Below are 193,639 nucleotides of genomic sequence, written 5' to 3'. Positions count from 1 at the left end.
GCGGCGGGGTTGCCTTCTCAGCCGGGGTTCGCTTGCGCGGGGTCGGTGGGGGCGCTGCGGACGTACCGGATGATGGATTTGGAGGTTGGAAAGTCACCGCGGGGGCCGAGCGGGCCGGGGTCGAAGTGCCTTCGGGCTGCTCAGGGGTGCTGAAGTCGGGCCGCGGGGCACGCGGGCGGCGCGGCGTCGGCGGGTTCTCCTCCATGCCGAGCGAGCCTAGCCGCTGCGCCAAAGTTTCACCTGTTGGAGCGTTCGGCGCGCGGAGGCATACCTGTTTGAACCGGCCTCATGCTGTCCGGTATCCTCAACGATCGGTAGCCAATGGTTGCCGGGGAGACTTCGCCTAGTCTGGTCTATGGCGCCGCACTGCTAATGCGGTTGGGGTTTTATAGCCCCTCCCGGGTTCGAATCCCGGAGTCTCCGCGTGTTGGGTCGGTGTGTATGCTGGCAAAGCACTGAGCGCCCGTAGCTCAATGGATAGAGCATCTGACTACGGATCAGAAGGTTAGGGGTTCGAGTCCCTTCGGGCGCACAAGATCATTGAGGGTCTGAGCTGCAGGAATGCGGTTCAGGCCCTTTCTGCTGTCCGACCTGTCTGGACGGTGGGTGTCGTGTGGGTGCCTCATGGGTGTCGTCACTTTACGTGACGATTCGGGTGTCGGCGGGTACGTGACCTGCGGCTTCTCTTCTTAGCTGCGGGCCGTTTTTCGGAGGTTGTTTGTTTTTCGTCGCGTCCGGCGGGCCGGTCCTTGGCGGCCTTTTCCTTGATGCGTTGGCGGGTGTGCTGGGCGGCGGCCAGGACCAGGGCGGCGGTGGTGTCGGCGCAGCGTCGCTGGGAGTCGGGTAGGACGCTGGTGTAGGTGTCGGCGGTGACCACGATGCTGGAGTGCCCAAGCAGATCCTGCAGGGTCTTCAAGTCTGCGCCGGCCTCGTGGGCCAGCGACGCCGCGCCGTGGCGCAGGTCGTGCAGCCGGACCGGCGGGAGGCCGGCGCGGTCGATGAGGATCCGGAACCGGGTGGTGGCGTAGCTCGGGTTGATCGGTTCGCCGTCCTTGCGGGTGAACACGTAGCCGGAGTCGGTCCAGCTCTGGTGGGCGGCGTGGCGGCGGTCACGGCGGTCGAGTTGGCGGCGGCGGTGTGCGCGCAGGACGGCGATGGTGTGTTTGTCCAGGGCGACGGCCCGGCGTCCGGCGGCGGTCTTCGGGTCGCCTTCGATAACCTCATAGCCGGCGGTGGTGCGGTTGCGTTCGACGAACAGCAGCCCGCGGTCGAGGTCGATCGCCGCCCATTTCAGGCCGCAGAGTTCGCCGCGGCGTAGTCCGCGCAGGGCGGCGAGCCACCAAAGTGCGAACAGCGAGTCGTCGACGACGCTCTCGAGGAAGCCGCTGAGCTGCGTGGCGGTCCAGACGGCGACGGCGGGGTGTTCGCCGGTGCGTTCCCATTGCTCGACGCGGCCTTCGGTCCAGACCTGGGCGTGTGGGCGTCGGTAGCCGTGGATCTCGATGTGCCGGGCCGGGTTCGACTCGATCAGTTCCTCCCGGACGGCCAGGTTCAGCGCGGCCCGCAGGGTGGTGCGCAGGTGCGTGAGCGCCGACGGGGACTGGGGTTTGCCTTTGGCGTTGGTGGTCGTGGCGATGTCGGTGAACACGGCGCGTAGCAGGGGCCCGTCCAAATCTGAGAGCCGGTAGTGGCCGAGGTGAGGGATGAGGACGAGTTCAACGTCGCGGGTGTAGGCCAAACGGGTGGTCGGCCGGATCCGGGTGCGGGTGTCGAGCCAGTGCCGCAGCCACCGCTCGAGGGTCCAGCCGTCACCGCAGCGGCGGGCGGCCCGGTCGGCGAGAGTGTCGTCGCGGGCTTGCCGGGCGGCGGTCTGGGAGGGGTAGCCGCCGCGGCGGATGCGTTCGGATCGGCCGAACAGGTTGGGTGCGAAGCAGTGGAAGTACCAGGTTCCGTGCCCGCGATCGGCTAGCTTCGGGCAGTGCCGCTCGAGGCGCTGGCCGCGACTGTTGCGGCATCCGCATCGCTTGAATGTCTTTCCGGTACTGGCCATCGCTGTCCTCCGCTGTCGGGCCTGTGCCATCGAGCGTGACGCCTAGGGCTGGAGTGAGGGATTCCCCCGATGGAGGGACACGCTGGTCGGCTAGGAGTCGTGGGTCGGTTGTGAGGTGCCCTCGTATTTCAGGAGGCGGCCCGGATCGATGCCGTTCATCATGATGTTGTGGTTGATCGCGCCCAGCGTGGCCTCCACCCAGTCCCACTCGATCAGCTGAGGGAGGGGCAGATAGCCCCAGCGACGGAAACGGCGGAGCTGGTTGTCGTCGAGCAGGGTGCGGCCGACGCGTTCCCTCGGCCGCTGCAGAACGTCGTTGCTCATTGTCTGGCCTTTCACGTCGGAATTTCGACGGCGCAGCGCGGCTCCGTGGCAGACCTGCTCCCGAAGCTTTATGCTCATCGCTTTCATCGAATATGGAAAGCCTCTCCGATGCTGTTCAAGGCGGTGTCTTGTCGTTTGGGAAATGCCCAGAAGCCGCCGTTGAAATGCACAACCCGCCGGGTCAGGAGGCCACCAATTCGCGAATCCGCTCGACCGCACGCCGGAAATAGCGGTGATCGACCGGCCGGGTCGGCAGATCGGCCAGCGAGTACAGGTCGAGGGCCCGGCTGAGCTGGTGCCAGTTCGTGGGTAGGGCTCCGCCGGCGTCGCGGAACCCGGTGAGGAACCCGTCGGTGAACGCGGCCGGCCGCGGATCGCCCAGCATGTTGCCCACGTCGAACAGCGGCGCACTGCTGAACGCGAACTCCCAGTCCAGCACCGCGGCCACCACCCAGCGTCCGTCGTCGTGACGCACGAGCAGGTTCTTGGGGTTGAAGTCGGCGTGTACCAGTTCCCGGGAGCCGTGCAGCACCTCCAGGTCGGCGGCGCTGCGTTCGGCGAACGACACGAGTTTCCGCTGCTCCACGTCGCTGAGGTGACCGGCCGCATTGCCCTCTGCGAGGCAGCGCCGGACGAACGCGTCAACGCCGCTGGTGGGCTTCATCCGGCCGGGCCGGGATGGAGCGCACCGCCGGAGAAGAACCCCGGTGCGGCGAACGACACCGACCCGATACCGGCCAGCACCTGGCTGGTCGCCTGGCCCAACTCGGCCGCGGCCGGGCCGGGCACCTCGTCGACCTGATCGAGCGTCAGGGCGCGAACCTGATGAGGAGCAGGGCGTGGACTGCGACGAGAGCGATCACGGCTCGTAGAGCCGGGAGGTCTTCGAATACCAGCAGGTCGCTCGGGTTGCAGCCGAGCACTCCGCTTCCACCCCGCTGGCGGGTAAAGCCGAGTACCTGGGCGCCCGCGGCCTTCAGGTTGTCGCAACGGATCTTGCCGGTCCGAACGCCGCCAAGCATGGTGAACGCCCTTACCTCGACGACGATCGCCGCTTTCCCACCGAAGCCGGTCAGGTCCGAACGCACTGAGTCGTGGTCGTCGCACCCGTCTGACACCGGCCACCGAGGATGGCGACTCTCCGGCGGTCGCTGACCACCGCCGCAGAAGCGATCGTTGTGGTCTGCAGGGCCCGGGAGAAACCTGCCCGGTTCCCGCGACGTGCTGTTCCCGACACTCGGCCGGCTTCCCAACACCGCGACACTGGTCCAGCAAAATCGCCACGTTCAGCGCGCGTCTCCCCGACGATCCTCGAATCGATGCGCCGCTGACCCGCCGGCACGGCGCGGGCCCGCCGGATCCGCGTTCGCGACCCTCCGTAACACCTCGATCGGATACCACCGTGCCAACGGCGCCACCAACATCGCCGAAGCCACCCGAGAAGCCAACCACCGCCCCCCCACGACCTCGATTCGCTGTTGCGACGAATTCCGCAGCGACTGGCAGGACCGGATGCGAGCCGATCTTGTCGACGGCCGACTTCCGGGTCGCTCGATTAAGAGTGTCGGCCCGCCCGGCATCACCTCCTGTACAACAGCGAGAGGGTCGGTCTGCACGAAGCAGCCCCGCAATAGCAGTGGTAGAGATGAGTAGGTTGCCCGATCGGAAAGAGGGAACTGGACATCATGGTGGCTGAGTCTGAGCACTCGACGGGTGATCACGGCGTGTCCGGGAGTTCGGAGGTCGTGGGGCAGGTGTTCGAGCAGCTGCCATTGCTGATCTTGGCCGCCGAAGGGGTGGAGCAGCGGGTCGTGGCGGCAACCGGCGCGTACCGTTCCTTCACCGGGCGTTCTGAGCTTGTTGGGCTGCGCTTGCGGGAGGCGTTTCCTGAGTCGTTGGGTCAGCAGGTCATTGAGATCTTCGACCGGGTGTTCGCCACGGGCGTGTCGGAGCACCTGCGGGATTTTCGGGTTCAGATCGAGTTGCCTGACACTGGTGGTCGGATGGAGTTCTACGCCGATGTCAACGTCTATCCCCGGCGCGGGCCGGACGGTGCCGTGGTCGGGGCTACAGGGGACATCGTCGATGTGACCGCCCGCGTGCGGGAACGGCAGGCCGAACAACGCCGCACCAGTGAGGCCGAGCAGCGTTACGCCCGGGCCCGCGACGTCATCGACACTTTGCAGCGGGAACTGCTGCCGGACGGGTTGCCGGTCCTGCCGCGGGTGCAGATCGCGGCCAGCTATCTGCTGGCCGACGCCGAGACCGCGGCCGGGGGTGACTGGTTCGACGCGGTGGCGTTGCCCGACGGGCGGGTCGCGTTGATCGTGGGCGACGTGGTGGGGCATGGGGTGGCGGCCTCGACCACGATGGGCCAGCTGCGCATCTTGCTGCACGAGGCGTTGGCCGCCACCGCCGACGTGGCTGCGGCGCTTACCATGCTGAACACGGCGGCGGCGCGGATCCGGGGGGCGCGGGCGGCCACGGTGTGCGTGGTGCTGCTGGACCCGGTGGACGGAACACTGCGATATTGCACCGCCGGTCATCCGCCGCCGCTGGTGGCTTCGCCCGACGGCACATCGCGGTTCCTGGCGGCGAGTGGCGCCGGTCCGGTCGGGGTCGGCGGCGAGTTCACCGCAGCAGTGATCGGCACTGACCGGCTGGCCGACGGTGACCTGGTGCTGCTGTACTCGGACGGGATTCTGGAGCGACCAGGCCGGCAGCTGACAGCCAGCACGGTGGAGTTGGCCCAGGTCGCCGCTGACATCGCCGCCAACCGGGCCCTGCGCGACGACACCGACACCGCGGCCGGGCGCCTGACCACCCAGACGTTGGAGCTGCTGGTCCGGGTCACCGGGCATGCCGACGACATCACGCTGCTCGCCGGACAGTGGGTCAGCCCACCGGCCGCCCTGCGGCGGCAGTACGCCGCCACCGCCGAGTCGCTGCGGGCCGTCCGTGAGCACCTCGACGAGTGGCTGACCAGCGCCTGGATCGGCGAGCAGGACCAGACAGTGCTGCGGCATGCGGCCGTCGAGCTGGCCACCAACGCCATCGAGCACGCCTGGATCGACACCGCCGCCGAACAGCACCGCCTCACGCTCACGGTCGAGCTCACCGATACCGGCCAGGCCCACCTGCAGGTCGCCGACCAGGGCCGGCGGCGAGCGCCCGCCCCCTCACCGGAGAGAGGCCTGGGATTACAACTGGTCGAGCGGCTGGCCGACAGCCTGCAGGTCACCCCCGACCAGCACGGCACCACCGCCACGGTCCGGCACCGGCTGAGCCGACCAGCCCGGCTGCTGACCACCGGTGATCTCACCTGGACCCCGCCACCCCGCCCGGTGCCCCAGGAGACCCTCCTGGTCGCGGACGAAACCTCGGCCTCTCGTATCCGCGCTGCCGGGCCGATCGACGCCGGCACCGTTGAAGCGTTCGTCCGAGCGGTGCGGGCCGCCAACTCGGCCGGTGTCCGGTCGCTGACCGTCGATCTCACTGCGGTCACGCACCTGGCCAGCGCCGGCGTCGCCGCCCTGCACCAGTTGACCGCCCTGCACCGGGCCAACGGCACCGATCTGCGGCTCTACGCGCCCACCGGCTCACCCGCCGACGTGGTGTTGTCCCTGGTCGGCCTCGACCACCACACCGACGACCCCGACCGTGGCCGAGGCCCGCACCTGCAGGAGGACAACCCGACGGCCGGCGACACATAAGTCACCGATGGTGCGGGTAGTGTCGGTGAATAGCCACGGAGCCGAGTCCGGGCGGTGACCCATGCAGGACCGCGCGACATCCGTGCCGACAGTCGGCGAACCGCACGTCACGGTCAATACTTCAGGTTCGCATCGCCGGGTCGAGCAGGCCGTCATCGACACGGAGACACGGACCAGTCGCCGGGCGATGCTTGCCGCCTTTTCCCACCGCCTGCGTCAGGCACCGGACACGCTGACCGGCGACGACTTCCTGCGGGTGACCGATCGGCCGGTCGTGCTCACCGCGATCGCCATCACCACATCGGCGGTCGCCGACGGCTGCGTCCTGTCGATCTTCGATCCGCGCCGGGGCGCGTTACGGATCGCTCGCCGTCGCGCGGTGACCGCGGCGTTCGTGCGGCACTTCGCCTCGGTGGACGCGTCGGTGGCTTGCGCGTGCGGCGCATCGGCGACCCGGTCATGGTCGATGACATCACCCGCAGCCCGATCTTTACCGGGCAGCCGACCCTGCAGGTCATGCTCGACGCCGCATCCGTGCCGTGCACGCCTATCCGCTGCACGCCGATCCCGGCACCCTGCTCGGTGTGCTGTCACTGCACCATCGGGCCGCCGGCCGCCACCCCGGGGCAGGAACGCCCCGCCTGGACTACCTGCCAAGCGTTGACACACGTCACTGTAAATCCGGACGACACCAGTCCGCCGACTCCCGGACGAATTACCCGGCGAGTCGGCTCAGTCCACCAGGAGCCGCCGATGACCGCGGACATCACTGCCACCCGGACCGCCGACGATGCGGTCACCCTCACCGTGCGTGGGCCGCTGGACGTGCTCACGGCACCCGACTTCGCCGCCCTCGCCCACCAGACGATCGCGGACCTGACCGCCGGGCAGCTGCTCATCATCGACGTGAACGCGGTGAACATCCTCGCCGTCGCGGGCGTGCGCGCCCTGCTGGCCGCAACCCAGTTGTCCACGGCCAAGGGCGTGCACAGTTACGTGCTGATGGCCCCCGACCACGATGCCCGACGAGTGCTGGAAGCCCTCGATGCCGCACCACAGTTACCGCTCATCACCGATGCGGCTGCGATCACCGGAGATCGAAGCCCATGAGCAGCCACCCCCTCCTGCTCTACCGCGACCTGCACGACCTTGCCGAACGCGTCGCAGCCGGACCACCCGACGAGAAACATCCCGTCGTGCTGGCCTGCGACCCCGCACACCACGCCGCGCTCGCCGGTGTGCTCGCCGATCGCGTCATCGCGCCGATGCGGCGACCCGACATCCACACCCGCCCCGCCGCGGCACTCGCCGAATACCATCGGCACGCCCGCCAGCTCAAGCGGGACGCCACCGCTGTCACGATCATCGCCCAACCGGATCCGGGCACCGCCCCGCGGGCGTGGATCCGTGCCGCCCGCTGCGAAGCCGCCGTCGATCTGACCGCGGACGACAGCAGCATGCACCTCATCTGCGCCTATCCCACCTCGCTGCCCGAACCTCTCCTGACCAGCGTCCTCAGCACCCACGCCGTACTGATGACCCGCGACGGAGCCCAACCCAATCAACGCCACACCAACCCGGCGGCCGTGCTCATCCGGCACAGCCCACACCGGCCGGTCCCGGCGCCGGCCCAGCCACCGGTACTGCATATCGCCGGGTCGGAAACCATCCAGGACCTGCACCAGATACTGCGGCAGATCACCGCACACCTGGCGCAGACGCCGACCCTCATCCGGACCGACTTCGTCGCGGCCGTCAACGAGATTCTCACCAACGGATACCTGCACGGTGCACCGCCGCTGCAGGTCACCCTGTGGGTCGGAGACCAAGAGGTCGACTGCCGGGTCACCGACCACGGCCGGGGCCGGCCCGATCCGACCGCCGGGTATCGGGCACGGACCAGTTCCCGGCGGGCCGGAGCGGGACTGTGGCTGGCCCGGCAACTTTGCGACGACATCGACACCTGGCGCCACGACGGCACCTTCACCGTCCGCGCCGCCACCTCGACCGCAGCCCCCCGCAACCGCCAGCACAACGGCGCCCACGCGCGAGCCGAAACCGCACACACCCGCGCCGCGCTCATCACAGCCCGCTCCCGGCTATGGCACCCGTAGTCGGTTCCCGCCTGGCCCCGCAGGTGTCGGCGCACGGGTTCCAGCCGTCAGGGCCATGATCCGTTCCTGTCACGCCATGTGCGCAATGGGTAGGATGCCGCCGGCGGCGACGCGCTGCCGGGGTGGCGCAGCGCGGAAATTGTGTGTCGTGCGATGGCGCATGGGTCGTGTATAACGGCGGCATGGAGCCGGCGTTCGACGTCGTGGTCATCGGAGCATCGGCCGGCGGGATCGAGGCCGTGTCTGCGGTGCTGTGCGCTTTGCCGCGAGACTTCCCGGCGGCGGTCGTTGTGGCGATGCATTTCCGCGCCGCTGGCAGCCACGCGGCCGAGGTGTTCGCGCGGGACACGGACATGCGGGTGCGGGTCATCGACCATGGCGACCGCTTGGAGGTTGGCACCGTCTACGTGTCCCCGCCGGGCGTCGCTCTGGAGGTGGAGCCCGACGGCACCGTTTCGATGATCTCCCGGAGGAACGCGCATCACCCGATCGATGCGACGCTCGAGTCCGCAGCGACCTCCTACCGGGCACGCGTGCTCGCCGTCATCCTCACCGGCATGCTCAGCGACGGCGCGCGCGGCGTCAGCGCCGTGAAGGCGCAGGGCGGCACAGTGATCGTGCAGAGCGAAGCCAGCTCCTTGCATCCGGCGATGCCCAAGGCCGCGATCGGCACCGGCGTCGTCGACATGGTCCTGCCGCTGGGCGATATCGGTAAGACGATCAACGCGTTCGTCACGCGAGGTGTGCTGCCCGCGACGAACCGGGGGGTGGGCGCCCTCGAGTGGGTGTTCGGCGGCAACGGCACCCAGGCCACGCGCCTGCGGGCTGTGGACTGGGCCGCGACGTCGATCGGCCCGGTTGAGGACTGGTCACCCGAGTTGCAGGCCATCGTCCGGCTCGTGATGGCCGCGGGCATGTCGATGGGCGTGCAGCTGGGCGACGACTACACCCTCGTCATCAACGACGCGGCCGCGGCGACGCTCGGTCGCAAGCCCGCGGAGGCCGTGGGACGGCCTTACTTTCAGACGTGGCCGGAGATGAAGCCGCATCTCGGGCCGGTGTTCGAAGCCGTCCACCGGGGTGAGATGTTCTTCTCCGAGGACGCGCTGTTCGAGTTCGACGCCAACGGCCGCATCGAGGAGAAGTACTACACGAGCTCCTTCCTGCCGATCGTGACGAGCCGCGGGATCGAGGGCGTCTTCGGGCCGGGCGTCGAGACGACCGTCAACGTCCTCGCGGCGCGGCGCATGCGCACCCTCGCGACTCTTGCCACCGTCCCTCGGGCTCGTGACGTCAACGACACGTTCGCGGCGCTGCTGGCTGCGCTCGAGGACAACCCGCACGACGTCCCGTTCGCGGTGGCTTACGAGATCAACGCGATGCAGAAGCAGGCGACGTTGAAGGGCACGGTCCGTGTCCAGAGCGGCAGTGCGATCGCGCCGTACGTCGTCGACCTTCAAGGCCACCGCCCGCCGTGGCCGTTCCGTGAGGTCTTCGAAACCGGCACTGCGCTGCTCGTCTCCGACCTCGCGGCACGCTTCGACACCACCAGCCTCGGCCCTGGCCCCGATCCGACGGCCGAGGCGCTCGTGTACCCGATCGCCGGTTCGCCGCCGGGCGGGATGCTCGTCGTCGGCTTGAACCCGCGGCGCGTGCTCGACGCCCCGTACCGCGACTTCCTCGATCTCCTCGCGTCGCAGATCACCGCCGGCATCCTCGAGGCGCAGGCTTTCACCATGAGCCGGCGGCGCGCCGAGGCTCTGGCCGAGGCGAACCGTGCGAAGACGGAGTTGTTCTCGAACGTCAGTCACGAGTTCCGCACGCCGTTGACGCTGATCAGCGGTCCACTCGAGCGTGCGCTCACCCAGCGGGCGCAGCTTCCCGACACGGTCGTGCGTGATCTCGATGTGGCCCAGCGCAGCGCGCAACGACTCCAGCTGCTCGTCGGCTCCCTGCTCGACATGGCACAGATGGAGGCGAAGCGCCTCGTGCCGCGATTCGAGGAAGTCGATCTGGCCGAGCTCACCCGCAGCATCGTGGCGCTGTTCGCCTCGGCAGCCGAGGCGGCCGGGGTCGCGCTCGCCGTCGATTGCCCACCGCTTGCCGCGACGGTCGCCGTCGATCCGGAGATGTGGGCGAAAGTGGTCGTGAACCTCATGTCGAACGCGCTGAAGTTCACCCGCGAAGGAGAAATCCGGGTCGTCCTGCGCGCGCGGCCGCAACACGCCGAACTCGTCGTCAGCGACACCGGAGTCGGCATCGACGAAGCCGATCAACCGTACGTGTTCGACCGGTTCTTCCGCGGAGGTCGCACCGCGCCGCGAAGCGGCGAGGGCTCGGGCATCGGGCTGGCCCTCGCCCGTGAACTCGTGCAACTCCACCACGGGCGTATCCGGGTGCGCAGCGGACCCGGAGAAGGTGCGACCTTCACCGTCTGGATCCCGACGTTCGTACGCGCCTCCAAGTCGCAGGCGTTGCCGCGAGAGGCCCCAGCCGACGTCGCCGCGCTCGCGGAGGGAGCGCTGGCATGGGCACATACCCCAGCCGAGTCGCGCAGCGTCGTCGGAGCGTCGCAGCTCGAGGGCCTCGAAACGATCCGCGCGGCGACGACCGGCTCACGGGTGCTCGTGGTCGACGACAACGTCGACATGCGCACCTACATCCAGCAGCTGTTCGCGGCGACAGGCTGGCGCGTCGACACCGCCGCGGACGGCGATGACGCCTTCACCCGTCTTCGTGAACAGCACGTCGACATCGTCGTCGCCGACGTGATGATGCCCAAGACCAACGGTCTCGAGCTCGTACGCCGCGTCCGCACCGACACTGAGCTCCGCCGGACGCCCATCGTGCTCGTCACCGCCCGCGCCGACGAGAGCGCCGCGATCGACGGGCTGCTCGCCGGCGCCAACGACTACATCACCAAGCCGTTCTCGGCACGGGAGCTCGTCGCGCGCGTCGGAGTGCAGATCGAGCTGTCCCGCGTCCAGTAATGCTGCGACCGGACGCTCCACAGCTTCTTCGACGCGTCGGCGATGGATGTGGGGGGTCTTCGACCAGCACGGACAAGTCATTACCTCAGGCCCGACATGCGCCGGTCCCGGCCGGTGGGCACCATTCCCTCCCGAGGTCCGGCTCGGCGCCACTGGCAGAGCCTCTTGTTCGGCGAGCCGAACGATGCACACGGCGAGCAGCTCGGCGGTCAGCAGCGGCACGATCACCGACCAGTCCATATAGCGCGGGGCGATGGTTAAGCGGCCCTCGGCGTTCAGCACAGCAGGCCGGTAGCGGGAACTCACCTCGTTACGCGTGGCCCACGAGTACAGGAACGCCGCGAACAGGGCCAGACCCGCGACCACCATGAAGTAGAACACCAGGTCGTACTGGGCGCTGCTGAGCACCTGCGACTCCGATGAGCAACTGCCGGCAGCGATGAGAGACATACGAGTTATCCGAGCGTCGAGCGAATAACGGTCTGGGCGCCCCGCCGTATACGCCGACTACCCGCCGCCGGTCGACCGATCCTGATCGATGCCGCGGCATGTCGGTGGGCACGAGGTCAGCCGGTCGCGGGTGGCACCGCGACCGGCCGTGTGATCACGGGGTGGGCATGCCGCCGGTGGCGTTGATGGTGTCGCCGCTGATGTAGCTGGACTCCGGTGAGGCGAGGAAAACGTATGCCGGTGCCATCTCCGCCGCTTGGCCGGGCCGGCCCAGTGGGGTCTGCGCACCGAACTCGGCCAGCTTCTCGGTGGGCTGGCCGCCGACGACCTGCAGCGGTGTCCACACAGGTCCGGGAGCGACGGCGTTGACCCGGATGCCTTTGGCAGCGACCTGCTGGGCGAGGGCTTTGGTGAAGCCGTTGATGGCCCACTTGGTGGCGGCGTAGTCGAGCAGGATCGGCGCCGGTTGGTAGGCCTGCACGGAGGAGGTGTTGATGATGGTGCTGCCGGCAGGCATGTGCGCGATCGCGGCTTTGCACAGCCAGAACAGGGCGTACACGTTGGTCTTGAACGTCTCGTCGAACTGCGCGGTGCTCAATTCGGCGATGTCCTCGACGTTCTGCTGTTTGCCGGCGATGTTGGCCAGGATGTCGATGCCGCCGAGCTGTTCGACCGCGGTGGCGATCAGCTGGCGGCAGTAGGTCTCGTCGGTGACGTCGCCGGGCATGGTGATCGCCCGGCGGCCGGCTTTCTCGATGAGCTCGACGACTTCCTGCGCGTCGGCCTCCTCCGCGGGCAGGTAGGACAAGACGATGTCGGCGCCCTCGCGGGCGAACGCGATCGCGGTCGCCCGGCCGATACCGCTGTCGGCGCCGGTCACCACGGCTTTACGCCCGGTCAGGCGTCCGGTACCCCGGTAGGAAGTCTCGCCGGCGTCGGGTTTGGGCCCCATCTGCTGTTCGAGGCCGGGACCTCTCTGCAGCTGCTGCCAGCTCTTGTCGGCCTGCGGGTACTGCTTCGTCGGGTCCTGCATCGTGTACTGGTCGGTCATGGGGCCGTCACTCCTACGGTGTCTGCGTCGGTCGAGGTTTGTGCTGGTTCGAAGGTGGGAGCGGGGGTGGCGGAGGGATCGACCAAGCCGTGCCCGGTCATCGAGGCGATCAGATGGCGGGCCGGCTGCCGAACGGGTGAGCCTGCGGCGTCTTCACCGGCGCCGGATCGGAGACGAACGGGGGCTGAGATATGCGGGGGACATCCCGCCGAGGGCCGCATTCCTATCCGAGACCGGCCTACACCTACCCATGCTCGATGTGCCGGGATATGTCCGCTGAAGCACGTTGAGGGAAGGTTGCCTCACGGCAAGCATTTTGCGGCGGGCAATGCAGCGGACTCGGTGCTGGTGGACGGCCTGGACCCGGAAGGACTTGTCGGCGCATGCCGGGCGAACATTTAGGTCTCGGCTTACAGTGGCGCTGATGAGTGATCTGTTCGAGGCGGTGGGGTCGCTTCGTGCGGCCTACCGGGCGGTGGACTGGGGTGCGTCTTCGCTGGGCCCGGTGTCGTCGTGGAGCCTGGAGTTACGCACGGTGCTCGACGTGGCGTGGCGCACGTGCTTCCCGGTTGCCGTGTTGTGGGGTCCGCAATTCGTCCTGGTCTACAACCAGGCGTATGTGGACTTGATCGGCGACAAGCATCCGGCTGCACTGGGTGCGCCGGCCGAGCAGGTGTACCCGGAGCTGTGGGACACCATCGGCCCGATGTTGACCGAGGTGCGTGACACGGGGCAGCCGAGTTGGTCGCAGGACATGCGGCTGGTGATGGACCGGCACGGCTTCGCCGAGGAGGGTTTCTACACGTTCTCCTATTCCGCGGTCCACGGGGTTGGCGGCGTGGAGGGTGTCGTGGTCATTGCCGCCGAGACCACGGCACAGGTGCTGCTGAGCCGCCGCATGGCGTTGCTGGCGACACTGACCGACCAACTGGCCGGTCTGGACGACCCCGACGAGGTCATCGAACGTGCGGTGTCGGTGCTGCGCGACAGCCCGCTGGACTTCGTCGGCGCCGGGTTCGCCGCTTCGGACAATCCACCCTCCACAGTGACTACCATCGATGGCGACGGCCTGCTGGCGACCTCTGCCGAGGGTGTCACGGTGCTGCATGTGCCTCGGGCACCACTGTCCGGCGGGCGTGGTCCTGTGGTGTGGGCCGAGTTGAATCGGCATCTGAGCGTCGATGACGTCTGCCGGCGATCCATGCGACTGCTCGCCGCGACCGTCACACAGGCCTTCGACCGGGCGCAGGCACGCCAGGCCGAACGGCGGATCACGATGCTGGACCGGGACCTGTCGTACCAGCTGCAGCACAGCCTGCTCACCGAGCCGGCCCGCCCTGATCACTTGCAGGTCGCGGTGCGTTACCAGCCTGCCGCCGAACAGGCCCACATCGGCGGTGACTGGTACGACGCGTTCCTGCTACCCGACAATGCGCTGGCCATCGCCGTCGGTGACGTCACGGGACACGACCACCACGCAGCGGCGGTCATGGCGCAGCTGCGCAACCTGCTGCGCGGGGTCGCGTACACCATCGCGAAACCGCCGGCGCAGGAGTTGCAGGCGTTGGACACCGCCATGCGCGGCCTGCACGTCGACGCACTGGCCACGGTGCTGCTCGCCCGCGTCGAGGACGACACGTCGCAGCCCGGAGCGCTGATGCTGCGCTGGTCCAACGCCGGTCACCCGTGTCCGTTGCTGCTGCAGGCCGACGGCACGGTCACCCTCCTGCACACCGCATCAGAGCCGCTTCTGGGCGCAGGCATCACGGCCACCCGGACCGACCACACCGTCGTGCTGCCGCCGGGCAGCAGTGTGGTGCTCTACACCGATGGACTCATCGAACGCCGGGGCGCCTCCATCGACGACGCCACGAGCGAGCTCACCACGGTCCTGACCGACTGCCAGCACCTGTCCGCCGAGCAACTGTGCGACCACCTCCTGGCCCGCTACGCCAGCACCGCCGACGACGACATCGTCATCCTCGTCGTACAGACCCCCACCTAGCCCGACCTCAAGTCCCCGACGCCGCGGGTCTGCCTGGCGCCGGTGTGTTCGTCCGCGGCATGGAAGAGGCCTCTGAACATCAGCATCCGGACCAGGCGGGCGGCGTCGATCACGCACGCGGTCACGGTCGACATGCGCACGCGGCGCCGGGCCCTACCGCAGGCGCCCGGCCGCTACAGCGGCCTTGCTTGCCCTCTGGCAAGCCAGCAAACGCGCTACCTGGCGGAGCGTTCCGAGCACGACGGACCCCTCACTGTCAGACAGTGAGGGCCGCGTGTTGTTGCTTTGCGTGAAGCTGTCTATTGGTCAAGTACCGTCGAGGCGATCTTGCGGCGATCCCCGCGACGCTGTGCAGGTTCGTCGGGGACAGCGTCGTACCGGAATCACTTTTGGGTAGCCGCGCACATGCACATACCGCCTGCTCTTCGTCTCCCTACTGAGACCGTCTATGGTCGGTGCGGTGGCGGGCGGCGATGTGCGGTGTGCCGCAGGAGCACCTGGGCGGGCGTGGTGGCATGATCCGGCGAGGAACTCGACCGGACAGGGGCGGCCATGAGCGTCAAGGGCAGGATCGCTGTGACGATCACTGCGCTGGTACTGCTGTGGGCAGGCTTCGCCTACAACCTGTCCCGTCCGGTGAACTACCAAGGGTTTCACCGGACGATGTTGCAGGTCGCCGAAACCGTCCACGACGCCACCCAGACCGGTCGGCTGGCCGCGCAGCAGCAGCTCGCCGGCCAGGTGATCGCGCCGTTCACCCGCACGGTGTTTGACGACGCCACCCGGGCGCTGGCCGGCGCTGAGAAGAAGTTCGCCGGTCAGGCACCGCCCGATGCCCGCTCGGCCGCCCTCCGTGACCAGCTCGCCCCGCTGCTCGCCACCGCCGTGACCACCCTCGCGGACACCGCGCAGGCCGGCGACGACCAGGCTCTGCGTACCGGCGCCGACCAGCTCGGCGAACTGGCCGAGCGTCTCGGCGACTTCATCACGGCGCAGGAGTGAGCCGGCGATGAAACGGATCTTCGCGATCGCCTTGGGCATCCTCACCGCCATCGGCGGGTTCGTCGACATCGGCGACATTGTCGCGAACGCCGAGGCCGGTGCCCGGTTCGGTATCGCCCACGCCTGGGTGCTGCTGGTCGGGGTGATCGGCATCTGCGCGTACGCGGAGATGAGCGGCCGGGTCACCGCGGTCAGCGGCCGGCCGGTGTTCGACCTGATCCGCGAGCGTCTCGGCCCCCGCGTCGCGCTGGCCAACCTCGGCGGATCGCTGCTGGTCACTGTGCTCACCCTCGGCGCCGAACTGGGCGGCGTCGGCCTGGCCCTGCAACTGGCGACCAGCGTCAACTACCTGCTGTGGGTGCCGGTGGTGGGGTTCGTGTTGTGGGTGGCGTTGTGGCGGGCCAAGTTCAGCGTGCTGGAGAACGTGTTCGGGCTGACCGGGATGGCCCTGATCGTGTTCGTGATCGCGTTCTTCCGGCTGCCCGCCGACTACGGCAGCCTGTGGCAACAAGCCAGCCACCCCGGCCCCCCGACCGGTGAGGACTGGGGCACGTACTGGTTCTTCGCCGTCGCCCTGTTCGCGTCCGCGCTGACCCCGTACGAGGTGTTCTTTTTCTCCTCCGGCGCGGTCGAGGAACGCTGGAGCACCAAGGACCTGCTCACCTCCCGGATCAACGTGTTCGTCGGCTTTCCGCTCGGTGGGCTGCTCGCGTTCGCAATCATGCTGAGCGCCGCCACCGTGTTCCAGCCGCTGTCGATGTCGGTGGACACCCTGTCGCAGGTCGCCATGCCCGCCGCCATCGCGCTCGGCAAGCTCGGCCTGGCCGCGGTCATCCTCGGGTTCTTCGCCGCCACGTTCGGCGCCGCCATGGAGACCGGGCTGTCGGCCGGTTACACGGTGGCGCAGTACCTCGGCTGGAACTGGGGCAAGCTACGCCGTCCGCGCGACGCGGCCCGCTTCCACACCGTCGTGCTGGTCAGCATCCTGGTCGGCGTGGCGATCCTGATGACCACCATCGACCCGATCCAACTCACCGAATACACCTTGGTGTTCAGCGCCGTCGCCCTGCCCCTGACCTACCTGCCGATCCTCGTCGTCGCCAACGACCGCGGCTACCTCGGCAACCGGGTCAACGGCCGGCTCGCCAACACCATCGGCGTGACCTACCTGATCATCGTCCTGGCCGCAGCGACCGCCGCGATCCCCCTCATGATCATCACCCGGATGGGAGGCGGCTGAGTCATGCTCATCGGCTTCGATCTGCTCGACCGGCAGATCCTCGACCGCGACGGCGAACCCGTCGGCAAGGTCGACGACCTCGAGCTCACCTACGACGACACGGGCACCCCGCACGTCACCGCGCTGCTGCTCGGCCAGGAAGTCCTTGGCCACCGCATCGGCGGCACCCTGGGCCGGTGGATGGCCGGCACCGCCCGCCGCCTGTCCGGCTCTGCCGACCGGCCGCCCATGCGTATCCCCATCGACCTCATCGCCGCCGTCGACAGCGCCGTCAACCTGTCCGTCCACCGCGACCTGCTCCCCGACCCACCACTCGAAACGTGGTTGCGCGATCACCTCATCACCCGGATCCCCGGAGCAAGCCATGAGTCCTGAACCCCGCATCGGCCGTGCCAGCGACATCCTCGGCCGACCGGTGAGCGACAGCGACGGCCGGGCGCTCGGCCGCGTCGCCGATCTGATTACCGAAACCACCCCCGGCGGTGGCCAGCGCGTCACTGCCGCCCTCGTCGTCGCCGGCCGCTGGGGACGCCTGCTGGGCTACGAACGCGACGAGACGACCGGACCCTGGATCCTTGAGCACCTCGCCCGGATCGTCCTGCGCCGTAACACCACCGAAGTGCCCTGGACCGCCCTACGCTTCGGGAACACTGCCCACAACAACCGCTAGACGACTCCTCGGTGCGGACGACGTTCTTCGGCCTGTTACCGGGCGGCCAAGGGTCGCCGCAGGCTGGACGCCTCGGCCGCCTCGCCGCTCTGGAACCGCGAAATAATGGGGTGGTGCGCCGCCACCTGCATCTACCGTCCGTGACTGCTCGTCCGGGTCGGGTCGCATTTGTTTTCAGTTACTGACGGGAGTGTTGACGGCCGAACCTGGGCCAGGGGTGCCGGCGATCGTCGGTGCTCGGATGGTGCTCGGACGTCGTCGGGCGGGCTGGACGGAGCCTCTCGTATTGGATTCTTCGCCCTATCACATGCCGCCAGAGACCGGCTCGTCCGACGCTGTCGTGGATGAGGCTGTCCTCTCGGAGCCGGCCGGATGGTGCTCGGATGGTGCTCGAACGTCGGCTTACTAACTGGATTTAACCGCGCTACCTGGACGTTTACCGAGCAGTGCGTCTGACGGGCGGCCAACGCCGGGTCCGACACACCCAATCTGGCTGGACGGAACTTGCTCGTCTGGACTCAAGCTTGCGCGCTGGACGAATTTGTGAGACCACCATCGTGGTAGAGCACATGACTACGGATCAGAAGGTTAGGGGTTCGAGTCCCTTCGGGCGCACCACTAGATAAAGGCCCTCCACCAGCCAATACGGCTAGGCGGAGGGCCTTTTTCATGCCCAGTTCCTGGTCACCGATCGCCGTGGGAGCCACGCTGGGAGCCACCGGGATTCGGGGAGCCAGTCTGGCTCCCCGAGCCACCGAAGAGCGCCCGTGACATCGACTCCGCAGCCGACCGCTGGCCCGCCTCCAGCAGGTGCCCGTAGACGTCCTTGGTGATCGCGATCGATGTATGCCCGAGCACTTCCGAGACGACATGCAATTCGGTGCCCTGCGCAAGCATCAATGACGCCTCGGAATGGCGCAGCTCGTGCGGATGCCAATGACCGAGACCGACCCGCTTGCACAGCGCGGAGAAGCGGTGCGAGAAGTTGTCCGGGTCCATCGGCGTACCGATCTCGCTCGGGAACACCATCCCGTGATCCTGCCAAGCCTCGACAGCGGCGGCCCGCTGCTCAGCCTGGACCGCGCGATGCGGGCGCAGCAGCGCGATCAGTTCCGGGGTCAGATACAGCGTGCGCCTGGACTTGCGGGTCTTCAGCTCACTGATCACCAGCTTGGTACGTCGGGCGCTGGGCCGGTTGTCGTGAGACTTGATCCGCTTGACGCCGTGCATGACGAGAATCGTTCCCTCGGCCCAGTTGAGACGGTCCCAGTGCAGACTCAGCGCCTCACCCCGCCGCAGCCCGTACGCGAGCATGATCGTCACCAGGGCCTCACGCCGCTCGCCGCGCAGAGCCGTCAGCAACATCTGCGCCTGGTCGAGGGTCAGCGTCCGGCCCTCCTTTGCCGAGACGCGGGGCGGGGCCGACAGCGCGGCGACGTTACGCGGCACCAGACCCTCACGCTCGGCCTGTCCGAGCGCTTTGCTCAGGACCGTCCGCATGATCCGGATGCTGTTCGAGCTGTAGTCGGCCGCACGCTTCGCCTGCCAGAGCTGGTCGCACTCACGCACGGTTAGCTTAGTGAGCTTCTTTCGGCCCAAGCCGGGCCGCAGATGCAGCCGTACCGTGTCGTCGTAGTTGTTGAGGGTTGACGGGCCGACGCTGCCCGGTAGGTTCACCAGCAGCCACCGGTCCAGGAAGTCACCGACCGAGAGTCGATCGTCGGCCGGCGGTAGGCCCGCATCGAGCTGTTCACGCAGTTTGCGAAGCTTGCGCACCACCTCGTCCCGGGTCTCCCCGGACACCTTTTACGGAGTCACTTCCCGTCAGGACCGAACCCCAGCGAGACAGCCCCACGCCAGCGTTTCGCCGTCCTGGTAGATCGAATCCTCGCCCTGCCCACGTCGCGCCTTCGTGCGCGTCGACCCGCTCATGCCGCCTGCTCCTGTTCCAGTTGCCGAACGAAATCGACCAGTGCACTCGCCGGAACGCGCCGCAGCCCACCAACCTTGATGAGCAGAGCTGTCCCGAGCGCATCAGCCCGTAGACGACCGTGCGCCCGATCGACAGCCCTGCCGGCGTACCTCGTTGTGCTGCTCCGCGACCAATGAGCGGTAGCGGATGACGAGTACGTCTCGTGGGCCGAGGCCGGCTCCGCCGGTTGATCGCTTCATCGTTTCGGAGGGTGTTGGCGAAGGGCGGCTACGCTGATCAGCGCTTCGCGTTCGGGGCCTTCCTGCCCGTGCATGTAGATGGGGACGCCAATCAAGCGAACCCACTCCAGGCGGGAGACTTCCTGCGGTGTGATGGTCATGGCCGTTACACGCATCTTCAGTACGCCCAAGCCGTAGCAGTAGTCGGCCTCGGGTATCTCGATCAGATCGCCGACCTGGACCAACGGGTCCGCACGTTTCCGATCGCTCATCGCGGATCACCCGACGGGGTAGCGTCACAGTTCAGCTCGGATGAGGTCATACGAGGCAAAGAGCGCGGCCGACTTGCTCTGAGAATCCCGACGATTGCAAGACGTCGTGTGAGACAGGGGTATGTCCGACGCGGTCGACAGGTCTGGCAGTAGCCGTCGGCTCCTCGCGGGTGGTCGGTGAGTAGCTGGCAGGCCAGTCGCCACACCAGTTTGCGCGCGGATTCGGGCAGCGGGTACCGCGCCACGGTGCCGTAATCGGGCGAACCGAGTCCACTCATGTGAGGCCGCTCCTTGGCAGTGGAAAGGCACCGAGGCGGACGGCGGTCACCGCGCTGATCTTCGGGTACGGCGGGCTACGCAGCATCCGCCCCGGTGCCGGCTGGACGGGTCAGCGACGTCACGGAGAGACCCCGTTGTACGCGAACCCGCTTCGACTTATGAGCAACCGTCGGACGGCTATGCCGCAGCCCGGCCTGTGCCGACACAGTCCAGGCAGCCGCCCTGCGCCACAGCAACAGGTCGCTCGGCTACCGGCACGACGCGGAAGGCGGAGACGACTTTCCACCCCCGGCCTTCGTAGCCCGGACATGGCTCGGGAGACGGGGGACATCCCAGACTCCGTACAGCGGATCTCGTCCGCTGTCGGGGTGGTCGGCTTAGCCCCCTGGTCACTCATGCATTGAGAGTGATTGACTCCACATGAGACAAGAAGGCCGCATGGAGGACTTTCAGAGGACCTTTAGGGGTCGCAACGCCAAATTCGAGTTCCAGCGTCCTACTTGAGGCCGACCCTGTTCTACCGTGATGGTGACTTGCTCCCCCGTGAGAGGCGCCGAACCGTGACTCAATCCTCGGGCAACACCCGTCTCAAGGCCGCCCGTCAGCACGCCGGCTACGCCTCTCAGCAGGCGTTCGCCAACGCCCTTACCCAGGCTGCCTCGCGTATCGGTCTCGGCGCCATGGAGGTCAGCGTGCGGCAGATTCGCAGGTGGGAGTCACCGGTCCCGCCCTGGCCACGAGCCGATCACCAGCGGCTTCTGGTTCACGTCCTGCAAATGCCGATCGAGCAACTCGGCTTCACGCCGCCGTGGCAGGACTCTGAACCGGCAGCCGACCGAGCGGGCACCTCTGCGCAGGGGACTGCGGCTCCCGTGCCCGCCGGCCTTCCTCTGCCGCAGGCAACTACCGCAGTACAGCCGACCACAATCGGCACCGACTACACCACCATCACCGTCGCTCACCGTCGACTTTACCGGAGCGTCCAGCCCGCGCACCTGCACCCCACCGCCGTTGAACACACGCGACTCGGCCTGCACCTGCTTGCGGAGACCACCGGCGTGGCACGGCGCCTGCTCGCCACCGCCCTGGCCGAATCGCTGCTCCTTGCGGGTCGCATAGAGTTTTTCGACCTCCGCCAGCCCGACGAGGCCGACGCCACCTACGTGCGCGCCCTACAAGCCGCCGGCGAAGCCAATGACCCGCTCTTGGGCGCTGCGATCCTCGCGCACGCTGCCTTCATTCCCGGTTGGGCGCAGCGCCGCGACGAGGCCGCCGAACGCCTCCGGGCCGCCCGCACCTACGCCCGGCGTGGTCCGGCGTCGGCCGAGTTCGTCGCCTGGATCGACGCGGTCGAGGCCGAATGCGACACGCGTTGCGGCCACCCCAAGGACGCACTCCGGTCCATCGCCCACGCCGAGGATGTCCTCAGCATCGGCAGCGAGCACCACTCGCCCGAGTGGTTCACGTGGTTCTCCCCGGTCCGGCTGGCAGCGTTCAAGGGCAACACCCAACTCAAAGCCGGCCGATACGCCCAAGCCCACGACACCCTCACCGCGGCCTTGACTGCGCTGCCTGTCGACGAGGGCAAACAGCGTACCGTCATCCTTGGCGACCTGGCCGCCATCGAGGTCGCCCGCAAGCACCCTGATGAGGCATGTACCCATGCTCAGAAGGCGCTCGACCAGCTCGGAATCACTTGGTACGCAACGGGTATGGAGCGCATCCGCGAAGTCCGCCAGGGCTTGCAACCGTGGTCTGACACCGAGTGCGTCCGCCAACTCGATGACCGGCTCTACGGCTGGCAGACCACTCTCAGCGCGCTGCGTCGTTGAAAACCGCGATCCGCTCGGGCAACTCGGCCAGTGACGCGATCCGCATCGTCGTCAACCGGTCTGCGTCCGGGTCGCCCTGCTGGATGATCGCCCACGGACCCCGAAGGATCAGAGCCGTCTTGAAGCCGGCCGCGACAGCGGGTCGGATGTCGTTGTCCAGGCGATCGCCCACGTACAGCGTTTCTTCCGGCCCGCACGGAGTCTCCTTCGCTACCGCGTCGAAGAACCCCGTGTCCGGCTTCGAGACACCCCAGTCATCCGAAGTCGCGATCATGTCGCTTGGCAGATCCATTGAGCGCAGCAACCCGCCGGCCCGCACAGTCTGATTGCCCGCGATCCCTACCCAGATGCCAGCCGTACGAAGTGCCGTCAGGGCTGGCCGAACGTCCGGGTAGAGGTCGTCCTCGCCGAACCACTCCGGCTTGCCCGCAGCCGCCCGCTTCTCCCGCTCGACGCTCAGGTCGAAGCCAGGCCGGAACACCTGGAACGTCTCGCGATAGTCCTGACCACGTGAGATGACCGCTCCGAACGCCGCCGAGAAGGTGTGGCGCGGCACCCCGAGCCAATCTGCCCAGCTTCCGTACTCCCTGGCCTCATTTACGAGGCACTCCCCGACATCGAACACCACAGCCCTGATCATGACGCCGAGCTTAACTCGTTAGCTGCCGGGACAGGACTCGCGCGCATATCGTTGGCCTACCCGCGCACGGTAATCTCCGTCAAACCCAAAACCGGATCAGCGTACGCCGCCCTCGGATTTCGAAAAGATGTCGACGGATGGCTAATCAGACTCCCTGGGTGGCCGTGGGTTACCACCAAGATCTAGGTACTCAGAGAGTAGGCCGAGGAGATCTCGATCATCAATGAGTGAAATATTTTTTCCTTGTGCAAATTCTCGTGCTGATGGGAAGAAATTACTAGTACACACCAGCATCCCGTGTTCGGCATGCTCATGTTGCATTGCACCAAATAGGGCGCGAACCGCATCAACCCCTATGCCCCGAGCGTATCGCTTTACTTCGACCAGAGTCTTGCCGTTACCTATATTTGAGTGCGGATGCAATGCGACTATGTCGTAGCCTAGGTTTCGGTGGTTCGGAGCCGGCTCGACATTCTGATATCCCATTGCTTGAAGAAGTTTGCGAACAAGATATTCAAGCGTAGAAATAGAGAGTGCGAGCAAATCCCCGCTGTCGGTAGCCTGCTCAATTTCGCTGTCGAGCGTTTCGAGGAGTTCACGGATTACGTCGTTCGCCTCAGACGACCGCACTGCTTGTACGGTTTCTTCGGTGACGCTGCCGGGGAACTGCTGAGCCGCCGCTTCGAGAAAACTCGATAGGGTCAGTAGGCTCAACTCTGCGCCGGTCAGCTCAAGAAGTTCTTGGCGTAGCTCTGGGCGACTTTGCTCTGGCTCACCATGCTTATCGTGAACCCACCAGTCGGCCTTAACGTCATTAGTGACCAGTGCAACCATGCGAATTCCAGGATCCTGGGCGACTCGATCGAGAACTTGGCGCCATAAAATATAGTCACCAGCGGCTCCGTAGTCTGTCGGCTTTTTTGCGGCATCTTTGTAGCCGGGAGGAATCTCGTTTGGAAATCGGAAGTCGATCGCCTCACGGACAAGTTTCATCAACCTTGATAGATCATATGGCTGACCTATTCTACCTTTGGTTATAGATTCTAGATGCTGCAAAACATGATCGGTTCTTACTATGTCTCTTGGGCTAATATCATGCTCAGCTTGTAAGATTTTTAACTCAGCGAGCGCAGGATCTATGAGCCCCTCTAGCCGCTTAAGGATTGAGGCTTCGTCAAGTCCGTGCGCCTCCGGATTCCATGTCCTTTCCGTCATATTGTACTCACGAAAGTCGACCAACTGAGAGATGGCCTTGCGGACTTCTGCGATCGCCTTGGCGGGGGCCTGGCTGAGCGTTTGTCGAGTGACGCCGAATTGATGCATCTTTCCCACAACTGCATTTAGACGATTCCGATGAAACTCCAATGCAGCCTGATGTGGAATCCATAGACGATCCTGAATTCGGCCGAGCGTGGCTAGGATCTGTTCTCGTGCTTGCGGAGTAACTCTGTATAGATGCAATAGGGCATTCGCATCAAGAGCGATGAGCCCACTTTGGAGAAAGGGTGCCGGGTCGGGATCTAGCTCTGCCCATGCCCGGAAGGACTGTGCCAACCCCAGCTTGTTGATGTCATCGAGGCGCGAGTTACTCACCCACCACAAGGTACTGTCGTGGCCGCTTCCAGGGAAGCACTAAACGCCTTCAACGCCAGCATCTACGACCTAGGCGGAAGGGCCGGCCGGTTCGCGGCAGGTAACCTCGTGAACTCGCAACCACTTCAAGATTATCGGCTCTGATTCGGCAAGGCGGGGTATGGACGCGGCTTGTGCCCATCTGGTTGTACTGCCGAATTCCTCTTTTTTGAATCAAGGCGCCGCGCAAGCGCGGCGCGACTGGGCTCGCTCGGCCTGCTGGCGGCTTCCGGCCGGCATCGGCCAGCGGCACGGCCAATTGCTAGTCGTTGCTCGACCCGAGTTCGCAGTGCATGCAGTAGGGCTCAAGGGTGAGGTTCGGGCAGCCGGAGGTTGCGCACACGCTTTGCACAGGCCGGGCCGCAGCGTCCTTCCTGATCGTTTGCCTCCCACAGCTCAGTAGTTCCAGAACGATCAGTGCGTGTTGGATCTCGCTCTCGGCTGCTGTGGGACCGGCGATCGTGTCGGCTTCGTCTTTGTTCAGTCCGAAGTCCAGGTGTTCCATGTGCAGGTTGCGCAGCAGCTCCCACCGTGGCTGATCGTCGTCCTTGTCCATGCCATGCACATGCAGGGCGAGCAGGACGGCGTATGCGCGTTGATAGTCAGAGCGTTCTAGTAAGCGTTCGGTGTTAGTCAACTTCGTCCCCGTTCTTGAGAGTTAGCTATCCCCTCTAACGGGCGAGGCAGCACAACCGATGCCTCCGGCGGGGCCTCGGGCTTCTGGGATGGGTCATCCCGCCCACCGACGACCCAGGCCAGGCCCGCTCCACGGCGTGTGGGTCGACGGCGGACGGGATGACGTTGCTCGCCGTTCACGTGGAATGGCTGGGCCAGGCGCACAATGAGCGGATGGGGGAACTGCTCAAGTCTGTTGGCCGCGCAGGTATCGACGCGGGTGGCAACGTCGTGCAAGAAGTGGTCAAGGGCCTTCTAATGCCGTACGCCGGCGAGGAGGCAGCCGCAGGTATTGGAATTGCCGCCGGCGCCGTAGTGAAGGAGGTGCCGAACGTCATCGCTCAAGTCCAGGCGGACCGCGTCCGACGAGCTGCCCACACGATTGAGACGGCGGCCGACGGGATCGGCATGACCGCAGAAGATTTTCTCGAGCTGGTCGGGCGCGACGAGAGCCATCGATACCTGTTGTACCGAACAGTTGAAGCCGGCGCACAGGCGATCGGCCGGGAGAAGGTGCGAACGCTGGCAGCCGCGCTCGCGTCTGGCGCGATTCAGGAAGACACGGCTGTGCTTGACTCCGCAGTCACCGTTGTCGCGGCTGTCAGCGAGCTCGAAGCCATCCACCTCCAAGTGCTCGACCTCCTGTACGGCTTGCCACCAGGAGACCCCTACACCGATGCCAACAAGCTTCGGCCCTGGCCGTGGACGGCCGAGCAGCTCTACGGAGCCGCATCGAACCTTGGGCGAGCCCTGGACGCGATCGTCGCCAAGCTTCGGTCGTTGGGCATGGTCGACAGCTTCCCGGCGGGGCTTATCGACTACGACGAGAGCCGACTTCGGCTTACGGACTTCGGTGTGATGTGCATGGAACACCTGCACAAGTATGTCGACCCGGACAGCTGAATTCGCTGTTGCTGTATAGCAGCGCAGTACAGCAACGACAGCAACCGCACCGGCCGTATCCAATCTTCTGCACCCCCGTCTGGACTTGCACGGAGCTTGATCGAACCAGGCCGCCAGGACTTCTTAGGTCCCGAGTTGTCCTGGCCGACCTACTGCCGCACCGCTTCGCGGCTTGCCACCGAAATGGCGGTCTTGCTGGCGTCAATTTTTGCCGAGCTTTATGCCGGCCGTTGAGTCGCTGGTGCGAGTCGAGGAGCGGCCCGATGCGCGGTGCCAACGATCTCGTGGTTGGGAGCCATCGGTGGGAGCCACCGGGATGATCGCCCATAGACGGGTGCGAACAAGATCGAACACTACGCCGCTGGTCGAGGACATGATCCGGACGGGCCCGGACCTCTACACCACGGCGGTGCAAATCTACGGATCAGAAGGTTAGGGGTTCGAGTCCCTTCGGGCGCACAAAAGATCAAGGCCGTGACCTGTGGAAGTAAAGGTCACGGCCTTGTCGTTTCCCAGCTATGCATTCGAATCCCGCCTGGTGGGACCGTAGTCATCCGGTGGTGATTGCGTGTCAAAGATAGTCGACTCGCTCCTCCTTAATGGGTCTGAGCTGCACTTTGGTCCCCCGCGTGGAAACCCTACCGACTACGGTACGTAGCCCTCGGTCGCAGGTCGTGTCGCAGCCAGGGAGTACCTGTGCGTGCGAGCTTGCTACCGTAAATCGGTACCGTTTACTCCGGCTCGGTATATCGCCGAATGTGATCGTTCGAGCGCTCCTGTGTAGTCGTAAGATCTCTCTTGGTTGGGAATAGCGAGCTGAGGGCGCGGGATGAGTGGGCAGGGGTGATCCGTTCGAGGCCTCCGCCGCCGCTGTCAGCTACCTCTTCCAGCTCCGGCAGGCCCTGGCGTTCTGCGTCGAACAACTCGCTACGGGACTCGACTGGAGAGTCGCCATCGAAGCTGGCGACGACATCGAAGTCCGGCGAGATGCCACCACCAGCTTGTGGCAGCTCAAACACGGAGCCCCGGGCACCAAGCTCACCGACGCCGCTACTGATCTCTGGAAAAGCCTCCGGATCTGGGGACAGCCTTGCCGACCTGGGATACCGAGTATGAGCGGCCGGCGTTCTTTGTTTTGAAGACCGCGAGCGCGCCTGCCCGGCAGCGCCGCGTACAACCTTCGTCCTCCCGGAACAGCGAGTGTCCGTGAGGCCCTCGGCCCGTGCTGCTATCGCAACGAGGACCGGCTCTGCGGTGGATGTGGGCGAATTCGCCGCGTCCGTGTGAATCACTGCGACGAACTCAGACTTGCGCGGCACCCTGCCACCAGGCCGCCGTCACCGTATGCACGCGAGGCGGCACCGTGATCCGTGCCGAGGCACCGCCGCCGCCCGGCAGCCCATCTGCTGGCGCTTCGACCTGACGGACGGCTCGACGACCTGCTCGTGCAACCCGACGGCACCATTCTGCCCGCGCTGAAATTGTCCGCGACACGGTCCTGTCGGTGGGCAATCCTGCTATTGGTCTTGGGCCGTGGGGCGGAGGCCGTGCATCAGGACGCTCAGCAGACGGTCGGCCCGGGTGGCGTGCTCGGGTAGGGGTGCGACGGTGTAGATGCCGATCAGGTGGGCGGCGAGGTCGTCGGCGGTGACGTCGGTGCGTAGTTCTCCAGTCGTGTGCCCGGCGCGGAGCAGGTCGTCGATCGCGGCGATCAGGTCGGTGTGGGTCTGGGCGTGCGGGAGCTCTTGGGACTCAATCATGGCGAGCAGGGTGCTCAGCATGCCGTCCTTGGTGGCGATCCACTCGCCGAACAGGTCCATCCAGCGCCGTAATGCCTGGGTCGGCGGAAGCGCCGTGAGAAGCTCGCTCGCGCCCTCGGTGAGACGGGCCACCTGGTCGGCGTAGACCGCGGCGACCAGGGCCTCGCGGGTGGGGAAGTGGCGGTAGAGCGTGGCGATGCCGACCCCGGCCTCGCGCGCGATCTCGCGCAGTGACGGCTCGGTGCCGGAAGTGGCGAAGACCCGGGTGGCCACCTCGAGGAGCTGTTTGCGGTTGCGTGCAGCGTCCGCCCGAGGGGGTGATGAGGAGATCTCTTCCAAAACGGATCACGCTCCTGTTACGGTGGGGACAGCGATACGGAGCATAGTCCTTTTCGTGGTTCCCCTCTTCTTCAGGAGTCAGCTCAGCATGAACGTGTCTACCAGCACCAGCCGGGCGGTCCAGTTCGTCGAGTCGTTCGGCGGCCCCGAGACCCTCGAGCTGAGTGAGGTGCCAATCCCGGAGGCCGGTGCAGGACAAGTCCGTGTACGGGTGACCGCGGCGGGGCTGAACCCGATGGACTGGTTCATGACCTCCGACCCGGACGCGGCCGCTCGTTTCGGGCTGAGCCTGCCGTGCGGGTTCGGCAACGACTACGCGGGCGTCGTCGACGGGGTCGGTGACGGGGTCGGCGACCTGTTCAAGGTCGGCGACCGGGTGTTCGGCGGTGCGTTCTCGCGAAGCGTCGCCGACTACGTGGTCGTGAACGCGCCCGGTCACATCGGCCAGGGCGGCGACGTCCATCACACGCCGGACGGCCTCGACGACCGGATCGCCGCCGCGCTGTCGATCGCGGGGTGCACGGCCGCCGCCGCGCTCGCCGTCATCAACCCCGGCCCGTCCGACACGCTGCTGATCGGTGGCGCGGGCGGCGGAGTCGGTGTGTTCGCCGTGCAGCTCGCTCGCCTGGCCGGCGCGCGGGTCATCGGGACCGGGTCAGCCGGCTCGGCCGAGGCTCTGCGGGCGCTGGGGGCAGAGCCGGTCACCTATGGCGAGGGCTTGGCCGGCCGGGTCCGCGAACTGGCCCCCGGCGGCGTCACCGCCGCCCTGGACCTGCACGGCATCGACACGGTCACGGTGGCCCGCGAGCTCGGCGTACCGGACTCCCGGATGAGCACGATCGCCGCCGTGGTGGACGGCATCACGCCGGCGAACGGCGCCAACGCTGTCCCCGGGGCCATCGAGGAGATCGCCCAACTGGCCGCGCAGGGCCGGCTCCGTGTGCCGATCGCGGCGACCTTTCCGGTCGACCGGATCCGCGCCGCTGTCGAACTGCAGGCAGGCCGGCACGTACACGGAAAGGTAGTCATCGATCTCGCATGAGAACCGAAACCAAAACCGCGACCGTCCCCGGCGATCCAAACCACATCGACCGCGCCGTCTGGGTGACGGCCTTCACCATCATCGTCGGGGCGATGGCGGTCGTCTTCGACGCCACGATTGTCAGCGTCGCCATCCAGGATCTGACCACCGATCTGCACGCGTCGCTCGGCACGATCCAGTGGGTGAGCACCGGCTACCTGCTCGCGATGTTCGTCACGATTCCAGTCACCGGCTGGGCCCAGGCCGCATTGGGCGGCAAGACCCTGTGGCTGGTGTCGCTGTCGACCTTCCTGCTCGGGTCGGTCCTGTGCGCCGTGGCCTGGGACGCCCCCAGCCTGATCGTCTTCCGGGTGCTCCAAGGGATCGGCGGCGGCGTCATGCTACCGCTGATGACGACGCTCATTGTGCAAGCGGCCGGCGGTCGCAATATCGGTCGGGTGATGGCGGCGATCACCTTGCCGACCACGTTGGGGCCGATCATCGGGCCGGTGATCGGTGGGGTCATCCTCGCTGCTGCCGACTGGCGCTGGCTGTTCTTCGTCAACGTTCCCTTCTGCCTGGCCGGCTTGTGGCTCGCCCGCCGCAACCTGCCTGCCGAAGCATCCAGACGCAGCGTCCGTCTCGATATCATCGGTCTCGCCCTCATCTCACCCGGGATCACCGCGGTCATCTATGGCCTCTCCCAGGCGGCCGGCAGCGGGGGGCTCGCTAGCGCCCAGGTCGAGGTCCCGCTTGTCACCGGTGGTGTCCTGGTGGCCGCCTTCGTCGCCTGGTCGCTTCGCCGGGGTGCCGACGCGCTCATCGACCTGCGGCTTTTGCGGCACCTCCCGTTCGCATCGGGATCGTTGCTGGGCTTTCTCGCCGGCGCCACGTTGTACGGAGCGATGTTCCTGCTGCCGCTCTACTGGCAACAGGGCCGCGGCCAGGACGCGCTCGGCGCGGGACTGCTGCTCATCCCCCAGGGCATCGGCACGTTGCTCTCGCGCAACCTCGCGGGCCGATACACCGACCGGTTCGGGCCGCGCTGGGTGGCACTCGCCGGATTCTTGGTCGTGACGGTCGCGACGATTCCGTTCGGCTTTGTCACCGGTGACACCAGCTACCTTCTCCTCCTGGTCTCCCTGCTGGTGAGAGGCTTCGGGATGGGCGTGGCCATCATCCCGCTGCTCGGGGCGTCCTTCCTGGGTCTCTCACAAGAAGAGATACCCAACGCCAGCATCATCACCAGAGTCGCCCAGCAGGTCGGCGGCTCCATCGGCACGGCCGCGCTCGCCGTCGTCCTCCAGCACGCAACTGGCAACCATCAACCGGGCGCCGGCTCCGCCTTCGGCAACGCCTTCTGGTGGGCGATCGCCTTCACCGCCCTGGCCGCTCCCATGTGCTTCTTGCTACCTCGCCGAACAACGCCAGCACTCTCCATAGCACAAACGCCGCCGAACTTTGTCGGCATCGAACAGCCCTCCCCAGCAACGACAACGAAATGACCTGAACCGGTACGTGCGGCCAGCGGCAACTGCGACGGTACGCACAAGGCCGCCCTGCTTCCTCCCGGTCATGACCGCGTGAGACATCCCCGCGCGAGTGCGGTGATGACTTGAGAACCGGGATCGGTGCCCCGCGCGCCGAGTGGAGATCGGCTCAGCGCCTCGTGGGGCAGCCGGCATGCCATCACCTGGGACGGCAGGGCTCCACGCACCGGCGGCAACCGCATCCTGCGGGTCGAGGTGCAGCCCGCCGGATGACGCCTTCAGCCGGTCCGGCGACGTTCGGCCACCGCCCGCGCGGTCGTGAAGGCCTCGGGCCAGGCGCTGCGGGCCTGTCATGTGAAGCTGGCCGATGCCGCAACGGTCTCGGAGGCGCCTGAACTCGCGCTGTCCGCGGTGCTGAAGAAGCGATACCTCCGTGCCGTGGCGGCCGGCCACGGTAACAGCGCCGACACCGGCCCGGTCGCATACGTGGTAGGGAAGTCGCCCAGCAGGTCACCTGCGGCGTTCGGATGGGTTGAGCTATCCCAGACCGTGGCAGTGCCGAAGCCCGAGCCGTTGAACGATCCTGCCGGTGCCACTCGGGCGGGCAGAGTCGCTAAGGGCCGAAGCGTATTGGCGGCGGGCGCAATGCTTGGAAGGCAAGCGGAACTCGATCGCTGCTCGACTGCTCAGGCCGGAGAAGTGGTCCGGGTGGCAGAAAAGCGGACTTTCAGCCGGCCCCCGAGCGGGAGCCATCACGAACAGCGCACGACGCCGTAGCTGATCGAAGGTTCGGATGTGGCCGACGAGCGGCTGCGGAGTCGCGGCGTGCGGTCCGTTGCCATCGGCGACGCGGTCAGGCGTTCCGGGCGATGTCGGTGGAGGCGGCCAGGTCGCGGCCGTTCTCGACGTCTGCCGTGAGAGTGTCGAGGCGCGCTTTGGCCAGCCCGTAGGAGTCGGAGCCGAGCAGTTGGTGCAGTGGGGCCTTTGCGCCGGTGGCGACGCTGATAATCGCGGTCGCGGCTTTGACGGGGTCGCCGAGTTGGGTGCCGGGCATCTTCAGGTGGGCGTCGGTCATCTCCCGGATGGCTTCGTAGCCACCGATTGGGTTCGACGGCAGGCCGAGTGAGGTGGTGCGGAGGAAGTCGGTGCGGGTGTAGCCGGGTTCGACAAGGTGGACGTCGATGCCGAACGCGGCCACCTCGGCGGCCAGTGACTCGGTGAGCCCTTCCAGGGCGTACTTACCGGCGCAGTAGAGACCCCAGCCGGGGAAGGCGGTCAGGCCAAGGATGGAGGAAATGTTGACGATGTGCCCGCCGCGGCGTTCCCGCATGGCTGGCAGCACCGCGCGCAGCACGTTCCAGACGCCGAAGATCTGTACGTCGAACATCTGCCGGGCCTCGACGTCGGTGACTTCCTCGACCGCGCCGAGGAAACCGTACCCGGCGTTGTTCACAACAACATCGATGGTGCCGAATCGTCGGTCTGTCGCCTCGATGGCTGCTACTACGGCCGCCTCGTCGGCCAGTTCCACCTCCGCGGTCAGCAGCCGGGACCGGTCGATGTTTCCCAGGGCCTCGTCGAGGCGGTGTACCGACCGGGTGGTCGCGGCCACGTTGTCACCGCGGCGCAGCAGCTGGGTGACCAACTCCAAGCCCAGGCCACGGGACGTGCCGGTGACGAACCAGGTGGCGGGGCCTGTAGCGGGGTACGACATGAGGTTCTCCTCGTTGCTGTGGTGTCACGACGGCCTCCATCGTGCGAGCGGTGCCGCCGGTCCGGACAGGCCCGAGCCAGCCCAGCGCTACCTAGGAATGCCATGCCCACTCAGCCTCTTCTCGCTGGCCAAGGCATTGCGCGATGATCTGCTGCATGGTGGTGAACCTGGAGCTGGCTGAGTTCTTGCGAACCTGCCGGGCGAGCACGACGCCGGAGATGGCGGGGGTCGCACCGCCGGACGTGACGGCCGGGCGGCGGGTCCGCGGGCTGCGGCGTGAGGAGGTGGCGCAGCTCGCCGGGGTAAGCGTCGACTACTACACCCGGCTCGAGCAGGGTCGCCACAGCACCCCGTCAGACGCGGTGGTCGACGCCTTGGCCCGGGTGTTCCAGCTGGAGCCGGCCGCCCGCGCCCACCTGGCTGACCTGGCCCGCCCTACCCGGCGGCGCGCCGGGCAGAAGCCGCCGCAGCGTGTGCGCCCCGCCATGCAGCAGATGATCGCCTCGATGACCGAGCACCCGGCGCTGATCCTGGGCCGGCGCACCGACGTCCTCGCCGCGAACCCGCTGGCCTGTGCGCTGCTCACCGATTGGACGCGACTGCCGGCCCGCGAGCGCAACTACACGCGGTGGATCTTTCTCGACCCTGACGCCCGCGCCGCATTCCTCGACTGGCCCTCCGTGGCGGCCGACGTCGCCGGTACCCTGCGCCTTTACGCCGGCCGCAACCCCGACGACATTCGCCTCAGCGAGCTGGTCGGCGAGCTCACCATCAAGAGCCCGGACTTCCGTACCTGGTGGAACAGCCACAAGGTGCACGAGCGCACCCACGGCACCAAACGCATGGCGCATCCCGCCGTCGGCCTGATCACGCTGCGGTACGAAGCCCTGACGTTGCCCGGCGACGAGGACCAAACGCTGTTCCTCTACACCGCTGATCCCGGCAGCCCTTCGCAGGACAACCTGCGCCTGCTCACACTCTGGACCAGTGGCGACCGGCACTCCGCTCCCTGATGAAGCTTGCGCGGGCCTGCCGTAGGTGCGTCGGGATGCCGCCAACCGCCCTGCTCCCATCCGCCCCGGCATGATCACGCGGTTACAGCCGTATTGGTCCAGGGCCCGGAGCTGCCGCCGATCGTGCGCGGCGGTCCGTAGGGGTCAGTCACACGATGTAACGCACGCTGGGTGGCGATGCGCTCTGCCGATGGCTGTGGCACCGGGAACCCGTGAATCAGATTGATCGGGTGGTTTCATATTCGTCCGGGGCTTCGGGCTGGCCGGTTCAGCCCCCGAAGCCCCGTCGAAGCTTCAGAGATCGAAGAACTGGGCGATGATGCCCGCTGCGTTGACCTGGTGACTGGTCTTACCGATGAGTGCCGGGGCGGACGAGGCGCCGGGAATGGTGTGGCCGCCGCCGTGGATGGTGTAGAGGACCACTGGGGGAACGTTGCTTTCCTCATAAGTTGTGCGTTCAACCTCAGTGGGGTCGGCGGGTGTCTTCTTCGGCAATCGCGTACTCCTGGGCTCGGTAGTGATTCCGTTACGTTCGGCGAAGTAACGAGCGGTGCGGGTGGCCGACCAGCAAGAGCCACCCACTTTGAACATGGTGCGCAGGGCCCAGTTCATGGTGCCGCCCTGGTAGGAGACGATCGGATCGTTGGTGCCGTGGATCAACAAGACCGGCAATGACGCCCGAGGTGCCTGACTGGCGAGGAAGTTCTCTGGTGCCGGCATGGTCGCGGCGATCACCGTCACACCCGCCAGCAGATCGGGGATTTCGTGGGCGAGGCGGAGGACCATCTGGCCGCCGTTGGAGTAGCCGACCGCGTACACACGGCTGGGGTCGATGCGCCGGCCCGAGGCGAACATGGAGATGACCGCACGGGCGAAGCCGACGTCGTCGATGTCGGCGCGGCGGGCCGGGAAGCGATCTTCGCGGCGGGCGTCGTTCCAGTTGCCGCGATAGCCGTCGAGGTAGGCAACAAGTGCACCGCGGGCAGCGAGCGCGTCGAAGACGCCGCCAGTGAAGGCACGATGCTTGTCACCGGTCTGGCGGGAACCGTGGAACACGAGAATCAGTGGCCTGGCCTCGCCTGGCGCTGCGGTACCGACAAGAGTGAACGTGCGGGTGGCCTCACCGACAGTGACACTGCTGCGGGTGGCGGTCGGGGTGCTGGGCATGGTGTTCCTCGGTTCAGGCGAAGAAATCGATCAAGGTTTGGGCTGTCCATTCCGGGGCTTCCTCGGGAACGAAGTGCGCCGCACCGGGTGCGATGGCACCTTTGGTGTTTGAGGCAACCTGCTTTACGGCCTGCTCCACGCCATCGCGCATGGCGTGCTCGCCCCCGATGGCCAGAACCGGAATGTCCAGCGGTCCCTCGGCGGCCAGCGCGACTACCTGATCCCCGGACTCCCCCGCGCGGTAGAACTGGAAGCTCGCGTGCAGGGCGGCAGGGTCGCGCAGGGCGTCGACGTAGACGTCGACCGCAGACTGTGGGATGGCCTCCGGGCTGGCGGCCTTGGTAGCGAACTGGTACCCGAAGTAGATCTCTTCGCGGCCGGACACCATGCGCTCGTTGATGTCGGCCAGCCGGTTGAAGACGAAGTGCCAGGCCAACTCGTTGACGTCTGGAGGCATGAGCAGCGGGGGCATGGGGGTGAAACCAGGCAAGACCGCCTCGGCCAGCGCGAGCTTGGTCACCCGGTCGCGGTGGCGTGCAGCGAGCACGTAACCGACCATCATCCCGATGTCGTAGCCCGCGACATGGAATTTGTCGTGGCCCAGGGAAGTCATCAACCTGACCATGTCGTCGGCCAGGGTGACGGCGTCGTACCCGGTGGCCGGCTTGCTGCTGGCGCCCACGCCACGATAGTCGGCGGTCACGACGGTGAAGTGCTCGGCGAGAGCCGGCATCACGAGTCGCCAGCCGTACCAGAACTGCGGCCACGCCGGCAACAGCAGCAGTGCCGGGCCGGTCCCGCCGATCACAGCGTGTAGTTCGACGCCGTTGACGTCAGCGGTGTGGCTGGTGAAGGTGTCCCCGAATCGGGCGGGAAGGTGCGGCACGGCGTCCACCGTGAAAGGCATGGGTGTCCCCTCGTTCCCGGACCAAGCCGTAAGCGGATGAGTCATCCACTTCAACGTAGCACAACCGGATAGGTCATCTGGTTATCGTGAGGGGATGGATACTCCGCGGTTGCGTAAGGACGCTGCCCAGAACAGGCGCCGCATCATCGAGATCGCCCGGCGATATGTCGATGACGGCAGACCCCTGCACCTCAACGACGTAGCGCGGACCGCATCCATGGGCGTGGCCACCGTCTACCGGCACTTTCCCACGCCCGAAGCGCTGCTGGAGACCGTCGCGCTCCCTGCCATCGAGAAGCTGATTCGGCAAGCCGAGCTGGCACTGACCGAGGCCGACCCGTGGGCAGCGTTGCGCGATTTCCTCGCCGCTGCGATTGAAGCCTTGCTGGCTGACCCGGCCGTTCCCCCGGTATTCGCGGGCACCACCAACAGCCTGGAGCGCATCGGCGACCTCAAGCGCGGGCTCGTCACCGCCTTCGCTGAACTCCTGACGCGCGCGCGGGGGGCGGGGGTCATCGATTCCAGCGTCACCGAGGCGGACATTACCCCTCTGATGTGCGGGATTGCCTACGCCGCGAACGTTCACGGTGGCCTCAGCCCCACCGAACGAGCTGCCAACGGTCTGCGCTACCTCAACCTGCTCCTCACCGGCCTGCACCGTCCCTGACTACGACGGCTCTCGAAAACAGACGGCAGGTTGCGGGAATCAGAAGCGTGCCTCAGCAGGCTCCGTACCCACGGGCCGCGGCAAGGCGCCTGCGTGGGGCGAGGCAGTCCCCGGGCCGGCGTAGGCCGGCGGCCAGGGCGCATGCCTTCGGCGACGACCGCCCTACCTGAACACCGCTTTGCCCGCACCGCACCTCAAGATCGATGACTGGTTTGGACGGACTCGCCGGACGGGGCCTGCTGCACCTATCGGTGCAGCAGGTCCCTTTCCGCCGGGAACGCTACCGCGCCACAGAGCCCACGAGGGCGGCGGAGCCGACACGCCGTTCAGGGCCGGCTATGGCAACCGCCGGTCGGCCAGGGCGCTTGCTTTCCGCTTCGGCGGGCTCTCACGACCGAATGCCGGGTCAGAGGTGCTCGGTGTAGAAGCGGTCCGGTCGTTCGGCGGCTGGTGCTTCGCCACTCTGAAACCGCGCTCGATGACCGGCCCCTCGTCAATCGACGTGCCCAGCGGAGTAGTGACGCCTACAGAGCGTGGCCTTCGGGCCGGGTGTGTGACGATGCATGGGTGCTGCGATCATTGCCGGTAGGCAACAACATTGCCGGTGGACACCAGCAGGGCGCGTGGTGGAAAGGTCGTCGTCAGCAGATGTGCGGTGAGTGAGGTGGAGCAGCACATCCCTGCGGGTGAGCCAGGGCGGCAAGGGCAGGCACCCATAGTGACCGGGGTAGTGTTCGACCAATTTGCTGGCTTGGTCTGCGCGGTGCTGCAGGTACCCGCCGCGGTGATCACGCTCGTGGAGACGGACCAGCAGGTGTTCGCGGGTGCGGTGGGCTTGCCGGAACCATGGCAGACACGCCGGCATACCCCGTTGACGCACTCGTTCTGCCAGTTGGTGACTGCTGCCGGTGAACCGCTGGTAGTCAGCGATGCCCGGCGTGATCCCCGGGTTGCTGACAGCTTGGCAATCACAGATCTGCAGGTCATCGGCTATGCCGGAATGCCAGTGCGGGATACCGGCGGGCAAGTGCTCGGAGTACTGGCCGCGATCGACAGCAGTCCGCATGAATGGACGGCACCGGAGTTGCAGATGCTGGCGCAGATCGCGGCAGTGTGCTCCGACAGTTTGCAGCAGCAGTTGGCCACCCACTCCGCGCAGACCGGTCAGGCGGTCGCGGAGATCCGGAAACAGGCCGCCGACGAGGTGGCCCAACGCAGCCGGTTGTTGCTCGAGGCCAGCGTGGCGCTGGCCGAAACCAGCACCGTCGCTGATGTGGTCGACAAGGTGCGATCGCTGGTTACCGGAACGCTGAACCCCGCCTATGTGGGAGTGTCACTGCTTAACACGGGCGGCCGGATCGAGCTGCGTTCAGGCGAGGCCTTGCCCGCTGGCATCGCCGAGCGATGGCACGACTACGCCAGTGACCGCTTGACGCCGACGGCGTTGGCCACCACAACCGGTATGCCGGTGCTGCTGCCCGATCTGGCAACAGTATCGGCGCTCACCCCGGACGCCGCGCTCACCTTCGCCGAGATGGGCTGGCAGTCCGCCGCCAGCAGCCCGCTGCCCGGGGCCAGCGGGCCGATCGGGGCACTGACATTCGTCTGGCAGCAGCCCTACACGCTGGATGCGGCCGAACAGGCGGTTCTGGCCGCGCTGGCCGGCTACGTTGCGCAGGCGCTGGTCCGGGCGCGGTATCTGAGTTCACGTGAACAAGTCGCCATGATGTTGCAACAGGCTCTGCTCACCGACCTGCCCGACACCCGCCCACTCGAGGTGGCAGCCCGGTACAAACCGGCCGTGCAGACCGAGCAGGTCGGCGGGGACTGGTACGACGTGGTGCGCCTGGACGCCGAGCTGGCATTGGTGATCGGCGATGTCACCGGCCACGACATGCACGCTGCAACTCAGATGGGCCAGCTGCGCAGCATGCTGCGTTCTCTCATCGCTGACCGGCACGAACCACCTTCGGCCCTGCTGCGCCGCTTGGACGCGGCAACTCTGCTGTTCGGCGACCGAATTCCGGCTACCGCGGTCCTGGCGTACTTACAACCCACGCCCGAAGGCGATTACCTGCTGAAATGGGCTAACGCTGGGCATCCGTCACCCATCCTGGTCCACCCCGATGGCACCGTCGAGCCGCTGACCGGGCATGATCCCTTACTCGGCGCGCTGCGGTTCGCGCCGCGTACGAGCCACACCCGGGTTCTGCCGCCTGAGTCCACTCTGCTGCTTTACACCGACGGGCTGGTCGAAACTCGCACCGAGGACATCGACATCCGCAAACAACACCTCCGGCAGGTACTGAGTCAGCTGCATCAGGCGCCGTTGCCGCAGTTGCTCGACCAGGTCATCGACCGCGTTGCGGGCAAGCAGCACGAAGACGACGTTGCGGTTCTGGCCGTACGTATCCCGCCACGGTAATCGAATCGCCGTCAGAACCGGCTCTTTGAACCGAATGGCCAAGGTGCCATACGAAGCCTGCACGAGGAGAGTCGCAGATGTAAGCCGTCGGAGCGTGGGTGCCCCGAGGGAGAGATCCGGCAGACTTCATGGTCCTCCTGGTACAGCGTTCGGCGTCGGTGCAACCACGGTTTGAGCGATCGCACTCCATCAGAGGTCCGGACCCCCTCCGGCCCGCGACTTCCTCATCAACCGCCGACCGTGCGCGACGGGCTGACGGGGAGCCGTCACGCGATATGACGCAGTTCGGCGTCGGCCCGATGCACACTTTCGCCGATGAGCGAGCCTTCGATCTTTGCACTTTGCGCCTGCTGCTGGCCGCTTAGCAATCGCACGCCACATGGGTGGTGGAACCTTCTCGTATGCCGTGCGTTGCCTACGGAGCAGCAGGGGTGAGCAGCGCTCTGATCACGTGCAGCTCGGTGGGTGCCAACAAGTCGGTCGCGTCGAACGTCGCGATCCACTCCCGTAGAGCGGGCATCCTGTCAGCCAATTGACGTTGCAGATCCTCCGCGCCTGTCGGCTCCTGCTGGTGCTCGCGCCAGTTGCCCTGGTCGGGGTCATAGACCCAGGCGTGCCCGGCGTGCGTCGCTGCGCCACGCCACCCGGCCGCGTAGTCATCGATGATGGCTTGGTCCGTCACGCCGGCGATGTGCAACAGCATCGCGGAGATCATGCCGGTGCGGTCGCGGCCTCCCGCGCAGTGCACGAGCACAGCCCCGTCTGCCCGGGCGACCGCGCGCAGAGCGGCGGAGATCCGGTCGGGGGCAAGCCGGGCATTATCGGCCCAGCAGCGCGGATGATCCAGGAACGGTCCGCAGACCTTGAGGAATTCGGTGTCGTCAGGGTCTTCGGTCGGCGCCGGCACGAAGCTCAGGCCGTGCAGCGACTCGGCGCTGATGATCGGATGTTCTGCTTGACGCTGCGTCTCAGCCGGTGCGTTCCGCAGATCTACCACCGTGCGCACGCCCGCCGCCTTCGCCGCAGCCCACCCGCAATCGGTCAGGTGCTCTGGCGCCGCTGAACGGAACACCCTCCCGGACGGCGTGCAGCCGCCGGCGCTCAACGCTCGACCACCTAGGTCGCGCACGTTCCGGCCACCCGGCCAGTGCAACACGTCCACCATCGCCCCCGCTAAAAGGACTTCCAGACCGTTCACCATGGTGCTTCCCCACGGGTAGTGCCAAATCGAGCCGAGTGCACGCCCATGCCGCGATCGGCGCAGGGCGGCCAGCGGTGCGCCGTAACTCCGAGTGATGCTCGCCGGGCAGCCCCGCACACGCTCGTGCCGATAAGCGCGTGCCCGGAATTGGGACGGCGGCTTGTTGGTCCGGTATCTCGGGTAACGCGATTCCATGGACGACGTCGAGCAGCCAAACGCCAAGCCACTCATGCTACGACCGTGGGTTCCGTGGCTTTCGGGCGCGGCCTTGGTCATATCGGTATGGGCATTCGTCGACAACGTGAACGACCGCGAATGGGTTTTGGCAGGGTGCTTCGGGGTCATGACTCTTGGCTTTATCGTCCAGATCATTGGACTGTTCTGGATCCGTCGCCGAGAGAACCGTAGTCCCTTAGAGGGCAGAGCTAACCCTCATCGTCTATGAGCGCGTGCACGCTGGATGAGCCCCGAGGAACCGAGGGGCCCGCGCGATCGGCGTCCCGTGTGCCACGGACATCCGGATTTGCCGCTGATGGCGCGCCTCGACTGACGTTTTCGTGTGCCACCGCCTGCTATTTATATCGATTAATATGGATAGTCTGGAGCGGTCATAGCGAGGGAGTATGCCGTGGAGCTGCGACTGCGCCTGTCCGGCAGGGCGCGGGATTTCATCGAGCAGGTAGTGCACGAGATGGTCGTGCGGTTCCCGATCACTCGGGACGAGGCGGTGGGCCGGGTGAACCACGCTTGGGGGCATCTCGACTACCTGGGCGACGAGGACCTGATCTTCCACGAGCCGCCGGACGACTGGGCCCGCACCATCTACTACGGCAAGGACTCGCGCTGGTGGCAGGGAGAGGACGGGCTCGAGCCATTGCCGTACGGGCCGGATGCCTGAGATGCGCATCTATCCGTTGAACTGACGGAGACGTTCTCTGCGAAACCCGCACGAAGCACTCATCTGCCGCCGACCGCGCGCGGCGGCTCGCGGTGAGCCGTCACTCGGCGTGATGCAGGTCGAGGGTCCTCCACCCAAGCGCATTCCGCCTGCACGATGCTCTGCGACCCAACGGTCGATTGGTCTGTACCGAAGAAGACCGACCGTGCCATGGCATTCATGTGGTCGACCCTGACTCGTGGTGGGGTCAGCCTTACGAAGCCGGACCGCCCACGTCCGCGCATCGCGAGCCGATGCGTGGAGCCGCACTCCACCGCCGCGCGGATACGGCCGGGCCTCAACAGCCCCTGACCGCACTCGATCAGCTGATCGAGGTCGATGCGATTCGCCATCATCGACCGAAGTTTTGATCGGCTGGCTGTCCTTGCGGGTGAACAAGTAATCCGAGTCGGTCCAGGTCATGTTGCCGGGGTGCTGGCGGTTGGCGTCGCGGCGCCTACATTCCCGCCTGAACCCGGCTGTGCGCACCCGGCGCCCCTGGTCTGCTCCGCGCCGGTGTTCGTCCGTGGTGTGGATGAGGCGGCGGTGGGCAAACGCGTGGTGTGAACGAGGTGCTTAGTGAGCGGTGGCTGGCCGAGGCGGTCGACCTGCTGGTGCGGTTGGTCGAGGTGGCCGGCGCGGTCATCATCTTCGCCGGGGCGATGGTGGCGTTCGTCCGGTTCGTCGTCGCCGGCCTGCGGACGCGCCGGACGCAGAGTTTCGTGCCGGTGCGGCTGGGGCTGGGCCGGTTCCTCGCGCTCGGGTTGGAGTTCCAGTTGGCCTCGGACATTTTGCGGACTGCGATCGCGCCGACGTTGCGGGAGATCGCGGAGTTGGCTGCGGTCGCGGCGATCCGTACGGCGCTGAACTATTTTCTCGGCCGGGAGATCAAGGAAGAGCGTGCCGAACTCGCCCGTGTGCGCGACGGTGACGGGGGCGACCCGGCCGACTCCTCACCGGCGGGTCCGTTGCGGTGAGCACGCTGGTGTCCTACGCCGCGCTGATCTGTGTGGTGGCGGGCCTTGTCGCCGGGCTGGTTGCGTTGCTGGCCGTCCGCGACCCCCGGCTGGCTCTGCGGATCGCGCTCGATCTGTGGCTGGCCGCAGGGCTGCTGCGCCTGGCCCAGCCGCCGTCGTGGCAGTCGCTGCTGGCCGCAGCGGCCATTGTCGCGATCCGTCAGCTCGTCACCCGTACGCTCACTGCCGGCAGCAGCGGTGAAGCGGTGAGCGACACACACCCCCGCGCAGGCCGGTAGAAGCTGCCGCCCATGGAAAGGGCCGCCCGGCAGCGCTGGCGCTGCCCGCTGCGGCCGGCATGGACCTGACGTCGTCGGCGGTCAGGGCAAGGGCATTGGCAGCGGCCGCGTCTCAGCCGGCGATGGTGAATGCTGAGCTGGTGTGGAGGAGATCAAAACGTCGAGGACGCCGGTGACCTGCAAGACGTGGCGCACGGTCGGGCGTAGACGGCTCAGCACGAGCCGGTGACCGGCTGTTTCTGCTTTCGCGCGGGCTTGGAGCAGAGCCGCGATACCGGCGGAGGCCAGGAAGGTGATGCCGTCCATGTCGCAGACGACCCGACCGAGGCCGGCGTTGTCGGCGGCGGCCAGCAGGTGTGTCAGGTGATCGGCGTTGTCCATGTCGACCTCGCCGGCTAGGGCAATACACACCGTGGTGTCGTCTTGGCCGAGGAGGTCGCACCGTAGGTGGGAGTGGGGGCAGCAGTGCGGGAGCTGTACCGAAGCCATGAAACTGCCTTCGCGGTTCGTCCGGCGCCGTGCCCTGGTCGCTGAAGGCCGCCGCCGATCGGCCAACAGCGTCGCACCGGGAATCGATGCCTGACCAGACGTTGCCGGTGTGAAACATATCCGGGCGAGAACAGGAATAGAGGGGGTCGGCCGTGCTCGGCGCATGGCTCGCGGCGGTCTGACAACCCCTGTCGCGAAAGCCTGAATCAGCAGGGCGGGGAACCTGCGGGCGAGGATGAGAGCGCCGTAGGCGCTGTGCAGTTCTCCGCCCCGGAGACCGCCCGCCGGCCGATCACCTGCTCACCTCTTGACGGCTGCCGGTACGCCGCGACGATCGCCGCAGCCAGCTCGGCACCCGTTCACCAGGTCAGGTCACCGCCGTTGGCCAGGTCATCGGCGATCGCGGCCACCGTCGAATCGGTTGCGTAGGCTTTCGCCCGCAGCATGGCCATGGCGTCCGGGGCGCTGACCTGGTAGCGGTCGCGGATCATGCCGACCGCGGTGCTCACGTTCGTCGGCGGTAACGTGCCGGTCGTGCCGCTGACACGCTGCGCCGCGAGGACGGCGAGGGCGCGCGCGACGGTCAGCAAGTCCGCCAGGTCTTCCGCGGTGTGGGAGTGCGGCTGGCGGTGATATGCCGAGAACAGGCCGATGCGGGTGGAACCTGAGTACATCGGTAGGACGGCCAGCGCGCGCATCGGCAGATCGGCGACTCGCCGGGTGGTCAGCGGCCAACGGCGGCTTTCGGTTCGCACGTCCGGCACGAGGATTGGTACGCCGGATACAGCCACGTCCGGTCCGGCGCCTTCCCAAGCACTGAATTGCACCTCCGCCACGGCCTTGAAGACGCTGTCGGTAGCTGCCAGCGGAACCCGGGTATGGGAGTTGGTCATCAGCGATGCGCCGCACCCATCCACCCTGCCGGTGCGTACCAGGGCGGTGCAGAGAAGAAGTTCCGGCGTGGCCTCCCCGACCAGATCTGCTGGTCCGGTGGGTCGCGGGTCGTCCCCGGGTATGCCGTTCAACACCGGCTCCTCGGCTCTACCGGCTCGCCTGGCCGGGCAGTTCGCCGGTGTCGACCAGGTATCGGGCTATCTCGGCAAGCTTGATGTTGGCCTTCTGGCTTGTGCGGACGAGCACGTGGAACGCCCGGTCGCCAGTGATCTTGTGGCGTTCCATCAGGATGCCCTTGGCTTGGCCGATCAAGTCACGCGCGGAGATCGCCGCGGACAGCTGATGCTCCTTCCGGGCGTCGGCCATCGCGATCGCGGCGTGCGCGGCCAGCAGCAGGCCGACGTTTTCCGATTCGTCGTCGAACGCGTCGGCCTTGGCCGAGTACAGGTTCAGGGCGCCAAGGTCGTCTTGCTGCACGTACAGCTGGAAGGACAGCATGCTGCGCACTCCGAGCTTCAATGCGCGGCGGGTGAAGTCCGGCCACTGCGTCTCGGTGCTCATATCGGCCAGCCGTACGGTCCGCTTCTCGTAGACCGCGTCCAGGCACGGGCCTTGCCCCGTGTCGTACTGGGCTTGGTCGACCTGGCAGACCAGATCGTCGGTGGCGGCCGGGGTACTCACCTCGCGTCGCCGTTCCACCGTGGTCAGTCCGGCGTACTCGGCTCCGGGCACGGTGTGCAGCGCAGCGTCTGCGATGGCGTCCAGGGTGTCGCCGAGACTGTCCTCGCTCTGCAGCGTCCGAGCGACGTCGCTCAACGTCCGCGCCAGTCCGTCATTGCGAGCCTGACCTGCGTAGCTGCTCGACGGCTGCCCCTGACCCCCGCGGCTGGCACGCTCGGACCCCACCATGACATCCTCCCAGCAACAGCACGGCTCCCGACGGACATTGCTTGCCGCCCGGAAACTTGACCGGACCGGCGTCGCGAACACCAGTCCAGTGTCGCTCCCCATTTTCCCCCGAACCTAAGACTCATGTACCTACGGGCTGGGTGAAAACATCGCGGGTGGCAGCGACTTTTCGGACACGCCGTGACGTGGCTGTAGGAGGGATTCGCTGACTGGCGGACTACGCCGGCCATCGGCTCTGGAACCTGGCCACCAGGCGGCGGAACCGCTCGTCCTGCCTATCCCTTGCCGACGTCGCCGAGTTCCGGCTTCTCCCATGGCTCGTCGAGTCCGGCCGCCCCCGGGAAGACCTGCCGGTCGGCCTCGACCAGGCTGACCACCGCCACCGGAACGTTCATCACGCGCCGGACCATCGCCGCGAACCGGTCGAAAGCTGGATCTCCCGTAGCGCTTGAGCCGGTGTAACCGAGGGCGGCGAGCCGGCATCCGTCCGGCGTCCGCGGAGGGCTGTCAGCGCTGCTCACGCCCGCCACCACCGGTGGTCCGCGGGCATCGTGCGACCGTTCGCCTGCACCTGGGCCTAATACTGCAACGGCAGTCGGCAGGCGAGACGTCTTCATGATCGGCTCGTTGGGCATGGTGTGACGGATGTCGATGTTGCGCAGTGGTCGGCGGAGCTGGACCGGTTGCATGCCCGGATTGCGTGTCGTTTCACCAGGTCGGAGCCGCGGCGGCGGGCCCGGCAGTACCTGGCCGGGCTGGTCGCGGGTTTGGAACGGACCAACGGTTGGACGGTGGCTGAGCAGGCCGGTGACGTCTCGCCGGACGGGATGCAACGGCTGTTGCGGTGGGCGGATTGGGACGTCGACGCCGTGCGAGACGACATCCGCGACTATGTGATCGAGCACCTCGGCGACTCGAACGGCGTGCTGATCATCGATGACACCGGGTTCCTCAAGAAAGGCGTCAAGTCCGCCGGGGTGGCCCGGCAGTACTCCGGGACCGCTGGGCGGGTCGAGAACTGCCAGGTAGGTGTGTTCATGGCCTACCGCTCCGGCCGAGGCCATGCGTTGATCGACCGGCAGCTCTATCTTCCCCAGGCCTGGACCGATGACCGTGAACGGTGCCGGGGCGCCGGGATCCCGGACGAGGTGGAGTTCGCGTCGAAGGTGCAGATGGCTCGCACCATGCTGGCCAGGGTGTTCGCCGCCGGGGTGCCAGCCGGGTGGGTCACGATGGACGAGGCCTACGGCCAGTCGAAATCGTTGCGGGTCTTCATGGAGGAGCACGACCAGCCGCACGTGGTCGCGACCCGCCGCAACGATGACGTGGTCACCACGAGGATGGGCCACGCCCGAGTCGACGAGCTGATCGCGTCACTAACCGGCCGTGCCTGGTCACGGATTTCCGCGGGTGCCGGGGCTCACGGACCTCGCGAGTACCTGTGGGCGCGGGTGCCGATCCGGGTGTTCTGGCGGCCCGGACGCGGCCATTGGCTTCTCGCCCGGCGCAACATGAGCACCGGTGAGCTGGCCTATTACGTCTGTTACGGACCTCGGAAAAGCCGGTTGATGGACCTGGCCCGGATCGCCGGCAGCCGGTGGGCGGTCGAGGAATGCTTCCAGCAGGCCAAGAACACCGCCGGCCTGGACGAGTACCAGGTTCGTGACTGGCGGGCCTGGTATGCCCACATCACTTTGTCCATGGCCGCTCACGCCTGGCTCGTCGTCGCCAGAACCCTTGCGATAAAAGGGGAACCCGCGCCGGCGACGACATGATGATCGGCTACACCGTACCCGAGATCCGCCGCCTGCTCGCCGCACTGTCCGTCCGCTGCCACCAGCCGAAACACCACGTCTGGTGGTGGTCACGCTGGCGCCGCAGACGCCAGCACCAAGCCCGCCTCAGCCACTACAAACGCCGAGGCTACGCACTCCGATGAATGCCGTTGCAGTACTAAGCCCACACGACTGGATCCTTGCTCAACAACAACCATTTCCTGGCGGTGCACGCAGCGTCGAGGCCACTTCCCGCTCCGGCGGCGCCCCTACGTTTACCTGTCATGATGTCGGGCAGATAGCGGGATTGTGCAGGAGATTGGCGACACGGTGGAACTGCTGCGGCGTCCGTTCCGCAACGGCGACCCCGCCATGCCGATCCGGCACAGCGCCCGTACGACCCTGCAGGAGTCGACGGCCGCCGCCGAAGCGGAGTGGCTCGACGACGTGCTGATCGTGATCAGCGAGCTGGTTCAGAACGTGAGCCAGCACACCACTGGCGAAGGCGAGCTGATCATCAGCGTTGCCACCGGCATCGTGCTGGTGGAGGTGGGCGACACCAGCATCACCGTCCCGCACACCCGCCATCCCGAGGCTCACCGCGCCGGGGGTCGAGGCTTGCTGCTGATCGAGGCAATGTCTCGCCGCTGGGGTGTACGGACCTGCCCCGCCGGGAAGGTCGTCTGGGTCGAGCTGGCCGCGGTCGTCGATCCCCACCACCTCAGCGCAGCGTAACCACGCGATAGCTGGCGGCTGGCCGCTGACGCCACAGCGGTGCCCGCACCTGCGGCATGCCGGGCAGGGTGTCTGGTTGAATCGGCTCCGCCCCGGCACCGGAGCGGGCAGGGAAGAGGGACACGGTGAGTACGCTCGAGGCGGTGCGGCAGTTGATCCGCCAGGGCTACCGTGCCCGTCCCGAGGATCTTGCCGACATGGCCATGCAGGCCGCCCCGCTGCTCGGCGTATCTGCCCTGGTCATCTACGTGGTCGACCACCAGCAGCGGTTACTGCTGCCGCTGCTCGGTGACCGGTCGCCGGACAGCGCCACAACGACAATCGACGGCACCCTGGCGGGTCGGGCCTTCAGCACTCTCCTACCCGTGCGTTGCGAGCCGGAGGCCGGCGAGGAAGGGGTATGGGTTCCGCTGCTCGACGGCAGTGAGCGGATGGGTGTCCTGCAGGTCACCGCGGGCCAGCCGCTGACCGACGAGGCTGTCGCCGACTGCGCCACCGTCGCCGCCTTGGTGGGGGAGTTGGTCGTGACCGGTGACCTCTACAGCGACACCATTGAACGACGGCGCCGCCGCGAGCCGATGAAGTTGGCTGCCGAGATGTTGCGTGGCCAGCTGCCCCCGCTGACGTTTGCCACCAGTCGCACGGTGATCGCCGGCATCCTGGAACCTTGCTATGACGTCGGCGGTGACGCCTTCGACTACGCCGTCAACGACGACACCGCCCACCTGGCCCTGTTCGACGCGGTGGGGCACGGCTCGGCCGGCGGGATGCGTACCGTTGTGCTGGCGTGCATCGCGATCGCGGCCTACCGCAACGCCCGCCGTACCGGCCTGGATCTCGTCGCCACCTACCGTCACATCGACCAGGCGATCAGAGCCCACGACCGCAACGGCATGATCACCGCGGTCCTGGCCGAACTCGATCAGCGCAGCGGCGTCCTGGAGGTGATCTCCGCCGGTCATCCCAGTGGCATCGTGCTGCGGGGCGGGCGCGTGGTCATGGTGCTGCCCACCCCGACTGCTCTGCCGGTTCCCTACGGCGACCGGCGCGTTCCGGTCGTCATCGAGCATGCCCTCGAACCCGGCGATCAGGTGTTGCTCTACACCGACGGGATCGTTGAGGCCCGTGACCGCGACGGCAACCCGTTCGGGGTCGACCGGCTCATCGCCTTTGCTCAGAGGGCTCTCGCCGCTGACCTGCCCGCTGCTGAAACCGCCCGCCGGCTCGTGCACGCCATCCTCGAGTACCAGGACGATCGCCTCCAGGACGATGCCACCGTCCTGCTGCTGCACTGGCTCGGCCCGATCGGAGCAGATCTTTCAGTGGCCCGTGCGGCGCAGCAAACGGACGAAAGTCTTGAGGTCGAACACTGAGATCCGAGGCGCTGGAAACTGTCGTACGCGGCGGGGGATGCGAAATTGCGCCCAGACATGTTTGTGCCCCGAGGTGAGGTACCACCCGGTGTCGGTCGCCAACTCTTGGACGATGTGGAGTCCTCGGCCACCGATCTGGGACGTCTGCGGCTCGTGGAGTCGCGGGGGGACGGACGGCATTTCATCGGCGACATCGACGACGAAGACCGTAGCGGAGCGGCTCAACCGCACTACCGCCTCGGACTGGCCGTGTCTCAGGGCATTGGTGGTCAGCTCCGTGGCGACGATCGACATGTGCTCTGCCAGGTCGTCGAGCCGCGGGCTGGGCGGCAGTAACTGCCCATCGATGGCCTGCCGAAGAGAAGCACGCATCGCCCGTAATTCTGTGTAGTCGGCCACCGCCCATTGCTGCACCGCCGCCGCAGGCGGTGGCGGCCCCGATCGCAAGCTGACCATGTCTCTCGTTTACCCAGGCGCCACCTACCTCACCCCGATGCGGGCTGTGCATCATGGCAGCGCGCCCGCGGGCGTAGGGAGATGGCGCGGCCCCATCGGCCCGAAGGCCGGTCAGGCCATAATGAATGCTGCCGGAAAGCAGTCCCGGACGTCGGGTCGGAACCGTGTCGGCTTTGCGGTCGTGGTTGTGAGGAGAAGGGAACGGGCCGGTGATCGGTGATGGCGGCCTGCGGACGGGGACGCGGTTCGACGGAACGCCAGAAGTGCCGGCAGACGTACGGCAGGGCGACGTAGCCGTTCTGCTGATCGAGGATGATCCGGCCGACGTGCTGCTCACCCGTGAGCATCTGGTGGACAGCGGGATCACCGGCCGCTTCGATCAGGCCGGCAGCTTGGCCGAGGCGCTGTCGGTGCTCACGCTGCCCGACTGCGTCCTGCTGGATCTGCATCTGCCGGACGGTCGGGGGCTGGACGCGTTGCGCCGGGTCCTGGACCGGTGGCCGGAAACCGCTGTGGTCGTGCTGACCGGCCTTGATGACGCCACCATGGGCGCCGCGGCCGTTGCCGCGGGAGCCCAGGATTACCTCGTCAAGGGCCACGTCGACGGGCTCCTTCTCGGCCGCACCATCGAGTACGCGATTCATCGGCGGCGTGCCCACAGCGCCGAGCGGCAACTGCGGGAGAGCCGGCTGCAGACGCGTGAGAACGATCGGCTCCAACGCGGGCTGTTGCCGACCCCGTTGACCACCGACGCGGCTTTGACAGTAGTGAGCAGGTATGTGCCGGGGCGAGGACGCTCCCTGCTCGGCGGCGACTTCTTCGACCTCGTGCAGGACGATGACGGCGCGGTCCACGCCGTGATCGGTGACGTCTGCGGTAACGGCCCGGATGAGGCCGCGATCGGTGTGGGCCTGCGCGTCGGTTGGCGCACCCTGACCTTGGCCGGCGTCGGCAAGGCCATCCGGATGCGGCTGCTCGAACGGGTCCTGGTCGCCGAACGGCCCCACGACGGCATGTTCGCCACCGCCTGCACCATCCGCGTCGATCCCGACCGGTCCCGCGTGGTCGTTGTCAGCGCCGGGCACCCCGCACCCCTGATCATCACCCCCGGCCACGCACAGCCCGCACCCATCCGTCACCACCTGGCACTGGGAATGTTCCCCGGCCGCGGCCGCTGGCAGGAGGAATCGGTCGTCGACCTTCCCGCGGGCGCTGGGTTGTTGCTGTTCACCGACGGCGTCTACGAAGGGTTCAGCGACGACGGCACCCGCCTGGGCGAACAACGCTTCGTCGAACTCGCCACCCGGCTGAGCACGATCACTGACCCGGGCGAATACGTCAGCGCGTTGCTGGCTGAGGTCCAGCGCGGCGACGACGGCCGCCACAGCGACGACACCGCCCTGCTGTATCTGACCTGGCTTTCCCCGTAGCCTCCCGCGGTTGCCACGCTCGCTTGCGGGGGCCTGTCACCCGGATCGGTGCCTGACCGTGCTTCTAGCCGGCGTGAACCCCAGCCGCGCCCCCACTGGACGCGGTGGCCGCTTACCGTCTGCTCGCCTTCTCCGCTGGATCGCCGGACGCTGCAGAGGATCTCGGGGAGGTGATCGGCCTTCCACCCCGCCACGGTCGGAGGTGCCAGGGTCAAAGCCTTTTGCCGGGAGAACCAGCACAGCATTGTTCGAGTTCGGCGGGTCATTTGGGATTTGTTCCAGGAAACCTTGGACAAGGCTCGACTTTCCCACCAGATTGGGCCGGTCTGGTTTAGCGAGGCAGCGAGGGAATGCCTGCAGGAACTTCCATGCACCGGTGGGCAAAAGGTGAAGTAATAGTTCGATGATGCGGTATCGAGCGTGGAAGACTGGTGCAGTTCGTGCTGGACCTCTCGACTGGAAAAGGTGCCGTATGTCGGATCCGGATACTCCTGAGGCGCGTGGTGGGGCATCGGCGGTGGCTCCCGCTGGGGCTCCCTCAACTGGTCAAAGCGGGCTCGATCAGCGGCGCGTCCTGGGGGCGGCTGTGCAGTTCATCGACGAGAACGGGTTGCGCGCGTTGACGATGCAACGCCTCGGTAGGTATCTCGGCGTTGAGGGCATGGCCCTCTATCGTTATGTTCCCGGCAGGGAGGCGCTCCTCGACGGTGTCGTAGAGACGGTCGTTGACGAGTTGTTCGGTGATCCTGATGTGCACCTGGAGGGCCATGCCGGCTGGGTGGATTATCTGCAGCGTCTGGCTCACGGTCTCCGCCGGATCGCGTTAGCGCATCCTGAGGTGTTTCCGCTGGTGGCAACCCGGCCGCCAGCGGCGCCATGGGTACGCCCGCCCCTGCGCAGCCTGCGCTGGATCGAGTCGTTGCTGGAGGTGATGACCGGTGCGGGCTTCTCCGATGAGGATGCCGCCGCCGCATATCGGGCCTTCAGTAGCTTCTTGCTCGGCTATCTGCTGCTGGAGGTCTCCGCCCGCGGCGTAGAGACCGGTCCTGTCGAGGAACCGGATACCTCACCGCTGGAGGACCTGACTCCTTATCCGGTCTTACAGCGCCTCGAGGCGCATCTGTCCATCGATGTCGCCGCTCAGGACTTCGAGGAAGCCTTGGAAGCACTGCTCGACCGGGTGGCGCTACTGCTGCCGCGCCGGCGGCGCCCAGCCCGGCTGACCGCTGAACAGTGACGGCACGCAGTGGGTAAACGATGCATAATCTTCGTTGTTTACGTCATAAACTCGGCGGGCACAGGGTTGAGGAGTGCAGAGGTGTCATCGGCCGATAAAAGATTCTCGTTTATTGGCCGATGATATCCATGCTTCCAGTAGCGGTCTACTTTGGTCGCGCGCCACCCCCCCCATATGGAGAGGATCCGTCGTGATTACCCAGAACGACATTGCCCGACTGTCCGACGCCGACGTGTACGACTCCGACGGTGACAAGATCGGCTCGGTGGGCCAGATCTACCTGGACAACAACACCGGTGACCCGGAGTGGGTGTCGGTCCGCACCGGCCTGTTCGGCACCAAAGAGACCTTCGTTCCGCTTCGGCAGGCTCGGGTGTCTGACGACCGGATCACGGTGGCGTTCGACAAGGAAAAGGTCAAGGACGCCCCGCAGATCGACGCCGACGGTCAACTCAGCGAGGCCGACGAGGACCAGCTTTACGCCTACTACGGGTTCTCCTCAACCGACGGCAACCTGACCACTGATGACGGCACCTTCCAAGCCACCGGTACCTACCAGGCCGGCAACGCCGCTATCGGTGATCGCGGCAACACCGGGTACGCGTCGGGCAACGATGACGATGCGATGACCCGGTCGGAGGAGCGGCTGGTTGCCGGCACCCGCACCCAGGAGGTTGGCAAAGCGCGGCTGCGTAAGTACGTAGTTACCGAGCAGCAGCAGGTGAGCGTGCCGGTCTCGCATGAAGAGGTCCGTCTGGAGCGTGAGCCGATCACCGACGCCAACCGCGGGGACGCTTACGACGGCGCCGAGATCACTGAGGCTGAGCACGAGGTCACCCTGCGGGCCGAGCGTCCGGTGGTGGAAACCGAGACGGTGCCGGTCGAGCGGGTCCGGCTGGGTAAGGAGACCGTCCGCGACGAGGAAACTGTGAGCGGTGAGGTCCGCAAGGAGCAGATCGAGTTCGAGGGCCCGGACGGCCAGAATCGCCGCTAGATCTCGACATGCTTTGCCCCGGCACCTCACCTTGCACGACGGGTGAGGTGCCGGACTCGTCAAGGTGGCCGGACCTCAGCGTCATCGTCGAAGATCCGGACGTGTTCGGCGCTCTAGGTGTGCTGTCCGGGGACGTTGGTCAATCGGGTGATGGGTGGTAGGCCGCCGGTGGCGGTGTGGGGCCGGTGGTGGTTGTAATGGTGCAGGAAGGCGGGTAGGGCTTTCCTGCGGGCCTGTTCGCTGTTGTAGAAGCGGGCGTAGGCCCAGCCGTCGTTGAGGGTGCGGTGGAAGCGTTCGACCTTGCCGTTGGTCTGGGGCCGGTAGGGCCGGGTCTTTTTCGGCCGGATACCGAGTTCGGTGCAGGCGTCGCGCCAGGCGTAGGACTTATATGCCGATCCGTTGTCCGACAACACGCGTTCGACGGTGACGCCGCGCTGGGCGAACCAAGCGACGGCGTTGCGTAGTACGCCGATCGCGGTGGCGGCTTTCTCATCGGTGTGGATTTCGGCGTAGGCGACGCGGGAGTGGTCGTCGATGACGGTGTGCACGAACGCGGTACCCACCTGAGGTGTGTAGATCTTGCTGCGGGCTCCGGTGCGTCGGGCGGTCGCTTCCCGGTTGCGGCGGCCTTGGAGGGGGCCGAGGTAGCGCCAGCCGCCGCCGTCGGGGATGTTGCCGTATTTGGTGACGTCCACGTGCAGCATCGCGCCGGGCCGGTCGTGTTCGTAACGGCGGATCGGTTCGCCGGTAACGCGGTCTATGTGGGAGAGCCGGTTGAGTCGGCAGCGGGTCAGCACCGCATGAACAGTGGACGCCGGCATGCCGAGACGGCCCCCGATCTGGACCGGGCCGAGTCGCTGTTTCCACCGTAGATGCACGATCTTGCGCACCGTGGGACGTGGCGTGCGGGCCGGGCTGTGGTGCGGCCGTGACGAGCGGTCCTGCATGCCCTCAGCACCCTGCTCGCGGTAGCGGTCCGCCCAGCGTTTCGCGGTCCGCCAGGACACGTCGTAGCGTTCCGCCGCTCGTGCGGGTGACCAGCCCTGTTCCACGACCAGACGCGCCAGCCGCAATCGGGCACGCGGGGTCAACGCGGCATTAGCGTGGGACATGAAGGCCTCCTGCTAGCGGAAGTGGTTCCTCGACAGCTCCACTCCACAGCCGGAGGCCTTCACCCGTTCACGACATCAGACCTTGATCGTCAGATCGTGTCGTCACACAATCTCGACCAACCTCCCTGGACAGCACATCTAGGGCACCTCAGTGGACCTGACGGCGGCATCATCCATGAGGTCGTGCTGCCCGAGGAATGAGCGGTGGCCACCCAAGGAGATTGTCCCGGTGAAGCGGGTCCGGCTCTCCATCATGGTGAAGACCGAACAGCACTCGCTGTCGGGACAGGTTCGTGGGCCGGCACCAGAAACATGATGAAGGTCGTCGTCAAGACGATTTCGAACGGGCAGTTCCGTTCCACGTGGTCGCCATAAATGGACAGGTGGATGGTGGCCGGCGAGTCCTGTGCCCGTAAGACACCAGTTCAGAAGAATCTCGGCGCTTACCCATTTGCTACAGCCGTTCATCGACGATAAATAGGTACGGCTCCTATCCCGTCCGGATAGGAGCCGTACCTGTTCAGGTCAGCGGGACAGTTTGACGCTGGAAGAAGGAACTGAGATGTAATGGCCTTGCTGGGTGAGCTGGTCGGCTCCTTCACCGGCGGTGAGACCGACGTTGGCCGCGAAGCTCTTATCCGCGGTCTTGACCGTGCCGGTGAAGGTGAGGACATCGCCCTGTTTGACCTTGTAGTCAGACTCTCCGTGAACTCCGGACAGCTGCACCCACAGGCGGTCGGTGGTGCTGGCACCTACCCAGAAACCTTCGTCGGCGGGCACGGACTGCACCTTTACGGCGTACCCCACAGCTTGCTCGCCGTCGTGTCCGCCCTGGCCGATGCTGGTCTGCGCGGCGAGTAGATCATCACCGCCGGCGGTGACCGTCCCCTCAGCGTTCGTGTCCCCGCCAGGCTGGCCAGAATTGGGAGCCGGCTCGGAAGGCGTTGCATCCGTGGTCGCGGTGCCAGTCGGAGAAGCCGAGCTGGTGGTGGACGATGCACCGGTTGGGGAACTCGGCTTGTCGTCGTTGCCGCATCGTGACAGCAGAAGCAAAAGCACGACAAGGGCGATCAGGCCGAGAAGAAGCGGCAATAGCAACTTGCGGCGATTCGGTTTACCCCCGACGGGAGTAGCGCCCGCAGGACGCGCCGCGGGACGATCAGGTGTTGACATGAACAGTCAATTCCCGGTGTCACATTGGTAAAACCATTTCTCCGTGCCGATCGCTTTTCTAACCATAAGGGGGATCTGTGGTGATGACGCTTGCGTGGAGCGTCCTTGCCGACGGGCAAATACAATTGGATCATTGTCGAATGTCGGACCGCTGGGACACACGAAGAAAATCGACGAGGTCGACAACGCGAAGCGGCACCATCACTGACGACTGCACGTTTTCCATGCGGATCACCACGTTGTGCGCCTCGGCGTGCTGGTAGACGGAGATGAGGACGCTCATACCGGCTGCGTCAAGAAATGTCATGGCAGCCGCGTCGATAACGAGTTGCCGCGGTTGGTAGGCGGTGACCGCGTCGATCAAGATGGCATGCAGTTGGGGTGCAGTAGCCAGATCGACCTCACCTCGAACGGTCGCGACCAAACCTGCGCCGCCATGGGGCGCCACCACAACCGCAAGCGTCGGCGAAGGTTCGCGTTCGGGATTGTTCATAGCGAGTCACTTCCGCCAGGGTCGTGGCACATCACGGCTCATCTGAGTAGACCTCGCCAACCTCGGTGAAAGCTGGTGGACGCCGCGGCAGGGGAGTGCAGGTATCGCGTAGGCGGTCAAACCAGGTTCAGGTCCTGACGCGCGGCGGCTGGGTCTCCGGTTGAGCGCTGTGTGAGTGAGCTCTTGTGGGTTTTCGTGGTAAGCAAAGGAATCGAGCCGGTACCGCGAGACGGGTACCGGCTCGATCGTCACGCAGAAGGTCAGTAAGTGCCGGTGCTACCGGTGTTGCGGTCGATCGGCAAGGTGGCTTCCGTGGAGGAGTAGCCGTGCTGTGCAACGGCAGCGCCGGATCCCGAGCTAACCGGGTAACCACCGGTCGAGCGACCGGAGAGGTTGCCGGCTTCACGCTCGGCAGCGTTGAGCCAGCTTTCCCACCGGGTCTGCATGGGCTTGATGGCGCCGCCGCCGACCCCGACGATAAGTACACCGGCGATGATCGCCAGGACGGTGATCAGAATGGGGGTGGTGACCGTGGTGGCCACACCGATCTGGTTGAGCGCGGCGATGATGCCCAGGCCGAGGGTGAACACCGAGGCGATGTTGGCCAGGATCTTGCCGTAGGACAGGCCGCCCAGGCTGGCAGTGATGAGGTCCTTGACGCCCTTGGCAATGGCGGACGCGACCACGATGATGACGATCGCGACGAACGCGCGCGGCAGCCATCGTACGACGCCGGTGATCAGGTCGGAGATCGGGTTCGGACCCCAGATACCGAAGGCAAGCTGCAGGGTGAACAGCAGGATCGCGTAGTACGCCAGCTTCGCGACGATGTCGCTGGCGTCGTACTTGGAACGCTGCAGGGCGGTCTTAACCCCGCCGCGCTCCACGAGGCGGTCGAAGCCGACCCGCTCGAGGACCTTGTCGACGAGCTTGCGGACCGCCTTGGCGATGAGCCAGCCCACCAGCAGGATGACCAGGAACGCCAGCGCCTTGGGCAGGAACAGCAAGACGGAACGCAGCATGTCGCCGACGCCATCAGTGATTCTGTCTGACATAGATTCCTCAGCTCATGTGATCAGGGGGATAGCCGAGCGCCCCTGTACCCCGCCGCGCCGTCGCAGCAAACACATATCCCGTACTATAAAAATAGTTATTTTCTCGGCGGCGCGAGTTGTGGACGACCTACCACGTGGCCGAGTTTAGGACATAAACCCGTGCTTGTAGCACGGGCGCCGCGTACACCATAATATGCGGCGATTCGGACACCTGGAGCTCGGCTTCGGAAGCCTAACTGCTGATCACGCCCGTAGGAAGCGCTGAGATGCGACAACCGAGAACTTCATCGGACGTTCGCCATCGGCAAGCTTTGGGGCTGGTCGGTTTATGTCATAAACGAGAGGGCGCCTCTCCTTGGCCACGCCCCTCGCCCGCCGTCCGTCCTGCCCTGCGAGCGCGCCCTTTCCGGAGTTCTCGAGAGCACTTTTCGCGAATAAAATTCATTCCCTGGCGCACGTCGCCGATGAATCCGAGACCGCCGGTGAGCGACCCGGCAAGGACGGGTAGCCGGGTGCACGGCGGACCACAAGACTCCGGCCTGAGCAACAAGACTCCGGCCCGCGCGTGGCTGAGCCGTCGGGCCGGCAAGACCCCTTCGGCAGGAGCTGTCGGAGCGAGCGCCGGCCCAAGGAGGCGGGGCACACCGTGCTCATCGGCACACGCGATCTCTAACGCGGCCGGGTCGCCGCTGATGAGCTGGGCGTGGGGCTGCTGCATCACGGTCGACTGGCGGGAAGCTGGCCCAGAGCGTGAGCGGCGGCCCCGGCGAGCTGATCCTGCGCGGGGTGCGCCCCGGTGGTGCGATGGTGCAGCGACAGCAGGCCAAGCAAGGCGCCGTGGCCATCGCTCAGCGGATACGCCTGTACGGCTGGGAAACCGGCGGCGAGCAGCCCGTCGAGACTTGGCTGACCGCGCCGGATCGGGCTCGTAGTGAGATCGTCGATCAGGAGCGGTTCGGGGTACGGCCACAGGTCGATGGCGGCGAAGCGGTCCAGGAAAGCCCGGGGGAGGCCGTGCTGCCGGGTGATGCGCAACTTCCCGGTGGGGGCCTCGCAGGTTCGCAGGGCACAGGCGTCCACGCCGGTGATGCTCCGGGCGGCGATCACGATGGCGGTCTCGACGATCGACCGGTCGGCCAGGGCCAGGAAGTCATCGGCGGCCAGGGTCGCCGGGTTGTGGCGAAGTCGTTCGCGGAAGGAGCCGAGGATGGCTCGGCGGCTGGCGCGCAGCTCCGCGTCGATGACGCCCTGCTGCAACCGCTGCAGACGAGCCTGCTGCTGGCTGGTGGGTGCCCGCGATTGCGGGGTGGGTCGCCGGGCTGTCGGTGCCACCGGGTTCCGCCCCCTCCTTTTCCGGGGTGCCGCTGCGACTGAGCATTGCCGCTCGCCCGTGCCTGGCTGCTTCTTCCAGGGTAGACACCGCAGAAAGCACCGGATACGGGCTGTTACCGCAAACACTGTCATTACTGAAAACCGCCACACAGAGGACGTATCGACGTTTGATCATGTTGGGTGTGGGCACCCTGCGCGCTTCGTCGAGGAAACGCTCCAGAGGGAGGTAGCGGTGGTGATGTCCTTCACCGTGATCAAGCGCAGCGATGGCGCCGGGGTGTCCCGCTTGCTCATCGCCGGCGATCTCGACGATGACACCGGTGCGACGCTGGTCAGGCTGATCCTGAACGCCGCTGAGCAGTACGACGTCTCGGAGGTCGTGGTGGATCTGCAACGGGTCACCTTCCTGGCCGCGGCCGGGGTTCGAGCCCTGTTGCTCGGCCGGGGAGCGGCCACGGACCTGGGCCGCAACTTCCGGGTTGTGAACGCTATCGGGACCGTCTACCAAATACTGCGGATCTGCGGCGTCCATAAAACGCTAGCAGTCACTTCGGAAGCCGGCGCCATCACCCGATAGCGTCACCTGGCGCCGGGGCGCGTTGCGGGATACGATTCGCTTCGGGGTCGCGCCGTTCTGAAGTGAGGGGATGCGCTCCTTGTTCCTTCGGAGCGACCACATGACGCTTGACTATGTTCCCGATCTGGCCGGCGAAGACTTGGCCATCGAAACCCTCGCCACTGACACGGGACAGCAGATTCGGCTGCAGGTTCATGGTGAGCTCGACAGCTGCACCGATGAGCAACTGGTCGACGCGGTTACCCAAGCACTCGCGACCTCCGGGATCTCCCAGGTGGATATGGATCTCGCCGGAGTGAGGTTCATGGACGCGGCCGGTGTGCGTTCACTCCTGACCTGTCGGCGGGCGGCAACCGAGGCCGGCATCCCGCTGACGTTGGTCGATCCCAACCCCATGGTCACCCGGGTGCTGGACGCACTGGGCCTGCTGGGCCACTTCACTGTCACCGGCGCTGCCGCCAGTGCCACCGGGCGCGCCGGGCGGGCGTTTGGGGCCTCGCCGCGGCGGGAGCAGAACAACCCGGCGGAGTGGTCGGAATGGTCTCCGCGAGCCCGCCAGCAATCTCAGGAAACGCGGGACCGCGCCCAGCTGGCCGTCGACCGCAGCGCGACCCTTCGCCCCTGGGACAGCTGAGCCGGCAAGGCTGAGCCGGCAAGGCCATCACCGTGCCGAAGGCCGGTGCTGGCTACCGGCCGCGGGGATCGCTCAACTCGCCGGTCTGCACCAGGTGATGGGCGACCTCGACGAGTTTGACATTGGCGTTCTGGCTCACCCGTACCAGCAGATGAAAAGCCTGGGCATGGGTGATTTTGTAGCGTTCCATCAGGACGCCCTTGGCCTGCCCGATGATGTCTCGTACCGAGATGGCGCGGGTGAGATCGTGCTCGCGCTGGGCGCCGGCCATCGCGATCGCCGCGTGCGCCGCGAACAGCAGTCCGATGTGCTCGGACTCGTCACCGAAAGCACCGGTGGTGTGCGAGTACAGGTTCAGGGCGCCCATGTTGTCGTCAAAGACGTAAAGCTGGAACGACAGCATGCTGCGGATGCCCATGGCGAGGGCGCGGCGGCTGAAGTCCGGCCAGCGTCGTTCCGTAGCCATGTCGGACAGCCGTACGGTTTGCTGCTGATAGGTGGCTTCCAGGCAGGGACCTTGACCGGTCTCGTACTGGGCCTGATCCACCAACCGCACCACCTTGTCCGTGGAGGACGGTGTCTCGACCTCGCGGCGGCCCTTGACAACGGTCAGGCCGGCAAATTCCGCGCCCGGCACGGTCTGCACCGCGGCGACCACGATCCCGTCCAGGGTGTCGTGCAGAGTGCTTTCCCTCTGCAAAACGCGGGCCATGTCGCTGAGCTGCGCCGCGAGGTCGTTCGAGATGCTCTGACCGGTGTAGTCAGTCGACGGCATCCCCTGCCGTTCCCCGGTCTTTCCCGCCATGCCGATCTGCCTTCCCTCGGGCCGTACGGCTCCGGACGGACCCATCATGCCGCCCGGAGCCTTGACCAGCGCTGCTTCGCGAACGCCGCGCTGGCCCGAGGATGCATTTCCCCGCTTTCGGACTGCCACACGGGGCATTTGCACAGCGATTCGCGTGCTCAGTCCGCGGCCAGGGCGGCGACCGGGCTGATCCGCGCCGCTCGCCGGGCCGGCACCAGGCCGGCCAGCGCCGTGATGGCGGCCATGGCCAGGACGATCAGCAGCAACCGTCCGCCCGGGAAGGTGAGCGGCAGGTCGAAGTTCAGCGCCTCGAGTGCCAGCCAGGCGAAAGGCACCCCGAGCGCAATACCCAGCACAGCTCCGATGACGCCGTACAACCCGGCCTCGATGCCGATCATCGAGCGCAGCCCGGTGCGGCTCAGACCCAGGGCGCGCAGCAGCCCCGATTCGCGGGTGCGTTCCAGCACCGACAGCGAGGTGGTGGTGGCCACGCCGACCACGGCGATCAGCACGGTCAGGCCGAGCAGGCCGAGCGCCGCGAGGAACAGCGAGGAGATCTCCCCGTTGCGCTTGTCCCGCTCGTCGGCGAGCACGGTGATTTCCGCTTCCGCCGGAGTCCCCAGCTTGCGGAACGCGGCGATGGCATCGTCGCGGGAGCCGCTGGCAACATCGGCGAGCACGCCGTCCGGGCCGGTTTCACGGCCGGTCAGCATGGTGAGGTCGGCGGTGTCCAGCACCGCGCCCATGCCCAGCGGGGCATCATCGGTCAGCACCGCAGCCACCTCGACGCGGGCCGCGCCCTTGCCTTCGTTCGGCTTCAGCGTCACGGTGTCGCCGGCAGTCACGTCGTAATCGGCGGCGAGCTGGGCCGACAGGATTGCCCGTCCCGGACCCAGGGCCGCGATCGAGCCGCTGGAGGACTCCAAGGCTGCCGAGGTGGGAAGAGCCTTCAGATCAAGGGAGATCACGCCGTACGACATGGCTCGGCTGGTCTTGATGTCTCCCAGCCTGATCGGGGTGACATGGGTGAACCGGGAATCGGCGCGCACCGCATCCGGAACGGCAGCGAAGGCCGCCGGGTCGTCCGCGTCCATGAGCAGGTCGGCCGGAACCTGGCGGGCCAGCGTCTGATCGGTCCACTTCTGCAGGCCGGAGATGCCGACGACAGTGCCGGCGAGCATCGCGACGCCGAGGGCGACCACGACGGCCACGGCCGCAGCCCGGCGGGGAGTGCCGCCGAGACCACTGACGGCGAGGCGGCCGGTGGGACCGGAGCGGCGCAGCGGCCAGCCGGTGACGGCCAGCACCGGCCGGATGAGCACCGGACCGAGCGCAATCAACACGCCGAAGGCGAGCGCGCCGATGCCGACGATGTAGAGCAGCACATCGGGGGACGTATTCGGTTGTGACATCTGGTCGGCGGTGAGCCAGCCCAGGGCGGCGGCCGCGATGGTCAGCAGGACACCCAGCAGGACCCGGGCCGCGGAGACGCCGCGTTCCGAGCCGGACGTGCTCGCGCTGCGCAGGGCCTGCAGCGGGGCTACTCCGGCGGCGGTAAAAGCCGGGGCCAGGACCGCGCCGGTGGTCAGCAGCCCGGATCCGATGATCACGGCGATCGCGGCGCCGACCGGCATGGCGGGGGCGGGCAGCGGGTGACCGAAGGCGCCAGCGATGGCCGGGGCGGCGAACCCGGCGGCCTGGGCGAGCAGCACCCCGGTGGTTCCGGTGACCAGCCCGATCACCGCGCCCTCGACGGCCAGCGCCCGGACCAGTTGCCCGCGTTGAGCACCGATCGTGCGCAGCAGGGCGAGCTGACGCAGCCGCTGCGTGAACACAATCCGGAAGGTGGAAGTGGCCACCAGGGCAGCGGCAACGACCGCCACGGCAACGAACATAGCCACCAGCGCGAACAGATCATCGAGCTGCCGGGCCTCGTCGATTGCTTCCTTGCGCCGGGTGATCGCGCCGGTGGTGATGTTCAGGTACGTGTCGGGCTTCATCAGCTGCGTGCTGATCTTGTCCTGCAATCCGTCAACGTCGGTGCCGGGCTCGGCGAGAATGTCCACCCGCGGGTAACCGGGTTCGCTGGAGAGCCCTGCCACCACCCGGTCGGGGGCGTAGGCCCGTTCCGCCGAGTCGCGCGGGCCGTCGACCACTGCGGTGACGGTGACCTTGATCGGCTTGTCTGTGGTGTTGCCGGTGCGCAACCGCAGCGTGCTGCCGGGTACAGCGCCGAGCCGGGCCGCCGCCCGCTGGTCGAGCGCGATCTGCTTGGCGGCGGTGGGGTAGGAGCCGGTAGCCAGGGTGATCCGCGACATCGGGCCGGAACCCGGGTCGGCGAGCACATCCAGGTCCACGCCGGAGGCCGAGTCGCCGAGCTTGAACGAAAGAGTTTCCCGGCCCGCGGTCTGGGCCACGCCGGCGAGGCGCTGCACCTCAGCCACCTGCCGCGAGCTGATCGGGTTGCCCTGGGAGGAGACGACCAGGCTCACCGCTTCCGGGGTCTCGCTGAACGAGTCGAGGCTGACGCGCGTGACAACATCGTGGGTCAGCACCGTGCCGAACACCACAAAGGCCGCGACCAGGACGGACAGGCCGGTCAGCAGTAGCCGTCCGGGCCGTCGCAGAATGCCGCTGAGCTGGGTACGGATCACGCTCATGTTCACTGCGCCGCCCCCGCCCCAGCCGTCGCGGCCGCGCTGTCGTGCGCCAGCCGGCCATCGGCCATGACCAGTACCCGGTCGGCGTACCCGGCGGCGTTGCGGTCGTGCGTGACCATGACGATGGTCTGGCCGAAGCGGCGCACCGAGTCACGCAGGAAGCCGAGCACCTCGGCGCCGGACCGGGAATCCAGGTTGCCGGTCGGTTCGTCGGCGAAGATCACATCGGGGCGTGTCACCAGGGCCCGGGCCAAGGCGACGCGTTGCTGCTGACCGCCGGAGAGCTCGGACGGGCGGTGATCCAGCCGGTCGGTGATGCCGAGAACGCCGGTCACGTGGCCGAACAGATCGCGGTCCAGCTTGCGGCCGGCCAGGTCGAGCGGAAGGGCGATGTTCTGCTCGGCGGTGAGCTGCGGCAGCAGGTTGAACGCCTGGAAGACGAACCCGATCCGGTCGCGGCGCACGGCGGTCAGGGCCCGGTCGCTGAGCCCGGACAGCTCGGCGTCACCGATCGTGATCCGGCCGCTGGTGAGGGTGTCGAGCCCGGCGAGGCAGTGCATGAAGGTCGACTTGCCCGAGCCGGACGGGCCCATGATCGCGGTGAAGCGCCCGCGCACGAAGTTGGCGCTCACTCCGTCGAGGGCGCGCACGGCCCGATCGCCCGTGCCGTAGACCTTGACGAGATCGGTGGCAGTGACGGCGTACATCAGAAAGTGATCTTCTTGATCGTGAGCTTGACGCCGCTGTCCTTGCAGTGGCCCAACGCCTCTTTCTCGATGTCCTCAAGCACGCCGGCCGCGGGCCGGTCCGGGGAGCCGGTGGCCTTGTTCCGGGCCCAGATTGTGTAGCGCAGGACCTGGGTGGCGACGCCGTCGTTCTCGAACCGGCTGGGCGCGTACTGCCGGATCTCCTTCTCCCACTTCTCCGCGGCGGCCTTGTCACTCGGGAAGGCGGCGGCCTTGTCGAACATCTTCTGGGCGAGTTCGCAGTCGGCGGCCGAGGCGGCGGTCGGGCCGAACCGCTTGTTCCACACGTAGTTGACGCCGTAGGCCACGCCGCCCAGCACCAGGACGGCGACCACGCCGAGAATCAGGAGTTGACTCCAGTTGCGGTTCTTGCGCGAGTTGTCGTAGGTGGTCATGGTCAGCTCCAATTCGCGGGGAGTTCGGGCACGACTCCATTCTTCGATTCCGCGGGGCCGGCCCACATCGGCGAGCGATCTGATCTCGGCGCCCGCCAGGTACGACCGCAGTCGTATGCCGCTTTAGGAAGCCGGGCGGACGAGCCCTATTTCGTACGCGAAAACCACCACCTGCACCCGGTCCCGCAGCTCAAGCTTGGTCAGAATGCGCCCGAAATGAACCTTCACCGTCGACTCGGCGACGTGCAACTGCGCCGCGATCTCGGTGTTCGACAACCCCGCCGCGACCAGCTCCAGCACCTCGCGCTCGCGGTCGGTCAGCGAGGCCAGCCGTTCGTCGGCGCGACCGGGCAGGGTCAGCTGGGCGGCGAAGCGGTCAAGCATCGCCCGGGTGACCCGCGGTGCCACCACCGATTCGCCCGCGGCCACCACCCGGATTGCCGACAGCAGCTCCTCTGGCGGGGCGTTCTTGAGGAGGAACCCGCTCGCCCCGGCCTGCAGCGCGGCGAACGCATCCTCGTCGGTGTCGAAGGTGGTGAGCGCCAGCACCCGCGGCCCGCCCGGCTCGGCGCAGATCCGCCGGGTCGCCTCCACGCCGTCCATCACCGGCATCCGGATGTCCATGACCACCACGTCGGCCGGCGTGCGGGCCAGCGCGGCGATGGCTTGAGCCCCATCGGCGGCCTCGCCGACCACCTCCATGTCGGTCTGCGCCGACAACACCATCCCGAACCCGGCCCGCACCAGCGCCTGGTCGTCGACAAGCAGAATCCGAATGCTCACAGCGTCTCCTTGAGCGGGATCGTGGCACGAACCAGCCAGCCGGACCCGGGCCGAGGGCCGACGGTGATCTCGCCGCCGTGCACCGCCACCCGTTCGCGCATCCCGACCAGCCCGTTGCCGCCGGGTTGCTGGCTCTGCTCGGGTGCTGATCGCTGCCCGTTGCCGTCGTCGGCGACCTCGACCACCGCCTCACCTGCTGCTATGCGCAGGGCGACTTGGACATGGGCCTGCGCTCCGGCGTGGCGCAGCACGTTGGTCAGCCCCTCCTGGGCGATCCGGAACACGGTCAGTTCGTCGGCGGGGGTCAGGGCCTTGGTGTTGCCCTCGACGACGAGTTCGGTGTGCAGACCTGCTGCTCGGGCTCGTTCGACGAGGGTTTTCAACTCTTCGACACCTCTCCGGCGCCGGTCGTCGTGATTTCCGGTTCCGCTCTCGGTTCCGGTTCCGCTCTCGGTTCCGCGTAGGACTGCGACGATGCGGTGCATGTCGTCCAGCGCGTCGCGTCCGGTGTCTGCGACCGTACGCATCGCTTCCCGGGCTTGATCGGGGTTTCGTTCGATGATGTAACTCGCGCCGTCGGCCTGCGCGATCATCACGGCCAGGCTGTGGGCGACCACGTCGTGCAGCTCGCGGGCGATGAAGGCGCGTTCGTCCGCGGCGGCCAGCCGGGCTAGATGGTCACGTTCGCGTTCGGCGGTCGCGGCGCGTTCGGCGGCGGCTGCGCTGCGCTCCCGGTTGACCCGCAGCACGTACGCGAAAAGCCACAACGCGGCGAAGATGGTGGCTGTCGTGCTGTATTCCGCCAGGTACGTCAGGTCGAGCACCGACGACCGGCCGGTCAGCGCGATGACGTCCTTCACCGCATACGCGACGACGCCGCCCAGCACCACCGCGCCGGCCACATATGCCGGCCAGAACGGACGCACATGGGTGACCACGGCGAGCATCGCCACAACCGCAGCGAGGTCATAGCCGGTCGGCTCGGGCGAGGCGATGGCGAACTGGAGCAGCACCAGCACAGCGGTCACTGCGAAAACCAAGATGGGGGCTTTGCGGCGAAACGCCAGCGCGATGGCCAGACCGAAACCGATCAGCATGTCGGCGGTCGACTCGCTGCGGTACTGCACGGCGATCGTGGCGATGACCGTGGCAATGACGAGGTCCCAGAGCGTCCAGAGCCTGGGACCCCACGTGCTGATCATCACCGTCACCGTGCCAGTGTCGCCCGCCTTACCCACCTCGGCATCACGCGCGCCGACCATATTCCGGCCGCCACCTCTGGACCGCCTTGCCCGCGGGCTGCCACCGCGACCATCGTTGTCAGGACCTGGTGGCAGCCCCGGTTTGTCAGGCGCGTTCGAGGACCACGACCGGGATCTCGCGCGAGGTCTTCTTCTGGTACTCGTTGTAGTCCGGCCAGACCTCGGCCATCTTGTCCCACATCTCCGGCTTTTCGTCGGGGGTTGCCACTCGGGCGGTGGCGCGGAAACGGTCCCCCTTGATCTGGACTTCGACGTTCGGGTCGGATTGCAGGTTGACGAACCAGGCCGGCGGGGCGTCCGTTCCGCCCTTTGACGCGACGACCAGGTGCTTGTCGTCGTGGTCGCGATAGATCAGGGCGTGGGAGCGCTCTTCGCCGGTTTTGCGACCCTTGGTGAACAGGATCAGGATCGTGGTCCCGTTGCGCCAGTGGTAGCCGTCTTCGCCGTCCGTTTCCAGGTAGCGGGCGACGTGGGGGTCGCCGTGCAGGTCGATTGCAGATGTCATGAGGGTGAAAGTACCCAGTTCAGTGATCTAAAAGCGCCGGAACGGCTGGTTGCTGATCGGTTGTACGGCGGGTGCGAAGCGTTGCAAAGACGTGTGGGATGGGCTGATGGACGAGGCTTTGCTGGCTTACTGCGAGGGCCTGGCCGATGGGTGTGCCGGCCACCGCAACGCAGGGCGGGCGGGTCACCCGGCGACCGGGGCCGACTACCGCCGCGGCTTCCTGGACGGGCGCCTCGAGGTGTTTCGCATGCTTGCGGGCGTACGGCAAATGCTTGAAGGGGCTTGAGCTTGCTGCGACGCCTGCGGTGGGCGAATGGACGCCGCGATGGAGTCGCCACCGTTCTCACCAGACTGACCGGAATTGTCGTCGGCTGCCCTGAGCCGATTTACGAACCGACCTCGCTGACCTGGACAAACGGTTTGTCGGTCTGCCACACCACGTGCACGATGAAGCTGTGGTTGGTCTCGTTGAAGTAGACAGCGAGGTTGTCGGGCGAATTCTGCACCGTGGCCACCGAATAGCCGCCCGACGGGGTCGCCGTGACGAGCTTGATAACGCCCTTCGAGGCCCGGATCACCGTCTGGCCACCCTTAACCCGGAACGAGCGGACGTACGTGCGTACCCCGTCACCGTCCGTCGTCACCGTCCACCCATCCTCGACCGTCGGGGGTTTGGTCGCCGACGGCTTCCCGGTGGGTGACTTATCGCCCGGCGACTTCCCACCCGATGGGTTCTCACCCGGCGGGTTCTCGCCCGGCGGCGGCGAACTCGCCTTGCCCGGCGGCGAAGATGGCTTGGTACCACCCGGAACGCGCGTCTTGCCGGAGGGCGACGGCGAAGTCGTCGGTGCCTTGGTGGGCGACCCGGTGGTGACGGTGGGTTGCGGAGCGGGCGTGATCTCGTCGGTGTCGCGGATCTGATCGACCGAAACCAGCGTGCCCTCGTTAGCTGTGGCCGTACGCAACACCGGCAGCATCGCCACCGAGGCCAGCGCGACGCTGGTCAGCGTGGCCGCACACCACCCAAGCAGCGGGAACCAGCTCCGAGTAGATCGCACGCCGCACATATTCCCATGGGTTCTATGGTGTTGCCCATGGCGTTGATCCTTCTGGTCGAGGACGACCGCAACATCACGGCGGCGATGGTGCGGGCGCTGACCGATGCCGGCCATGTTGTGCGGCCGGTGGGTCAGGCCGGTGAGGCGCTCAAAATTCTCACCGAGGAGCAGCCTGACCTGGTCATTCTCGACCTCGGGCTGCCCGACATCGACGGCACCGACGCGCTGCGAATGATGCGGTCGGTGTCCGCTGTGCCGGTCATTGTGGCCACTGCGCGGCGCTCCGAGGCCGACATCATCGCGTTGCTCAGCGCGGGCGCCGACGACTATGTGACCAAGCCGTTCTCCAGCGGTCACATCCTGGCGCGCATTGCCGCGGTACTTCGCCGTACGCGCGCTGCAGTTGAAGCGGCACCGAGCGTGATCACGGTGGGAGAGTTGGAGATCAATCCACGGCAGCGCCGGGTTTTCCTGCGCGGGCAGGCGTTGCAGCTGACCCGGCGCGAATTCGATGTGCTCACGTACCTGGCCGAGCGCGTGGGTCAGGTGGTCAGCCGGCGTGAGCTGCTCACCGAGGTCTGGAACCAGTCCCGCATCGGCGAGGAGCAGACGATCGACGTGCACATCTCCTGGCTGCGGCGCAAGCTCGGCGAGACGGCGGCGGCGCCGCGCTTTCTGCATACGGTACGGGGTGTCGGCGTGATGATGGTCGACCCGACGTGAGATGGGAGCTGAACCGGCTGGCGCTCGCGATCACGTCGATGGTGGCGCTGGCTTTTCTCGTACCCCTGATCTATGCGACCGGAAAAATCGCCCATGATCGGGCCATCAGTGATGCTCGTCAGCAGGCTGCCGCCATGGTGGCAGCGCTGGCCGTCGACGCCGACCCGCAACTGCTGACGAGCGCGGTGGCCAGCACGGTCGCGGGCAGCGCCGGTCGCCTCGCTGTGCACATGCCGGGCATGGACCCGATCGGCACCACCCACTCAGCCGACAATCAGATCAACCAGGCGAACCAATACCGGCGCGCGGTCACCGCCGAAGTCCCCGGTGGCCTCACATACTTGCAGCCCAGCGTGCTCAGCGACGGCCGTTCAGTGGTCATCGAGGTGTTCGTTCCCGAAGAGGAGATGCGCCGCGGCGTGTGGCCGGCCTGGCTCGCCCTCAGCGCGCTGGCCGTGGTTCTGGTCGCCGGTTCGGTCCTGTTCGCCGACCGTCTCGGCAGCCGTCTGGTCCGCGCCACCCGCGAGCTGGCCGGTTCCAGTCGCAAGCTGGGAGCCGGAGATCTAGCGGTACGAATAGAGCCCAGCGGCCCGCGCGAACTTCGCGATGCCGCCCAGGCGTTCAACTCGATGGCCGCCGACCTGCGCCGCCTGCTCGACGCCGAGCGGGAACTGGCCGCCGACCTCTCGCACCGCCTGCGGACCCCGCTGACCGCCCTGCGCCTCGACGCGGAAACCATGCCCCCGGGCCCGATCGGGGACCGGATGCGCCAGGCCTGCGACATGCTCGACTCCGAACTCGAAGCGATCATCGCGGGCGCCCGGCTCAGCGTGGAGGCTCGCGGTAACCAGCAGTCCGACCTGATCGAGGTGCTGGCCGACCGGCTCGCGTTCTGGTCGGCGCTCGCCGAGGACCAGCAGCGGCCCTGGGAAGTGGTCGGCGGGCAGACCCCGGTGCCCGTACCGTTGCCGCGCAGCGAGCTGATCCTTGCCGTGGACTCGTTGCTGGGCAACGTTTTCGCGCACACCCCGGAAGGCGTGGCGTTCCGGGTCACGGTGTCGCCGGCCGGTCTGCTGGTCGATGACGCGGGTCCCGGCATCGCCGATCCGGCTGCCGCGGTGCAACGCGGGGTCAGTGGTGCGGGCTCGACCGGGTTGGGGCTGGACATCGTGCGCCGGGTTGCCGAAGCGGCCGGGGGTCGCCTGGAGATCACGCGGGGGCCGTTGGGCGGGGCTCGGATCGGGCTTCTTTTGCGCGTACCCGAAATCGTCCCCACGCAGGAACTCCCCACGCGCGCGGCCGGACGACGTCGCCGTACTTCATAAGTTTTTCCGGTCTCTTTAAGGCTCCGTTATGGCGAGCGCCGATAGCTTTCCCGGCGTAGGTCAGCCACTGAGCTTTCGAAGGGGTCCACTCATGCGCAGGTCGATCGCCTATCCGCTGGCAGCAATCGGAGCGATCGGCTCCACGCTGGCGGTGTCGTCGCCCGCGCTGGCCCACGGATACGTTTCGGCCCCGCCGAGCCGGCAGGCCCTGTGCGCTTCCGGTGCCGTTAAGGATTGCGGCCAGATCCAATTCGAGCCCCAGAGCGTCGAGGCCCCCAAGGGCCAGACAACCTGCAACGGCGGCGTCGCGCAATTCGCTGTGCTGAACGACAACAGCCGCAACTGGCCCGCGAAAACGGTGGACAAGAAGGTCACCTTCACGTGGGTCATGACGGCTCGCCACCGCACCAGCAACTGGGAGTACTTCATCGGTGGCAAGAAAGTCGCCACCGTTGACGGGGGCAACCAGCAGCCGGATGCGGTGGTTACGCACAATGTGGATCTGAGCGCTTTCCCGGGCCGGCAGACCGTGCTTGCGGTATGGAACATCGGGGACACGGCGAACGCCTTCTACAGCTGTGTCGACCTGAATGTGGGCGGCGGCGGTGCCACTACGCCCGCCCCGTCACCCACGCCGAGCGCCACCAAGCCTCCCGTTGTCGCGCCGTCGCCTACCGCTACTGCTACCGCCACTGCTACGCCTACGAAGTCGCCCTCTTCTTCGGCTGCTGCTCCCACCGGTGCTGAGTGGGCGCCGAATGTTGCTTACAAGACCGGCGACAAGGTGACGTACGAGGGAGAGAAGTACGAGTGCCGCCAGTCCCACTCGTCGCTGCGTAGCTGGGAACCGTCGGTGTACACCCTCGCCCTTTGGCTTCCCCTGTGAAGCGCTTCGTCGTAGCGGTGTCGGCTGCCCTCTTGCTTGGCGCCTGCGGAACAGCCCCGCAAACCGCCGGCCCCGAGGTATCCCCTTCCTCGGTCAAAGCCGGCGTCGTAGCGGGAGCCGAGCACAACGACATCGACGTGATGTACCTGCAGATGATGGTCGCCCATCACAAGCAGGGCCTCGAAATGGTCCGCATCGCCGAGAAAAGTGCGGATCGCGATGACATCGCCACCCTGGCCAAAGCCATCGACGCCACCCAGTCCGACGAAGTCACCCTCATGAAAAAGTGGCTGACCGACTGGAAGCAACCCACCACCGTGGACCACGCCCCCAACGCCCACGCCGACCACGGCGGCCTGCCGGCAACAGGCCCCGAAGAGATCGACGCGCTCAAGAAGGCCTCCGGCACCGCTTTCGAGACGGCGTTCCTGAACCTTTTCGTCGCCCACCAGCACAACGCCGTAGAAATGGCCCAACTGGAAACATCGCAGGGCGACAACAAGGAAACAAAAGCTTTCGCCGACCGGGTACGCGAAAGCCGCACCGACCAGATCCAGCAAATGCTCACCATGATGAACGCCTAGATTTTCTGACCGGCATCCCCAGGCCGGCCCTCGGGCTGGCCGCCGGTCGGGCTGGACGGGCCGCTTCGGTCTCCCCCTTCAAGACTGAGCACGCCCGGGCAACTCCGGCCGGTCCGCCCCCTTCAGCGGACCGGCCGGAGTTCCTTGCGTCTATGGGTCGGCGGCCGTCTCGCAGCATCCAGACAAGGTGGTTAACGCCTTCATCTGCCGAGTAGACGCCGTACCCTCGCCTTTAAGTCCTCGCGGTCGTCAAAGCCCATCATTCGTGCGCGATCGTATAGATCATCCAGCCGATCGCGAGTGCGGTGCCCTAGGTCAAGCCAGTCCGACAATCGTTGGAGTTCTGGCTTGTTGAGGTTGCGAACCGATGGCAAGATTTCCGCAACGGTCTCGGGAACTCGCATCTCGTTGCGTACGGGCTCGTTGCAGCGCTTGCATTCGGCGCGCAAGTTGTTCAAGTCGCTTGAGTCTCCCTGAGCTGCCCGAGGCCTGATGTGGCCCGCTGTGAGGTAGGCAGTACCGAAGCCGTCAGGGTAAGGCTCGTTGCCGCCGATTCCGCAGACGACGCATCGCCATCCATCACGATCCAGGACTTGACGCCGCGTTCGTTCCGACACCACGTTACGAGGTGGCCGGGCTCCAAGCGCCGGATGCCAGCCCTTAGCGTCCAGTCGATATGTAGCGGAGGGCAGGGTTCGGTCATCCTTATTTGAGGGAACTTCCCAGTCGTCTTTTCTAAGCTCGCGGAAGCGGCGGTTAAGGCGCTCCTGCTCGTTCGGCACGACCTCACTGCCGAGGGCCTCACGCAGCATGCGGATGTTAAATCGATCGCCGATGTCGAGATTGAAGGCCATCCAAGCGGCGAGCTTCTGTTCCGCCCCGAAAGACTGCTTTCTCTTTCCAGGCGCAACCTCCAGCTCCCACCAGAGCCGCAACTGGCCACTACGGCCCTCCTCGGCGAAGGCTTCCTTAGGGTAATCCTCGTGCTCTGGATCGAACATCAGATATTTGTAGCCTGTGTACTGGCCTACTCCGTCGTTCGGGTCGCCCTCATGGCTGGGCGGCATGTTCGATCCGGGATGAAGTTCAGCCATCAGGCCGCAGATTGCCGAGCTCTAGGACCACGGGCAACGGCACGCTCACTCAACTGATGTTGGAGGGCCGTTCAAAATCTTGGTAAGTGACGTTGTATCGGTTATCGAATCACCTGGCTGCCAGCGTCTAACGTCAATCCCGCCGATCACGGTGACTGGACTATCTGAGTTCGCTTCCGCCGGCGTTACGCGGACCGGTACAAAAGTTCCAGGGAGCGGATGTGGCAGTTCGAGGTCCTGAGCTGCTCGCTGGGCTGCGAGTCTTATGCCGCTGAGCAGGAGAAAGCCTTCCTTGGCTAAGATGTCCGCTGCGCCGCCGTTAGCTCGGACACGCTTCATGCTGTCCTTCTGCTGAGCCGTCGCCTCGATGGAGGAGCGGTTCACCCGCCGGCCCTCTGCGCGGCGCATGAGCTCGGCAACCCGCCACTTCCCTGGCGACACCGCCGCGATGGCTGCCTGATCCTCAGGCGAGAGGCAGAGCAGCGTGTTCTCCGGAAGCGGAGCGTCTCTAAAGAGCCACTTGGCGTTCTCAAGGTGATTCCTCGTGATCGTGCGCTTGAGATCGCGGTTAGGGGCGTTGAGATATTCGAGCTTGGTTCGGATGACTCCGAGAGACCAGCGCGCCGTCTCGTCATCGGCATGGATGAGCATGCAGAGCTTGCCTTGCGCTTCCACCGGGATCATCCACCCGCCGAAGCGCATTGAGTACTTAGCGTCGACGTCGTACCCGGCGATGGAGAAGTCGAGGTCGACCCCGTCTGCGTACTTGAACCGGCGCTGCATGTTGATTTCGACCAGCGTCCCGATGTGGGTTCGCTCCGTCTTGGCTAGGCGGTCGATGCTGTAGCGGCCTGTGCGCTGCCCGTCGTAGATCTGGTCGAACGTGTCTCGCAGCACTCCTGCGGTGGAGGCGCCGTGGGGATCGAGTACGAGCAACGCCGCGGCTACCGCCTCAACCTCAGGGTCAGGCTCAGAGATGGCGAACAAGCTTGGAACCACATCACTCATACTCATCTCTCCCGGCGTCGAGGATGGTTCTGGCTAGTCTTAATGGTTCTTGTCGTGCGACTTCGCTAAGGTCGAACGCGTGTTCGACCTTGGCAAAGCAGCCTGTACCCGGGCAACTGCATCCTCCAGCGTCTCGTGCTCCCAGATACGCACGACGTGCCAGCCGGCGTCGGCAAGTGCGGTGTTTGCCCGCACGTCCCGCTCCATGTTCCGGCGCAGCTTAGGCGTCCAGTACCACTCGTTCGTGTTCGGTTGCCGCCCATGCTGAGGACATACGTGCCAGAAACAGCCGTCCACGAACACAGCAACCTTGCGTGCCGTGAAAACGATGTCTGGGCGGACGCGGACCTGGCCGGAGAAACGCAAGAGCAGGTCCTTGCGGTAGCGGTAGCCAAGTCTGTGCAAGGCCGACCGCAGCACCGTCTCCGGTTTGGTGTCTTTCCGGCGATTCGCCTGCATATTTCGCGAGCGGCCAGCATTCAGAGGAGCCGGATAGAGCCCTCTTTCGTGTGCCTTCTTGCGCACCTCTTCGGCGTCACCCTTAGACACGCCGCGCACATCCGTAAGCGCTGCTCGCTGGGCGCTGCTTCATCTGAGGCAAGATACTCGTCAGGGCCGGGCCTCGTGCCTAGCCCTGGAAGGAGGCCACGTGGACAGCTTTGAGGTAGTTGAGATTTGCGCAGGGGCCGGCGGGCAAGCCCTTGGCCTCGAAAAGGCCGGCTTCGAGCATGCCTTGGCAGTCGAACTAGATAGGAATGCGTGCGACACGCTCCACGAGAACCGCCCGGCATGGAAGGTCGCTCTGGGAGACGTGGCGAGTGAAGATACTTGGAAGCCGTCCGACTACGAGGGCGTTGACCTCCTGGCGGGTGGGGTTCCGTGCCCTCCGTTCACGATCGCCGGCAAGCAGCTGGGTGCTACGGATGAGCGAGACCTTTTTGCATGGGCGGTTGAGCTAGCTGGCACCGTACGGCCTCGGGCTCTCCTTCTAGAGAATGTGCGTGGCTTGAGCATGCCCCGTTTCGCGGGCTATCGGCAGCACGTTCTTGACCGCCTGGCATCGCTTGGCTACGTCGCGTTCTGGCAACTGCTTCAGGCATCTGACTATGGCGTGCCACAACTTCGTCCCCGATTCGTCCTCGTGGCTCTGCGTCCCGAGGATGCGCCGTACTTCCAGTGGCCCGAGCCGGTGGAGCAAACGCCCACGGTGGGGGAGGCCATCGGTGATCTGATGGCCTCAAATGGCTGGGAGGGCGCTAAGGCATGGGCGAAGCGTGCGAATCGGATTGCTCCCACAATCGTGGGGGGCTCGAAGAAGCACGGCGGCGCTGACCTCGGGCCAACACGTGCGAAGCGGGCTTGGGCCGAGTTGAGCGTCGACGCTCTTGGAGTTGCCGACGAAGCGCCTATGCGGGGTGCAACCATCCCTGAAGGGAAGCCGGGGCCGAAGTTGACATGCGAGATGGTTGCCCGCATCCAAGGCTGGTCTGATGACTACGAGTGGACCTTTTCTGGTCGCAAAACCACTAAGTACCGCCAGATCGGGAACGCCTTTCCTCCTCCGGTTGCTGCAGCCGTGGGCCAATCAATCATGCGAGCGTTCAAGCGTGTTGGCGTTCCGCAGCAGCGCGAATCCGTTGAGCATGACCCCATCTACCGGGTCCTGCGCGAGACCGACGGGTTTGTCACGTACAACCAATTAGTTCGTGCGGTTGGCCGGCCTATCGAGGCCCCGGAGCTCGAACGCCGCATGAGTCTCCTCGGCCAGGACTTCCACATCGAGGTCAACGAAGACAAGACGCTGCCCGCTTACAAGCTTGGTGATTTTCGTGCTTTTGTCGGGCAGCAAGATCACGATCGGCACGAGCTCTTCATGAAGTATCAAGCGCGCATCAGCTGACGATGTGACTTTCGGTGCGCCTGCGGGAAGCGGACCCTTCCCGCAGGCGATGAAGTTGGCGTTCGACCTAGGCTTGACACCCAACTGATTTTCCCGGCTGACGATTCCAGCGGGTACTAGCTGGTGGCTCTTCGGTCGAGCGTTGCTAACACCAGCTCATTCGCTTGCGTCGCCGTGAGTGGCGGGCTGTTACAGTCGCGAGCCGTGACCGCACCTGACTGGTTCAAAGAACGGCTGGGCTGGAAGCAAGCCACCAAGAAAGCGACTCCGCGCTGCGAAAAGTTTTTCGGGGTCGGCCTCGGGCCTAACTTGGCAGATCTATCTGGATCATCGAGTACCCGCATTGCTGGTGCTGTGTATGAACTGCTAGGTGTTCCCAAAGACCAGGTCGTCAATTTTGACATCGGGGCCGTTGAAGCGGCCAAGGAAAGCGCGGCAGCCGCGGTGACCTTTGGTGAGGCAGAGGCGGTATCCAAAAAAGTAGAGGCTACTGGCACTCAGTTGGAGCGAGGACTAGCTGCAGATCTCAAGCAGGCGCTCTACAAGCGTACGCCGGACGCCGACTCAGCAGCACAGCCCGCAAAGATGGTTCGTTACGCGCCAAGGAGAGGCAAACCAATTCACGCAGTATCAGCATCTTGCAGATTTGCAGAAGTTGCTCATCGAGGAACCAACGCTCCGGACTGCGGTGGGACGGGACTACCACGTCAAGCCTGACATCATGATTGGCGTTCCAAGCCAGTGGACGGGAACCGCTCAGTACACCTTGCATGCGGCAGTATCGTCGAAGCTAACGATTCGGTCGGATAGAGCGCAGAATATTCGCGTCGAGTTCGGCACACTGGTGCGCAATCGGCGTGGACGACTTCCGCACCTCGTCGTCGTTACAGCTGAACCTCTTCCCAGCCGCATCATCTCGATCGCTCGCGGCACCGGCGAAATTGATGCTATCTACCACTTACTGTTCGATGAGATGAATGAGGCGATGGACGCGCTTGCGGCCGGGAGTTCCGCACTGAGAAGTCAGGCGGACGACTGGCGCGAGATGGTGGATATGCAGCGCGTCCGCCCCTATGGTGAGCTCGCCGACGTGCTGGCGCTGGGATAGTCGCTCATGCACTTTGAGGGCGCTAAGCCGGCAAGCAGTACGTCGAGCAAGAGCCCGTCGGCGCGGTTCGATAGCGTGAACGCAGCTGGCTGTAGGGGTGGAGGGACGCACGTGGAGCTGTTGCACTCGGGGAAGGTCCGGGAGGTCTACGCGGACAAGGACGACATCGTTCTGGTCGCCTCGGACCGGATCTCGATCTACGACGTCATTCTGCCCACCCCGATCCCCGACAAGGGCAAGATCCTCACCCAGCTGTCGCTCTGGTGGTTCGAGCAGCTTGCTGACGTCGTGCCGAACCACATCATCTCGGCCACTGACGTGCCTGAGGAGTGGGCGGGCCGGGCCGTACGCGTTGAGCGCCTTGAGATGGTCATGGTCGAGTGCATTGCCCGGGGGTATCTGGCCGGCTCGGGGCTTAAGACGTACGAGCGGGACGGGGCCATTTGCGGGGTTGAGCTGCCTGCTGGACTGATCGAGTCCTCGAAGCTGCCGGAGCCAATCTTCACGCCTACGACCAAGCAGCCGCCGGGTCAGGGCCATGACGAGAACATGACGTACGCCGAGGTTGAGGCCAAGGTAGGCGCGGACCTGGCCGGCGAGCTCAAGCGGATCACGCTGGAGGTGTACCGGCGTGGGTCTGAGGTGGCTGAGCGCAGCGGGATCATCATCGCTGACACGAAGATCGAAGTCGGGCTGTCCAAGGGTGGCAGGCTCACTCTTGGAGATGAGCTTCTTACTCCGGATTCGTCCCGGTTTTGGGCTGCTGATGAGTGGAAGCCCGGCACCGCTCCCCGCTACCTGGACAAGCAGTTCCTACGCAACTGGTCCGCCAACTCCGACTGGGACCGCACGCATCCGGGACCGGAGATCCCTGAGGACGTCGTCGACGCCACCCGCAACGTGTACATCGAGGTGTACGAGCGGCTGACCGGCGACAAGTGGCGCTAGCGTTCCTCACCTACCGGCGAGGTGTCCGGAGTGCGAGCGTCTTCGTCCGCGGCGTTTCCGGCCTGCAAAGACTCTTCATTCCGTACGATCTCAGCGGCCTCTTCGCTCGACTTTGGCTCTAGCTGCTCGGGCGAGTGTTCGGTGGGGTTCGTCATGGTGAAGCGCTACCCGTGCGACGCGATGTGAAACTTCCACAGGTCAGCCAGCGCTTCATCCGCCGGCGGGCGTACCTGCTGACCTGAGGCGAAGATGTGGTTCCAGTGGTGGCCGGGGACTTCCGCTAACAACTCGGCCAAGGGTAGGCGGTCGGCTACCGGTAGCACCCGGTCCCACAGGATGTCCGCGTAGTACGTCACCTTAAGCGGGTCGCCGGCCCAGTGGGGTGCCGGAAAGATGAGTCCATCGGCTAGGTGGCCGGCGGCGATGATGCCCCTGCGGTTGTTCTGCCTCAGGAGAAAGACTTCGTCACCTGCGGACGTACCGGATCGCCTGGAGCCGAAGCTCCAACGGCCTTTCACCGGGACGCCTGCCGCCGTGGACGCTATGTCGTTTTCGTAGTTGGTCTTGAAATAGCCGGTGTCGCTGCCGTCCCACGTGAGGATGAAAGTGGTCATTTGACGTCCGCCGCGATTCTGGTGGCTACGTGGTCGATGAGCCGGCGCAGATCGGCACAGTAGGCCGAAGGGTTCTTAAAGCCGGCGCCCGCGCGGTAGCGGTGTGCGTAGTGGCCGGCGCCGCAGATGTCGTGGACGGGGCAGGCCAAGCACGACGGTGCTAGCGCCTTCAACCCTGCCTGGCGCGCGACTATGCCGGGGTGGCGCAGGGCCTCGTCCAGCGCATTGTCGAACACGTTGAGGCCGGTTGCGGCCGCGCCCTGGTAGGCCGATTTGAGCGAATCCACCTGTTCGATGGTGCCATCCGACTCGATGACGACGACCGGCGCCGGGCTGAGCCCCACCTGATCGGAGCGGCTGGTACCACCCAGCACCAGGTTGATGATCTCCTCGAACAGCCTGATTCCGGTTTCCCGCGTTGGTGCGGAATACCAGCGGTCGAACACGGTGATCATCCAGTCCGCATATCCGGGGCCGGGCGGGTGCTCCCAGTTCGCGTGGGGCAGCAACAAGTCGATCGTGGGTGGCCGGTATTCGAGCAGCGCCTCGTACACGTCCACCGGATCCGCTGACACGTCTACTGTGCACAGAATGCCCCCGTACGCGGGGTGATCGGCCAGCAACCGCAGCGCCCGGTCGACGAGAACATGGCTGCCCCGGCCGTCCCGGTGCCTACGTCGGCGATCGTGCTGGGCGGCCGGCCCATCCAGGCTGACACCGATCCGCACATCATGGTCCGCGAGCGTGGTCAGCATCTGCGGGGTCAGCAGGGCGCCGTTGGTTTGCAGGCGGAACGACACGCTGGGCAGGGTCGCCCGGAGGTCACCTATTATTTTCACCAGCGCGTCGCGGCCGGCCAGCAGGGGTTCGCCTCCGTGCAGGACGACGTCCGCGTGCTGCGGGTCGTGCTCGGCGATGCGCCGGGCGGCCGCCTGCCAGACCGCCGGGGACATGGCCGCCGGACGGTCGCGCCAGCTCTGGTCGGCTAGCTCGTAGACGTAGCAGTAGTCACAGGCGAGGTTGCAACGCTGATGCACCTTCATCACGAATTCGCGGAAGGCCGGCACCCGAGAACTCTAGCTCCGATGAGCGGCCGCGCGGCCAGGCTGCCCCGGACCCGCAGGCATCGCAGCTGAGCTGTTCACCACAGTGGGCGCACCAGTCGTTGCTGCGCCGCAGATACCAGCCGAGGACTATGCCGGTGAGCAGGCAGATGAGCCCGGTGACCGCCGCAATCATCAGAAGCTCAAAGCCGCAGCGCCGTCGCCGCCGACCTTGGGGCGCCGGATCATCAGGCCGTGTTCCTGCCGGCGGTCCAGGGCGGGGTCTTCGTCGGCGCGAGTGGTCACGTAGGAAGCTGTGAAGGTGTCCACACCGGTGCCGAGGTGGGTGCCGGGGCGATAGGTCACGGTCACCGCCATCGGCGATGCTGCCTCGATGACGCCTGCTCGCCAGCCGTCCCGGTAGACCCAGACGGGGTCTTTCTTGTGGTAGCTGTCGGCCGGGGCCACCTCTGCCGGGTCTCGCTGCGGCGGGGCGATGGTCGGGGTGGACATCGAGAGCCTCCTGCGTCCGGGATTGACTCGGTCATCGGGTGGTTCCCTAGGCGCTGGGGGTGTGATTCGCCAGAACAGCCAGACTTTTCAGCACGCTGTGTCAGCGCATCACCCACCGCCTGTCAGCTATCATGCTCGGGATCGAGTGCGTTCGCAAGGCCGGATGCACGTGCATCCGGCTCGTGCGTATCGACGCAGGGGATAGCCGAACGTTCGGTTTTCCGTCGGGCGATCTCACCCTTAGGATGCATTGGGCAACGGATCTGCAACTTGCAGCTTCGTCGAGACGCAAGGACAAGGAGCAGGGTGAGCGCGGGTTCGCAGGAGGAGGCGCCGAACAGCGGCCCCACCGTGCTGCGCATCCTGCTCGGTGCGCAGTTGCGTCGGCTTCGGGAAGGCAGAGGGATCAGCCGGGAAGACGCCGGCTACGAGATCCGCGCCTCCGGGTCGAAGATCAGCCGCATGGAGTTGGGCCGCGTCAGCTTCAAGGAGCGCGACGTCGCTGACTTGCTGACCATGTACGGCGTCAAGGACGCAGCCGAGCGCGAGGCGCTGCTGGGCCTGGCGCGCCAGGCGAACAACCCCGGCTGGTGGCACCACTTCGGCGACGTGATGCCGTCATGGTTCCAGTCCTATTTGGGACTCGAAGCCGCCGCGTCACTGATCCGGACGTACGAAATCCAATTCGTCCCGGGTCTGCTGCAGACCCCGGAGTACGCCCGCGCCGTGATCATGCTCGGACACGCCGGAGCGACAGCCGACGAAATCGATCGCCGGGTCGAGTTGCGCCAGCAGCGGCAGCAGTTGCTCGACCGGGCCGAGGCGCCGCAATTGTGGGCGGTCATCGACGAAGCGGTGCTGCGCCGGCCCATCGGCGGCCACGACGTCATGCGCGGGCAGATCGAGGCGCTTATCGAAGCGTCGAAGAAGCCGAATGTCCGGCTCCAGATCATTCCGTTCAACGTCGGTGGTCACGCCGCGGCGGGCGGCCCGTTCGCCATCCTGCGCTTCCCCGAGCCGGAGCTGCCCGACGTGGTCTACGTCGAGCAGCTGACCAGCGGCATCTATCTGGACAAGCGGGACGACGTCGACCAGTACGCGATCGCCATGGAGCGCGTCTGCATCGACGCCGAGCCGCCGAACCACACTCAGGAAATCCTCGGCAAGCTACTGCACGAGATCGGCCGCCCGGCCTGACGCAACCGGCCGCCCACGATCCTTCGTTGTGGATCAATAACTCTCAGTGATTAATTCAATCGGGTGACACCCTTTTGACGGATGCGTGTCACCCGAGCAGGTAGTCGAAATCCCCATCGCGCACGCCGCCGAGGAAAGCCTCGATCTCCGCTGGCGTGTAAATCAGAGCCGGGCCCTCCGGGTCACGGGAATTCCGGAACGCGACGCTGCCATCCGGCAGGGTGGCGCACTCGACGCAATTGCCGCTCGGGTTGCTCCGGCCACTCTTTCGCCAGGTCGCATCCTGCAGCTGCCCGGCGGGCATGCCGTTGAAAATGCGCGTCATTCTTGGCTCCCTAACGGTGAGACCGGTCCGAAGACCGGCGATGTGTGTCACGCGCGGCAGTCTGTTGTGCAAATGCACGTGCATCCGGCCTTGCGTTCTCACATGATTGTGAGCATGATAACGCACGTACCCCACTCGGTGGGGGTCACGGAGGGTGACATCTTTGAGTGACGGGTCGGTCGCGGAATGGCCTCGGCGGCCCCTGACGCGAGGCTCTCTGGCGGGAGCGTCCGAGCGGAGGAAACGCATGCCGGTCCCGAACATCCGGCCCGAGCCCTGGGAACCCACCGACCCTGAAGCCACCGACCCCCAGCGCCGCGGCAACCCGGCCCTGGTCTACCGCGACGAGCAGCGCACTGACGGAATGCAGGCGGCATCAACTCGCGCTACTACGGTGTCGCATCGCTTCGGCGGGGTGCGGCATGCGCTGACCCGCAAGGATGGTCCTTCTTCGGGAGCCGGCCTTTCGCCTTCGCCGTGGCCAGACGCTCCGGCTGGGTCGGGTTCCTCGCCGGGTGCTGCGTTCGACGATGACGGGGGTGATCCCCACGCGAGTAACTGAGCATGTCCACTGCGCGCGCCGTCGCTTGCCTGCCGGCTCGCGTTGGTGGGCCCCTGGGTCGCCGGTCATCCGCCGTGGACGGTTGCAGCTCAGCGTCGCCCGCTGGCCGGTACACGTCTTCGAGGAAACCGACTACTGCTACGGCATCGGCCCGTTGGCCCTCCGCCTGAACTGGGTCGAATGGGGCAAGCCGATCCCCTACGAAGGAGACACGTGGCTCGAAGTGTCCGGCACAGTAATCGAAAACCGCACGGGCGAAGCGGGACAAGTAAGGCAAGTACTGGTGCGTGCGGGCAGACTTCCGCACCCTCCGATGCGTAGGAGACCCCGCCTTCGCCCCTGAAAGCGTCATAGCAGGAAAGAGCGGCGCCGTTCACGGCGTCGCTCAAAGTGCGCCCAGCTCCCGTTCACGGCGCGGTAGTTGCGACATCACCGATCGGAGCTCCGTGGCGCGCAGCCCGGACCCCGGCCGGGCGGTCCGGTTCCCCCGTGCTGGATCGCTCGGCCGGCTGGCTTTGCGGCTTCTGCCCCGCCGTGCATTTCCCAGATGAAGATCTAGCTGTCGTACCTGGTTGCAGGGTGCAGACCGCAACTCCCGTCGAGGCCGGGCCCGGCCGGCCAGGCGCCTGGCGGCGCAAAAGCAGCCGTCCGACCCCTTCATTCTGCGTGAGTGGGTAAATCAAAACCGGACACGCCGCACCAGCCCTGCTGAACCATCCCCAGGAGGTCATTCCCTGGGATTCGTGGTGATCGGCTTGCGAGCTGCACCGGCCCAGTAGTAGGTCGACTCGGCATCTTTCACCGGCTTCTCCGGGCGCCAGGCGGGCACCGGGACGAGACCCGGGTCGAGCAACTCCCAGTCGCCGAAGAACCGCGCGATTTCTTCCTTCGTACGGGGAACCAACGTCATTCCTGCCCCCCGCGCAGCCGCCACCGCCTCACCCACCGCATCCGGATTGAAGTCCGCAGTGGGATGGGTGATCGCGAGAACGCTGCCGGGCGGCATCGCGTCGCGTAGGTGAGCCACCTGCGCCCACGGGTTCTCCTCATCGGCCAGCAGCATGAGGATCGCAATCATCGTGAGCCCTATCGGCTGCCCCAAATCGAGCGTCTCCCGCAGAACCTTTTCGGTCAGAATCGTTTCCGGCTGCCGGAGGTCGGCGGCGACGTACTCAGATCGGCCCTGTACGTTGCTCACCATGAGCGCCCGAGCGTGGACGAGCACGATGGGATCGTTGTCCACATAGACCACCCGGGTGTCGGGCGCGGTCTGCTGGGCCACATCGTGCAGGTTGGGCCGGGTCGGGATGCCGGTGCCGATGTCGAGAAACTGGCGGATGCCCTCGCTGTTGACCAGCGCGCGGACCACTCGGTGCATGAACGTGCGATTCGCCGAGGCCATCAGACGCAAGGTCGGGATGGCCCGCAGCATGGCCTCACCAACCTGCCGATCCGCAGCGAAGTTGTCCTTCCCACCCAGCCAGTAGTCATAGATGCGGGCCGAGTGCGGCAGGTACGGATTGACTTCCATGCCGGCCATCCCTTGCGAAAGCCACGACGAAAGGGCTCAGCGTAGCCGCGCGCGATGATCGTTTTCAGACCCGCAGTCCGTCAGAAAGGCGGGGCGCCAAAAGGAGGATGAGGGGCCAGGAAAGACCCTCAGGCCGCGGTGGCCCCACTCCGGTACGACCGATGCCGCCCATCAAGGCTCGTCCCCGCAACCACCCGGTCGCGCCCAGCGTGCTTGGCGACGTACAGGTTCCGGTCGGCGATGGAGAGCAAAGCAGCCTGAGTCGGTTCGCTGGCGTCGGTCAGGTCGGCCACGCCGATGCTGACGGTCACAGGTAGGCCGTGGGTAAGCTCCGACCAGTCGTACGACGAGACCGCGGCCCGGATCCCGTCGAGCTGCGGTGCCGCCCGGGTCACGTTCATGCCGGGCAGGGTCAGCAGGAACTCCTCGCCACCCATGCGGGCCGCGAAGCCGTCCGTTGTCACCGCTGCCAGTTCGGTCTCCAGCAGCTTGGCTACCTGGATCAGAACCTGGTCGCCGACGTCGTGGGACAGCTGGTCGTTGACGCGCTTGAAGTGGTCCAGGTCGACGATTGCCACCGTCAGGTCGGGGCAGCCGGCGATCATCTCCGGCAGTTGCTCGTCCAGGTAGCGGCGGTTGCGCAGGCCGGTCAGCGGGTCGCGGCGGGCCTGTTCGCGGAAGCGCTCGGCTTCCTGGCGCGCTTCGGCCGTTTCGAACATGGCTTGGCGGGTGCGGGCCTGGGCTTCGCGCTGCGACGAGTGCAGCCGGTTGTGGGCGGCGAAGAAGACTTTGTGGACGGCGAAGGCTTCGGCGTACTCGCCACGGGCGGCGTGGAGTTCGGCTTGTTCCTGGTGAACGCGGACCATGACCTCGCCCAGGGCGCGTTCCCGGCACAGCGCGCGGGATTCGTCGAGGCTGGCCTGGGCACGGTTGTGCGCTTCGAGAAAACGCTGGGCGCGGGCCAGCGTCAGCTTGTACTCGGCCAGGGCGTCGGCGTCCTCATAGTTGCCTATCAGGTGCCGGCGGACGGCCTCCAGCAGCAGGTCTTCCGCCTCCTGGTAGTTGCCGTTCTCGATTTCGATCGAGCCGATGGTGTCCAGCGCGGCCGGGTCGAGCACGAGGTCATGTTGAGTGGCGAATTGCTGGAGCTGATCGGTGACTTCCTGGGCCAGCTTCTGCTCACCGGCGGCGAGTTCGGTGTAGGCCCAGTTGTTCAAAACCCCGAGCAGCAGCGAGGGGAGGTTGAGTTCCTCGCCCAGGTGGATCGCCTGGGCGTAGCGCACCCGGGCGTCGTCCAAGGAGCCGGCCGCACCGAGCGCGTCGGCCAGCTTGGTGCGGTGCCAGACGTGCATGTATGCGGTGGCTGTCTCGTCCATCAGCTCGACGGCCAGCACGCAGTGCTCGAGGCTCTTCGCGGCATCGCCGAGGTGGCGGTGGATGTTGCCCCAGACCAGGTGGGTGCGCGCCTGCAGGACGTGGTCGTCGTGGTCGGCGGCCCAGCGGTGGATGGCCCAGATCTGGTTCGCCGCCGCGGCCACGTCGCCGTTACGCATCAGCATGTTGGCCTGGCACAGCCGGGCCCGGGTGATGAGCCGATCGTCGCCCAGCTCCTGGGCCTGCCGCTCGATCTCGACGGCCGCGTCATAGGACGAGTCGGCGTCCCACAGATACTGGTCCTCAAGCTCGGTCAGGGCAGCGGACAGCTGCTCGGCAACGCTGGCGTGCGCGTTCATCGGCCCACTCTCCCCTCGGTCTCACCGCGTTTCATCGTCAAGTCCCGCCCCCGCTGAAGAACAATGCGCTCCGTTTTCGAAGGTTAGCGGTGTGTGAACAGATGACCCCATAGTGGCGGGCGTGATCCATCTCGCGCCGAGCAGTCGTCGCACCGGGTGTACGTCGTACAGTTGCGGGATGGCCAAGCGGAGCGTTCGTCTGAGTCGGGACACGCTGATCGGCTGCGCGATGGACCTCGCCGACGCCGAGGGGCTCGAGGCGGTGACCATCCGGCGGCTGGCCCAGGAGAACGGCGTCACCCCGATGGCCATGTACTGGCACTTCAATGACAAGGACAGCTTGCTCGACGCGATGGCCGAGCACCTGATCACCTCGGTCGATCTGCCCGAGCCCACCGAGGAGCCGTGGGACGTGCAGTTGCGGGCCATCCTCGGGGCGATCCTGGCCGCGCTGCGCCCCCACCCGCCGGCCGCGGGCCTGGCGATGCGCCGGGTGCTCAATGCCGAGCCGGGCCTCAAGCTCGCCGAGCGCGTGCTGGAACTGTTGTCCCGGGCCGGTCTCGATCCGCATCGCTCGGCCAATGCCGCGACGTTCCTGCTCTGTTCGGTGATCTCGCTGGTCGCGGCGGAATTCACGAACCGGCCCGAACCCGAGGACCAGGAGCATCTGGTACGCCAGAAGAAGGCGTTGCTCGAAGCGTTGTCGCCGGAGCGCTATCCCCGGGTCATCGCCGCCGCACCGGACCTGGTGAATTGCTTTGGTCAAGACGACTACTTCGAGCTGAACCTGGATCTGCTGGTCCAGGGCGTGCGCGCGCTGCGCTGACGACATGGATCACATCTCTTGACGTTCCTCTACGGCGTACATATACGGTGTACATGTACAACGCATAGGGGAGGCGAGACGTGGTGCAACGAAATCCGTGGGCAACCTTGGCCGTGCTGGCGGTGGCCCAGTTCATGGTCGTGCTGGACGTGACGATCGTGAACGTGGCGCTGCCGAGCATTCAGCAGGACTTGGCGTTCAGCGCCTCCGGGCTGCAATGGGTAGTCAGTGCGTACACGCTGCTGTTCGGCGGTTTCCTGCTGCTTGGCGGACGGGTTGCCGACTTGCTCGGGCGCCGCCGCTTGTTCGTGATCGGCCTGCTGGTCTTCGGGGTCACCTCGTTGCTGGCCGGGCTGGCGCAGCCCCCTGAGCAGCTGATCGTGCTGCGGGCGGTGCAGGGTCTGGGCGGGGCGCTGCTCTCCCCGGCGGCGTTCGCCATCCTCACGGTGACGTTTGCGCAGGGCCGTGACCGCAACATCGCGATGGGCGTGTGGGGTGGGCTGGCCGGGCTCGGTGGCACGCTGGGGGTCATCGCCGGTGGGCTGCTGGTCGACTCGCTGTCGTGGCGCTGGATCTTCCTGGTCAACGTGCCGTTCGCGGTGGTACTGGCGGTCATCGTGCCGATGATCGTGGCCGAGAGCCGCACGACCACAACCGGGCGGCGCACCTTCGATATAGCCGGGGCTCTGCTGAGCACAGGTGGTCTGCTGGCGATCGTGCTGGGCGTGATCCGGGCGGAACCCCTGGGGTGGTCGTCCTTCGAGGTCATCGCGCTGCTGGTGGGTGGGGCGGCAATGCTGACTGCCTTCGTACGGGTAGAAGCCCGATCCGCTGCTCCGCTCGTACCGCTGACGCTGTTCAAGTCCCGGAGCCTGACCACGTCGATGCTGGCCCTGGCGCTCAACGGCGCGGCCTTCCTCGCGATGTTCTTCCTCACCGCGATCTTCCTGCAGCAGGTCCGGGGTCTTACCGCGCTCGAAACCGGCCTGGAATTCCTGCCGATGGGGTTCGCGGCCATTGCCAGCGCGGTGCTGTCCTCGCAACTGGTCACCCGGTTCGGCACGAAGCCGGTGCAGATTGGAGCCGCCGCGCTGAGCATCGTCGGGCTGCTGCTGCTCTCCCGGGCCGACGCCACCAGTTCCTACGTCACCTCGATCCTGCCCGGCCTGGTGCTGTTCGGCATCGGCATCATCGCGGTCGGTACGCCGGCCTCGATCGCCGCGGTCTCCGACGTGCGCCACGAGCAGGCGGGCGCGGCGTCGGGCGTGGTGAACGCGGGTTACCAGGTCGGCGGCGCGGTCGGGCTGGCGGTCATCACGACGCTGTCGACCTCGCATGTGCAGGGCCTGCTCGCGGCCGGTTCGAATCCGCAGGACGCGCTGGTCGGCGGCTTCGAGCGGGGCTTGCTGCTGGCGGCAATCTTCGCAGCAGCCAACATCCTGACCGCACTTGCCGCACCGCGCCTGCATCCCACCTCGGAGCAGATGGCCGAAGCGGCGGTCGCGGCCTGAAACGCAGGGCTGCCCGGGTGCAGGCGCACCCGGGCAGCACTTTTCCACGACCTGTTTACCGGTTGACGGCCTCGGCCGGTACGGCCTCCGCCGGCGCCTCGGCGGTCTTCGCGAGATCAACCGTGGCGCGCAGGGTGATGTTCCTGAAGAAGAGCGAGGCGACCACGCCGACCACCGCGATGATCGCGGAGATCAGGAAGATGTGACCGGTGGCGTCGCCGTACGCGGCCCGGATGATGTGCTGGAACGCGTCCGGCAGGCTCGACAGGTTGAGGGCGCTGACGCTGCCACTGCCCGATCCGGCCGGGGCCCCCGAGGCGGCGAGCTGGCTGGTGATGGAATCGGTGACCCGGTGGGCCAAGACGGCGCCGAGCACCGAGACGCCGATCGTGCCACCCAGCGAGCGGAAGAACGCGATGGTTGAGCTGGCCGCGCCGATGTCCTTGAGGGCAACCGAGTTCTGCACCGCGAGCACCAGGTTCTGCATCGACATACCCACGCCGATGCCGACCAGCAGCATGCCGGTCCAGAGGAACCAGAGCGGCGTCCGGTGGTCCATGAAGGCGAGCATCGCGAAGCCGGCGACCAGCACCACCGTGCCGACCAGGATGTACGGCTTGATCTTGCCGGACTTGGTGATCATTCGGCCCGAGATGGTCGACGAGAGGAGCAGGCCACCCATCATCGGGATGGTGAGCAGGCCGGCCTCGGTCGGGCTGTAGCCGCGGCCGATCTGGAAGTACTGACCCAGGAAGACCGAACCACCGAACATCGCCATGCCGACGGCCAGGCTGGCCACGATGGCCAGCGCGGTGTTGCGCTGCTTGACGATCGGCAGCGGGACGACCGGCTCGGCGACCCGCGACTCCACCCAGACGGCGGCCGCGAGGATCAGCAGGCTCGGGATGACCATGGCGAAGGTCTGCCAGGAGATCCAGGCGAACGAGCTGTCGACGAACGAGATCCAGATGAGCAGCAGGCTGACGCCGACGGCGATCAGGCCGGCACCGGCATAGTCAATCTTGACGTTGTCCCGCTTGAAGACGGGCAGGTGCAGCGTGCGTTGCAGCACGATCAGCGCGAGGACCGCGACGGGAGCACCGGCGAAGAAGCACCAGCGCCAGCCCAGCGGGGAGTCGACGATGACGCCGCCGAGCAGCGGGCCGCCGACCGTGGCCAGGGCGAGCACACCACCGAGGTAACCGTTGTAGCGACCGCGTTCGCGGGGCGGGATCATCGCGGCGATGGCCACCTGCACCAGCGCCTGGACGCCGCCGAGGCCGATGCCCTGGAACGCGCGGGCGGCGATCAGCTCACCGGCGCTCTGCGAGAAGCCGGCCACGATGGAGCCGGCCACGTAGATGATGATCGAGAGCTGGACCAGCAGCTTCTTGCTGTAGAGGTCGGAGAGCTTGCCCCAGATCGGGGTGGTTGCCGTGCTGGTCAGCAGCGTGGCGGTGACGACCCAGGTGTACTGGTTCTGGCTGCCGTTGAGCGATCCGATGATCGTCGGCAGCGCGGTGGAGACGATGGTGGCGCTGGACATGGCGACGAACAGGGCCAGCAGGAGACCACTGAGGGCTTCCAGGATCTGGCGGTGGCTCATCGCGTCCGACTCGGCGCGCGTGGTGGTGGGTGCGCTCATCGCGCGGCCTCCAGCGAGGTGTCGTAACGGGATTTGAGGTCTGTGGCAAAGCGCTGCATCAACGAGGTGAAAGCAGCGAGGTCCTGACGGGTCCAGTCGCGCAAGACGTCGGCCAGGTTGTCGGTGGCCCAGCCCATGACCTCGTTGAGCGTTTCGCGCCCATGCGGGGTCACGGTCAGCACGCTGGCGCGCCCGTCTGCGGGATCCGCAGTGCGTTCGACCAGGCCGGACTTGACCAGGGCGGCCACTGACCGGCTGACGGTGGACGGGTCGAGCGAACTGTGCACGGCCAGGTCCTTGAGATGACAGGCCGAATCGGTGCCGGGGCTCATCCGGTCGATCGCGGCCAGCAACTGCAGGGTGCCGGCGGGGACGGCGGAGTGGTGGACCGGCATGCCGTTCTTGAACAGCCGGACCGCCTTCAGCGTCTCCCCGATGGTGGTCAGCAGTTCGCGACGGGCCACAGCGGCGTCGTCGTCAACCATGGGACCTCCTCAGGAATGTTTGCCACATACAACTATCCATCAAAGTTGCCCAGAGTGCAAGTTTGCCCATTGCGAACTGAATCACACGCTGACTACCATCGGCACATGATTACGGCGCCTGAGCTCGGCCTGCGGGAACGCAAGAAGGTGGCCACCCGGCAAGCCCTGCACGAGGCTGCGGTCCGGCTGGCCATCGAGCACGGTGCTGGCAAGATCACGGTCGAGGCGGTGGCGGATGAGGCGGGGGTGTCCCGGCGGACATTCTCCAACTACTTCGCCAACAAGGAAGAGGCGCTGCTCTATGGCGACCGGCTGCGGATGGGAACGCTGATCGAGGTGGTGCGCTCGCGCCCGCCCGGTGAGGCCCCGTGGGCGGCGCTGAGCCGCTCGGCCGAGGAGCTGTACGGCAAGATCGGTGACCTGGACCCGCACTGGGTGGCCCAGACCCGGCTGCTGCGCACCGAGCCCTCGCTGCTCGCGCTGCAGGTCAGCACGTTCGCCACGCTGGAAGAAGAGCTGGCCGGGGCGCTGGCCGACCGGCTCGCCGCCGATGATGCCCCGGCGATGCGAGCCCGGCTGATGGCCGCGACCTACATGACGGCGATGCGGGTGGCCCTGCACCTGTGGCTGGAACGCCCCGACGAGACGCCGCTGCCCGAGCTGGCCCGGCGCACGCTGGTCGAGGTCGGCCGCGGGTTCGCCTAACCGCCACGGAAAAGGGGAACGCGGCGCCAGGAGGGGTGCTTCCTGACGCCGCGTTCCGGTGGGGATGGTGGCTCCGCTGGGGGACGGAGCCCGGGTGTTACTTCGTTGGGGGACGAAGCTTTTGTCTAGCCCTTGAAGCCAGCGAAGATCTTGGAGAACTCGAACGGCGTCTGGCTGATGTTGGTGCACTGGAACAGCGCGCCGTTGCACGCGTTCTTGTCGCGGTTGACCTCCCAGAAGGAGACGAACCCGATGTGGTTGGTGTTGGCGAAGGCGACCAGGTCCTTGGCGTCGGACTGGGTGAAGGTGCCGCTGTCGTCGTTCTTGCCGAGCATCGGGGTCACGCCGACCATCTTGAACGCGGCCGCGTCGCTGTTGCCGTAGATCGACTTGATCTGGTTCTTGGTCGAGGTCACGGCCTGGATCGCCAGGTCGCCGTAGTCCTGACCGGAGCGGCCGTAGTCCATCGCCATGATGTTGACCAGGTCGAGGTTGACGCCGGCGTTCTTGGCCGACTTGACCACGTTGAGGCCGTCGTTGGTCAGGCCCTCGGGCAGCACCGGCAGGGTCAGCGAGATCTTCAGGCCGGGGTTGGCCTTCTGCAGCGCGGCGAGCGCGGTCGAGCGGCGGGCGATCGTGGTCGGGTCGGCCACCGCGGCGCCCTCGATGTCGAGGTCGATGTACTTCAGCTTGTACGCGTCCACCACGGCCTGGTACTCGGCCTGCAGCGCCTTGACGTCGGTGCACGCCTGGGCCAGCTCGATGCCGGTCGCGCCACCGAAGGACACCTTCACGTCGCCGCCGGCTGCGCGCAGCGCGTCGATCTGGTCGCCGAACTGCTTGGAGCGCGGGTCGAAGGCGTTGAACCAGCTTGCCTTGCAGCCGACGCTGGTGACGAACGCCAGCGAGTAGGACTTGACGTTGCCGCTCGACGCGAGCTGGGAAAGCGTGGTGCTGCCGTTCGAGAGCAGACCCATGTCCACGTACGGAGCCACGAGCACCCCACTGCCGCTACCGCTACCGCCGCCGGACGTGGGCGGGGTGGTGGTCGGCGCGGTGGTCGGCGGCTTGGTCGTGGGAGCCGTTGTCGGTGCGGTGGTCGGCGCCGTGGTGGGTGCGGTGGTCGGCACCTTGGTGGTGGGCGCGGTCGTCGGGGCCGTGGTGGGCACCGATCCGCCGCCGGTGCAGGACGCGCCGTTGATCGTGCAGCTCGTCGGGGCGCCGCTGCCGTTCACGATGAACCCGAACTCGGTGGTGGCACCGGCCGCGATGGTGGCGTTGTAGCCCTTGTCCTTCGCGGTCGACGTGCCACCCGAGGTGGTGACCGTGGCTTCCCAACTGCTGCTGAGCTTCGCGCTGCCCGGCAGGCCGAACTGCAGCTGCCAGCCCGAGACGGCGGCGCTGCCGGTGTTCTTGATCGTGTACTTGCCCTGGTAGCCCGAGCCCCAGTCGGAGTCCTTGGAGAACGTCGCCGTCAGTCCGCCCGTGGCCTTCGTCGTCGGTCCGGTGGCCGCAACCGCGGCGATCGCACCTCCGCCAACGGCGAGCGCAGCGGCTCCCGTGTAGATGGCCAAACGCAGACGTCGACGTGACATGGGCAGGACTCCGATCATGGGGGCGGTACGTTCACTAGTGATCGTGTTCCTGGGTGGCTTAAAGAGTTCTGCCAGTTTCCTTAAGTCTGGTTCAAGTCGCACATGGACCTGGTCCGACTACGGTAAGTCATCCTCGTCGTCCAGCAGGCCCGGGAAGTAGCGGCGCAGGGCCACCACGTCCCAGACCTGCCGGAGGTCGCTGATCTGCCCGTCGGCGACGGTGAGGAACTCGGCAACCCGGGCCGTACCGAACGGGCCTGCGCAGTCGTAGATGAGCGTGGCACGCTCGCCGGCACAGTTCACCGACACGATCGTGATCGCGTCGGCGAATGCGGCGATGCGGCCCAGCACGTCCAGCAGCTCCTCATCGTCCACCGGCTGGGTGAGGTTCCAGGCGATCTCGGCGTCGGGGGCGATGACCCGGCGGGCCGCGCCGCTGTCCCGGTTGATCCAGGACTGCGCGTAGAAGGCGGTGACCTCTTTGGCCGGCATGTCAGTTCGCCACCATCGAGTCGCCGGTGACAAAGGTGTAGCCCTGCGCCTTGATGCCGGTGACCAGCGTCTTCAGGTAGTCGGTGCCGAGGTAAGGGTGGTAGAAGAAGCTGGCTACGCCGTCGCGGACGACCAGGTTGCGCTCGGCCGAGGCGAGCAGGTCGGCGGGCAGCCGGGCCGGGTGGTTGTTGAACGCGTCGGGTTCCACGTTGCCGATGTTCTCCGGGATGACCACCGAGCCGTAGACGTCGCGCACAGCGTACGGAAAGAACTGACCGAACTGGCGCGAGTAGTCGAACTTGGCACCGGTCAGCACACCGGGGAAGTACAGGCCGCGGTCGTAGCGCTTACCCATGACCGAGTTGATGGCCTGGTAGTCCACCGCGCTGGCGGCGTAGTGCGGGGGCTCGAACGTGCTGGGCACACCGAGGCCGGCCAGCGCGAACGTCAGCCCGGAGGCGGCGATGCGGGCGGTGGTGTACGCCGCGGAATCCCCCGGGACCGGGCCGTCGTAGATCACGTTGTTCGCCGAGTCGACGTGGGCGCTGTAGAACTCGAAGTCGTTGGCGCTCTGGCCGTCGTACGGGTTGGCGACGGCGCCGAACTGGTGGGTGTAGCCGTGCATGATCAGGGTGCCGCCGCGCTGCTGCAGGTACTTCAGCGCCGACACCACCTTTGGCTTGTTGACCAGTGTGTAGTCCTGCGCTTTGCCGTTCTGCACGCCCTTGGGGTCGCGGTAGCGCGGGTACACGGCCACGCTGAACGGCACCTTCTGCGAGTACAGGTAGTCGGCGACCGCCTTGAGCTCGTCGGGGTCGGAGTCCGGGCCGACGTCCTCGATGCGAACCAGGCCGCGGTGGCGCTCGCGGGAGACACCGGTGTCGCCGAGGGAGTCGAAGAGCAGGTCGGCGAAGGCCAGGTAGCGGTCGTCGTGGGTGACGTAGGTGAACGGGATCTCGCCGACGTACGTGAAGTTGGCGGACTGCACGGCCCAGGGGAAGGTGGTGCCGTCCGGTCGTACCGCGGAAGCCAAGGTCTTGACCTTCGACGGGTCGGACACCGAGAGGTTCATGATGCCGGACTTACCGGTGGTGTCGCGGGTCAGCTTCTTGCCCTTGTAGTCCACCTCGGACACGTCGGCGAAATCGAGCGCGCCGCTGGTGAAGCCGTGCGTGGCCGCAAACGTGGGGTCCTTGGCGGTCAGCTGCCAGATGTTGTCGAACACCCAGGTCACCGGCTTGGTGGTCCGCATGATGTCGTCAAGGAACGCCGGCGGCAACGCTTCGTCATAGGTGGATCCGACATAAACGATCGAGGTGTACGAACTCAGGTCGCCGGCCTTGTACCCCGCCACCGGCGCCGCGGTCCACGAGCCGAAGTGCGACGCCAGGTTCGCCGTCTGCGTGGCGTAGACCTCGCCCATCCAGCCGTAGTCACCGGTGGTGTCGTAGAGCACGAGCGTCTTCGCGGTGCCACCGCCCGGAGCCGCCTTGCCCGACTTGGTCACGGCCGGCGCCGCGGTGGTGGTAGCGGCGTCGGCGTTCATGACACCGACGCCCAGGGCGGCCGTGGCGGTGAGGGCAACACCGGCACCGAGAATCGCGCGGCGGGAGAACGCGGGGATACGCATCAGAGGGACGCTCCGTACGTGACAGCGGCGGGGGATTCGAGCGCGGGCATGGGTTCGGGCGACTCGGCCAGCCCGAGCAGCGCGGCGGTGGCCTGGGCGGTACGGCGGGCTGCAAGGCCGTCGCCGTACGGGTTTCCGCCAGCGGTCATCGCATCGCGGCGCACCCTGCTGTCCAGCAGCGCGGCCGCCTCCTTGACGATCAGCTCCGGGTTCGAGCCTACGAGCTTGGCGCAGCCGGCGTCCAACGACTCGACGCGTTCGGTGACCTCGCGCAGCACCAGCGCCGGTACGCCGAACGACGGTGCTTCCTCCTGGATGCCGCCCGAGTCGGTGAGCACCAGGTAGGCCTCGGAGAGCAGCCGCGACAGGTCCGGGTAGGGCAGCGGGTCGGTGATGGTGACCCGCTCGACGCTGCCGAGGTCGGCCTCCACCTGCGCGCGCACCTCGGGGTTGGGGTGGCTGGGCAGCACCACGTCGATGTCGTCGTAGCGCTCGACCAGCTCGCGGACGGCGGTCAGGATGCGGTGCAGCGGGGCACCCCACGATTCGCGGCGGTGCGCGGTGACCACCACCAGCCGGTTCGGCGAGTTGGTGCGGGCGGCGGCCAGGGCGGCGTTCTCGAACGGCATCTTGCGCCGGGCCACCGCGAGCGTGGCGTCTACCACGGTGTTGCCGGTGACCAGCACGTCGCCGGTGGCGATGTTCTCGTCCAGCAGGTTCATCGCGGCCAGTGGGGTGGGGGCCAGGTGCAGCGCCGCGACCTGGGCCACGAGCCGCCGGTTGGCCTCCTCCGGGAACGGCGAGTCGAGGTCGCCGGAGCGCAGCCCGGCCTCCAGGTGCACGACCGGGATCCGCCGCCAGAACGCGGCGAGCGCGCCGGCCAGGCTGGTGGTGGTGTCGCCCTGCACGATCACGGCGGCCGGGGTGCGAGTGGTCCACAGGGTGTCGAGCTGCCGGATCAGCTCGGTGAGCAGCTCGGCCTGGCTGCCGGTGCCCCGCTCGACGCTCAGCGTGACATCGGGTTCCAGCCCGAACGCGGTGAGCGCCTGGCCAACCATGGTGGGGTGCTGACCGCTGGCGACCAGCACCGGGGAGAGCAGGCCGGCCTCGCGCAGCGCCAGCACCACGGGAGCGAGCTTGACGGCCTCGGGGCGGGTGCCGCCGATCAGGTGCACTTCGGGGAGCGACATGGGGGATCCTCTAGGCAGCTAGGGCGAGGGGGAGCGGTACGTCGAGCGGCTCTTCAGCGAGCCGTTCGGTTTTGGCCCAGCTCTGCCGGCCGCTCGCCTGGCGGGCGAAGGCGCGGTAGGTGGCAACCAGACCGAGGAGCAGGAAGACGGGGTACGCGACAGCCGCGACGAGCAGCCGGCGCAGGCTCTCGTCGCGCAGCCGGTAGCGGTGCACGAGCGCCCAGATGAACCCAGGGAAGAACGTGACGGCGAACCACAGCTCGCCGCTGGTGGCCAGGGCTTCCCAGGAGCGCAGGTAGGGCATCGGGTGGCCCAGCGCCAGGCCGGTCGCTCCGGTGAGGACACCGCCGAGCAGGCCCGCGGTGACCAGCGCGTTGAGCCAAGGCGAGACCAGGTAGTGGAACATCTCCAGCAGCGAGGTCAGGCCGATCCGCTTGGAGCCCGCCAGCTTGCGCAGGTAGCGGGCGCACTGCAGGTTGCCCTGGGCCCACCGGGTGCGCTGGCGGGTGAGCCGGCGCAGGTCGACGACGGCCTGCTGGGTGACGGTGGCGCGGGAGGTGTAGCGGATGCCGACCCCGCCGAGGTGCATGCGCAGGCCGAGTTCCAGATCCTCGACCAGGCACGCCGACCAGGGCGCGTCGCCGAGAGCCAGCAACGCGGACAGGCGGGTGAACTGGCCGTTGCCACCGAGCCCGACGGTGTCGATGGTGTCGCGCAGGCTCTGGCAGGCGTTGACGATCGCCCCGAACTCGAGGTCCTGCACCGCGCCGAGCAGCTTGTTGCGGTTGCGGATGCGCACCTGCACCTGCACCGCGCCGATCTGCGGGTCGCGCATCATCCGCGAGACCTCGAGCAGGATGTTGCTGCTGCCCTGCCCGTCGCCGTCGATGATGCCGACCACGACCCGCTCGGGGCTGATACCGGCCTCGGCGGTGCGCTCGGCGATGTAGCGGTATGCGGCGTTGAGCGCCTCGCCCTTGCCCTTGCGTGCCTCGGGCAGGTTGCGGCGCAGTACGGTGAGCCGGGGGTGGTCGATGGCGGCGAGCACCTCAGGCGTGCGGTCATCGGAGCCGTCGTCCACCACGAGCACCCGGGCCAGCGTGCCGCCGGGACCGCCGAGCGTGAGCGCCGCGGCGACGGTGTTGCCGACCACGACCTCCTCGTTCAGCGCCGGCACGATGATCCAGAAGTGTTGCGGGGTGGCGTCGCCGCGCACCAGCGACCGGTCGACCACCTTGCGGCGGTGCGAGGCCATGTACCGCACCGCGAAAGTGACCAGCGCGACCGTGGAGACGGGCCAGGCGAGCAGCACCGCGTATCCGGAGATCACCAGCAACCAGCTGTCCGAGGCAGTCATGGCTCGCCCTCCCCTCGTCACAGATCGTGTCGTCAGCGTCGTCACTCTTGCCGCGTCGCCGGACGTATCTGGACATTAGGTCGCTACCGAGCGTGATTCAAGGCCGCGGACCGGAGGTCTCAGGCGAACTGACCAAATGGCCTAACCCAGACATCTCAGGCGTCGTAAAGACGGTAAAAAGCGGCAAACGGCAGGGTTACGAGGGGTGAGGACAAACGGCGCAGCGATGCCCAATGCCTTCCGGCAGGCAAAGATTCAGTGACGCATCGTGAGGTCGACCGTTGAGGCGGTATGGCGACCCGGTGCTGGCTGCGAGTAACTCTGCGTGAGGACTATGCTGCTCGCGTGAACCGGATCCTGCTGCGCGCCTTGATTGACCTGGCGGTGTCGATCGACCTCACCAGTGACGACGAGATCGACCCGGAAACGGCGACCACGCTGCTCGACGATCTTGCCGCGGCGCTCGAGGATCTCTCCGACGCCGACCGCGACGAACTCCTCGACTACATCGAGGAACTGGCCGACGCGACCAAGGACCCGGACCGCAAGGACGTCCTGCTCGACCTTCCGGACACCCTCGCCCTCACCGACGACTGAGCCGTCCGGATCTGCCTGCGTGATCAATACCTGCCCTGATGGGGGAGGTTCGGTGTTGCGCTGTCCTGTCATCATCGACGTCACAGCAAGGGTTGCTCGCATACGCGCAGCGACGAAAAGCGTCACGGGGGCGGGGCTGATTCATGGGTGGGTTCTTCGAGGCTGTCCTCAGCTTCCCCACCGTCATCCTGACCCCGCTTCTGGTTGTCGTCATCGGTTACTGGTTGGTCGTCATCGCCGGCGGTGCGGACCCCGGCGATGAGTTCCCGCTCGTGGGGTGGGGCGCCATTCCCCTCTCCATCCTCATCACCGTCGCCTGGTTCGCCACCCTTGCCGCTTCGCAGTGGCTCGGCGCGATTCCGGGCTTCGTCATCCTCGCCGCAGCGGTGATCCTGGCCTGGATCGTTGCCCGCGTTGCGGTTTCGCTGCTGCGACGGTTCCTGCCAACCGGCGCCGAGCCGTCGCGCGCCGACTTCGTCGGGCTGACCTGCATCGTGCGCACCGGCCGGGTGACCCGCACGTTCGGCCAGGCCGAAGTGCACGCCCCCGACGGCTCCTCGGCCATCGTGCAGGTCCGCCAGGCCGGCGACGACAAGCTGCGTGCCGGCACGGTTGCCCTGCTCTACGACGTCGATCCCGACGGCGAATTCTTCTGGATCGTTCCTGCGGACATCGCGAACAGGTAAAGGAAGTTCTCCATGGACGTTGTCTCCACCGGCTTCGGTGTGCTTCTCGCCGTCATCGTGCTCGTCGCGATCGGCGTGCTGTTCTTCCTCAGCCGGATGTTCCGCAAAGTCGAACAGGGCAAGGCGCTCATCGTCTCCAAGGTGCGCCGGGTGGACGTCACGTTCACCGGCGCGGTGGTGCTGCCGGTGCTGCACAAGTCCGAGATCATGGACATCTCGGTGAAGACCATCGAGATCTCCCGAACCGGCCGCGAGGGCCTGATCTGCCGGGACAACATCCGCGCCGATATCCGCATCACGTTCTTCGTACGGGTCAACAAGACCACCGAGGACGTCATCAAGGTCGCGCAGGCCATCGGCACCACCCGGGCCAGCAGCGAGTCGACGCTGCAGGAGCTGTTCAACGCCAAGTTCTCCGAGGCGCTCAAGACGGTCGGCAAGCAGCTGGACTTCGTCGACCTCTACACCAAGCGCAACGACTTCCGGGACCAGATCATCGAGGTGATCGGCACCGACCTCAACGGCTACAGCCTCGAGGACGCGGCCATCGACTTCCTTGAGCAAACCCCGATGATGCAGTTGGACCCCAAGAACATCCTCGACGCCCAGGGCATCCGGAAGATCACCGAGCTGACCGCCATCGAATCGGTGCGCACCAACGACTTCCGGCGCAACGAGGAGAAGGAGATCACCCGGCAGAACGTGGACGCCAAGGAGGCGATCCTCGAGCTGGAGCGCCGGCAGGCCGACGCGGAGATCAAGCAGCGCCGCGAGATCGAGACCATGCGGGCTCGCGAGGAAGCCGAGATCGCCCTGGCCCATGCCGAGGAGCGGCTGCGGTCCGAGGGGGCGCACCTGCGTACCGAGCAGCAGCTCGGGGTGCAGAAGGAGAACCAGGCCCGCGAGATCGCGGTCGCCGAGAAGAACCGCGAGCGGGTCATCGCCATCGAGACCGAGCGCATCGAGAAGGACCGGATGCTCGAGGTGATCGGCCGCGAGCGGGAGACCGAGCTGTCCACCATCGCCAAGAACAAAGAGGTGGAAGCCGAGAAGCGTGCGATCGCCGAGGTGGTGCGCGAGCGCATCGCGGTCGAGAAGACGGTGGCCGAGCAGGAAGAGAACATCAAGCGGCTGCGCGTGGTCGAGGAGGCCGAGCGTACCCGTCAGGCAGTGATCATCCAGGCCGAGGCCGAGGCGCAGGAGGCCCTGGTCAAGGACATCAAGGCCGCGGAAGCCGCCGAGGCCGCCGCGAAGTTCAAGGCCCGCGAGGAACTGCTGCTCGCCGAGGCCCGCCAGCAGACCGCGGAGCTCGACGCCCGAGCCAAGATCCGGATGGCCGAGGGCACGCAGGCCGCCGCGGCCGCCGCGGGCCTGGCCGATGTGCAGGTGCGCGAGCGCAACGCCGAGGTCATCGAGAAGACCGGGCGCGCCGAGGCCGCCGTGGAACGCGAGAAGGCGCTGGTGGCTGCGGAAGCGATCCGCGAGAAGCTCAAGGGCGAGGCCGAAGGTTTGCAGGAGAAGGCCGGTGCGATGGCCGCGCTCGACGACGCGACCCGCGAGCACGAGGAATACCGGCTGCGCCTGGAGGCCGAGAAGGAGATCCGGCTGGCCGGCATCAACGTGCACAAGGAAATCGCCGAGGCGCAGGCCACGCTCATCGCCACCGGGCTGGAGAAGGCCGACATCGACATCGTCGGCGGCGACTCGATCTTCTTCGACAAGCTGGTCAACTCGATCACGCTGGGCAAGAGCATCGATGGGTTCGTCGAGCACTCGAACGTCGTCCAGGGCCTCGGCGCGCAGTACCTGAACGGCTCGGCCAGCTTCGCCGACGACCTGAGCCGGGTGGTCGGCTCGGTCAGCACCGGCGACCTCGCCAACCTGAGCCTCTCGGCGTTCCTCACCCAGCAGATCAAGGCCGGGCACAAGGATTCCGGCAAGCTGAGGGAACTGCTGGCCGCGGCCCAGGAAATGGGTCTTGCTGACGGGAAGGTCGTCCGCTCTTGACCTCGCATGGGTTTTCCGCCGCGGAGGGGAACAGCGCGCGGTGAGCGATCTCGACGCCGGCACGTACGAGGTCCTGCGCGCCCGGCTCGGCGCGCAGGCCAAGGAACTGGCCGCACGGGCCGAGACGCTGAACACCTGCCGGACGCAGACGTTCGGCGGGCAGCAACTCCAGCTGAGCGGCACCGAACGCATCCGCACCGGGAACAACTGCGTGCCCCGCGACATCGTGCAGGTCGGCGGGTCCATGCTGTTCGGCTACAACGTGTTCGTGGGGCTGCGCACCGAGACCACGGTCGCGGACGTCTTCGCCGTGCACGGGTTCGCCGGCGGTACGTTCCAGCCCGCCACCCTGCCCGGTCTGCTCGACGACCCGACGTTCCAGCGCGACTTCGCCGAGCTTTACCGCTACTACCGGTCCACGCACCTGCTGCAGCTACGCCGGTTGGAGGGGTTGCTGCTCGCGGTGTTCCAGACCGGGGCCCGCGCCGATGACCTCAAGGTGCTGCGCTGGCGGGTCGGCACCGACGGCACCGTCAAGTACGAGGACAACCGCGGCGAACGCGATCACGTGTTCCCGCCGTCGCACGACTTCGAGTGGACGCCGACCACCCGCGAGCAGCATGTGCTCGGACGGCACCCGCACGTCTCCATCGAGGACGAGGTCTTCGTGGAGGCGGTCGGCGGCACGCTGACGGTGAAGATCGAGAACAACACCGAGGATGGGGAAGGCATCTTCTCCGAGCCGGTGGACGAGCCGCTGCAGAGCCTGGCCGACGCCGAGATTGCGTACGCGAAAATTGGCCCGCTGATTTTGCTGCGCGTGTTGCCGTACAAGGAAACGGTCCGTCGGTATCTGGTCTTCAACACGCGCACCCGTGACGTGGTCCGCCTCGATGGCATCGGGCAGGCCTGCCAGCGGCTGCCGGAGGACCAGGGCATCATCTTCCCCGGCGGCTACTATCTGGCCACCGGCATCGCCAAGACGTTCGACGCCGACGTGGCCGAACTGGAGTTCGAGCGGGTCGTGCGCTCGGTGAACGGTGAGGACGTGCTCTACGTCTTCCACGCCCGCGCAGCCGGCCGCTACCTGTTGCTGCCCTACAACGTGATCCGCAAAGAGGTAGCCGCCCCGATCACCTGCCACGGCTACTCGCTGTTCGAGGACGGCACGCTTGTCGCCTTCCGGGCCGGCTCGGACGAACCCACCCGGGTGCATCCGATGCAGATCTGGCAGACCCCGTTCGTCTCCGACACGTACGCCGCCGCGCAACCGGTCGGCACCGGCCCGCTGGAACGCGTCGGTAACGCCGATCTCGTGCGCGGCATCGCCGACACGCTGTCGGTGGCCCGGATGATCGACGAGATGACGCCCTCGAGCGCGGTGTTCGAGGCGATCATCCAGGCCAGCAACCGGATCGCCGACAACTACGTCTGGATCGCCGACCCGGAACTGGAGAACCTCGCGGCGCCGCTGGCCGAGGTGCGGGCCACCGCCGAGCAGGTGCTCGACGAGTTCGAGTCGGTGCAGGAGCTCACCGCCCAAGCCGCCGCCGCGGTGACTGAGGCCGGGGAGGCGATCACGTCGCTGATCCGGCGCGCCCGCGGCGAGGTTCCGGTCAGCACGGACGCGTGGATCCAGCAGTTGGCCGCGCTGCGTCAGGCGCAGGGCCGGATCGTGACCCTGCGGGAGATGCGGTACGTCGACACCGCGCGCCTGGACGAGCTGGACGCCGACCTGGTCTCCGAAGTGGACTCCACCGCCCGGCGGGCCGTGGAGTTCCTGCAGCGCGAGGATGCGTTCGCCGGTTACCGCGATGCGGTGGCGCAGCTGGTCACCGACTCGGCCGGCATCGCCACGGTGGCCGAGGCCGGCCCGATTGGCGAGCGGCTCACCGAGCAGGCCGACGGGCTGCGCATCGTCACCGAGGTGGTCGGCGGGCTCGACATCGCCGACGCCACCGTGCGGGTGGCCATCCTGGAACGCATCGGCGAGGTGCTCGGCGGGGTCAACCGGGCCCGCGCCACGCTGGACGCGCGCCGGCGCGATCTCGCCTCGGTCGAGGGGCGGGCCGCGTTCGCCGCCGAGTTCATGCTGCTCGGCCAGTCGGTGGCCGCCGCGCTGGCGGTGGCCGACACCCCGCAGCGCTGCGACGAGCAGGCGGCCAAGCTGATGGTGCAGGTCGAGGCGCTGGAGTCGCGCTTCGGCGAGTTCGACGACTTTGCCGAGCAACTCGCGGCCAAGCGCACCGAGGTGTACGAGGCGTTCGCCGCGCGCCGGCAGACGTTGCTGGACGAGCGCGCCCGGCGTACCGACCGGCTGTTCGCGTCGGCCCAGCGCACGCTTGCCGGGGTGCAGCGCCGGGTCGCCGGGTTCAGCAGCGTGGACGAGGTGAACACCTACTTCGCCACGGACCCGCTGGTCGGCAAGCTGCGCCACGTCGCCGAGGAGTTGCGGGCGCTCGGTGACACCGTGCGAGCCGAGGAACTGGACGGCCAGGTCAAGGCCGCGCGCCAGGAAGCCGGCCGGGCCCTGCGCGACCGGCTCGACCTGTACGGTGCCGATGGCACGACGATCACCCTGGGCCGGCACAGCTTCGCGGTGAACACCCAGCCCGCAGATCTGACGCTGGTGCCGGACGGGTCCGACCTCGTGTTCGCGGTCACCGGCACGGATTATCGGGCGCCGGTGCGTGATGAGGGCTTCCTGCGTACCCGGCCGTTCTGGGATCAGCCGCTGGTGTCGGAGTCACCCGAGCTCTCCCGGGCCGAATACCTGGCCGCGGCGCTGTTCGAGGGCGAGACCGAGCCGCGGTACGACGAAGGCTACGAACGCGGGATCCACGACCACGACGCGGAACTGATCCTTGACGTGCTCAAGCGCCTGCACTCCGCCGCGGGACTGTTGCGCTACCCAGCACGGGTACGAGCCGCCGCCCAGCTGTTTTGGAATTCCCTCCCCGAGGACCAGCGCACGTCCTGGACTGTGCGGGCATCGTCGCTTGTTCGCGCCCGCGACTTGTTCGGTGCTGGGCCCGATCTAGCCGAACTGTGCGCCTCCTTGGCGCAGGCGGCCGGTGGAGAAGCGGCCGTCGGTGAATACCTGGTCGAGGAGTTGGCCGCCGCACCGACCGGCTTCGTGACCAGCCGTAGCGCGCGAACCTTTCTCGACCGGTTCCACCGCAGTGCGCTGCGCTCCTATGCCGATGATCTGCGGGCGCTCGACGGGGATCCGCTCGCGCAGCGGCAACTCGTGCACGCGTGGCTCTCGGCGTTCCACCGCAGTCAGCCCGAGTCCGGGGACGCCAGCGACGTGCTCGAAGCCGTGGCCATCGAGCTGACGAGCCTGGAGCGCTACGACTCCGCGGCGGCGATCAGCGAGCCGGTCGAGGGGCTGCTGTCGGGGCACCCGCGGATCGTGAACGGGCGGTTGACCGTACGCCTTGATGAGTTCCTCGACAGCGCGCAGCGGTTCCGCCGGCAGCGGGTGCCGGCGTACCGGGCGTACCAGAAAGAAAGAACGGCCCTCGCCGCGGCGGAACGCGCCCGCCTGCGCCTCGACGAATATCAGCCAGCGGTGATGTCCGCGTTCGTGCGCAACCGGCTGCTGGACGAGGTCTACCTGCCGCTGATCGGCGACAACCTCGACCGCCAACTCGGCCCGGCCGGCGGTCTGCTGCTGCTGATCTCCCCGCCCGGCTATGGCAAGACCACGTTGATGGAGTACGTGGCAAACCGCCTCGGCCTGTTGTTCATCAAGGTCAACGGGCCGGCCCTGGGTCACGCGGTGACCTCGCTGGACCCGGCCGAGGCGCCCGATGCCACCGCACGCCAGGAGGTCGAGAAGATCTCGTTCGCGCTGGAGATGGGCAACAACGTGCTGCTCTATCTTGACGACATTCAGCACACGTCCCCGGAGTTGCTGCAGAAGTTCATCTCGCTCTGCGACGCCCAGCGCAAGATGGAAGGCGTCTGGGAAGGCAAGACGCGCACGTACGACCTGCGGGGCAAGCGGTTCGCGGTGTGCATGGCCGGCAACCCGTACACCGAGAGCGGCGAGCGGTTCCGGATCCCCGACATGCTGGCCAACCGCGCCGACGTGTGGAACCTGGGTGACGTGCTGTCCGGGCGCGAGGACGCGTTCGAGATGTCGTACCTGGAGAACGCGCTGACCGCCAACCCGGTGCTGGCGCCGCTGGCCGCCCGCGATCGCGGCGATCTGCCGCTGCTGGTGCGGCTGGCGCACGGCGATGAGACGGTACGGCCGGACCGGTTGAGCTACGCCTACTCGGCGGTTGAGCTGGAACAGGTGCTGTCGGTGCTGCGCAAGATGCGCTGGGTGCAACGGATCGTGCTGAAGGTGAACCAGGCCTACATCGCCTCGGCGGGGCAGGCGGACGCGTCGCGCACCGAGCCACCGTTCCGGCTGCAGGGGTCGTACCGCAACATGAACAAGCTCGCCGGGCGGATCATCCCCGCGATGAACGACGCCGAGCTGGAAACCCTGATCGATGATCACTACCTGGGCGAGGCGCAGACGCTGACCACGGGGGCGGAGTCGAACCTGCTCAAGCTGGCCGAGCTGCGCGGGAGGCTCACCGAGGAGCAGGCCGCGCGGTGGGCTGCGGTCAAGGATGCCTACCTGCGGGAGCAGGCGCTGGGTGGTGCGGAGGACGACCCGATGATCCGGGCTGTCGGCGCGGTGGGCCTGCTCGCCGACCGCATCGGCGGGGTTGAGCAGGCGATCCGGGGCCGTCGCAGCGCTTGATCCCGGTTGCCGTTTCAGTCCCGGTTGCCGAGCAGGCCGGGGTCTTCGCGGAGCAGGGCCGACAGGCGGCGGGCAGCCATCTCGGTCTCCTCCTCGTTGACCTCCAGCGGGATCGGTTCGGGCAGCGGGGCTGGCATGCCGCGCTGCTCGGGGATGTGCGCGCGGTGCTGCTCCTCGTAGGCCGGGCGCGGGGTTTGCGGGGGCACCTCGGGCGGCGGCGTGGCCGCGAACGGGTGCGGCTGCGGGGCCGGCGGCTCGTAGTGGTGGTAGCCGGGTTCATCCAGGTCGACGTCGATGACGTCGCCGTGCGGGTGCTCGGCGCCACCGGGCGTGCCGGCGCGCTGGGCCACCGAGTTGTCCGCGCTGACCTGCACGATGCCGTCCTCGACGGCGAAGTGCAGCAGCGTCGGCTCACCGGCGCCCTCCACCCCGACCGTGACGGCCAGGCTCGGGTTGCGGCCCACGACCGCGGCGATCGCCTCGACCAGCTCGGTCACCGCCGGTGGCGTGCCCGCCGACTCGCCCGCGGCACGCCGGCGCAGTTGGTCGCGGCGCGCCAGCCTGTCGAGTGCGTCGTCCAGTCCTCGCACGACACCGTCCTTCCGTCACACGCAGTTGCCCCTACCACTGTGCCTGTTCGGGGGTCGGTTTGGAAACCGGGTGGGGCGCGACTCGGCGCACACCTTACGTCTGTCGCATTCGCAGGGCTTTGTCGAGGGCTTGATCCAGTACCACAAGCAGGGCATCCCGGACGGATCCCCGGAAACGGGCATCGAACTGGAGCACGGGTACGTCGTCACGCACAGCGAGCGCCCAGCGCACCTCGTCCAGGTTGTAGCCCTGCTGCCCGTTGAAGGTGTTCACGCCGACGACGAAGGGAAGCCCAGCTCGCTCGAAATAGTCCACCGCGGGATAACAGTCGTCAATCCGGGAGGTATCGACGACGACCAGGGCACCGAGGGCCCCACGGACCAGGTCGTCCCACATGAACGAGAAACGCGACTGTCCGGGCGTACCGAATAAATAGAGCTTGAGGGTGTGGTCGATCGTGACGCAGCCGAAGTCCATGGCGATCGTGGTGGTGGTCTTGGTGGTCGCCCGGTTCGGATGATCGACGCCGACCGACTCCATGGTCATCTCGGCCTCGGTGGTCAGCGGCGAGATCTCCGAGATGGCGCCCACGGTGGTGGTCTTGCCGACGCCGAAGCCCCCGGCCACGATGATCTTGACCGGGACGGGCGGCTTGGTCTTCACGCGGTCGTCCGTCGGCGCGGCGCGGTAGTCGCTGGGCGCAGCGCGATTCTCAGGAAAGGGATCGAAGGCCACGGATCACTCGCATGATGGTGTCGGGGTCGGGGAATTCACTTTCCACAACATGGACCTCGAGGCAGCCGGCGGCGCGCAGGTCGGCGACGAGGATCCGGGTGACGCCGAAATGCAGGCGCAGCTTGGCCGAGATCTCCGCCACGGACAGCGGCTGCGCGCACAGCTGCACGATTGCTCGCTGCTCCGGCGAAAGCCGCGCCCCCCACGCCCGCGGATGCGTGCTGACCTGGGTTTCCAGCCCTATGTTGGGGTCCACGGCGGCGACCCGGCCCGAGGTGAGGACGAAGGGCCGCAACGACGTGGTCTGCTCCCCGGGCGGCGGCCGGTCGTCCGCCGGGGCCTGCTCGCGCAGGAAAGGCCGGATCCCGGGAACCGCCGGGCGATCCGGGTCCGGTCCGGTCATTGCTGGACGGCGTTCTTCAATTCAGCGATGAGGCGCGGGCTGAGCGCGCCGCCGGCCCGGGTGGCGAACAAGGTCATCTCGTACGCCAGCGTGCCCAGGTTGGCTGACCGGTCGGCGACCACGCCGAGCACCGAGCCGGCGCTGATCGCGGTCACCAGCAGGTAGCCGTCGGCCATGTCGATGATGACCCGGTTGAGGCTGCCGAGCTGGTACCAGCTCGCCGCGCCGCCGGCCAGGCTGGTCAGCCCCGAGACGACAGCGGCGAGCCGCTCGGCGTTGGGCCGGTCCTTGATCGCCGACATCGCCATCAGCAGGCCGTCGGAGGAGACCGCGATGGCCTCGACCACGCCCGCGGTGCCGGAGGTGAACGAGTCCAGCAGCCAGTTGAACGTCTTCGCCTCGGCGCTGAGCTGCGTGTCGGTGGAGTAGGGGGAAGTCATCGCGGTTGTCCCTCGGGTTGTGGCTGAGTTTCGTTAAGGGCTCGGGCTACGCCGTACTCGAACTGCTCCATCAACGCCCGGGCGGCGTCGGGATCGAGCGGGGCGGCCGGCTGGGCCGGGGCCGCCGGCCTCGGCTGGTCCAGGGGCAGGGTGGCGCCCGGCACCCGGCGGGTCAGCGGCGCCGGCCCGGGCTCGGCGTGCCTCGGCTGGGCACTGCCGGTCTGTTCGGCTTGCAGGACGCCGGCTTCGAACGCGTCGAACGCCTCCCGGGCGGCGATGGCGTCGTCCGGGGTGGGCACGCTGCTGAGCATCTTGGGCCCGGCCGCGGCGGGAAGCTGGCTGCCCGGGATGCGCCGGCGCAGCTCCGGCGACGTGCGTTGCTGCGGGATGACCGGCGCGGCGTCCAGCACCAGCGGGGCCGCGGGCAGTTCGGGTGGGCGTCCGGCCACCGGTACGGCCTCGTACACCGGAGTTGCCTCGTAGACCGGTGCCGCTTCGAGAGCCGGTCTGGTCTTGAGCGCGAAGGCATCCCACGAGCCGGCCACCTCCAGCGTCTGCGTCGCGCGGCCCAGCATGGTGGGGTCGAACGGCTGCGCGCTGCCGGGCACCGAGCGCACCGAGCCACCGGCGATCAGCGGGGCGAACTCGCTGTGCTGGCTGGGCACGGTGGCCTGGATCGGACCGGCGACGGCAGCCGTGTTCTGCCGGGGCACGAGATGGGTCGGTTGCAGGTCGACCCAGGCGGTGACGCCACCGTCCGGGGTGTCGGCCAGGGACACCTCGATGCCGTGCCGGCGGGCCAGGCGACCGACCACGAACAGGCCGAGCACCTCCGAGGGCGCGAGGTCGAGGCGCTCGCGGCGGGTCAGCCGTGCGTTCTCCTCGGCGAGGCGCTCGGGTGACAGGCCCAGACCGTGGTCCACGATCGCCAGCCGGGCGCCGCCGCGCAGCTCCGCGGCCGTGATCGTGACCCGGGTGTGCGGCGGGGAGAACGTGGTCGCGTTCTCCATCAGCTCGGCCAGCAGCAGCGTGAGGTCGGCCAGCACGGCGGGCACCAGCACAATCTCCTCGGGCACCTCCACGTCGACGCGGGTGTAGTCCTCGATCTCACCCAGGGCCAGCCGGACGACGTCGGACAGCGGCAGCGGCGCCATGTGATCGTTCGCACCGGCGCCACCGGAAAGCACCACGAGGGAGCTCGCGTTGCGCCGCAATCGGCTGGACATGTGGTCGAGGCGGTACAGCTCGCGCAGGCGGTCGCTGTCGGTCTCGCGGCGTTCCAGGTTGTCGATCAGGGCGAGCTGGCGGCCGACGAGGTTCTGGGTACGCCGCCCGACGTGGCCGAACATCTGGGCGACGTTGCGCCGGCCGAGCGCCTGACGTTCCACCAGCCGCACGGCCGTGGTCTGCACCCGGTCGAACGCGCGGGCCAGGTCGCCGATCTCGTCGCTGCCGGCCACGTCGACCGGGTCCAGGCGGATCGGGCGGGCATGTTCGACGTCGTCGTCGGCGACGCGCTGCAACTCGGCCTCGGCCTCGCGGGCCACCCGGTCGGCCGAGGAGGTGAGGCGCCGCAGCGGCCGGGCGACCGCGCGCGCCATCAGCAGTGACAGGCCGATAACCAGTACGAGCAGCAGCAGCGCGCCGGCGCCGACCAGGTAGGCGGTGCGCAGGGCGCTGTCGCGGTTCTTGGTCACCGCCGTGTCCACGTCCGAGGCGACGCGCTTCTCCACGAAGCCACCGAGGACGATAACCGAGCGCAGCGACGGGAACAGCGTCTTGATGTTGAGCAGCTTGATGGCCTTGGCCGGGTCGGTGGCCGCCTGGGTCAGGAACTGCGCGCCGACCCGGGCGCTGAAGGCCGACTGGGCGCTCAGGTAGAGCTTGTACTGGCTGTCGGTGAAGTACGGCTCCGCGTTCACGATGATCAGCTGCAGCTGGATCAGCGTGGCCGAGAACGCCCCGACCAGCCCGGTGTTCTTGGTGACCACGGCGCCGGTCAGGTAGCCGGACGCCTGGCTGATCAGGTCGTCACTGCGCAGCGACTGCTCCAGCGCGTAGATCTGGCGGCCCGCCGAGGTGGTCAGGTCCGCGTTGCGTGACAACGCGAGCCCGTCGATCACCGGGGTGATGGCCGCGGTGAACTCGGTGACGATCTGATCCGGCCGGATGGTTCGGTTGATCACGTTGGCGCGGGTACTGGACAGCCGCGAGAGGTCGCCGACCGCGCGGCGCAGAGCCGGGGTCAGCTCATCGCCGAGCGCGGTGACTCCGGCGACCTTGTCGCTCGCTTTGGCGCTCTGCACGGCCAGCTCGGGCTGCTGAATCAGGCCGAACAGGTAGCCAACGGACAACAGCCGCTCCTCCTGCAGCTCCTGCAGCGCCGACCCGACCTTGGTGGCCAGCTCGACGGTGTCGGAGGTGCGGCCCGCGTCGACCGAAACCCCGACCCGGTTGACCACGATCGGCACGGCCAGCGCGACCACCCCGATCAGCGGTACGAGCACCAGCAGCGTCAGCTTGCCGAGAATGCGCAACTTACCGAAGAGCACTGGATCGCTCCCGCCGTGTCGCCGGTACCTCACCGAACGCCGGCTCGGCCTCGGCCGCCCCGACGGTCATGTCGCGGACCGGGGCGGGGCCGGCCGGGCGCTTCTCCCGCCGCTTGCTGGGCAACCGCAGCAACAGGGCGGCCAGCACCAGCAGCACGGCGATCGCCGCGGCGGCAATCGCCTCGACGACCCGGGTGTCGAGGTCGTCGAGCCGCTTGTCGAGCAGGCGTCCCATCTCGCGGGTGGTGATGGTCGACAGGTTGGCCAGCGAGGTCTGCAGTTGGCTCTGGGCAATGGCCATGGTGGCGGCGTTCGGCGCACCACCGGGATTTGCGCCGCGGGTCAGCGACTCGACGCCGCGGCGGAACGAGTCCAGCCCGGCGACCAGGTCACCGCTCAGCGTGGCGCTGGTGGTGTCGTCCACTGCGGACTGCAAGTTGTCGGTCAGGTCCTCGACCGCATTGTTCACCTCGATGACCGAGGCGCCGAACTGCGGGGCGAGCTGGGCCTGCTGCTGGGCGTTGGCCGCGGCGACGAGCCGGCTCAGGTCGCCCATCCGGCTCACCTGCACGACCGCGCCGGGCAGGTCGACTGCGACAGCCTGCTGCAGGTGCGACAGGTCGTTGTCGGGGTCCTTGAACAGGTGTGACTTGTCCTGCACGGTTTCGTACAGGGCGAGGGTGAGGTCGGTTACCTCGACGTGGGCCTGAAAGACGGTCAGCGGGTCGCCGGTCTGCGTGGGCAACTGCTCGATCTTCTGCCGCAGGCCGGTCCACCGGTCGTGGGTGCCGAGCTCGACGCCCAGGCGCTGGTCGACCGCCGCGACCCCGTCGACAGCCGTACCCAGCGCCGGTGGGGCCTGGGCGACGCCGGACAGCGCCGAGGACTGGGTTTCCGCGAGCGCGCTGACCAGCGGGGTCAGCCCAACCAGGTATTCCACACCTTTGCGCTCAAGCTCCGTGCTGTCCCGCCGATCGGACACATCGCTCCAGACCCGGGCGAACAGCACCCCGACCGGCGCGAGAATCAGAAGCGTCATCGCGGCCGCGAGTACGGAGCGCATCCGAGTCCGCCGCTGATGCACCGAGTCTGCCATGTTTCCTCCACCAAACTCCCGCGATGAACCGCTTTGACGACTACAGTGTGTAATCGCGTGGGAGCGCTAACCGGGGACAATCTAGCGGAGAAAAAAGCGGTCGGACCCTCTCCCGGGTACAGAGTTGACTCGGCTGATCGGGGGATGGACCGCAAGGGTTGCCTGGTCGTAGGCGTGCCGGTGGATCAATCCATAGTAGACCGTGAATGAACCGCCGATGTTACTCAGCGTTAAACGGTAACTACACTTCCTCGGCGTCGCGGGCGATCCGGTCGAGCACCTTCTCGAGGGTGTCGCGGCTCTTGCCGAGTTGCTCCCCCGACCACCGCTCCTCCAGGCTCACCACGCTGCCGTCGTGCAGGCGCAGCTCGGCCCGGATCGGGGTGCGCTTGGTGATCGCGGCGCCGCGTAGCTCCTCGTACGGGATGAAGCGATTCTGCGCAGCCAGCCGCTCGACCGGCGCCGAACCCAGTAGCTGTTCCAACCGCTTGGCGCCCTTGTCCGTGCTTTTCGGCGCGGCCACGACAACGAACCCGCGATCCAGCATGAGCAGATCGGACTCGACGCCGTTGACCTTGACGTTGGCCATCGCGCCGATCACGTCCGCGCCCCGGGCGGTGGCCCGCTTCTCGATGACCGCTGCGGTCTCGACCCGTACCCCGGTCTCGGCCAGCCGAGCCCGGGCCTCGTCCAGCGTCTCGGGTGCGACGGCCAGTTTCGCGATGTCCTCCAGGTCGAGTTCCGCGCCCGCTGCGTCGATCAGGCGCACCGGCCCGCTCCACGACATCTGCCAGAACGCCACCCCGGAGCGGATCGCCGCCAGCGTGAGCAGCGTGTCCATCGGGCCGGCGAACTTGGCCGCCGCCTCCTTGCGTGTGGCATTGCTGAAGAACTCCTCGGCCAGCTCACCGAGGCGGCCCGCGGCGATCAGGTCGAACAGCGTGGCCAGGCCCGGGTCGGCCGTGCCGGTCAGCCGGCCCAGCGAGCGGAAGATGCGGTCCGAGGTGTGCTGCAGGCCCGCCGTGGTGGCCGCGGCGATGAACTGCGGCCAGGCCAGGACCTGCCGCGAGCCGGGTTCGATCACCTCGCGTTGCAAAGCGATCCCCGCGGCCCGCACCGAGCCGAGCAACGCCACCGCCGGGCGGCTGTCGATCGGGTGCTGCGGCTGCGGGGTCGCGCGCATGATCGCGATCCGCTCGGCGAGCGACGGGTGCGTGTCCCAGCGCGACGACTCGTTCTCCGGCTCGCGCTCCCGCAGCCCGGCCAGCTCGTCCTGGCGGGCGGCTACGAACTGCCCGAAGCCGCCGAACACGTCGTCCGGGGCGTATCCGGCTTCCCAGCCCGGCGCGACATAGCGGGCGAAGAAGAAGTCCCACGCCGCGTCGGCAACCGCCGAGTCCTTGAGCGCCGCGATGGCTGCGGCCGGTCCGGCGACGCGCACCGAGGCCTGGTCGGCGTCGCGTTCCTGGCGGCGCGAGGCAGCGTTGTCCACCAGCAGGTAGAGCCGGGCGTAGCCGCGGAACACCCAGCCCACCGGGTTGTACTTGCCGATCCGGCTGATCGTGTGCCCGATGGCGAGCCGGCCGCGATAGGCGACCGCGCCCAGGCTCGTGTGCTTGCCCGAGTAGTGACCCAGTTCGTGGGCGATGACCGCGCGCAACTGGTCGACAGTGAAGGACTGGACCAGCGGCAGTCCGAGGTAGAGCATCCGCCGCCCGCCGACCAGCCCGAGCATCTTGGCGTCCTCGCTGACCGCCGCGTTGACCTCGGGCACCAGCCGGATCTCGTCGGGCGTGCGGGTGCCGACCTCGGTGGCCAGCGTGTGCACGGTGGCCCACAGCTCGGGCGCGTCCCGCGGCGTGACGATCAGGCCGTGCAGCGGCTCGGAACGGGTGCGAATGGCCCGCCACAAACCGACGAAGGTGGCGCCCACCGCGACCAGCAAGGGCAATCCGAGTTTGATGCCGACCACCGCTGTGGTTTCGACGGTCACCCAGATCGCGAACGCCAGCACCGCGACAAGTTGAATCAGAGCAATGACATAGAAACCGAGCAGCATCAGCAGAGACGCGGCAGCGCGGAACATCGGCCTTTCCTTCCCCCGTATCGAGCGGTCGCAAGATACCGACCCCACTTACCGCGCGGCAACCCCTTACGATCCCTGCCCGTGTGGCCCTTCAAACGCGCAACCAAGACGGCGTCGCTCACCTTGGATCCCACTTTTGGTGACAAAGACGCACAAGCCCTTGTCTCGTACGTCCACAGCGGCGACTGGCCGGCCATCCGCGACATGTTCGCGGCCGCCGACACGGACCGGCGCTATTTTCTGCTCAGCGTCCTCGGCGACGGCCCGCAAAAGCCGCCGGCCTGGCTCGACCAATGGCTGACCGCCGAACCCGGCTCGGCGACCGCGCACCTCATCAAGGCCGTCTACCTCATCCAATGGGCGTGGGAAGCGCGCTCGGCCCACCAGGCCAAGTACGTCTCCGAGGAGCAGTTCGCCCTGTTCTTCCGTCGCCTCAAGCTGGCCGAGGACCTGCTCGACGACACCGTTGCCCGCGACCCGGACGAGCCGCTGGCCTGGTCCAACCTGCTGATCACGGCGATGGGCCGCCAGCTCGGGCTCGAGGAGGCGGAACGACGCTTCGAGCAGGCCATCGCGCACCACCGGTGGAACACCCCGGCGCATTACACGCTGCTGCAGCACCGATGCGAGAAATGGGGTGGTAGTAACGAATTGGCGTTGTCGTTCGCCCGTTCCACGGTTGCCGGGATGCCACCCGGGCACCGGCTCGGCGGGATGGTTCCGACCGCGCATTTCGAGAAGGCGCTGCAAGTCGGCGAGGGACTCGACTACCTGAGGAATCCGGAGGTCATAGCCGAAGTCGAAGCGGCCGCCGACAAGTCGATCCGGCACCCGGCATTTGACCGGCGACCCGGTTTCCAAGGCGTCGAAGGGTGGTTCGCCATGGTGTTTGCCAAAGCCGGGGCGTACCGGTCGGCGGCGGAGTGCTTCGAGCGGATCGGGGACCTGCCGGACGAGGGGCCGTGGTCGTACCTCGGGGATGCGGGAAGGGTTTATGTGCGAACGAGAAACGAGGTCCACCAGGCTGTTGGCCGCTAATGTGACCGGGTGACGTCCCGTGATCCCGTCGCCGACCTGCGGCGCATCGCCTTTCTGCTGGAACGGGCCAACGAGGCCACCTACCGGGTGAAGGCGTTCCGGTCGGCGGCGGCGACGGTGGCTGCCCTGCCTGCCGAGGAACTGACCCAGCGCGCGGCGGCGGGCACGCTGTCCGAGCTGAGCGGGGTTGGCGACGTGACCGCCCGCTGCGTTACCGAGTCGCTGGCCGGTGCGGAACCGGTCTACCTGCGCCGCCTCGAAACCACCGAGGGCACCGACCTCAGCGAGGCCGCGGCGGCTTTGCGCGAGGCGCTGCGCGGTGACTGCCACTCGCATTCGGACTGGTCCGACGGCGGCTCCCCGATCGAAGAGATGGCGCTGGCCGCCGTCGAAATCGGCCACGAATACCTGGTGCTCACCGACCACTCGCCGCGGCTGACCGTGGCCAACGGGCTCACCCCGGCGCGGCTGCGCAAACAACTCGACTACGTGGACCGGCTGAACGATGCGCTGCCCGAGGGCTTCCGGATCCTCACCGGGATCGAGGTGGACATCCTGGCCGACGGCCGCCTCGACCAGGAGGACGAGCTGCTCGAACGCCTCGACGTGGTGGTCGGCTCGGTGCACAGCGGCCTGCGCGACGAGGCACCGAAGATGACCCGCCGGATGCTGGCCGCGATCGAGAACCCGCACCTGGACATCCTCGGCCACATGACCGGCCGCAAAGTGTCCGCGGCGGGCGAAGGCGACAAGGCGCACCGCAAGGGCCGGACCCGCCCGCCGAGCACGTTCGACCTGGAGAAGGTCGTCGCCGCGTGCGTCGAGCACGGCAAGGCCATCGAGATCAACTCGCGCCCGGACCGGCTGGATCCACCCAAACGCATGCTGACCGTCGCCGTGGAAGCCGGTTGCCTGTTCAGCATCGACACCGACGCCCATGCCCCGGGACAACTCGATTGGCAGCGGTTCGGCTGCGAAAGAGCTGCGCTGTGCGGCGTACCGGTGGAAAAGGTGGTTAATTCTTGGCCCTTGGAGCGTCTGCTGGAGTGGACCAAGGGGCGTTAGGGTCAGTGGGTGGGACAGATTGATGACCTCGCCAACCGATACGTCGCCGAGTGGGCTCCGCTCAACCCGACCGGGGCGACCTTCATCGGGGAGCCGGGATACGACGACCAGCTCGACGACCTCTCCCCGGAAGGTTTCGAGGCCCAGGCCGAACTGGCCCGGCGCACGGTAGCCGGCCTTGACGTGATCGAGCCCGAGTCCGAGGCCGAGCACGTCGCCAAGGACGCCATGCTGGAACGGCTCGGGCTCGACCTGACCCGCTATGAGGCCGGCGACATCGCCAGCGAGATCAACGTGATCTCCAGCGCGGTGCACGGCTTGCGGATGGCCTTCGACCTGATGCCGGTACAGGGCGAGCAGGCGCTGGCCAACATCGCGGCTCGGCTGGGCGGTTTCCCCCGCGCGCTGGAGCAGTACAAGCGGACGCTGCTGGACCAGGCCGCGAAAGGCAATGTCAGCGCCCGCAACCAGATGCTCGAAGTAGCGGCGCAATGCGAGGCGTGGACCGATCCCGCCCGCGACAACTTCTTCAACAACCTCGCCGGCAACCTTGATGCCTCCGGCGCCCTGCAGGCAACGCTGACCCGCAACGCGGCGGCGGCCACGGCTGCAACAGCGGACTTCGGTCAGTTTCTGCGCACCGAGCTGGCGCCGTACGGCCGGGAGAAGGAAGCGGCCGGACCGGAACGCTACGCCCGCGCCTCGCAGTATTTCCTCGGCGCCCGCATCGACCAGGAGGAAACCTACGCCTGGGGCTTCGCCGAACTGGCCCGCCTAGAGGCCGAAATGCGCAAGGTAGCTGCCGAAATCGCCGGCCCCGGCGCCACAGTGGACCAGGCGGTCGAAGCGCTGGCCGCCGACCCGGCCCGCCGCATCCCCGGCAAGGAAGCCTTCCGCGACTGGATGCAGGCCACCGCCGACAAGGCCATCTCGGAACTCAACGGAACCCACTTCGACATCCCTCCGGCCGTCCGGACGGTGGAGGCCTGCCTGGCCCCCACCAGCGACGGCGGCATCTACTACACCTCCCCGAGCGAGGACTTCAGCCGCCCCGGCCGCATGTGGTGGGCGGTCCCGGAAAACCAAACGGAATTCTCCACCTGGCGCGAGACCTCCACGGTCTATCACGAAGGCGCCCCCGGCCATCACCTGCAAATCGGTCAGACGATCTACCGCGCCGACACCCTCAACCGCTGGCAGCGCCTGCTCTGCTGGTGCTCAGGCCATGGCGAAGGCTGGGCCCTGTACGCCGAACGCCTGATGGACGACCTGGGGTACCTGGCCGATCCGGGCGACCGCCTCGGCATGCTCGACGGCCAGGCCTTGCGAGCCACCCGGGTGATCGTGGACATCGGCATGCACCTGGAACTCGAAATTCCCCGCGACAACCCGTTCGGCTTTCACCCGGGATCGCGGTGGACGCCCGAGTTGGGCTGGGAGTTCCTGCGCCAGCACTGCCGGATGCAGCAGGACGTGCTGCGCTTCGAGTGGAAGCGGTACCTGGGGTGGCCGGGGCAGGCGCCTTCGTACAAGGTGGGGGAGCGGATCTGGTTGCAGGCTCGCGAGGATGCTCGGGCTCGCAAGGGGGCGGAGTTTGACTTGAAGGCGTTCCATCGGGCGGCTTTGGATCTGGGGTCTTTGGGGTTGGATCCGCTGCGGAAGGCGTTGGAGCGGCTCTGAGTGGTATGGGCTTACGCTCCGGACATGGCATGAGCAACTCTTGAGCGACCAAAAGGCTCCAGGACGTGAGCCGGGGCGTGGTCGCTCAGGCGGCTGATGGGTGACTCGCCATCAACTGCGGCGGCCGGGCTGGCCAGGTGGGCGTGCGTGGGGCGGTCCGGCAGGAGTACCAGGCCGTGGGGCATGGCCTAGTTGGCCAGGCGGCGGCGGTTGGCGATCAGTTCGCGGAGGCGGGCGCCGCGGAGGCGGTGGGGCTGGGCGAGGTCCCGGGCCGCCTTGGCGTCGGCAAGGGCGGCCAGGAGTTCGAGCCTGCGGCGGCGACGCTCGGGGTCGAGTCGCTGCGGTACCAGAGCCATGAGGCCGAGACTGCCTACGCCGTCGAGATTCGTCAAGGGTGAGTGCGGTGCGCCACCACATGAGTACCCGATGTTGTTAACAGAGCTGGTCAGAGCCGGGCATTCACCACAGCGGCCAGTCGTTGGTGGTGATCCATCGGGCGCCGGTGAGGCCCATGGCGATGGACAAACCGATGCTGCTGACGATGGCCACGCCCACGGCCACGCCACGGTCGCCGAACAGGGCCAGAAAAGTCGCCACCACCCACGCCGAAACGGCCGCCCCTACGGTCCACCACGTGTACGTCAGCAGGTTGCGGCCGAGCGCCCCGAACAGCACGAACCACACGACAGTGGCGCCGACCCCAGCCATCAGGGGACCCGCGGCGATGCGGTGCGGCTCCCGATAAACCGGCCGCGGCGGCAACCCACCTCCCGCCGCATAAGAGCCACCAGCGGGCGGCGGGCCGCCGGCCAGGGGAGCGCCGGCGGGAGGAGGGCCGGCAGCCGGGTAGGAGGACCAGCTCATGCCTTCACCCTATCCGGGGTCGCCCGATCTGCGCCGGTGGACGAGTTCTGTCAGGATGGCGCGGTGGCTTCACTGCGTACCCTCTCGGTTGTGACCGTCGCTGCTCTTTCCCTCGCTGCTTGCGGCCGGCCGGGCGACAGCAGCTCGGCCACCCCGGCCCCGCAGTTCGTGGAGCCCCCCGCGACCTCAGCGGCAGCCGCTCCCGACGCCCCGGAGCCGACGACCGGTGAAAGCGCGGCACCTGAGACCGCGAGCCCAACGCCGACGCAGAGCCCGGCCAAGGCCACCACCGTGAAATACGTGTTCCCGGTCAAGGCGTCGAACGTTGACTACCACCCGACCCACAGCAAATACCCGGCAACCGACATCTTTGCCGACTGCGGGGAGCCGGCCGTGGCCACGACCAGCGGCGTCGTGCTCGAGGTGAGCCGCAAGGACGAGTACGTCAAGGGTCAGCCCGACGGTCCGCTCAACGGTGGCCTGTCGGTGTCGATCCTCGGCGACGACGGGGTGCGCTACTACGGCTCGCACCTCAGCAAGGTGCTGTCGAGCATCAAGGCCGGGGTGCGGGTCGAAGCCGGTCAGCAGGTCGGCAAGGTCGGCCACACCGGCAACGCCAACGGGGTGTGCCACCTGCACTACGGGATCTCGCCGCCGTGCGCGAAGACCGGGGACTGGAAGGTACGCCGCGGCGTGATCTGGCCGGCGACGTACCTCACCTCGTGGCGTAAGGGTGGCAGCAAGAGCCCGGTCAAGACCGTGCAGTCCTGGGCCAAGTCGCACAACTGCAAGGCGTAGGGCGTCACCTGAACTGGGCGAACCGCTTCTGCGACGAGCCGTTGACGATGGTGAACGCGCCGCCCGCGGCGAAGACTCCGGCGCCGCTGGCCATGGTCAGTACCCCTTCGATGCCGTTGGCGTTTGCCTTCCAGCTCTTGAGGTGACCGTCGTTGGCGGCGAGCGCGGCCAGCTTGATCCGGTCGTCCTGGCCGTCGAGGCAAACCCCCTGCGCCCCGGTACGAGCAGTGCGGCACGCGTTGTCGAAGTGCCCGCCCACGTAAACGGTGTCGCCGAGCGTGGTGACTGCCTGCGCGTCGCCGTCGAAGGTGGCCGTCCACTTCTTGGCGCCGGAGAGGCTGTACGCGTTGGCGGTGCCGCCCTGCCCGCCGTTGGCCGTGTACACGCTGTCGGAGGTGACAGCGATGGAGAAGGCGATGACCGCGGGCTTGGGTTTGAACCCGGTGAGGATTTTGCCGGAGGCCGGGTCCAGGGCGACCAGGCGGTCGTACCCACTCGTGCTGTTGACCTTGTGGAATTTGCCGCCGGCGTAGACGCGGCCGTCGCCGATGGCCAGCGCCTCGACCTGGTCGTCGGCGGTCGGCTTCCAGGTGGCGTCGAGCGTGCCGGTGGTCAGGTCGAACGCCGCGAGCTTGGTGCGGGCCTGTCCGTTGATCTTGGACAGGGTGCCGCCGACATAGAGCCGCCCGTTGGCCGCGGCGACCGCATACGGTTTGCCGTCCACGGTGTGCTTGAACGTGCTGGACAAGGTGCCGCTGGTGGCGTCGACCCGGGCCAGGCTGTCGCGCGAGGATCCGTTGATCTTGGTGAAGTCGCCGGCCAGGTAGACCGAGGTGCCACTCACCGCCAGCGCCTTGACGCGCTTGTTGGCCGTCGGGGCCCAGGGCAGCAGCTCCCCGGTGGTGGCGTTGACGGCGGCGAGCCGGGTGCGCGCGATGCTCTTACCCCTGACCACGGCCGAGGTGAAGTCGCCGCCGATGTAAATCGTGCTGCCCGAGTAGACCACGGTCAGTACCGTCCCGTTGAAGCCCGGCACGGAATCCGAGGATTCCGCGGGCGCCGCTTGGGCGGGAGTGGCCACGAGGAGCAGCATCCCCAGCACAACGATGAGTGGTTTGCGAATTTTGCCCGTGAGCGTCACGTTCCGACCATAACCACAGCGCAACGCCGCGGGTAAGGCATAACGCCACCTGATCACGCGGACGAGAAACGATGTGCGACAGTCACCGCGTGAACGTCGCGGTCATCGGTCTCGGTCTCATCGGCGGCTCGCTGCTGCGCGCCCTGCACGCCCACGGACATCAGGTAATCGGTTATGACCTGGACCCGGAAACCCGGCATGCCGCGCGTGCCTACCCCACTGCGGAAACCATTCCGGCCGCGATCCAAGACGCCGAAACAACGGTCTTGGCCGTCCCCCTTCCAGCCCTTCATCCGGTACGAACACAGCTCGCCGATTACGATGGTCTGCTGACCGACGTAACGTCGGTAAAGGGCCCGGTTGCCAAGCTTTTCGAGGGCCGGCGTTTCGTTGGCGGGCACCCGATGGCCGGCAAGGAATCGTCCAGCTTCGCCGCCTCCGAGTCCACTCTTTTCGACGGGTGTGCCTGGGTTCTCTGTCTGGAACCGGGGACCACGTCGCTGCCGGATTGGGTGACGCTGGCCCGGCTCTACACGTCGATAGGCGCGCGGGTCGTGCCGGCAACAGCCGACGAACACGACAAGGCAGTCGCGCGGATCAGTCACGTCCCGCACCTGCTTGCCGCGGCTCTGAGCAACCTCTTGGAAGGACATCCACTGGCCGGCACGCTGGCTGCGGGTTCCTTTCGCGACGGTACGCGGGTAGCTGCGACCCGAGCCGAACTGGTGGCGGCCATGTGCGGTGGAAACGCGGCTGCCGTGCAGTCGGCGCTGGCCGGGGTGCTTGCTGACCTGGGTGCCTGGGATCGAGCGTTGGATGCTGACGATCCGGTTGCTGCTCTTACTCCGCTGCTGCGCCGGGCTGGGGAGCTGCGGCGCGGGTGGCCGGGGGCTGTGGACGTACCTGTGGAGATTGCTCTTGATGGGGATTCTCTGCTGGCGCTCGGGCGGGCCGGGGGGTGGATCACCCGGGTGGAGGAGTCGGCCTTCGGATTGCGGCCGGGATCTGACCGCAATCCTGCCTAGCCTGCGAAGTGACGTCGAGCACCTCAAAGGAGAAGGCCATGCCAGCACAGGTCGGCGCCATCAGCAACGAACGCGAAGGACTCCTGGCCTACCTCGCGCAAATGCGATACGTCCTCAGGCTGACCGCCTACGGCCTGACCCCGGAACACTTACGGGCGGCCTCAACCCGCAGCCCCCTGACAGTGGGCGGCCTGATCAAGCATTGCGCCTCAACCGAAGAAAGCTGGATCAAGACCATTCTGGGCGAGCCACAGCCGCTGGACTACCAGAAGTACGCCACCAGTTTCCGGCTGGCCGACGGCGAGACCCTCGACGAGGTGTTCGCCAATTACGACGGCGTAGCGGCGCGTACGGAAAAGGTAATCGGCGAAATCGCTGACCTGAACCAGGAAGTACCGGTCGACCATTCCCTGCCGTGGAACCCGAAGGATCTGAACGCCTGGTCGGTGCGCTGGGTGCTGCTCCACCTGATCCAGGAAACGGCCCGGCACGCAGGACACGCCGACATCATCCGCGAGTCGGTGGACGGGGGAACGGCGTACCCACTGCTGGCCGCGGCCGAGGGCTGGCCGGAAACGGAATGGCTCAAACCCTGGAAGCCGGCCTCGGCCTGACGTCCTGATCCGCAGCCGGCTCGCCAACGGCGGCTCCCGGACTCGGGGGGAATGCGAACCGCCCGGCAGCGAAACTGCCGGGCGGTTCGGTGGCGGTGGTGAAGGGATTTGAACCCTTGGAGGGCGTAAACCCTCACACGCTTTCGAGGCGTGCTCCTTAGGCCGCTCGGACACACCACCGCGAAGTAGATTACCCGACCGTTGGACCCCTCTGCATTCGGGTTACCCCGAACCGTGAAAGGCGAGGTCCCGGGCGCTGCGGGCCCGTCGCCTGGCAGGATCACAGGAATGAGTGTGCACATCGGCGCGCAGCCGGGCGACATTGCTGAGCGGGTTCTTCTTCCCGGGGATCCGATGCGGGCGAAGTGGATCGCTGAGACGTTTCTGACCGACCCGGTCTGCTACACCGAGGTCCGCGGCATGCTGGGATTCACCGGTACGTGGCAGGGTGAGCGGGTTTCCGTGCAGGGTTCGGGCATGGGGATGCCGTCCGCCTCCATCTACACCCATGAGCTCATCAACGAGTACGGCGTGACGTCGGTCATCCGGATCGGCTCGTGCGGGGCGCTCGCTGAGGATCTGCACCTCGGTGATGTGGTGGCGGCCATCGGGTCGGCCACCGATTCCAACATGAACCGGGTGCGGTTCGACGGGCTCATCGACTACGCGCCGGTGGCCGATTTCGGGCTGCTGCGCACGGCCGCCGAGGTTGCCGAGCGCCGCAACGTACCCCTGCGGGTGGGTCCTATTCTCGCCGCTGACGCCTTCTACACCGACCGGCCGGACCTGTACGACGCGCTCGCCGACTACGGGGTGCTCGCAGTGGAGATGGAGTCCGCCGCCATCTACACGATCGCGGCCCGCTACAAGGCCAAGGCGCTGACCGTTCTGACCGTCAGCGACCACATCAAGCGCGGCGAGAAAATGGATTCGGCGCAGCGCGAGAAGGGCTTCTCCGACATGGTGCAGATCGGCCTCGACACGGCTATCGCTTGAAGAAGCCCCGGAGCAGGGCAGCGCATTCGTCTTCGAGGACACCGGAATACACCTCTGGGCGGTGGTTCAGGCGCCGGTCCCGGACCACGTCCCAGAGGGAACCCACCGCGCCGGTTTTGGGCTCCCACGCCCCGAAAACAAGCGTGGAAACGCGCGCCAGCACGAGCGCGCCGGCGCACATCGTGCACGGTTCGAGGGTCACTGCCAGGGTGCAGCCCTCCAGCCGCCAACTGCCCGTGACCTGCGCGGCCCGGCGCAACGCCAGCACCTCGGCGTGCGCGGTCGGGTCAGCCCCGGCTTCGCGTTCGTTGCCGGCGGTGGCCAGCTCAGCGCCGGACGGGTCGAGGATGACCGCGCCGACGGGTACGTCCTCGGCCGAGGTGGTGGCCACGGACAGCGCCCGTCGCATCCACGCCTCGTGCTGAGGACGCGCCCTCACGCGTCGCGCAGCTCTTCCAACTCATCGCCGCAGCCCAGCTTCTGGCAGATCTCCGCGGTGACGTCGGAGGGCAGCATGCCCTCGAGCCCGCAGAGCGTCAGCAGCCGGTGCGAGCTGATGCCGAGATCGTTGAGGATCTCCACATCGCCCACCGGGTCGGCGTCGGGGTCGGCGGCGGGCCGCTCCTCGTCGTCATCGGCCGGCGGCGGGCTGAGCTCGTCCAGTTCCAGCGTCGGCGTCTCCACGTCGGAGAGCAGCAGCGAGCCGAGCCGCGACTCGTCGGCGAACGCCGAGTCGGAGCCGAACACCCGCAGGTCCTCGCCCTCGTCCAGGCGCAGGATGACCAGATACTGATCGTCTGCCTCGACGAAGAGCAGTGACAGCTCGGCGTCGGGCTCGGCATCACGCAGCCGGTCTACGACCTCGTCGATGTCGGCAAGCCCGGTGAGCTCCAGCTCGGACGCCGTCCAGCCGTTCTTGCCCCGAGCGACGGCGGCAGCGAAAGTCGACACGAATCCCCCCACGAACATCTGTTCTCAGCGGGAACGGTAGCCGCTGCATCGTCCCGCGCGAAGCGCCACGCCCCGAAGGAGACAAAGTCAGGCGCGCACGGCGGCGCGAAGCCAGCCCGGCGCCGGGTTCACGTGCGGCTCGCCGTTCAGGACGACTGTGGGCACGGTCTCATTTCCGCCAGCCACCTCGCGTACCGCGGCCGCGCCGGCCGGGTCCTTCCAGATGTCGACCCAGTGCAGCCGCCGGCCCCGCAAGAACAGCACCATTCGCATCCGCAGACAGAACGGGCACCCCGGACGCCAATAGACGATGCCCTTGCCGTCCCGCGCGCTGCGGCGCTGCGCCTCGGCCGCGCTCAGCGAGCGGGGAAACACCAGCGGTGACGACAGCACGGCGAGCACTAGGACGACCGATCCGGCCCAAGGGCCCGAAATCACCATCGTCAGTACACCGAGGAGCAGGCAGATCAGGGAGACAAGCCAACGTCGTGCCATGGTTTTGAGGGTACGAGCCCAGGGCATCACCGGCGACTGGTGATCACCGTCGTCTCTCTCCTGGTGCTCGTCGGCGTGCTGGGGTTCGCCGTCGCACGTCCCCGTGGGCTGCCCGAGGCCGTGGCCGCAGTGCCCGCGGCGCTGATCGTGGTGCTGACCGGCCTGGTGCCGTGGCGCGCCGCGGTGCACGAACTCGTCGAACTCGGACCCACCGTGGCGTTCCTGGCGGCGGTGCTGCTGCTCGCCTTTCTCGCCGATGAGGCAGGAGTTTTCCGGTACGCCGGGACGACCGCCGCGCGCTGGAGCCGAGGCTCACCCCGGCGGCTGCTGGGCATCGTGTTCGCGATCGCCTCGGTGGTGACCGCCGCGTTGAGCCTGGACGCCACCGTCGTGCTCCTGACGCCTGTGGTTTTCGCCACAGCCTCTACTTTGGGGGTACGGCCAAAACCCCACGTCTATGCCTGCAACCACCTCGCCAACTCAGCGTCGTTGTTGTTACCGGTCTCCAACTTGACGAATCTGCTGGCCATGTCGGCGGCCGGTCTGTCGTTCCTGTCATTCGCCGGTTTGATGGCATTGCCGTGGCTGACCGTTATCGCCGTCGAGTTCCTGATCCTGCGCCGATTCTTCGCCGACGATCTGTCCACGCCCGCTCAGGTGCCGGAGCTTTCCGAGGAACGGGCGCCACGATTCGCGCTGATCGTGCTCGGTTTGACGCTGGCCGGGTTCGCCGTTGCCGGGCCGGTGGGGGTGCATCCGGCGTGGATCGCTCTGGCTGGTGCGACTGCTTTGGCCGTACGGCAGAAAAAGCCGGTGGGAACGCTCGTACGCAAGGCAAATCTCGGATTTTGTCTTTTCGTCCTGGCCCTTGGCGTGGTGGTGCTGTCGGTCAGCCGCGGTGGGTTCGGCACACTCGTTGCTCGGGTGGCTCCAGGGCATGCCGATCTGCTCGGTTTGTTGGTGATGGCCGGGCTGGCTGCGGTGCTGGCGAACGTGCTCAACAACCTGCCCGCGACCCTGATGCTGTTGCCGCTGGCGAGCCATTCCCCGGGCCTGGTGCTGGCCGTTCTGCTCGGGGCGAACATCGGCCCCAACCTGACCTATGTGGGTTCGCTGGCGACGTTGCTGTGGCGGCGGATTCTGCATGGGCGCGGCCAGCCGCCGGTGACCGGGGAATTCCTGCGTCTGGGCGCGCTGACCGTTCCGGCCTGCCTGATCGTGGGGGTGGCGTCGTTGTGGCTCAGTCTGCGAGTGTCGGGATTATGAGCATTCTGGTGTGGCTTTCCGAAGGCACCTGGGAGGCGTGTGTCGATGCGGCCAAGGAGCTGGCCGGCGACGTGACACTGGTGCACGTCGTCGATGTCGGAACGGAGGCCGCGCTGAGCGGTTCGGCTGGTTTACTGGGCCGGGTTGCGGGCGCGGATCCGGCCGAATTGCTGGCCGGGGCGGATCGGCAATTGCTGGACTCGGCCGAGAAAAGGCTCGGTCGAACGGCTCGCAAAATCACTTTGCGTGGTCGCCCGGAACGAGAAGTCGTAGCGGCGTGCGCCGATGCCGATGTGCTGGTCCTGGCCCGCGACGGCAATCGCCGCCGGCTCGGCCCACGCAGCCTGGGCCACCGTACGCGCTTCGTTATTGATCACGCTCCGTGCCGAATTTTCTTGGTGTGGCCTGGCTCACCACCCCCACTCACGTCACTGCCATGATCAAATACGCAGGCCAGATGACGGGTACGTGTCGGCGCCGTTTCAGCATCCGGACTTTTGGGGCGCGACCTGCATTGACTACGGAGAGTGCCAGTTAAGAAGCTGCCCTAATATGTCGCCATGACGCAAGTCATGCGGCAGAAAACCACCGGATCGGACAACCCGGTTGAACCTACCGTCGAGAAACTTTCACAGATCGGCCTCCCGCTGAAGCTTTGATGTCTGTCATAAAGTCGACGTGTGAGAGTTGAGCAGCACTGGTGGAATGGTGACGTCCGGATCGCACGCCGTGACGTCTACGTCCGCACCGACGGCGATGTCTGGGAGGTCGAGGCCCAGATGGGTGGCCCCCAAGGCAAGTCCAAGGTGCAGCAGTGTCCAGGTAAGGCGTCAGCGCTGATCCTGGCCGACGCGTGGCGCGGCCCACGCTGGCGGTGGCGTCAGATCTGACGCCAGGAGCCGGGCTGTGCCGAACGCATCCTCTCCAGGCCAGCCAAATGTTGTGAATCGGGCCGGCCCCCCTCGGGGTCCGGCCCGACTTCTTTGCCGCTAATTGATCGTCCGCGTATTTCGGCTCACCCCTGCGTGAATTGGACGGACCTGCTGTGCGCCCCGATCGAGGCGGGCCGACCTAGTCTGGTATCCCGCCAAACAGGACGAAAGCGATGCCATGCAGGCCACTGTGACCGATCACCGTTCCGACATCGCCGTGCTGCGCCTCACCGGCGAACTCGACTCCGACACCGCGAACCGGCTCCACGATCTGCTGGCATCCCTGCTCGAACGCCCGGTCCCCAGAATTGTGGTGGACCTGTCCGACGTGAAATTCTGCGACTCCGTGGGGCTCAGTGCCTTCATCACGGCCAAACAGGTGATTTCCGCTCGGGGCGGGTGGCTGAGCTTCGCCGGCTCGAATCCGTTTCTGACGGGGCTGCTCGACACCGTGGGGCTGAGCCGGTACTTCGCGATCTTCCCGGAGGTCGAGGACGCGATCGCAGCAGCGCAACTGTGAAGGCCCGGAGACGGCGTCTGAGATGCCACCTCCCGGCACGCTGGTATAGAGATCAGCGTGAGCCCGGTGGAGAGACGTTCAGTTCCTAGGGAGCAGGAGGGGGCAAGTTGCCGCCTGTTGCGCTGAGGCCTTTCCGGAGCGGCAGCGACGATGACTCGGCTACCGGATCAACTCAGGCGGGTGACCAAGAGCGCGACCGCTGTCTATGGTGTCGATCTAGCACCAGCGATCTAGCGGGGGACCATGAGCGACTTCTACGTCGATGCCGGTGGCCTGAATGGCGTCTACAACCAGTTGGTTCGGGCTTCGGGCGATGCCTCCGACACCCTCGCCTACACCCAGCAGCACTGCGACCTGCCGGCTGTTTCAGAAGGCTTCCTGATGATGCTTGTCGGCCCGCATCAAGACGCGTACAAGAAACTCACCGGAGCCCTTACAAAGCTCGCGGAACTGACGCAGTCCGCAGGCACTCAAATCAATGCAGCTCAAGGCGACTACGCACGCACAGATCACGCCTCGGCCGCGAGGCTCGACGCCAGTTATCCCGGCGCGGAAAATCCGGGTGTAGTGGGTCGCATGCTCGCTCAGGGACGCCCCGACCTGCAGCCCTCCCGGTCAGCCTTCTCCGACGTGGCCGAGCCGGTGGGCCACCTGAAAACCCCGAGTACGCCATCGGTATCGAGATGTGGTCGATCAACCCGCTTGCGGATCTGCTCAGTCCCGCGGCGTGGTTGCGGCAGATCAGCGTTTGGCTTTTCAGCTATGACCCGCTCGAAGGCTGGGCCACCGACATCAGCGGGGACTGGAAGGCCTACACGCACTGTGCGATGGCTATGAACAACATCGGTGGGGCTACCGCTGATGTTGGCAGCAACCTTCTGGCCGGTGCCAGAGACGTACCGAATATTTGGCGTGGCAAAGCCGCCGAGGCCGAGCAGGAATTCCAACTGGCTCTCGGCCTCGCGGCCGCCGGTCTCAATGACGCCTGCGCCCAGTACAACAAGCTGTATCTGCAAGCCGCCGAGGCGGTAAAAAGCCTTGTCGACGTCACGGCCGGAATGATCACCGATCTGCTTGACCTGCTGATCATCATCAACGCCGCTTCCGCGGCGGGCACTGCGCTGATCGAAACAGGCCTGGGCGCGGTAGCTGGCTACAGCGTGGCGGCCTACTACACGTGGCAGGCCTACGACCTCTACAAGGTCATCTCTGAGTTCTATGGCAACTGCGAAGACCTTCTCAAAGTCATCTCCGGGACCATCAACACCATCCAAGCGGATCTTGCCGTCAAGGACCTTCCCGCCGTGCAGCCTTACAAGCACCCCGCCGGCTACTAGGCCCCAGAGGAACACGCAATCCATGAATGGCGACCTTGCTGGGCAGCCGCTGGCCCGTGCCGTCCTGCGTCACCTCGCCGACACTCGGGGCAAAGACGACCCCATGGGCTCGCTGGCAAGAATTGTCCTTACCGGCGAAGCGAGTCTTCGCGCGGCTGCCCACAACGCTTGGCACGCGCAGGGGCTCGCAACGGCCTTACAACAGGCTATGGATGAGCAGAGCCAGATGACGCCGGAGGAGCGAGCCGAATACGAAAGCGTTGCTCGGCGACTTCAGTCAGCTGATGCGGACGATAGCGGTGAGCACGCGGAGGATGGCAGATGAACACCCTCACTCGCTGGCGCTTCGCCACTCCGTTCGTCGTCTTCTCTGCCCTTTTCCTGTTCGGCACTGCCCTCGGGGCCTGGGCATATTGGTCCGGGTGGAGCCTCGCTGAACGCCTCATCACCGTGTTTCTCGGCGTCATGTTCGCGCTGAGTTTGGGCATCAGCATTTCCATCGGCGTCGATCGCCGTATCCAGGACACGCCCTGGCTTCGGATGGGAACCGTGGCGGTGTTCTTTGCGCTGGCCTGTGGCGTCTCTCTCGTGCGCCGGAGCCTGTAAACGCACAGCAAAAAGGCCGGACCAGCAGGTCCGGCCTTGTCGCGGTCGCTCAGCTGAGCTGGCGGAGGATACGAGATTCGAACTCGTGAGGGTGTGAACCCAACACGCTTTCCAAGTCTGCGAGCCGTCGTTCGCGGTCGATCGCCATCGTCCATGAACTGCGCAGCCGAAAAAGTTGGATGCCCGGTGAACGATCCCAAACGGCATTGAACGAGACGGAAACTGAGACGGCGCCGGCATGTCCGGCATGGAGGGCTGCAACCGCTCCGGCGCTCAGATGATCATGCTGACGTGGCGAAATGGCGATGATCGCCCGCAACTTATACATTCGATCGAGCCCAGCTCCTGTAGGCGATGATCGACTATCGTCGCCCGGCTCTCGGTGCTGCGGTTAAGGGCGGTGCAGCCCTCGACGAATCCCGCTGCCCGGTTAACTCGGGTAAGGGCTTAGCGTGGGACAAATCTAGAGACAAGCCAGTACAATGCGTTCGTGGCCGAGTCTCCGGAACATCAATTCCTTTCTCAATGCGTCTCAGACACTCTTAATGATCTTGCGCGGACCAATTTGTATGCCTACGTGGAAGCTGAACGTAGAAAGTTTGACTTCGCTTGCGAACTTGTAAGGGATTGGTCCCGGCCTCTGGTCGGTCAGACACTGTGGAACCATACTGCTGGCCTTGACAAAGACATTCGTACGATGCTCCTGGATTCTGAGGCCGAGATCTGTGCTTATGTAGCCAGGGACACAATGAAGGGCAGGCGCCTATTTTCTGAGGCGATCAGAGATTTTCGCGCGAGCGGGATGCCAATCTCGCCACACAGGCTCCGAGTCTTCTGGGTGCCGCCGGACTTCGACGCCGACGATGAAAGCCAAAGAGATTTCGTTAGGAGTCTTCTGGGCGACAGGGTTAGCCGAGACATCCTGATGAATGTCGTGTTCGGCAATCTTACAGCCGAAGACGTTCGTTTTTTCGTCAGGACGAGTGGCACACCTGGCCTTCACTTTTCCTTGCTTCACGCTATCTCAACTAGTCGCGATGAATATTCTCGGTTGAAAGATTTGGCAGAGAGTTTGGATGTGTCGCAGGGGGCAATTAGGGAAAGGCTGATAAGGCTTCTTGGATCCGGTTTTCTAAGTCAATTTGGAGGAGGTGCCACTCTGGCACAGGCGACAAGCAAAGGCCGCCTCTTTCTTGATTTATCATCCCAGCTTTGGATTGAATCGAGGAAGGGTGTATTGAGTGACGAGTTGCTTCACATCCTTCGCCTTCTAGAAATGGTATTCGATCCGAAACGGAACGAGCTTGCTACTTCTACTCTGCACTTAGCTGGCCCGGCATTGACCGAAGATCCATCAATGGTGACCGCTCGGATTATTGCTACCATCGACGCTGCCGTCAGCAGGTGGGGAATCGACATCGAGAACATCGAGCACATATCAGCTAATCCGCGGGCCGAATTCAACCCGTACCTAGGAGAGGGGAGAAGACAATTCGTTGAGCGAATAAGTGAAAGAAAGTCCGGTCAATGAGCTTGCGGGTCGATGTGCGCTAGCCTCAGCCGCGACCAAGCTACCCCATGTTGCACACCCCACTCGCCGTGGGAACGTGGCAGCAACGAAGCCTAAACCGGTCTATGTGTAATTTTCCTCAAAGGAGTTCGATCACATTGAATTCCGCCGACCTAGCGGTGGTTGACGCGGAGATTGACGACGGGCCTCGTGAAACTCCGACTGGGAGAAGCCTTTCGAGGTATTCACCGAACTCGTAGAGTCACATGCTTCCTCCGGCTGATTCCGGGCCTGTCACGCCTAGGAGCATGCCTCAACGCGCCGCTTAGCCACCCGACCGGATGGCATAACTCGACAACGTACCCGGAAGATGGCACCTTAGCCGTCGTGAGTGATGATGTTTTCCCGACCCATGTCAAGCGGTCGTTGCGCTATCTGGCATTATTGAATGCCCAAGGCATTGAACCTACGGTTGATCAGCTAGATGCCTTCGCGCTCCATCCAACGCCGGTTAAAAAGAGTTCATACTCGCTCGTCTCGGCGATCGCTTTGGGTGAAGAGAAATTGTTGCCAGTTTCGGGTTACATGCAGCGGCTGGGCTGGCTACGCTTGGGAGAGAGATCTGGCGTTCGCCTTACAAGCCTTGGGTCCGCTCTTGCACACGCGCTTGAAGACCAGAGTGGCCGTACCAGGTCCGGCCCTGATACCACGGTCCTAGACCTGACGGATGCGGTATTAACGCCTGACGACCCAGAAACGTTCGAACGTTTTACACGCGTTGTATCGGAAGCCGGCGAGGCCGTATTGGCTGATCCGTACTTCAAGGCGAGTACCATTGGATGGGTGCTTGCCTCCACAAATATTAGCCGTATTTTAATGAGCGATAGGGGTGCCTTGAGAGGTGGCGAGAGAGGCGTCATCGCGGCAAGGCTTGCAGCTCCTGACATTGAGAATAAAATAGAAGTAAGAATGACGTCGTCCACAGCATTTCACGACCGGGCGCTAGTTGCTAAAAGCGGTGAAGTTTGGCTGTTGGGTACTTCATTGAATGGTGTTGGACGCCATCTTTCCTCGCTCGTTCGTCCCGATCGTGAAGTCGGATCCATCTATCGTAAGCGCATTGAGTCTCTGTGGGATTCGGCTAGCGTTATCGAGCCGCAACCAATAGTTGAAGTCGACGCCGCCACAAATTAAGATCGCCCGCTATGTATGGTAAGGGGTGAATCAGCTACCCTTTGATGAACTGTACTGATGCGGTGGATCGCTACGCTGTCATGCCACGGCGTTGAGACGGCGCTGCCCATTCCGATCTTGCATTCTATGTGGATAATCTATGTATGACTATCGGTCTACCGGAGGACGGGCGCGCCGTCCTGCAAGACTTCTTGTACGTTGACACCGCTAGAGTGCGGTCCTTGCTGGGGCAGCTCAACCAAGGTGTGCCGGACAAGGTTGAAGAGGTTAGTGAGCGTCTTCGTCGCTGGGGATTGGGCGCCTCCGTTGGATTCGCCAAAGCTGACGCCGGTCGCCAATCTTCCAATCGCCAGCAGGAGACCCGAAGTCTTGCTGAGTTGCATTTCGCAATGTTCGAAGAAGTAGCCCAAGCAACCGGTTTCCTGCATGACATATCCAACGTTGCGAAGAACTCTTTGAAGTGGGAAAACGGCGCAGTTCAGAAGTTTGCTCCAGAAGGATCCATTATTCGTATCGAAGCTCCTTCGACAATCATTGATGGCCACTACTTTTCTGAAGTGGTAGGACACTTAATAGACTCTGGACAGCTTGGAGATTCCCAGTCGAATGCGAAGGCTGTTCATGCAGTGATGAAGGCAATGTACCCGAAGGGTGTCGTTATCAGGATAATGCCATGTGGGATTAGGAAGCCAAATCACGGCTTTGTCGGGACACTTCTCGACTCGTCTGAATACATAGGGCCGGAGCGCAGTGCCTTGCATGGCCGATATGGGAATGAGGCACGTGACTGGATCACCGTAGGCATCGTTTCACGTATTGGTGCTCGCGTTGATCCTAACAAGAACTTCGTTCCCGATGGTCTAAGAGGCGCTCAGGGCGGCGCATTCGAGCGCGATAAGCTGGATAGCCTCGTCCAAAACTTTTCTAGCCTAATGGAAGCGCATGGAGGTAACGAATCTCCGGCGTACCCTGGCATGGCCATTGTCCCCCTGGCCGTCTATCGGCCTATAGTTAGTTTCGCTCCCGTAGGAATGAAGTATGGAGATTTCTCGGCGTAACTATTATCGGTTGAACAGTGGCGACCGCTTCAGTATCAACTCGACACTCTAGATGCGGATAAGTCTTAATATTGCTGTCCTGTATCCTGAGAGTAATTCACTCATGAACTGGAGTATTGACGTGGTTGCAGTTGATCGGACACTTGTCTTGCTGAAACCAGACGCGGTTGCCCGCGGCCTCATTGGTCGTGTGCTGCAGCGCTTCGAGGACGCCGGCCTGAAAGTGGTCGGGACGAAGATGGTGCAGATGGACGCCGAGTTGGCGAAGAAGCACTACTTCGACCTGGAGGAGCGGTTCGGCAAAGAAGTCTTCGACCTCACCGCCAACTTCATGCAGCTTGGGCCGGTCATCGCCCTGGTGCTCGAAGGCGTTGACGCCGTTGCCAACGTCCGTCGCCTGGTCGGCTCGACGTTCCCGGACCAGTCCGCTCCTGGCACCATCCGCGGGGACTTCGCGCACATCTCGAAGGCTTACTCTGAGGCCAACAAGGTTGTTGCTGCGAACCTCGTGCACGCCTCCGGCAAGCCGGACGAGGCGAAGTACGAGATCGACCTGTGGTTCAGCGCCGCTGAGCTGTTCGACTACCAGACCGTTGCTGAGCGGTACACGTTCTGATGGTTGACGAGGAGATCGACCAGCGGCCTCCGCTGAGCGAGGTCCGCAAGGCGTACGAGGACGAACGGTTTTTCCAGGACGATCGGGCGGCGGCCGAGTATGCGTACGCGCTCGCTGTGCGTCTGCGGGAGATTGGCCTTCTCTCCGAGGCTCGGCACTTCGCCAAGGAGTGTTTGGAACTCATCGAGTCGTTGCCGGCTAACTCCCTCGAAGACGTCGTCTCTTCGCGTCAGACCGTGGGTGGCGTGCCGCTCCCGGACCATTTCCATGACGGTGTGGTCCGGTCGCGGTTGGCTGACCTTCTCGACGCGGCGTAAGACGACCCGCTAGCAGGTCAGCGGAGGTTCGCGTCTAGGTGCTCTTGCACCGGGCCGAAAAACGGGTATGGGACGTTGGCGGTAAGGGTGGCGCGGTCGCACCACGCCACCTCTGCCAGCTCCTCCTCGTCGGCCACGTATGCGGTTCCCTCTACGACCTCACAAGCGGCGTAGAGCATGGTTCGGCCGGTGTTCGGGTGCACGCGTTCGCCGAGGTTGCCTGTCGCCCGTACGGTCAGGCCGGTTTCTTCCTTGGTTTCTCGGATCGCGGCCTCTTCGCCGGACTCGCCGGCCTCGACCTCACCGGCGGGGAACTGCCAGGAGAGCTGGCCTTCCTTCACGCGACGGCGGACCAAGAGGACTTGGCCGTCGTTGATGATGACGGCCGCCGCGATGGGTGGGCGTTCGTCGGTGGTGGGCTCGCTCATTCTTCCCCTTCCAAGGCGCGCAGCACTGGCGCGTAGATGCGTTGTTTCGGGATGAACCGGGTGACGTCTTCCTTGGGCGCCCACAGCGCTGTGGTGTTCTCGATGACGTCGCGGTTCTCGACTTCGCCGGCGAGGTAATCGCAGAGGAAGTAACTGGCGTTGACGCCAGAGAGCGGGTGGACGCGGCTGCCCAGCTCGCTGCGAACGGTGCAATGCACGCCGGTTTCGGCGAGGGTTTCGCGCACAGCGACGGTCGAGGGCGTCGCGCCTGGTTTGACGATGCCGGCCGGGAACTGCCAGTCGATGCCGCTTGGGTCGGCGTCTCGCCGGCAGACCAAGAGGACGTCTGGTTCCTTGGTCACCACGGCGATAGCCACTGCCAGCGCGACAGCGCCGCCGGCCGCTGCTTCGGCTTCGGCGTCGTCGTCGGCCTTGAGCTGGCGGGCGAAGCGGAGCTTGGCTGGCTCGTCCGCGCGGCTGTAGGCGGTGTCCAATGCCCGCTGCAGCTCGGGGCGGATGATGATGTCGGGGCGCTCACTCCAGGACGCGATGGTGCGCTTCGCTACGCCGATCAGAGCGGCCATTTCGTCTTGCGACATGCGCAGTGCGGCTTGCAGCGCCGTTGCGTGGCGGCCGGTCCACTGGTCGATGACTGTGTCTCGCGCCGGCTGGTTCATGCGGTGGCCTCTCGGTTCCGCTGCACGGCCAGGCGTGCCTGCGCCGGGTGGTGGTGGCGCAGGTTGGCTGTCATCGGTCAGTCGACAACCGTGAGGTTGGTGCCGGCGGGGTAGGTCTCTATCTCGCCGTTCGCCCGGCTGAGCGTTATCGCGGCCGTCGCTGTCACGCTGTCCCCCGACCGGATCTCGACCTTGTCAGGTATCTCGGCGACGAACGTGCCGTGGCCGTGGCGAACTTCCACTAGCCCTTCGGCTCGTAGGACGGCGAGGGCTCGGCGGACCGTCTCGCGCGCTAAGCCGAACTCGTCGTGGAGGTCTTTCTCGGAGGGCATCCGCTGGCCGGGTGGTAACTCACCGCCACGGATTCGATCGCGAAGCATTCCGGCAAGCTGCCGGTACGCAGCACCTTCGCGATCAGGGGTAATCACATGATCACGGTAGGTGTATTCGTGCTGTGATGTGGCCGTGTATGCGTATAGACGTCTAGACTTCTGTCATGACGCGTTGCGCCTGCCTCAGAGACGGTCTTCTGCCAATGAGGCCACTTCGATAAGGGAGTCAGAACGGTGGTTGCTCAGCCTGTCACCAAGCCTCGCAAGCAATGTCCGCTCTACTGCACGACGAACCACAAGCATGGAAGCGCCGTCCATGCCCACCTCATCGCCGAGGTAGGCGTCCACGACGAATACGCGCACGTCGCTGTGAATCTCATCCAGGAGGAGCGAGCCGATCGCATCGTGCTGGCCTTGGTTAACGGCCTGGACGAGCCCGCAGGCGCCCATATGACAGCCGATGAAGCCCTTGCGCTGCGAGACGCGCTCAATGTCGCTGTCGCGGTATTGAAGCGGACGTAGCTGCTTCACCGACACGCAAGCCCCGGACGCGTACCGCGTTCGGGGCTTGTTCTTCATCAGGACTGCACTATGGGTGCATCACGAGCGGTTCTTGCCTCATCGGCAGCGCACGTCTTTCCCGGTTGACTGGGTCTCACCAGGAAGTGGCGCTCAAGAAGGAGGTGAGAGAAGTGCCTACTCAGGCTTCGGTTGACCCGCGGCGAGGGCGGGATGCTTGCCAGTCTTTGATGGCAGCCGGACGCCAGACGGGCGACCGGCCGAACATCCGATCCGGCGCCGGCGCTTGGCTACGCGAGACGTAAGCCGCCCACGTGGCACGACTAATCGGCGCTCCTGCCGATCGCAGGAACGTCAGCACATTCTCGGTCGTCCACCAATCCTCTGGCAGCTCGCCGCTTGTCTCGGTCATCAACGGCGAGGGTACGCGATCGCGCTAGCGATTCTGCCGATGACCACTTCCTGAACTCCTAACTCTCGATCGTGTTGACATCGCTTGCTCGAATACAACTTCGCGTTGTAGCGTCGCGCCATGAACACAACTCGACGTTGTACTCGTCCATCGATGCGTCCGGTCGATCACCGCACCGGAAGGACCTCCGTGTACCGCAACCACATGCCTGATGAGCCCACCCCGGCCCACCTCGCCGCCATCGAGCGCGAACAGCGACTTCTCGAAGCTGAGGTCGCCCTGGTCGATGCTGAGATCCGGTTCCTGTCCGCAGAACCAGGCCCCACCCAGCTCGATTGGCGCCGCCTCCGTCGCGCTCAGAACCGCGTACTGCGCGAGATGGTCAATCTCATCGAGCGCTACCTCAGCTCGATCGACGAGGTGTCCTGATGAGCCTTGGAATCTTTTCGCTCGTCCTGATCGCCGTCCTGGTCATGCTTGGCATCGATCACAAAACTCGCGGGCGCATCGTCTTCGCCGCGATCTGCGCCCTAATGCTCGGGCTGGTCATCGCCGGCAGCAACGGCGTTCTCGTCGAGCCGTCGCGTGCACTCGTCGACGGCGTCCGTTCCGGCTTAACCGCCATCGGTCAGTCGCTGGGTGGCAACGGATGACCGACGTCCGACTCGGTCATGCGCGTCGAGGCTTACCCAAAGCCCTGACCATGTCCGGGCGCTATGTCCGCAGCCACCGGCTAAGCCATTGGGGAACCCATGTCTCGCAACGCTGAACAGCGACTTTCGATGATCCTGCACGCTCTCGGCGAGAACGCAGAAGATGTCGCTCACCTACTGCAGTTCGGAGGGTGGCGGGGACAGCCTCACAACATCAACGCTTGCCCCGTCGCTTTGTACCTCAGGACGGTCGTCACCGATGTGACGGACGCGGCCGTCAGTTCGGATCACGCGATGGTGCACACCTCGGACGGCGCCGAGGTGTCTGTTGACCTGTCGCCTGCCGTGGCCGGGTTCGTGCTGGCGTTCGACCTCGGGGCGTACCCGGCGTTGATCGAGATCGCGACCGACGAAAACGGCGACGTCATCGACGACCTCGACCGATAACTACGCCCGGGGCGCGGCCCATCGGCCTCGCAAACCAGTGGCCGCGCCCCGGCCCACCCGATCGGCTCTCGACCTCTCGGAGGAATCTCCATCATGGCAACCCCCGAACCCGACGACGAATTCGACTGGAAGGCTGCCGAGGCCGACATCATCGACTTAGGTAACGCACGTCAGAAACGCCGACCGGAAAACTGGTCGGCTGATATCGACGACGAACACGACAAGATCGGTGACGACCTGGTTCTCGTCGATCCGGCCGACCTTTACACAGCACCGGTCCTGAACCGGCGTCCGATAATTCCGGCGTGGCTGCGCTCCAAACCGGAAGCCGTCGCTGCCGTGCGTTGGCACATCAATTACGGCTTGTACGTCTCCATCTATCACCTCGCCAGGCTTCCGCTCTACGCCGCACGGCTCACTTACCGCGCGCCCAGGGGCGTAGCGCGAGCAGTCGCCGGTACGTCGCGCTGGATGTCCGATGCTGAGGGGCGGCCGGTTAGGCTCGCCGCTGTCCGGCGCGAGGACGCCGCAGACTATCTGCGACTGTCGCGCCAGCGTGACGGCCGAGTACGGCTGCGGACGTTGATCCTGCTGACCACACTCATGCTGAGTCTTTTTGTCGCGGCCGTGTTGCTGATCGCCGCGCCACGCTGGGCTTGGTACGCAGCCACCGTTGCCATCGTCGGCGTACTCGGATTCATCGGCTCGTCGGCGGATAGGCCGCTGATGGAACCGGCGGCTGTGAAGCCGCGAGTACGCAAGCTGACCGCTGACGTTCTCATGCGGGCGTTCCTGGCGGCCGGGCTTTGCAAGGCAGACAAACCGATCACGTTCCCGAGCCCGATCATGCGCGATGGTCCCGGCTGGCGCGCGGTGATCGATCTGCCATTCGGCACCAAGGCCGACACGGCGATCAAGAAGCGCAACGACCTTGCCGCCGGCCTCGACCTTGACGAGGTGCAGGTCTGGCCGGAACGGGTGCGCCGCACGGCGGGCTCGGCGCGGCGCCTGGCGCTGTGGGTTGCCGACGAAGACCCGTACGCGAAGTCGTCCGGTCTGTGGCCGCTCATCGCCAAGGGCCAGGTGGACATCTTCGAGCCGTTCCCGTTCGGGGAGGATCAGCGGGGTCGTACCGTCCTGCTGCAGCTCATTTTCACCTCGCTGTTGATCGGCGCGATTCCGCGGATGGGCAAGACGTTCGCGGCGCGGCTTCCGGCGCTGGCTTGCGCGCTCGATCCGATTGTCGAGCTGCACATCTATGACGGCAAGGGCGGTCAGGACTGGCGCTCCTTCGAGCGCATCGCGCATCGGGTTGGCTTCGGCGTACGAGATGAGGTTGTTCTTGGTCTCGTCGAGGATCTGCGCGCTCTGGTCGAGGACATGAACCGGCGGTACGACACCATCGCGACCCTGCCGGCTGACATCTGCCCCGAGTCGAAGGTGACGCGTGCTATCGCGGAACGGCGCTCGCTCAAGCTGTGGCCGGTTCTCGTGTCGATCGACGAGTTTCAGCGGTACAGCGGTCACGTGATCTATGGCGACGAGATCGTGAGCCTCCTGACCGAGCTGGGCAAGGTAGGGCCATCGGTCGGCATCATGCTCGCGCTGGCCACGCAGAAGCCGGACGGTAAGGCCGTTCCCACTGATCTGCGAGACAACATCGGTACGCGCTTCGCCCTCAAGACGATGACCTGGCAGTCCTCGGAGGCGGTGCTGGGCGCCGGCTCCTACACCGCGGGGTACGACTCGTCGCGGCTTCAGCGTGCGCACAAGGGCGTCGGCATTCTGCTCGGCGCTGATGACTCGGACGCCGTTGAGGAAGCCGTGACCGTCCGGACCAACCGAGTACCGATGGCCGATGTCGATTCCGTCATTACGCGGGCACGTGCGCTGCGGGAGAGTGCCGGAACGCTCACGGGCTATGCCGCTGGCGAGCTGCCCAGGGCGGATAGCTCCGCAGTGTCGTTGCTGGACGACATTCTGACCGTGGTGCCGATCAACGAGCCGAAGGTCTGGTCCGAGACCGTCGCTGCGCGGCTGGCCGAGCTGCGGCCCGAGGCGTACGGCGGGTGGAAGCCGGAGCAGGTGGCGACCGCGCTCAAGCCGTACGGAATCACGGTTGGTCGTCAGGTCTGGGGCACCGATCCCGTGACTCGCGAGAAGGCCAATCGCAAGGGCATCCATCGCGAAGACATCGCGGCGGCCGTAGCGGAACGTGATCGGCGGCGTCGAGCCGCATAAAGCTAGCAAGCCGCTAGGTCTAGCCCCGGCAAGCGCTAGGTCTAGCGGCACCGCTAGCGCCAACTGACCACTCCCACCAGGACGCTAGCGAACTAGCGCCCACGGTGAGCCACGCTCGAAAACGGCCCTGGAGGCAGTCCGTGGACGCGTTCCGCATCGCCGCTAGCCTGCTCTGCCCACTCCTCGCCATCGTGAATTTGGGCTATGTCGCGCTCTGTGCGTGGCGGCCCTTTCGTCGCTGCCGCCGCTGCTCGGGACGCGGGTCGCTCGGCAGCGAACGAGGACTGCGGCGCCGACCCTGTCACCGCTGTGACGGCACCGGAATCCGCATCCGATTCGGCCGGCACCTATTCCACGAAGCCTCACGGATCTACCGCGACGGCAACCGATGACCGGGCCATCGCGCCTTCGACTGGACAGGATTCGCGCGCTGTGACTCGTACCCCGCCGCACGACGACGCTGCCGAACAGGCCGTGATCGGCTCGGCCTTGCTGGCGCCGGGCCTGGTCGCGGAGCTGGCTCGCATCGTGGTGGCTGATGACTTCTACCGGCCGGCGCATGCTGACCTCTGGCGCGTGCTGATCGAACTGCACGCTGCGGGGGCACCCGGAGATCCCATCACGGTTGCGGCCCACCTTGCGGACGTGGGATCGCTCGGCAAGCTAGGCGGAGCGCCGTACCTCCACACGCTCATCGCTGCTGTCCCGACCACGGCGAACGGTCCGTACTACGCCCGAATCATCGCCGAGCATGCGCGACGTCGTGAGGTTGCCGACCTCGGTACGCGCTTGATCCAGGTCGCCGCAAGCAACTCGGACACGGGCGAGGTGCTGGCGGCAGGGCGTGCATTGCTCAACGCCGCTCCGGCCTCGCCGTGGCCGACACCGATCCCGCTGAGCGCACGCAACGCGCCGCGTCCCTTTCCGGTCAAAGCGTTGCCTGGCTGGGTCGCGGACATGGTTGGCGCGGTCGCCGAGTTCACGCAGACGCCGGTAGACCTCGCTGGATGCATCGCGCTCGCCGCTCTATCCACGGCATCCGGCGGCCGTGCCGAGGTCGAGGTACGCGGGTCTTGGCGGGAACCGGCGAACCTGTTCACCGTTGTCGTGTTGCCGCCTGGCTCCCGCAAGTCGGCTGTCTTTGCGGCGCTGGTCCGGCCGTTGCTCGCTGCGGAGAGCTTGCTCATCGAGCGCACGCGACCGGCGATCGTCGAGGCCGAGCTGGCACTGCGTGTTGCTGCGAAGGCGGCGGACCGTGCGGCGAACGCTGCGGCTGCCGCATCGGACTCAAACGCACGCGACAGGCTCCTTGCCGACGCTGCAGCCGCTGCTATGACGACAGAGACGATTACGGTGCCGTCATTGCCGCGCCTCGTCGCGGATGACGTCACCAGTGAGCAGGCCGCGTCGCTGCTCGCCGAGCAGGGCGGCAGGCTCGCGGTCCTGTCACCCGAGGGCGGCATCTTCGCCACGCTCGCCGGCCGCTACTCGGGTGCCCCCAACCTTGAGGTCTTCCTCAAAGGCCACGCCGGCGACATGCTCCGCATCGACCGGCGATCCCGACCCGCCGAACACATTGACCGGCCCGCGCTCACGCTCGGCCTGGCCGTACAGCCCGAGGTGTTGCGCGACATCGCGCAGATGCCGGGATTCCGCGGCAAGGGACTCCTTGCGCGCATCCTCTTTGCGATACCGGAGAACACCGTTGGACGGCGTCGAGTGGGGGCCGATCCGATTCCCGGCTCCGTCGCGGACAGGTATGCCGGACAACTCAACACGCTCGTGCTGGGGATGGCCGATCGGCACGAGCCCTTTGTTCTCAGCCTTACCTCCGATGCCGGCGAACGCATGCTGGCGATCGAGCGCGATGTCGAGCCTCGTCTGGCGCCTTCGGGAAGTTGGGCTCACATCGTCGATTGGGGCAGCAAGTACGCCGGGGCCATCGCTCGCATTGCTGGCTTGCTGCACCTCGCCGAGCATTTGCTGAACGGACCGGAGCGGCCGATCGAGGCCGTCACGTTCGACCAGGCCGCGGAGATCGGCGAGTACTTCGCCGACCACGCGTTGACCGCGTTCGACGACATGGGTGCCGATCCGTTGGTGGATGACGCACGGCACGTCTTGGGTTGGATCGAGCGGACGCAGACGCAGCAGTTCACGAAGCGTGATCTCTTCACGGCGTTGTCGCGCGGGCGGTTCCGCAAGGCTGCTGACCTTGATCCGGTTCTGAGCCTGCTCGTCGCTCATGGCTATCTCCGGACAGCGTCAGCGCCGGAGCGCCGTGGTGCCGGACGGGCGCCTTCGCCGGCTTGGCTCGTCCACCCCGACGCAGTCGGGTGCGCCTCATGACCTCGGCCTGTCGTCCGCAATATCCGCGGAATCCGCTCAACGAGCGCTCCGCAGGCATTACGCGGATAACGCGGATTCTGCGGAGCCGTCTACGGGGCTCGGCACGGGCTCCGCCACGACGCGCGGCACGCCTCAGCCTTCAGCCCTCGCTAGTTCTCTCGAAAGGTACTTACTGGATGACAGCCGATCCGCGCGGCGAGGCCGCCGAGATCTCCATGACGACAGACACCGCGAACGAACCCATCCGGCTGGTCCTCACGATCGAGCAAGCTGCACGCCGCCTCAGCATCGGCCGGACCCACATGTACTCGCTGGTCATGAGCGGCGAGGTCGAATCCGTGACGATCGGCCGGCTGCGCCGCATCCCGGTCGAGTGCCTGACGGAGTACGTGAACAAGCTGCGTGCCGCTAATCACACCGACCAGGCTGCTTGAGGGGGACTCGATGGGACGACGCAGGCCGAACGGAGCATCGAGCATCTACGAGGGCAAAGACGGCAAGTGGCACGGTCGCGTCACGATGGGTGTTCGTGACGACGGGAAGCCGGACCGCAGGCACGTCGAGCGCAAGACCGAGGCCGAGGTCATCCGCGCGGTTCGGAAGCTGGAACAGGAGCGCGACTCCGGGCGTGTTCGGAAGGCTGGCTCTTCGTGGACCGTGGGGAAGTGGTTGACGCATTGGGTGGAGGAGATTGCCGCTCCGTCCGTTAAGGCGAATACGGCGTCGGGTTACCGGGTCGCGGTCTATACCCACCTCATCCCCGGTATCGGGGCACACCGGCTTGAGAAGTTGACGCCGGAGCACATCGAGAAGCTGATGCGTCGGATGCAGGAGCGGGGGAGTAAGCCGGCTACGGCGCATCAGGCGTTTCGGACGTTGAGGACTGCGCTCAACGAAGCGATGCGGCGTGGGCATCTCACGCAGAATCCTGCGAGTCTCGCTAAGTCTCCGCGGCTCACTGTTATGGAGGTGGAGCCGTACTCCGTCGTGGAGGTGCAGCGCATCTTGGAGGAGGCTGGCAAGCGCCGTAATAGCGCTCGGTGGGCTATCGCGCTGGCGCTTGGGCTACGTCAGGGCGAGACTCTGGGCCTCAAGTGGGAAAACTTAGACCTGGATAAGCAAACACTGCGAGTTCGCCGCAACCGCTTGAGGCCGAGATACAAGCATGGGTGTGGAATCAAACCCTGCGGGAGGAAAGCTGGATACTGCCCTCAACGGGTGCAGTCGAATGCGGACACTGACGATACGAAGTCCGTTTCCGGCCGCCGGATAATCGGTCTGCCGGCGAGTGTGGTTGAGCTTCTGCGACAGCACCGCGAGGCGCAGGGTGAGGAACGTCGGATGGCTGCACAGCTGTGGTTTGAGGATGGTTGGGTGTTCACTTCTCCGACTGGTCGACCACTAAACCCAAATACTGACTACCATGATTGGAAGGAGTTACTTAAGAAGGCGAGCGTTCGCGATGGTCGACTCCACGATGCACGTCATACGGCTGCTACTGTGCTTATGATTCTCGGGGTCCAAGAACGAGCGGTCATGGATGTCATGGGGTGGGCCACGACTGGAATGGCCGCTCGATACCAGCACGTGACTGATCAACTTCGGGTCGATATTGCCGAGCAAGTAGGGCGGTTGTTGTGGTCGCAGACCTGAAAGCCTCGGCTGTGAGTCATCAATGTGCAGTGGTGCACCGCTAATCAACTTGTGAAAATGCTCGGTCGGAGGCGAAGCAAGCAGGTTGATTTGTTCGAGGAACTATATTGGTTTCACTTGAGCCGGAGTGCGGTCAACCGGATGCTCATGGCTGCAGAGCTGACGTCAAAGCGTTTCGCAAGTGCCCGCACATCTGGAGTTTGGCCAAAACTTTGCCGTATCATTGGTGATGGCATAAGTATATTAGCGGCAAACTCGTTCGCGGATCGTTCGGCGCGCCAATCGTAGCCTGGGTGATCGCCTGCGGCTAGCGGAGCCAGCTCATTGCCGAAATCAACGTAAAACCGGTCGGTATGGCGTAATAGGTGATGACCAAGCTCGTGTGCAATCGTGAATCGTTGACGTGTATGTGGCTGACTCCTGTTATAAGCAATGGTCGGCCCATTGTCGAGGTCGACCACGAGGCCGTCAACGTTGTCGAAGCTCCACGGAAGGACGCGGATGCCGCATCCCGTGGCCAATTCGACTACTGGTACCGGAGTATCGTTGATGCCTGCAATGGCGAGAAGTGCCTCTGCCGTGTCTCGCGGAGACGCGGGCTCGATATTCCACTTGGTTTGTAGACGTGGCTCAACCTGAGCTTTTAGCGCAAATTCTTCGAGTTCGTCCGCGAGTTGGCCCGCGTCGACCCGCTCGGCGACGGCCCGAAGTAAGGCCGGCGCTGAGCGCTGAGACCTGGAGTCCGGCAGAAGGCTCGCAGTACTTACGCCAAGCACCTCTGCAACGGCTATCAGGTCGTCGAGTGCGAGCGCGCGATTTCCGCTTTCCCAGTAGCTCACGGCCGTTTGTGTGCGGCCAAGGCGGGAGGCTAGCGCGCCCTGTGACCATCCGCGAGCTTCGCGAGCCGCACGGATGCGCTGTCCGACACCTACGGAATGCTCGCTCAACATCAACCTTTCGAGTGACAAACAACAGCCATACCGTCGCGGTATGGTAGCCATGACAGGCCGGTATGAAGGCTGGATCGCAGCTTTATCGTACGGCTGACTTACTCAATGAACCTGTATGGAAGGTGTACGTGGCGATCAGGATTACGGGTATTCGGCTCGAAGGGGGAGCTGGTCACGAGCACATTGGTCGCCTTTGGTGGGTCAATCCTGCCTCCGGCGCCGCCGAGGAGAGGCCGAACACGCGAGCTGAGCTGGTTGCATGGATCGAGGACCAGAACGGCAAGGCGTATGTCGAGAGCGGCGGCCATCGGGCTGATGTCGGGGTGGTCAAGCCGCCCTACGGCCCCAAGTACCTGCGGACCTACGCTGACGGGCAGTGGACGGACAACTTGCTGGCGCTCCCGCATCGGTAGCAAGCGGCTCCTGGAGCGGTGACGGTGCGTGCACCCCACAGGTGGGTCGCATCTCGCCGGGGAGCCGAGTGGCTGTAGGGCTGCAGGTCTTACTGAGACGAGCACTGAGACGCATATGCGGATGGGGCCAGATCCTGATCTGGCCCCATCCGCATATGCCCTGCTCAGAGAGCGGAGGATACGAGATTCGAACTCGTGAGGGTGTGAACCCAACACGCTTTCCAAGCGTGCGCCCTAGGCCTCTAGGCGAATCCTCCGTGCGCCAGGATACAGAACCCCGCGAGCGACTTTCGCCGGGACCGCCCCGTCGGTGCTCGATCGGGCCGGGTACGCTGTGACCAGCCCCTCGTGCGGCGTCATCTCGTGAACCTCCCCAGGGCCGGAAGGCAGCAAGGATAAGCGGGCTCTGGCGGGTGCACGGGGGGTCCTTCACTTCTGGGGCACGTCGTTTGTTCTTGTCACACCCTCGACGGAGAATGGCGCGGTCGTCCAGAGGAGGCAGGAGTGGCACTGGCCCTCTACCGCAAGTATCGGCCCCGCACGTTTGCCGAGGTCATCGGGCAGGAGCACGTTACCGAGCCGCTGTCGCAAGCGTTGCGTAGCGGTCGGCTCAACCATGCGTATCTGTTCTCCGGGCCCCGCGGCTGCGGCAAGACGTCGAGTGCGCGAATTTTGGCCCGTTCACTGAACTGTGAGCAGGGTCCCACTCCCGAGCCGTGTGGCGTCTGCGGGAGCTGCAAGTCGCTGGCCAACGACGGCGCCGGGTCGATCGACGTCATCGAGATCGACGCGGCCAGCCATGGTGGCGTGGACGATGCCCGCGACCTGCGCGAGAAGGCATTCTTCGCGCCCGCCAACAGTCGCTACAAGATCTACGTCATCGACGAGGCGCACATGGTCTCGTCGGCGGGCTTCAACGCGCTGCTCAAGCTGGTCGAGGAGCCCCCGGACTACGTCAAGTTCATCTTCGCCACCACCGAGCCGGAAAAAGTCCTCGGCACGATCCGCTCCCGGACCCACCATTATCCGTTCCGGCTGATTCCGCCGGCGGTGCTGCGGCCGTACCTTCAGCAACTCACCGAGGCCGAGGGTATCCACGTCGATCCCGCCGTCTTTCCTCTAGTCGTGCGGGCGGGCGGCGGCAGCGCCCGCGACACCCTCTCGGTACTCGACCAACTCATCGCGGGCGCCGGCCCGGAAGGCGTCAACTACGCGCGAGCGGTGGCTCTGCTCGGTGTCACGGACGCCACTCTGCTCGACGAGATGTGCGACGCCCTGGCCGCGGGCGACGGTGCCGCGGCCTACCAGACCATCGACCGCGTCGCCGAAGCCGGTCACGACCCCCGCCGCTTCGCCTCCGACCTGCTCGAACGCTTCCGCGACCTGATCGTCCTGCAACAGATCCCGGACGCGGTCACCAAGGGCTTGATCGACGGCCCGGCCGATCAACTCGACCAAATGGGCGCCCAAGCCACCCGCCTCGGCCCCGCAACCCTCTCCCGCTGCGCCGATATCGTGCACAACGGCCTGGTCGAAATGCGCGGCACAACGGCCCCCCGCCTGCTCCTCGAACTGATCACCGCCCGCATGCTCCTGCCCGGAGCCGAAGACTCAACCGGCGCCCTCCTCCAGCGTCTCGAACGCATGGAGCGCCGCCTCACGCTCACAAACGACACCGATCCGGTACGTCCAGAGCACCCGGTCACCCCCACCGCTCCATCCGCCGGGGCGGCGCCGTCTTCCTTCGCGGGCGGCTCGCCGGAACTGGCCTCGGCTGGAGGCGGCGGCTTGTCGGCTGCTCGGGCTGCGGCTGCGGCTGCGGCGGCTGGTCGACGGGGTGGGGCGACTGCGGTTCCTGGGGCGGCGGCTGCTTCAGGTGGGGCCGCTGCGCCGGTTGGCTCGACTGCGGTTTCGCCGACTTCTTCGGCGCCTCCTGCGTCGGCTTCCTCTGTGCCTCCTGCGCCGACTTCTTCGGCGGCTCCTGCGCCGACTTCCTCCGCGCCGGCGGCTGCCTCGGGTCCGGTGGCGCCGGTCTCTTCCGTGCCGGTCTCCTCGGCGCCGGTGTCTTCCGCGCCTGCTGTGTTGGGCTCTGCAGCGCCGGTCTCTTCCGTGCCGGATCCCTCTGCGCCGTTTGGATTAGAGTCTTCCGGGTCGGCTGCGCCGGTTTCTTCGCCTCCGGTCGCGCCGGTGTCCGCACCGCCGACACCTGCTGCCTCTGAGCCGGCCTTCTCCGATTCCGATGAACCCGAGCCTGAGCCGGCTGCGCCGGAAGTGTCCGGGTGGGCCTCGGGTGAAGCGGACCCGGCTGCACCGGTGTCATCGATGCCCGTCTCGGCGCTGCCCGTTTCCTCTGCTCCGGCGTCGTGGGCGCCTGAACCGGCCGGGATCATGCCGGACGCCCCGAGCGATCCGGTAGCCGAACCTGCCGTACCCGGACAGCTCACCGTGGCATCCATCCGCGAGGTATGGCCCGAAGTCATGGTGGCCGTCGGGCGGAAGAGCAAAAAGATCGCCGCGCTGGCCCAAGGCGCGACGGTGCGGGAGCTCGACGGCACCACGGTGATCCTGACGTTCCGGTTCCCGGCACACGCGCGCATGGTGGCCGCCGAGCCGCGCTTGATCTCCGACGCCCTGTACGAGGCACTCGGCGGGCGCTGGCAGATCCGGTGCGACGTCGCTGGCGAAGGAGGCGGTGGCGGCGGTGGTTCGGTTCCGCGCCGGCCGCAAGGTCCTCCGCCACGCGGTGACGGAGGCCGCGACCCCCAGAGCAGCGCCGCCGCCCAGGCCGCCGACCGCAGCTCAGCCCCGCGCGCCCGAAGCGCCCCGGCCGAGGGCGCTCCGGCGTACGCCCAAAACCGCCAGCCCGCCCACCAGTCCGCCACCGCGGTCGACGACGATGACGGAGGTTGGCCAGAACCGGTCCGCCCAGGCGGCCTCGCCTCCCCGCAAAACGAGCCTGAACCCCCAGAAGACGACGACGAATGGCCCGAGCCGGTACGCCCGGGCGGGGCGGCCCCGCAAGCTCAGACGCCAGCGGCTGCTCAGCCCGCCGCGCCAGCTCCGGCGGCAGCGCCTGAGTCAGGGTCCGCGCTGGTCGAACAAGCAGCGGCCGGGCCTGCAGTGACCGGGCCTGCAGCAGCTGGGCATGGCGCGACTGCGCCCGGAACGGCCGGGGACGGCCCGTTTGCGCAGGCCGGGGCAGCACAGGCGCCGGTTGCGCAGGCAGGCGCAGGGCAGGCAGGCGCGGGGCAGGCAGGCGCGGGGCAGGCGCCGGTTGGGCAGGCAGGCGTCGGACCGGCCGCGTCCGGGTATGCAACGGCTGGGCAAGACCGGACTGCGCAGGCCGGGGCAGCGCAGGCATCGGATGGCCAGGCTGGCGCTGAGCAAGGCCCGATCGCGCAGGCAGGGGCCGCCCAAGCAGCATCCGAACAAGGCTCAGTCGCGCAGGCTGCGTCCGCGCAGCCTGGGTCCGAACAGTCGGCGTCCGAACAGTCGGCGTCCGGGCAGGCTGCGGCGGGGCGGCCGGTGGCCGGGCACGGGCCAATTGCGCAGGCGGCGGCCGGGCAAGGCCCAGTTGCGCAGGAAACGGCTGGGCCGCCGTCGGCCGCGCAGGCGTCGGGCACGCAGGCGGTAGCGGACAGCTTCCGGCCGGGAACGCCCGCGCCGGAGACCTCGGGCGGATCTCCCGCATCGGCGCCTTCATCTGCAGCGCCCAAGCCGGCAGCAGCGACTCCCGCAGCAGATGGGTCGAGCAGCGTGTCCCCAGCAGCGGCGGCGGCTCAGGCCATCTCGGCGGCCCGAGCCGCGGCGGCAGCCACCCGAGCCGAGGCAACATCTCCAGCTCCGGCTCCGACCGCTGCCCCAGCGACACCGGCCCGGCCCGCCGTGAGCAGTGCGATCGCTGCCGCCCGCGCCGCTGCTGCTCGGGGTTCGGCTCCGCCGCCCGCCGGCCGGACCAAGCCGGCGACCTCCAACTCCTGGTCGGACGGTTCGCCCACTGAGGAAGCGCCGTACGACCCCGAGTATGACGGCCCGGTCCGCGACACCGGCAACCGCGACACCGGCAACCGCGGCAACACCGGAGCCAACGGCAAAAGGGTGAACGGCAGCAGCGCCAACGGCAACGGCGGTGCCAGCGCGAACGGCAGTACCAGGGCGAAAGGCAGTGGCGGCGGGGTGGCTTGGGAGGGGTTTGACCCCGGTGACGAGCCGCTTGACGAGGTTATTGACGAGAAGACGGCCCGGCAGAGCAGTGAGCAGCAGGCCATGCAGTTACTGCGGGACGTGTTCGGGGCAGAGAAGATCAGCGAGTCCTGACCCGGCTCCGCGCGCCGGTGGCCTGGCACGGGACAATGGAAACGACCACCCCCCTTTTTTTCTGAGGAGTAGCAGATGCGCCCCGGTGGACAGCCGAACATGCAGCAGATCATGAAGCAGGCGCAGAAGATGCAGCAGCAGGTCGCCCAGGCTCAGGCTGAGCTGGCCGAGGCCGAGCTCACCGGTACGGCCGGTGGCGGGCTGGTCACGGTTGTGGTGACCGGGCTGGGCGAGTTCAAGTCGGTGAAGATCGACCCGAAGGCGGTCGACGCGGATGACGTCGAGACGCTGGAGGACCTGGTGCTTGCCGCCATCCACAACGCGGCTGAGGCGCAGCGCGAGCTCACCGAGCAGAAGATGGGCCCGGCCACCGGCGGTCTCGGCGGCCTGAGCCTGCCGGGGTTCTGAGCCCGTGTACGAAGGCGCCATTCAGGACCTGATCGACGAGCTGGGACGGCTGCCGGGCGTCGGGCCGAAAAGTGCTCAGCGGATCGCTTTTCACGTCCTGTCCGCCGATCCGGCCGATGTGAACCGGCTGGCTACGTCCTTGCGCAAGGTCAAGGAGCTGGTCCGGTTCTGTACGACCTGCTTCAACGTCGCCGAGTCGGAGCAGTGCCGGGTATGCCGTGACACCCGGCGTACCAACGAGGTTCTTTGCGTTGTCGAGGAACCCAAAGACGTGGTGGCGATCGAGCGCACCGGTGAATTCCGGGGGCGCTATCACGTGCTGGGTGGCGCCATCAATCCGCTGGAGGGCATCGGCCCGGACAACCTGCGGATCCGTGAACTCCTGATCCGGCTCGGCACCGGCGAGGTCAAGGAGCTGATCCTGGCCACCGACCCCAACACCGAGGGGGAGGCTACGGCCACCTACCTTGCGCTGATGGTCAAGCCGATGGGGATCGCGGTGACGCGGCTGGCCAGCGGGCTGCCGGTCGGCGGTGACTTGGAGTACGCGGACGAAATCACGCTGGGTCGCGCCTTCGAGGGTCGCCGAGCGGTCTGACCGCACCAGGAACGCGCACGAGGCCGGCGGCGGATCGACACCAGCAACGAAGCCGCCGGCCCGCAACTCCAGAGGGACGCAGGCCATGGCCGCGCCCCGCGAAGGCCGAATGCCGCGATCGAAGAAGGCCCGCAGGTCCGTATCAAAGACCCAAAAAGCTGACCGAAGGCCGCTCCACCCTCCCACGCCCGGCCGATCCGGCTCTCGTCCGTCCGGCTTTTCCGCCAACCCACCATGTTTCGCCCTCGTAAACGGGTACAAGATGCCGGGTTTCGGGGTCTTTGCGGTCGCCTGGCCGGTAGCTTTCCCTCCGGCGGCGTCCGGAGGTCACGGTCTCATCACGAGGGAGACACGGATAGCAGACGCGAGCGGCTCGTAACCTTGACCGCGCCCCCGCCATAGGTGAATGTTCCTAGCGATGGCGCCAAACCCGCCGTCGTGTCTCTCCGTGATTCGGCCTCACTGGGCCGGTTCTCGGGAGACGGCACTCGAGGCTTGCGTAACCGATCGGTTGCCGGGGCGCTGCGGGAGCCATCGTCTTACCTGGGGATATGCATTCCCCCGGATAAGACTGTGGAAACCGTGTGGTCGGCGGCCGGGGAAAGGACCGGCGGTTAGATGTCGATCGGCCCAGAGGCGTCGATTACCGACGAGAGGTCGGCGCCCACCGACGACGCCGCCGCTGTGCGCGGCACCGGCGATACAGCTATCGCCGGCCGGTCACTCAAGCAGATCGCCTGGCGGCGGCTGAAGCGCGACAAGGTCGCCATGGGTGGCGCCTTCGTGGTGATGTTCCTTGTGCTGCTCGCGATTCTGGCGCCCGTGCTGGCCCGGATCTGGGGTCACCCGGTGAACGAGTTCCACGGCGATCAGATCGACCCGACGTTCAGCACGCCGATCGGATCTTTCGGCGGGATCAGCAAGGACTTCATCCTCGGCGTCGAGCCGTCGTCGGGCCGGGACATTTTCAGCCGGATTCTGTACGGCGCCCAGACCACCCTCATCGTGGCTGTGCTCTCCGCGCTCGTCTCCACCGTGCTGGGCACGCTGTTCGGGCTGGCAGCCGGCTACCTCGGTGGCTGGGTCGACTCGATCATCAGCCGGGTGATGGACTTCCTGCTGGCGTTCCCGCAGTTGCTGTTCGCGATCGCTCTTGTCTCGGTGCTGCCGCAGAGCATCTTCGGCGTCAGCGGGCGGTGGTCTCGGGTCCTGGTGCTGATCGGCGTGATCGGGTTCTTCGGGTGGCCGTACATCGGTCGTATTGTCCGGGGTCAAACGCTTTCGCTGCGGGAGCGGGAATTCATTGAGGCGTCGAAGAGCCTCGGGGCGGGCTCCCGCCGCATTCTCTTCCGGGAGTTGCTGCCGAACCTGGCCGCGCCGATTCTCGTCTACACGACGCTGATCATCCCCACCAACATCCTCACGGACGCCGCGCTGAGCTTCCTCGGCGTGGGCATCCCGCCGCCGAACCCGTCGTGGGGCGGCATGTTGTCGGACGCACTCAGCTACTACACCGACGATCCCATGTACATGATCATTCCGGGCGTCATGATCTTCGTGACCGTGCTGGCCTTCAACCTCTTCGGTGATGGCCTGCGAGACGCCCTCGACCCGAAGGCCCGTTGATCGCCCTCGGCGTGACGCGGTGCCCGGTGCACCATCGCATGATCCTCGGAACCGTTGGTTCCGTTTCTAGGAGGTAGGAGAACTGGTGGTCAGCAAAACGAAGGCGGTGGCGGCTGCCGGAGTCGCCGTCGCGTTGGGGCTCACCGCCGCGTGCGGTGGAAAGTCCGACAGCAGCGACAGCAAGAGCAACTCCGGCGGTAAGAGCGCCTACAACGCGGCGATCACCTCGGTGGTCAACGCGAGCGACAAGAAGGGCGGGACCCTCAACCTCTGGACCGCCCAGGATGCCGACTCATGGGACCCGGTGCGTGGTTACTACGCATTCGTGTGGAACATGAACCGGCTCTACACCCGCAAGCTGATGGACTACGCGTCGGCGCCGGGCAAGGACGGCTTGAAGCTGCAGCCGGACCTCGCCGCCAGCGAGCCCGAGATCAGCGCGGACAAGAAGACGTACACCTTCAAGCTCAAGGCGGGTGTCAAGTTCGACGACGGCACCCCGATCACGTCGAAGGACATCAAGTACGGCATCGAGCGCGTGTTCGCGCAGGATGTCGTGCCCGGCGGCCCGACGTACCTGATCAACCAGCTCGACCAGGGCCAGAAGTACCCCGGCCCGTACAAGGACAGCGACCCGAACAAGCTGGGCTTGAAGTCGGTCGAGACGCCGGACGACACGACCATCGTCTTCAAGCTCAAGGACCCGTACGCGGACCTGCCGTACCTGCTGGCCATGCCGGGCGCGGGCCCCGTCCCGCAGAAGCGTGACACCGGCAAGCAGTACGGCTCCAAGCCGGCCGCCTCCGGCCCGTACATGATCTCCGAGTACCAGCCGGGCAAGAGCCTCAAGCTCGTGCGCAACCCCAACTGGGACTCGAGCACCGACACGATCCGCAAGGCGTTGCCGGACGCGATCAACCTGACGATCACCACGAACGCCGAGGACCTGGACTCGCGGCTCGAGCAGGGCACCGCTGACATCGACATCAGCCAGACCGGTGTGCAGACCAAGGCGCGTGGCGACATCCTGCGTGACCCGAAGCTGAAGGCGTACGCCGACGCCCCGGCCACCGGCTTCATCCGCTACGCCGCCATCTCGACGAAGGTCGCTCCGTTCGACAACGTGGACTGCCGCAAGGCCGTCATCTACGCGTCGGACCCGACCGGGCTGCAGACCGCCCGTGGTGGCGCGGTTGCCGGTGGCGACATCGGTACGAACATGCTGCCCCCGAACATCGCCGGCTCGGACCCGTCGTACGACCCCTACGGCCGCGCGCAGGGCAAGCCGCAGGTGGACAAGGCCAAGCAGGCGCTCGCCGCGTGTGGCAAGCCGACCGGCTTCAACACCATCATCGCGGTGCGTAACAACAAGCCCGCCGAGATCAAGACCGCCGAGTCGCTGCAGGCCTCGCTGGCGACCGCGGGCATCAAGGCCACCATCGAGCAGTACGACGGCGCGCAGATCGCCTCGGTGGTCGGCTCGCCCGACAACGCCCACAAGAAGGGCTACGGCATCATGATCGCCGGCTGGGGTGCCGACTGGCAGACCGGTACCGGTTACCTGCAGGCGCTCGTGGACAGCCGCTACATCCTGAAGAACGGCAACTTCAACCTGCCGGAGATCAGCGACCCGTCGATCGATGGTCTGTTCGACCAGGCTGCTCTGGAGACCGACCCGGCCAAGGCCGCCGACATCTACAAGCAGGTCAACCAGAAGGTCATGGAGGGCGCTTACTACCTGCCCTTCGTGTTCGACAAGGCGCTCAACTACCGCAACCCGCGGCTGACGAACGCCTACGTCCACGACTCCTTCGGCATGCTGGACTTCCAGGCCCTCGGCGTCAGCGACGGCAAGTAACAAACCTCGCCCGCACTTGAACATCGGGTAGATCGAAGGGCAGGTGAAGGCCGCCCGCTGTTCGGCCGAACGTCGTGCTGTCTTACCTCATCCGGCGGATCGTCAACGCCGTGATCACGTTGCTGGTGGTCACGATGGTGACCTTCGGCATCTTCTTCGCGGTTCCCACCATCACGGGAAGCGATCCGGCGCTGCTCTACATCGGCAAGACCGCCGACCAGGCCTCGCTCGACGGCATTCGCACCAAGCTGGGGCTCGACGACCCGATCCCGGTGCAGTACGGCAAGTTCATCAAGGGCCTCGTGGCCGGGCGTGACTACGCCAGTGGCAACGATGTCACGCACTGCGACGCGCCTTGCCTCGGTTACTCGTTCAAGACCGAGCAGGAAGTTACCCCGCTGCTGCTCAGCGACATCCCGGTGACTTTGTCGCTGGCACTCGGAGCCGCTGTCCTGTGGGTCCTCATCGGTGTGGCGACCGGCGTGCTGTCCGCGCTTCGAAGAGGTAGCTTCCTCGACCGGGCGGCGATGACAGGAGCCTTGGCCGGCGTCTCCTTACCCATCTACTTCACCGGTCAGCTGGCCCTGCTGATTTTCATCCATTGGCTCGGCTGGCTGCCTGACACCGCGTACACGCCGTTCCTGGAGAACCCGGCATCCTGGTTCACCGGGCTGATCCTGCCGTGGGTGACGCTGGCCTTCCTGTTCGCGGCCACGTACGCCCGGCTCACCCGGGCGAACATGCTGGAAACGCTGAACGAGGACTACATCCGTACGGCTCGCTCCAAGGGTTTGACCGAACGCACGGTCATCGGCAAGCACGGTCTGCGGGCCGTGCTCACCCCGCTGGTCACGATCTTCGGCCTGGACTTCGGCACGCTGCTGGCCGGCGCCATCCTCACCGAGCAGGTGTTCAACCTGCGCGGGCTGGGATATCAGGCGCTGACCGCGATCCGCCAGAACGACCTGCCGGTGATCCTCGGCGTCACGCTGCTGGCAGCGATCTTCATCGTCGTGATCAACCTGATCGTCGACCTGCTCTACAGCGTCATCGACCCGCGCGTACGGCTCGGCTGAGGAAAGGCGAACCATGTCGTCAACCACGACCGGCACCCGGCCGTTCCTCGAGGTCAAGGACCTCACCGTCCGCTTCGAGACGGACGACGGCATCGTGCAGGCGGTGTCGAACTCCTCGTTCGCCGTCGAGCGCGGCAAGACCCTGGGCATCGTCGGCGAATCCGGCTCCGGCAAGAGCGTCACCTCGCTGGCCGTGCTCGGCCTGCACCGCACCCGCAGCAACGCCAAGGTCGCCGGCGAGATCTGGCTGGACGACCAGGAACTCGTCACCGCCACCGACGAGGACGTCCGCAAGCTGCGCGGCGGCAAGATGGCGATGATCTTCCAGGACCCACTGAGCGCGATGCACCCGTACTACACGGTCGGGGCGCAGATCGTTGAGGGGTACCGGGTGCACCACAAGGGCGTGTCGAAGAAGGAAGCCCGCACGCGCACCATCGACATGCTCGCCCGCGTGGGCATCCCGCAGCCCGAGAAGCGCTTCAACGAGTACGGCCACCAGTTCTCCGGCGGCATGCGCCAGCGCGCGATGATCGCCATGGCACTGGTGAACGACCCGCAGCTACTGATTGCCGACGAGCCGACCACAGCGCTCGACGTGACCGTACAGGCGCAGATTCTTGACTTGATCCGTGACCTGCAGGACGAGTTCGGCTCCGCGGTCATCATGATCACGCACGATCTGGGCGTGGTGGCCGAGCTGGCCGACGACGTGCTGGTCATGTACGGCGGCAAGATCATCGAGCGAGGCCCGGCGGCCGACGTGTTCCACGAGCCGCAGCATCCGTACACCTGGGGTCTGCTCGGCTCGATGCCCCGGCTCGACCGCGACGTGCGCGATCGGCTCACGCCGGTCAAGGGCACCCCGCCGAGCCTGATCAACCTGCCCGACGGCTGCGCCTTCCACCCGCGCTGCCCGTACGCGGGACGCAACGGCAACCGGTCCTTCACCGAGGTGCCCGAGCTGCGCGGTGGCGTGCACGCGGTCGCCTGCCACCTGCCGGCCGAGGAGAAGCGGCGGATCTTCCACGAGGAAGTTGCTCCGAACCTGTGAGCGGGAGTGAGATTTCTATGACGGACAACCTTCTCGAGGTCAGCGGCCTCAAGATGCACTTCCCGATCACCAAGGGCGTGTTCAAGCGCAAGGTCGGCGCGGTGCGCGCGGTCGACGGCATCGACCTGGCGGTCAAGAAGGGCGAGACCCTGGGCCTGGTCGGCGAGTCCGGCTGCGGCAAGTCGACCACCGGGCGCCTGATGACCCGCATCCTCGAACCGACCGAGGGCAAGGTGCTGTTCGACGGCCGCGACGTCAGCCATGTCGGCCAGGCCGGCCTGCGCCCGCTGCGCCGCGACGTACAGATGATCTTCCAGGACCCGTACTCGTCGCTGAACCCGCGGCACACGGTCGGCTCGATCATCTCCGCGCCGCTGCAGATCCAGAACATCCCGACGCCCAACGGACTCAAGTCGGCGGTGCAGGACCTGCTCAAGCTGGTCGGCCTCAACCCCGAGCACTACAACCGCTACCCGCACGAGTTCTCCGGCGGCCAGCGCCAGCGCATCGGCATCGCCCGCGCGCTGGCTCTGCGTCCGAAACTGATCGTGGCCGACGAGCCGGTGAGCGCCCTGGACGTGTCGATCCAGGCGCAGGTGGTCAACCTGCTCGACGACCTGCAGCGCGAATTCGACCTCACGTATGTGTTCATCGCGCACGACCTGTCGGTGGTCCGGCACATCTCGGACCGCGTCGCGGTGATGTACCTGGGCCGCGTCGTCGAGATCGCCGACCGCGAGCAGCTCTACAAGAACCCGCGCCACCCGTACACGGTCGCCCTGATGTCGGCCGTCCCGGTCCCGGACCCCGCCCGCCGCGAACGAGCCCAGCGCAACCGCGTCCTGCTCACCGGCGACGTCCCCAGCCCGATCAACCCGCCGTCCGGTTGCCGCTTCCGCACCCGCTGCTGGAAAGCCCAGGACATCTGCGCCACCGAAGACCCAGCCCTCATCCCGCGCCTCGAAGACCCGGCCTCCCACCAGACGGCCTGCCATTTCCCGGTCACCGAGGACGAGGTCGTCGCCGGCCGCCGCCCAGCCGGAGCACAAGCCTGACAATCAAGATCAGGATGTCGTAGCTCGGTGGGTGGTGCAGACCGCAGTTCCCACCGAGGCCGGGCCCGGACAGCCAGGAGCTGACGCTCCAAAACGGCTGACCGGGCCCTTCATTCTGAGTGGGTGGTCCGCGAGGTCGACTACTTCGGAAGCGCCCTGTGCAGGAAAGTAGCGACAGCAAGCCCAACCGTGATGCCGGCGACGAGGCCGTCGGACGCGATGGGCATCATCGCGGAGGAGTAGCGAGTGATCGGTCAGGACCACACCACCTGGGGTGAGCGGTAGAAGTCGACGCCGCGCAGGGTCCAGCGGGGGCCGTAGGCGCCGAGGCGGGTGGCGAAGGACTGCCAGTCGTGGGTGGCCGGTGGGGACCAGCCCAGTTCGGCGATCGCGGGCAGGCGGGGGAACGCCATGAACTCGATGTTGTCGAGGTTGCGCAGGGTTTCGGACCACAGCGGTGCTTCGACGCCAAGGATGGCGTTCTCGCCGATGCCGGTTACCCGGGTGGCGGGGTCCCAGCCGTACGCGGTCTGCACCTCGATGTAGCCGGCCCAGGTCAGCCCGAGCGGGGTGCTGGGGTCGTACTTCATGTCCAGGTAGGACCGGCTGGCCGGGGACATGATCACCTTGGTGCCACCGGCGACGGCGGTGACCAGGAAGGGCTCGCTGGTTCCGGTGCCCCAGAACTGGGCCACAGCGTTGGCGGCGGCCGGGGACTTGGCGATGTCGTGCCAGCCGTACGCCGTCTTGCCGTACTTGGCCACCAGCGGCAGAACGCGCTGCTGGAACGCCAGGTAGTCGGCGTCGGAGGTGGCGCGGGCTTCGTCGCCGCCGATGTGCAGGTACGGGCCGGGGGTCAGCGCGGCCAGTTCGCGGATCACATCTTCGACGAAGCGGTACGTGGTCTCCGAGCCGATGCACAGCGAGCTGTAACCGACAGCGGTGTCCGTACGCGGCGGCGGTGCCACCCCGTCGCACGTCAGTTCCGGGTACGCCACCTGTGCCGCGTTCACGTGGCCCGGCATGTCGATCTCGGGCACGATTGTGATGAAGCGCTTGGCGGCATACGAGATGAGGTCCTTGTACTGGGCCTTGGTCAAGAATCCCGGGCCGACGCCGTCAACGCCCGTGCCCGCACCCCCGCTGACCTGCGTCAGCTTCGGCCAGCTGTCGATCTGGACGCGCCACCCCTGGTCATCGGAAAGATGCAGGTGCAGATAGTTGATTTTGAACCGGCTGATCTCATCGATGTACGCCTTGATCTCGGCGGGCGCGTGGAAGTGCCGCGCCTCATCCAGCATGGCCCCGCGATAGGTGAACCGCGGGAAGTCCACGATCCCCCCGCCGGCCACGGCCCAGGTACGGCGCACAACCGTCGGCGAATCAATCTCGACAGGCAGCAGTTGCAGCAGGGTACGCGTGCCGGCATAGAGCCCGGCCGCCTTGTTCGCCCGGATCGTGATGCCCGACGTCCGCACCGTGAGCCGGTAGCCCTCGTCGCCCAGGCGTGCCTCGTTCGCGCCGAGCAGTAGGGAGATCGCCGGCAGCGCGCGAGGGGCGATCGGCAGGACTGGCAGCGGGTACCCGGTGGCAGGCCGCAGCTCGCCGGCCAGATGTGTGCCGATTTGCCGGCTGGCGGGGGAGCCGGGCTGGGTACGGATGACGGTCAGCGGGCCGAGGTGGAAGGTCTGCCGGGCGTCCGGGGTGACCTCGACGGGCGCGGGGATGACGCTGGACAGAGCGGGCGCCGGGCTGCTCGTTGCCGGCGCGGTCGCGGCTGGGGGTGTGGCCGCAGCGGGTGTGGGGATGACTAGTAGGGACAGGGCCAGGGCCGCCGTGGCTGTGCGGCGGCGGGTGCCGGGTAAGGCCATGCCCGACGTTACATAGCCGGGCGTCTATTGGAAAAGCGTCCTGTCCGATTCCCTCGATGGGTGCAGGTGCGGTCGCTGGCCGCCTCCTACCCGCGAGCGGGGCCGGTCAGCCTTCGGGGCGGTTGAGGATGCCTACGGCGATCGCGTGCACGGCGTCGAGGCCGGACGGGTCGGGCAGCGCTGCCTTGGCGCCGGTGACGGCGTACCACTCGTCGGCGTCCTTGTAATGGACTTTGACCGCGACTTGGCCGTCGGTCAGCTCGGTGCGCAGTGTGAGCTCACCGGTCACCACGCCTTCCTCGTCGGTCATGACACCGCCCTGACCGGCGGTGATGTCGGTGGAGCGGCTGTCCGCAGCGGCTGCAGGTGCGGCGGCGGGCGTGGCCTCAGCCGCAGGCGGCGCGGTCTGGGCGGCGGGCGTGGCCTCAGCCGCAGGCGGCGCGGTCTCGGCGGCGGGCGTGGTTTCGCTGGCCTGCGCGGTCTCGGCGGCGGGCGTCGAGGTGGGGAGCGATTCGGGCGCGGCGGCGCGGGCCTTGGGTTTGCGGCTCATCAGCACTTCTCCAGCATCTCGGCCAGGGCCTTTTTCTCGGCCGTGGTCACCGTCAGTTTCCAGTGGCTCTTCACGGTGATCCAGTCCTGCGCGTAGGAGCACCAGGACGCTGCGCGTTCGGGCTTCCAAGTGGACGGATCCTGGTCACCTTTTGACCGGTTGGAGGACGCTGAAACCGCTACGAGCTGCGGGTTGTCCAAGTCGTTGGCGAAATCTTCGCGCTTGTCGTCGGTCCACTTGCTCGCCCCGGAGCGCCAGGCGTTGGCCAGCGGGACCATGTGGTCGATGTCGACCTTGCCCGGGTCGGTGATCTTGTCGCCGTCATAGAGGCTGGTCCAGGTGCCGGCCACCACGTTGCAGCCGGAGAACTTGACCTTCGTTCCGTCTCGCTTGAGGACGGAGTCGCGGACGTCGCAGTTGCTGCCGGTGCTGCGCCAGTGCGGGAACCTGTCCCTTTTGTACCCGCTCATCGAGCCGGCCTTGGCGACGGTCAGCTTGTCGAGCTGGCCCTTGGCGGCGTTGGGGTCGCCGGCCTTGGTCGTGGCGGTGGTCGCGCCGGGCGACGACGGCTGGTCCGTGACGGTGACATCGCAGGCCGTCGCGGTGGTCAGGGTGAGCAGGGCGGCGGCGAGGGGGAGGACGAAACGTGGGGGCACGGTGCAAAGCGTATGGAACGTTTGACCGTTTCGCTCGACTCGTCATCCGTGGGGGAAATCTCCCGCGCGCCGCCGGGATCGCCGGTCGGCGCGCGGGAAGCACTGCGAAGCAGTTGTTGAGCAGCAGAAACTCAGCGCGCGCGGTTGACGGCGCTGGTCAAGGCCTGGACTGAGGCGGTGACGATGTTGGCGTCAAATCCCACACCCCACAGCGTGCGGCCGTTGATCTCGCATTCCACGTACGCCGCCGCCTGAGCGTCCTCACCGGAGGTCAGCGCGTGCTCGGCGTAGTCGAGCACCCGGACCTGAACGCCGAGCGGCTCGAGGGCCTGCACGTACGCGTCGATCGGGCCGTTGCCCACGCCCACGATCGGACGGCGGGCGCCGCGGTGGCGTACCTCGACGTCGATCTCGACCTTGCCGTCCACCGTGGCGGTGCTGTAGCGCTCCAGCGTGATGATGCCGAACTGCTGGTGGTCGACCAGGTACTCGCTGGCGAAGATGTCCCACATCTGCTGCGGGCCGACCTCCCCGCCCTCGGCGTCGGTTACGTGCTGCACCACGCCGGAGAACTCGATCTGCAAGCGGCGGGGGAGGTCGAGCTTGTGCTCTTCCTTCATGATGTACGCCACCCCGCCCTTGCCGGACTGCGAGTTGACCCGGATGACCGCCTCGTAGGTGCGACCCACGTCCTTCGGGTCGATCGGCAGGTAGGGCACGCCCCAGGCGAAGCTGTCGACGTCGGTGCCGGCGTCCGTGGCCTCCTGCTGCAGCGCGGTCAGGCCCTTCTTGATCGCGTCCTGGTGCGAGCCGGAGAACGCGGTGTAGACCAGATCGCCCACATACGGGTGGCGCTCGTGTACGGGCAGTTGGTTGCAGTATTCGACGGCACGCTTGATCTCGTCGATCTGGGAGAAGTCGATCATCGGGTCGACGCCCTGGGAGAACAAGTTCAGACCGAGCGTGACCAGGTCGACGTTGCCGGTGCGCTCGCCGTTGCCGAACAGGCACCCTTCCACCCGGTCGGCGCCGGCCAGCACGCCCAGCTCGGCGGCGGCCACGGCGGTGCCGCGGTCGTTGTGCGGGTGCAGGCTGAGCACCACGCTGTCACGGCGGGGCAGGTGCCGGTGCATCCATTCGATGCTGTCGGCGTACACGTTGGGGGTGGCCATCTCGACGGTCGCCGGCAGGTTGATGATCAGCGGGCGGTCCGGGGTCGGGTCGATCACGTCGATGACGGCCGAGCAGATCTCCAGCGCGTAGTCGAGCTCGGTGCCCGTGTAGGACTCCGGCGAGTACTCGTAGAAGATCTGGGTGTCCGGGGTGTGGATCTCGGCGTACTTCTGGCAGAGCCGGGCGCCGGTGGTGGCGATGTCGGTGATGCCGTCCTTGTCGAGGCCGAACACGACCTTGCGCTGCAGCGTCGACGTGGAGTTGTAGAAGTGCACGATCGCGCGCTTGGCGCCGCGCAGCGACTCGAAGGTGCGGTCGATCAGGTGCTCGCGGCACTGGACCAGCACCTGGATCGTCACGTCGTCCGGGATCAGGTCCTGCTCGATGAGCTGGCGGACGAAGTCGTAGTCGGTCTGGCTGGCCGCCGGGAAGCCGACCTCGATCTCCTTGTAACCCATCGCGACCAGCAGGCTGAACATGCGCCGCTTGCGCTCGGGGGACATCGGGTCGATCAGGGCCTGGTTGCCGTCGCGCAGGTCGACCGCGCACCAGCGGGGAGCGTTCTCGATGCGCTGGGCCGGCCATTGCCGGTCGGGCAGGTCGACGGCGAATTGCTGCTGGTAGGCGCTGTAGCGCTGGAAGGGCATCCCGCTGGGGCGCTGACGCGCGATGGGATTGTCAGATTCGGTGGTTACGTCGCTGGACATGCGAGCTCCTGATGGGGTTGGTCAGTTCACGAGGAACGACCGGCGCGCATCAACTCCGCGACGAGGTGCCGGCCTGTGATAGGGCCTCGTCGCGGCAGCGAAGGAGAAGGAGCGCGTTCAGCATGTCGACGCCACCCTACGTGAACCGATGGGCCGCCGCTAACCCTACGCCCGGATCGTGAGAAGCCAAGAAATCGCGAGCGGCATCACGCGGAAGGGGAAGGCAGGGGTGCATTCATTGATGGAATGAGGGACGGCTGTACGGGCGGTGGTGGCGGAGAAGCCAGCCCGAGGGGGTCACCGCCGCTCACCGGGCCGGGGAGTTCGATGGTGGAAGGCGGGGCTGCGGGCGTACCGGCGATGGTTATTGTGCCGAAGTTGACCCTTGCTGCGGTGAGAAGACCTTCGGGGCTGTAGCAGTAGATGCCGATGTCGACGGCAGCGGAGAGCGAAGCGGTGTTGGAGTCCACCGAGTAGCAGTCACCCGTCGACCCGGGCAGCGGCTGGGCGGCATTGACCGACAGCGCGGACTGCCGATCGGTGAACACGGGCAGCCATTGCCGGAAGAGGCGCTGGATCTTCGGGTCGTACTTCTTCGGGACCCGCTCGCCCTTGTCCGCGACCCTGACACAAGCGGGTGTGATCAGGGGATTGGTGGCCGACGGGATGGCGCACTGGAACAGACCCGCCTCGGTCTGGGCGATGGCGACGTCGGCCGTCCCGCCGAGCGCGCCGCCCGGGATGTCGACCCGCCAGCTTCCGTCGTTCGCCACCGTCGCCATGACCGAGCGCTGCGCCTCACCTACCACGTCCAGGGTGTAAAGCGCTGCGAAACGGTAGTCCACGGCAAGCGCGGCCCGGGCGGCCAGTTCCGCACGGGCGTTCTCGTCCCCGGCGTCCGCCGAAGCGCTCGGCGAGCCGGAAGCGGGCGGCTGGGCCGCGGGCTCCGAGCCGCCGCAGCCCGCGAGTGCGGCGGTCAGCAGCGAAGCGGCCAGCGCGGACAAAGCACGCGAGACGGGACGGGAGCGCATCGAGACATTCTCGCCTCCCGGCACCACGCCGGGGGCGGACATTTACATCGTGTCGCGGTACACAGGCCGGATTCTGGGATCGGTTGAGGGACTGGGCGGGGGGCGCCGCTAGTCTGGTCAGCGATTGACTCAGGGGAAGGAGCCGGCTGCCGTGGCCCTGGTGGTGCAGAAGTACGGCGGTTCGTCCGTGGCCGACGCCGAGCGCATCAAGCGCGTGGCGGAGCGGATCGTGGACGCCCGCAAGGCCGGGGACGACGTGGTCGTCGTGGTGTCCGCGATGGGCGACACCACCGACAACCTGCTCGACCTCGCCAACCAGGTCAGCCCGCTGCCGCCCGGCCGTGAGCTCGACATGCTGCTGACCGCGGGCGAGCGCATCTCGATGGCGCTGCTCGCAATGGCGATTCACAACCTCGGTTATGAGGCGCGTTCCTACACCGGCTCGCAGGCCGGCGTGCTGACCACCTCGGTGCACGGCAAGGCGCGGATCATCGATGTCACGCCGGGCCGGTTGCGCACCGCGCTGGATGAGGGCGCGATTGCGATCGTCGCCGGTTTCCAGGGCGTCTCGCAGGACACCAAGGACATCACCACGCTGGGCCGGGGCGGCTCGGACACCACCGCGGTGGCCCTCGCCGCCGCGCTGCACGCCGACGTCTGTGAGATCTACACCGACGTCGACGGCGTGTTCACCGCCGATCCTCGGATCGTGCCCAACGCCCGGCACATCAAAGAGATCACCTACGAGGAGATGCTCGAACTGGCCGCGGGCGGCGCCAAGGTGCTGATGCTGCGCTGCGTGGAATACGCGCGCCGCTTCAAGGTGCCGATCCACGTACGCTCGTCGTACTCGAACAAGCCCGGCACTGTCGTCAAGGGATCGATGGAGGACCCCAACGTGGAACAAGCGCTGATCACCGGGGTCGCCCACGACCGGAGCGAAGCCAAGATCACCATCGTCGGGGTGCCCGACGAGCCCGGTTCGGCCGGTCGCATCTTCGACACGGTGGCCCAGGCCGAGATCAACATCGACATGATCGTGCAGAACGTGTCGACCGAGGGCACCGGGCGCACCGACATCTCGTTCACGCTGCCCAAGTCCGACGGCCCGACCGCGATGGCGGCCCTGGACAAGATCAAAGAGCAGATCAAGTTCAAGAACCTGCTCTTCGACGACCACGTGGGCAAGGTGTCGCTGATCGGCGCGGGCATGCGCTCGCACCCGGGCGTGGCCGCCTCGTTCTTCGCCTGCATCGGCGAGGCCGGCGTCAACATCGAGATGATCTCCACCTCGGAGATCCGGGTCTCGGTGGTCTGCCGCGACAGCGACCTCGACACCGCGGTGCGCGCTGTGCACGACACGTTCGAGCTGGGTGGCACCGAAACCGCAGTGGTATACGCGGGGACCGGCCGGTAATCCCGGCCATGGGGGTGCAGCCCACGCTCGCCGTCGTCGGAGCCACCGGTTCCGTCGGCACGGTGATGCGTGAGCTGCTGACCTCGCGCCGCAACGTGTGGGGCGAGATCCGCCTGGTCGCCTCGGCCCACTCGGCCGGCAAGGAACTGTCCTGCCGCGGCGAGCAACTGGTCGTGCACGAGCTGACGCCCGAGGTTTTCGACGGCGTGGACGTGGCGATGTTCGACGTCCCCGACGAGGTGGCGGCCGACTGGGCGCCGGTGGCCGCGGCCCGCGGCGTCACGGTGGTCGACAACTCGGCGGCCTGGCGGATGGACCCGGACGTCCCGCTCGTGGTGCCCGAGGTCAACCGCCGCGCGCTGCGCCACCGCCCCCGCCGGATCGTCTCCAACGCCAACTGCACCACCATGGCGATGATCATGGCGATCGCCCCGCTGCACCACGAGTACGGCCTGCGCGAACTCGTCATCGCCTCCTACCAGGCGGTCTCGGGCGCCGGCCAGGTCGGCGTCGACGTGCTGCACGATCAGCTCAGCAAGGTGGCCGGCGACCGCACCCTGGGCTCGCGCCCGGGCAACGTACGCCAGGCGGTCGGCGATGACCTCGGCCCGTTCCCGGCCCCGCTCGCGCTCAACGTGGTCCCCTGGTCCGGCGACTTCGGCCCGCTCGGCTGGTCCTCCGACGAACTCAAGCTGCGCAACGAGTCCCGCAAGATCCTTGAGCTGCCCGACCTCAAGGTCTCGGCCACCTGCGTACGGGTCCCGGTGGTGACCGGGCATTCGGTGGCGGTGCACGCGGTGTTCGCCTCCGAGGTGACCGCCGACGAGGCCCGCCAGACGCTGCGCAACGCCCCCGGGGTGATCCTGGTCGACGACCCGGAGGCGGGAGAGTTCCCGATGCCGATCGACGCGGTGGGCACGGATCCGGCGTGGGTCGGGCGCATCCGGCGCGCGATGGACGACCCCCGGGCGCTGGACGTGTTCATCACGGCGGACAACATGCGCAAGGGCGCGGCGCTCAACACCGTGCAGATCGCGGAGCTGCTGGCCGCCGAGATCACCAAGGGCTGAACTCCGGCGGGAACTCGATCTGGGTGAGGTTCTCGGAGACCGCCCGGAGCCAGCGCGAGGGTGCGGTCGAGGACCCGCCGGCCGGTGGTCATGGTGAACCCGGTTCGCGGTCACCCGGGCCGCTGACCCGAACCGTTTATTTCCGAGTTCGTGCGATCGGCGAAAGAGTTCCTCGGTGGAGATCAAAGCGCGCTGCGGACGTACCGCTGATTTATTTTGGAAGTTTCTTAAGAGATGTTGACGACGACCATCTGCATCTAGTTGAGTCGATGTATTCCTTCCGTCCCCCAACGCGGAAACGGTGAACCATGTCCCAAAAGCGGCTCTTGGCGCTTGCGGCCTCGGCTGGCGTTGTTGTCGCCGGCTTCGCTGCAGCGCTCGTCCCCATGACGGCATCCCAGGCTGCGGAGGCCTGCGTCGCCGGCTACAGCAGCTCGGCCGTCTACACGGGAGGCCAGCGCGCCTCCTACAACTCGCACAACTGGACCGCCAAGTGGTGGACCCAGGGTGAGACCCCCAGCACGGGTGGCTCGGGCGTGTGGAACGACGACGGTAGCTGCGGCGGCGGCACCCCGACCAACCCGCCGCCCGCGGGCAACTGCAACTATCCGAACTGGGCCGCCGGCACCTGGTACGACGCCGGCGCGATCGTCAAGTACACGAACGGCAACTACTACCGGGCGAAGAACGCGAACCCCGGCTACGACCCGATCATCAGCACCTGGTTCTGGGAGCAGTTTGCCTGCGGCGGCACCAATCCCACCACGCCGCCGCCCGGCAACACCGGCAGCTTCCCGGTGTCCGAGGCGCAGTTCAACCAGATGTTCCCGAACCGGATCCCGTTCTACTCGTACTCCGGCCTGATCGACGCCATCAAGAAGTACCCGGCGTTCACCACCACCGGCAGCGACACGGTGAAAAAGCAGGAAGCCGCCGCGTTCCTGGCGAACATCAACCACGAATCCGGCGGGCTGGTCTACACCGAGGAGACCAACACCGCTAACTGGCCGCACTACTGCGACACCGGCCAGCCTTATGGTTGCCCGGCCGGGCAGTCGGCGTACCACGGTCGCGGACCCATTCAGTTGAGCTGGAACTTCAATTACAAGGCGGCCGGCGACGCGCTCGGCATCGACCTGCTGAACAACCCCGACCGGGTCAAGAACGAGACGTCGGTGGCTTACCAGACCGCCGTCTGGTACTGGATGACCCAGCGCGGCCCGGGCTCGATGACCCCGCATGAGGCCATGGTGAACAGCCGTGGTTTCGGCGAGACGATTCGCAGCATCAACGGCTCGATCGAGTGCAACGGCGGAAATCCCGCTCAGGTGGCGAGCCGGGTTGATTCGTACAACCGGTTCACCGCGATTCTCGGCGTCCCCGCGGGCTCGAACCTTTCCTGCTAGAAAACTGCGTCAGATCGCCAGCTGTGGCCGGGCCGGAACGCCCACCACAGCTGGCGCTGCGCCGCGTTGGGGTAGCTGGTGCGGCACCGGACCGGGGACCAGCATGGATTCCAGAGCCGGCGCTACCGAGCGGCGGTCGCTGAGCTGAATAAGCCGGGCGGCACGGGCCAGCGAGCCGGTTTCCCCGTCGCGGAATCCCTCGCGGTAACCCTTCTCGTACCGTTCCCCGCGGCCGAGGGCGCGGCCGAGGGCGAAACAAGTGGAGCCGGCGAGGGCGATCAAGAAAAGCAGCGCGAAGGGTGTCACGACAGGCCTCTCAACGGAATTCAACCGAGGTGCTCAACGGAAGTGGGTCCTGAACAACCCTCATTCGCAAACTAGCCGAAACCAGACAAAACCCAAGAGAAGTCCGCAGCAACAACGCTTACGGGTGAATGGAATTCGGGGCGGTAAGCGATCCCCGGAGCAGGGCCTGCGGCAGATCGGCGGAGTTCATCGGCCGGCACAGGTGAAAGCCTTGGCCATAGGAGCAGCCCAACCGGCGCAGCGCTTCGAGTTGCGCCGCGTTCTCGATGCCCTCGGCGACCACGCGCAGGCCGAGAATGTGGCCCAGTTCGACAATTGTTCGTACCAGAGCCAGATCTTCGCCGGTCAGTTCCGCCCGTGCGATGAACGCCCTGTCGATCTTCAACTCGTCCACCGGCAGTTCGCGCAGGTAGGCCAGCGAGGAATAGCCGGTGCCGAAGTCATCGATGGACAGATGCACACCGAGCTCGCGCAGGCTGGCCAGCGACGCCACCGCCGCGCCGGGGTCGCTCATCAGCACCGACTCGGTCAGCTCCAGCGTCACCGCGCTCGACGGCAGCCCGGCCACCGCGAGCGCCCGGGTCACGTTCGCCGCGAAGCGCGGGTGCACGAGCTGGATGCCCGACACGTTGACGTTGAGCGTGAGATCCGGCGACACCCGCCGCCAGGCCGCTACCTGGGCCGCGCTGGTCTCCAGGACCCACTGGCCCAGCTCGATGATCAGCCCGGACTCCTCCGCGATCGGGATGAAGTCCACCGGCGACACCAGCCCGCGCGCCGGGCTGTGCCAGCGGACCAGCGCCTCGACGCCGGCGATCTCCCCGGTGTCCAGGCGCACGAGCGGCTGATACTGCAGCCGGAACTCGCCCTCCTGCAAGGCGCGCTGCAGGTCCGTGCGCAGGCTCAAATAGTTGAGCGCCTCGGTGTGCATGTGCGGCTCGTAGACGACGACCTTGCCCGGACCTTCCTTCTTCGCCCGGTACATCGCCAGGTCCGCGTTGCTCAGCAGGGTGTCGGAGTTGGCCGTCGCGGCCCTGGTGATCGCCACCCCGACGCTCGCGCCGATGAAGATGTCGCGCTCCTGCACCCGGAACGGCTCCCGGATCGCGGCGATGACCCGCTCGCCGACCGAGGCCGCGGCCTCGACCGGGGAGTTGTGCAGCAGCACCGCGAACTCGTCGCCGCCGAGCCGGGCAGTGGTGTCGCTGGCCCGCACGCACGCCCGGATCCGCCCGGCCACCGCGCCGAGCAGCTGGTCACCGGCCTCGTGGCCGAGGCTGTCGTTCACCGCCTTGAACCGGTCCAGGTCGATGAAGAGCACGCTGGTCGGCTCGGTCGCCGCCTGCCGCGACGCCAGCACCCGGTTGAAGATCTTCAGGAACAGGCTGCGGTTGGGCAGGCCGGTCACGGGATCATGGTGCGTCTCGCGGACGGCCTCCACGGTACGGGCATCGGTCAGCGCCAGGCTCACCTGCTGGGCGAACGCGGCGAGCTGTTCGCGCTGGTCGGCGGCGTCCGGCAACTGGGCGACCAGGCTGCCGGCCAGCTCCCCGGTGACCCGCACCGGGATGGCGATGACCATGCCCCGCGACGGGTCGTGCGGGTTGACCGGCCGGATGATCACCTTGGCCGTGGCCATTGCCTCGCGGGCCTCGGTGTGCGAGCTGTCCGGGTCGGCAAGCGAGTAGCCGTCGGCGCCGGAGGTGGAGGCCACGCTCAACCGGCGACCGTTGCCCCCCTCGGCCAGGATCAGGGCTACCGGTGCGCCCTCGAGCAGGGCGGCCGTACCGCTGGTCACGGCATCGAGGATCTCGGGCAGCGGCTTGCGGTTGGAGATCGCCCGCTGGATCGTCAGCAGCGTCTCGACCAGCCGCTGCCGGTTCTGCGCCTGCTCCAGCAGGATCAGCCGCTCGGTAGCTTCGCGTTCCCGGTCGGCGCGCAGCGTCCGCTCGTCACGCAGCACCCGGATGCTGCGCAGGGCGACACCGAGCACCTGAGCCATGCCCTGCAGCATCTGCCGTTCCTCGGGTTCGAACGGCATCTCCAGGCGGGCCACCACCAGCGCGCCTTCGAGGGCAGCACCCAACCCGCTGGGCACGGCGTACAGATCGCCCACGCCGGGAACCGTCAAAGTGCCGGGGACCTGGGCCACCGCCAGAAGCCCTTTCACCGGTACGTCCGCACCGAACCCCCACGCACCCTGCACGACATCGCCGAACACCACCGCGCCGGCTTCGGCTTCGAGCATCTCGGTGGCCCGCTCAACGGCAACCGCGATGGCCACCACCTCGTCCACCGACGCGTTGACGGCGGTGAAGTACTCCGTGAGCTGATGAGTTGACCAGGCGAACATGGGTCAGGCCAATGCCACGGTGACCAGGGTCAGGGCGTGGGTGCCGAGCGATCCTCGTACCCGGGCGATCTCTCCCAGAGAGTAGAACCCTCCGAACGGCACTCCGGGCAGTGCGGTCTTGATCGTCGCGAGTTCCTCGTGCACACCCGCGTCACCCAGAATGCCGTGCCGGCCACCGCCGTCGAAGGTGAACACCCCGAGCGGCTGGGCGCCTCCGAGCCCGGCAATCGCCTGCGCGCACGAGTCAGCGGCCCCGCCGAGAATGTCCTGGTACTGACCGTCCATCAACCAGCAGATCGCGCCCTGCGGCATGGCGGCCAGCCCGGACACCGAACGCTGGACATCGTCCGCGCTGGTCAGGATCCGGATGTCCGCGCCGCTGCGCCGGGACAGACCGAGGGCCTGCAGCCGGACGTCGTGGGAGAACAGCTCGTCGGATGTCGTCGCGCCGCGGCGGCGAAGCAGCACGTCCAGCGCCGGTTCGCCGTCGAGTTCGAGAATGCGGTTTCCCTGGCTGCGGGTGATGACCATGGCCGGCTCGGTGCGGTGCCAGCCGTGCGAGATGCCCACGCTGATCGCCGCGTCCGAGCCGATAGCGACCCCGACGACTGCGCCCGAAACTACCCGGTCCTCGGAGAACTGGTAGGAACGCGGCCCGGTGCCGTTGCCCGTCAGGCCGCCGACCAGCGGAACCGCTGCGCCCAGCACCGAATAGGCACCGCGGACGATTTCGTGGGGATTTCCGGACATGCCCTCGCAGATCAGCATCAGCGCGGTGTGCGGCTTGTCGATGCCGGCCATCGCGCGAGCCACCTCAGCCCCGGCTTCGCGGTGGCCATTGCCGCCCACATAGGCAACGCGCGTGCTGATCTCGAACCCGTCCCCGCCCAGCGCGGTGATCGCGACGCCGCCCTTGGTCACGCCCTCCGAGGAGAGTTCCCCGAGCGAACTTCCGCCGACCACTGCCGCTCCGAGTCCAACTTCCGCGCGCACCGCCTCGATCAACGCCGGCAAGTCATAAGCCGGAGAAGCAAAGACGAACACCGCTTTCGGGGTACGACCAGAGCACGCGGCCGTGGCAGCCTCCGCCCCGGCCTTCGCCGCATCCGGCGCGGTGCTGTGGCCGGCCCCGAACCACCGCCCCTGAGGACCCTGCATGATCTTCCCATCGGCGGTTTCCGGGGATCGCTGAGAGCCACCTATCCTGTTACCTCGTGACTGACTCTGACCTCGCTCGCCAGGTTCGCGATGTAGCCCGGCTGACCGGTGAATTCACCCTGCGCTCCGGCCGGACCGCCACCGAATACTTCGACAAGTACCAGTTCGAGGCGGACCCGGTGCTGCTCGACCGCCTCGCCGAGCAGATGGCCGTGCTCATCCCCGAGGGCACCGAGGTGCTGGCCGGCCTCGAAATGGGCGGCATCGCCGTGGTGACAGCCGTGGCCCGGCACGCCAAGCTGCCCACCGCATTCGTCCGCAAGCAGGCCAAGCAGTACGGCACCGCCCGCCTGTGCGAAGGCGCCGAGGTGGCCGGGCGCCGGGTGCTGGTCGTGGAAGACGTGGTCACCTCGGGCGGTCAGGTGGTCATCTCCACGAACGAGCTGCGCAAGCTCGGGGCGCACGTCGACCACGCGCTGTGCGTGATCGACCGGCAGGAGGGCGGATCGGAGGCGCTGGCCGCGGATGGCATTACGCTGCGGGCGCTGCTGAGCCGGGCTGACCTCGAGGCCGCCGCCTAAGCTCCGGTTTCGGTTCTGACCCACTCCAGATAGGCCGGATTCCCGGCCAGGACTGGCAAGGCGATCACGCAGGGCACGTCATAAGCGTGCTCTGCGTCCGCCCGAGCCACAATCTCCGGTACGAGCGCAGCCCGCGTATGCAACGCGACTCTGGCCTCGGCATCGTCTTCGATCTTGCCGTTCCACCGGTAGATCGAGCGGATCTGCTGCCCGGTGTGCCCGCACGCCGCCAGCCGATCCTCGACAAGCCGGCGGGTAAAACCAGCCAGCCACTCGGCGTCGGCCGCTGTGATGACGACCTCGCAAACGTCATCGGTCATGAGATGGCGCACCCATTGGTCGGGCTCAAGGTCAGCTCGATGACCGCATCCAGCCGGTCCCGGGTCTTCACCAGGTCGACGATCTGCTGATCGATGCGGTCCCGCTCGGCGGCGAGCCGGGCCTTGGACTCCGGGGTGTTGACCTTGGCGTCGACGCAGGGCAGCAGCTCGGCGACCGTCTTGCTGGACAGCCCGGCGCCGTACAGCATCTGGATGAGCTGGACCCGATCCACCGCGCTGTCGTTGTAGTGGCGCTGCCCGCTCGTGCTGCGCTCGGAATACAGCAGCTCCTGCTCCTCGTAGTAGCGCAGGGCCCGGACGCTCACACCCGCCTTGGTCGCCAGCTCACCGATCCGCACAAGCTCCCCTATGGTTGGAATTACCGCTGACGTCAGCGTCAGGGATTAGCCTAGCTCACCGCTCTGAGCTGCGATTTCGGGCCAGGGGTATACCGATTTCGCGTCCGGGGCAGCGTCGGATACTATTACTCAGCACGCATCGGGGTGTGGCGCAGCTTGGTAGCGCGCTTCGTTCGGGACGAAGAGGCCGTCGGTTCAAATCCGGCCACCCCGACCAGATGCAGGGGCTGTTCTCCTTCGGGAGAGCGGCCCCTGGTGCTTTCCAGGACGGGTCCGCACCTCCCCGCCTGCAGCGCTGCGCCCAGCGAGACGCCAGCCCGACCTCACTGCTGAGTCACCAAGCGGAAGTTAAGTGCCTCGAACGCAACTCCGTTGACGGGATCGATGTCATCGAGCGATTGCCCACGCGAAGCGAGCAGCATTTGCACTTCGTAGCTGGAGAGCAACGAGAACCTGAACACCTTCGAACGCAGGAAGCGGATGTGGGGCCGAAGCGGCGGCTCCATCTCGTTCAAGCAAAGGGATGCGTGATCCGAAGCTGTTTTCGCCGCATCCGGCAACCCGGTTGCGGCGAACCCCTCCCGCTCATCGAGACCCAGGATGATGAGGCCGCCGCGCATGTTCGACAGGGTGTCAGCAGGAGGGGGTCGGAGCATCCCCGCTCAGCGAGGAATCAGCGTCAAAATCGAGGCTTCCGGCCGGCAGGCAAACCGGTAGGGCGCCGTCGGGTGCGTCCCCAGCCCCGCCGACACGTGCAGCCACGAGCGCGACGCCGGCCACCGGTGCAGTCCCTTGGCCATCGAGCGGGGGAGGTCGCAGTTGGTGGCCAGGGCGCCGTACAGCGGAACGCAGACCTGGCCGCCGTGGGTGTGGCCGGCCAGCAGGAGGGCGAAGCCGTCGGCGGCCATGGCGTCGAGGACCCGGGAGGCCGGGGTGTGGGTGACGCCGATGTGCAGGTCGGTGTCGGGGCTGGCCGGGCCGGCCACGGCTGGGTAGTCGTCGCGTTCCACGTGGGGGTCGTCGACGCCTACCAACTCGATGGAGCGGCCGCCGGCCTTGAGCGTGGTGCGAGCGTTGTTCAGGTCGGCCCAGCCGGAGGCGGTCAGGCCGGCGCGCAGGTCCTCGGTGGGCAGTTCCACGCCTTGGACGTACTCGCCGGTGGGGAAGACGTAGCGCAGGGGGTTCTTCCAGACCGGGCCCCGGTAGTCGTTCGAGCCGAAGACGAACGCGCCGGGGATGTCGAGCAGCGGGTCGAGGGCGCGCAGGACGCCGGGGACCGCTTCCGGGGAGGACAGGTTGTCGCCGGTTACCACGACGAGGTCGGGGTCGGTGCCTACCAGCGCGGACACCCAGGCCTGCTTGCGGTGCTGGCCGGGCATCATGTGCAGGTCCGAGATGTGCAGGATGCGCAACGGCTCGGCATCGGGTTCGAGCATGGGGACGTCGACGCGGCGCAGGGTGAACAGGTTGCGCTCAATCAGCGACGCGTAGGCGAAGGTGCCTGCGCCGGCGACGGTCAGGGTGGCGGCTGCGGAAATAAGGGAGCGCTTGCGCATGACGGCCAGAGTAGTTTGGGCGTCCATGGGAACGTTGAAAGACCGCCTGACCGATGACCTGCGCTCGGCCATGAAGGGCCGGGACGAGCTGACCACCTCCACGCTGCGGATGGCGCTGTCCGCCGTGCGTACCGCTGAGACCTCCGGGGATGCCGCCCGCGACCTCTCGGACGACGAGGTGCTGGCCGTGCTGACCAAGGAGGCGAAGAAGCGCCGGGAGGCAGCGACCGCGTTCCAGGGGGCTGGGCGCGCCGACCAGGCGGCGAAGGAGAGCGCCGAGGGCGAAATCCTGGACCGCTACCTGCCGGCCCAGCTCACCGACGAGGAGATCGCGGGCATCGTGTCCGAGGCGCTCAAGGCGGGGGGCTTCTCCGGCAAGGCGCAGATGGGCCCGGCCATGAAGGCGGCCCAGGCCGCGGTGGCAGGCCGGGCCGAGGGTGGTCGCGTGGCGGCAGAGGTACGGCGTCAGCTCGCCTGAACCGACGACGGGCGGGTCACCACCGGGGTGACCCGCCCGCTCACCGCAGGAAACTCAGCGCCCGCCCGGGGGCTTTGGGCCCGGCTTGTCGCTCGGTTTGTCCCCGGGCTTGTTGTCCTTCTTTTCCTCTTCCTTGCCCTTGCTGACCTCGATGCTGACGAAACCGCCCTTGATGGTCCGGTTGCCGGGGTTGGTGCCGGCCGCGGTGCCCTTGGGGCAGTCCGACTCCACATCCTGACCGACCGTGGCGGTGAAGCCGGCGCCCTCGATGCGGGCCCTGGCGCTCTCGATGCTCGCGCAGGTGACGTCGGGGATGTAGCGCTGGTCGCCCTCGGAGATCTTCTTCGAACCCGGCGTCTTGAACTGGACCTTGGGCTTGCCCTCCATGTAGTCAGCCATCGTGTCCCACACCGCGGGGTTGACGATGTCGTGCGACATGCGGTCCGAGTGGTTCTGGTAATCCGGGTTGACCAGGTAGCCGGCCACGGTCAGCGACGACGAGCCGATGATCAGCGCGGCGGTCTTGTCGTGGTCGGTGGTGCCGGTCTTACCGTAGATCGGGTGCTTGATCTCGCCGTGGGCCTGCGGGGCAGTGCGGCCCTTGCAGTTGCCGAGCTGCGCCGAGTCGCCGACCGGGCAGCGAGCCGCGTCCAGCGCCGCCCGGGCCACGTCGGGTGAGGTGGCCCGGCGGCAGTTGGGTTTGCCGACGTCGAGCTTGTCGCCGCTCATCGTGGTGATCTGCTCGACCGGGGTGGGCGCGCAGTACATGCCGTCGCCGGCCAGCGTGGCGTACGCGTTGGCCATGTCGAGCGGCGTGGACGACGAGACGCCCAGCGTGAACGCACCCCACTGGTGGGCGGCCTGCTCAGTGGCGGCGAAGTTGGCGTCGTCCTTGGCCCGGAACTGCACCCCGAAGCGCTTGGCCACGTCGACCACCTTCTCGGCGCCGACACGCTCCTGCAGCGGCACGAAGTAGGTGTTCACCGAGGCGCCGAAGCCAGTCCACATGTTGAAGATGCCGGCCTCGCTCGCCGAGGCGTTCGACGGGCAGTAGTACTTGCCGTTACACGTCGAGGGGCCGGGCGCGATGATGTACTTCGAGATGTACTTGGCCGGCGCGTTGATCGAGTAGGCCAGCGGGTAGCCGTTCTCCAGCGCCGCCACCATGGTGAACATCTTGAAGACCGAACCGGCCTGATAACCGGTGATGTCCCCGCCCCCGCTGAGCAGCGGGTTCGTGGTGTTCGGGTACGTACCCCTGATCTTCTTCTTGGCCTTGGACGGGTCCGACGACATCTTGTTCTGGGGCTTGTCCGGGTCGTCGAGCTTGAACTTGCGGTTCGCGGCGAGCGCGCGCACCTTGCCGGTGCCGGGCTGGATGCCGGCCAGCAGCAGGGCGTTCTTGTTGGTGTCCTTGATGTGGTCGAGGATGTTCTCGCGCGCCGCGTTCTGCGCCTTGATGTCCAGCGAGGTCTCGATGCGGTAGCCGCCACCCTTGAGCCGGCGCTCCCGGTCGTACGTGGTCGCCCCGAACGCGTCCTGGCTCAGCCACCAGCGGTAGAAGTAGTCGCAGAAGAAGCCCCAGCTGTTGGTCTTCACCGACACGCAGCCGTTGCCGACGTGCTGGACTGTGCGACTGATCTTGGTCTTCTTGGCCTTGGCGGCCTCGTCGGGGGTGACGTAGCCCAGCTCCAGCATGTCGTCGACCACGTAGTTGCGCCGGTCCAGCGCCTGCGGGTAGCCGCTGGCCGTGGTCGGGTTGAACGCGGTGGGCGCCTTCACCATGCTGGCCAGCAGCGCCGACTCGGCGACCGAGAGGTCCTTGGGCTTCTTCTTGAAGTAGACCTGGGCGGCCGCGGAGACGCCGTACGAGCCGTTACCGAATGGCGCTTGATTCAGGTAGTGCTCGAGAATTTGGCCCTTGGTGAGCTCCTTCTCGACCTGCATCGCGTACTTCATCTCGGTAATTTTGCGCTTCGGCGTGTCTTTCGTGGCGTCCACGACCTCTTGCGCCGTCTGTCCGGAATAGGCCAGCGACATTCGTACGTACTGCATCGTCAGCGTCGAGGCGCCCTGCTGCGACTTACCGCTGTTGTTGCTGACAATCGCGCGGGCAACGCCCTTGAGGTCAACGCCGTTGTGCTTGAAGAACTCGTGATCCTCGGCGGCCACGATCGCGTCCTGCATGTTCTGCGAGATGTCCTTCAACGGAACTTCACTGCGGAACTCGTCGTAGAACACGGCAATCTGCGTCTTGTTATCGGACGCGAAGATTCGGCTCACCTGAGGCGTACTTGCCACTTTGAGTTCGCTCGGCAATGCCGCGAAGGTTTCGCCGCCCGCCTTCGCCGCCAGGCCGGACATGGCCACTGCGGGGAACGCGGCGGCGGCGACGACAACACCCGCGAGCAGGCCACAGATCAGTAGCGAGGTCGCATTGGCGAAGATGTTGTGATCGCGTCTGCGCATCCAGGAGGTCACCTGAGCAGGGTACGCGAAAAGTGCGCGGGTCGACTCGTCCGAAAGGTCACGGCTCGCCCAGAATGATTCTGCCCGGCCGATCGGCGGCGCACCTCGCTTTCTGAGAATTCCGGCGAACTTTTCGCCATCCGGTCAGCCCGGGATGCCCGGAACTCCCGAGGTATACGTATTTGAGGGACAACGTTGCGTAATCGCCCGACTACGGAGCATGATGGTCCGGCGAGCTATCGCAGTGACGCCTGTTGGTCCTGAGGACACATCCGCCTTGCCACCGGATTTCCATAGTGCATTGGCGCAGGACCGCCAGACGTCAGGGGGTGAATGCAAGGGGGGACGTGTACCGATGGGAATGATCAGCGACTGGCCCAGCATGGCGGCGTGTCAGAGTGGCGACCCTGATGCGCTTTTCGTGCAGGGCGCCGAGCAGAACGTGGCTAAGAGGATCTGCCGCAGCTGCCCGGTCCGCTACGAATGCCTCGCCGATGCGCTGGACAACCGGATTGAATTCGGCGTCTGGGGAGGCATGACCGAGCGGGAGCGCCGCGCATTGTTGCGCCGGCACCCGCACGTGGCGAGCTGGCGGAAGATGTTCGAAGCCGCGCTGCGCGAAAAGGGCGCTGACAAGGTGCTGGTTTCCACTCGCTGATCACGCGGTGAGAGCAGCTCCGATATTTCGCAGCCCGTCGACGTCGTGGACGTCGGCGGGCTGCGCTGTCACGGCCACCGCGGGCACCTGCGGGAACGCGTCGGTGAACCGGGCGGCCACCCGGACCTCGCGCTCGATCTGGCGCAGCAGCCCGGCGTGGATGCGCAGCGCCTCCGCCGTGACCTGCTGATCCTGCGGGTCGAGGGAAGCCAGCGCGGCCTCGGTGTCAGCCAGCGGGATCGAGTCGAAGGCGACGTCGTGGGTGCGGTTGAGCACCAGCCCGGCCAGCGGCATCCGCTCAGCCACCAGCCGCTCGGCGAAGTAGGCGGCCTCGCGCACCGCGTCCCGTTCAGGCGCGGCGACCAGCAGGAACGCGGTCTGCGGGTCCTGCAGGATGCGGTAGGTCTCGTCGGCGCGCTGGCGGAACCCGCCGAACATCGAGTCCAGCGCGGCTACGAAGCCCGACAGGTCGGTCAGCAGCTGCGCCCCGAGGATCTTCTGCACCGCCCGGGAGAACACCCCGAACGACGCCGTGACCAGGCTGAACATGCTGCGGCCGCCGCGCGCCGGGGCCATCAGCAGGCGCAGCATCTTGCCGTCGAGGAAGCGCGACAGCCGGGCCGGGGCGTCGAGGAAGTCAAGCGCCGAGCGCGAGGGCGGCGTGTCCACCACGATCAGATCCCACTCGTCGCGCGAGCGCAGCTGGCCCAGCTTCTCCATGGCCATGTATTCCTGCGTGCCGGAGAACGTGGAACTCATGGCCTGGTAGAACGGGTTCGCAAAGATCTCGGTCGCCCGCTGCGGCGAGGTGTGGGTCTGCACGACCTCGTCGAACGTGCGCTTCATGTCCAGCATCATGGCGTGCAGCTCGCCACCGGTGGCGACGGTGTCGATGCCCTTGACCTGGCGCGGCGTGTTGTCCAGCTCGTTGAGGCCCATGGACTGCGCGAGCCGCCGGGCCGGGTCGATGGTCAGCACCACCGTGCGCCGGCCGTGCACCTCCGCCGCACGCAGGCCGAGGGCGGCCGCGGTGGTCGTCTTGCCCACGCCGCCCGCGCCGCAGCAGACCACGATGCGGGTGGCCGGGTCGGCCAGCAGAGCGTCGACGTCCAGGCGCGGAGCGGTCTGATCAGCCACACTTCGAGCGTACGCACTCGGTGCTCCGCACGCCGGATCAAGCGCTGCGGCTCACAGCTTCAAATCGCCCAGAAGTAGCTCGGCCAGGTGATTGAGCCCGTCGCGGTCGACGCCGGCGTCCAGCAGCGGCAGCTCGACCATGGGGTAGCCGGCCTCGGTCAGATCGGTGCGCAGCGACTCCTCCAGCTCGCGCCGGGTCAGGTGGGCCTTGGCCTCGGCCTGCAGCCCGGTCACGGTGGCCGGGTCGCTGGGCAGGCCGGCCGCGGCGAGCCCCCGCTTGAGCTCGGTCTTGGTGACCCGGGCCCCGGAGAGCAGCGGCGGACGGGCCCCGTTGACGATGATCCGGCCGATCGGGATGTTCAGCGCGGTGAGCTCCTCGATCGCGTCGAGGCTCTCCTGCACCGGCATCTCCTCGAGCAGGGTGACCACGTGCACCGAGGTGATCGGCGAGCGCAGCAGCGAGGCAACCCCGTCGCTCTGGTTCTTGATCGGGCCCATCTTGGCCAGCCGGGCGGTCTCCGCTGTGACGTTCAGAAAACGCCCGATCCGGCCGGTCGGCGGGGCGTCGAGCACCACGGCGTCGTACGCCCGGCGCCCGTTGTCGGATCGGGTGGTCGCTTCCTTGACCTTGCCGGTGAGCAGGACGTCGCGCAGGCCCGGGGCAATGGTGGTGGCGAAGTCGATGGCGCCGATCTTGCGCAGCGCCCGGCCCGCCGCCCCGAGCTTGTAGAACATGTCGAGGTATTCGAGCAGCGCTTCCTCGGGGTCCACGGCGAGCGCGCGCACCTCGCCATCCGCCTTGGGTGGCGTGGCGATGCGCAGTTCCTTGTAGGGCAGCGGCTCGGTGCCGAACAACTGCGCGATGCCCTGGCGCCCCTCGACCTCCACCAGCAGGGTGCGATGGCCCCCCGCGGCCAGCCCGAGCGCCAGGGCGGCCGCGACGGTTGTCTTCCCGGTGCCGCCCTTACCCGTCACCACATGCAGGCGTGCCGGCCACTCATTACGACCCATCATGCAAAGGTACGGCCACAGCTCACCCTTTGATGTCGCAGACGAGCCAGCCTGTCTTGCGGATCACCGTGAACGTGAGTTGCTGCTGGGCGCTCTTCTCGTCGTCGGTTGTCATGGTGAGCTGCACATCCACGGTGGCTTGCTTGCCGGTGCTGGCGGAGATTGCCGGGTCGCTCCAGCGGAACAACGGCGCCGGGTACTCCGTGGCGTACCCCTTGATCTGCTCCACCCGCTCCTGCAGCTTGTTCTCGTCGCGGGCCTCATGGCAGACCTGGCCGGAGGCGGCGCCGGCGTTCTGCTCGGTGTAGATGGCCGTCATGAACCGGTCCACGGCGGTGGCCGGATCGGGTGAGCCGCGACCGCTGTCCGCATCGTGCAGCAGCAGGAAGGCCGTGGCCGCGCCGCCTCCGAGCAGCAGCACGGTCAGCACTGCGGCGAGCGCGATCCACCGGCCGGGACGGCGCGGCGGCTGGTCGAGCAGCACCGACTCGGTGGCGTGCGGGTCGAACGGCACCTCCCACGGGTGCGGCAGCATGCTCAGGGGGATGGCCTCGGGGGGCTCGTCGTGCTGCACGCCCGGCTGCACCTCGGCCGGCGGGGAGTGTTCGAAGGCCAGGTGGTCCGGCGGGTGGGTGTGCCACTCCCCGTCCCGCTCGTGCTTGGCGTGGAACGGCTCGCTCGGCGGCGGCTGATGCCAGACGACCTCGCCCTCGACCGTCTCGAATTGCTCAGTCTGGTCGGCCTCGTAGGCATAGGCGAGCGGTTCGGGCTCACCGGGGTAGGGCACCGGGCCGGGCGTGAGGAGCGCCTCGAACGGGGGGAGCGGGCGAAACTCGACGGTGGGATGCTCGTCGGCCGCCGTCTGCGGTTGCGTCATCGTGCTCCTGATCGCCTCCGGCGGCCGCACCTCCCCGTGGCCAGCATATTCCTGCTGCCTGACTAGGCTGGCGCAATGCAGAAGTGGGAGTACGTGACCGTGCCGTTGCTGGTGCACGCGACCAAGCAGATTCTCGACAACTGGGGCGAGGACGGCTGGGAGCTCGTGCAAGTTGTGCCGGGTCCCAACCCGGACCAGCTGGTTGCCTACCTGAAGCGGGCTAAATCATGACGACTCCCGTGCCGGTCAGCGGTGACGGTGGCGCGGAGATCTACGCGAAGCTGGCCGAGCTGGGGCTGACGCTGCCCTCGGTGGTGCCGCCGCTGGCCGCGTATGTGCCGGCGGTGCAGACGGGCAACTACGTGTACGTGTCCGGCCAGCTCCCCCTGGTTGACGGAAAGTTGCCGGCCGCCGGCAAGGTCGGCGCGGACGTCACCCCGGAGCAGGGTGCCGAGTTGGCCCGGATCTGCGCGCTCAACGCCCTCGCCGCTATCGACGCGCTGGTCGGCCTCGGCCGGGTCGTGAAGATCGTCAAGGTGACCGGTTTTGTGGCTTCGGCGAGCGGTTTCACCGGTCAGCCCGCTGTCATCAACGGTGCCTCGCAGCTGTTCGGCGACGTGCTCGGCGAGCAGGGCCGGCACGCTCGCAGCGCGGTGGGCGTGGCGGAGCTTCCGCTCGGCGCGCCCGTCGAGGTTGAGGTCATCGCCGAGGTGGGCTGAGGCCCCCGCCCCGGCGTGATGTGGGTTTCGTTGCCGAACGTGACCGTGGGTGACCGGGTCGCACAATCCGTGCTCGGCTGCGGGGCGTTCGGCGACGTACCATGCGCTGGGGGGTGGCATCTTGTCGTCGCAGCAGGTCGAGCGGTTGCCGGAATGGGTCACGCTGCTGCGCGCACCGAACGCCGGCCCGATGACGCTGGATGGCACCAACACGTGGGTGCTGCGCGCGCCGCACGCGCGCGAGGCCGTCGTCATCGACCCCGGGCCCGATGACGCCGGGCATCTGGCCTCGATCGCCGAGCACCGGCCGTTCACCGCCATCCTCATCACGCACGGCCACCACGATCACGTGGAGGGCGCCGAGACGCTGTCCCGGATGCTGGGCGGCGTGCCCATCCTGGCCGCCGACCCCAAGCACGGGGACCCGCTGCCGCAGCGCACCCGGATCGCCGGGCTGGATCTCGAAGTGCTGGCCACGCCCGGTCACACTGCGGATTCGGTGAGTTTTTTCGTCAATGACGGGCATGCAGGCGCGGTGTTCACCGGAGACACGATCCTGGGGCGCGGTACGACGGTGGTGGCCTGGCCTGACGGCGATCTCAGTGCCTACCTGTCCAGCCTGGCGCTGCTGAGTTCGTACGAAGTCCTCATGCTTCCCGGCCATGGACCCGCCCAGGCCGACTGCGCCGCCATGGCCCGCACCTATCTGGCTCATCGCCGTTCGCGGCTGGAGCAGGTGCGCGCCGCGATGGCGGCCGGGGCCGGCACGCCCGAAGCCATCGTTGCCGCGGTCTACCCGGATGTGGACCCGAGTGTCCGATTCGCGGCGGAGTGGTCCGCCCAGGCGCAACTCGAACACCTGCGACGGGAATCACAGCGGCCCCCGGAACAGTTGGACCCGCTGTGACCTGTCCAGTCTGCGGGACCGTAGCCGTGCCCGGTGCCCGTTTCTGCCACAACTGTGGTGCCGCGCTTCTCGCAGCGGCCACCCTGCCGGCGGCGGAGCGACGCATCGTCACAGTGCTCTTCGGCGACCTGTCGGACTTCACCTCCTGGTCCGAGGACCTCGACCCCGAGCGGGTCGGCGCGGTCACCGACCGGGTTCTCGCCGCCCTCGCCGGCGCGGTCAAGACCTTCGGCGGGCACGTCGACAAGCTCACCGGCGACGGGATCATGGCGGTTTTCGGCGCTCCCGTGGCTCACGAGGACGACGCCGAGCGGGCCGTACGAGCCGCGCTGAGCATGCAACGGGCCGTCCGCCGGGTGCTCGACGACGAGCGGGGTGGCGGCGCGCCGCTGGGCCTGCGGGTCGGGTTGAACACCGGCGAGGTGGTCGCGGGCATCCAGGCCTCGATCGAGTACACGGTCATCGGCGACACCGTGAACACCGCCGCCCGCCTCGCCGATGCCGCCGCTGTGGGTGCCGTCTACGCGGGCACCCGCACGTCCTCGGGCACCCGGCACATCGCCTCCTGGCGGCAGTTGCGGGCCCTGCGGCTCAAGGGCAAGCGGGAGCCGGTTCCGGCGTACGAGCTTCTGGGGCTGCACGACGCCCCCGGCACCCGATCGGGCCTCGGCGACGAGGCCCCTTTCGTGGGCCGCGAAACCGAGCTCGGCCGGGTAGCCGGGCGCCTCGCCGAGGTCATCGACACCGGCACGCCGCGGGTCCTGGTGATGACCGCGGAGGCCGGCATCGGCAAGACGCGGTTCGCCGGTGAGGTCAAACGCCTCGCCGCCGGGTACGACGTGGGCGCCGGCCGGTTCGCTACGCACACCGGTGCCCGGGTGCTGCGGGCCCGCTGCCGCGCGTTCGGCGAGCGCCGCCGGTTCGCGCCGCTGGCCGACCTGGTGCGCAAGTCGGCCGGCCTGCCCAAGGACGTGGCCAGCACGATGAACCGCTCGGTGGTCGAGGAGCGGCTGCGCAAGGTGGTCGCCCGGCTGGCCCGCGACGGCGAGCAGCCCGAGGTCGACATCGACCGGCTGCTGGCCCTGCTCGGCTACGGGGAGGCGCCGGCCAAGCCGGTGGGCCCGAACGCGGTGGCGGAGTGGCAACCGGCCGGCGGAGTGCCCGAGACGGAGACCATCCCGGCGGCCGTGGCGGGGCTGCTCAGCGCGCTCGCCAAGGAAGCGCCGCTGGTAATGATCGTCGACGACCTGCACGACGCGAGCGCTGAGACGATCGACGCGCTCGGTGGCGTGCTGTCACGCCTCGAAGGCCCGGTGGTGCTGTTGCTGCTCGGCCGGCCCGAGCTGGTGCGCACGGCCGGGGCGTTGACGCGGCTCGCCGATGCCGAGATCCACTCCCTGCCGCCGTTGCGGGGGGTCGATGCTTCGCGGCTGCTGACGTCGTACCTCAATGGCGGAAAACTCCCGCAGCAGGATGCCGATCGCCTGCTCGCGACCGCCCAGGGCAACCCGTTCTACCTGGCCGAACTGGTGACGCTGCTGATGGAGCGGGGCGCGCTGATGCCCGCCGTCGGGGCGAACGCGGCCGGCCGGTGGCAGCTCGCCGCCGGGTCGATGGGCAGCCAACTGCTCTCGCGCGACCTCGCCGCCGTGCTTGCTGCCCGCATCGACGCGCTGCCGAACGAGCCGCGCTCGGTGCTGCGCGATGCCGCGGTGGTAGGCGACACCGTGCCCACCGGCGTGATCGAGGCGCTGCGCGAACGGCGAGCGATGGCGCTGCCGGGTGCGGTGGCCGCGGTCGAGCTGGAACGCGCGGTCGACGAGTTGCTGCAACGCCGCATGCTGCACCGGGTTCGCGGCGGCTACGCGTTCAGCACCCCGCTGATGCGCGAGGCGGCCTACGCGGGCATCGGCAAGGCCGACCTTGCCGAGCGGCACGCCTTCCTGGTGCGCTGGGCCGCTCCCGAGACGATCACCGCCCTCGGTTATGACGCGGCGTCGCGGCTGAGCCTGGGCGACAACGAGCGCGACGCGTTCGTGGCCAGCCATGCCGAGTGTGCGGTGGAGCTGGCCAACGCGGTGCGCCTGCGGCCCGATGCCAGCGCCCGGGATGTGGCGCCGCTCGGCGTGGCGGCGCTCGGGCGGATGGCCCGGCGGGCGCTGGCCAACATCGAACCCGCGGCCTCGATCGCCTATGCCGAACGGGCTGCCATCATCGCCGAGGACGGGCTGCCGCTGTCCGACCGGCTCGTGCACGCGCGTGCCCTGCTGCGGCTGGGCCGGGCGGACGAGGCGCTCCAACACGGCGAGAAGATCGCCACCACCGCCACCGAGGAGCCGGTGTGCCGGGCCGAGGCGCTGCTGGTGGTCGGGCGGGCTCAGGAGGCGCTGGGCGATCAGAGCCGGGCCGTGGCCGCCTGGCAGGAGGCGCTGGAGGTGGCCACCGAGGCCGAGCTGGCGCCGGAGCGGGCCAACGCGATGCGCCGGCTGGGCATGGCCGACTTCCTGGCGGGCAAGCTGAGCCAGGCGAGCAGCCGGTTCGCCGCGGCGTACCAGGTGACGCTCTCGGCCGGAGACCGGCACGGGCAGGCCTGGGCGCTGCAGAATCTGGCCTGGGTGACAACGACAAGAGGCGATTTCACGGGTACGGACGCAGTGCTCGGCCGCGCCGCCCGGCTCTTCGCCGAACTCGGTGACCCGGTCGGACGGTCCTGGCTGCGCGGCACCACGGCGTTCGCCCGGCTGCTGGCCGGTCGGCTGCACGAATCGCGCCGGCTGGCCCGGATCTTCCTGCCCTTCGGTGACCGGGTCGGCGAGGGCTGGGCGGTCGGCACGCTGCGCGCGGTCGAGGCGTACGCGTCGGCCGAGCTGGGGGACCTGGCCGACGCCGATCGCGAGGCGCGTCAGGCGTTCCGGGACTTCGACGCGGTTGCCGACGACTGGGGACGCGGGCTGGCGATGGTTGTGCGGGGTGGCATCGCGCGCAGCCTGGGTCAGTTCGATCACGCGCACGACCTGCTCACCGACGCACTGCAGTATGCCGACCGCACCGGTCACCCGCTGCTGCTCGGGATGGCGGGCACGCTGCGCGGCTTTGTGGCGCTGCAACTGGGCAACGTGGAAGCCGCGGAGTGTGATGCCCGCAGGGTGATGACGGCCGTGGAGCCGCACAACCCGCTGGCGCCCGCGCAGGTGGGGCCGCGGGTGCTGCTGGCCGAGGCGCGGCTGCGAGCCGGCGATGCGAGCACGGCGGTGGGCCTGCTCGCGCCGATCGCCAGCGACACCGGGGCGTCGCTGTTGTTCTCCCGGCGGCAGGCGTTGGCGTCGTACGCATCTGCGCTGCTCGCCGACGGCCGGGTGGAGACCGCTGCCACCTGGATTCAGCGCGCCCGCGAGGTCAAGGCCGAGGATGTGCGCAGCGGAGTTGTCGCCGCGCTCGTCGAGGCCCGGGTCAAAGCCGCAGCCGATGACATGGAGTCCGCCCGGGTCGCAGCCGAGGAAGCTGTGCTGCTCGCGTACTCCACCGAGCAGTCAAGTGAGCGGCTCGCTGCCGAGGAGGTCCGGGATGCGCTCACACTCTCCATCATGGAACCGCCGGAATCTGTCGCGTACGCGTCTGACGTGCCGGGATGATCTCGGCTCCCGGTCGCGTATTTTCTAATCCGTGACGGATACCCCGCCGAGCCGCCTGCCCGTACCCTACGTGCCAGGCATGTCCGGATTGTCCGTCATGGCGCGTGGCGGCTATGCGACCGTCTACCGCGCCACCCAGGACTCGGTCGGCCGCGACGTGGCCATCAAGGTCGAGAACCGGACCCTGGAAAGTCCCCGCGACCAAGCCCGCTTCCTGCGCGAGGCCAAGGCTGCCGGGCGGATGTCGTCGCACCCGCACGTCGTTGACCTGTTCGACGTCGGCGTGACTGTCGACCAGCATCCGTACCTGATCATGGAACTCTGCGACGGCTCCTACCTCGACCGGATGCGGATCTCGCCGCTCGGCGCGGTCGAGGCGCGCGACCTGGGCCTGAAGATCGCCGACGCGCTGGTGCACTCGCACGCCAACGGGGTGCTGCACCGCGACGTCAAGCCCGCGAACATCCTGTACTCGCACTTCAACCCGGCGGTGCTGGCCGACTTCGGGCTGGCCGTGCTCGGCGAGATGCGCGACTCGTCGGTGACGCTGGAGGTGCTGACCCCGGCGTACGCGCCGCCGGAGATGTTCTCGCACGCCAACCCCTCCGGCGCGGTCGACGTCTACGCGCTCTGCGCCACCCTGTATGCGGTGATGGCCGGGCGCCCGCCGCGCTGGGACGGCGATCGCAGCCCCAGCCTGATAACGCTGATGGATCTGTTCCACCAGCCGATCCCGGACCTGCCTGGCGTGCCGCGCCCGCTCACCGAGGTGCTGCGCTACGGCATGGCCAACGAACCGCAGGCCCGGCCCACCGCCGAGCAGCTGCACGACCTGCTGGCCGGGGTGAAGCTCGACCCGCCGGCCGGGAGTTCGCCAAATGTCTACCGCTCGTCGACGTTCGTGCCACCGGCGCCGCGGCCGTACCAGCCGTCGCCTCAGCCGCGACCGGTGCCGCCGGTGACCCCGACGCGCGACAAGTCGGACGAGACGCCCACCGTGCACACCGGGAACCCCAAGCGCGGCCGGCGCAAGTGGTTCCTTGGCGGCTTCGGTGCGCTGCTGCTGGCTGGGGCTTCGCTCGGCGGTGCCGCCCTGGCCCCGGTCGAGCCCCCGGTGACAGCGGCCTCCCACCTGCCGGTGGTGCTGACGACGTTGCCGGGCTGCTCGGCCGTACGGTCCTACTGCATCGGGGAGGTGGAGTGCTTCACGCCGCGGGCCGAGACCGGCGCGGTGGCCCACAAGGTGGCCTGCAACTCGCAGCACAGCTGGGAATCGTTCGCGCAGGGCTCGCTGTCGTCCGGGGTGGACCCCAAGGATCGCGACGCCGTCACGACCGACCCCCGGGTGCTCAAGATCTGCAGCCGGTCGGTTTTCCGGCGGACCACCGCGCGCACCGACAGCACCGAGTGGGCGTTGTCGGTGCTACCCCCGGCCTCGGGCACCCGCACGTTCCGCTGCCTGGCCGGGCAGGGCACCGATCAGCTGCACGGCCCGGCGCTGGGCTCCTACTCGGGATCGAGGATCGCCAGCAGCTCGCCGGTGTCGACCTCGGCACCGGGCTGAACCGGCAGCGAGGCGACCACGCCGGCCGAGGGGGCGTGCACCGGGTGCTCGAGCTTCATCGCTTCCAGGGTGAGCAGCAGCTCACCGGCGCGCACGCGCTGCCCCGGCACCACCAGGACCCGCCGGACCGCGCCCGGCAGCGGTGCGATCAGCGAACCCTCGGTTGCCTCGGGTGCGGGCAACGGGAAACGCGACAGTTCCCGCAAAGTCACCGAGCCCTCGGGACTGTCCACGTACGACACCTCGCCGACCCGGTGCACTTTGAGCGTGAGCCGGATGCCGTTGACGTCAAGGTCCACCCGGGAACCGTCAGCTTGCACCACCGTGGTGGGTGGGTGGTCGTCGAGCGTCGGTGCCTGACCGAGCCCGGCCAGGTCCAGCTCCTCGGGGTCCACCGCGCGCACCCACCAACCGGCTAGCTCACCGTGACGGTTCATCCGGTAGCCGACCTCGACCGGGCCGGCCGGGCCGTCGTACACGGCGGTCTGCGAGCCGGACGGGACGTTGCGCCAGCCGGACGGCAACGAGCGCAGCACCGGGGCACTCGTCCGGCGTGCGGCCGCCCCGGCCAGCGCGGCGGCCAGGCAGGAGATGCGCACCGCGTCGACCGAGGACAGCAGCGGGGCGAAGACCTCAGGGTGCCGATCCAGGAACCCGGTGTCCACATCGCCTGCCCGGAAGGCACCGTGACGCAGCACGCGGACCAGCAGATCCCGGTTCGCGACCACGCCGTGCAGCTCGGTGCGGGTCAGCGCGGACGCGAGCATGCGAGCCGCTTCCTGCCGGGTCGGGGCCCACGCCACCAGCTTGGCCAGCATCGGGTCGTGCTGGGCGCCGACCACCGAGCCGTCCACCACGCCGGCGTCCAGGCGCAGGCCGGGCTGGGGCAACGGCCGGAACGAGCCGGCCACGTCGGGCACCTTGAACCGGTGCAGCGTGCCGGTGGCGGGCAGCCAGGCGTACGCGGGGTCCTCGGCGCAGATCCGGACCTCGATGGCGTGCCCGCGGATGGGCGGCGGGCCGGGCATCGGCAGCGTGCCGCCTTCGGAAACGAGGAGCTGAAGCCGTACCAGGTCATAGCCCGAAACGCACTCGGTCACCGCATGCTCGACCTGAAGGCTGGGGGTGAGTTCGACGAACCAGAAATCCCCGGCGTCGTCGAGCAGGAACTCGACCGAGCCCACGCCCACATAACCGACAGCGCGGACCGCCAGGATCGCTGCCCGGCACAATTGCTCGCGCAGCGCCGGGTCGACCGCCGGCGACGGGGTCTCCTCGATGATCTTCTGATAGCGACGCTGCACCGAGCACTCGCGCTCGCCGAACGGCACCACCGCGCCGTGCGTGTCCGCGATGATCGGCACCTCGATGTGCCGCACGTTCTCCAGGTACGGCTCGCAGAAGACGTCGTCGCCGGTCTCCTGCCGGGTGGAGGCCACCGCCTCGGCCAGCGTCACCGGATCGCGGACCACGCGCATGCCCGCGCCACCGGCACCTCCGGACGGCTTGATCAGCACCGGGAAGATGGTGACCTGATCCGGGTCGGTGGCGGTGGGCAGCACCGGTACGCCCGCCTCGGCCACGATCGCCTTGGTCTCGATCTTGCTGTGCAGCGTGCCGAGGGTCTTGGCCGGCGCCCCGACCCAGATCATGGCCGCATCGGTGACTTCGGCGGCGAACCCGGGGTCCTCCGACAGCGGCCCGTTTCCCGGGTGGATGGCGTTCGCCCCGGCCCGCTTGGCCGCGGCGATGATCAGGTCTCCGCGCAGATAGGTGTTCGCGGGTGCGGAGCCGCCGCCGAGCCGGACCGCGTAGTCCGCCTCCGTGACGTGGGGAGCATCGGCATCGGCATCGGAGTAGACGGCGACCGTCTCGATGCCGACCAGGCGGCACGTGGCAAAGACCCGGCGGGCGATCTCCCCACGGTCGGCCACCAGAAGACGTCGGATCACTGCTCTGCTCTACCTTTCCCGATCCTTGTCAGCAGTCACGGCTGTTATGGCCGGAAGACACCGACGTGCTCGGCGCCTTCCACGGCGGCGCTGTGCACTGCGGACAGGCACAGGCCGAGCACCGTACGGGTGTCGCGCGGGTCGATGACGCCGTCGTCCGGCAGCTTGCCGAGGGGCGCGTCGGCCGCGCGCTCGGCCGGCCAGCTGAACAGGAAACGCGGCTCGTACGCCCGCCCGTAGATGCCGCCCGCCTCGTCGGCCGGGGTCGCGCCGATCATCAGGGTCAGGTGCGGCACCGTGGACGTGGCCACCGCGTGCACCAGCGGCGCGCCGTGGCGGACGTCGGCGGCCTCGTGTTGCTCGGCGGTGGGGGCGCCGGTGTACTGCACGAACAGCAGGGTGGTGGAGGTGGCGTTGGCGAGCTGGATGAAGTGCACGGCCTTCTGGGTCTCGGCCGGGGAGAAGCCGCCGCCCAGGTTGGCCAGCACGCCGATGGGGTAGCCGTGCAGCTCGCCCCAGCCGGTCACCAGCGCGGTGCCCTGGGTCGGCTTGAACTCGTCGAAGTCGCTGCCGTCCAGGATCCGGGCGAGCACCTCGCGCGGCTCGAACAGCGAACCCGGGCCGGTGCCGGCCATGGTGAGCAGGTCCTCGGCGTCGTACTTGGGCGGCTGCGGCGGGAACGCGCGGGGAATCGGTCCGCGTTTGCGCCAGTTGAACCGGCGTACGCACTGCCGGGCCAGGCGCAGACCGTCGCGCTCATCCTCGGCCAGCTGGTCGGCCGGGCCGGTCACACCGGCGGAGACGGTCGGCGTGCTGCGTACCTCGGGAGCGGGCCGGCCGTTCGCCGACGAGCCGCGGACCGGCTGCGGGTGGATGGTCAGCACCTTGGCATGCCCGCGCACCATGATCGTGTAGTCCGAGAGCGCCGGCAGGTAGGCGGCGTCGCCGGTGGTCGCGCCGAACACCACGCAGACGGTCGGCACCCGGTCAGCGGTGAGCTGGCTCAGGTCTCGGGCTATCGCGCCGCCCGGCGGGGGTCCGGCCGGTGCCGCGGCGCCGGTGGACTCCACGAGGTTGATCAGCGGCAGGCGGTTGACCGCGGCAATGCGGGCGGCCCGGCGGATCTTCTCCACCGTGTACGGGTTCACCGCGCCCCCGTCGACGGTGGGATCGTTCGCCACCACCACGCACTCGACGCCCTCGATCACGCCGATGCCGGTCACCACGCTCGCGCCGACCGGGAACTCCGAGCCCCAGGCCGCGACCGGGGACAGCTCCAGAAACGGGCTGTCCTGATCCAGCAGCATCTCGACCCGCTCGCGGGGCAGCAGCTTGCCGCGGGCGTGGTGCCGGGTCACCCACTTCTCGCCGCCGCCCGCGCGAGCCGCTTCCAGGGCCCCCTCCAGCTCCGCGAGCCGTTCCAGCATCGAGCTGCGGTTTGCCAGGTACGCGGGCGTACGGGGGTCGATAGCGGTGTCCAGCACGGTCACGTCGTCACCCCGCTGCGCTGCACGCCCGCCACCTCATTCAAAGCCGCGCCCTCTCGCCCGTCGTAGTGCCTCTCGACCACCTCCACAACGAGCGGCTTGCCGGGTGCGACACGGATCTTGCCGGTGTCGCTTTGTCGCCTGATCAGGGGCTTTTATCCGGTTTAGAATGCGTTTTCCCGCGAGCCTGCCCGCGGTGAGCGCACGCCAAAAGGGCCGCCCTGCTGGGCGGCCCTTCCGGATGTGATTCAGGCAATACGCCGGCGTTCAGACGCGTGCGCGGCGAGCCAGACGCTCGGGATCCAGGATGATCACGCTCTTGCCGTCGAGGCGCAGCCAGGCACGCGACGCGAAGTCGGCGAGCGCCTTGTTGACGGTCTCGCGCGAGGCGCCGACGAGCTGGGCCAGCTCCTCCTGGGTGAGGTCATGCGTCACCCGCAGCACGCCGCCGTCGCGGGTGCCGAAGCGGCCCGCCATCTGCAGCAGGTTCTTGGCGACCCGGCCCGGGACGTCGGTGAAGATCAGGTCGGCCAGTGCGTCGTTGGTGCGGCGCAGCCGCCGGGCCAGCACCCGCAGGAGCTGCTCGGCGATCTCCGGGCGGTTGTTGAGCCACGGGCGCAGCGACGACTTCTTCAGTCGGGCCAGCCGCGTGTCGGTCACCGCGGTCGCGGTGGCCGTGCGCGGTCCCGGGTCGAACAGGGCCAGCTCGCCGAGCATGTCCGACGGGCCCATGATCGAGACCAGGTTCTGCCGGCCGTCTGCGGCCCGGCGCCCGAGCTTGATCTTGCCGGAGAGAACGATGTAAAGGCTGTCGCCCGCCTCGCCCTCATTGAAAACGATGTCGCCCTTGCGGAACTCGATCGTCTCCATCTCCTTGGCGAGCGCCTCGGCAGCCTCCGGGTCAACGCCCTGGAAGATCCCGCTGCGAGCCAGTACCTCATCCATCGCTGTACCTCCGACTACGCGCATCTCCGCGCAACATCAGTCTAGGCGTACGCGGGCCGTAAACGGGCGGGCACCCCTCGATCCGGATGTCGCAGCGTAACCGCATCGCCGGTCGGGGGGCGAAAAGCATCGCTCTCGGTGAGGGGAATGCAGCCGTTCGACGGTCGTTGCAGCTTGAAGCCCGACGGTATCGTCCCCGTCGATGAATGCCCACCCCCCGCAGCGTCGTCCGGGCCTGTTCGGACGGCCAATCCTGACAACAACCATCATTGTGGCCGCGCTCGCCGGCGCCGGTCTCGGTGGCATGGCGCTCGCCAACCGCGACGACGACACCCCCGCGCCGGTCTGGAATGCGGCTCCTTCCGCCGGGGCACGAACAGCTGAGCCAGCGGGCAGTTCGGCGCCGAAACAGGATACGGAGAGTGGTGACACGATCACATTTTCCGCGACTGGCGACATCATCATGGGCAGCGCGCCGGACAAGCTGCCGGCCAATGATGGCCAGGGTTTCTTCGACTCGGTCCGCGAGGGGCTCAAATCCGACCTGGTGATGGGCAACCTGGAACAGCCGATCACCACTGACACCGGCACCTCGAAGTGCGGCTCCCCGCCACGGGCCAACTGCTTCGCGTTCCGCTCGCCCCCGGCCTACGCCGAGCACCTCAAGCAGGCGGGGTTCGAGCTGCTCAACACCGCCAACAACCACTCCAACGACTTCGGGCCGCAGGGCTACGCCAACACGGTGAAGGCGCTGGAAGGGGCCGGGCTCAAGCACACCGGGGCCGCCGGGGAGATCGCGATCGCCGAGGTCAAGGGCGTCAAGGTCGCGGTGGTGGGCTTTTCTCCGTACGCGGGAGCCAATAATTTGAATGATCTTGACGCCGCGAAGGCCATCATCGGTGCGGCCAAGGGGCGGGCCGATCTGGTGGTCGTGCAGGTGCACATGGGCGCCGAGGGCTCCGGCAAGGGTCACGTCAAGGCAGGCAGCGAGCTGTTCTTCGGAGAGAACCGGGGGGATCCGAAGAAGTTCACCCGCGCGGTCATCGACGCCGGCGCGGACGTGGTGGTCGGGCACGGTCCGCACGTGCTGCGGGGCATGGAGTTCTACAAGGGCAAGCTGATCGCCTACAGCCTCGGCAACTTCGCCGGCGGAGGCAAGACGCTCAGCCGCACCGGCGTGCTCGGTTACGGCGGCATCCTGCACGTCACCATCACCAAGGACGGCTCCTTCGTCGGTGGCAGGTTCCTGTCCACCCAGCTCAACTCGGTCGGCAAGCCGCTGCGTGACGACCAGAACGAGCAGGGGCTGGCCCGGGTGCGAGAGCTTTCGGCAGCGGACTTCGGGGATACGGCAGCAGCCATCGGTACGGACGGATCCATCGCGCCGCCCGCCTGAGCAACGATCCCCGGCGTCGCGGCGACGTACTCTTACCCGCGTGAGTCGTCCCCTCGTCGCCGCATCCACCGGTGCGGCAGTTCTTGTCCGGTCGGCCAAACGCTTCGCCGGGGAGACGCCCATCGGGCGTAAGCGGCGGGCCCGCAAGGTGGCCCGGCTGCTGGCCGAGACCCACCCCGACGCGCACTGCGAGCTCGACTTCGAGACGCCGCTGCAGCTCGCCGTGGCCACGATCCTGTCCGCGCAGTGCACCGACAAAAAGGTGAACGAGGTCACCCCGGCCGTCTTCCGCAAGTATCTGAGCGCGGCCGACTACGCCGCGGCCGACCGTGCGGAGATGGAAGAGATCCTGCGGCCCACCGGCTTCTTCCGGGCCAAGACCGACTCGCTGATCAAGCTCGGTCAGGCGCTCGAGGAAAAGCACGACGGGGTGCTGCCGGACACGCTCGACGAGCTGGTCGCGCTGCCCGGCATCGGACGCAAGACCGCGAACGTGATCCTCGGCAACGCCTTCGATGTGCCGGGCATCACTGTCGACACCCACTTCCGCCGCCTGGTCAACCGCTTCGGCTGGGTCCAGGAAGAGGACCCGGTGAAGATCGAGTTCCAGGTCGCCGAGCTGATCGAGAAGCGCGACTGGACCATGTTCTCGCACCGGATCATCTTCCACGGCCGGCGGGTGTGCCACGCCCGTAAGCCGGCGTGCGGGGCGTGTGCGCTGGCGAGCCTGTGCCCGTCGTACGGGACCGGCCCGATCGAGGCGGCGCCGGCGGCCAAACTGCTCAAAGGCCCGCGCGCCCGCGAGCTGGCGGTGCAGGTGGGGCTCGACCCCGAGCTGGTGCCTGCCGCCGCGGTGGCTGCCCCGGAGGCACCGTGAAACTCCGCCGCTGGCTGGTGCCGCCGCTGGCCCTGCTGCTGGCGGCATGCACCTCCGAGCAGGGCGCGCCCGAGCCGCACATCCCCTCGCCGTTCGCCGACTGCGCCACGCTGACCGGCGGCACGGCGCCCGCTGATCTGCCCGACGTCACGTTGCCCTGCTTCACCGGCGGCGCCGGCGTCAAGCTCACCGCGCTGCGCGGCCCGGCCGTGATCAACCTGTGGGGCTCCTGGTGCGCGCCGTGCCGCGCCGAACTGCCCGTCATGCAGGAACTCGCCGACGCGACCGCGGGCAAGCTGCGCGTGCTGGGGGTCAACACCCGGGACTCCGAGGACGCCGGTGCCTCCTTCGCCACGGACCACAAGATCTCGATGCCAACGCTCTACGACCCCGAGCAGAAGGTGCTGTTCGGACTCGGGTCGACTTCGGTCCCCACCACGGTGTTCCTGGACGCGGACGGCAAGCGATACCTCTACACCGGCACAGGGCTCGACAAGCCAACCCTGGGTTCTTTGGTACGTACACACACCGGCGTAACGGTGACCGGATGAACCCGCCGGAGTGGTGGGAGCCGCTGCTGACCCGGGTCTCGTCCGCCCGCACGGAGGACTTCACTGCGATCCCGCCGCCGGCTAGCGGGGGGCGGGCTAGTGCTGTGCTCGTACTGGTGGGGGAATCCGCGCCCGGAGAGCCGGACCTGCTTGTGCTGCAGCGGGCCGCCACGATGCGTAACCACGCCGGTCAGCCCGCCTTTCCGGGCGGGGCGGCCGACCCGGAGGATCGCGACCCGACGGCCACCGCGCTGCGCGAGGCACAGGAAGAGGTCGGACTGGACCCGGCCAGCGCCACCGTGCTCGCCACCCTGCCCGAGCTTTACATCCCGATCAGCCGCTTCGTGGTGACCCCGGTGCTCGCCTGGTGGCACGCGCCGCACCCGGTGCACCCCATGCAGCCAGCCGAGGTCGCCCACGTGGCTCGGCTGAGCGTGGCCGAGCTGGTTGACCCGGCCAACCGCTTGCGGCTGCGCCACCCCAGCGGCTGGGTCGGCCCGGCGTTCCAGGTAAAGGGCATGCTGGTCTGGGGTTTCACCGCCGGAATCATCGCCACCCTGCTCGACATGGCCGGATGGAGCCGGCCCTGGCATCCGGGCCGGATCATGGATCTGCCAGACCCGGCACCCGCCGCGCCGGCTCGTTCGGCTTCCCTGGGCGCTACAGCGGCACCTACCGCTACCGATGAGGTGGTGTCGTGACAGTTACTTCTACCCTGAGCGGGTGCTTGTGGTCGATGCAATCCTGATCGTGCTCATGGTGGTCTTCGCGATCAGCGGATACCGCCAGGGGTTCGTCATCGGCGCGCTGTCGTTCGCAGGCTTCTTCAGCGGCCTGCTCATCGGTCTGCAAGTCGGTCCGCTGATCGCCAACAAGTTTGCCAGCAGCACCACCCGGCTGGTCGTCGCGCTGGTAGTGATCTTCGCGCTGGCGGTGCTGGGGCAGACCCTCGCGGGTTGGCTCGGCACCAAGGTCCGCCGGGCCATCGACAGCCGCCCGCTGCAGCGCTTGGACGACGCCGGGGGCGCGGTGGTGTCGGTCATCGCCGTGCTGCTGGTCGCCTGGCTGATCGCGGTCCCGCTCGGCTCCACCCCGTTCCCCGACATCAACCGCCAGGTCCGCAGCAGCGCGGTGCTCAACGGCATCGACTCGGTCATGCCGGCCCAAGCCCAGGCGCTGTCGTCGAGCCTGCGCGAATCGCTGAACACCAACGGCTTCCCCGACGTGTTCGGCAGCCTCACCCGTACCAACGTGCGCGAGGTGGCACCCCCCGACCCGGCCCTGGCCAAGTCGCAGGTCGTGGTCAACTCCCGCAAGTCGGTGATCAAGGTGCTGGGCACCGCGCCGAGCTGCTCACGCCGCATCGAGGGCTCCGGTTTCGTCTACGCCGACGAGCGCATCATGACCAACGCCCACGTGGTCGCCGGCACCCGCAACGTGCAGGTGGAAACGCAAAACGACCGCCTCGACGGCAAAGTGGTGGTGTACGACCCGGAACGCGACCTGGCGGTCATCTACGTGCCCGGCCTCAAGGCGCCGGTGATGTCGTTCGTCAACAAGCCGGCCGGGGTCAGCGCCAACGCCATCGTGCTCGGCTTCCCGCTCGACGGTCCGTACAACGCCCAAGGCGCCCGGGTCAGCGACGTCGGCAACATCACCGGCCCGGACATCTACGACTCAGGAAACGTAACCCGCGAGATCTACACGATTCGAGCGCTGGTGCAGAGCGGGAACTCGGGCGGACCGCTGATCGCGCAGAACGGGGACGTGCTGGGGGTCATCTTCGCGGCGGCTGCTGATGATCGGAATATCGGGTTCGCGCTTACGGCGGCGGAGGCCGCTGGTACGGCGAGGCTTGGGTTGGAGCGGACTCGGGGAGTCAAGACGGGGGATTGCGCCAACTGAGGCGGATCGCTGGCCTTGAGCCTCGGACCTGAGCTTCGGGCCGGGCCCGGCGGGGCCTGGCGGCTTGGGCCTGGCGGGCTGCAGGCTGCTGGCGTGGGTAGGGCGAGCTCGGCCAGCTCAGATCAGGCGGGCGAAGCGGCGGATTGTCAGCACTGCTACCAGGGCTGAAAGCAGGAAGAGGCCGGCGGCCATCCACCAGTTGTGGCGGGGGT

181 protein-coding genes, 5 tRNA genes and 1 other RNA gene are annotated in these 193,639 nt (G+C 67.0%); 98 read left to right on the top strand and 89 right to left on the bottom strand.

The genetic code is table 11. The annotated features are described in order from the left end of the window. Positions 1 to 332 precede the first annotated feature (332 nt). Positions 333 to 423: transfer RNA gene (locus tag TFC3_RS32230), tRNA-Ser, on the top strand. A gap of 36 nt (positions 424 to 459) precedes the next feature. Further along, positions 460 to 532, top strand: a tRNA-Arg gene (locus tag TFC3_RS32225). A 102-nt stretch (positions 533 to 634) separates the two neighbouring features. Here TFC3_RS32225 and TFC3_RS32220 read toward each other — a convergent pair. The 3 genes from TFC3_RS32220 to TFC3_RS32210 form a co-directional block, all read right to left on the bottom strand. Further along, positions 635 to 2,050 carry a tyrosine-type recombinase/integrase gene (locus TFC3_RS32220; protein WP_173745419.1) on the bottom strand — a complete coding sequence of 472 codons (1,416 nt, stop codon included), beginning with the start codon at positions 2,048 to 2,050 and terminating at the stop codon, positions 635 to 637. A 90-nt stretch (positions 2,051 to 2,140) separates the two neighbouring features. Next, positions 2,141 to 2,461, bottom strand: coding sequence for a hypothetical protein (locus TFC3_RS32215; protein WP_153040573.1), 321 nt, complete (start codon positions 2,459 to 2,461; stop codon positions 2,141 to 2,143). A 94-nt stretch (positions 2,462 to 2,555) separates the two neighbouring features. After that, on the bottom strand, positions 2,556 to 2,960 hold the full coding sequence (locus TFC3_RS32210; protein WP_161952716.1) for a phosphotransferase family protein: 405 nt from the start codon (positions 2,958 to 2,960) through the stop codon (positions 2,556 to 2,558). A 9-nt stretch (positions 2,961 to 2,969) separates the two neighbouring features. Between TFC3_RS32210 and TFC3_RS38340 the strand changes: the two genes are divergently transcribed. Beyond that, complete coding sequence (locus tag TFC3_RS38340) at positions 2,970 to 3,176, top strand: hypothetical protein (protein WP_161952715.1); 207 nt, start codon at positions 2,970 to 2,972, stop codon at positions 3,174 to 3,176. 7 nt (positions 3,177 to 3,183) lie between these two features. Here the strand turns inward: TFC3_RS38340 and TFC3_RS38645 are convergent, their stop codons facing one another. Next, positions 3,184 to 3,462, bottom strand: coding sequence for a hypothetical protein (locus tag TFC3_RS38645; protein ID WP_153040572.1), 279 nt, complete (start codon positions 3,460 to 3,462; stop codon positions 3,184 to 3,186). A 597-nt stretch (positions 3,463 to 4,059) separates the two neighbouring features. Here TFC3_RS38645 and TFC3_RS32195 point away from each other — a divergent pair. The 4 genes from TFC3_RS32195 (at position 4,060) to TFC3_RS32180 (ending at position 11,191) form a co-directional block, all read left to right on the top strand. After that, positions 4,060 to 6,087, top strand: a complete 2,028-nt coding sequence (locus tag TFC3_RS32195) for a SpoIIE family protein phosphatase (RefSeq protein WP_067509462.1) — start codon at positions 4,060 to 4,062, stop codon at positions 6,085 to 6,087. Between the two features lie 753 nt (positions 6,088 to 6,840). Beyond that, on the top strand, positions 6,841 to 7,197 hold the full coding sequence (locus TFC3_RS38335) for an STAS domain-containing protein (protein ID WP_067509460.1): 357 nt from the start codon (positions 6,841 to 6,843) through the stop codon (positions 7,195 to 7,197). Then, complete coding sequence (locus TFC3_RS32185; protein WP_067509459.1) at positions 7,194 to 8,201, top strand: ATP-binding protein; 1,008 nt, start codon at positions 7,194 to 7,196, stop codon at positions 8,199 to 8,201. Before TFC3_RS38335 ends, TFC3_RS32185 begins: the two co-directional genes overlap by 4 nt. Positions 8,202 to 8,383: 182 nt before the next feature. Beyond that, a complete protein-coding gene (locus TFC3_RS32180) occupies positions 8,384 to 11,191 on the top strand; it encodes a chemotaxis protein CheB (RefSeq protein WP_153040570.1) in 2,808 nt (935 codons plus the stop codon). Positions 11,192 to 11,795: 604 nt separating this feature from the next. On the opposite strand, the gene TFC3_RS32175 is transcribed toward TFC3_RS32180, so the two are convergent. Continuing rightward, positions 11,796 to 12,692: an SDR family oxidoreductase gene (locus tag TFC3_RS32175; protein ID WP_067509455.1), complete on the bottom strand. Its 897-nt coding sequence runs from the start codon at positions 12,690 to 12,692 to the stop codon at positions 11,796 to 11,798. 424 nt (positions 12,693 to 13,116) lie between these two features. On the opposite strand from TFC3_RS32175, the gene TFC3_RS32170 reads away from it, so the two are divergent. From TFC3_RS32170 to TFC3_RS32150, 5 genes are all read left to right on the top strand, one after another. After that, positions 13,117 to 14,697 carry a PP2C family protein-serine/threonine phosphatase gene (locus tag TFC3_RS32170; protein WP_161952714.1) on the top strand — a complete coding sequence of 527 codons (1,581 nt, stop codon included), beginning with the start codon at positions 13,117 to 13,119 and terminating at the stop codon, positions 14,695 to 14,697. 552 nt (positions 14,698 to 15,249) lie between these two features. Beyond that, positions 15,250 to 15,699: a hypothetical protein gene (locus TFC3_RS32165; protein ID WP_067509453.1), complete on the top strand. Its 450-nt coding sequence runs from the start codon at positions 15,250 to 15,252 to the stop codon at positions 15,697 to 15,699. 7 nt (positions 15,700 to 15,706) lie between these two features. Next, positions 15,707 to 16,939 carry an NRAMP family divalent metal transporter gene (locus TFC3_RS32160; protein ID WP_067509452.1) on the top strand — a complete coding sequence of 411 codons (1,233 nt, stop codon included), beginning with the start codon at positions 15,707 to 15,709 and terminating at the stop codon, positions 16,937 to 16,939. 3 nt (positions 16,940 to 16,942) lie between these two features. Next, on the top strand, positions 16,943 to 17,314 hold the full coding sequence (locus TFC3_RS32155; RefSeq protein WP_067509451.1) for a PRC-barrel domain-containing protein: 372 nt from the start codon (positions 16,943 to 16,945) through the stop codon (positions 17,312 to 17,314). Continuing rightward, the gene (locus TFC3_RS32150) at positions 17,304 to 17,609 is read left to right on the top strand and encodes a PRC-barrel domain-containing protein (RefSeq protein WP_067509449.1); all 306 of its coding nucleotides are present in this window, start codon (positions 17,304 to 17,306) and stop codon (positions 17,607 to 17,609) included. The genes TFC3_RS32155 and TFC3_RS32150 overlap by 11 nt, the downstream gene beginning before the upstream one ends. Positions 17,610 to 18,293: 684 nt before the next feature. On the opposite strand, the gene TFC3_RS32145 is transcribed toward TFC3_RS32150, so the two are convergent. Then, positions 18,294 to 19,412 carry a site-specific integrase gene (locus TFC3_RS32145; protein ID WP_067509447.1) on the bottom strand — a complete coding sequence of 373 codons (1,119 nt, stop codon included), beginning with the start codon at positions 19,410 to 19,412 and terminating at the stop codon, positions 18,294 to 18,296. Positions 19,413 to 19,777: 365 nt separating this feature from the next. Next, positions 19,778 to 20,032: a hypothetical protein gene (locus TFC3_RS32140; protein WP_067509445.1), complete on the bottom strand. Its 255-nt coding sequence runs from the start codon at positions 20,030 to 20,032 to the stop codon at positions 19,778 to 19,780. Between the two features lie 839 nt (positions 20,033 to 20,871). Here TFC3_RS32140 and TFC3_RS32135 point away from each other — a divergent pair. Continuing rightward, positions 20,872 to 22,143, top strand: coding sequence for a hypothetical protein (locus tag TFC3_RS32135; protein WP_067509443.1), 1,272 nt, complete (start codon positions 20,872 to 20,874; stop codon positions 22,141 to 22,143). Here TFC3_RS32135 and TFC3_RS32130 read toward each other — a convergent pair. The 3 genes from TFC3_RS32130 to TFC3_RS32125 form a co-directional block, all read right to left on the bottom strand. After that, positions 22,124 to 22,783 carry an HAD family hydrolase gene (locus TFC3_RS32130; RefSeq protein WP_067509442.1) on the bottom strand — a complete coding sequence of 220 codons (660 nt, stop codon included), beginning with the start codon at positions 22,781 to 22,783 and terminating at the stop codon, positions 22,124 to 22,126. The two genes, TFC3_RS32135 and TFC3_RS32130, sit on opposite strands and share 20 nt — an antisense overlap. A 141-nt stretch (positions 22,784 to 22,924) precedes the next feature. Continuing rightward, positions 22,925 to 24,376: a PIN-like domain-containing protein gene (locus TFC3_RS36515; protein ID WP_153040568.1), complete on the bottom strand. Its 1,452-nt coding sequence runs from the start codon at positions 24,374 to 24,376 to the stop codon at positions 22,925 to 22,927. A gap of 301 nt (positions 24,377 to 24,677) precedes the next feature. Beyond that, on the bottom strand, positions 24,678 to 25,052 hold the full coding sequence (locus TFC3_RS32125; protein WP_153040567.1) for a hypothetical protein: 375 nt from the start codon (positions 25,050 to 25,052) through the stop codon (positions 24,678 to 24,680). A gap of 158 nt (positions 25,053 to 25,210) precedes the next feature. Between TFC3_RS32125 and TFC3_RS32120 the strand changes: the two genes are divergently transcribed. Then, the gene (locus TFC3_RS32120; protein ID WP_067509439.1) at positions 25,211 to 25,993 is read left to right on the top strand and encodes a hypothetical protein; all 783 of its coding nucleotides are present in this window, start codon (positions 25,211 to 25,213) and stop codon (positions 25,991 to 25,993) included. A gap of 1,517 nt (positions 25,994 to 27,510) precedes the next feature. Here TFC3_RS32120 and TFC3_RS32110 read toward each other — a convergent pair. Further along, on the bottom strand, positions 27,511 to 28,026 hold the full coding sequence (locus tag TFC3_RS32110; protein WP_236718573.1) for a TetR/AcrR family transcriptional regulator: 516 nt from the start codon (positions 28,024 to 28,026) through the stop codon (positions 27,511 to 27,513). Positions 28,027 to 28,180: 154 nt separating this feature from the next. On the opposite strand from TFC3_RS32110, the gene TFC3_RS32105 reads away from it, so the two are divergent. Continuing rightward, the gene (locus tag TFC3_RS32105; protein ID WP_067509433.1) at positions 28,181 to 29,134 is read left to right on the top strand and encodes an NADP-dependent oxidoreductase; all 954 of its coding nucleotides are present in this window, start codon (positions 28,181 to 28,183) and stop codon (positions 29,132 to 29,134) included. Beyond that, positions 29,131 to 30,618, top strand: a complete 1,488-nt coding sequence (locus TFC3_RS32100; RefSeq protein ID WP_067509432.1) for an MDR family MFS transporter — start codon at positions 29,131 to 29,133, stop codon at positions 30,616 to 30,618. Before TFC3_RS32105 ends, TFC3_RS32100 begins: the two co-directional genes overlap by 4 nt. A gap of 838 nt (positions 30,619 to 31,456) precedes the next feature. Here TFC3_RS32100 and TFC3_RS32095 read toward each other — a convergent pair. Beyond that, entirely contained in the window at positions 31,457 to 32,317 is an 861-nt protein-coding gene (locus TFC3_RS32095) for an SDR family NAD(P)-dependent oxidoreductase (RefSeq protein WP_067509430.1), read from the bottom strand. Positions 32,318 to 32,472: 155 nt separating this feature from the next. Between TFC3_RS32095 and TFC3_RS32090 the strand changes: the two genes are divergently transcribed. After that, positions 32,473 to 33,330, top strand: a complete 858-nt coding sequence (locus tag TFC3_RS32090) for a helix-turn-helix transcriptional regulator (protein WP_067509428.1) — start codon at positions 32,473 to 32,475, stop codon at positions 33,328 to 33,330. Positions 33,331 to 33,624: 294 nt separating this feature from the next. Here the strand turns inward: TFC3_RS32090 and TFC3_RS32085 are convergent, their stop codons facing one another. Together TFC3_RS32085 and TFC3_RS32080 are read right to left on the bottom strand one after the other, a co-directional pair. Further along, positions 33,625 to 34,497, bottom strand: coding sequence for a PHB depolymerase family esterase (locus TFC3_RS32085; RefSeq protein ID WP_067509425.1), 873 nt, complete (start codon positions 34,495 to 34,497; stop codon positions 33,625 to 33,627). A 13-nt stretch (positions 34,498 to 34,510) separates the two neighbouring features. Beyond that, a complete protein-coding gene (locus tag TFC3_RS32080) occupies positions 34,511 to 35,404 on the bottom strand; it encodes an alpha/beta fold hydrolase (RefSeq protein WP_067509423.1) in 894 nt (297 codons plus the stop codon). A 94-nt stretch (positions 35,405 to 35,498) separates the two neighbouring features. Between TFC3_RS32080 and TFC3_RS32075 the strand changes: the two genes are divergently transcribed. Then, a complete protein-coding gene (locus tag TFC3_RS32075) occupies positions 35,499 to 36,071 on the top strand; it encodes a TetR/AcrR family transcriptional regulator (protein WP_067509421.1) in 573 nt (190 codons plus the stop codon). A 604-nt stretch (positions 36,072 to 36,675) separates the two neighbouring features. Next, positions 36,676 to 38,496 carry a GAF domain-containing SpoIIE family protein phosphatase gene (locus TFC3_RS32070; RefSeq protein WP_236718616.1) on the top strand — a complete coding sequence of 607 codons (1,821 nt, stop codon included), beginning with the start codon at positions 36,676 to 36,678 and terminating at the stop codon, positions 38,494 to 38,496. Positions 38,497 to 38,911: 415 nt separating this feature from the next. Here the strand turns inward: TFC3_RS32070 and TFC3_RS36510 are convergent, their stop codons facing one another. Then, positions 38,912 to 39,697 carry a tyrosine-protein phosphatase gene (locus TFC3_RS36510; protein ID WP_161952713.1) on the bottom strand — a complete coding sequence of 262 codons (786 nt, stop codon included), beginning with the start codon at positions 39,695 to 39,697 and terminating at the stop codon, positions 38,912 to 38,914. Positions 39,698 to 40,325: 628 nt separating this feature from the next. On the opposite strand from TFC3_RS36510, the gene TFC3_RS32060 reads away from it, so the two are divergent. The 3 genes from TFC3_RS32060 to TFC3_RS32050 all read left to right on the top strand — a co-directional run bounded on the left by TFC3_RS32060 (position 40,326) and on the right by TFC3_RS32050 (position 41,889). Beyond that, the gene (locus TFC3_RS32060; RefSeq protein WP_067509416.1) at positions 40,326 to 40,595 is read left to right on the top strand and encodes a hypothetical protein; all 270 of its coding nucleotides are present in this window, start codon (positions 40,326 to 40,328) and stop codon (positions 40,593 to 40,595) included. 602 nt (positions 40,596 to 41,197) lie between these two features. Beyond that, positions 41,198 to 41,611 carry a DUF1622 domain-containing protein gene (locus TFC3_RS32055; RefSeq protein ID WP_067509414.1) on the top strand — a complete coding sequence of 138 codons (414 nt, stop codon included), beginning with the start codon at positions 41,198 to 41,200 and terminating at the stop codon, positions 41,609 to 41,611. Then, positions 41,608 to 41,889, top strand: coding sequence for a DUF1622 domain-containing protein (locus tag TFC3_RS32050; RefSeq protein WP_067509409.1), 282 nt, complete (start codon positions 41,608 to 41,610; stop codon positions 41,887 to 41,889). The genes TFC3_RS32055 and TFC3_RS32050 overlap by 4 nt, the downstream gene beginning before the upstream one ends. Before the next feature lie 81 nt (positions 41,890 to 41,970). On the opposite strand, the gene TFC3_RS38330 is transcribed toward TFC3_RS32050, so the two are convergent. The 4 genes from TFC3_RS38330 to TFC3_RS40115 form a co-directional block, all read right to left on the bottom strand. Further along, positions 41,971 to 42,378, bottom strand: coding sequence for an STAS domain-containing protein (locus TFC3_RS38330; protein ID WP_255363814.1), 408 nt, complete (start codon positions 42,376 to 42,378; stop codon positions 41,971 to 41,973). Positions 42,379 to 42,737: 359 nt separating this feature from the next. Beyond that, positions 42,738 to 43,406: a GAF domain-containing protein gene (locus TFC3_RS32040; RefSeq protein WP_369819715.1), complete on the bottom strand. Its 669-nt coding sequence runs from the start codon at positions 43,404 to 43,406 to the stop codon at positions 42,738 to 42,740. Positions 43,407 to 43,419: 13 nt separating this feature from the next. Further along, on the bottom strand, positions 43,420 to 44,088 hold the full coding sequence (locus tag TFC3_RS32035) for a GAF and ANTAR domain-containing protein (protein WP_201787291.1): 669 nt from the start codon (positions 44,086 to 44,088) through the stop codon (positions 43,420 to 43,422). A gap of 368 nt (positions 44,089 to 44,456) precedes the next feature. Further along, positions 44,457 to 44,579 (bottom strand): hypothetical protein, encoded by a 123-nt coding sequence (locus tag TFC3_RS40115; RefSeq protein ID WP_255363813.1) that lies wholly within the window; start codon positions 44,577 to 44,579, stop codon positions 44,457 to 44,459. Positions 44,580 to 44,819: 240 nt separating this feature from the next. Between TFC3_RS40115 and TFC3_RS32030 the strand changes: the two genes are divergently transcribed. The 3 genes from TFC3_RS32030 to TFC3_RS32020 all read left to right on the top strand — a co-directional run bounded on the left by TFC3_RS32030 (position 44,820) and on the right by TFC3_RS32020 (position 48,064). Further along, a complete protein-coding gene (locus TFC3_RS32030) occupies positions 44,820 to 45,956 on the top strand; it encodes an IS701 family transposase (protein WP_067509405.1) in 1,137 nt (378 codons plus the stop codon). Positions 45,957 to 46,265: 309 nt separating this feature from the next. Then, complete coding sequence (locus tag TFC3_RS32025; RefSeq protein WP_067509404.1) at positions 46,266 to 46,691, top strand: ATP-binding protein; 426 nt, start codon at positions 46,266 to 46,268, stop codon at positions 46,689 to 46,691. A gap of 125 nt (positions 46,692 to 46,816) precedes the next feature. After that, positions 46,817 to 48,064, top strand: a complete 1,248-nt coding sequence (locus TFC3_RS32020; protein ID WP_067509402.1) for a PP2C family protein-serine/threonine phosphatase — start codon at positions 46,817 to 46,819, stop codon at positions 48,062 to 48,064. On the opposite strand, the gene TFC3_RS36500 is transcribed toward TFC3_RS32020, so the two are convergent. Beyond that, a complete protein-coding gene (locus tag TFC3_RS36500) occupies positions 48,011 to 48,520 on the bottom strand; it encodes an ATP-binding protein (protein ID WP_082772649.1) in 510 nt (169 codons plus the stop codon). The two genes, TFC3_RS32020 and TFC3_RS36500, sit on opposite strands and share 54 nt — an antisense overlap. A 263-nt stretch (positions 48,521 to 48,783) precedes the next feature. Here TFC3_RS36500 and TFC3_RS32010 point away from each other — a divergent pair, with 263 nt between their 5' ends. The 3 genes from TFC3_RS32010 (at position 48,784) to TFC3_RS32000 (ending at position 52,181) form a co-directional block, all read left to right on the top strand. After that, positions 48,784 to 49,950: a PP2C family protein-serine/threonine phosphatase gene (locus TFC3_RS32010; RefSeq protein WP_082772701.1), complete on the top strand. Its 1,167-nt coding sequence runs from the start codon at positions 48,784 to 48,786 to the stop codon at positions 49,948 to 49,950. A 586-nt stretch (positions 49,951 to 50,536) separates the two neighbouring features. Further along, on the top strand, positions 50,537 to 51,187 hold the full coding sequence (locus TFC3_RS32005; RefSeq protein ID WP_067509397.1) for a TetR/AcrR family transcriptional regulator C-terminal domain-containing protein: 651 nt from the start codon (positions 50,537 to 50,539) through the stop codon (positions 51,185 to 51,187). 190 nt (positions 51,188 to 51,377) lie between these two features. Further along, positions 51,378 to 52,181, top strand: coding sequence for a DUF2382 domain-containing protein (locus tag TFC3_RS32000; protein WP_067509394.1), 804 nt, complete (start codon positions 51,378 to 51,380; stop codon positions 52,179 to 52,181). A 113-nt stretch (positions 52,182 to 52,294) separates the two neighbouring features. On the opposite strand, the gene TFC3_RS31995 is transcribed toward TFC3_RS32000, so the two are convergent. From TFC3_RS31995 to TFC3_RS38325, 5 genes are all read right to left on the bottom strand, one after another. Next, on the bottom strand, positions 52,295 to 53,293 hold the full coding sequence (locus TFC3_RS31995) for an IS481 family transposase (protein ID WP_067504610.1): 999 nt from the start codon (positions 53,291 to 53,293) through the stop codon (positions 52,295 to 52,297). Between the two features lie 525 nt (positions 53,294 to 53,818). Continuing rightward, a complete protein-coding gene (locus TFC3_RS31990; protein WP_153040564.1) occupies positions 53,819 to 54,466 on the bottom strand; it encodes a hypothetical protein in 648 nt (215 codons plus the stop codon). Positions 54,467 to 54,596: 130 nt separating this feature from the next. After that, positions 54,597 to 54,959: an STAS domain-containing protein gene (locus tag TFC3_RS31985; protein ID WP_082772647.1), complete on the bottom strand. Its 363-nt coding sequence runs from the start codon at positions 54,957 to 54,959 to the stop codon at positions 54,597 to 54,599. A gap of 260 nt (positions 54,960 to 55,219) precedes the next feature. After that, positions 55,220 to 56,014, bottom strand: coding sequence for a hypothetical protein (locus TFC3_RS31980; protein ID WP_082772646.1), 795 nt, complete (start codon positions 56,012 to 56,014; stop codon positions 55,220 to 55,222). Positions 56,015 to 56,731: 717 nt separating this feature from the next. After that, a complete protein-coding gene (locus TFC3_RS38325) occupies positions 56,732 to 57,346 on the bottom strand; it encodes a GAF domain-containing protein (protein WP_161952711.1) in 615 nt (204 codons plus the stop codon). Between the two features lie 238 nt (positions 57,347 to 57,584). Here TFC3_RS38325 and TFC3_RS38320 point away from each other — a divergent pair, with 238 nt between their 5' ends. Both TFC3_RS38320 and TFC3_RS31965 read left to right on the top strand, forming a co-directional pair. Beyond that, a complete protein-coding gene (locus TFC3_RS38320; RefSeq protein WP_236718615.1) occupies positions 57,585 to 57,923 on the top strand; it encodes an STAS domain-containing protein in 339 nt (112 codons plus the stop codon). A 70-nt stretch (positions 57,924 to 57,993) separates the two neighbouring features. Beyond that, on the top strand, positions 57,994 to 58,557 hold the full coding sequence (locus TFC3_RS31965; protein ID WP_067509386.1) for an STAS domain-containing protein: 564 nt from the start codon (positions 57,994 to 57,996) through the stop codon (positions 58,555 to 58,557). A 52-nt stretch (positions 58,558 to 58,609) separates the two neighbouring features. Here the strand turns inward: TFC3_RS31965 and TFC3_RS31960 are convergent, their stop codons facing one another. The 7 genes from TFC3_RS31960 to TFC3_RS31930 all read right to left on the bottom strand — a co-directional run bounded on the left by TFC3_RS31960 (position 58,610) and on the right by TFC3_RS31930 (position 65,713). After that, entirely contained in the window at positions 58,610 to 59,362 is a 753-nt protein-coding gene (locus tag TFC3_RS31960) for a GAF and ANTAR domain-containing protein (protein ID WP_153040562.1), read from the bottom strand. 158 nt (positions 59,363 to 59,520) lie between these two features. Continuing rightward, positions 59,521 to 62,022: an ABC transporter permease gene (locus TFC3_RS31955; protein ID WP_067509382.1), complete on the bottom strand. Its 2,502-nt coding sequence runs from the start codon at positions 62,020 to 62,022 to the stop codon at positions 59,521 to 59,523. Between the two features lie 2 nt (positions 62,023 to 62,024). After that, positions 62,025 to 62,729, bottom strand: coding sequence for an ABC transporter ATP-binding protein (locus TFC3_RS31950; protein ID WP_067509380.1), 705 nt, complete (start codon positions 62,727 to 62,729; stop codon positions 62,025 to 62,027). Continuing rightward, the gene (locus TFC3_RS31945) at positions 62,729 to 63,163 is read right to left on the bottom strand and encodes a hypothetical protein (protein ID WP_153040561.1); all 435 of its coding nucleotides are present in this window, start codon (positions 63,161 to 63,163) and stop codon (positions 62,729 to 62,731) included. Before TFC3_RS31945 ends, TFC3_RS31950 begins: the two co-directional genes overlap by 1 nt. Before the next feature lie 123 nt (positions 63,164 to 63,286). Continuing rightward, positions 63,287 to 63,946 (bottom strand): response regulator transcription factor, encoded by a 660-nt coding sequence (locus tag TFC3_RS31940; protein WP_067509376.1) that lies wholly within the window; start codon positions 63,944 to 63,946, stop codon positions 63,287 to 63,289. Further along, positions 63,943 to 65,208, bottom strand: coding sequence for a sensor histidine kinase (locus TFC3_RS31935; RefSeq protein ID WP_082772645.1), 1,266 nt, complete (start codon positions 65,206 to 65,208; stop codon positions 63,943 to 63,945). The genes TFC3_RS31940 and TFC3_RS31935 overlap by 4 nt, the downstream gene beginning before the upstream one ends. Before the next feature lie 85 nt (positions 65,209 to 65,293). Next, on the bottom strand, positions 65,294 to 65,713 hold the full coding sequence (locus TFC3_RS31930; protein WP_067509374.1) for a nitroreductase family deazaflavin-dependent oxidoreductase: 420 nt from the start codon (positions 65,711 to 65,713) through the stop codon (positions 65,294 to 65,296). A 106-nt stretch (positions 65,714 to 65,819) separates the two neighbouring features. On the opposite strand from TFC3_RS31930, the gene TFC3_RS31925 reads away from it, so the two are divergent. Beyond that, positions 65,820 to 65,999, top strand: coding sequence for a hypothetical protein (locus TFC3_RS31925; protein WP_067509948.1), 180 nt, complete (start codon positions 65,820 to 65,822; stop codon positions 65,997 to 65,999). Positions 66,000 to 66,099: 100 nt separating this feature from the next. On the opposite strand, the gene TFC3_RS31920 is transcribed toward TFC3_RS31925, so the two are convergent. After that, positions 66,100 to 66,771, bottom strand: coding sequence for a DNA mismatch repair protein MutL (locus TFC3_RS31920; RefSeq protein WP_067509946.1), 672 nt, complete (start codon positions 66,769 to 66,771; stop codon positions 66,100 to 66,102). A gap of 36 nt (positions 66,772 to 66,807) precedes the next feature. On the opposite strand from TFC3_RS31920, the gene TFC3_RS31915 reads away from it, so the two are divergent. The 4 genes from TFC3_RS31915 to TFC3_RS31900 all read left to right on the top strand — a co-directional run bounded on the left by TFC3_RS31915 (position 66,808) and on the right by TFC3_RS31900 (position 70,289). Then, the gene (locus TFC3_RS31915) at positions 66,808 to 67,494 is read left to right on the top strand and encodes a response regulator transcription factor (protein ID WP_067509944.1); all 687 of its coding nucleotides are present in this window, start codon (positions 66,808 to 66,810) and stop codon (positions 67,492 to 67,494) included. Further along, positions 67,491 to 68,819, top strand: a complete 1,329-nt coding sequence (locus TFC3_RS31910) for a HAMP domain-containing sensor histidine kinase (protein WP_067509369.1) — start codon at positions 67,491 to 67,493, stop codon at positions 68,817 to 68,819. The genes TFC3_RS31915 and TFC3_RS31910 overlap by 4 nt, the downstream gene beginning before the upstream one ends. A gap of 91 nt (positions 68,820 to 68,910) precedes the next feature. Next, positions 68,911 to 69,705 (top strand): lytic polysaccharide monooxygenase, encoded by a 795-nt coding sequence (locus tag TFC3_RS31905; protein ID WP_067509368.1) that lies wholly within the window; start codon positions 68,911 to 68,913, stop codon positions 69,703 to 69,705. Next, positions 69,702 to 70,289: a DUF305 domain-containing protein gene (locus TFC3_RS31900; RefSeq protein ID WP_067509367.1), complete on the top strand. Its 588-nt coding sequence runs from the start codon at positions 69,702 to 69,704 to the stop codon at positions 70,287 to 70,289. Before TFC3_RS31905 ends, TFC3_RS31900 begins: the two co-directional genes overlap by 4 nt. Positions 70,290 to 70,489: 200 nt before the next feature. Here the strand turns inward: TFC3_RS31900 and TFC3_RS37555 are convergent, their stop codons facing one another. From TFC3_RS37555 to TFC3_RS31890, 3 genes are read right to left on the bottom strand one after another with little or no spacing between them, the layout of a single operon-like run. Then, positions 70,490 to 71,383, bottom strand: a complete 894-nt coding sequence (locus tag TFC3_RS37555; RefSeq protein WP_153040560.1) for an HNH endonuclease — start codon at positions 71,381 to 71,383, stop codon at positions 70,490 to 70,492. A 45-nt stretch (positions 71,384 to 71,428) separates the two neighbouring features. After that, a complete protein-coding gene (locus TFC3_RS31895) occupies positions 71,429 to 72,391 on the bottom strand; it encodes a NaeI family type II restriction endonuclease (RefSeq protein WP_067509363.1) in 963 nt (320 codons plus the stop codon). A 39-nt stretch (positions 72,392 to 72,430) separates the two neighbouring features. Beyond that, positions 72,431 to 72,940 (bottom strand): very short patch repair endonuclease, encoded by a 510-nt coding sequence (locus tag TFC3_RS31890; RefSeq protein WP_236718572.1) that lies wholly within the window; start codon positions 72,938 to 72,940, stop codon positions 72,431 to 72,433. Positions 72,941 to 73,040: 100 nt separating this feature from the next. Between TFC3_RS31890 and TFC3_RS31885 the strand changes: the two genes are divergently transcribed. From TFC3_RS31885 to TFC3_RS31875, 3 genes are all read left to right on the top strand, one after another. Continuing rightward, positions 73,041 to 74,291 (top strand): DNA cytosine methyltransferase, encoded by a 1,251-nt coding sequence (locus TFC3_RS31885; RefSeq protein WP_067509360.1) that lies wholly within the window; start codon positions 73,041 to 73,043, stop codon positions 74,289 to 74,291. Between the two features lie 517 nt (positions 74,292 to 74,808). Continuing rightward, positions 74,809 to 75,399, top strand: a complete 591-nt coding sequence (locus TFC3_RS31880) for an NgoMIV family type II restriction endonuclease (protein WP_153040559.1) — start codon at positions 74,809 to 74,811, stop codon at positions 75,397 to 75,399. Between the two features lie 111 nt (positions 75,400 to 75,510). Next, positions 75,511 to 76,347, top strand: a complete 837-nt coding sequence (locus tag TFC3_RS31875; protein ID WP_067509356.1) for a phosphoribosylaminoimidazolesuccinocarboxamide synthase — start codon at positions 75,511 to 75,513, stop codon at positions 76,345 to 76,347. Positions 76,348 to 76,511: 164 nt separating this feature from the next. Here TFC3_RS31875 and TFC3_RS31870 read toward each other — a convergent pair whose 3' ends face one another. The 3 genes from TFC3_RS31870 to TFC3_RS31860 form a co-directional block, all read right to left on the bottom strand. Continuing rightward, on the bottom strand, positions 76,512 to 76,961 hold the full coding sequence (locus TFC3_RS31870) for a hypothetical protein (protein ID WP_067509355.1): 450 nt from the start codon (positions 76,959 to 76,961) through the stop codon (positions 76,512 to 76,514). Beyond that, positions 76,958 to 78,028: an FxsB family cyclophane-forming radical SAM/SPASM peptide maturase gene (locus TFC3_RS31865; protein ID WP_236718570.1), complete on the bottom strand. Its 1,071-nt coding sequence runs from the start codon at positions 78,026 to 78,028 to the stop codon at positions 76,958 to 76,960. The genes TFC3_RS31870 and TFC3_RS31865 overlap by 4 nt, the downstream gene beginning before the upstream one ends. A gap of 171 nt (positions 78,029 to 78,199) precedes the next feature. Next, complete coding sequence (locus tag TFC3_RS31860; protein ID WP_067509353.1) at positions 78,200 to 78,517, bottom strand: hypothetical protein; 318 nt, start codon at positions 78,515 to 78,517, stop codon at positions 78,200 to 78,202. Between the two features lie 306 nt (positions 78,518 to 78,823). Here TFC3_RS31860 and TFC3_RS31855 point away from each other — a divergent pair, with 306 nt between their 5' ends. Continuing rightward, the gene (locus tag TFC3_RS31855) at positions 78,824 to 79,714 is read left to right on the top strand and encodes a helix-turn-helix transcriptional regulator (RefSeq protein ID WP_067509351.1); all 891 of its coding nucleotides are present in this window, start codon (positions 78,824 to 78,826) and stop codon (positions 79,712 to 79,714) included. A gap of 88 nt (positions 79,715 to 79,802) precedes the next feature. Here the strand turns inward: TFC3_RS31855 and TFC3_RS31850 are convergent, their stop codons facing one another. The 3 genes from TFC3_RS31850 to TFC3_RS31840 all read right to left on the bottom strand — a co-directional run bounded on the left by TFC3_RS31850 (position 79,803) and on the right by TFC3_RS31840 (position 83,865). Then, positions 79,803 to 80,039 (bottom strand): DUF397 domain-containing protein, encoded by a 237-nt coding sequence (locus tag TFC3_RS31850; protein WP_067509350.1) that lies wholly within the window; start codon positions 80,037 to 80,039, stop codon positions 79,803 to 79,805. Between the two features lie 1,289 nt (positions 80,040 to 81,328). Beyond that, positions 81,329 to 82,132: an SAM-dependent methyltransferase gene (locus TFC3_RS31845; RefSeq protein WP_082772698.1), complete on the bottom strand. Its 804-nt coding sequence runs from the start codon at positions 82,130 to 82,132 to the stop codon at positions 81,329 to 81,331. 128 nt (positions 82,133 to 82,260) lie between these two features. Then, positions 82,261 to 83,865, bottom strand: coding sequence for a diguanylate cyclase (locus TFC3_RS31840; protein ID WP_067509346.1), 1,605 nt, complete (start codon positions 83,863 to 83,865; stop codon positions 82,261 to 82,263). 178 nt (positions 83,866 to 84,043) lie between these two features. Between TFC3_RS31840 and TFC3_RS31835 the strand changes: the two genes are divergently transcribed. Both TFC3_RS31835 and TFC3_RS31830 read left to right on the top strand, forming a co-directional pair. Next, positions 84,044 to 84,691 carry a TetR/AcrR family transcriptional regulator gene (locus tag TFC3_RS31835; protein WP_067509344.1) on the top strand — a complete coding sequence of 216 codons (648 nt, stop codon included), beginning with the start codon at positions 84,044 to 84,046 and terminating at the stop codon, positions 84,689 to 84,691. Between the two features lie 80 nt (positions 84,692 to 84,771). Next, positions 84,772 to 86,202: a DHA2 family efflux MFS transporter permease subunit gene (locus tag TFC3_RS31830; protein WP_082772642.1), complete on the top strand. Its 1,431-nt coding sequence runs from the start codon at positions 84,772 to 84,774 to the stop codon at positions 86,200 to 86,202. Between the two features lie 55 nt (positions 86,203 to 86,257). Here TFC3_RS31830 and TFC3_RS31825 read toward each other — a convergent pair whose 3' ends face one another. Together TFC3_RS31825 and TFC3_RS31820 are read right to left on the bottom strand one after the other, a co-directional pair. Beyond that, positions 86,258 to 87,847, bottom strand: a complete 1,590-nt coding sequence (locus TFC3_RS31825; protein WP_067509340.1) for an MFS transporter — start codon at positions 87,845 to 87,847, stop codon at positions 86,258 to 86,260. Then, positions 87,844 to 88,332: a MarR family winged helix-turn-helix transcriptional regulator gene (locus TFC3_RS31820; protein WP_067509338.1), complete on the bottom strand. Its 489-nt coding sequence runs from the start codon at positions 88,330 to 88,332 to the stop codon at positions 87,844 to 87,846. Before TFC3_RS31820 ends, TFC3_RS31825 begins: the two co-directional genes overlap by 4 nt. Before the next feature lie 105 nt (positions 88,333 to 88,437). Here TFC3_RS31820 and TFC3_RS31815 point away from each other — a divergent pair, with 105 nt between their 5' ends. Beyond that, complete coding sequence (locus tag TFC3_RS31815; protein ID WP_067509336.1) at positions 88,438 to 89,037, top strand: TetR/AcrR family transcriptional regulator; 600 nt, start codon at positions 88,438 to 88,440, stop codon at positions 89,035 to 89,037. A 125-nt stretch (positions 89,038 to 89,162) separates the two neighbouring features. Here TFC3_RS31815 and TFC3_RS31810 read toward each other — a convergent pair whose 3' ends face one another. From TFC3_RS31810 to TFC3_RS31790, 5 genes are all read right to left on the bottom strand, one after another. Next, on the bottom strand, positions 89,163 to 90,632 hold the full coding sequence (locus tag TFC3_RS31810; protein ID WP_067509937.1) for a cellulose binding domain-containing protein: 1,470 nt from the start codon (positions 90,630 to 90,632) through the stop codon (positions 89,163 to 89,165). 117 nt (positions 90,633 to 90,749) lie between these two features. Then, entirely contained in the window at positions 90,750 to 91,124 is a 375-nt protein-coding gene (locus TFC3_RS31805) for a hypothetical protein (RefSeq protein ID WP_067509332.1), read from the bottom strand. A 1-nt stretch (position 91,125) separates the two neighbouring features. Further along, positions 91,126 to 92,754 (bottom strand): DUF2334 domain-containing protein, encoded by a 1,629-nt coding sequence (locus tag TFC3_RS31800; RefSeq protein ID WP_067509330.1) that lies wholly within the window; start codon positions 92,752 to 92,754, stop codon positions 91,126 to 91,128. Further along, complete coding sequence (wecB, locus tag TFC3_RS31795) at positions 92,754 to 93,944, bottom strand: non-hydrolyzing UDP-N-acetylglucosamine 2-epimerase (protein ID WP_067509328.1); 1,191 nt, start codon at positions 93,942 to 93,944, stop codon at positions 92,754 to 92,756. Before wecB ends, TFC3_RS31800 begins: the two co-directional genes overlap by 1 nt. A 10-nt stretch (positions 93,945 to 93,954) precedes the next feature. Continuing rightward, complete coding sequence (locus tag TFC3_RS31790; protein ID WP_067509326.1) at positions 93,955 to 95,301, bottom strand: glycosyltransferase family 2 protein; 1,347 nt, start codon at positions 95,299 to 95,301, stop codon at positions 93,955 to 93,957. Between the two features lie 345 nt (positions 95,302 to 95,646). Between TFC3_RS31790 and TFC3_RS31785 the strand changes: the two genes are divergently transcribed. The 4 genes from TFC3_RS31785 (at position 95,647) to TFC3_RS31770 (ending at position 103,356) form a co-directional block, all read left to right on the top strand. After that, a complete protein-coding gene (locus TFC3_RS31785) occupies positions 95,647 to 95,898 on the top strand; it encodes a hypothetical protein (RefSeq protein ID WP_082772641.1) in 252 nt (83 codons plus the stop codon). A gap of 143 nt (positions 95,899 to 96,041) precedes the next feature. Further along, positions 96,042 to 96,584, top strand: coding sequence for a hypothetical protein (locus TFC3_RS31780; protein ID WP_067509322.1), 543 nt, complete (start codon positions 96,042 to 96,044; stop codon positions 96,582 to 96,584). Between the two features lie 12 nt (positions 96,585 to 96,596). Continuing rightward, positions 96,597 to 98,591: an SPFH domain-containing protein gene (locus TFC3_RS31775; protein ID WP_067509320.1), complete on the top strand. Its 1,995-nt coding sequence runs from the start codon at positions 96,597 to 96,599 to the stop codon at positions 98,589 to 98,591. Between the two features lie 40 nt (positions 98,592 to 98,631). Then, positions 98,632 to 103,356, top strand: a complete 4,725-nt coding sequence (locus tag TFC3_RS31770; RefSeq protein WP_067509318.1) for a DNA repair ATPase — start codon at positions 98,632 to 98,634, stop codon at positions 103,354 to 103,356. A gap of 14 nt (positions 103,357 to 103,370) precedes the next feature. On the opposite strand, the gene TFC3_RS31765 is transcribed toward TFC3_RS31770, so the two are convergent. The 7 genes from TFC3_RS31765 to TFC3_RS31735 form a co-directional block, all read right to left on the bottom strand. Then, a complete protein-coding gene (locus tag TFC3_RS31765) occupies positions 103,371 to 103,946 on the bottom strand; it encodes a hypothetical protein (RefSeq protein WP_067509316.1) in 576 nt (191 codons plus the stop codon). 94 nt (positions 103,947 to 104,040) lie between these two features. Then, positions 104,041 to 104,610: an ATP/GTP-binding protein gene (locus tag TFC3_RS31760; RefSeq protein ID WP_067509935.1), complete on the bottom strand. Its 570-nt coding sequence runs from the start codon at positions 104,608 to 104,610 to the stop codon at positions 104,041 to 104,043. A gap of 49 nt (positions 104,611 to 104,659) precedes the next feature. Continuing rightward, positions 104,660 to 105,085, bottom strand: coding sequence for a DUF742 domain-containing protein (locus TFC3_RS31755; RefSeq protein ID WP_067509314.1), 426 nt, complete (start codon positions 105,083 to 105,085; stop codon positions 104,660 to 104,662). Next, positions 105,082 to 105,525: a roadblock/LC7 domain-containing protein gene (locus TFC3_RS31750; protein WP_067509312.1), complete on the bottom strand. Its 444-nt coding sequence runs from the start codon at positions 105,523 to 105,525 to the stop codon at positions 105,082 to 105,084. The genes TFC3_RS31755 and TFC3_RS31750 overlap by 4 nt, the downstream gene beginning before the upstream one ends. Then, complete coding sequence (locus TFC3_RS31745) at positions 105,522 to 108,077, bottom strand: sensor histidine kinase (protein WP_067509310.1); 2,556 nt, start codon at positions 108,075 to 108,077, stop codon at positions 105,522 to 105,524. Before TFC3_RS31745 ends, TFC3_RS31750 begins: the two co-directional genes overlap by 4 nt. Continuing rightward, positions 108,064 to 109,116, bottom strand: coding sequence for a hypothetical protein (locus tag TFC3_RS31740; RefSeq protein ID WP_067509933.1), 1,053 nt, complete (start codon positions 109,114 to 109,116; stop codon positions 108,064 to 108,066). Before TFC3_RS31740 ends, TFC3_RS31745 begins: the two co-directional genes overlap by 14 nt. A 298-nt stretch (positions 109,117 to 109,414) precedes the next feature. After that, positions 109,415 to 111,259 carry a M48 family metallopeptidase gene (locus tag TFC3_RS31735; RefSeq protein ID WP_067509307.1) on the bottom strand — a complete coding sequence of 615 codons (1,845 nt, stop codon included), beginning with the start codon at positions 111,257 to 111,259 and terminating at the stop codon, positions 109,415 to 109,417. 81 nt (positions 111,260 to 111,340) lie between these two features. Here TFC3_RS31735 and TFC3_RS31730 point away from each other — a divergent pair, with 81 nt between their 5' ends. From TFC3_RS31730 to TFC3_RS31720, 3 genes are read left to right on the top strand one after another with little or no spacing between them, the layout of a single operon-like run. Continuing rightward, positions 111,341 to 112,297, top strand: coding sequence for a DUF4034 domain-containing protein (locus TFC3_RS31730; RefSeq protein ID WP_067509305.1), 957 nt, complete (start codon positions 111,341 to 111,343; stop codon positions 112,295 to 112,297). Positions 112,298 to 112,306: 9 nt separating this feature from the next. Further along, positions 112,307 to 113,362, top strand: coding sequence for a PHP domain-containing protein (locus TFC3_RS31725; protein ID WP_067509303.1), 1,056 nt, complete (start codon positions 112,307 to 112,309; stop codon positions 113,360 to 113,362). A gap of 9 nt (positions 113,363 to 113,371) precedes the next feature. Beyond that, positions 113,372 to 115,042: a DUF885 domain-containing protein gene (locus tag TFC3_RS31720; RefSeq protein WP_067509301.1), complete on the top strand. Its 1,671-nt coding sequence runs from the start codon at positions 113,372 to 113,374 to the stop codon at positions 115,040 to 115,042. Between the two features lie 188 nt (positions 115,043 to 115,230). Here TFC3_RS31720 and TFC3_RS38640 read toward each other — a convergent pair whose 3' ends face one another. Further along, positions 115,231 to 115,398: a hypothetical protein gene (locus tag TFC3_RS38640; RefSeq protein ID WP_173745418.1), complete on the bottom strand. Its 168-nt coding sequence runs from the start codon at positions 115,396 to 115,398 to the stop codon at positions 115,231 to 115,233. Positions 115,399 to 115,501: 103 nt separating this feature from the next. Beyond that, a complete protein-coding gene (locus TFC3_RS31710) occupies positions 115,502 to 115,906 on the bottom strand; it encodes a hypothetical protein (RefSeq protein ID WP_236718569.1) in 405 nt (134 codons plus the stop codon). A 63-nt stretch (positions 115,907 to 115,969) separates the two neighbouring features. Between TFC3_RS31710 and TFC3_RS31705 the strand changes: the two genes are divergently transcribed. Then, positions 115,970 to 116,704 (top strand): M23 family metallopeptidase, encoded by a 735-nt coding sequence (locus tag TFC3_RS31705; RefSeq protein WP_067509297.1) that lies wholly within the window; start codon positions 115,970 to 115,972, stop codon positions 116,702 to 116,704. A gap of 4 nt (positions 116,705 to 116,708) precedes the next feature. Here the strand turns inward: TFC3_RS31705 and TFC3_RS31700 are convergent, their stop codons facing one another. Then, complete coding sequence (locus TFC3_RS31700; protein WP_236718567.1) at positions 116,709 to 117,845, bottom strand: PQQ-like beta-propeller repeat protein; 1,137 nt, start codon at positions 117,843 to 117,845, stop codon at positions 116,709 to 116,711. A gap of 89 nt (positions 117,846 to 117,934) precedes the next feature. Here TFC3_RS31700 and TFC3_RS31695 point away from each other — a divergent pair, with 89 nt between their 5' ends. Then, positions 117,935 to 118,870 (top strand): prephenate dehydrogenase/arogenate dehydrogenase family protein, encoded by a 936-nt coding sequence (locus tag TFC3_RS31695; protein ID WP_067509928.1) that lies wholly within the window; start codon positions 117,935 to 117,937, stop codon positions 118,868 to 118,870. A gap of 38 nt (positions 118,871 to 118,908) precedes the next feature. Continuing rightward, complete coding sequence (locus TFC3_RS31690; protein WP_067509295.1) at positions 118,909 to 119,484, top strand: DinB family protein; 576 nt, start codon at positions 118,909 to 118,911, stop codon at positions 119,482 to 119,484. Positions 119,485 to 119,574: 90 nt separating this feature from the next. Here the strand turns inward: TFC3_RS31690 and TFC3_RS31685 are convergent. Then, positions 119,575 to 119,664 (bottom strand) — tRNA-Ser (locus TFC3_RS31685). 108 nt (positions 119,665 to 119,772) lie between these two features. Here TFC3_RS31685 and deoD point away from each other — a divergent pair. Further along, positions 119,773 to 120,480 carry a purine-nucleoside phosphorylase gene (gene deoD, locus TFC3_RS31680; protein ID WP_067509293.1) on the top strand — a complete coding sequence of 236 codons (708 nt, stop codon included), beginning with the start codon at positions 119,773 to 119,775 and terminating at the stop codon, positions 120,478 to 120,480. Here the strand turns inward: deoD and tadA are convergent. The 3 genes from tadA to TFC3_RS31665 form a co-directional block, all read right to left on the bottom strand. Further along, the gene (gene tadA / locus TFC3_RS31675) at positions 120,470 to 120,919 is read right to left on the bottom strand and encodes a tRNA adenosine(34) deaminase TadA (protein WP_255363812.1); all 450 of its coding nucleotides are present in this window, start codon (positions 120,917 to 120,919) and stop codon (positions 120,470 to 120,472) included. The genes deoD and tadA overlap by 11 nt on opposite strands. Further along, positions 120,916 to 121,431: a tRNA adenosine deaminase-associated protein gene (locus TFC3_RS31670; protein WP_067509926.1), complete on the bottom strand. Its 516-nt coding sequence runs from the start codon at positions 121,429 to 121,431 to the stop codon at positions 120,916 to 120,918. Before TFC3_RS31670 ends, tadA begins: the two co-directional genes overlap by 4 nt. A gap of 87 nt (positions 121,432 to 121,518) precedes the next feature. Continuing rightward, entirely contained in the window at positions 121,519 to 121,926 is a 408-nt protein-coding gene (locus tag TFC3_RS31665; RefSeq protein WP_067509290.1) for a glutaredoxin domain-containing protein, read from the bottom strand. 39 nt (positions 121,927 to 121,965) lie between these two features. Between TFC3_RS31665 and TFC3_RS31660 the strand changes: the two genes are divergently transcribed. The 6 genes from TFC3_RS31660 (at position 121,966) to TFC3_RS31630 (ending at position 126,587) form a co-directional block, all read left to right on the top strand. Beyond that, a complete protein-coding gene (locus TFC3_RS31660; protein WP_067509288.1) occupies positions 121,966 to 123,192 on the top strand; it encodes an SLC13 family permease in 1,227 nt (408 codons plus the stop codon). Continuing rightward, positions 123,189 to 123,632 carry a universal stress protein gene (locus tag TFC3_RS36485; protein WP_082772640.1) on the top strand — a complete coding sequence of 148 codons (444 nt, stop codon included), beginning with the start codon at positions 123,189 to 123,191 and terminating at the stop codon, positions 123,630 to 123,632. The genes TFC3_RS31660 and TFC3_RS36485 overlap by 4 nt, the downstream gene beginning before the upstream one ends. Positions 123,633 to 123,872: 240 nt before the next feature. Further along, positions 123,873 to 124,082, top strand: coding sequence for a hypothetical protein (locus TFC3_RS31650; RefSeq protein WP_067509284.1), 210 nt, complete (start codon positions 123,873 to 123,875; stop codon positions 124,080 to 124,082). Between the two features lie 232 nt (positions 124,083 to 124,314). After that, complete coding sequence (locus tag TFC3_RS31645; RefSeq protein ID WP_236718566.1) at positions 124,315 to 124,644, top strand: STAS domain-containing protein; 330 nt, start codon at positions 124,315 to 124,317, stop codon at positions 124,642 to 124,644. 683 nt (positions 124,645 to 125,327) lie between these two features. Beyond that, on the top strand, positions 125,328 to 125,981 hold the full coding sequence (locus TFC3_RS31640) for a hypothetical protein (RefSeq protein WP_067509280.1): 654 nt from the start codon (positions 125,328 to 125,330) through the stop codon (positions 125,979 to 125,981). A gap of 321 nt (positions 125,982 to 126,302) precedes the next feature. After that, positions 126,303 to 126,587, top strand: a complete 285-nt coding sequence (locus TFC3_RS31630; protein ID WP_067509276.1) for a hypothetical protein — start codon at positions 126,303 to 126,305, stop codon at positions 126,585 to 126,587. 49 nt (positions 126,588 to 126,636) lie between these two features. Here the strand turns inward: TFC3_RS31630 and TFC3_RS37550 are convergent, their stop codons facing one another. After that, positions 126,637 to 126,915: a hypothetical protein gene (locus tag TFC3_RS37550; protein WP_153040557.1), complete on the bottom strand. Its 279-nt coding sequence runs from the start codon at positions 126,913 to 126,915 to the stop codon at positions 126,637 to 126,639. A 162-nt stretch (positions 126,916 to 127,077) separates the two neighbouring features. On the opposite strand from TFC3_RS37550, the gene TFC3_RS37545 reads away from it, so the two are divergent. The 5 genes from TFC3_RS37545 to TFC3_RS31615 all read left to right on the top strand — a co-directional run bounded on the left by TFC3_RS37545 (position 127,078) and on the right by TFC3_RS31615 (position 131,282). Beyond that, the gene (locus TFC3_RS37545; RefSeq protein ID WP_153040556.1) at positions 127,078 to 128,118 is read left to right on the top strand and encodes a hypothetical protein; all 1,041 of its coding nucleotides are present in this window, start codon (positions 127,078 to 127,080) and stop codon (positions 128,116 to 128,118) included. Positions 128,119 to 128,484: 366 nt separating this feature from the next. Further along, entirely contained in the window at positions 128,485 to 129,291 is an 807-nt protein-coding gene (locus TFC3_RS37540) for a hypothetical protein (protein ID WP_153040555.1), read from the top strand. A gap of 221 nt (positions 129,292 to 129,512) precedes the next feature. Continuing rightward, positions 129,513 to 130,349, top strand: coding sequence for a hypothetical protein (locus TFC3_RS37535; RefSeq protein ID WP_153040554.1), 837 nt, complete (start codon positions 129,513 to 129,515; stop codon positions 130,347 to 130,349). A 103-nt stretch (positions 130,350 to 130,452) separates the two neighbouring features. Then, complete coding sequence (locus TFC3_RS31620) at positions 130,453 to 130,965, top strand: nucleoside-diphosphate kinase (RefSeq protein ID WP_067509273.1); 513 nt, start codon at positions 130,453 to 130,455, stop codon at positions 130,963 to 130,965. Beyond that, positions 130,965 to 131,282 (top strand): hypothetical protein, encoded by a 318-nt coding sequence (locus TFC3_RS31615; protein WP_067509271.1) that lies wholly within the window; start codon positions 130,965 to 130,967, stop codon positions 131,280 to 131,282. Before TFC3_RS31620 ends, TFC3_RS31615 begins: the two co-directional genes overlap by 1 nt. Before the next feature lie 17 nt (positions 131,283 to 131,299). Here TFC3_RS31615 and TFC3_RS31610 read toward each other — a convergent pair whose 3' ends face one another. The 4 genes from TFC3_RS31610 to TFC3_RS31595 form a co-directional block, all read right to left on the bottom strand. Further along, positions 131,300 to 131,710, bottom strand: a complete 411-nt coding sequence (locus TFC3_RS31610) for an NUDIX hydrolase (RefSeq protein WP_067509269.1) — start codon at positions 131,708 to 131,710, stop codon at positions 131,300 to 131,302. Continuing rightward, the gene (locus tag TFC3_RS31605; protein WP_067509267.1) at positions 131,707 to 132,387 is read right to left on the bottom strand and encodes an NUDIX domain-containing protein; all 681 of its coding nucleotides are present in this window, start codon (positions 132,385 to 132,387) and stop codon (positions 131,707 to 131,709) included. The genes TFC3_RS31610 and TFC3_RS31605 overlap by 4 nt, the downstream gene beginning before the upstream one ends. A gap of 77 nt (positions 132,388 to 132,464) precedes the next feature. Next, the gene (locus TFC3_RS31600; protein ID WP_236718564.1) at positions 132,465 to 132,815 is read right to left on the bottom strand and encodes a winged helix-turn-helix domain-containing protein; all 351 of its coding nucleotides are present in this window, start codon (positions 132,813 to 132,815) and stop codon (positions 132,465 to 132,467) included. An 87-nt stretch (positions 132,816 to 132,902) separates the two neighbouring features. Beyond that, positions 132,903 to 133,298, bottom strand: a complete 396-nt coding sequence (locus TFC3_RS31595; protein ID WP_067509264.1) for a hypothetical protein — start codon at positions 133,296 to 133,298, stop codon at positions 132,903 to 132,905. 505 nt (positions 133,299 to 133,803) lie between these two features. Between TFC3_RS31595 and TFC3_RS31590 the strand changes: the two genes are divergently transcribed. The 7 genes from TFC3_RS31590 (at position 133,804) to TFC3_RS31560 (ending at position 140,993) form a co-directional block, all read left to right on the top strand. Continuing rightward, positions 133,804 to 134,079 carry a DUF6284 family protein gene (locus TFC3_RS31590; RefSeq protein WP_369819713.1) on the top strand — a complete coding sequence of 92 codons (276 nt, stop codon included), beginning with the start codon at positions 133,804 to 133,806 and terminating at the stop codon, positions 134,077 to 134,079. Further along, positions 134,079 to 134,303 (top strand): hypothetical protein, encoded by a 225-nt coding sequence (locus tag TFC3_RS31585; protein WP_067509262.1) that lies wholly within the window; start codon positions 134,079 to 134,081, stop codon positions 134,301 to 134,303. Before TFC3_RS31590 ends, TFC3_RS31585 begins: the two co-directional genes overlap by 1 nt. A gap of 294 nt (positions 134,304 to 134,597) precedes the next feature. Next, a complete protein-coding gene (locus TFC3_RS38310; RefSeq protein ID WP_161952708.1) occupies positions 134,598 to 134,750 on the top strand; it encodes a hypothetical protein in 153 nt (50 codons plus the stop codon). 93 nt (positions 134,751 to 134,843) lie between these two features. Next, positions 134,844 to 136,991 (top strand): cell division protein FtsK, encoded by a 2,148-nt coding sequence (locus tag TFC3_RS31575; RefSeq protein ID WP_067509258.1) that lies wholly within the window; start codon positions 134,844 to 134,846, stop codon positions 136,989 to 136,991. Between the two features lie 432 nt (positions 136,992 to 137,423). Next, positions 137,424 to 139,340 (top strand): DUF3987 domain-containing protein, encoded by a 1,917-nt coding sequence (locus TFC3_RS31570; protein WP_067509256.1) that lies wholly within the window; start codon positions 137,424 to 137,426, stop codon positions 139,338 to 139,340. 215 nt (positions 139,341 to 139,555) lie between these two features. Continuing rightward, a complete protein-coding gene (locus tag TFC3_RS31565; protein WP_067509922.1) occupies positions 139,556 to 139,774 on the top strand; it encodes a helix-turn-helix domain-containing protein in 219 nt (72 codons plus the stop codon). A gap of 10 nt (positions 139,775 to 139,784) precedes the next feature. Next, positions 139,785 to 140,993, top strand: coding sequence for a site-specific integrase (locus TFC3_RS31560; protein ID WP_067509254.1), 1,209 nt, complete (start codon positions 139,785 to 139,787; stop codon positions 140,991 to 140,993). A 113-nt stretch (positions 140,994 to 141,106) separates the two neighbouring features. Here the strand turns inward: TFC3_RS31560 and TFC3_RS36475 are convergent, their stop codons facing one another. Next, on the bottom strand, positions 141,107 to 141,943 hold the full coding sequence (locus TFC3_RS36475) for an ImmA/IrrE family metallo-endopeptidase (RefSeq protein ID WP_236718563.1): 837 nt from the start codon (positions 141,941 to 141,943) through the stop codon (positions 141,107 to 141,109). Between the two features lie 128 nt (positions 141,944 to 142,071). Between TFC3_RS36475 and TFC3_RS31555 the strand changes: the two genes are divergently transcribed. Further along, entirely contained in the window at positions 142,072 to 142,356 is a 285-nt protein-coding gene (locus TFC3_RS31555; RefSeq protein WP_067509921.1) for a DUF3892 domain-containing protein, read from the top strand. 172 nt (positions 142,357 to 142,528) lie between these two features. Here TFC3_RS31555 and TFC3_RS31550 read toward each other — a convergent pair. Then, a tRNA-Ser gene (locus tag TFC3_RS31550) sits at positions 142,529 to 142,613 on the bottom strand. 83 nt (positions 142,614 to 142,696) lie between these two features. On the opposite strand from TFC3_RS31550, the gene ffs reads away from it, so the two are divergent. The 9 genes from ffs to TFC3_RS31505 all read left to right on the top strand — a co-directional run bounded on the left by ffs (position 142,697) and on the right by TFC3_RS31505 (position 154,348). Then, an RNA gene (ffs, locus tag TFC3_RS31545) (signal recognition particle sRNA small type) lies at positions 142,697 to 142,786 on the top strand. Positions 142,787 to 142,860: 74 nt separating this feature from the next. After that, positions 142,861 to 146,673, top strand: coding sequence for a DNA polymerase III subunit gamma and tau (locus TFC3_RS40590; RefSeq protein WP_082772637.1), 3,813 nt, complete (start codon positions 142,861 to 142,863; stop codon positions 146,671 to 146,673). Positions 146,674 to 146,772: 99 nt separating this feature from the next. Then, positions 146,773 to 147,081, top strand: a complete 309-nt coding sequence (locus tag TFC3_RS31535; RefSeq protein ID WP_015626007.1) for a YbaB/EbfC family nucleoid-associated protein — start codon at positions 146,773 to 146,775, stop codon at positions 147,079 to 147,081. 4 nt (positions 147,082 to 147,085) lie between these two features. After that, positions 147,086 to 147,679 carry a recombination mediator RecR gene (gene recR, locus TFC3_RS31530; RefSeq protein WP_067509252.1) on the top strand — a complete coding sequence of 198 codons (594 nt, stop codon included), beginning with the start codon at positions 147,086 to 147,088 and terminating at the stop codon, positions 147,677 to 147,679. A 618-nt stretch (positions 147,680 to 148,297) separates the two neighbouring features. Beyond that, positions 148,298 to 149,305: an ABC transporter permease gene (locus TFC3_RS31525; RefSeq protein ID WP_067509251.1), complete on the top strand. Its 1,008-nt coding sequence runs from the start codon at positions 148,298 to 148,300 to the stop codon at positions 149,303 to 149,305. An 85-nt stretch (positions 149,306 to 149,390) separates the two neighbouring features. After that, complete coding sequence (locus TFC3_RS31520) at positions 149,391 to 151,163, top strand: ABC transporter substrate-binding protein (protein ID WP_067509249.1); 1,773 nt, start codon at positions 149,391 to 149,393, stop codon at positions 151,161 to 151,163. 74 nt (positions 151,164 to 151,237) lie between these two features. Beyond that, complete coding sequence (locus tag TFC3_RS31515) at positions 151,238 to 152,239, top strand: ABC transporter permease (protein WP_067509248.1); 1,002 nt, start codon at positions 151,238 to 151,240, stop codon at positions 152,237 to 152,239. A gap of 13 nt (positions 152,240 to 152,252) precedes the next feature. Continuing rightward, on the top strand, positions 152,253 to 153,293 hold the full coding sequence (locus tag TFC3_RS31510) for an ABC transporter ATP-binding protein (RefSeq protein ID WP_067509246.1): 1,041 nt from the start codon (positions 152,253 to 152,255) through the stop codon (positions 153,291 to 153,293). 17 nt (positions 153,294 to 153,310) lie between these two features. Then, entirely contained in the window at positions 153,311 to 154,348 is a 1,038-nt protein-coding gene (locus tag TFC3_RS31505; RefSeq protein ID WP_067509244.1) for an ABC transporter ATP-binding protein, read from the top strand. 254 nt (positions 154,349 to 154,602) lie between these two features. Here the strand turns inward: TFC3_RS31505 and TFC3_RS31500 are convergent, their stop codons facing one another. The 5 genes from TFC3_RS31500 to TFC3_RS31480 all read right to left on the bottom strand — a co-directional run bounded on the left by TFC3_RS31500 (position 154,603) and on the right by TFC3_RS31480 (position 160,336). Beyond that, complete coding sequence (locus TFC3_RS31500) at positions 154,603 to 156,219, bottom strand: family 20 glycosylhydrolase (RefSeq protein WP_153040553.1); 1,617 nt, start codon at positions 156,217 to 156,219, stop codon at positions 154,603 to 154,605. Between the two features lie 106 nt (positions 156,220 to 156,325). Then, positions 156,326 to 156,769 carry a hypothetical protein gene (locus tag TFC3_RS31495; RefSeq protein WP_067509242.1) on the bottom strand — a complete coding sequence of 148 codons (444 nt, stop codon included), beginning with the start codon at positions 156,767 to 156,769 and terminating at the stop codon, positions 156,326 to 156,328. Further along, complete coding sequence (locus TFC3_RS31490) at positions 156,769 to 157,425, bottom strand: HNH endonuclease family protein (RefSeq protein WP_067509240.1); 657 nt, start codon at positions 157,423 to 157,425, stop codon at positions 156,769 to 156,771. The genes TFC3_RS31495 and TFC3_RS31490 overlap by 1 nt, the downstream gene beginning before the upstream one ends. A 131-nt stretch (positions 157,426 to 157,556) precedes the next feature. Continuing rightward, complete coding sequence (gene leuA / locus TFC3_RS31485; RefSeq protein WP_067509238.1) at positions 157,557 to 159,305, bottom strand: 2-isopropylmalate synthase; 1,749 nt, start codon at positions 159,303 to 159,305, stop codon at positions 157,557 to 157,559. A 206-nt stretch (positions 159,306 to 159,511) separates the two neighbouring features. Further along, positions 159,512 to 160,336, bottom strand: a complete 825-nt coding sequence (locus TFC3_RS31480; protein ID WP_067509916.1) for a hypothetical protein — start codon at positions 160,334 to 160,336, stop codon at positions 159,512 to 159,514. 151 nt (positions 160,337 to 160,487) lie between these two features. On the opposite strand from TFC3_RS31480, the gene TFC3_RS31475 reads away from it, so the two are divergent. The 3 genes from TFC3_RS31475 (at position 160,488) to TFC3_RS31465 (ending at position 164,229) form a co-directional block, all read left to right on the top strand. Continuing rightward, positions 160,488 to 161,753, top strand: a complete 1,266-nt coding sequence (locus TFC3_RS31475; RefSeq protein ID WP_067509236.1) for an aspartate kinase — start codon at positions 160,488 to 160,490, stop codon at positions 161,751 to 161,753. An 8-nt stretch (positions 161,754 to 161,761) separates the two neighbouring features. After that, on the top strand, positions 161,762 to 162,823 hold the full coding sequence (locus tag TFC3_RS31470; protein WP_067509234.1) for an aspartate-semialdehyde dehydrogenase: 1,062 nt from the start codon (positions 161,762 to 161,764) through the stop codon (positions 162,821 to 162,823). A 386-nt stretch (positions 162,824 to 163,209) separates the two neighbouring features. Then, positions 163,210 to 164,229 (top strand): glycoside hydrolase family 19 protein, encoded by a 1,020-nt coding sequence (locus TFC3_RS31465; protein WP_369819712.1) that lies wholly within the window; start codon positions 163,210 to 163,212, stop codon positions 164,227 to 164,229. A 9-nt stretch (positions 164,230 to 164,238) separates the two neighbouring features. On the opposite strand, the gene TFC3_RS31460 is transcribed toward TFC3_RS31465, so the two are convergent. From TFC3_RS31460 to TFC3_RS31450, 3 genes are all read right to left on the bottom strand, one after another. Then, positions 164,239 to 164,535, bottom strand: coding sequence for a hypothetical protein (locus TFC3_RS31460; protein ID WP_067509230.1), 297 nt, complete (start codon positions 164,533 to 164,535; stop codon positions 164,239 to 164,241). 118 nt (positions 164,536 to 164,653) lie between these two features. Continuing rightward, positions 164,654 to 166,888, bottom strand: a complete 2,235-nt coding sequence (locus TFC3_RS31455) for a bifunctional diguanylate cyclase/phosphodiesterase (RefSeq protein ID WP_067509228.1) — start codon at positions 166,886 to 166,888, stop codon at positions 164,654 to 164,656. Between the two features lie 3 nt (positions 166,889 to 166,891). Then, positions 166,892 to 168,046, bottom strand: coding sequence for an FIST signal transduction protein (locus TFC3_RS31450; RefSeq protein ID WP_067509226.1), 1,155 nt, complete (start codon positions 168,044 to 168,046; stop codon positions 166,892 to 166,894). Between the two features lie 56 nt (positions 168,047 to 168,102). On the opposite strand from TFC3_RS31450, the gene pyrE reads away from it, so the two are divergent. After that, a complete protein-coding gene (gene pyrE, locus TFC3_RS31445) occupies positions 168,103 to 168,627 on the top strand; it encodes an orotate phosphoribosyltransferase (RefSeq protein WP_067509224.1) in 525 nt (174 codons plus the stop codon). Here pyrE and cutA read toward each other — a convergent pair. Further along, positions 168,624 to 168,947: a divalent-cation tolerance protein CutA gene (cutA, locus tag TFC3_RS31440; protein WP_067509222.1), complete on the bottom strand. Its 324-nt coding sequence runs from the start codon at positions 168,945 to 168,947 to the stop codon at positions 168,624 to 168,626. The two genes, pyrE and cutA, sit on opposite strands and share 4 nt — an antisense overlap. Further along, a complete protein-coding gene (locus TFC3_RS31435; RefSeq protein WP_067509220.1) occupies positions 168,944 to 169,306 on the bottom strand; it encodes a MerR family transcriptional regulator in 363 nt (120 codons plus the stop codon). Before TFC3_RS31435 ends, cutA begins: the two co-directional genes overlap by 4 nt. 140 nt (positions 169,307 to 169,446) lie before the next feature. Between TFC3_RS31435 and TFC3_RS31430 the strand changes: the two genes are divergently transcribed. Further along, positions 169,447 to 169,523 (top strand) — tRNA-Pro (locus TFC3_RS31430). Positions 169,524 to 169,629: 106 nt separating this feature from the next. On the opposite strand, the gene TFC3_RS31425 is transcribed toward TFC3_RS31430, so the two are convergent. Then, on the bottom strand, positions 169,630 to 169,926 hold the full coding sequence (locus TFC3_RS31425; protein ID WP_067509218.1) for a hypothetical protein: 297 nt from the start codon (positions 169,924 to 169,926) through the stop codon (positions 169,630 to 169,632). Between the two features lie 42 nt (positions 169,927 to 169,968). Next, positions 169,969 to 170,862, bottom strand: coding sequence for a metallophosphoesterase (locus TFC3_RS31420; RefSeq protein ID WP_067509914.1), 894 nt, complete (start codon positions 170,860 to 170,862; stop codon positions 169,969 to 169,971). A gap of 25 nt (positions 170,863 to 170,887) precedes the next feature. Between TFC3_RS31420 and TFC3_RS31415 the strand changes: the two genes are divergently transcribed. Next, positions 170,888 to 171,340, top strand: a complete 453-nt coding sequence (locus TFC3_RS31415; RefSeq protein ID WP_067509217.1) for a GatB/YqeY domain-containing protein — start codon at positions 170,888 to 170,890, stop codon at positions 171,338 to 171,340. A 54-nt stretch (positions 171,341 to 171,394) separates the two neighbouring features. Here TFC3_RS31415 and TFC3_RS31410 read toward each other — a convergent pair whose 3' ends face one another. Then, the gene (locus TFC3_RS31410) at positions 171,395 to 173,809 is read right to left on the bottom strand and encodes a transglycosylase domain-containing protein (RefSeq protein WP_067509215.1); all 2,415 of its coding nucleotides are present in this window, start codon (positions 173,807 to 173,809) and stop codon (positions 171,395 to 171,397) included. A gap of 355 nt (positions 173,810 to 174,164) precedes the next feature. Here TFC3_RS31410 and TFC3_RS31405 point away from each other — a divergent pair, with 355 nt between their 5' ends. Further along, entirely contained in the window at positions 174,165 to 174,467 is a 303-nt protein-coding gene (locus TFC3_RS31405; RefSeq protein WP_041832981.1) for a WhiB family transcriptional regulator, read from the top strand. Here TFC3_RS31405 and TFC3_RS31400 read toward each other — a convergent pair whose 3' ends face one another. The 3 genes from TFC3_RS31400 to TFC3_RS31390 are packed head-to-tail and all read right to left on the bottom strand — an operon-like array spanning position 174,468 to position 177,492. Continuing rightward, complete coding sequence (locus TFC3_RS31400; RefSeq protein WP_067509213.1) at positions 174,468 to 175,604, bottom strand: ArsA family ATPase; 1,137 nt, start codon at positions 175,602 to 175,604, stop codon at positions 174,468 to 174,470. A 51-nt stretch (positions 175,605 to 175,655) separates the two neighbouring features. Next, positions 175,656 to 176,615 (bottom strand): ArsA-related P-loop ATPase, encoded by a 960-nt coding sequence (locus TFC3_RS31395; RefSeq protein WP_067509912.1) that lies wholly within the window; start codon positions 176,613 to 176,615, stop codon positions 175,656 to 175,658. Between the two features lie 22 nt (positions 176,616 to 176,637). Beyond that, positions 176,638 to 177,492, bottom strand: a complete 855-nt coding sequence (locus TFC3_RS31390; protein WP_067509211.1) for a hypothetical protein — start codon at positions 177,490 to 177,492, stop codon at positions 176,638 to 176,640. A 75-nt stretch (positions 177,493 to 177,567) separates the two neighbouring features. Here TFC3_RS31390 and TFC3_RS37525 point away from each other — a divergent pair, with 75 nt between their 5' ends. The 5 genes from TFC3_RS37525 (at position 177,568) to TFC3_RS31370 (ending at position 184,314) form a co-directional block, all read left to right on the top strand. Then, on the top strand, positions 177,568 to 177,723 hold the full coding sequence (locus TFC3_RS37525) for a DUF4177 domain-containing protein (protein WP_153040552.1): 156 nt from the start codon (positions 177,568 to 177,570) through the stop codon (positions 177,721 to 177,723). Continuing rightward, positions 177,720 to 178,211, top strand: a complete 492-nt coding sequence (locus TFC3_RS31385) for a RidA family protein (protein ID WP_067509209.1) — start codon at positions 177,720 to 177,722, stop codon at positions 178,209 to 178,211. Before TFC3_RS37525 ends, TFC3_RS31385 begins: the two co-directional genes overlap by 4 nt. A gap of 190 nt (positions 178,212 to 178,401) precedes the next feature. Further along, positions 178,402 to 179,118, top strand: a complete 717-nt coding sequence (locus TFC3_RS31380; protein WP_082772693.1) for an MBL fold metallo-hydrolase — start codon at positions 178,402 to 178,404, stop codon at positions 179,116 to 179,118. Beyond that, entirely contained in the window at positions 179,115 to 182,750 is a 3,636-nt protein-coding gene (locus TFC3_RS31375) for an adenylate/guanylate cyclase domain-containing protein (RefSeq protein WP_067509207.1), read from the top strand. The genes TFC3_RS31380 and TFC3_RS31375 overlap by 4 nt, the downstream gene beginning before the upstream one ends. 79 nt (positions 182,751 to 182,829) lie before the next feature. Then, entirely contained in the window at positions 182,830 to 184,314 is a 1,485-nt protein-coding gene (locus tag TFC3_RS31370) for a serine/threonine-protein kinase (protein ID WP_236718560.1), read from the top strand. Here TFC3_RS31370 and TFC3_RS31365 read toward each other — a convergent pair. The 3 genes from TFC3_RS31365 to TFC3_RS31355 form a co-directional block, all read right to left on the bottom strand. Then, positions 184,257 to 186,266, bottom strand: coding sequence for a biotin carboxylase N-terminal domain-containing protein (locus tag TFC3_RS31365; protein WP_067509203.1), 2,010 nt, complete (start codon positions 186,264 to 186,266; stop codon positions 184,257 to 184,259). The genes TFC3_RS31370 and TFC3_RS31365 overlap by 58 nt on opposite strands. 44 nt (positions 186,267 to 186,310) lie before the next feature. Next, on the bottom strand, positions 186,311 to 187,756 hold the full coding sequence (locus tag TFC3_RS31360; protein ID WP_067509200.1) for a carboxyl transferase domain-containing protein: 1,446 nt from the start codon (positions 187,754 to 187,756) through the stop codon (positions 186,311 to 186,313). 264 nt (positions 187,757 to 188,020) lie between these two features. Further along, positions 188,021 to 188,698: a Crp/Fnr family transcriptional regulator gene (locus tag TFC3_RS31355; RefSeq protein WP_067509198.1), complete on the bottom strand. Its 678-nt coding sequence runs from the start codon at positions 188,696 to 188,698 to the stop codon at positions 188,021 to 188,023. A 202-nt stretch (positions 188,699 to 188,900) separates the two neighbouring features. Between TFC3_RS31355 and TFC3_RS31350 the strand changes: the two genes are divergently transcribed. The 5 genes from TFC3_RS31350 (at position 188,901) to TFC3_RS31330 (ending at position 193,427) form a co-directional block, all read left to right on the top strand. Then, entirely contained in the window at positions 188,901 to 190,094 is a 1,194-nt protein-coding gene (locus tag TFC3_RS31350) for a CapA family protein (RefSeq protein WP_067509196.1), read from the top strand. Positions 190,095 to 190,215: 121 nt separating this feature from the next. After that, positions 190,216 to 190,971 (top strand): endonuclease III, encoded by a 756-nt coding sequence (gene nth, locus TFC3_RS31345; RefSeq protein ID WP_067509908.1) that lies wholly within the window; start codon positions 190,216 to 190,218, stop codon positions 190,969 to 190,971. Then, positions 190,968 to 191,522 carry a TlpA disulfide reductase family protein gene (locus TFC3_RS31340; protein ID WP_067509194.1) on the top strand — a complete coding sequence of 185 codons (555 nt, stop codon included), beginning with the start codon at positions 190,968 to 190,970 and terminating at the stop codon, positions 191,520 to 191,522. Before nth ends, TFC3_RS31340 begins: the two co-directional genes overlap by 4 nt. Continuing rightward, complete coding sequence (locus tag TFC3_RS31335; RefSeq protein WP_067509192.1) at positions 191,519 to 192,223, top strand: CoA pyrophosphatase; 705 nt, start codon at positions 191,519 to 191,521, stop codon at positions 192,221 to 192,223. The genes TFC3_RS31340 and TFC3_RS31335 overlap by 4 nt, the downstream gene beginning before the upstream one ends. 22 nt (positions 192,224 to 192,245) lie before the next feature. Next, positions 192,246 to 193,427: a MarP family serine protease gene (locus tag TFC3_RS31330; RefSeq protein WP_153040551.1), complete on the top strand. Its 1,182-nt coding sequence runs from the start codon at positions 192,246 to 192,248 to the stop codon at positions 193,425 to 193,427. The last annotated feature ends 212 nt before the right edge of the window (positions 193,428 to 193,639 follow it).

Origin of the sequence: Actinoplanes sp. TFC3, assembly GCF_001553785.1 — a bacterium.
Classification (GTDB): Bacteria; Actinomycetota; Actinomycetes; order Mycobacteriales; family Micromonosporaceae; genus Actinoplanes.
The sequence above is the reverse complement of the archived record's forward strand: the minus strand, read 5'-3'. Positions and strand labels throughout refer to the sequence as shown.

Bases quoted from the DNA above. Each gene is read 5' to 3' on its own strand.
- TFC3_RS31505 (WP_067509244.1), top strand. From the start codon at position 153,311: ATGACGGACAACCTTCTCGAGGTCAGCGGCCTCAAGATGCACTTCCCG.
- TFC3_RS31710 (WP_236718569.1), bottom strand. From the start codon at position 115,906: ATGAGCTGGTCCTCCTACCCGGCTGCCGGCCCTCCTCCCGCCGGCGCT.
- TFC3_RS31405 (WP_041832981.1), top strand. From the start codon at position 174,165: ATGGGAATGATCAGCGACTGGCCCAGCATGGCGGCGTGTCAGAGTGGC.
- TFC3_RS31955 (WP_067509382.1), bottom strand. From the start codon at position 62,022: ATGAGCGTGATCCGTACCCAGCTCAGCGGCATTCTGCGACGGCCCGGA.
- TFC3_RS32090 (WP_067509428.1), top strand. From the start codon at position 32,473: ATGGTGGTGAACCTGGAGCTGGCTGAGTTCTTGCGAACCTGCCGGGCG.
- TFC3_RS32195 (WP_067509462.1), top strand. From the start codon at position 4,060: ATGGTGGCTGAGTCTGAGCACTCGACGGGTGATCACGGCGTGTCCGGG.
- TFC3_RS32080 (WP_067509423.1), bottom strand. From the start codon at position 35,404: ATGCCTTTCACGGTGGACGCCGTGCCGCACCTTCCCGCCCGATTCGGG.
- TFC3_RS31370 (WP_236718560.1), top strand. From the start codon at position 182,830: ATGTCCGGATTGTCCGTCATGGCGCGTGGCGGCTATGCGACCGTCTAC.
- TFC3_RS31815 (WP_067509336.1), top strand. From the start codon at position 88,438: ATGATTACGGCGCCTGAGCTCGGCCTGCGGGAACGCAAGAAGGTGGCC.
- TFC3_RS38335 (WP_067509460.1), top strand. From the start codon at position 6,841: ATGACCGCGGACATCACTGCCACCCGGACCGCCGACGATGCGGTCACC.
- TFC3_RS31415 (WP_067509217.1), top strand. From the start codon at position 170,888: ATGGGAACGTTGAAAGACCGCCTGACCGATGACCTGCGCTCGGCCATG.
- TFC3_RS37550 (WP_153040557.1), bottom strand. From the start codon at position 126,915: ATGTATAAGTTGCGGGCGATCATCGCCATTTCGCCACGTCAGCATGAT.
- TFC3_RS31500 (WP_153040553.1), bottom strand. From the start codon at position 156,219: ATGGCCTTACCCGGCACCCGCCGCCGCACAGCCACGGCGGCCCTGGCC.
- TFC3_RS31845 (WP_082772698.1), bottom strand. From the start codon at position 82,132: ATGGAAGTCAATCCGTACCTGCCGCACTCGGCCCGCATCTATGACTAC.
- TFC3_RS31455 (WP_067509228.1), bottom strand. From the start codon at position 166,888: ATGTTCGCCTGGTCAACTCATCAGCTCACGGAGTACTTCACCGCCGTC.
- TFC3_RS31640 (WP_067509280.1), top strand. From the start codon at position 125,328: ATGTGGTCGATCAACCCGCTTGCGGATCTGCTCAGTCCCGCGGCGTGG.
- TFC3_RS36510 (WP_161952713.1), bottom strand. From the start codon at position 39,697: ATGGTGAACGGTCTGGAAGTCCTTTTAGCGGGGGCGATGGTGGACGTG.
- TFC3_RS32100 (WP_067509432.1), top strand. From the start codon at position 29,131: ATGAGAACCGAAACCAAAACCGCGACCGTCCCCGGCGATCCAAACCAC.
- TFC3_RS31980 (WP_082772646.1), bottom strand. From the start codon at position 56,014: ATGTCAGACAGAATCACTGATGGCGTCGGCGACATGCTGCGTTCCGTC.
- TFC3_RS31355 (WP_067509198.1), bottom strand. From the start codon at position 188,698: ATGGATGAGGTACTGGCTCGCAGCGGGATCTTCCAGGGCGTTGACCCG.
- TFC3_RS31585 (WP_067509262.1), top strand. From the start codon at position 134,079: ATGAGCCTTGGAATCTTTTCGCTCGTCCTGATCGCCGTCCTGGTCATG.
- TFC3_RS31395 (WP_067509912.1), bottom strand. From the start codon at position 176,615: ATGGGTCGTAATGAGTGGCCGGCACGCCTGCATGTGGTGACGGGTAAG.
- TFC3_RS31935 (WP_082772645.1), bottom strand. From the start codon at position 65,208: ATGGTCGGCGCGCGTGATGCCGAGGTGGGTAAGGCGGGCGACACTGGC.
- TFC3_RS31965 (WP_067509386.1), top strand. From the start codon at position 57,994: ATGCGCTCCTTGTTCCTTCGGAGCGACCACATGACGCTTGACTATGTT.
- TFC3_RS31575 (WP_067509258.1), top strand. From the start codon at position 134,844: ATGGCAACCCCCGAACCCGACGACGAATTCGACTGGAAGGCTGCCGAG.
- TFC3_RS31495 (WP_067509242.1), bottom strand. From the start codon at position 156,769: ATGAGCCGCAAACCCAAGGCCCGCGCCGCCGCGCCCGAATCGCTCCCC.
- TFC3_RS31870 (WP_067509355.1), bottom strand. From the start codon at position 76,961: ATGACCACTTTCATCCTCACGTGGGACGGCAGCGACACCGGCTATTTC.
- TFC3_RS31835 (WP_067509344.1), top strand. From the start codon at position 84,044: ATGGCCAAGCGGAGCGTTCGTCTGAGTCGGGACACGCTGATCGGCTGC.
- TFC3_RS31960 (WP_153040562.1), bottom strand. From the start codon at position 59,362: ATGGCGGGAAAGACCGGGGAACGGCAGGGGATGCCGTCGACTGACTAC.
- TFC3_RS31780 (WP_067509322.1), top strand. From the start codon at position 96,042: ATGGGTGGGTTCTTCGAGGCTGTCCTCAGCTTCCCCACCGTCATCCTG.
- TFC3_RS31630 (WP_067509276.1), top strand. From the start codon at position 126,303: ATGAACACCCTCACTCGCTGGCGCTTCGCCACTCCGTTCGTCGTCTTC.
- TFC3_RS31895 (WP_067509363.1), bottom strand. From the start codon at position 72,391: ATGAGTGATGTGGTTCCAAGCTTGTTCGCCATCTCTGAGCCTGACCCT.
- TFC3_RS31385 (WP_067509209.1), top strand. From the start codon at position 177,720: ATGACGACTCCCGTGCCGGTCAGCGGTGACGGTGGCGCGGAGATCTAC.
- TFC3_RS36485 (WP_082772640.1), top strand. From the start codon at position 123,189: ATGAGCATTCTGGTGTGGCTTTCCGAAGGCACCTGGGAGGCGTGTGTC.
- TFC3_RS31590 (WP_369819713.1), top strand. From the start codon at position 133,804: ATGCGTCCGGTCGATCACCGCACCGGAAGGACCTCCGTGTACCGCAAC.
- TFC3_RS31560 (WP_067509254.1), top strand. From the start codon at position 139,785: ATGGGACGACGCAGGCCGAACGGAGCATCGAGCATCTACGAGGGCAAA.
- TFC3_RS31425 (WP_067509218.1), bottom strand. From the start codon at position 169,926: ATGCGCGGCGGCCTCATCATCCTGGGTCTCGATGAGCGGGAGGGGTTC.
- TFC3_RS32170 (WP_161952714.1), top strand. From the start codon at position 13,117: ATGAGTGATCTGTTCGAGGCGGTGGGGTCGCTTCGTGCGGCCTACCGG.
- TFC3_RS31525 (WP_067509251.1), top strand. From the start codon at position 148,298: ATGTCGATCGGCCCAGAGGCGTCGATTACCGACGAGAGGTCGGCGCCC.
- TFC3_RS32095 (WP_067509430.1), bottom strand. From the start codon at position 32,317: ATGTCGTACCCCGCTACAGGCCCCGCCACCTGGTTCGTCACCGGCACG.
- TFC3_RS31820 (WP_067509338.1), bottom strand. From the start codon at position 88,332: ATGGTTGACGACGACGCCGCTGTGGCCCGTCGCGAACTGCTGACCACC.
- TFC3_RS32075 (WP_067509421.1), top strand. From the start codon at position 35,499: ATGGATACTCCGCGGTTGCGTAAGGACGCTGCCCAGAACAGGCGCCGC.
- TFC3_RS31950 (WP_067509380.1), bottom strand. From the start codon at position 62,729: ATGTACGCCGTCACTGCCACCGATCTCGTCAAGGTCTACGGCACGGGC.
- TFC3_RS31930 (WP_067509374.1), bottom strand. From the start codon at position 65,713: ATGACATCTGCAATCGACCTGCACGGCGACCCCCACGTCGCCCGCTAC.
- leuA (WP_067509238.1), bottom strand. From the start codon at position 159,305: ATGTCCAGCGACGTAACCACCGAATCTGACAATCCCATCGCGCGTCAG.
- TFC3_RS31350 (WP_067509196.1), top strand. From the start codon at position 188,901: ATGAATGCCCACCCCCCGCAGCGTCGTCCGGGCCTGTTCGGACGGCCA.
- TFC3_RS38310 (WP_161952708.1), top strand. From the start codon at position 134,598: ATGGTGCACACCTCGGACGGCGCCGAGGTGTCTGTTGACCTGTCGCCT.
- TFC3_RS32175 (WP_067509455.1), bottom strand. From the start codon at position 12,692: ATGACCGACCAGTACACGATGCAGGACCCGACGAAGCAGTACCCGCAG.
- TFC3_RS31850 (WP_067509350.1), bottom strand. From the start codon at position 80,039: ATGACGCGCATTTTCAACGGCATGCCCGCCGGGCAGCTGCAGGATGCG.
- TFC3_RS31750 (WP_067509312.1), bottom strand. From the start codon at position 105,525: ATGACTTCCCCCTACTCCACCGACACGCAGCTCAGCGCCGAGGCGAAG.
- TFC3_RS31380 (WP_082772693.1), top strand. From the start codon at position 178,402: ATGACGCTGGATGGCACCAACACGTGGGTGCTGCGCGCGCCGCACGCG.
- TFC3_RS32185 (WP_067509459.1), top strand. From the start codon at position 7,194: ATGAGCAGCCACCCCCTCCTGCTCTACCGCGACCTGCACGACCTTGCC.
- TFC3_RS31615 (WP_067509271.1), top strand. From the start codon at position 130,965: ATGGTTGACGAGGAGATCGACCAGCGGCCTCCGCTGAGCGAGGTCCGC.
- TFC3_RS31605 (WP_067509267.1), bottom strand. From the start codon at position 132,387: ATGAACCAGCCGGCGCGAGACACAGTCATCGACCAGTGGACCGGCCGC.
- TFC3_RS32180 (WP_153040570.1), top strand. From the start codon at position 8,384: ATGGAGCCGGCGTTCGACGTCGTGGTCATCGGAGCATCGGCCGGCGGG.
- TFC3_RS38320 (WP_236718615.1), top strand. From the start codon at position 57,585: ATGTCCTTCACCGTGATCAAGCGCAGCGATGGCGCCGGGGTGTCCCGC.
- TFC3_RS31665 (WP_067509290.1), bottom strand. From the start codon at position 121,926: ATGGCACGACGTTGGCTTGTCTCCCTGATCTGCCTGCTCCTCGGTGTA.
- TFC3_RS31450 (WP_067509226.1), bottom strand. From the start codon at position 168,046: ATGCAGGGTCCTCAGGGGCGGTGGTTCGGGGCCGGCCACAGCACCGCG.
- TFC3_RS31915 (WP_067509944.1), top strand. From the start codon at position 66,808: ATGGCGTTGATCCTTCTGGTCGAGGACGACCGCAACATCACGGCGGCG.
- TFC3_RS31620 (WP_067509273.1), top strand. From the start codon at position 130,453: ATGAACTGGAGTATTGACGTGGTTGCAGTTGATCGGACACTTGTCTTG.
- TFC3_RS31335 (WP_067509192.1), top strand. From the start codon at position 191,519: ATGAACCCGCCGGAGTGGTGGGAGCCGCTGCTGACCCGGGTCTCGTCC.
- TFC3_RS31610 (WP_067509269.1), bottom strand. From the start codon at position 131,710: ATGAGCGAGCCCACCACCGACGAACGCCCACCCATCGCGGCGGCCGTC.
- deoD (WP_067509293.1), top strand. From the start codon at position 119,773: ATGAGTGTGCACATCGGCGCGCAGCCGGGCGACATTGCTGAGCGGGTT.
- TFC3_RS38330 (WP_255363814.1), bottom strand. From the start codon at position 42,378: ATGGCTTCGGTACAGCTCCCGCACTGCTGCCCCCACTCCCACCTACGG.
- TFC3_RS31390 (WP_067509211.1), bottom strand. From the start codon at position 177,492: ATGACGCAACCGCAGACGGCGGCCGACGAGCATCCCACCGTCGAGTTT.
- TFC3_RS32220 (WP_173745419.1), bottom strand. From the start codon at position 2,050: ATGGCCAGTACCGGAAAGACATTCAAGCGATGCGGATGCCGCAACAGT.
- TFC3_RS31860 (WP_067509353.1), bottom strand. From the start codon at position 78,517: ATGTCCACCCCGACCATCGCCCCGCCGCAGCGAGACCCGGCAGAGGTG.
- TFC3_RS31945 (WP_153040561.1), bottom strand. From the start codon at position 63,163: ATGACCACCTACGACAACTCGCGCAAGAACCGCAACTGGAGTCAACTC.
- TFC3_RS32215 (WP_153040573.1), bottom strand. From the start codon at position 2,461: ATGAAAGCGATGAGCATAAAGCTTCGGGAGCAGGTCTGCCACGGAGCC.
- TFC3_RS31825 (WP_067509340.1), bottom strand. From the start codon at position 87,847: ATGAGCGCACCCACCACCACGCGCGCCGAGTCGGACGCGATGAGCCAC.
- TFC3_RS31925 (WP_067509948.1), top strand. From the start codon at position 65,820: ATGGACGAGGCTTTGCTGGCTTACTGCGAGGGCCTGGCCGATGGGTGT.
- TFC3_RS31510 (WP_067509246.1), top strand. From the start codon at position 152,253: ATGTCGTCAACCACGACCGGCACCCGGCCGTTCCTCGAGGTCAAGGAC.
- TFC3_RS32120 (WP_067509439.1), top strand. From the start codon at position 25,211: ATGACGTTGCTCGCCGTTCACGTGGAATGGCTGGGCCAGGCGCACAAT.
- TFC3_RS31810 (WP_067509937.1), bottom strand. From the start codon at position 90,632: ATGTCACGTCGACGTCTGCGTTTGGCCATCTACACGGGAGCCGCTGCG.
- cutA (WP_067509222.1), bottom strand. From the start codon at position 168,947: ATGACCGATGACGTTTGCGAGGTCGTCATCACAGCGGCCGACGCCGAG.
- TFC3_RS31775 (WP_067509320.1), top strand. From the start codon at position 96,597: ATGGACGTTGTCTCCACCGGCTTCGGTGTGCTTCTCGCCGTCATCGTG.
- TFC3_RS36500 (WP_082772649.1), bottom strand. From the start codon at position 48,520: ATGGTCAGCTTGCGATCGGGGCCGCCACCGCCTGCGGCGGCGGTGCAG.
- TFC3_RS31465 (WP_369819712.1), top strand. From the start codon at position 163,210: ATGACGGCATCCCAGGCTGCGGAGGCCTGCGTCGCCGGCTACAGCAGC.
- TFC3_RS31800 (WP_067509330.1), bottom strand. From the start codon at position 92,754: ATGCGTATCCCCGCGTTCTCCCGCCGCGCGATTCTCGGTGCCGGTGTT.
- TFC3_RS37525 (WP_153040552.1), top strand. From the start codon at position 177,568: ATGCAGAAGTGGGAGTACGTGACCGTGCCGTTGCTGGTGCACGCGACC.
- TFC3_RS32085 (WP_067509425.1), bottom strand. From the start codon at position 34,497: ATGCCCAGCACCCCGACCGCCACCCGCAGCAGTGTCACTGTCGGTGAG.
- TFC3_RS32105 (WP_067509433.1), top strand. From the start codon at position 28,181: ATGAACGTGTCTACCAGCACCAGCCGGGCGGTCCAGTTCGTCGAGTCG.
- TFC3_RS31995 (WP_067504610.1), bottom strand. From the start codon at position 53,293: ATGTCCCACGCTAATGCCGCGTTGACCCCGCGTGCCCGATTGCGGCTG.
- TFC3_RS32140 (WP_067509445.1), bottom strand. From the start codon at position 20,032: ATGAGCGATCGGAAACGTGCGGACCCGTTGGTCCAGGTCGGCGATCTG.
- TFC3_RS31740 (WP_067509933.1), bottom strand. From the start codon at position 109,116: ATGACGCTTCTGATTCTCGCGCCGGTCGGGGTGCTGTTCGCCCGGGTC.
- TFC3_RS31690 (WP_067509295.1), top strand. From the start codon at position 118,909: ATGCCAGCACAGGTCGGCGCCATCAGCAACGAACGCGAAGGACTCCTG.
- TFC3_RS38640 (WP_173745418.1), bottom strand. From the start codon at position 115,398: ATGGCTCTGGTACCGCAGCGACTCGACCCCGAGCGTCGCCGCCGCAGG.
- TFC3_RS31985 (WP_082772647.1), bottom strand. From the start codon at position 54,959: ATGAACAATCCCGAACGCGAACCTTCGCCGACGCTTGCGGTTGTGGTG.
- TFC3_RS37555 (WP_153040560.1), bottom strand. From the start codon at position 71,383: ATGGCTGAACTTCATCCCGGATCGAACATGCCGCCCAGCCATGAGGGC.
- TFC3_RS32160 (WP_067509452.1), top strand. From the start codon at position 15,707: ATGAAACGGATCTTCGCGATCGCCTTGGGCATCCTCACCGCCATCGGC.
- TFC3_RS32130 (WP_067509442.1), bottom strand. From the start codon at position 22,783: ATGATCAGGGCTGTGGTGTTCGATGTCGGGGAGTGCCTCGTAAATGAG.
- TFC3_RS31790 (WP_067509326.1), bottom strand. From the start codon at position 95,301: ATGACTGCCTCGGACAGCTGGTTGCTGGTGATCTCCGGATACGCGGTG.
- TFC3_RS31410 (WP_067509215.1), bottom strand. From the start codon at position 173,809: ATGCGCAGACGCGATCACAACATCTTCGCCAATGCGACCTCGCTACTG.
- TFC3_RS36475 (WP_236718563.1), bottom strand. From the start codon at position 141,943: ATGTTGAGCGAGCATTCCGTAGGTGTCGGACAGCGCATCCGTGCGGCT.
- TFC3_RS31470 (WP_067509234.1), top strand. From the start codon at position 161,762: ATGGGGGTGCAGCCCACGCTCGCCGTCGTCGGAGCCACCGGTTCCGTC.
- TFC3_RS31565 (WP_067509922.1), top strand. From the start codon at position 139,556: ATGACGACAGACACCGCGAACGAACCCATCCGGCTGGTCCTCACGATC.
- TFC3_RS32155 (WP_067509451.1), top strand. From the start codon at position 16,943: ATGCTCATCGGCTTCGATCTGCTCGACCGGCAGATCCTCGACCGCGAC.
- TFC3_RS31905 (WP_067509368.1), top strand. From the start codon at position 68,911: ATGCGCAGGTCGATCGCCTATCCGCTGGCAGCAATCGGAGCGATCGGC.
- TFC3_RS31535 (WP_015626007.1), top strand. From the start codon at position 146,773: ATGCAGCAGATCATGAAGCAGGCGCAGAAGATGCAGCAGCAGGTCGCC.
- TFC3_RS31755 (WP_067509314.1), bottom strand. From the start codon at position 105,085: ATGACCGGACCGGACCCGGATCGCCCGGCGGTTCCCGGGATCCGGCCT.
- TFC3_RS31805 (WP_067509332.1), bottom strand. From the start codon at position 91,124: ATGCCGGCCAAAGAGGTCACCGCCTTCTACGCGCAGTCCTGGATCAAC.
- TFC3_RS32165 (WP_067509453.1), top strand. From the start codon at position 15,250: ATGAGCGTCAAGGGCAGGATCGCTGTGACGATCACTGCGCTGGTACTG.
- TFC3_RS31735 (WP_067509307.1), bottom strand. From the start codon at position 111,259: ATGTTCCGCGCTGCCGCGTCTCTGCTGATGCTGCTCGGTTTCTATGTC.
- TFC3_RS31420 (WP_067509914.1), bottom strand. From the start codon at position 170,862: ATGCGCAAGCGCTCCCTTATTTCCGCAGCCGCCACCCTGACCGTCGCC.
- TFC3_RS31990 (WP_153040564.1), bottom strand. From the start codon at position 54,466: ATGTCAACACCTGATCGTCCCGCGGCGCGTCCTGCGGGCGCTACTCCC.
- wecB (WP_067509328.1), bottom strand. From the start codon at position 93,944: ATGTCGCTCCCCGAAGTGCACCTGATCGGCGGCACCCGCCCCGAGGCC.
- TFC3_RS31480 (WP_067509916.1), bottom strand. From the start codon at position 160,336: ATGCGCTCCCGTCCCGTCTCGCGTGCTTTGTCCGCGCTGGCCGCTTCG.
- TFC3_RS31595 (WP_067509264.1), bottom strand. From the start codon at position 133,298: ATGAAGAACAAGCCCCGAACGCGGTACGCGTCCGGGGCTTGCGTGTCG.
- TFC3_RS31840 (WP_067509346.1), bottom strand. From the start codon at position 83,865: ATGAACGCGCACGCCAGCGTTGCCGAGCAGCTGTCCGCTGCCCTGACC.
- TFC3_RS32150 (WP_067509449.1), top strand. From the start codon at position 17,304: ATGAGTCCTGAACCCCGCATCGGCCGTGCCAGCGACATCCTCGGCCGA.